This window comes from Shewanella xiamenensis (assembly GCF_024971755.1).
Classification (GTDB): domain Bacteria; phylum Pseudomonadota; class Gammaproteobacteria; order Enterobacterales; family Shewanellaceae; genus Shewanella; species Shewanella xiamenensis.
This window is the reverse complement of the sequence record NZ_CP079718.1, coordinates 461,373-692,058: the sequence shown is the minus strand read 5'-3', so window position 1 is coordinate 692,058 and position 230,686 is coordinate 461,373. Positions and strand designations below refer to the sequence as shown.

The window sequence follows — 230,686 nt, the reverse complement described above, 5'->3', positions numbered from 1 at the left end:
GTGAGCATTAGCCCTGAGGTGGTGATCAATAACAGTCCAGTACGGGATCGTATTCAGTTGTTACCTTCGCCAGTCAGTATTGCTCCCTTCGAACTAGGCTGTTGCTGTAAGGTCAAACGCTTGGACGATCCGATTGTCAATGCGTTTTTAGAGGCGATTTAAGCTTACAGGAGATAAAACGGGACTGAGTCCCGTTTTCCCTACTTTATTACGCTAGATTAGGTATCTGGCGACTGTAATTTATCATTAGCCTCAATACGCGTCACCAGCAATTGGTCGACCTTGTAGGCGTCAATATCCACCACTTCAAACTTATAACCGGCGTAATTAACAAAGTCAGTGCGCTTAGGAATTTTGCGCAGCATGTACATCATAAACCCGGCAATGGTTTCGTAGTTTTGGCTGTGAGGAAACTCTTCAATACCGAAGGCGCGCATGACGTCGGTAATCGGCGTCACCCCATCTACTAACCAAGAATTACCATCGCGGGCAATAATTTGCTCTTCGCTTTCGTGTAGCGACCAAGCGCCCATCACCGCACGTTGTAAATCGTTGGTGGTCACAATCCCAACCACAAGGGCGTATTCATTCATCACCACGGCGAAATCGGCGCGGCTATTTTTGAAGTATTCCATCGCCTCAGAAAGACTTAAAGTGTCAGGAATAATCAACGAAGTATGGACAAGGCTGCTGTCTTTTAAGGTAATTTTTTCGCCGTTAATCACACGGATCAACAGTTCCTTCGCATCGACAAAACCTTTGACCATATCCAATTGGCCATCGCAGACCAAAAACTTAGTATGGGGATCTTCGGCAATTTTACGCTTAATATCCTCCTCGCTATCTTGCAGCAAGAAATACACTAAGCTCTCTCGGGCTGTCATGGCAGAAGTGACTGAAACGGTCTGCATTTCAAACACATTTTCCATCATTTGTTGCTCGCCCTTGTCGAGCACCCCCGCTTCAGCACCAGCGTTCATTACCGCATAAATATCATCGGAGGTGATTTCGTCATTTCGAGCCGTTGGAATTTGTAGCAGCTTAAAAATCGCGCTGGCCATACCATTAAAAAACCAAACTAATGGTCTTAACACAGTAATACAAAAACTCATCGGGCCAACAACGGCCAAAGCAACCTGCTCTGGCATCGCCATCGCGATACGCTTAGGCATTAAATCCGCGACCAAAATAAATGCACTGGTAACAAGTACAAATGACATCACAAAGCTCACCTGACTCAGCCAAGGATCTGCCAACCAAGGTGAAAGGAATTGATAAAAATAGGGGCGAAATGCTGACTCACCCACAATACCACCCATGATGGCAACAGCATTCAAGCCTATTTGAACCACAGTAAAAAAGCTGCCGGGATACGACTGTAAATGCAGCACTTTTTCAGCTCTGGCATCGCCCTCATCGGCTAACTGACGTAAACGGATTTTCCGTGATGCGGCCAAAGCAATTTCCGACATGGAAAAGAAACAACTTGCACCAATTAAACACAATATAATCATCACGTTATCTAAGAGACTCATGTAACACCTTTTATTTCACACTTGACTTACTTGCACCAACCCGCGCAGTGATTTTCGCGTGCCAGTTAAATATTACCCAGATACAGGGTTGGAATGTCGCGATAAAGAGCCAGTACAGCAAATAACCCTTTGCTACACTTTAATAATCGCCATTGAGCTTAAAGAGTATGATGCGTTCATTATATCCGCTAATCGCTTTACTATGCGTGATTCTGCTCTCGCCTGTTACCTATGGCGCCGATGAGCTTTCCCCATTTAGGTTACGCTTTTGTGTCGAAGAGACTGAATATCCACCATTTAATTACTTTGTTCGACAAGATGGTATTAAGACTTCCACGCTTAGCGGCTACGACATTGACCTGCTAGAGCGCACCTTTAAGCCCATTGGAATTGATTATGAAGTACTGGCTTTGCCTTGGCTCCGCTGTTTAAAAGACGTCCAAAATGGCCGCATAGATGCTGCGATGAGCGCATCGCTCAACCGACAAAGAGCGACTGATTATATCCCATCTATCGCTTATTATTACCTCACTCCAAGTTATTTTTATTTAAAAGCTGAATTGGACCCGCTGTTTCATATCGATGATATCAATCAATTAGCTCACTTTGGCAAGGTTTGCGGCATTAAAGGATTCAACTACGATAATTTTGGCTGGCGTAAAGAGACTCCCCTTAGCGAAATACATTCCCTAGGACATTTACCGGAAATGCTACTAAAACAAAGATGTAAGTTCTTTCTCGCCCGCAAAGAAATACTGGCGGGCACGCTAGCTTTGGCGCATGCAGCACAACTCCCTCAAGCACTAGCATCAAAGATCTCTCCTAATGCTCAGCAAGAAGCGTTTTACATGCTGATTTCTAAACATTCAGCCCATAAGGAGCTCATTGCTCATGAGTTTAATCGGCAGGTGAAAGCGATGCAGGAGAGTCATCAACTCGAAACCCTCTATCAATTTCATATTCAAAAACTTACTCACGGGGACGATAAGGGCAGTAATTCGCTTTAGGGCCAATTTGTGGGTGGTTACGACAGGTTTCAGGGCGTTGGTGATAAATAGTACAGCGGCGAGTTTTACCATCTAGATATAGGCAATCATCATTCGCCATACGGGCAAGGGTAAAAATCGCCGTTTTATGGTTATAGTTGTCAATAATACGCGCTTTTTGCAGGCGTTTGGCAATCGCCTTAAGATCGCCTTCAGCTTCAAAGTCATCCACCAAACCCATGCGCACTAAGTCACTTACGGTCACTTCAACGGGCAAAGTACAACAGGTTGCATGGCAGGTATCACACAGGCCTTTGCGATATTTTTGCCAAGTTGATAAATCATCAATATTAAAAATCGATACCGAATTTACCGTATTTTTGCTCCGTTTTGACACACCAAAACCTTCAGATAAACAATAAAGGGCGGCAATTATAACAGGCCCCAAATAGAAATAAATCTGTGGTCACAAACGGAACCAAGGCTTGACTAATACAAGCTCAAGAATGAGCTAGCGCTGCTTGAGGCGACTCCATCACCACTGTATTGCGACCACGCTCTTTAGCGCGATAAAGGCAGATATCAGCACGGCGTAATACATTCGAAATGGTGAGTTCATTTAATGCATCCGGCGGTAAATACACTCCACCAATACTAAGAGTAATCTTACCGGTAGGTGCACCCAAGTGCGGAATATTCAATGCAGCGACTTGATTGCACAGTTGGGTAGCAATGGCTTCCAATTGGATTGGTGTGATTTTCGCTAAAACAACTGCAAACTCTTCGCCACCAATGCGCGCTAGCAGCGCATTGGGTGGTAAAATTTCACAGCCTTTTAAATCCTGAGCCACTCGCCTAAGTACAGCATCGCCTTCAATATGCCCGTAGTTGTCGTTGTAACTCTTAAAATAATCAATATCCAACATCAACACACCTACTGCTGTGTTGCCATGGAGTAATGTGTCGAGTGTTTGTGTAAAGGGGCGTCGATTGCTCAGCCCAGTTAATTCATCGGTTTCAGCCATAACTCTGAGTTGCGTATTCACCGTTACCAGTGCTTGCTGTAAGTTAAGCATCTGTCGCTCTTTTTCTTCACGCAGCAATAACTCGTTCAGCGCTGCGGAAAACTGAGTCAACATCACTTTTTTTTGTTTAGTCCAATTTAGTGGTCGAGAAACCATTGAGAGCGATAATAGCCCGACAATTTCATCGGCATTTTTCATGGCAAATGCGGCAATAGAGCAAATACCAATACCTCGAAGTAACCCGTATTCTTCAGGCGATGTTTGCTTCAATGAGTCGACATTCTCGATAACTAATGTCGATTCCTGCTCAAATTTTTGTGCCAGCAAAGTAACAACATCCGCAGAAATACTAATAATTTCAGATATATTAGATTCACTAGACCAAACACAACGGTAATTTACCTGTCGTTGGCTAAACTCTATTAAGCTTACCCTTTCGACATCAAATAATCGCCCGATTTTACGGCAAACCTCAGTGAGGTTGTTGTCTAAGTTAAGGGTCTCCACTGTTAAAAATTGCAATGATATTTCAGCTAACAGTTGGCTAGCTTGGGACTGCCAATTGAGCGCTTGAGTCCGCTCATCAACTAAACGTGCTAACTGACTTTGCTGTTGCTGCAATGCACGCTTTTGGCGTTTATTAACCGCGAGATCGTTGCGAATTCTTTGATACATAGCCTGAAGCGATTGAGCAACATGACCAATTTCATCAGGATTTCTCACCACACTATCGGGTACGGTTAACTTAGGTAATGCATTCAAATTTATCTGGTTAGCAAACCGCTCCAATTCCGATAAACGATTGGTCACCAATAAACGCACCAGCGTAAGGATAAGATAAATCATCAGTAAGGTTTTAAGCCCATTGCCTAAGACAATAATGATCAATTGTTGCCATAATTCGTAATAGAGTTTGTCCGTATCCAGCCCGACGGTCAGCATACCAATCTGTTGTTCCTGATATATAATCGGGTAACGAAACAGGGTTTGTCGGTAATCCTTAGCGTGAATCGCCTTGCCCAACTGCATGGCTACGCCATCGATACTCTCTAAATTGACACTCGACACCATCGGCATCATGCCCAAGCCTGAAAGCAAATCAGATAACAGACCATGGTCCACATCCCAAAGTGACTTAGCAATAGTGGGTAAGATCGATTCGGAATATTCACGAATATCGGCAGTTGTATTATCAATGCTTTCTTGATAATTCCACACTAACTGCACCAGCATGGTCAGGACGGCAAAAAACGAGCTCACCCCAATAATAGTGAGCGTCATTCTATGACTGATGGAATGATTACGATGCTTCATGAATACCTATTAATTACTGTTGTGATAACTTATCCACTATTTGTGTCTTAAAAATCCCAGCCCAATCCCTTGCAACTAACTTCTGATAAAAAGCTGAATCGGGATTAAGTACCCTAAAGAGTTCTATATCCTCATAGGAGGAATAACGTTGGGTCTCTTGGTATTGTTTGAGCTGAATTAACCCTAAAGCACCCGCTAAAAAATGCCCACCTCCCAGAGCACTCACTTTACGTTCTTGGCAGAGCGACAAAATCTCAGGGGAAGTATTAATCGAACTGACCAGTACATCACGTCCAGGTTCAAGGCCCTTTTCGCGGAGTGCTTTTACCACTCCGATAGCCATTTTATCGTTCGCCGTCCAGATTAAGGTTAAATCCGGATAACGGCTGAGCAAGGTTAATGTTTGATCATAAGCAATATCTTCACGCCATTGACCATATACCGTTTGAGTAACAATAACATTAGGTTGCATAAAGAAATAATCATTAGCGCCTTGAGTTCTTAACACTGATGCGGGCGTAGATTTATCGCCCGAGATTAATAAAACCTTAGCCTTTTTATTTTCTAAACGACTTAGCAAATTTTTAGCGGTATCAGCACCAATAGCATAGTTATCTGGGATAAGCGCTGGTAATAAATAAGTTTGCCAATGTGGATCTGCCAATAAGTGTTCTCGCTCGGCGACAGAAATATCATTTAAAATCAATTGAACATATATGGGATATTGATAAAGCATCTGCAACATTTTTATCGCAGACTGCTTCTCATTCACTAAAATAATATGAGTAGGAAGTGATGGCTGAGATTTTAGTAACGTTTCTAATTGAGCAATCATTTTAAAGTGATTGCGATCTGAATGTATGATTTGCAAATTAATATCAAGCTTTGATGAAGCCACCTGCATTAATTTATCGACATCACCCCAAAAGCTATCCGTAACCGCGCCTGGATTAAAAAAAACCACATCCAATTTAGCCCACGCAGGCAAAGCAAAACACAGTATGCCTATCCATAAACAACGTAAACATAATAGATGCAAAGGCGAGTACTCCTCGACCGTGTTTCCCCGCATGTGATCCATCACAGAGGTCACTTTATTATTATCGATTCACAACCTTGTTACCGCATAATTACCAAAACAACTCAATGGCAACCAACACTTCGATTAAACCACAAAATAACAAAAAGTGTACTTTATAATAAAGAATATTAATTTTTGCTCCTGTTTTAGGCTCGAAATTATAGAATATTCATTTAATATTAATAAGATAACTCGACGTATAAGATAAGAGGCTATTTTTAATTCCAATATTGCTCATTCAGCCTCTTTACATAGCGCACTTAACCACAGTCTATCCCCCAAGATTGCCTTACGTTTATTCTCTGTTAGTATATGTATAAATTAACAGTGATTGAGTGCTAACGACTTGCAGCAATTGGATCTTGTTCCGATCACCGAACTCAAGGGCGTCGCCAAAAGAGTCGCGGAAAAACTCGCCAAACTCGGCATCACAACAGTACAAGATCTGCTGTTTCACTTGCCCCTGCGCTACGAAGACCGCACTCAAATCTATCCCATCGCCGCACTCATGCCCGGAAATTACGGCACCATTGAGGCCGAAATCCAGTCGACTCAAATCCTTCAAGGCCGTAAACGCATGCTCGTCTGCAATGTGCGTGACGATACTGGCAGCATGAGCCTACGCTTTTTTAACTTTTCAATGGCGCAGCGCAATGCGATGCAAAATGGATTAATGATCCGTGCCTATGGCGAAATTCGTCGCGGAAGTCATCAAGCGGAAATCGTGCACCCCGAATATAAAATCGTCTATCCGGGTGAGGATATTCACCTAAGCGATACACTTACGCCGATTTATCCCACCACCGAGGGCTTAAAACAGGCGAGTTGGATTAAGCTCACCGAACAGGCACTTGAATTATTAGAAGATGACGGCTTGACCGAGTTATTACCCGCCCATTTGCAGCCAAACAACATGAGCCTAAAACAGGCGCTGCAAACCCTGCATCGCCCCCATGCGGGGATTTCACAATTTGATTTAGAGCTTGGTCAACACCCCGCGCAGCAGCGACTGGTGCAGGAAGAATTACTCGCCCACAACCTGAGTATGCTACGCCTAAGACAACGCAGTAACCTCGACGCCGCCGTGACCATGCATGCCACGGGGCAATTACTAAAGCCTTTTCTCGCCTCACTGCCCTTTAAACCCACAGGCGCGCAGCAACGTGTCGTTGCCGAGATAGGTAAAGATTTAGCACAACCGCACCCCATGATGCGCTTAGTGCAAGGGGATGTCGGCTCAGGCAAAACCTTAGTCGCCGCCCTCGCCGCCCTTCAAGCGATTGAAAACGGCTATCAAGTGGCCATGATGGCGCCCACCGAATTACTCGCCGAGCAGCATGCAGCTAACTTTGCCGCGTGGTTTGAACCACTAGGATTAAAAGTCGGTTGGCTTGCGGGTAAGCTTAAAGGCAAGGCGCGGGCGCAATCTTTAGCCGATATTGAATCTGGCGCAGCGCAAATGGTGATCGGTACCCACGCCATTTTTCAGCAGCAGGTTATCTTCCATAGGCTCGCCTTAATTATCATCGACGAGCAGCACCGATTTGGTGTCCACCAGCGAATGGGACTCAGGGAAAAAGGTATCAATCAAGGGTTTCATCCCCATCAGTTGATTATGACGGCAACCCCGATCCCACGGACGTTAGCCATGACAGCCTACGCCGATCTCGACACCTCGATTATCGATGAGTTACCCCCAGGGCGCACACCCGTCACCACAGTCGCCATACCCGATTCGCGCCGTAATGAAGTACTCGAGCGCGTCCGCAACAGCGTGATCACGGACAAGCGCCAAGCCTATTGGGTCTGTACCTTGATTGAAGAATCCGAAGTCCTCGAGTGCCAGGCCGCCGAAGATACTGCCGAAGAATTACGACTATCGCTGCCGGAGCTGACCATAGGTTTAGTACACGGCAGGATGAAAAGTGCTGAAAAGCAACAAATTATGGCGGACTTTAAAGCGGGAACCATCAACTTATTGGTAGCAACCACAGTAATTGAAGTCGGCGTCGATGTCCCTAACTCTAGCCTGATGATAATCGAAAACCCCGAACGATTGGGACTTGCACAGTTGCATCAACTGCGAGGACGAGTAGGACGCGGTGCCGTAGCCAGTCATTGTGTGTTACTCTACAAGGCGCCACTGAGTCAAACCGCAAGTCAGCGGTTGAATGTCCTACGGCAGAGTAATGATGGTTTTGTTATCGCACAGAAAGACCTAGAGATACGTGGTCCCGGTGAAGTGTTAGGCACTAAACAGACAGGGCTAGCCGAACTTAAGATAGCTGATTTAGTTAGAGATCAAGCGCTTATACCACATATCCAAAAGCTTGCGAATCATGTGATGTCGCAAGCACCCGATGCGGTTGATGCCATTATTCATCGTTGGCTTGGGCATAGGCAACAATATGTTCAAGCGTAAACCTTAAGCTAACCCCTTCAAGGTAAAATAAATTCAACCTGTTCAGCTAACCGCTATGGACAAGCGCGTGTAAACTTGCAAAATGAACTTGCAACCTAAAAGGCGGCACTTGCACTTTAATGTTAGCTGCATGATATTCACCACATTACCTTGACACTGAAGCGAAGGATGTAAAATGCAAGTTAATCAAGATGATAGAATTACACCTCAAGAGACCTCGTCTAGCAGTAATCGCTTTGCGTTGATTGCGATTGTGCTCGTCATCCTGCTCTCTGCGGCAGGTTATTACTACTATAGTAAAGATGACTCACCCAAACTCATTCCTAATGCACCGATAGTACTACCAGAGCCGCCATCGTCAGAACCGCTTACTCTGGAAACAAACCCTGAGCCTGAAACCACTCCAGTTGAAAACGTAACACCACAAACGACCACGACGGAAACAGACTCAACCACCACCGTTGAGCCTCAAGCGCCCGTAGAAACGGTGCCAAACTTGCCTGAGAGTGATGCTTTTGTGCATCAAAAAGCACTGGCACTTATCAGTAATAATGTCGTAGGTTCATCCTTAGTCACACAAGATTTGATCCGTCAGTTTGTAGTCTTCGTGGATAACTTGGCGCAGGGCGAATTGACCCGCAAAGTCAGCCCAATTAAGGGCCCTGAAAAACTCTTTACCGTGGCGGAAATCACTAACAAAGTGTATTTAAATCCAGAGAGTTACCACAGATACGATGCCTACGCGACCGTCATTGCCAATATGGATGAGCAAAGCTTAATGCACACCTACAAGCAACTCACGCCGCTATTTGATGAAGCCTTCGCTGAACTGGGTTATAGCAATGCCAAATTCAATGACAGAATGCTACAAGCAATTAAGGTAATGCTCGCAGCGCCAATTATTGAAGAGCCCATTGAGCTGAGTTCAATTAGCGTCAACTATCGCTTTGTCGATCCCAATTTGGAAGCCTTACCTAGTGCCCAAAAACTGCTTGTTCGTATGGGACCAGAGAACACTCGTAAAGTGAAAACTGCACTGCGTAAAATGGAAAGCCAACTCTTACAATAGATTGATATTCAATCAATAGTGGCATTATTAATAATAAACAGGCGCCTCGAGCGTCTGTTTACTATTGATATCAAAGTCTGTTCAACTGAGGTTAAGCCACTTAGTCTACACTCCCTGTCTTTATCCCGTTCTGAAAACTATGTTAGCCAACAGTGACAAAGCAAAATCTCATTGCATTTTATTAACCTTGCATATGCAAATGACTTCATTAAAACTAAGGACTTAGTGTAGAATGTGCCGTTCAATAAATGGGGGAATTGTGTTCGTTCATCCAACGAGCAAATAGCGATAAGCCAGTCAATTCATTAATGTTTTCGCTTAGTTAGGGATAACTAAGACAGCTTTAAATAGTGTCGAGGCAAAGTAGTGCAACTCAGATTCAGCATCCTCTCTTGGGGGGCGTGGGCTCCAAACTATCAGCAGCATGATGACTGGCAAACTTGGTGCAAGCACTCGGCTGAAACGACCAAAGAGGCTTCACCCACTGACAGCATATCTCCGGTACTTCCCCAAGTGCCAGCCATGCAGCGTAGACGCTTTAGCCGTTTAACAAAAATGATGCTAGATGTCAGTTTTCAATGTGATACGCCACCAAACTGCCGTTCGATATTTGCTTCCCGCCACGGCGAACTGCATCGCACTATTGGCTTACTCGAAGATATTATCGCTAAGCAACCGCTTTCTCCCTTGGGTTTTAGTCAATCCGTGCATAACACTGGCAGTGGTATTTTTGGCATTTTACACAATAACACCGCCCCTTCTACCTCAATTGCCGCAGGCACTGAAACCCTTTCCCAAGCCATGGTGGAAGCTTTCGCCCAGCTACATCAATCAGCAGAGCCGTTATTACTGATCTTTGGCGATGATCCTGTGCCGCCGGTATACGATGAGTTTACCCAAGAGTATGAACTCCCCTTAGCCTTAGGTTTTACCCTCGCGCACGCTTGTCATCGCTCGTCCGTAAAGCTCACGCTAAGCCAACTGACTCAAGCACAGCAACAAGTTACTCCTGCGCTGTCCTACGGCATGTTGATCCATGCTCTAGCGACCTCACAAAACATTGCTGGCTGTTTATCCCATTGGCACTGGAGCATAGAACATGGCTAATCCCGCCCCCCAGGGCGCGAAGTTTAATGTCGCTTATACGCAGCCCGAAAAACGCCGCACGGGAATCAACTATATTCCCCGTTGGCTCGGCGGCGTCAGCTGCTATATTGCCTTTGGCTTGGGCGGACTGTTAAGTTCGCTCACAGTATTACCATTACTGCGTTTTTGGCCCGGCACACCTGAGGCTAGGATTATCCGCGTACAAAAAGCCGTGCATTTTATGTTTAAAGGCTTTGTCGCTATGTTGACGTGGGCTGGGGTGGTCAAAGTTAGCACCCATAATGCCGAGCAGTTACATAGCGCCAAAGGGGTGATCGTCATCTCCAATCACCCGAGTCTCGTCGATGTGGTGGTGTTGATCAGTCTCATGCCCAATGCGGGTTGTATCGTTAAACAAGGCCTTTGGCGTAATCCGTTTTTACGTGGTGTGGTTTCCTGCGCAGGTTATATCCCGAATCGCGGCGCAGAGTTGATGCTCGAAGATTGCCGCGAAGTGCTCGCCAGAGGCACTAATTTAATTATCTTCCCTGAAGGTACGCGCACAGTATTTGGCTCAATAATCAATGAGTTTGCCCGGGGCGCCGCCAATATTGCTATTCGTACCCAAGCCGATATTTTACCTGTGGTTTTGCGCACTAATGTGCGAGGTTTGACAAAGGAACAGCCTTGGTATGAGATCCCAAGGCAGACCATGGGGATGGCCGTCGAAATCGGCAATCCAATTCCTCACCAAGCCTATCAAGCCCCTTTGGGTGAGCATGCGAAAATGGCCCGACAATTAACTCGGGACCTTGAACAATATTATCAACAACAACTCGAAAATAATTATGACTTTACACAACGAAATTAAACAGTTAATTATCGACTGCCTCGACCTAGAAGATGTCAGTATTGATGATATTGAAACCGATGCCCCCCTATTTGGTGACGGACTCGGACTCGATTCTATCGACGCCCTCGAGTTAGGTTTAGCCATCAAGAAAAAGTTTGATGTCAAAATCGAAGCCAACTCGGATAGCACTAAGGCGCATTTTTACAGTGTGGCCAGCCTTGCTAAATTTATCGAATCACAGCGCCCATAGGAGAGGAAAATGCAAAACCGTGAACAAATCCTCGCTATGCTGACCACGATTTTAGTGGATGAGTTTGAAATCGATGCCGATGCGATTACCCCCGACGCCAATCTTTACGAAGAGTTAGATCTGGACAGTATTGATGCCGTCGATCTGGTGATTAAGCTGCAACAACTGACAGGCAAAAAAATTCAACCCGATGAATTTAAATCAGTTCGTACCGTCAATGATGTGGTCAACGCCATTGAAGGCCTAGTAAAAGACTAATGCGCGTCCTGCTACAGGTGCTCACCGCACTCGCGCTGATCGCCTACCCAGTTGCCGTGTATTTGGGGCTAAACTATCTACCCGCCGGCACAATCGCCCTAGTGCTTTGCCTGTTGTTAGTAGTGCGTTTAATGCTGCAAAAGCAAAAGGTTAAAACCTTAGTCTTGCCTTTGCTTGTGGGGATCGCACTCACTGCTGGCAGTTTTGTGGCAAAACGCAGCGACTGGCTGTTGTATTACCCCGTGGTGATTAATCTCACCATGTTAGCCCTGTTTAGCTACTCGCTATACCAAGGCCCAAGCATGATAGAGCGGCTCGCGCGGTTAAAAGAACCCGACTTGCCGGATGAAGCCATAGGCTACCTTAAAAAAGTCACCCTACTTTGGTGCGGCTTATTTATCCTAAATGGCTCAATGGCGGCCTATACCGCCGCATTTACCAGCTTAGCAACTTGGACCTTGTACAACGGTTTGATTGCATATGTACTCATGGGACTGCTCCTCGGTGGGGAATGGTTATATCGCAGCTTTTGGTTGAAGAAGACATGACACAACTACTCAAAAACTGGTTAACCCAAGGGCCATTCGCCCAACAACTGATCAGCTTTAATCACCATGACATAGTCACAGGTGCCCTGTTTACCAATCAGGTGGCCCATTTTTACGAGCAGCTGCGCCAAGCGCCTGAGCAAAAATGGCTACTGGCGAATGATACCAGCGATCTGTTTGCCGTTGGCCTATGTGCCGCACTCTTGGCAGGCAAAGAAATTATTTTGCCGCCCAACACCCAAACCGGCACCTTGAGCGAATTAACACACCAATTTGAAGGCATATTGTCCGACAAGCCATTGTGCGAGAGTCACGCCTTTATCCTATTGAATAAAGAGCTGAGTCTGCCCACAAAATCTTGGCCCAAGAGCGACAGCTTTGGTGAACTGGTGCTGTTTACCTCGGGCAGCAGTGGCGAGCCTAAGGCCATTCGCAAGAGCTTAAGGCAGCTCGATGCCGAAGTGACTGTGCTCGAGCATACCTTCGCCGAACATTTGCCCCATTGCAGTGTGGTCTCAACCGTTTCCCATCAGCATATCTATGGCTTGCTGTTTAAAATCCTCTGGCCCTTAGCCGCCAGTAGACCCTTTTTAAGCGAGCAGATTGAATACCCAGAGACCTTAAGCTACTACACTGCGCTGTTGCCGAATTTATGTTTGATCAGTAGCCCGGCGCAATTATCCCGTTTGCCGAAGGCGCTGGAGCATGAACGCCAATTACGTTCACCCAGCTTTGTCTTTAGCTCTGGCGGCCCCTTAAGTTTCACCGCCGCCCAGGGTGTCGCCCAATGTTACGGCCATTTACCCATAGAGATTTTTGGTAGCACCGAAACCGGCGGTATCGCCTATCGCCGTCAACATGAGGCCGATGAACCTTGGCAAGTGTTTGAACAAATTACCATAGACCAAGACGCTGACGATGGCGCCCTGCTGCTGAAGTCACCCTACTTGGCCGACGATCAATGGTTACGTTGCGAAGATAAAATCGAACCGACAGCCAATGGCCAATTTAGACTCAAGGGCAGGCTCGATCGCATCGTTAAGATTGAAGAAAAACGCCTGTCGCTGGCGCAAATGGAGACCTTGCTCTGTAGCCACGCCTATGTCGAGCAGGCTGCCTTGGTCGTATTGCCTCAGTTTAAATCCCAATTAGGAGCCGTCATTACCCTGTCACCATTGGGCCGTAGCGTGCATCAAGAGCAGGGAAAACTCAGTATCAACAATGCCTTAAAAGCGCATCTACTGACCCAGTTTGAACGAGTAACCTTACCGCGCCGCTGGCGTTACCCCGACACCCTACCGTTAAACACTCAGGGTAAGCGTGTCGCCGCCCAGCTAGTTGGGTTATTTGACCATGATTAAGTCGAGTTTACCGCCGATACTCACATCAGAGATCGGCCCTGATAGCATTGAATTACGCCTGCTGGTCGCCGCCGATCTCGAATATTTTAACGGCCATTTCCCCGAGCAAGCCGTACTCCCCGGCGTGACCCAACTCGATTGGGCCGTGCGCTTAGGTTGCGAGCATTTTGGTTACAACGCTGCGGTCGCTAATTTAGAAGTACTAAAGTTTCAACAGCTTATTCTGCCAGGGCAGGAAGTGACCTTAGTCATCAGTCACAATGCCGCCAAGGAAAAACTCACTTTTGCCTACAGCGATGGCGACCACCGCTATGCCTCAGGCCGTATCAGCTTTGCCAGCAAGCAAGGTGATGGAGCGGCGCAGTGAGCGACGGTATGAACGACATAATGTTAGCCCCGCCAAGTGATTTAATGGGCCCAGTCCCGATCAAGCTGGCACTGGTGATCCCCAATTACAATCACAGCGCCGCGATCACCCAGACCTTAGCCGAGCTCGCCGCCCTCAATCTGCCCTGCTATTTGATTGACGATGGCAGCAACGATGAGACCCGCTATCTACTGCAATCCTTGGCGGAGCAACACGATTGGGTGACCTTGCTGCAACACCCCTACAATCGGGGCAAAGGTGCAGCGGTGATGACAGGGCTTCGCCGCGCCTATCGCGATGGCTTTACCCATGCGCTACAGGTCGATGCCGACGGCCAGCATAATTTAAGTGATATCCCCGCCATGCTCGCCAAGGCGCAGGCCAAGCCGGATGCACTGATCTCGGGTAAGCCCGAGTACGATGAGTCCGTGCCCAAGGGGCGACTCTACGGCCGTTATCTCACCCACTTTTGGGTATGGGTCGAAACCTTAAGCTTTGATATTCAAGATTCTATGTGCGGATTTAGGGTGTATCCATTAGCCGCCACCGAGCGTCTCTTCAGCCAACAAGCACTCACAGAGCGGATGGATTTCGATATCGAAATCCTAGTAAAACTCTACTGGCAAGGGGTAGAAATTCTGTTTCACCCCACCAAAGTGATTTACCCCGAAAACGGCGTCAGCCACTTTCAAGGTGTGGCCGACAATGTGCGTATCACTAAACTGCACACGCGGCTATTTTTCGGTATGCTAAAACGTCTGCCGCAGTTGCTGCGCCGTAAACAAGCGGCGAAATCGACGTCATCTGCTCATACTGCGACCCATTGGTCTGCCATGAAGGAGCGCGGCAGTTATTGGGGCATCAAACTATTAGTCGAAAGCTACCGTTTTGGTGGCCATTGGCTATGCCGCGCCATTATGTATCCCGTAATTTGCTACTTCTTCCTGACTGGCAAAGTCAGCCGCGAAGCCTCATTGGATTTTCTGCGCCGCGTGCAGCGCCTCGAGCCACGGCATCTTCAGTTAAATCAGCCCGTTGGCTGGCGCGACAGCTTAAGCCACTTTATCGCCTTTGGTAATGCGGCGCTCGATAGAATCGATGCTTGGTGCGATCGCATTCAATTAAGCCAAGTGGATTTTCCCGACCGCCAAGTGCTGGCCGATCAGCTAGAAAGCGGCCAAGGTGCCGTGCTGCTGGTGTCCCACTTAGGCAATCTCGAGCTGTGCCGCGCGATTTCAATCCACCAGCGCAAGGTCAAAGTCAATGTCATGGTGTTAACCAGCCATGCCGAAAACTTTAATAACGTACTCAAGCAATTAAACCCTGATAGCACGCTGAATTTGATCCAAGTGACCGAGCTAAATCCCGCCACATCGATGCTATTACAACAAAAAATTGAAGACGGCGAGTTAGTGGTGATTGCAGGAGATAGAACCTCATCCCAAGCCCAAGGGCGAGTCGTGTACGCGCCATTTATGGGCCAAGAAGCCGCCTTCCCGCAGGGGCCATTTATTCTGGCCGGACTCTTAGATTGCCCGGTTTATCTGATGTTTTGCCTGCGCGAGCAAGGGCGTTATCGAGTGCATTTAGAACGCTTCGCCGAGACACTTAAAGGCCCACGAGCGGGCAGAATGGAACGACTCCAACAGGCCGTTTCTCGCTACAGCGAACGCCTCGAACACTACGCAAGGCGTGAGCCCTTGCAGTGGTTTAACTTTTTTGATTTTTGGCGGGACGATAGCAAGGTTAACCGCGCGACATCCGCCCACAAAACGACAACAGCACTCCCGGAGCAGGAGCGCACTACAGACAGGACAGAGCATTTATGATCCACGCAGTTACTCACACGACAACCGTTGAGTCGCCAATCGAATTTGGCCGTCAGTTACTCACATTAGAGCAAGTCGTTGCCGTGGCTAAGGGTGCCAAGGTCAAACTCTGTGATGATGCCGATTATCAAGAATATATCCAAAAGGGCGCCCGCTTTATCGATAGCCTGCTGCACGAAGAAGGCGTGGTCTATGGCGTCACCACTGGCTATGGCGACTCTTGCACAGTGAATGTGAGTCTTGACTTAGTGCACGAACTGCCGCTGCACTTATCCCGTTTTCATGGTTGTGGCCTTGGTGAAGTCTTAAGCGTAATGCAAGCGCGCGCCGTGATGGCTTGCCGTTTAAACTCTCTCGCGATTGGCAAATCGGGTGTCACCTATGAGTTATTAAAGCGCATCGAAACTTTGCTTAATCTCAATATCGTGCCAGTGATCCCAGAGGAAGGCTCAGTCGGTGCCAGTGGCGATTTAACGCCACTGTCTTACCTTGCCGCCGTGCTGGTTGGCGAGCGAGAAGTGATTTATAACGGCGAGCGCCGAGCCACCCAAGAGGTTTACCGAGAGCTGAATATCACGCCCCATGTGCTGCGCCCCAAAGAAGGCTTAGCCCTGATGAATGGCACGGCAGTGATGACAGCATTAGCCTGTTTGGCCTTTGATCGCGCACAATATTTAGCACGTTTAGCCAGCCGCATTACCGCCATGGCGTCGTTAACCCTCAAAGGCAACTCGAACCATTTCGACGATATTTTGTTTGCTGCCAAACCCCATCCAGGGCAAAACCAAATCGCCACTTGGATACGGGAAGATTTGAACCACCATGTTCACCCGCGCAATTCCGACAGATTGCAGGACAGATATTCCATCCGCTGCGCGCCGCACATTATTGGCGTGTTGCAAGACGCGCTGCCCTTTATGCGCCAATTTATCGAGACCGAAGTTAACAGCGCCAACGACAACCCGATTGTCGATGCTGAAGGCGAGCATATTCTCCATGGCGGCCATTTTTACGGCGGGCATATCGCCTTTGCGATGGACTCCTTAAAAAATACTGTGGCCAATATCGCCGATCTGATCGATCGCCAAATGGCATTAGTGATGGACCCTAAGTTTAACAACGGTTTACCCGCTAACCTTTCGGGTTCGACTGGTGCACGTCGCGCCATCAACCATGGCTTTAAGGCGGTGCAAATCGGCGTTTCAGCTTGGACGGCGGAAGCACTGAAACACACTATGCCCGCGAGCGTTTTCTCACGCTCAACCGAATGCCATAACCAAGATAAAGTCAGCATGGGCACTATCGCCGCCCGTGACTGTATGCGTGTATTACAGCTGACAGAACAAGTCGCCGCCGCAGCCCTGCTCGCAATGACCCAAGGCATTGGCCTGCGTGTTAAACAAAACGAGTTAGACGAAGCTTCACTGACCCCTTCGCTGGCGACCACGCTCGCCCAAGTGCGTGCTGACTTTGAGCCATTAGTCGAAGACCGACCACTCGAAGCCGTGCTGCGCCATACCGTTGCGAAAATCCAAGCGGGCGAATGGGAAGTGTGCCGATGAAAGCCTTGCTTAGCATAGAAATGGACATGCAGATCCCCTTCCACGATGTGGATTCGATGGGGATCACTTGGCATGGTAATTACCTGCGTTATTTCGAGATTGCCCGCTGCAAATTGCTCGACGAGTTAGGCTACAACTATCGCCAAATGCAGGCCTCGAACTACGCTTGGCCGATTATTGATGTGCAGATCAAATACGTTAAGGCCAGCACCTTCGAGCAACACATTACCGTGCACGCCGAGTTGGTCGAGTGGGAAAATCGCCTAAAAATCAATTATCAAATCCGTGATACAGCAACGGGTGAGCGCATTACCAAGGGTTATACCATTCAGGCTGCGGTGGATATGACGAGCCAAGAAATGTGCTTTGTGACACCAGAGATATTTCGCAGCAAAATCGCCCCGCTGCTTGTAAAGGCGGATAGCGAATGAATGTCCTCCTCAAAACCTGGTCGCGAGCTAAGTGGGTGCAATGGTTCTGCCAAGGCGCACTGTTAAGCTGGATGCTGCTTGGCTCTGTGCAGGCGCAAGACCTTGCTACTCCTAACCTTACAGAAGCGAGCCAATATCAGCCCCTATTTAACCAAGGAGCCGATAACGCCGCATTACTCGCCCTCAGCCAAAAGCTTAACCTTGGCGAGACAGTACGCGGCCACTTTGTGCAATCCCGCCAACTTAAAGTGTTAAAAAAGCCCCTCATTAGCCAAGGTCAGTTTGTATTCGACAAAGACCAAGGGCTGATTTGGCAGCAGCTTACGCCCTTTGAGTCCTTGCTCATTTTAAAAGATAAGCAACTTATTCAGCGAGATAGCCAAGGACGAGTGCAAGTCAGCAGCGCCGATGCTTCGGCAAATGCAGCAGCCATGGGGGATTTATTACCAAGTCTGGTGAGTGCCATGCTGGGCGGTGATATTTCAGGATTAAGCAATCATTTTGAACTGCACGTCTTAGCTCAAAAAACCTTAACGAACGAATTAGCTAAGGAAAACTGGCAGCTCGGATTAACCCCTAAAGATCCACTGATGAAAAAAGCCATCGCTAACATGGTGCTCGAAGGCAGCGATACTCTTCATGCCTTAGTGTTGCTCAGCGCCGCACCCAGCGTGAGTCCGCAGGATATCACCCGTATCGATTTTCGCGAGCTGCGCCAAGGTAAACTGAGCGACGCCGAATTAGCCCAGTTCTCTATCGCGCTAACTCAAAAAGTTTCTCCACGGGAGACTGACCCTCAAGAGAGCAAGGCAAAATAATGGCGACCAAGATTGCCACGCGCATAGGTCACAGGCTGATGCACACCTCAAGCAAATTACGCCTTGCGATTTGGCTGTGTCTGATGCTGGCGGCGAGCCTATGGACGCTGCAACTGTGGCAAAATGGGGCAAAGGTTCAAAGCGATATTCTCGCCATGTTGCCACATCTGCAGCAGGATGCGCTCACAGCCCGCGCCCTCGAGCAAGTGGAGTCAACACTCGCCGATCAAGTGTATCTTGCCCTGATTGCCAAGGATGAAACGCAAGCAATTGCGGCGGCGACGCTCCTGATGGAGCAGCTTAAGACTCAAAATACCGCCTTTACCGATATTCGCAGTGCCGACATGCAAATGGGTGAAGCCCTAGGCCAATATTATTTTCCCCATCGATTTAAGCTATTAACCTCAGAGCAAGCCGATGCGTTAACCCATAATGGCCTCGATAGCTTAGTTGCCTCGGCCACACAACAGCTCTACAACGCCTTTAGTTACGCCAATAGCCAACTGCTCACTCAAGATCCTTTGCTGTTATTTCCCGCCAATTTGCTCGCCCTCGCACCCAGCTCGAAACTGAGCGCCAAGCAAGGGATTTTACTTGCTCACCCCAACCAAGGTGTTGATAACAGTGAAGGCGTGGCCGCTATTGTGATGGCAAAGGGTAAAGACAGCGCCTTTAATCCTAATGCCCAACTCATTCAGCAAGCAGCGTTAACACAAGCACTTACCACAGTGACTGGGCAATATGCCAGCATACAAGTATTACAGGCGGGCGCACTGTTTCATGCTTTAGAGGCAACTAATACCGCTAAGAGCGAAATCTCTATCCTTGGCCTCGCCTCTCTGCTTGGGGTGGTGTTATTAGTCTGGCTGGCGTTTCGCTCCGTGATGCCGCTATTGCTGGCGATAATGACAATATCCAGTGGCTTACTGCTGGCGGTGACCTTTACCCTAAGCGTGTTCGGGGAGCTGCATTTGCTCACCCTCGTCTTTGGCACCAGCCTAATTGGGATAGCCATCGACTACAGTTTCCACTTTTACTGCGAGCGGTTAAGCAATCATCAGCGTAGCGCGCAGGCGACCGTGGCCTATATCTTCCCCACTGTGTCTCTCGCCTTTATCACCAGCGCCTTGGCCTATGTCGGCATTGGCCTCGCGCCGTTTCCCGGCATGCAGCAGGTGGCGATTTTCTGCGCCTCTGGCTTACTCGGCGCCTACCTGACGTTAGTGCTGGCTTACCCACTCTTAGCGGGCAGCAAGTTACCTTCGGGAGAGCGTCCGCTGAATCTTGCACAAGCTTATCTTGCGAAACTCACCGGATTCTCAAACAAACTGGTGTCGCCATGGGGATTGAGTCTGTTTGCCTTAGTGCTCGCGGGAGTTTGTCTGCTGGGGATCAGCAAGCTTAACGTCGATGATGATATTCGCCATTTACAGCAAAGCCCTGCGAGCGTGACTGAACCTGAAGACAAGCTCAGAAAATTACTCAGTGGCGGCACGGATAACCAGTTTTTATTGGTGCGCGCCTCCAGCGAAGAAGCCTTACTGCAACGACTCGAAGCCCTAAGTCCGCAGCTCGATGCCGCCATTAAACAGCAAGAGCTGGGCAACTATGTCAGCCTTAGCCGTTATCTGCCAAGCAAGCAAAAGCAGGATGCAGCGTATCAATTACAGGGCAAGATTTACCAATCGCAATTAACCACAGTGCTAAACAACATTGGCCTCGATGACAACCTAGCACCTGAGCTTTCTGCCGCCTATCTTGCCGCTAAGGATAGCTATATCACCCCGGCGGATTTTTTCGAGCTGGGCCTAGGCAAACAGTTAGCCCCACTCTGGCTTGCACCACAGGGATTAACGCAGCTTGAGCACTCAACAGAGTCAGCGACCAGTCTAGATAATGCCAATCTAGGGAATGATAGCCATGGCGCTATAGTGCTGCTTGGTGGTATTGAAGATATTGCGGCCCTCAAGGCGCGCTTTGCCGAGGATCCGCAGGTACAGCTTATAGATAAGGTCGCGGATATTTCCACCGTGATGGGCCACTATCGCCTGCTTACCCTCAAGTTATTAGGGCTGGCGCTCGTTATCGCCCTCTTGCTATTTAGCCTAAGCTTTGGCGTTAAAAGAGCCGCCCTTGTGGTCGCCGTACCCGCGCTGGCCGCCTTACTCACCTTGGCCATTTTAGGCTTAGTCGGCTCGCCCTTAAGCTTGTTTCATGCGCTGGCGCTGATTTTAGTCTTCGGGATTGGGATAGATTACAGTTTGTTCTTTGCCTCCGCAGAACAACATGGCAAGGCAGTGATGATGGCGGTGTTTATGTCCGCCTGCTCGACCCTATTGGCCTTTGGCTTACTCGCCTTTAGCCAAACCCAAGCTATTCATTATTTTGGATTAACCCTGTCCCTCGGCATAGGGTTTACCTTTGTACTTTCGCCATTGATTTTGACCACCAGTCAGGTTTTAACCACCAACAAGGTCTCGATACCTACAAGGAATGTTATTTAAATGTCCACATCTACCGCAGCAAGCTCCGCACAGTCTCACTCCCTTTCCGTCGATGTGGCCATTATTGGCGCTGGCCCCTCGGGCTCGATTGCCGCTAGCCTATTGCATAAGCAAGGCAAACGGGTATTAGTGCTAGAAAAACAACACTTTCCACGCTTTTCTATCGGCGAGAGCCTGCTGCCCTGCTGCATGCAATTTATTGAAGAAGCGGGCATGTTAGAGGCGCTGAATGCGGCGGGATTCCAATATAAAAATGGCGCCGCCTTCCGACGCGATGGGGTGTATACCACCTTCGACTTTACCGACAAATTTACCCCAGGACCGGGCACAACCTTCCAAGTGCAAAGGGCAAACTTCGACAAATTGCTCGCCGATACCGCAGCAAGCTTTGGGGTGGAAATCCGTTACGGTGAAACCGTTGAGGCAATCGATTTAAGCGCCAACCCACGCTTAAGCGTGCGTAACGAGCAAGGTGAGCAGTACCAAGTTGAGGCGCAATATGTGCTCGATGCAAGTGGTTTTGGCCGAGTATTGCCACGACTACTCGACCTCGAAACGCCGTCATCACTGCCGACCCGCAGCGCTATCTTCACCCATGTGGAAGATAACATCAGCGATCCCGACTTTGACCGTAATAAGATTTTAATTAGTGTTCATCCGCAGCATCAGGATATTTGGTACTGGTTAATTCCCTTCAGCAACGGCCGTTGTTCGCTCGGCGTAGTGGCTGAGCCGCAGTTACTCGCGCGCCTAGAAGGCGATTTAGAGCAGCAGCTACTGACCATAGTCAAAGAAGAACCCGGCCTGAAAGCATTGCTGGCCAATGCCAAGGTCGCCCAGCCCTGTGCGACACTCAAGGGTTACTCTGCCAACGTATCTCGCCTCGCCACCGACAAGTTTGCCCTGCTGGGCAACGCGGGTGAGTTTCTCGATCCGGTATTCTCATCGGGCGTGACTATCGCCATGCAATCGGCATCGATGGCGGCAAAATGCGTGCTTAAACAGCTAAATGGCGACACGGTAGATTGGCCCGCCGAGTACTCGGCGCCGTTAATGCAAGGGGTGAACACCTTCCGCACTTATGTACAGGCTTGGTACGATGGCCGTTTCCAAGATGTGATTTTTTACGAAAACCCGAATCCTAAAATCAAACAGATGATCTGCTCGATTTTGGCGGGCTATGCTTGGGATGTGCAAAATCCCTTTGTAAAAGATTCCGAGCGACGCCTGAATATGGTGGTCGAGCTATGTCGGCAAGAAGCCGAACTCAGCGCCGAGCCCGCTATTAGCGAATTAGCCGAGGTGTAATTCGATGCGCTTAAGCCTTAACGCCAAAGGTCGCCCCAAAGCCATTGCGACGTTTTGCTTGCTCCTAATCAGCCTAGGCTTGATGGGATGTAGCGAGCTGCTCTATCGGCAAACCTGTGTCGGTTTGGCGAAAGATATGCGTTACTGCTTAGCGCCACTCCCCCACGATTTTGGCCCGGCGATCGAGAAACCGCTCTCTAAGCCGCAGGCAAATACGCCCCAGACTCAAAGCCAGAGTCAGCAAAACGACAGCAAAGCAGGGGTATCCTCACCCCAGTCCTTTAGTCAGAAGGTGAGCATTAAGGTGGGCGATAACACCCACGAGCTACTCACCCAGCTCGAACTCGAAGGGGAACGGATGACGCTGGTCGGGCTCGCGCCCCTTGGACAGGCATTGTTTACCTTGGTTTACGATGGGAATACACTCAGCAGTGAACAAAGTCTCTTGCTAGGGGATGAGTTTAAGGCCGAATACTTGATGGCGATGATGCAACTCATCTATTGGCCGGAGCAGAGTATTAAAAACCATTTAGAGGGCGGCGAGTTAGTGACAGGGTTGTGTGACGCGATTCCCTGTCGCCAGTTTTATAGCCAAGACACGCTGATCAGTCGCAGTGATAATCAGACTCAAGTGATACAAATTCGTTATCAGCAACAGAGCGACGATGCTCTCTGGCAGGCACATATTAATTTAACCATGCCACAGGCAAAATTTGAGTTAGAGATACAACCCATTTAATCGTCTTTTGACCATGCCATAGGCACCCGTTAACAGCCAATCGATATGAGCTTTTAGCATTGCTCGCATCAAAGGCCATAGGTATAGCAAGCAGCAATGAACAACAGAGTCGCCATTACACAGATTGGATTGTGTACCCCGTTAGGGCAAACGCCCGAGCAGGTGTTAGCCCGCTTGATTGCAGGCGATACCAGTGCCATGCAAACCAGTGACACCCTGCTATTTGGGGAGTCGACACTGGTCGCGCCCGTCACTGAGCCGTTACCGACAATACCTGCCGCACTGGCGCAATTCGATTGTCGCAATAATCAATTACTCCTAACTGCCGCACTGCAAATTCGTGACGCCGTAGAGCAAGCCAAAAGTGACTTTGGCGCCGACCGCATCGGCGTAGTCTTAGGCACCAGCACCTCGGGGATTTCGAAGGGCGAAGCCGCCTTGGCCTATCGCAATCAACACGGCCACTTCCCCGCCGATTACCATTACTTCCAACAGGAACTGGGCAGCACCAGCGATTTTTTACGTCAGTTATTTGAACTCCAAGGCCCCTGCTACACCATTTCGACCGCCTGCTCATCCAGCGCTAAGGTGTTTGCCAGCGCCAAGCGCCTACTCGAGGCCAAGCTGTGCGATATGGTGATCGTTGGCGGTATCGACAGCCTGTGCCAACTGACAGTCAACGGGTTTCACGCCTTAGAGTCGGTTTCCAAGGGACATTGCAATCCCTTCAGCGCCAATCGAGATGGCATCAATATCGGTGAAGGCGCCGCGCTGTTTACCCTGACCCTAGCGGAAAACGAAACACTCGGCTCAACGCAAGCGAACGTATTGCTTGCAGGCATTGGCGAGTCGAGCGATGCGCACCATATGTCGGCGCCGCATCCCGAAGGTGCGGGGGCAATTGCCGCCATGCAGGCCGCGCTTGATGATGCACAGATTTCGGCGCAACAGATTGATTATATAAACTTACATGGCACAGCAACGCCTAAAAATGATGCGATGGAAAGCCGCGCCGTACTCTCGGTATTTGGCGACACGCCACCACCCGCAAGCTCAACTAAACCGCTGGTTGGCCATACCTTAGGTGCCGCGGGCGCGATTGAAGCCGCATTTTGTTATTTATTGCTCTCACCCCATAATCACCATCTTGCCCTGCCTCCCCATAGGTATGATGGGCAGCCAGATCCACAGGATCCCAGCATAGCCTTAGTCGCGCCCAAGCAATGCGCCGAACATGGCAAGCTTAACTATGTGATGAGCAACTCCTTCGCCTTTGGTGGCAGCAATGCCAGCCTGATTTTTTGCCGTAAAGGGGCTTAAGTTTTATGTCCAGTTCTACTGACACTGCAATGGCACCCGCCGAGCCGATGTGGCTGCAACAATTAGCCGAGCAGAATATTGCTGATTTTATTCCGCACCGCGCGCCGATGATCTTGATTGATAAGATAATTAACCATCAGCAGGATGCGCTCGAAACCGAAGTGCAGATCAGCCCCCAGAGTGCTTATTTTGATGAGCAAAGTCAGGCCGTCCCCAATTATGTAGGTATCGAATATATGGCGCAGAGCATCGCTGCCCTCGCCGGTGTTGAGGCCAAACTGCGCCACGATAAAATCCGAGTGGGTTTTTTATTGGGATCGCGTAAATTAGCCTTACACACAGTGCAGTACGAACTCAACCGTCGCTACCGCACTCAGGTTAAACGCCTCTATCAAGAAGAGTCGGGACTGGCGGTATTCGATTGCCAGATTTATCTGTTGCCAGAGGCGGGAACGGAGCAAACACCACAACTCGTGGCCGAGGCCAATGTGAACGTGTTCCAACCCCAGGACACCCAAGCGTATATCGCCTCCAGTCAGGCTTAATGTCTGCCCTAGCGCTCACAAGCGCCAAGCTTTAAACCGACGCAACGTCAGTCGCACTACAAAAGGATTTAGCCCTTTGATGCATAAACAACTCATCATCAAGCATCGCGGGTGGAGAAATAAAGATGAATAACAGAGTATTAGTCACAGGTTCGAGCCGCGGTATTGGCAAAGCCATCGCCCTTAAACTGGCCGCAGCGGGCTACGATATCGCCCTGCATTATCACAGCAATCAGGCCGCAGCCGATGCCAGCGCCGCAGAACTTAGCGCCCTTGGGGTGAACGTCAGCCTATTAAAGTTTGATGTTGCCGACCGCGCCGCCGTAAAAGCCGCCATAGAAGCCGATATTGAAGCCAATGGCGCCTATTATGGCGTGATACTCAATGCGGGCATCAACCGTGACAATGCCTTCCCAGCGATGAGCGAAACCGAGTGGGACAGCGTGATCCACACTAATCTCGATGGTTTTTATAATGTGATTCATCCCTGCGTCATGCCCATGGTACAAGGCCGCAAGGGTGGCCGTATCATCACCTTGGCTTCCGTTTCAGGTATCGCGGGCAACCGTGGACAGGTCAATTACAGCGCCTCTAAGGCAGGGTTGATTGGTGCGACTAAGGCGCTGTCCCTAGAGCTGGCCAAACGTAAGATCACTGTAAACTGTATCGCCCCAGGTTTGATCGAAACTGATATGGTGGCGGATATTCCTAATGATATGGTCGAGCAGTTAGTGCCGATGCGCCGCATGGGTAAACCCAATGAAATCGCAGCGTTAGCCGCCTTTTTAATGTCGGACGATGCCGCCTATATTACGCGCCAAGTGATTTCGGTGAATGGAGGCATGATCTAAATGACGCAGCGCAATCCCCTAGGCAGACGTGTCGTCGTTACCGGTATCGGCGGTATCAGCGCCCTAGGCCATGACTGGCCAAGTATCGCAAGCAGCCTTAAGGCACAAAAAAACTGTGTCGTGACGATGGCGGAATGGGACAAATACGACGGACTAAACACCCGCCTTGCTGCACCCATTACTGACTTTGAGGTGCCTAGCCACTATTCCCGCAAAAAGATCCGCTCCATGGGACGCGTCTCGATTATGGCGACTCGCGCCAGCGAACTTGCGCTGATAGATGCTGGACTCTTGGACGATCCTATCGTCACCTCGGGGGAAATGGGCATTGCCTATGGTTCCTCCACTGGCAGTACTGATCCGCTGGTCGCCTTTGGCGATATGCTCAAAAATGGTGATATGTCGGGCGTCACCGCCACCAGTTATATCCGCATGATGGCACACACTACTGCGGTAAACGTGGGTGTTTTCTTTGGTCTAAAGGGACGCATTCATACCACCAGCAGCGCCTGTACTTCGGGCAGCCAAGGCATAGGTTACGCCTATGAGGCCATCAAATACGGGCAACAGACCTTAATGCTCGCGGGCGGCGGTGAAGAACTCTGCCCAACCGAGGCGGTGGTATTCGACACCCTGTTTGCCACCAGCACTAAAAATGCCACCCCTGAGTTAACGCCTCGCCCCTTCGATGCCAATCGCGACGGTTTAGTGATTGGTGAAGGCGCCTGTACTCTGGTACTCGAAGAGTTAGAACACGCCATGGCGCGCGGCGCGAAAATTTACGCCGAGATCGTCGGTTTTGGCACTAACTCCGATGGTCAGCATGTCACTCAGCCCAATAGCGAAACCATGGAAATCGCCATTCGTTTAGCCCTTAAGGATGCGGCGCTCACGCCAGATGCCATTGGTTATGTGAATGCCCACGGCACTGCGACCGATCGTGGTGATGTTGCCGAAACCCATGCAACCCATGCCGTCTTCGGTGCGGATATGCCGATTTCATCCCTTAAAAGCTACACAGGCCATACCTTAGGCGCCTGCGGCGCGCTAGAGGCATGGGTCAGTATCGAAATGATGAATGCGGGCTGGTTTGCCCCTACGCTTAATCTCGACAATATCGACCCAGAATGTGCCGCACTCGATTACATTCGCGGCGAGCCACGTACGCTCGACACCGACTATGTGATGAGCAATAACTTCGCCTTTGGTGGCATCAACACTTCACTGATTTTTAAACGCTGGAAAACGACATAAGGACATATCAATGAAACCATTAGTAGCAAGCATTTTACTCGGTATCAGTTTACTGGCCTCACCCACATGGGCGCAGGATTATACGGTTGAAACCTATCAAGAAATTTTTAAAGGCGACAATCAATTTAAGCAAAAACAAGCCATCGAAGCCCTGACGCTTGCCGGATTATCCGATCCCGCCATTTACGATGTGTTAGAGGCCAAACTTATCGCATCGCTGCCACAAGCCACCGAGAAAAATGCTATCGACTATAGCGCCTGGTTAGTCAAAGGCTTAGCTTACTCAGGGAACGATAAATACAGCGGCACCATCAACAATATTATCAATGGCAACTACCATAAGAAGCTGAAAAAGTACGCCACCCAAGCGCTTGAAAATCTTGACCAGTATAAAAAATGGAATGCTATTTTAGGCGATAAAAGCCAATATGTAGCCGAGCAAAGTACTAAAAATAACGCCTATGCCAACGCTTTTAAAAGCAATGATTTAGAGTTAATGCGCCTCGCAGCTAAACGCATGATGGACGATCAAAACTACGATGACTTTTTGCTAGAACGCCTGAGCGTTGAGCTGAAAAATCCACGTTTAATGAGTAACGACAAGTTAGCCATCGATACTTACGCCAATATGGCCAAGGCCCTCGCCGCATCGGGCAATACGCAATACCGCGAAGTCATTGAAAATATTGCCAACAACAACCCAAACAAAAAGCTGAAAAGCTACGCCGAGAGCTATTTGAAGAAGTACTACTAATCACTTGGGATGAGCAAAAGCGTTAACAACAAGCCGAGAATCATCTCGGCTTGTTGATCTCATTGTGTAAGCAGATCATGGTACTGACTCGACGACACGGTGAATATAAAACTAGGATTTCAAAGCTTATAAACGAGAGCCATGGATGGTGAACTGACCGTTAAACACGGATGTTGTTCCCGAGGATGCAGGGGCGGTCGCCTCGCCAATCACCATCCAATTCTGCCCGTCCTATTTTGCCAATGGTGCAACTATTTCGGTGCAGTTATTGATTTAACTAAAGGGTCTGAATTAAATGATATCCTATACTCATTTCCCCCTTTAGCATTGTTTGTAACCATTAAATAGTTTACATAACCAGACTTATTCATAGGACTATTATTACTAAGACTAAACTCCTTGTAGAAATTAGCAAAAGCATCTGGTTCTGAAAATACAAAATATCCAAAACAAATTTTATTATCACATGAAACACGGTACTCATTTAAAATAGAACTATATTTTGACTTATTTAAAAACTCGCTAATACTGTTTTCAAAAACTATTGTTTCAAATGACTTGTCTGGCATTTTCGAGAAAACATCTATAATTTCGTAAAAGTTAGCTGAAGCCAAAATTGAATTTAGCTTAGTACTATCAACAACATTGTCATCACTAACTATCCCTGTATCATAACCTCCATTAAGCTCCATTTTATGCTCAGTCAAAGAGTGCAAAGAACTATCACTTGCTCGAGGCTCTTTTATATTTGTTGACACATCAAAATTAACATTAGCAGAGTTAGAATCATCGACCAAAACGATATGACTATCTTTCATAAAGGATGTATCGTTAACACTAACTTCATTGTTATTTTCAAAAAAATACAATGTAATAAAAATTAAAACGAGTAGAAAAAACAAAAAGAAAACGCTCTTCCTTAACATAACAATCCCTGTAGTTTTAGTAAAAATTAAAACGCTTAATATAAGACAATAACATAATATGTTTTTGCCTTGCCTTCAAACAAAAGTAAGCACAAGCTTTCTTGCTCGCCTCTCGATACAAACCAAGGGATGAAGCATCATCCCTTTTAGCAAAAACTCTTGGCCTACCCTTTGCTTATCCACCGCAGCGTTTTAACCCTAAAAACAACCAAACGCGATAACGCTATGATGGATAAGTGACAACACAGGGAATTTTAATCTTGAGAGCAATGATGATGAAAATAATACTAGATGATCTAAAAGGGCCTGAAATTGCAGCACTTTTAACTGAGCACCTTGAAGATATGCGGGCAACCTCGCCACCAGAAAGTGTGCACGCATTAGACTTGGATGGCCTGCGCCAACCCAATATTCGCTTTTGGACACTGTGGGATGGCCATAATCTGGCGGGCTGCGGTGCACTAAAATGGTTAGATTCCGAGCATGCGGAGATCAAATCGATGCGCACCGCAGCGACTTACAAGCAACAAGGCGTGGCATCCCAGATTCTGCAGCACTTGATCAATGACGCCAAAGCCGCAGGCGTTCAGCGCCTCAGTTTAGAAACCGGCTCGATGGCCTTTTTCCAGCCCGCACGTTCTCTCTACGCTAAGTTTGGCTTCGAGCTGTGTGGCCCCTTTGCCGATTACACGCTCGACCCCAATAGCCTGTTTATGACCAAAAAGCTCTAGGCCTCTGCACACATCAATCCACTAAGGTAGCAAACCTCAGTCTAGACCTAACCACAGCTAAGCTTTTGCCTGTTTAGTTGTGGTTAAGGCGCGATGCTTGTGCCAGTAATGCATTAAAAATCCGAGTAATAATCCCCAGAATGCACTGCCGATCCCCAATATACTCACACCCGAGGCGGTGACGAGAAACGTAATCACCGCCACTTCTCGCTCGTCGTTATCCGCGAGCGCTGCGGTTAGACTGTTACCTATGGTGCCAAGCAGCGCTAATCCTGCAATCGCGAGCACCAATTCCTTCGGAAATGCAGCGAAGAGCCCCACCACAGTGGCGCCGAGTAGGCCTGTGATAAAGTAAAACACACCGCCCCACACCGCCGCCCAATAACGAGTTGCGGGGTTAGGGTCCGCCTCTTTACCCATGCAAATCGCCGCCGTAATGGCCGAGAGATTAAAAGCAAAGCCGCCAAAGGGGGCAAACAATACGCCCATCAGCCCCGTCACAGTAATTAATGGCGAGATAGGCGGGCGATAACCATGGCCGTGCAGCGCTGCTACCCCAGGCATATTTTGTGAGGCCATAGTCACCACAAATAAGGGCAGCGCCACGCCCACTACGCTGGTGACAGAAAACGCAGGCGCTATCCATACAGGGGCGGCGAATTGCAGCTCAAGCTTATCGAGTTGCAGTAGATCCAATTGATAACTCATCCCTATTCCCGCAACGAGGGTGAGCAACATAATGTAGCGCGGCGCCCATGGCTTAAGCACAACAAACACTAATAACATCAATAGGATTAAGCTCAGCTGAGTCTGCATTGCTTGAAACAGTCCTAAACCAAACTGCAGTAAAATCCCAGCTAACATGGCCGAAGCGACTGACTGCGGCATGATACGAATAAGCTTATCCATCCAGCCCGCCAAGCCGCAGAGGGCGATCAACAAAGAGCTAATCAGGAAGGCACCAACGGCTTCGTGGATACTCAATCCCGCCAGGCTGGTGACCATCAGCGCCGCCCCGGGGGTCGACCATGCCGTAAGCACCGGATTTTTATAGTAGAGAGACAGGCCAATACTGGTGAGCCCCATGCCGACACCCAAAGCCCACAGCCATGAACTCATTTGTGCCGATGTCGCACCCACGGCATCCGCCGCCTGCAGGATAATCACCGCAGAACTACTGTAGCCCACCAGCACGGCAATAAAGCCCGCCGATATTTTTGATAGTCCCAAAGCCTCGCGCCACATCATCCCTACTCCTACCTTTGCCTCGAGCATCGCACCATTGGCTGTGCGCTATAACGCACAAGATGGACAAGATAGCACCTGTGCGTTATAACGTACAAATAATTTTTTAAGCATCAGACTACAATGCAGACCATCAACAGCTATCTTGCCGCGACCCTAAAACAACTGCGCAGCCAAAAGGGTTGGAGTTTAGATAAAGCGGCACTCGAGACAGGCGTAAGCAAGGCCATGATAGGCCAGATTGAGCGCGGCGAATCTAGCCCCACTATTGCTACCTTGTGGAAAATCGCTAGCGGTTTTAATACCTCACTCTCAATTTTTCTGGAGCCGACACCCGAGAGCCAAGGCGCGGTCTTTCGTAACGCCGATGCATTACGCCAAAAGCCTGCAACCGACGGCATGTTAGTGGCATCGCTATTTCCCTTTGAGCCACGCTTTGGTTTTGAGATGTTTGAACTCACCCTATTACCGCACTATGAGCGCCTTTCCGAGCCCCATGAGGCGGGCGTGACCGAGCATGTGATCGTGCTCAGCGGCACCATGCAAGTATTAGTCGATGGCCAGTGGCAGCCATTACAGCAGGGCGAAGCCGTGCGCTTTGCCGCCGATAAACCCCACGGTTACCGCAACTTGAGCGATCAACCCGTGGTGTTTCATGATCTTATCCATTACCACAGGGAAACGCCTGCCACCGAGTAATGCCGACAAGCCAAGCACCCAACAGATTGCCGCTTGCGCTCACCAATTCATTAGAATAAACTTATTGAAAATTTTCTAATCATAGAGGCAAAGCTATGTTTCAATCTTTACTGGCTAAATTATCTGGTAGCAGCAACGGTGAAAAATGTTGGCAATTGATTGATCAAGGTGCGCGCGTTATTGATGTGCGCTCACCGGAGGAGTTTGCCTCGGGTCATTTGCCTCAGGCCATCAACGTGCCGCTGCCAACACTCGACCAATGGTTGCATCAGGTTGACAATAAACAGCATCCGTTTGTGCTTTACTGCGGCGCGGGTATCCGTGCCCAAAAGGGCTGCGATATTTTAAGGGCCAACGGTTTTGAATGTGTGATCAACGGTGGTTCGCTAAAAGATTTAGTCTGCTGCCAGCCAAGCTAAAACCTAAGCAAAGCAACCATGCGTGAGGAGGTGCAGATGACAACAAAGTGCCCGCGCCCAACTAGCGGCGAACAACCGCCGCAGCCCAAAGTGGTTCGCGAAACCCGCTACAGCGTGAGCCGTAACCGTGGCCAAGCAAGCACTAAGGTGCGCTATATCGAAACCAGCGCTATATCCCTTGGCTGCAAGCTTTGCGAATAATTGCGTTCTGTGTAAACAAAAATGCCAGCATTTACGCTGGCATTTTTTATTATCTTTACTACTAAACGGCTAACTTATCGATACTGGCTTTAGCTTCGCTGATACCTTTTTGGTTGGCTTCTGGGCCCATGTTCAGCGCTTCAGCATATACCACTTCCACATCAGTGATACCGATAAAGCCGAGGAAGGTTTTTAAGAAAGGCACAATGTGATCGGTTGGGCCATCTTTATGGGCGCCACCACGGGTGGTGATCAACACAGCACGTTTGCCTTCTACTAAGCCTTTAGGACCGTTTTCGGTATAAGTAAAAGTCACACCGGCACGGGCCACAAAATCAATCCAGTTTTTCAGTTGGGTTGGAATGTTGAAGTTGTACATCGGCGCGGTGATCACGATTGTGTCGTTCGCTTTTAACTCTTCAACTAAGGCGTTCGACAGGTCGAGCATCTCTTGCTGACGCGCAGTTAACTCAGCGCCGCCACGTAGGCCAGAGGCGATTTCGCCATCAACCATTGGCAACACATCTTTACCCGCTAAATCGCGAACTGTGATGGTCGCGCCTTGGTCTTCCCATTTACCGATCAGGTGGTCAACTAACAAGGCAGATTGTGAATAACCGCCAAGAATACTGGATTTTAACACTAGGACTTTAGACATAATCTGCTCCGAAAATTGAAATTCTTGAGAGTCTTTCAGCTTGCTCTCGACTCTATGGGCTTAGTTTATTAGCCCATAAAAAAGAAAAAAAGCGGATAAAATTTGAGATTACTTTCTAAAAAATAGAATGGTTGAATTAAGGGCTAGCAAAGCTAGCCCTTAATTTATGGAGATGCATCACTCGAACTATTGAGCAAAATAATAGTTGTATTCACTGATTAGCTGGGAAAGCTCAGGCGAGTTTTGAATATCAACCATAAACTTATCAGTCGTGGTCATCGCCCATGCCAAACTCTCTTTATCTAGGCTATACATTCCCTCATTGGAGTACATGTTGTGAGCCTTGGTGAAATTTTCACGGTAACTGACGCTGGCAATCACCTCATTGTGAACCCTAAACTCATAGGTCAGCACCAAATCATTATTGGTCACCATAGGTAACAGCCCTAGGGAGCCACCCGCTAAAATCGCCGAGGTTAACCCAGCGGCTTCTCCCCCTGCTGTAGGTTCCATTTTATAGGTCACAATCAGTTTTAATGGATTGCCGATATTCTCTTTATCCATTTTTTCAAATAATGGGATGCCCTTGAGTTTGTTATAAAAGTCAGTTGAATCAATGGTACTAATAAAAAATACTGGTGGAAGTACCGTGGTTTGTGCTTTAACAAACGGGCTAATGAGCAACAAAGCCAGTATCAAAATACGAAGCATAAATAGCATTGGAAACATCCTTATTGATAGCAATTTAGTTGAACAACAGCACCAAGTGCAGCCGCATTTGCCGTTCGAATATCGCCCTTCATATTGGGTTCAACCGACTGATAACTAATGCGGTGTTTATCTAAAAAGCGGGCGGCATATTTTGCATCGAGGGCAAAGTTAACATTCTGCGGCAATGCACCCGATTCACGCAGACTCGTCACATTTAAGGTACTAACGGTAATACCTAATAACTCCCCACCATCAGAGACCACTGGGCCACCACTTGAGCCGGGCTGGATCGGTGCCGAAAACTGGAATTGCCCCACCGCCCCCTTTAATGCCTCGCGTGAGCTGATATTTCCGCGCGTTAAATTGGGGGAGGCCGCCAATAATCCCTGCAAGGGATAGCCAACATTGGTAATCGCCTCGCCCAGGAAAATCTCTGTACCTTTACGCAATGGTAAGTATTGCTCCACTGGCGTACCCGTACTCACGACCGCTAAATCCAATAAGGTCGAGCTAGCCTCTACGGCCGCATCAAAGGATTTACCGCCAACATTCACCTGTGTCACCATGCAATTTTTGAGTACATGGGCCGCAGTGACAATTTGCCCCTGAGGATTAATATAAAAACCTGTTCCTGTACTGACTGGCTTTTGCATATTTGCCAGCAAATTCGCCGAGACATCCTTCATTGCATACTGTGCAGGATAGGAGCTAGCCGACGGCGTCAACGTGTTTAGCACATCGACAATCACTAATTGAGTCGCACGCAATGCGGCGTTATAAAGGCCTAAACCATCCCCTAAATAACCAATATCTGCCTTAAAGGATTTTTGCCCTTCGCGAATGGGCTTATCGGAGCCATTAAATACCCGATAGCTCATGATCATTTCTGCTTTACCCGACTCAAATTTCCACTCAGGATCGATATCGATCAGCAGTCCATACTGACTCGCTTGCGTGCGGTCTAATAACTTAGCATTTGAAAAATAAGCACCAAAACCATCCTTCACGCCATCACTGAGTGATTTTCCTGGATCGACCCAAATATTCCATTTCTCTAAATAAAAACGGTTATTTAACTGCGAATGGGGCAAATAATAAGCAACACTCACATCCACAGGGAGCGTAATAGCTTTATTTAGCACCACACCCTTTGGTAATTTATTGGCATTTAACTTGGTATTGGCGCAACCACTGAGATGAAAACAAAATAGAGCAATAAGCACACAGGAGAGAAATCGCATCGGTTATCCTTAATATCAATGCAAATAGCGCCATACAGCATAAACGTGATAACCGTACGGACCATGGCGTATGCAACTTAAGTTGCATTAAGCCAAAGATTCTATTGCAAGTTAAAGGCAACATCAACGATGAAAATTTACAAAAATCAAACAGTAGCAACTATTTCTTAATGCCTGGAAGGCTAATATATAGGCCTGAAAACTCAGCGCAGAGCAGATCTTCACAGTAAAGCTTAACCACAAGTCGAACTTTGGCTTTTCGCCCCATAGATAAGCCCGCTAAACTGGCATCCTGCCATACCACGCGTGCAATAGGTTGATTGCGAATGGGCGCCAAGTAACGGATATGGGCATCGGCTAACACTATGTCGCCATCCACATTGAGGAGTTGCTGTTGCAGCCATACCATGCCCCAACCTGTGAGGGTCATAAGAGTATAAATACTGCCCGCAAACATGGTGTTATGCAGATTGATATTCGGCGCGAGTGGCGCACTCACGCTCAATTCACCATCAGAAAATGACAGCGGCGCTATCTGCATAAACTTACTCACAGGTATCGTGCGGTGCCAGGTCTGGCGTAATTGGTTTAATAATTCGTCCATGTGCATGTCCTTACTGCCGTTGGCACACTGTCCTGTAGGTTAAACCTGTAAATGGAAGGTCACTGGGCCATCGTTGACGAGTTCAACCTTCATATCAGCAGCAAATTGCCCTGTTTCGGTGGTCACGCCCTTGGCGCGGCAAAAGGCGACAAACTCTTCATACAGGCCAAGCGCTTGTTCTGGTGTGCCCGCACCCGAAAAGCTCGGCCTTAGCCCACGCTCAGTATCAGCGGCCAAGGTAAATTGGGATACCACTAAAAGCGAGCCTCCCGCTTGAGTCAAATTGAGGTTCATTTTGCCGTTTTCGTCAGAAAACACTCGATAACTCATCACTTTAGTAGCTAGCTTTTCCATCTTCTCGCGGTTATCTTCCCGCTCAACCCCAAGTAAAACTAACAAGCCCTTATCAATTGCACCTATGGTTTGATTATCTACAACCACACTGGCGCGGCTGACTCTTTGAATTAAAGCGATCACAACTTTTCCTTTAAATTAAGACTTTACAACGGGCATCAAAGGAATTGGGCGCAGATACTGCTCAATTCCCTCCGGCAAGGACTTAGCGATTTCTGCCAAGCCGCCATCGGTCCACAGCATAAAACGGCGAAGCTCCTCGATTTCGACCTTATCAGCAAAGGTCACAGTACCTTGGATTTGGATCACCGCACCTTGCTCGCGCAATACAAATTTAGCGAAGTTTAGCTTGGCGTTTAGTTCGCCAATCACCGCGGGCAGTTCAGGGCTGGCCTGCAACTGTGGATGCACCGCATAAAAACGGTTCATCAAAATACGGTCAATCCCCGCAGCATTCATACTGGGTTCGAGCATAAAATCATTATTGCCAAATTGCACCGCAACCTTATCCGCCCCGACTTTGGTGGCTAAATAGTTGGCATTAATTAAGGCCTGATACAAAGCATCAGCGGCGGCCTCATTGGTCATTCCAGCCAACTGCACCACTTTAGGCGCCACGGGAGCACGCACCTCGGATTCTACCGCAGAAGATGAGGATTGAGATTCTGGGGTTGAGGATGAGGTGGCCGCGCAGGCCGTTAATCCTAAAATGGCGGCAATAATCATAGCTAATTTCATGCAAACTCCTGTCGCTTTATCCAAGACCACATGGCTTGAATTTCGAGTGTGACGGCAAGTGAGAGTATTTCACTATTCAGCGAATGCCCGCCATCAACAATAGTGTGGATTTGTATCCTGGGGTTATCGATTTTTGCCCCAAATGCGGCTAATAAGCGTGCCGGACAGACGGCATCCTGCGTGCCTTGTAATAGCAGGGTACGCGCAGAGACTTGAGATGTCACCCGTTGTAATACACTGAACATATTGAAGTAATCATTTTGCGCATAGTGCAGCTCGATTTGAGCTAAGGCGAATAGCGGCGGCGCAAGCCGCTTAGGTAGGCCAGTTGGTACGCCCGCTAGGGTTATTTCCCATTGGATCCAACGGCGGGCAGATTCGTGGCGAGTTGCTTCATCTTGGGCGTTAAATCCTAGCTGATAATGCGTAAATAAATCCGCCAATCCAATAGAAGGCGCGGCAAATTCACGGTAAGCCTGTGGATATAACTGCGCAGCGCCCGATGAGCCATAGAGCCATTCAATGCCGGCCTTGGAGGGAATAAACATTGCCCACAGTACTTGAGCAATCACTCGATGAGGAAATAAACCACTGTAAATTAAGGCTAAGGTGGCGCCAAATGAGCCACCTGCTAGGCACCAACGCTCTATGCCTAAGTGAATCCGAATCGCCTCAATATCGCTGATTAGTCCATTTAAATGATTATGTTCCAACTCGCCAACAGGCAGCGATTGCCCCGCACCTCGTTGATCTAGCAGTAAAATCCAGTAATGCTCGGGGTTAAATAAACTGAGCTCACTCACACTAGCGCCTGCGCCTGGACCACCATGCAAATAAAGCAGCGGGATACCCTGCGGATTACCATATTGAGCGAGGTGTAACTGCTGCCCATTGCCCATCATCAGCCAATCACGGCGGATAAAAGCGGCAAGCGGATGGGCATCAGTGATCATAGGCTGGATAAGACTCGTTGAATGTCTTGGTGAATAACAACTTTGCTACGGCTTATCCAGTGTAGTCGATGAAGGCGCGTTTGCGACAAGTTCACCTGTCGTCTCAAGCACTTGGCTTGACTGGGCAGATGTGGTTTCTGGCTGCGCGGCGGGTGTATCCTGCGCCGCTAAAGGCTGATCATCGAGGTTAATTTCGTTGATATCGCTACTGGACTCATAGTCCAAATACTCGGGCATAGCCGCGGTAATTTCGGCGCCCAGCAACACGATCATCCAAGATAAATAGACCCAAACGAACAGGATAGGAATGGTCGCCAGCGCACCATAAATGGCTTCATAACTTGGAAATTTCGTCACATACAAGGCAAAACCTTTTTTCCCCAACTCGAATAGCAAGGCCGCCACCACAGCACCGAGTAGTGCGTGCCAAAACTTCACCTTTTGATTCGGCACCACCATATAGAGCAGTAAAAACGCGGCCACCGAAAATAACAGCGGCAAACGTTCGATAAACAGCGGCATTACGCCAGATAGGGTGTCGCCCTCAAACAGCTTTAACGACACCACATAGGAGGTCGCGACTAGGCTCGCCCCCACCAGCACAGGGCCTAAGGTAATCACCATCCAATACATGGAAAAGGCCACGACCACAGAACGTTTTTCCTTAGTGCGCCAAATATTATTCAGTGACTTATCAATGGCGGAGATCAGCATAATCGCCACCACCACTAAGGCCGCAATCCCCACCGCTGTGCCTTTAGAGGCATTACCCACAAATTCATTGATATAGACTTGTACCGTATCGCCCGCTGCGGGTAAAAAATTCTCGTAAACGAAGGCTTCAATTTGGCCGCGGATCCCCTTAAACACAGGAAACGCCGACAACATAGACATAGTCACCGCCACCATAGGGACGAGCGATAATAGGGTGACATAGGCCAAGTGGCCCGCACGAATATTGATTTGATCTTCTACTAGGCGCTGGCGTAAATGCAGCAGGAAGTGCCAAATCCCAAGGAGTAAGACTCGAATTTGTGCCAGATCTATCTTCTTAGTCACGGGTTTCTCTTGATTCTGTTGGTATAGACTCGTTATCTTCGTACAATAAACACTTAATTTACAAGTCTAAGGAGTGAATTGATGTCACAACAAGGATCCACTGGCAATGTTATCGCCGCAATCGCTAGTCTGTTTTTCCCCGGCCTAGGCCAACTGCTACAAGGGCGAATTTTGGCTGCATTGCTATTCTTCGTAGTCACTGTAGTCGGCTACGCCCTTTGGTGGTTAATTGTGCCCGCGGTAATTGGTGCTATCTTTCACCTCTGGAGCATTATCGATGCGGCGCGTTTTAAAGCCGACTAACTTCATCTGACTCAGTGACGGAATACCCAATGAAAAGATTGATCACCTCTAGTCTGATAGCGGCAACGCTATTGCTGACGGGCTGCCAGAGTGCCTATTACGGTGCCATGGAAAAAGTGGGCTACCACAAGCGCGACATTATGGTCGACAGAGTGAAAGCCGCGAAAGAATCCCAAGAGGATGCGCAAAAAGAGTTCAGCTCAGCACTCGAGGAGATGCAAGCCCTACTCAACCACAATGGTGGCAACCTCGAAAAAGCCTATAACAAGGCCAAAGATGAATACGAGTCAGCCCAAAGTGCCGCCGATGACGTAAGTAATCGCATCAACAAGGTCGAAGATGTTGCCGAGGCGCTATTCGATGAGTGGCAAACGGAAATTGGTGAGATCAGCAAAGCGAGCCTACGCCGCAACAGCGAAACTAAGCTCAAGGAAACCCGTCGTTCCTACGAGCAGTTGATTAAAACCATGCGCCGCGCCGAATCTAAAATGCCGCCCATTCTCACCGCCATGAAAGACAATATGCTGTATTTAAAGCATAACTTAAATGCCCAAGCGATAGGCGCGATTAAAGGTGAATTTGCCAACTTACAAACGGATATCTCAGGCTTAATCAAAGAGATGAATAAATCTATCAACGAGTCTACTCGATTTATCGAGGCCCTTGAGAACTCAAAAGGGTAAGGCCATTTAGCTTGCTCAAACCGGCTGTTAATTCCGTCAAACCAATCTGAATTAACAGCTTAGCACTGATGCTCTAACCCTCTAAACACTTCGGCAAACTGCGATGGCGGTTTGCTGTTGATTTTATCCTCCCTGCATTCCCAGTTTCGTTTGTGCAAGGCTAAGATTTTTAGCTTTGTGAGCGATGGCGCGCTTTAGTGTGATGATTCAATCAATATTGGATCTAACGCACAAATTCACTTTAGGCTCATAAACTTATCTACAAAAGATTGCTCAGATTGAATACGTGTATTCTATTTGCAGTATTAACATGACCTTTATTGAATCCCTTACCCTAATGTTGGCCCTAATGTATATCGCCTCCCTAAGCTATTGGAGCGGTAAAAAATGGGGAGCAGTAACCACCTTACTCCTGAGTGTTGGCGCAGTGGCGATTAGCCTCTACTGGCCCATGGCGCTCGCCCTAATCATTGCCTTGCCCCTTGCACTTATTGCCCATAAGTTTGCTCCGGTGGAGTATAAGGCCGAGATAAAAATCAACGCCCTGCGTGAAGGTTGCCAGCACCTGCTCGCACTCTCGTTGTTTTTAGTCGCCATCCAATACTGCATTAATGCTATCCAACTCAAACAAGGGGTCACGCCTTGGTTAATGCGCCCTGATGTTGTCGATGCCTTTTTGCCCATCGCCGGCGGGATTGAATTAAAAGCCATATTGACGCTCAACCTGTGGGACCAAACCCATCCCGCCGCCGCAGTGATGCTCGCCGCCGTGCTACTCACTGGCCTACTCTGTAAACGCGCCTTTTGTGGCTGGGCCTGCCCCTTAGGACTCGCCGGCGAATACCTCTACGCCTTGCGCAAACGCTTTATCAAAGCAGAACTTGCGCCACCCGCATGGCTAGACTGGCCACTACGGATGCTGAAATACTTATTACTGCTGGGACTGTTTTATGTAGTGATCGGTATGCCAAGCGAGTCAATTCCCTATTATCTGCAGGGTAACTACCACAAAATTGCCGACCTTAAGATGGCACTGTTTTTTATCACACCAGGGCTTATTACCTTAGCCTGCTTTGCTCTTATCCTCGTCCTCGCCGCATGGCGTCGCCAAGGTTTTTGCCGCTACTTGTGTCCCTATGGTGCCATGCTCGGACTGTTAAGTTTTGCCAGCCCACTCAAAATCCGCCGCGATACTCAGCATTGCCTGATCGAAGCCAAGGGCATGAAGTGCGACAAATGTACCCGCGCCTGCCCAGCAAACATCATAGTGCATACCAAAACCACGGTTCGCAGCGACGAATGCCAAGCCTGTATGCGCTGTGTGGCGGCCTGCCCTAAATCGGCGGCACTCGGTTTTGGCCTTAAATCGGGTCACAGAGTTAGCCATAAAGGATTGTTAGTCTTGTTATTATTGGCGCTCTTCCTCCTGCCACTCGGCGCTTATTTAGCGGGATTCTGGCATAGCCAAACACCGGACGCTATCCGCATGGAACTTATCCAAGTGATTGACCGAGTAGGCCATTAACTCTCTGATTTGTTGATAAGAGATATAAAAAAGGTGCAGTCCAAGCTGCACCTTTTATGGTCACAACGAGCTTAAGTACTAGTGATTAGGCAAGGTCAAACCTATCGGCATTCATCACCTTAGTCCAAGCGGCCACAAAGTCATGCACAAACTTCTCTTTGGCATCATCCTGCGCATAAACCTCAGCATAGGAGCGCAAAATCGAGTTAGAGCCAAACACCAGATCGACACGGGTAGCGGTCCACTTCACTGCGCCAGTTTTACGCTCGACTATCTCATACAAATTAGTACCCGCAGGCTTCCAGTGGTAGGCCATATCGGTAAGATTCACAAAGAAATCATTAGTTAACACACCCACTTTGTCGGTAAACACGCCGTGGCGTGTACCGCCATAGTTAGTGCCCAACACCCGCATTCCCCCAACCAACACTGTCATCTCATGGGCGGTTAACCCCATAAGTTGAGTGCGATCGAGCATCATCTCCTCGGGCTGAACTATATAATCCTTTTTCTGCCAGTTACGATACGCATCGTGCAAAGGCTCAAGTACGGCAAAGGATTCCACATCGGTCATTTCCTGCGTGGCATCACCACGGCCAGGCATGAAAGGTACTGTGATATTGACTCCCGCAGCGTGGGCGGCCTTTTCAATCGCTGCAGCGCCACCGAGGACAATCAAGTCGGCAATACTGACCTTTTTGCTTAAGCTTGCCTGCAACGCGCTCAACACCTGCAATACTTTTTGCAAACGCTCGGGTTCGTTGGCCTGCCAATCTTTTTGTGGCGCTAAACGGATCCGTGCGCCATTGGCGCCACCGCGGAAATCCGAGCCTCGGAAGGTGCGCGCGCTGTCCCACGCGGTTGCGACCAATTCGGAAACACTGAGTCCCGAGGCTAATAATTTCGCCTTCAGTTCGACAATCTCACTGGCATCCAAACGATAATCAACGGTTGGGATGGGGTCTTGCCAAAGCAAATCCTCATTCGGCACTTCTGGCCCTAAATAACGGCTCTTAGGCCCCAGATCGCGGTGAGTTAACTTAAACCAAGCACGGGCAAATACCTCGGAGAAATAGGCGGGATCTTGATAAAACTTCTCGGAGATCTTGCGATACTCAGGGTCCATTTTCATCGCCATATCCGCATCGGTCATGATGGGGTTAAACTTGCGATTAGGGTCGCCCACTGAGACGACTTTATCTTCCTCTTTAATATTAATGGGTTCCCACTGTGAGGCGCCCGCGGGGCTTTTTTTCAATTCCCAATCGTAATTTAACAATAGGTGAAAAAAACCGTTATCCCATTGAGTGGGATGAGTCGTCCAAGCGCCTTCGAGACCACTAGTCACGGCATTTGCACCCGTGCCTGGGCCTTTTTTGTTGAGCCAGCCCAAACCTTGGGCCTCAAGGTCTTCGCCCTCGGGTTCAGGGCCAAGATCCTGTGCCTTACCATTGCCATGGCACTTACCGACAGTGTGGCCGCCGGCGGTTAAGGCCACGGTTTCCTCATCATTCATCGCCATTCGCGCAAAGGTGACACGCACATCTTGAGCGGTGCGCAGTGGATCGGGTTTACCATCAACCCCTTCAGGATTCACATAAATCAGCCCCATCATTACGGCGGCTAAGGGATTTTCAAGGTCACGCGCGCCCGAATAACGGCTGTTAGGATTATCACTTGGCGCGAGCCATTGTTTTTCAGAGCCCCAATAAATGTCCTTCTCTGGGTGCCAAATATCCTCACGGCCACCGGCAAAACCAAAGGTTTTTAAGCCCATAGACTCGTAGGCCACATTGCCCGCGAGGATCATTAAATCCGCCCACGAGAGCTTGTTGCCGTATTTTTTCTTAATCGGCCAGAGTAAACGGCGCGCCTTGTCTAAGTTGGCGTTATCGGGCCAGCTATTGAGTGGGGCAAAGCGTTGATTACCCGTCCCCGCACCGCCACGGCCATCGGCAATGCGATAGGTTCCCGCAGAGTGCCATGCCATACGGATCATCAAGCCACCATAATGCCCCCAATCGGCTGGCCACCAATCTTGGCTATCGGTCATAAGGGAATGTAAGTCCTGCTTCACGGCAGCGAGATCAAGGGTCTTAAAGGCTTCACGGTAATTAAAGTTGGGATCCATCGGATCCGTCTTCTTATCATGCTGATGCAAAATATCGAGATTAAGTGCCTTAGGCCACCAATCCATATTGTTGCTGGCAACGGCTGAATTTGCCCCATGCATCACGGGGCATTTACCTTGAGAGTGTTGAGTCTTGTCCATGGAATATTCCTTTACTTATGGCTAACGAAGGGAATGACCCTATAAGGCATCATTAGGCTTATCTGGTTTGGACGTCTTCTAAAACGTTTATCGTTTGCATTAATCCCTTCTGCACTGTTCCAAAATGACGATTAATGCACCATTCGGTCTGTATACTAAACAAGCAAAATGACAACATTTCAAACTTCTGCCACTAAAGCTAGGTAACTGTAACAAGAACAGCAAACCCTAGCTCAAAAAACGGGCACAGATCACACTATTGGTGGTTTTTACATCACTATCTTGATTTTAATCAGACCGCGGGACGAGTTTATCGTCAATACTCATCTCTAATAAGAACAATAAAACGCTTATATTCTTACTTGAGGTGAATCTATGCGACAGAGACGCTTGCAACTTATGCAGTCACTTTTTGATGAATATATTGAGATGTACGCTGCACGGGATGACAAGCTCACAGCCCGCTTTAGCGATACTTTTAGTGGTTATGCAGGTAGCAGCGATATTCTTGTCACCAGTAAAGATGAATGGGTAAAAATAACCCGTCAGGACTTCGCCCAAGTCCCCGAACGGATCCATATTGAAGTGTTAGATCTTTCACTACAGGATCTTGCCGAAGATATTATTGTTATTACAGCGTTTTTCCATATACACCTCCCTATCCCAGACTCGATACTCAGCCAAGAAACCGCAAGGTTAGTGCTGATTTTTCGCCAAGAAAGCAACGATTGGAAAATCGTCCATAGTGGAATATCCATTCCCTATGGTTTAGCAAAACAAGGCGAAATTTACCCGATGACGAGTTTAGAAGAACGCAATCGAGAGCTAGAGTCCATTATACAAGCGCGAACCTATGAACTTGCCGAAGCGAACAACAGACTCGAAAAACTCAGCAATACCGATGGGTTAACCAATATTGGCAACCGTAGATTGTTTGATCAAATGCTGCAAAAGGAATGGAGTCGTGGGCAACGCAACAACACGCCACTCTCGCTTATCATGCTCGATATTGACCACTTTAAATTATTTAATGATTTTTATGGCCATCTCGCAGGAGATGACTGTCTCAAGATGCTGGCGAACAGCTTATCTCAATCAGGTCGTCGGGCAGGTGAATTGGTCGCACGCTATGGCGGCGAAGAATTTGTTATTTTACTCCCCAATACGGATCACCAAAGCGCACTCGACACCGCCAAGCATGTACATCAACTTATCCAATCGCTTGCTATACCCCATATTAAAACAGACATAGGAATTGTCACGGTCAGCGTGGGTGTTGCGTGTTTACTCCCCTCAGATAAACATAATGCCTTAGAATTAGTCCACCAAGCAGATACCGCCCTTTACTTGGCGAAGTCCGCAGGTCGTAACTGCATACGCCCAGTACATGAACCTGAAATATAGCCATTAAAAAGCCCCGCTAAGTTGCCTTAGCAGGGCTTTATTCACTCTATGGCGGTCACTTTACGTGCCCACCACAACCACCATTAGCCGCGGCTAGCGCGCTTACGGTCGTTTTCAGTTAAGTGTTTCTTACGAACACGGATGCTCTTAGGTGTTACTTCAACTAATTCGTCATCATCGATAAACTCAAGCGCTTGCTCGAGTGTTAAGGTGATTGGCGTAGTCAGTACTTGAGCTTCGTCAGTACCAGAAGCACGCATGTTAGTTAGCTGCTTACCTTTCAAGCAGTTTACGGTCAGATCGTTAGAGCGAGCGTGAATACCCACTACTTGACCTTCATAAACTTCAGCCGCATGGCCGATAAAGAGACGACCACGGTCCTGTAAACCAAACAGTGCGAAGGTCAATGCTTTACCAGTCGCGTTAGAGATCAATACGCCATTAGCGCGTTGACCAATGTCGCCACCTTTATGTGGACCGTAGTGATCGAATGAGTGGTAAATCAAACCAGTACCTGACGTTGCTGTTAAGAACTCAGTTTGGAAACCGATTAAGCCACGGCTTGGGATAACAAAGTCAACGCGCACGCGACCTTTACCGTCAAGCTGCATGTCTTTCATTTCAGCTTTACGGATACCCAGCTTCTCAATCACTGTCCCTTGATGTTCTTCTTCAACGTCAACGGTCAGGGTTTCAAAGGGTTCACACAGTTCACCATCGATGGTTTTTAAGATAACTTCTGGGCGAGAAACCGCTAATTCATAACCTTCACGACGCATGTTTTCAATCAGGATAGATAAGTGTAATTCACCACGGCCAGATACCGCGAAACGGTCTGGGCTGTCGGTTTCTTCAACACGCAGTGCCACGTTGTGCACTAATTCCTGTTGCAGACGCTCAAGAATGTTACGTGAAGTCACGTACTTACCTTCTTTACCCGCAAAAGGTGAAGTGTTAACTTGGAACGTCATGGTCAGCGTTGGCTCGTCAACAGATAAAGGCGGCATCGCCTCTACATTGCCAGCAGCGCACACTGTGTCCGAAATTTTAAGCTCACCCAAACCGGTGATCGCCACGATATCGCCAGCGTTTGCTACATCAACTTCGGTACGCTCTAAGCCCATGTAACCTAATACTTGGCCCATTTTACCGTTGCGTACTTTACCGTCGGCACCGATCACGCTCACCTGTTGGTTAGTCTTGATGCTACCACGGTTAATGCGACCCACACCGATAACACCCACGTAAGAGTTGTAATCGAGCTGAGAAATTTGCATCTGGAATGGACCATCCGCATCAGCATCAGGTGATGACACTTTTTCAACGATAGTCTGGAACAGTGGCGTCATATCTTCGCTGACAACATCTGGATCTAAGGTTGCAAAACCGTTTAATGCAGAAGCATAAACGATTGGAAAATCTAATTGTTCGTCAGTTGCACCTAAGTTATCGAACAGGTCGAATACTTGGTCGATAACCCAATCAGGGCGAGCACCTGGACGGTCAATCTTGTTGATAACAACGATTGGCTTTAAGCCTTGGGCAAACGCTTTTTTGGTTACGAAGCGAGTTTGTGGCATTGGACCATCAACGGCATCAACCAGCAACAATACTGAGTCAACCATAGACAGAACACGCTCAACCTCACCACCGAAGTCGGCGTGGCCAGGGGTATCAACGATGTTGATACGATAATCGTTCCACTTGATGGCAGTATTCTTTGCCAGAATCGTGATTCCACGCTCCTTCTCAAGATCGTTGGAGTCCATCACCCGCTCAGTAGCTTCTCCCCGGGTTGCAAGGGTTCCTGATTGCGACAGCAACTTGTCTACCAGGGTCGTTTTGCCATGGTCAACGTGTGCAATAATGGCGATGTTACGTAAATTCTCTAGCACGGATAAACCTCTTACCATCAAACAAAATTAGGGATATTACAATATTCGTTACAGCAATCTACGTTGAGTCGCCATAAAAAAGCGTGACATTCTACTCCAGAGCGGCCATATCGCACAGGATTATTTTTGAACACTTATAAAACTATTTTTTAGGGCCTATGCTAACGAATCAGTTATGGCGATAAGACAAATAACCCAAATGCACCGTTTCAGCGCAGGCAATTTGCCATATTATTTCGACGTCAGTACGACTAACCAGCTGAAATAACTATTCTTCACGGGAATGGCGTAGCAGACTATGCGCTTAAGGCCGCCATAAGTATAGCGAATAACCCCAATTCGGCAGACCCGTTTTTTCGTCCAAACACATCAGTATGCCAAACCGCTACCTAAGTATTTTCTCGATAGCCTCAATAAATAGCTTTAGACGCAGTTTCAATAAACTCTATTCCCACCTAAGAACAACAAGACTAATCAATTGATTTTTAATGATAAGCAATGAAAACAAGCCAAAATCATTATCAGAAAAACAGCTTAGCATCTCACTGTTTTGTGACATTATGGCGAGCACTGAAAACAGTGACCTTACGCGGTTATCTAGACTTATTTATATGCTAAATTCATTCTGTTTTGCTGAGCCTAATGGATAGTAACAGGCTAACAGCGAGTATGCTGCTCAGCTTGAATATGGATATGAATTAACCAAGCAAGCCGATGCTCATCGTCACTGCACTAAAATGGGGGGCGAATGGCACGCACCAAAATGGATGAATGCACCAAAATGCCACGTCAAAACGCACCAATAAAGTGCAATACAGAGTTAAAGATAGTGCAATAAAACACATATCCATTAATTATCAACAAGTTAAATTGTTGGCATAGATATCGCTTTATAGCTAGTAAGTTTTGCTCAAGCACAACTTGAGTTAAAAGATTATAGAAGGGACATCCCTTTACCCTACCGGAGACTTGAGAATGTCAGTTGAATCAGTTTTAAAGCAACTTGAAGAATTAGAAGTTAAGTTTGTTGATTTACGTTTTACCGACACCAAAGGTAAAGAGCAGCACGTATCTATCCCAGCTCATCAGGTAGACGCTGACTTCTTCGAAGACGGTAAAATGTTTGACGGCTCGTCAATCGCTGGCTGGAAAGGCATTAACGAATCAGACATGGTACTGATGCCAGACCCAACTACGTTCGTACTGGATCCATTCACCGAAGAAACCACAGCGCTGATCCGTTGTGACATTCTCGAGCCAGGCACAATGACTGGTTATGACCGCGACCCACGTTCTATCGCGAAAAAAGCGGAAGAATACTTACGCTCTACCGGTATCGCTGACACTGTATTAGTTGGACCAGAACCAGAATTCTTCCTGTTCGACGACGTCCGTTTCGGTACTGACATGTCTGGTTGTTTCGTGAAAATCGACGCTAAAGAAGCGGCATGGAACTCTGGCACTAGCTACGAAGGTGGTAACACTGGTCACCGTCCATTCGTGAAAGGCGGTTACTTCCCAGTAGCTCCAGTTGACTCATCACAAGACTTACGTAGCGCTATGTGTTTAGTGCTCGAAGAAATGGGTCAAGTCGTTGAAGCTCACCACCATGAAGTGGCGACTGCGGGTCAAAACGAAATCGCAACTCGCTTCAACACTCTGACTAAGAAAGCGGACGAAATCCAAATTCTGAAGTACGTAGTACACAACATGGCTCACGCCTACGGTAAGACTGCGACTTTCATGCCTAAGCCAATCGTTGGCGACAACGGTAGCGGTATGCACGTTCACCAATCTCTGGCGAAAGATGGCGTAAACCTGTTCGCAGGCGACAAATATGCTGGTTTAAGTGAAACTGCACTGTACTACATCGGTGGTATCATCAAGCACGCTCGCGCACTGAACGCTTTCACTAACCCAAGCACTAACTCTTACAAGCGTTTAGTACCACACTTCGAAGCGCCAGTGATGTTAGCTTACTCAGCACGTAACCGCAGCGCTTCAATCCGTATTCCAGTGGTACCAAGCCCTAAAGGTCGTCGTATCGAAACTCGCTTCCCAGATCCACATGCAAACCCATACTTAGGTTTCGCAGCACTGCTGATGGCGGGTATCGACGGTATCCAAAACAAGATCCATCCAGGCGAAGCTATGGATAAAGACTTGTACGATCTGCCAGCGGAAGAAGCGGCTGAAATCCCACAAGTAGCGACTTCATTAGAAAACGCCCTTGAAAACCTGCAAGCTGACCACGAGTTCTTAACTCGCGGCGGTGTATTTAGCGAAGATTTCATCCAGTCTTACATTGCACTGAAATCTGCAGAAGCTGAGCGTGTAAGCCGTACAACTCACCCATTAGAGTTTGAAATGTACTACAGCCTGTAATGGCTAGATGCATGCAATTACTCACTGTATAAATGCATGCATAAAGTATCAAAGCCCCAACAGTTTTGCTGATGGGGCTTTTTGTTTCTTGAAGGTATACGCTACTTTCATGCTGGTGCAATGACCAACACTTTTCTCTAAATGGCGACATAGCCAACCACTTATTTATCATCAAAAGAAAGCATACCAGCAGACACCACTGCAATAACAACAATAGGGACAGATGTCGTTTAAGACTGAGCTAAACGCGGTATAAAACTAACTTATAGGCAGAGGCGTTAACTACAGCGACACTAAAGTTGGGAGTCTCCTTACTGTTGTCTCATTACTGCTGCTGAATAATTGACACATATATTCATGTGGTTAGAATGCCGACTTGCTAAAACTGAATATATCGGTGTCGAACAAAACCAGTTCGGGTTCCATAAGACTAACGCCCAAAGTTAATCAAGCGAGTCGCTCATACCGAAACAATGCGGTTTTTCACATATAAACAATGGAGTGGTTATGCGTTGGTTGACTTGGTTGGTCGTGTGCTGGTCTCTCACGGGATGTGCAACAATAACATCGAGGATGGGAGAAAATTCAACTTGGGGGCATTCTTTCTCCAGTGTTCAAACGGCTGTTGATAATGGCGAGGAGTGTGCGATAGTTTCTGCGTTATCCGCCCCGCCACTGCTGCTGTTTACTATCCCTCTGACACTGGTCGATATGGGTAGCTCGCTGATCGTCGATACCGTGATGCTGCCAGTCGATTTGGCTATCACGCCCAGTAATCCCAAGCTCCGAACCCCGCGTTCTATGTTCTGCCACTACAGCTACAGCATTTAAGCATATTCGCCCCCATAAATGACCTCAGCCTCAGGGCATGGGTTAACGACATCGGCATTAGGGGGCGCCTTGGTGCCCCAGAGCCATGCTCCCTGTTCGAGGCTATTACGCCATGTCGACTGAGTAAGCCAAATTCAATCCGTTAACGATGGGCTTTTATTACCTCCAGTAACCTTAGGATATCGGCCTCATCGTTATAAATATGTGGCGATACGCGTATCCCTAAACTGCGGGCATCGACACTGATATTCGCCTCAGCCAATGCAGCCATGATCGGCACTTGCCGCTCGCCAAATTGCAAAATCAGCGTACCGCTACGCTTATCGATTGCCCTCGGCGAGACTAGCTCATTGTCCAATGCCTGTACCACTGGAGCCATCAGTTGCAAGTTATGCTCACGCATCGCCTGTGAGCCAATATTGGCAAAATATTGAATACTATGGGCGGCAATAGCGTAGGGGGCGATAGAAGGCGTACCGCCCCAAAACCGCAACGCTGTTGGATGGTAGCGAAAATCATGAATATCAAACTCAAAGGGATTTTCATGGCTAAACCAACCCACATCCTGTGGCTGACATTCGGGCAAGATGGCAGGATTAACCCACAGATACGCCGCGCCGGGGCCGGAGCATAACCATTTCACACTCGAACCAATCATAAAATCTGGCTGTAGCTTGGCTAAATCCAGCGGCAAAATCCCAGCCGATTGCGCCACATCCACTAGGCTCAAGCAGCCACGCTCATGGGCAAGGGGTATGATCTGCGCCAATGGCGCCTGCTGACCAGTATTAGAATAGGCATGGCTGACAAAGACTAAATCGACATCGTCGCTGATATGCGCGTCCCACACATTGGGGTCGGTAACATCTAAGCCCTTGGGAATAAAGCGCAGTTCACAACTTGCGGGCAATGCCTTTTTAAGGGCGAATCCCATGCTGGGAAAATCAATCTCGCTCATCAGCACCACGGCGCCATCGCGATTTAATCTATCCAGTGACATCACCAACTTGGTCAATGCGCTCGATAGATTCACCTGCGGGCAAAATTCCTGCGGCTGACCATTAAAAAGGCTTGCCAGCGCCGCGGTAAAGTTATCGATGACACCTAACCATTGACCCCAAGGCTCGCGGCCAGACTCCTGCCAAGGTGCAAAAAACGCCTGCTTAAACGCCTGCTCGGTCGATTTGAGTGGCCGCCCCACGGAATGGTTAAGCAGATATCCAGGGCCTGCGAGGCAAAAGTCCTGTTTTACATTTAGCAGCATGGCCTTACCTCAAACTGTCTTTGAGTTTTTTCAAATCATAATAACGGGTGCGAATATCGTCACGTAATACGGCCGCGCGTCTATCCCTTAAACGCTCAAGGGAGGCGAGTAACACAGACAATGGTGGACCACTGGCGGTCACTTTGGCTAAATGTTGTTGCTCCATACTGACCGAAGGTTCTGCAATGTATTTAGTCACTAATTCATTGTGATGCTGGATGGCGGTTTGCCCATGCAATTCACAGACTTCGATAAAAAGCTTGAGGTTTTCTTGATACCAATATTGATGGCGATACCCCATTGAATGGATAAAATCATCCATTAAATTCGGGCGGCGCATGCATTCCCGCAAGATTTGCTGATCCTCCGGCATCATGTATAAAAACTTATCCACCAGCATTTGCGAATAAGATGCTTCGTTGGCAAAACATAAACCTAGGGTTAAATCGATAACGTTAATCCCGGCAAAGTCGCCCGCATTGGCGCCACGATACACCACAGAACCAACCCGATAGGGTTTGTAATATGGGCGGACACAGTAGAAGAAACGGTCCGTATCTAAACGATTGAATAACTGCGTATTTGAATCAATCACATCCTGCAATGCCTGCTTAGCGACGCGCAGTAAATCGTGACTAATAGGATGAGAGATCCCCAAAGGCTGGATTTTTAATAGCGCATCAGCGGCACGTTTATAGGCCAAAATGCCTTTAGTATTGTAATCCACAAACAGTTTTTCATCGGGCAGATCGGTAAAGCGTTTGTAGATACCGTTATGGGCACGATTATGGGTGGTTAAATGGGCAGTAGCAAAGCGCGGCGTGACCCCAATCGAGGCGCCGATATGCATCGCCAATGCTGAAGCTTCAAGAAGTGGCGAGGTAGTTTCCCGCGTGGGTTCGGTAATTTCATGGCGACGGCAGGCGGCCATATACAGGCCAACATTGCCTAGCAAATCAAAAGCACTATCAAAGCCTTCGTCGGTATTGCCCTCATCGAGCAAAGCCTTAATCAGCCCTCGCCCTTCGCTTTCCAAAGTGTGCTTAAGCTCAGTGCCAATCCCCTGCACATTGGCACGGTCGGTCTGCTGGTCATAAAGCTGTTCGAGCTGCGAGTTGAGTTCTACAAAGCGGCTGCGGATCCACTCATCGAAGGCTTCGGTATTATAGGTGGCAGGTTTCACTTGGACATCCTTGGCGATTGTTATGGTTATTTTTACCGGAGCAAGTACTAGGGCATGTTTCACTTGGCTACAGGCGTCATTAGCGCTTCCGAGTTAACAAGGATGCAACTTCTGGCGACACGTTTCTAGCGCTAGCTCAAATTTATGAAAAATCTAATGCCACTTTTTATTTACACCTTGCGCCAGCGCAAGTTATCAAAGTCAATCGCCTCGCAAAATAACGCCAAATACAGCTAGTCCTAATACAAATAGCGCGGCAGGTTCCGCAGGGGTAAATCAAAATGATTTTAATGGAATTTATTGTCGTACTCGGCTGCTTGCTACTGGGCACCCGCTATGGTGGTATGGGGCTCGGGTTGATAAGTGGTATAGGTTTATTTTTACTGACGTTTGTCTTTGGTCTCGCCCCCGGACAGCCACCAGTGCAAGTGATGTTAACCATTCTTGCGGTTATCGGTTGTGCCGCAGTATTGCAAACCGCAGGCGGCTTAGATGTGATGATGCAGTTTGCCGAACGTTTACTGCGCCGCCATCCACAGTACATCACCATTCTGGCACCGTTAACTACATGGACGCTCACCTTTTTGTGCGGTACAGGCCATGTGGTTTACACCATGTTCCCGATTATCTCTGACATTGCTCTGAAGAAAAACATTCGCCCAGAACGCCCCATGGCGGTCGCCTCCGTCGCCTCACAAATGGCGATTTGCGCCTCCCCTGTATCAGTCGCCGTCGTTTCTATGGTATCGATTTTGGCGGCGCAGCACGGTGTTGGCCATGCCTACAGCATGCTGGACATTTTAATGGTGTCGGTGCCAGCCTCCCTTTGCGGTGTGTTAGTGGCAGCACTGTGGAGCCTACGTCGCGGCAAAGATTTAGATAAGGACGAAGAGTTTCAAGAACGAATTCAAGATCCTGTGCAAAGAGCCTTTATCTACGACAAGGGCGAAACGCTGCTGAATCAAACCTTCCCCAAAGAAGCGTATTGGGCAACAGGGATCTTCTTTGCCGCTATCGCCGCAGTGGTATTACTTGGTTCCTTTAGCGAGCTGCGTCCAGTGTTTGAAGAGAAAGGCAAGCTTGCGCCACTGTCGATGAACCTAGTGATCCAAATGATGATGTTGATTGCAGGCGCCTTTATTTTGATGAGCTGCAAAGTCAAGCCAGCTGAAATTGCCAATGGTCCGGTTTTTAAAGCGGGTATGGTGGCGATATTCTCGGTATTTGGCGTGGCGTGGATGAGCGATACTTACTTTATCAGCCATATGGATGTACTGAAGGAAAACCTCTCCCACGTGGTGCAAAACCAGCCTTGGACCTATGCCCTAGTGCTGTTTTTAATCTCCAAACTGGTCAATAGCCAAGCGGCTGCGCTCACGGCGATTGCGCCGATGGGATTAGCTTTAGGTGTCGATCCTAAGCTGTTAATTGCTTTTTTACCCGCCAGTTATGGCTACTTTGTGCTGCCCACTTATCCAAGCGATTTGGCCTGTATCGGTTTCGATCGCTCAGGTACCACTAAAATTGGTAAGTTCATCATTAACCACAGCTTTATTATCCCAGGACTGATTGGTGTTAGTACCGCATCAACCGTGGGTTATCTGTTGGCAACTGCGCTACTGTAAAGTTAGTTTGCGTTAATAAGCACATATAATCAGGCCGATAGCACATTAACGCTATCGGGCCTGACAAATTAAAGATGTGCAAGCGCTCAGTACGAAAGTATTAAGCTCCCGCCACATTCCCTTATCAGCTAGACGTCTTTAGCAACTGCAGCATACAATCCCGCCTTATATCATGCTGAATCAATTTATCTTTTGAGAATGTCGTACTAAAGATGATTAAAGGTTTTCGCTTATGGATGCTGATTGTGGGTCTGGGGCTTAGCGTCAGTTTTCTCGGCTATCAGTTGCTTACACGCTATCACTTCAACACTGATCACCAAGTGGGTGACATTATCGACTCCCTCAATGGAATCGAGATTTACTATAACGGTGGCGTCAATACGAATGAGGGACGCAACCTCTCCCTCGACGGCTATAACCTCGGCATAAAATATCAATGCGTAGAATTTGTTAAGCGCTACTTTTACCAACGATATCAACACAAAATGCCTGACAGTTTTGGGCATGCCAGGGACTTCTTCGATAATCTGCTCACTGATGGCAGTTGGAATGAAAAACGCGCCCTACGCCAATTTACCAATGGCAGCCAAAGCAAACCTATGGCTGATGATTTGCTGGTCTTTGCCCCATGGATGTTTAATCCCTATGGCCATGTCGCCATTATCGCGGCCGTCACGGACAACAGTATCGAAATCGCCCAGCAAAACCCCGGCCCATTTGCCCCATCAAGGGAATATTTCGTTTTAGAACAACGGGCTGGACTCTGGTATATAAACGCACCACGCGCCAAAGGATGGTTACGCTGGGAGGTAATAAGCCCTAAGGTGATAACAGAAACGGGCGGCTTTATCGACCCTACGATGGCCATCAAGGAATAAGCTATGGGGATTTTTAACTGGGTAAAACAGCTATTTGCCACAAAAGCGACAACTCGCTCGCAGGCAACGGATCTTCAAGCACTCTTTGGTGGCGAAGCAACTGCGAGTCTCACTTTGCCTCACCGCCAAGCTTATCCCTTAGTCACGCCAATAACTCAGACTGAATTATCCGCCTATCAACTCCATTGCTTGTTGAATTATCAAGATAAACAACGACTCGACACTTTACTTTGCCAGACAGGATTCGAGCATGTAGGTTCTGACATGCCATTTAATGGCGTACTGCATCACACCAGCCTACAGACAACAGTATTTTTACAACAATATGCTGATTTTGCCGGGATCTGTGTATTGCTGATCACCAATGATATCAATCTATTGCAACAGCTTATTGCCTTTAAAGCCGCGCCGCCTGCTCCTTGGGAAAGTTTTCCCGATGTTGATCCTGATACACTTGGGAGTTTGCAAGGGAACCTTGAGTTTTGGTGCGATGCGTTTTGGCGCCCCTATTGGTTATCACTTGGTGAAACCGAGCGCCTGCAATATCCGACAAACTGGTTTGAATTCAGTGAGTTTCACTAAAAGATTTATGTAAGAGATAACAATGAAACTGAAATATATCGCATTCATTCTCGCACTCTTTTTCCTTGCCGGATGCCTAGTGCCTGAGCAGCCTATCATCCCCGTAAAAGGTGCCACGAATAAGGATTGGAATAGCCAAACCTTTTGGTATGAGCCTTGGGGAAGTTCGGGCACACACAAGGGTATTGATATATTTGCGGCCACGAGTACCCCGGTTATCGCACCAACGCCCATGCTACTGCTGTACAAAGGTGACTTTTTTAAAGGCGGAAAAGTCGTTGTTGGACTCGGCCCTAAATGGCAAATTCATTATTTTGCGCACCTAGGCAGCATTGAAGCATCGACAGGCTTATTCGCGACAAGTGGAGAAACGCTAGGCACAGTCGGTACGACTGGCAATGCTCAAGGCAAACCGCCCCATTTGCACTATTCCATTTTGAGCATGTTACCAAGACCTTGGCGAATAGACACTTCAACCCAAGGATATAAAAAGGCTTTTTATCTCAATCCCATTGAGTATTTAGAGGCTAAGTAAGCTTTATTGAGGATTTAACTGTTAGAGATTAACGGCTCACTCAACGGGCACTTCTAGCTCATTTTCTGCCGCGAGAGCCTGTGCAACTCGTTCTGCTTTCGCGATATATTTAGGTTTATTACTGGTGTGAAGCTTGGCATTAGCTTTTTTCGCCTTTTGCTTAAGCGTTTGATTAATTTTCTTTTTGCGGTTCATAAGGGTTGTATTTAGACACAATTAAAGCCGCTATTATAGTCATCCTTAGCCACAGCAACAAATCAGTAGGATGAAGATAAACCCTCAATCTTAATACACCTATAATTGCTATCCGAGTCACAAGTTGCAAAAAACGCCACATTTTAGCTCGTTTGATTTACAGATCGACTAGACAACCTTGAATGACTTCCTTATCATCCGCAGTTAATAAAAATCACTATCATTTGCAATGTTGTTTAACGGAAGAGTCTGATGCCAAGGAATTCGGTGTAGCAAATTCACACGCCCTTAGCAGGAAGTTATATGACGTTCAAAACCTCGTTTGTTGCTCTCGCTGTCTTTGCAGCACTCACCCAATCCGCTATTGCACAAGAAAAATCCGACACGGAAATAAATAAAAACAAAGAAATAGAAAGAATTACCGTGACCGCGAGCCGTATGGATAAATCCCCAAGCTCGATTCCTAATACAGTGACCATTATCGACCGCGTGCAACTCGAAGAACAGTTCCGCACCACCAAAGATCTGTCGACCATTATTGGCAACTTAGCGCCAAGCTTTTCACCAAGCCGCCAAAAGATGAGTAATACGGGTGAAACCCTGCGTGGTCGTGCACCATTAATTATGATCGATGGCGTGCCGCAATCGAACCCGCTGCGCAGCGGTGGCCGCTCAGGACAAACTATCGATCCTGCAATGATTGAACGCATTGAAATTATTCACGGCGCCAATGCGATGCACGGCCTAGGCGCACAGGGCGGTATTATCAACTACATCACCAAAAAGCCCACGGGCGATAACCAGCACGTCGCTAGCTTTGATGTCACAGTCCCTGACTCACTCAAGTCTAACGGTGTCAGTTTTGGTGCCAGCTATGCGTTTTCAGGCGAGTCAGAATTGATCGATATGCTAGGCTCGGTCAGCTATCGCAATAACGGGGTTTACTACGATGCCAATCACGATGTGATTGGGGTGGACACGACGCAAGGCGAGTCCATGGATAGCCAGAGTAAGGACTTCTTCATCAAATTAGGCCACAACTTTACCGAGTCGCGCCTAGAGCTGATGGTTAACCATTACAACATGGATAACAATGGCGACTGGATGGCCGTAGCAGGAAATAAACCCAATGGTATTCCAACCGGTGCCGTGGAACAAAAACAGCCCTGGGAAGCGGCTAATAACCAAGTCACCACCACTAGTTTGACCTATAGCCACGAAAACATTGCAGGCCAACAGCTCAACATGCAGTTGTTTAATCAAGACTTTAAAGCGGTGTACGGCGGTGGTTGTTTCGATAGCTTCTACGATCCTTCCTTTGAAGGCAGCGATCAAGTGGTTCAATGCGGTGTAAATAGCAAAGGCGAGCACTTATACTACGAGCAATCACGCAACTCTTCGGTTAAATGGGGCCTAAAAACTTCGTTAATCGCGAAAAACATTGCAGATACTGGCATCGATGCGGCCTATGGTATCGACTTGTTCCGCGATACGACTGAACAGGACTTAGTGAAAACTGGGTTCTCTTGGGTACCTGAAAGCACCTATGATAACTTCGCGCCGTATCTACAGTTAGACTATGATTTAATTAAAGATTTAACCGTATCAACGGGTGTGCGTTACGAGCACGCTGCCCTCAATGTTGATGACTACAAAACCCTCTATGGCGCTGGCAATAAGCAAATCGCGGGGGGCGAAGCCACCTTTGATGAAACCTTATTCAATGTCGGTTTATCCTATAAAATCACGCCGGATATCCGCGTCTACACTAGCTACAACCAAGGTTTTGGCATGCCGGACATTGGCCGTATTCTGCGTGACGGAAACAGTTTCCCCGGCGCCAATCCAAGCATTAGTGACTCTTTAGCCTTAACTCCAATCGTGACGGATAACGTTGAATTGGGTGCCGATTATCAAGGTAGTTTCTTAAGTGCTAAGATTGCTTACTACCGTTCTGCTACCGATTTTGGTGCCCGTTTAGCCTTAAACAGCGACGGTTTCTATGATGTAAAACGTGAAAAAAGCGTCATTGATGGGATCGAAGCGAATGTTACCGCTTATCTAACAAGCAATGATGATTTGGGCATGAACATCGCACTGCAACGGGGCGAATACGATGTAAACGGTGATAATAAGGTCGATACCGATCTCGATGGCGCCAATATTTCCCCGAATCGTATCAACTTATTCTGGACCCACAACTTCGATAATGAAATGTCGACACGTGTTCAAGCAAATTACTTTATGGACCGTGATTTTGAAAATGCCAAAGGTGCTAAATATGCCGAGTTTGATGGTTACACCACTGTCGACGCATCATTTTCAATGCCGCTCTACACGGGTACCTTAAGCATTGGTGTACAAAACCTGTTTAATAAGGATTATTTCAACTACTACTCACAGACCATGGGTACAAATGATCGTTATTTCAAAGGTATGGGTCGCACTGCCACTATAGGTTATACCGTGGCGTTTTAATTAACGAACAGGTGAAATCGATAAAAAGCGCAACTTAGGTTGCGCTTTTTATTGGCTCATTGAAACACGCTATGCCTTAGTGACGACGGTAAGGCTGGAACCCGAAAAATAAACACAGCACTATGATAATTAACAGATCTTTGCCTACGCCCGCGTTTAAAAATACCACAACGGGAGGCAATAGAATCGCAATAATGACTCATAGTCATTTGTTTATATCGACGGCATGCCATCCTTAAACCGTAATAAATGACGAGTAAGCAGTTTTTAACTTCGTCGTTAGCCCACCGGTTTGCAACCATTGCATTATCAACTTGTGGCTTGGACGTTGTGGCACAGGTCTTCACTTAACATTCAGCCCATTTCAACAAAAATGCCAAAAGCCATCTATAGTTAAAGGAAAATTGAACGCCGCCATGGAATTTGATCCCCAAGCACTTTTACTGATTAAATTTATTTGTCTACTGACAGGTACAGCCGCTATTGCATGGGGATTAATCGCCAAACCATTGAACATTGCCAAATTAGCCAGCATGCGCTTTTCCCTTGCGAATATCTGTGTATTTATCGGCATCATTCTCAACACTCTAAGAACCGAATCAAATAGTTACCTCTACTGGTTTTGCGCAGATATTGTTATCTTACTCGGATTTATCATGCTGCGTTGGGGCACACAATATCTGTTCCGCTTACAGCACAGCACTAAGCTCGATCTCACTATGCTCGCAATCACCGCTGCACTCATGTTGATGGTTCCCCCAAATGTCCAATCTCAACCGATACTCGCCATGCTTTTTTCAGCAAATGCAGCACTATCTTTTGTGATGCTCAGTCGAGATAACTATTACGCTATCCGCAGAGAGACTGGCAATAAGATTGCGATTGCCATGATCCCCCCCTTAATCGCGATGGCTATCATCTTCATGATTCGGTTTTTCATCGCCCTGTTATCGCCGAGTGAAACGCCAATATTTATTGCCATGCACACGATTGAAGCCATTCCTGTGCTGTGGTTTTATGTGTTCTTAGCCTTACTTATCAATATCCTGATGATAGGTAATGCGATGACTCGTCTGGTGAGTAAAATCAGAATGTTGGCTGAAAAAGACCAGCTCACAGGGCTGTGGAATCGACGCGCAATGCAAAAAAGACTCACCACAACCCACCAACGCTGGCAGAAAAATGCAGAGCCTTATAGCGTGATCTTGCTCGATCTCGACCATTTCAAACACATAAATGATCACTATGGTCATGATGTTGGTGACCTCGCCCTGCTGACGGCGGCAAGATTATTTAACTCGGTATTACGGGAACACGATGTCCTGTGTCGTCATGGTGGGGAAGAGTTTTTGGTTTTACTGCCAGCCACAAGCGCACCATCCGCAAGAGCCGTTGCGGATAAATTACGTCGGGTACTGAGGGAAAATCCGATTAACTGGCAGGATAAACAAGTCCAACTTTGTGCAAGCGTGGGTTACGCCACGATTTATCAAGGATGTCAACCAGACAAACTATTGATTGAAGCCGATCATGCCATGTATCAAGCAAAGTCTGAGGGGCGCGACCGGATCTGCCAAGCATTCCCCTCCCAATAAACACCTATCGATCAGGCCAATCTAAAGTCTCTGGTGCTTGCCAAAATGTCAGCGCCTCACTGACAGTCTCAGTTAAAAAGAGCTCACCCTGCTCAGGCATATCAAGATACGCATAATTCTGCCAACTGCCATCTCCATGTTGATAACGAAAATGCAGGCAATAGGCGTGCAAATAACAGCGGTCGGCGACATCGGAGCCATAGAGGGCATCGCCTAAAATCGGTACCCTAAGGCTAGCAAGCGCGACCCGTAACTGATGGGTTTTCCCCGAGTGGGGTTTGAGTAAATACAACCGTAGCCCATCGCCAACACTGACGGAAAAGAATTGGGTAATTGCTGGATTTTCTTTGGTACGCAGTAACTTAAACATACTGCGGCGGGATTTAGCCATATCGCCAATCACCCAGCCTTGCTTCTTTTTCGGCTTACCTTTGGCGAGGGCGAGATAGTATTTCTGTACTCGATGAGCGCTAAACAGCTCAGTCAACTGCCGCGCTGCCGCCGAATGTTTAGCTAACAGTAACAGCCCTGAGGTCGGGGTATCGAGCCGATGCACGGCAAAGAGCTTAATCCCCAAATAATGCTCCAGCTGCGCAACGACACCAGCGGTGCCATCTTGGCTATGAAAGTGCACATTCGGCGATTTAGAAATAACAAGAAAATCAGCCTCATTGGCTATGATTCGGTACATGGGGTTCCTAACACTGTCACGCGGATATTGGCCTAAAACTGGATAGTAACCACTAGGCCAGGATGATTATCCGAAAGAGTAATCTGTGCATTGTGCCGCGATAGAATCGCTTTGACCATAGATAATCCTAAACCTGTGCCTTGCAAATGGCGGCTTGGGTCGAGACGCACTAAGCGCTCGAATACTCTTTCCTTGCTGTCATCGGGGATCCCTGGACCATTATCGCAGATCTTAATTTGAGCACCGGACTGAATAATATCGATACGTGCGCCTTGGCCTGAATATTTCATCGCATTGTCGACCAAATTATATAAGGCTTGGAATAACAAATATTTATCGCCATGGACTTTATGATCAGCAAGTAGCGACAGACTCAAGGTTTGCTCATTCGACTCAGCTACCGCATCGGCCATTTCCAGCAGATCGGTGCATAGCTGCGCCAAACTCAGCTCTTGCAAATCTAAGGTTTGCTGCCCCTCCTCAATGCGTGTCAGCGAGAGCATGGCATCAAAGGTAGCAAGGCAGTGATCGAGTTCTTCGGTCAAAATCGCACAACCTTCACTAATTTCATCGGGGGATTTTGCCGCTAACTCCTCAAGACCAATGCGAATATGGGATAAAGGCGTGCGCAAATCGTGGGCGATATTATCCGTCACCCCACGTACTGCCAACAGGTTGTTCTCGAGAATATCCAGCACATTATTAAATTGCAGCGCCAACATATCAAACTCGTCCTGACGCCAACTGAGTGGCAAACGCGTATCATAATGCCCGCGCTCAATTTGCTCACTTAAACGGTTGTATTGTACTAAACGGCGTAAAATTGCTTTAGAAAACAGATAACCTAGCGCTAAGGTCAGCACGATAGTCAACATCACAGCCGTGGCTGCCGCGCTGATAAATTTATCGATAAGAGTGGCTAAGTTATCGGTACGAGTGGCAATGAGCACGGGGCCATAGCGAGTCATCACTAGACCGCCGGTAAGGATATGCAACTTATCAGGGCCGCCCGTTAAAATCGGAAAATCCCGGGTTTGCGGCAGCATGGGCATACCTTCGGGCATAAAGCTTAAGGCGCCAACCATATCATAGCTATTGCGCCAGGCGATAAGCGCCGTCTGCGGATCGGCGGCACGAATTTGCGCCGCAAAACTGCGACGGTCGACAGTAAGAGCAAGCTGCTGATAACGTTGGGTTTCTGACTCGAGATACTGAGTCACTTGGTACTGCTGTTCGATAATAAGCTGCCGATAAAGGGCAAACAGCAAAGCGCCTATGATCACAGTCACTAAGGTCGAGAAGATAATAGTGATGCGCCAGGCGCTGCTTTGGTAAGGCTTAATGCCTTTGGCGTAAGCGATAACCCGCTCCCCTTACGGTTTCAATCAATTCACCGTGGCCTAACTCTTCAAACTTGCGACGTAACTTGGCGATATGCACGTCGATCACATTAGTACGGGGATCAAAGTGATAATCCCACACGGCTTCAAATAATAGCGTCCGACTAATAACCTGATTAGCGTGTTCCATCAGATACTTAAGCAGTTGGAATTCTTTGGGTTGCAGCATTAAATCGTGGCCATCTAAGGTCACGTTACGTGTTAGCAGCTCCATTTTTAAGCCGCCGACCACCAGATCTGTGGTAATAGGTACGGATTGGCCCCGTTGCATCAACTTTTCGGCACGTACAAGCAGCTCCGAAAAGGCAAAGGGCTTAGTCATATAATCATCGCCACCCGCACGCAGACCTTTTACCCTTTCATCCACATGGGCCAGCGCCGACAGGATAAGCACTGGAGTTTGGTTGCCAGTTGCTCTAAGGGCGGCCAGCAATTTCAACCCATCGAGTTGGGGCAACATGCGGTCGAGAATCAAGAGGTCGTACTGACCACTCGTGGCTTGCAGCAGACCTTGATGACCATCGCTGGCGGTCTCAATATTATGTCCCTGCTCAAGAAATCCTTTAACGATGTAGTCGATCGTTGTCGCATCATCTTCAACTAAAAGTATTTTCATCTGTATGCTGCGCTCCCCTGTCTTCACTTAGCGGTAATACTCAGCGTGCTAATCCCACTTAAGTAAAGGTAACTGTCGTAAATTTTCAATATCGAATGCCAATTTATACTTGCCTGTATCGTCCAGCAACTTTAACTCTAAGTAACTGATACCTAAGTCATGGTCTAATTTTGCATCGGTCAGAAAGGCCTTATGATCCTGAGTCGCCATTGCAATAATGCCGGAGAAGGTTTGATGTTTAGTGCTGATAAGGCGTGCGGCTTCCACTTCGCCGACATCATCGGCTGTGACTTTACCCGCTTTTTGTTTCAATAACTTACCATCTCGCGCCCGATATTCGAAGCGGGTTATTGCATTCGCCAGCGGATTAATCAACTCAAACTGGTAGACCAACTCGCCTTCCTGCATTTCCATTTCAAACTCGGCAATCACGCCAGGAAACTCCTTCTCAATTTGCTGCATCACGCTTAACGGCGGCTGATACTCACCGCTCGAAAGCATCGAATACATGCTCTGGGCTGCGGTGGCAATCCCAGATACCAACATGAATCCTAGCAACCATAGTCTCATGGTTCCTCCATAAAAATCGGCTAAGTTTGTATCTTATGAGACAATCAGTTAGATGTCGATGGCGTACCAAAATCCCATCGTTTTTATCCCTGTTTGCCCATGATGGCGCCTAGTTCATCACTCATGTGAATTGCTCAATCCACTTGATTCAAACTCAGCAAACACTGACGAATGCATTCAGTTTACCTAATAGCGACTGAAACACCGATGGAAACAAGATTAAGCTTTGATCATCTGGGGATTTTGAAGCATGACATTTACTGTAAAAAACCATCATTTAGCCATTTAAAATCACACTAATTGAATTTCAGCTGGTATTTTAGCGCATCTGTGTCGTCAAAAAGTACGATTGGCAATGCAATCCCATTGTTCTAGAGTCAACTAAACGGCTATTTAAATCGGAGTGCATATGCAACCAATTACACGCTGGATTAGCTTAAGTTTGCTACTGCTTGGAGCATTAAGCGCCTACGCCTATGGCAGCGCCACAAGCGCTGTGACGTTTATAATCTTAGGTATGCTGTTGGAAGGAACATTTTGGATGGGATTACTAGGTAAAAAACGTCATTAACCTACTCTAAAATATGAATTTGCTCAGATTTGAGCGCAACCGTGGTTTGCATCCCCTTGGTTAAGCCAAGCTTCTGTGCGAGATGAAGCGACACTTCCGTATTAAGCTGCAGTTTAGTCCCAGTAGCATAACAGACGACCCGCACTGACTCGCCCATCACAAGTAAAGAGTCGATAGTCACATCTAACTTATTAAAACTACGGCATAAACGTCCATTTGAAATGGCGTTAAATCGAATACCCTGATTGGGGATGACCCAGCGAACTTTACTGCCAACACTGCGGTCTTTGCCAAAATCGCTGGCAATCAGCTGCTCACCAAATTTGAGCCAGGTGATGTCTTTAGTGCGATCTTGGAACATCACTTCGCCATCGAAAATATTCCTTAAGCCCATCTGCCGCGCAACAGCCTCGTTACGTGGCCGCGATAACACCTCAAACGGCGCACCCTGCTGTAACATCTGGCCTTGGCTAATCAAGATCATCGAATCGGCCAGCAGCAGTGCTTCGTTTAAATCGTGGGTCACCATAATCACTGGGCAAAGCAGTTGCTCTTTGAGTCGAGCAAGTTCGAGATACAAACGCTCACGAGTTTCTCTGTCCACCGCTGAAAATGGCTCATCGAGCAGTAGCACTGAAGGTTCACGGGCAAGGGCGCGAGCAAGCGCAACCCGCTGGCGTTGACCACCGGAGAGGTGCATAGGCAGTCTATCGGGCAAACCATGTAAATTAACCCGTTCTAACCAATCCTTCGCCCTAGCAACTCGCTCCGACTTGGGAATATGGTCAAGCCCTGCAACCACGTTCTCGAGCGCGGTAAGATTGGGAAATAGCCCAAAATGCTGTGGCATATAGCCAATATGGCGCTGCTGCGGCGTTAGCGCGGTGCGACTTTGATGGTCAAACCATGGCGTTTCACCAAACACAATACTGCCCGTGTCGGGATAATTCAGCCCAGCGATCATCCGCAGTAACGTCGTCTTACCGCCACCTGAAGGCCCAACGACCGCTAACACCTCACCCGCCTTGCAGCTAAATTCGGCACTCAGTTTTATATGCTTATGGTTTTGGATCTGGCAATGCAGATCAGCGATGATTTGCGCCACCCTGACCTCCTAAACGCCGTGACAAACTGGTAGTTAGAGCCAATGCGGTAATCGCAAATAACAACAGTACCAATGACATAGTGCCAGCTGCACCAAAATCGAAGGCCTGCACGCTGTCATAAATGGAGATCGATATCGTCTTGGTTTCGCCAGCGATATTGCCGCCCATCATCAGCACCACCCCAAACTCACCGAGTACATGGGAGAAGCACAGCACTAAGGCGGTCAACACCCCAGGCCAGACCATAGGCAATTCAATTTTCAGCAGAATTTTAAGTTTGCTCATGCCGCAACAGGCTGCAGCATCGCGCACGTCGTGTGGAACCGCCTCAAAGGCACGTTGTATCGGTTGTAACGCAAAGGGAATATTCACCAGCACGGATGCCAGCACTAACCCCGAGAAATGAAACACTAACTGCTGCCCAGTCAGATGCTCTAACCACTGCCCTAACCAGCTTTGGCTGCCAAGCCCCACCAGCAAGTAATAACCAATCACAGTCGGCGGCAAGACTAAGGGCACCATGATTAAAGCTTCAACCCAGGACTTACCCACAAACTGACGATAGGCTAAGGCTCGCCCCGCCAGAATCGCCAGCGGGATCAACACCAAGACTGTGATGCTACTGAGTTTGACCGATAACCAAAGCGCCTGCCAATCCATGTCTGGCCTTACCGAGCGGGTAGACCAAATCCGTATTGCAGGAATACGGCTCTGGCGGCATCAGATTGAAGATATTGATAAAAACGCTCTGCGGTTGCTCCCGCTTTTGGCATCAACGCCATGCGTTGATTGAGTGGCCCATGCAATTCTTCGGGCAAGGCAATCGCCTGACCTAAGGCCTTAAACTGGGGCGCTAAGGCAAGGGATAACGGAATAATACCGCCTTGGGTGGAGCCACTCACGGCAAATTGCGCCGCTTGGGAGGCATTTTCGCCCAAGATTAGCTTGGTTTGTAGACCATCCCACAAGCCTAATTTTTGCAACAGTTCACGGGCGCGTTCGCCATAGGGCGCATGCTCAGGATTAGCAATCGCAAAGCGCTCCAACTTACCCGCGGCGAGTAGGGCTTTTACGCCGTTAAGTTCAGTATCCAAGGTTAAAGGGGACTTGTTTGGGGCGACTAAGGCTAGGCGACCCACCGCGTATTGCACGCCTTCATCGCGGGTAAAGCCCGCTTTTTGCAGCTCATGGATATAACGCTCATCGGCACTAAGCAACATTTCAAATGGCGCACCATGTTGAATTTGCGCGACAAAATTACCCGATGAGCCGTAGGAGACTCGCACCTTGAGCCCAGTTTCGGCGCTAAAGTTTTTAACAATATCATCGAGGGCAAACTTGATATTGGCGGCGGCCGCAATCGCAGGCACTGTCTCGGCGCGGCTAACGGTAGGCATCAAAGCAACACAGAACGACAATACTAGAGAAAATACTAGACCCCAGATTTTGCCTAACCCTGTCACACCGTGCATAAACTCACCTCTCAGTCTCGCCTGCTGCTAGCTCAGTCTTACGTTAGTCTTTGTGTTGCCACACTTGCGCCGCTTGCTCGTCGGCATCCTTGGCCTCGACCCAATTCTTGCCCTTGTCCCCTGCTTCTAATTTCCAGAAAGGGGCTTTGGTTTTCAAAAAGTCGATTAAGAATTCGCAGGCCGCAAAGGCCGCTTTGCGATGAGCGCTGGTGACACCAATAAACACAATTTGCTCACCCAGCGCCATCGTGCCGACACGGTGGATAACCGTAACGTTATTGAGCGGCCAACGCTCACGCGCCTCGGCAACGATTTGCTCAAGAACACGCTCCGTCATACCGGGATAGTGCTCTAAAGTCAGGTCAGTCACCACTGAACCATCGTTAAAGTCGCGCACCTTGCCCACAAAGGTGACAACGGCGCCATCGCTATTGTCTTGGGCTAATTGGTGGTACTCATCGGCCACATTAAAATCGACGGTCTGCACCCGCACATTTGGCAGTAAACGCATATCAACCTCCGGTCACAGGCGGGAAGAAGGCGACCTCATCACCATCGCTCACGCGGGTATCCCACTGGCTGATAGTTTGATTCACCGCCACCAGCAATTTGTCCGAGGCTAACACTTTGGCCCATTTATCGTCGGTGGCCGCCAGTATTGCGCGTAGTCCTTCCGCAGTTTGTGTCTGCTCGCTCGCTTCAATACTCAGTTGGGCAGTCCCTAAAAGCTCACGAACTTGGGCAAAAAACAACACGTTAATCATATTCTTATCTCGCTTTATGTTATTCAGCTTTAAAGTGTCCCGACTTGCCGCCGCGTTTTTCGAGCAGGCGTACCTGAGAAATAACCATGTCTTTCTGCACGGCTTTGCACATATCGTAAATCGTCAGGGCCGCGACAGAGGCCGCCGTGAGCGCCTCCATTTCGACGCCAGTCTTGCCGGATAATTTACACAGGCTAGTGATGCGCACACGATTGTGCTCAGGCTGAGCCTCGAGCTCGACTTCGACCTTAGTTAGCATTAGTGGATGACATAACGGAATTAAATCTGAAGTCTTTTTCGCCGCTTGGATCCCCGCGATACGCGCGGTGGCGAACACATCGCCCTTATGGTGGCTGCCGCTCATGATCATCTCGAGGGTCGTGCTCGCCATCTCGATAAAGGCTTCGGCACGGGCCTCGCGCTCGGTCACGGCTTTCTCGGTCACATCGACCATATGGGCATTGCCGTCGGCGTTAATATGGGTAAATACATTGCTCATTGAAGCGATCCTTTAAACTGATGCCAAATTCAAGCATAGGGAAGTTAAGCGCCATCGCGAAATCTAACCTAATGAAAGATAACGCGATAAGCAGACTAAGACCTAAGTTAGATTAACCGCCAATCGAGGCCAGATGTTGCGTCACGCCAGTAATGCCCTGATGCAGATAATGGGTTTCCTTCTTCTGCGCCAGTTGACCGTGTAACCGCTCGATTAATTCCGCTTGTTGACTCGGGTGTTGCAGTAGATCACGCAAATCGATGCCAGACTCGGTAAAGAGGCATAAGTGCAACTTACCCTTGGCCGAGACCCGCAAGCGATTACAGCTCGCGCAGAAGTTAGTGGCATAGGGCATGATCAAGCCGATACGGCCCTTAAAGTCACTGTGGCTGAAGTTTTGCGCAGGGCCATCGTCGGCGCGAGGCGTATCTAATTGCCAGCCCTCGGCTTGCAGCTGCGTTTTGATATCGGCACCCGCCAAATGGTGAGCTTGGAAATACTCGCGGCCAAGGCCTGTTTCCATCAGCTCAATAAAACGCAGATCGATGGGCGTATGCTTAATCCAATTCAAAAAGCGCGGTAAATCTTTATCGTTCATGCCTTTGAGTAATACCGCATTGACTTTTACGCGCTCAAAGCCTGCTGATAATGCAGCATCGATACCACGCATCACCTCGTCGAACTTATTCTCGCCGGTGATCTGGTAAAACATCTTAGGATCTAAGCTGTCTACCGACACATTGATGCGGCGCAGACCAGCATCGAACCACTCTTGGGCATGCTTCTCGAGCCTATATCCATTAGTGGTAGTGGCTACGGTATGAATATGCGGATTATCGGCAACGACTCGAATAATATCGGTAAAATCTTTACGCAGCGTGGGTTCACCGCCAGTAATACGGATTTTTTGAGTGCCAACGAGGCTAAATGCGGACACCAAGTTTTCTATCTCACTGAGAGATAAAAACTGTTGCTTGCCATTGGGATGATAACCATCGGGGAGGCAATAGCTGCATTTGAAGTTACAAACGTCAGTGACTGACATCCGTAAGTAATGAAATTTACGACCAAAATTGTCTTGTAATTGAGACATGATCACCTTTCCAAGTGTGGGAGGCGAGTGCATTTCTTTACTCACCCCAGTGGCCTTATTGCCACGGCTACACCACCATATCTGTTGACTTAGGTAGGCAAGCTCGGAGAACCGTCAGCCGTGATTATAAGCCGAAAGTATTGGCTAGCTATACCCCTAAACAGGTATTTCTTGATCCGCTTCAACTGAGCGTGAACAATCTGTGACAGTGCTCACCCAAAGATTTGTCACTCTTTAGGCTAAACAGCCTGCTTAGCCCCTGTGCCCTGCGGTGATTTTGAGGTAAGGTGGACATTAGTAATAAAACGCCCGTTTACAAACAAACTACAACACCCAATATAAATTGGGGATAAGCGAAGGAAAAGGTGAACTGATGGAACGCGAATCAATGGAATTCGATGTTGTTATCGTCGGCGCTGGCCCAGCTGGCTTGGCGACTGCGTGTCGATTAATGCAGATATCAAAGGATTCAGGTAAAGAAATTACCGTTTGCGTGGTAGAAAAAGGCTCCGAAGTGGGCGCGCATATTCTATCAGGCGCCGTATTCGAACCAAGGGTATTAGACGAGCTATTCAGCGACTGGCGTGATAAAGGCGCCCCCGTCACCACAGCCGTGACCCACGATGAAATCTATCTGCTCAACTCCGCTACCGACAGCAAACTCATGCCTAATGCATTTGTGCCGAAAACCATGCACAACGAAGGCAACTATATTGTCAGCGTAGGTAATCTCTGCCGTTGGCTCGCGACCCGTGCCGAAGAACTCGGCGTAGAAATTTTCCCCGGCTTTGCCGCCAGCGAATTACTCTTCAATGAAGATAACAGCGTGAAGGGTATCCTAATTGGCGATATGGGCGTCGGCGCCGATGGCCAACCCAAAGACAGCTTTATGCCCGGCATGGAGCTTCACGCCAAATATACCGTGTTCTCAGAAGGCTGCCGTGGTCACTTAGGCAAACAGCTGATCGCAAAATACCACTTAGATAATGGTAAAACACCACAACATTACGGCCTAGGCTTTAAAGAAATCTGGAAAGTGCCCGCCGAGCAACACGAACAAGGTAAAGTGGTGCACACAGGTGGTTGGCCATTAACCGATGGCGCCTCGGGTGGTGGCTTCCTCTATCATATGGAAGACAACCAAATTGCCGTGGGTCTGATTATCGACCTCAATTACAAAAACCCCCATTTAAGTCCATTCGATGAGTTTCAGCGTTATAAGACTCACCCAGTCATCGCCAAATACTTAACTGGCGGCGAACGCTTGAGCTATGGCGCACGTGCTATCACTAAAGGTGGCCTGAACTCACTGCCGAAGATGAGTTTCCCCGGCGGTTTGCTGATTGGTTGCGATGCGGGCACTTTAAACTTTGCCAAGATCAAAGGCACGCATACCGCCATGAAGAGCGGCATTGTCGCGGCTGAAACCTTAGCCAAGGCAATGATGGCCGAGGTCGAAGGCGGTAAAGATCTGGATTGTTTCCAAACCCATCTGGAAGAAAGCTGGTTACACGAAGAGCTATATAAGTCGCGCAACTTTGGCCCGGCAATGCATAAGTTTGGCACTTTCCTTGGCGGTGCATTTAACTACATAGATCAAAACTGGTTCGGTGGTAAGTTCCCGATCACCCTGCGTGATGAACACCCAGACTATGCACAAATGGCCCCAGTAAGTGCCTACAACAAGATTGATTATCCCAAACCCGATGGCAAACTCAGCTTCGATAAGCTCTCTTCAGTTTACCTGTCGAGCACCTATCATGAGGAAGACCAGCCTTGCCATCTACGCTTAAAAGACAACAGCATTCCGCTCGGGATAAACCTGACGCAATTTAACGAGCCCGCCCAGCGTTACTGCCCTGCTGGCGTGTACGAAATTGTTGAGGAAGCGGGTCAACCGAAGTTTGTTATCAATGCGCAAAACTGCATCCATTGCAAAACCTGTGACATTAAAGATCCTAGCCAAAATATTACTTGGGTGACGCCCGAGGGCGGCGGCGGTCCAAACTACCCGAATATGTAATCTCTACCGAAGAAGGCGCTCATTGAGCGCCTTCTTTTTACTTGCCTTACCCCTACATTTTGGCCACAATTGCACCATAAAAATCACATGCTTCAAATCAGCAACTCATTTCCATCTATACTCTACATAACAAGATCTACCGCAAGAGCAACAGGTTAGGCCAAATAAATGTCTTGTACGCTGTTTTATTCGGCATTAGACCAAAACTAAGGTTAACTTTTAACATTTCTGTCCGATACTAAGTCATTGGTAGAAAACGTCGACCCATATTTCTAAACGTATAACACAGGCATATTGATATTTATGATATTTAATAACCTTACTATTAAGCAGAAAATTCTGCTGACAGTGGCATTTGCAGTGCTGCTATCAACCATTCTGGTGGGCGTGCTCAGCCAACGCAGTGCTAAAAATGTGGTTCAGCAACGTATGCTCGGGTCGGAAATGCCCAGCCTAATGATGCAGATCCGCAACAAGATTGAGCTGGATATTTCGAGCTTAATGAATGCCGCCGAACAACTCGCCAGCAGCCGTATGTTACTGCAATGGCTTGAAAATGGCCGCCCAACGGAGCAAGAGCCCCAAGTCGTTGCCCAATTAAAGGACATCACCCGCCAATATCATTTGGCCCAAGCCTCCTATGCCGATAGACAAACCGCCGCCTATTATACTCAGGACGGTTTTTTACGCGTACTCACGCCCGCCCAAGATGGGTGGTTTTTTGGTTATCGTGATAGCGGTCAAGAGCGGATGTTAAACGTATTTACCGAAGCCAATGGTGAGGTAAAACTCTTTATAAACTATCAACAACCTAACGGTCGCGGACTTGTTGGTCTCGCCAAATCCCTCGATGATATGGTGCGACTCCTCGACTCTTTTAAAATTGAAAAAACCGGGTTTGTCTACTTAGTCGATGCCAAAGGTGAGGTAAAACTACATCCAGACGCCAACCAAATTGGCAAGAGCAGCCTCAAGAGTTTGTACTCGGGCGCCAACATGAGTTCATTACTCAATCGTAGTGATTTCAATCTTATTAATACCGACATCCAAGGTGAAAACACCTTTGTTGCCAGCAGTTATATTCCGTCGATGGATTGGTATTTGGTTGCCCAAGTACCTGAAGCCGAAGTCTTCGCCCTGCTGACAGATGCCGCCTATCAGATCCTAATTTGGACCGTAATCATTGCCGCGGGCTTTATCATGCTAGCCATTGTGGTAGCTGGCTCCGTGAGTCGCCCTATCGCCCAAGTCGCAGCAATGTTCCATGATATCGGCGAAGGTGAAGGTGATTTACGCCAACGCTTACCTGTAAATGGTGAAGATGAAATTGCCCAACTTGCCCAAGGATTTAATAGCTTTATCAGCAAAATCCAAGATTCTGTTATTGAAGTCGCGCAGACCAGTGAACAACTCGGCCTCTCGGCGAAAGATGTATCTAATCAAGCGCAGCAAACCCTTGAAGACAGCCATGAACAAAAAGACCGCACTATGATGGTGGTAACGGCCATCAATGAGATGGGTGCAACCGTAAATGAAATCGCCAGCAATGCCGCCCAAGCCGCTGTCGCCGCGAAAGATGCCGATACAGAATCCAATAGTGGCCAAGTGGTGGTAACGCGTGCCCGTGACACTATCAATCAGCTCTCCCATGATGTGGAACAAGTAGGTGAAGTGATTGAATCCCTCGCGACTCATACCAAATCTATCGGTGGCATCCTCGATGTGATCCGTGCTATTTCGGAGCAAACCAATCTATTAGCCCTCAACGCCGCGATTGAAGCTGCACGCGCAGGTGAAGCGGGACGTGGCTTTGCCGTAGTAGCAGATGAAGTCCGTAATCTGGCATCACGTACCGCAGCCTCTACTAACGAAGTCCAAGGTATGATCGACAAGTTGCAATCTGAAGCAAGCCGCGCAGTTAATGCCATGGCACAGAGCCGTGCTCGCTCACACGAAGGTGTAACAGCGGTTGATGAGGCTAGCCAGTCTTTGGTTGGCATTAGCGATCGTATTGGTCTTATCAGTGATATGAACATTCAAGTCGCGGCGGCAACAGAAGAGCAATCAACAGTGGTCGAAGATATTAACCGTAACGTGACCGAAATTAACGACATTACCCAACGCACCGCGAGCACAGCCCAAGCTGCGGCGCAGGCCAGTTTAGCGTTAAATCAACTCGCCCACCGCTTGGATACCTTGGTAGCTAAGTTTAAAGTGTAATTGTCAAACACAAAGATATTGATATAGAAATAAAAACGCCTTAGTGGATCTCCCTAAGGCGTTTTTATTACATAACTTAAAAGGCGATTAGTTATCGGAGAGAAACTTGATCGTCAGTGGATAGCGATAAACCTGCCCTTCACTGGCCTTAACTATGCCTAGGATAGTACAGACTAAGTCCAAAATGCCGAGGATGATAAGCAAGATAAATCCAATGCCTACAAACGCTAATATCCCACTGATGATCACGTAGATTAGTAGGCTTAGCTTAAAGTTCAGACAGCTGCGCCCACATTGGTCGACAAAAGCCGACTCTTCACGCTTCATCAGCCACAAAATGAGCGGACCAAGGATGGAGCCTAATGGCACTAAATACCCGATTAAACTAGAGGCATACACCAGTAAACCAAAATCTTTCTCGCTCTTCGTCACTGACTCTATCATGACACTTTCCCTGTATTATTGTTTGAAATATAAAAGTTATTAGCTCTTTGGCCCATACAAACGCATTTGCCAATCTTCGACTTGCTGCGTTGCTAAGCGGCGCTGTAGGCTATTCACCCAGCTTTGTGCCAGCCCTTCACAGGAGGCGAGTCTATCATAGGCTTTAGCGTTATATTGAGGAGAAAAATACAGCGCCATCGCCTCGGCAACGCTGATATCAGTTTTACGCTCAACTAATTCTATCTTGTCGCTTAACTGAATCACACCTGGGGTTAATACTCTGTAAAACCAACCGCATAACTGACTCTGCTGCATGGCAAGGGCAAATTCGCTATGGCCAAATTGCAGGTTCAATTTAAAGCAAGGTGAGCGCGGCTGAGTCACTTGCACTGTGACGGCACCGATTTGCAGCACATCCCCAATATTGACCTCGGTTTCATTTAAGCCAACCGTGCTGATATTTTCACCCATGCTCGGTGCATCTTCGAGTTGGGTGATTAAATCCCAACGACGGTATTGACCATAATGCTCACGGGGAAAATGATGCAATACTCGGTCAAGTCCGCCATGATGTTTAGGATCAGCCTGTGCATCGCCTTCCACATGGTCGACATTCACCACTAACTGCTGCGCCGATTTTTTACCGTCAATGCCAGTTGAAATGCCGCTAATTTCTTGCAGGCTCGCCCCTAAATACAAACCCGATAATCTGTTTACCAATAAGGTCGACATTGGTTACTCCCATCATTGTCGCCACACGGGGCCAAATAAAAACGCTAAGTATTACATACTCTAAACAAATCGAGCGTGCTCTAAAATCTGAGTATCACTGATTTAACACGACTTGATTACGGCCAGCTTCTTTCGCTTGATATAAAGCTAAATCGGCTCGTTTTATTAAATCCTCTGCCGGTTCAAGCTTTTGATATTCTGCAACACCAATACTGACTGTGATAGCAATATGTACTCCATTGACCTTCAACTCGCGCTGAGAAATCGAATCACGGAAACGTTCCGCCAACTCTGCCGCGTGGCTTAAATCCATCTCTGGCAATAACACCAAAAACTCTTCCCCACCCCAACGGCAAAGTATATCTTGCTGTTTTAGCTGGCTACGTAGCAGGTTAGTGACCGTTTTGAGTACTAAATCACCAATACTATGACCATAGCTATCATTCACTTTTTTAAAGTGGTCGATATCGACAAGGAGAACTGAAATAGGAGTTTGCGACAAATTAGCTTTGTCTAATGCCTGATGGAAATACTCTTCAAAGACTTGTCGATTAGCTGCACCAGTGAGTTTGTCAGTTGATGCCATAACCTCAAGTTTGCGCTGATAGCGCCCTAAGGTCATGTTTGAAATAAACAAAATACCTATGGTCACGACCAAACTTAGGGCTAAGTTCCCCCAAAAGGTATTAAGCAGTTCTTGTTCTTGCGGAGCATCTTCTTGCTCAACAATTAAATACCACTTGAACTCAGGCACTAATCGACTGTTTAAGTAGACCGTTTTACCGTTGCGCTGATAGCTAAATGCGGCGCTTGGACTAGTTAAAATGCGCGTTGATAGTTGCTCCAAGCCAGTGCTGGCTTGCAGTGAATTAGCGCCATCATATTCATCACCATGGAGAGTGACATTCCCCTGTCTATCGGTGAAAAAAACCCGACGGTTATAACGCTTTTGATAGAGTTCAATCAGCGCCTTGACCTTTTCAACTGCAAGGCCAACGCCAGTAACCCCCATAAACTTACCTTCAAAATCAAAAACTTTATAGTTAACAAATACGGTTGTTTTAGTGCGATCAGCGGTATCAGCATCGATATTAATTTCATAATGTTCTGATTCTGGTAACGAACGGACACGAAAATACCAAGCATCATTAGGCTCAATATCTTGGATTTTCTTTAACACCCCCGATGAGTGGTAGTAGTTGCGACTCTGTTCTGAAACAAAAAAGCTGGTGACAGTATCGTACTTATCCTGGATTTCTTTCAGATAACGGATCAGCTTTTCAGGCTCTTGCTCATGGTTTAATGTCCAATCACGCACAAAGGTATCCTGTGCCATAAGGGAGGAAATAAAGATCGGACGTAGTAGATCTTGTTGAATTTCTGAATAAATATTATCGCTTGTTAAAGGTAAAGTATTACTTTCAATTTGCTGACTCAAAGAGTCATGGGCCACTTTATAGCTAATACCACTGGTCACTAAAAAGGCAACTAGCAACAACACAGAAAGTAGCCAAATAAACTTCTTTTTATCATTCCAAACGTGATTGCCCATTTCCAACTCCAACAGCAGTAGGCTTATTATTTTGTAGTAGCGTGGTGAGTTACCTAAATGTTAACGCAATCCCTCAATGACCGCACAATATTTCCGCTATATGAATGTTCTTCGACGAAATAACATTATTCGAGGTAAAAAAATGCCCCGTTGGGGAAACGAGGCAAACAAGCGAACCAACAAAATGGGAGAAAAGCGCAAGCAAACGTTAAAGGACAAGAGCTCTCCGTCACTGTGCATACTTTATCAATCCAAGATGACAGAAAAATGACGTCCAAATTGTTTAACGGTTGCAGCCCATTTCCACATTATGCTTCTAAATACTGCTTTAAAGCTTCACCAGGAATAGAACTGTCTGTTGCGACTGCAAAAGCCGCCCAAACAGCACCTTCAGACATTGCTTGAGTGATAGATTTGCCAGCACAGAGTCCATGAATAAGCCCAGCAGCATAGGCATCCCCTGCACCCGTGGTGTCGACAACCTCAGCAGGCACCGCAGGCACATGCTGCACATCATCTTGGGTATAAACCTTCGCGCCACGGACACCATCAGTCACCACAAAATAACGTAATGATTCACCACCAATGCTTACACCGTAATCCCAAGAGGCGACATCACATCGTCCATGCATATCACTCATAGAAGCAAGTAGTACATGGCAAGGGCGTGGTCTATCATCCTTGGCCAGTTGCGCGATCACAAGGCAATGATCCAGTGCCGTTTTAGCCCAACTTACAGTCCCTTCCGCTGATGTATTAAAATACAACGCATCCCAATGCTGCCATTTTGGTGGAACTGATAACTCAAAAACTGGCCGCTGCGGGCGGATAATGGTGCGCTCACCGTCAGGAGTCATCACCAGTAGCATCTCGCAGGTATTCCCTGCGCGGCGCTGCACTAAACGACAATCAAGCCCTTGGGTACTCGCCTCGGCGATAGCCCAATCCCCCATTTCATCCCTACCCACTTGGCTGACTAATGCAACTCGATGACCTGCCCAAACAAGTCCAAGCCCCGTATTCGCCCCACCGCCGCCTAGCCGTTGACCGCCATCTTGATAATGAAAGCGACCACCGGTTTTTAAAGGTTTATCAAGGATTAACACACGGTCACAGTTAAGGTTGGCCACCAGCAAAATATTTGCCATGACAAGGCTCCATTGAAAGAGAATACCACGCCCAACCGGGACACGTTTGGGGCTAAAAGAGCCCCCAATCTAGACCAAAATGCGAGGTGGCACAATCTGAGTATCTAATACCTATTATTCAAATGTCAGCTTAAACGGGCTTTTGTTGTAAGACCTTGACCATAATCAAATTCAGCAACACCACACATTCAGGCTAAACAGTTAAAGACGATGTTCGATTAAGAACATGATAAATAATATGAATAATCTTGAAAAACGTAAGCTTTACTCATGAAAACATAAAAATGTCACCAAGATTCAAGCGAGCCTTAAATTAGAAAAAGGTTAAACTTGGTGCCAAGGATAAAAACGAAAGGAATTCGTATGTTAATGGGCTGGCTGCATGAAGATATGGATAGCGAAGAACAATTACGCCGTTATCGGCAATGCGTAGAGGAATTTCATCAGCTGAATTTTCATGATGTTTATGTAGCAAAAATCCAACATGAATATCGATTACTACAAACCTTGTTTGAAGAGCAGTCGATTCAACAAAGTGAGCCTGACTGCTCTGAAAAATAACACGAGAATTAATCAACCGCCTTAAATGGCGAAAGTGATGCAAACTTGACCTCAAGTTGCCAATCCTGAATAACCATCTCCGACGGTTGCCAACTGTCATCAACCCATTCGTAAAGTAGGCCAGGATCTTCCTCAGCATTCACCAATAAACGACGGCCATCTTTTAAAACAATCGTATAATCAAGCCCCTGCGCATCCACACTTTCAATATCCCCCAAGACTTTGTGGTGAATGCTTGCAATTGCCCCTGTAGCCTTAACTGCTTCAGTTTTATTCGCTCCGCTGTAAAGTCTTAATACCTCATTGGTAGCGGGTTTATGAAATAAAAACTCTTCAGTCACGCCCACAACGATCGACGGATCAAGCTCATACCAAGCGGGTATCCATAATGCGTTCATTGCCATCCCGTTATATCCTGCATAATAATTTTACGGACGTGAACATTCTGCCCTAACCTTAGCCGATAAAATACTGCCCAAAGATAAAATAATTTTATCCTTGCGCAATCCAGTAAACGGCAATTCCTTTATCAAATACAGATAAAGCTAGCCGAACAAGCCCGCTCTTAACCAAAACGGCTTATCTCTAAACCACTGGGTACAAACCCATTTTTGCCCCGCGGTTACCTCACAGCCACGGTGCAATGAGGAAGGAATGGGTTTGCCTGTTTGATCCGTATTGTCAAAAACCAAAATAGCGGCAGTCTCAGGTTTGACTTGTATATAAGGTGCCTTGAACTCCGTTTCGCCTCCGTCAAAATCATCATTAAGATACAAAATAGCCGTTTTTGACCTTTGGCCAAAACGTGCCAATTCGGCTTCAATTTCAGCCGTATATGCATGTATTGCATCATAATGCCATTGATAGAACTGGCCAGGCTCGTACCTAAGTACAACTATGGGTTCCGCAAACGCCAACTTAACCCCTACAAACTTGGCAATGACTCTTTCAACACAAGCCATTGCAAGATTGTCATTAGGGATCGGAGTGGGGTAATGCATGTTGTTGCGGATACCACTTTCGACACTCCCCTTTCCCTGATGTCCATACACAGTAATAGGCCGCAAATGGGGCAATGAACATCTCTTAATATCGTCTAATAAATTCACTGGGAGTTGTGAGTGGGACAGCGTTGCCGATTGCAGTTGCTTCCCGACTGAAGTCGGCTTGCGCTCAAAAGCCAATAGCGCAGCAAACACACTGATCGCATCAGCGTGGCGGGGCGTAATCGTTTTTAGCCAAGGTACGAAATAACAAAATTTCGCTTTAACCTCTTGCTCTTGCAGAGGATCTTCCATCAAAACATAGGAACCCCAAAACGATTTTAAACTCGCTAGTTCCTCTAACGCCCACTCAGCACTGAAAAACAAAGCGATGGCCAGCTCTCTTTCAGAAACCATGCTACGCATGCAGTGAACTAACCAAAAACGCACAAAATCAGCCGACTCAGTTGCCAACTTAAGTACTAACGCCTCAGGCAAACGATTGAAATAACGCTCTTCTAATAATTGAACAAATAACTGCTGCATATAAAGACCTATTCACAACTCAACCCTACTATGCTCATTAAAACTGAATCGAACCTGCTAAGAAACATTTTATTTACAATCGATCGTTTTATCGTCTTTTGTCTCTATCAATCTTGAGTACAAAAATACAATCCTAGTTTCATCTCAGGCTTGGTTTCTGTTAGCTTGAAAACTCAGATAAATAACTGCCACATTTTGTTGGTAAAGTGATCCGATAACCAACCGTGACGTATTGAGCCTGACAACCCATGGCAACAACAATGGCACCCGCTTGCCCTATGGAGAAATCGAACATGCCTGTTTTGCAAACACTCAAACTTACGGGTGATAATGAAACGCTAAAACGTCAAGCGCTTAAGCACTACTTCAACCAAACTTGGGCGCGCTATGAGTCACTCTTCGAGTTGATAAAACACGACCATGCCTATTATTTAAAAGCCGAGCCTTTACGCCATCCGCTGATTTTTTACTTTGGCCACACCGCGACCTTCTACATCAATAAGCTCAAACTGGGCAAATATCTTGAGGAGAGGGTCAACGATCATTTTGAGTCGATGTTTGCCATTGGTGTTGACGAGATGTCTTGGGACGATCTCAATGAAACCCACTACCAATGGCCAACGGTCACCGAGGTAAAAGACTATCGAGACAAGGTAAATCGCGTTGTTAACCAATTAATTGATACTATGCCAATCACCTTGCCTATCACTCAGGACAGTCCTGCTTGGGTCATTTTGATGGGGATTGAGCATGAACGTATCCATTTAGAAACCTCATCAGTCATTATCCGTCAGTTGCCTTTAGAGGATGTATCCCCAAGCGCTCACTGGCCTGAGTGCCAAGACTATGGAACGATAGACGCTAACCAGCTGATTGCTGTGGCGGGCAAAAAAATCACTTTAGGTAAAAAAGAGCAAGATGAAACCTACGGCTGGGACAACGAATACGGCAATAAGAGTTTTAAAGTGGCAGACTTTAAAGCTTCAAAGTATTTAGTGAGTAATCAAGAATATTTAAGCTTTGTTGAAGCAGGAGGCTATCAATCGCCCGAGTTTTGGAATGAAGAAGGTCGTGCATGGCTGGCTTACACTCAAGCCCAGATGCCACGTTTTTGGCGCCGTTATGAGGGCCAATGGTGGCAACGAAATCTTACCAGCGAAATTCCACTTCCCCTTAATTGGCCAGTTGAAGTCAATCAACTCGAAGCTAAAGCGTTTTGTTATTGGAAAGCGCGCCAGACTCAAAGCAACATCCGCCTACTGACAGAGGCGGAATGGTATATTTTACGAGAAAATATTCCAACCGATGCCCCCGACTGGCAAGAAGTACCAGGGAATATCTCGCTGGCCTACTACGCTTCCTCTTGTCCGGTAAATCGCTTTAAACATAATGAATTTTACGACATTGTCGGTAATGTCTGGCAATGGACCGAAACTGCTATCGATGGTTTTAATGGCTTTGCAGTGCATCCACTCTACGATGATTTTTCAACGCCAACTTTCGATGGTAAACATAACCTGATTAAAGGGGGCTCTTGGATCTCGACGGGCAATGAAGCCATTGCAGCCTCTCGCTACGCGTTTCGCCGTCACTTCTACCAACATGCCGGATTTCGTTATGTGGAGTCCCTGCAAAACCCAGAGCAAATGGCCGAGGTTAATGTGTACGAAACCGATGAACTGATTTCTCAATATTTAGAATTCCATTATGGCGCTCAATATTTTGGCGTCCCGAATTTCTGCGTTAATGGCGTTCAACAGGCGTTAAACGAAATCCAACTTGAGCATACCGCGAAGGCATTAGACATCGGCTGTTCGGTGGGCCGAGCCAGCTTTGAGTTAGCTAAAGTGTTCGACCATGTTGACGGTATCGATTTTTCGGCCCGTTTTATTCAACAAGCCTACGCGCTGACTGAACAAGGCGAAAAACGCTATACCATCCGCACCGAGGGCGATTTACAAGAGTTTAAGAGTGTCAGCCTTGCTAAACTGGGCTACCAGGAAGAAGCCCAAAAAGTCAACTTCATGCAAGGTGATGCCTGTAATCTTAAGCCCATCTACACAGGTTACGACTTAGTTTATGCCTCAAACCTTATCGACAGGTTGAACGATCCCAAACATTTCCTCACCAGTATTGGCCAACGCATTAACCAAGGTGGCTACCTAGTGATTGCATCACCTTATACTTGGCTTGAAGATTACACACCAAAAGAGAAATGGCTCGGAGGTATTAAAGTGAAAGGAGAAAATTTCACCACTTTAGATGGGTTGACCGAAACCTTGATCGGCCAATTTGAGCTAGTCGCGGTTAAGGAAATCCCCTTTGTTATCCGTGAAACTAAACGCAAGTTCCAACATTCCCTCTCAGAAATGACGATCTGGCGTAAACGATAACCGAGAACATTAAAGAAAAAATCCGCCAGAGAATCACTTCTGGCGGATGCATAACAGACAGCTCTGTGACATTCGCGGCCCCAATGGCAAGGATCTGCTTTTGATATTGCTTACCGATAACCAAGTTGATTTACTAAGCCAATAAACTCTCTGTTCTGGAAGCGGCTAGGCTTATCACAGCACTGTACTCCTCTACTAGGGCGTGTTGACGTTTCAGTAGAATAACGACACATCATTCCTCGTTTCGCGAGCACGTGCTTGCCAGAACGAACAAAATCTAATCTCGAAACGTGAACACGCCCTAATACCAATGGCATAAAACATCTGTTCATTCAGCGCAAGTTCAAAGTGCTTTAGGCAAGTCGAAGCATAATAGAGCTGTATCAGAAGTCTTTAACCTAATATAAAGTACTTCATCCAGCCATCACCTGCACTATGGTTGCTAAGCCAGATTATTTTATTGGGTATGCCAGCACCAACGAGTAATAACATAGAATAACTTATAAAGTTTATGCACTTACACCCAAAACAAATCCTGTGTGCACAACATCCTATTTATTAAACAGCTACAGAGTAAAAATCATATTGACGACAGAATTAAAATAACTTTGAATTGCATACATATTCACAAAACATAAAGTAATTGGAGCACGGGATGGAACGAATTGAGCAAGTAGCAGTAGCCAAAAAAGCCAATATCTATTTTGAGGGTAAGGTCGCTAGCCGCAGTGTATTTTTCAGTGACGGTAGTAAACAAACCCTAGGCGTAGTGCTTCCAGGAGAATACGAGTTTTCCACCTCGCAGGGTGAAATCATGCAAGTTACCAGCGGCAGTTTTGAGGTATTACTGCCAAATAGCTCAACTTGGCAAACCTTTAGCGAAGGCAGTCAATTTGAACTCGCGGCCAATGTCAGCTTTAAAATTCGCAATAGCGACATAGCAGAATATTGCTGCAGCTATCTATAGCGTTCAAGTCGATGGAATGCTTAGTCAACTGAGCATTCCTCTATTTACATAATACGTCTGTATAAAAACCAATCACTAGACGACTGGTCTAATTTGCTATAGACTCCTGCGCCATGAAAACAGAAACCCAATCAACCCGTCAGCATATTCTCGACGTCGGTTACTCGCTGATCGTTAAGCAAGGCTTTTCGTGTCTAGGGTTAGCCCAATTACTCAAGACCGCCCAAGTACCAAAAGGCTCGTTTTACCATTACTTTGAATCCAAAGAGCAATTCGGTGAGGCACTGTTAACCAGTTATTTTGAGCAATACCAAACAGAGCTTGATAGCTTATTTGCCAACCCACAGCTCTCTGGCTTTGATCGCCAAATGCAATACTGGCAAAGATGGTTGCACGTGCAGCAGGACGGTTGTGTCGATCAAAAATGCCTAGTCGTTAAGTTAAGTGCTGAGGTTGCCGATCTCTCTGAGGCTATGCGCCTTGTGCTTTTAAAGGGGTCAACTGGCATCATTGAGCGCTTAACCCAGTGCATTCAAGTGGGGATTGCCGATAAATCCATCTGTGAACAGGATGCTCAGGCAACAGCAGAGTTGTTGTATCACATGTGGCTCGGCGCCAGTTTGATGAATAAACTCGGCCACAGCCGCGTAGCTTTAGAGCGCGCCCTTGCAATGACCGAATCTATTTTAAAGACCAAAACTATGGGTTAATGCCAGCAACACTGGCACACCAATTAATCTGCAACCCGTTAATGAACAATCAAATATCACCTCGTCGGCTTGATTTATCATTTAGTAGCCAAACAAATCTAGACGACTGGTCTACTAAATTTATTTTCCAACCATAGGACACATAGCAGTATGTTTAATTTCACCTACTACAATCCAACTCGCATTCATTTTGGTAAAAATACCATAGCTGAAATCGACACCTTAGTGCCTAGCAATGCCAGAGTGATGGTGCTATTTGGCGGCAGCAGCGCCAAACGAACAGGTACCTTAGCCGAAGTAAAACAAGCGCTTGGAAATCGTTTTGTGGTCGAATTTGAGGGGATCGAACCCAATCCAACCTACGAAACTCTGATGCAAGCGGTCGCGCAAGTACGTGAATTACATATCGACTTCTTACTCGCCGTTGGTGGCGGTTCGGTCATCGATGGCACTAAGTTTGTTGCCGCGGCTGCGGTATTTGAAGGCGAGCCTTGGGATATTCTCACGAGCTGGGGCACCAAGGTGACCAAAGCCATGCCATTTGGCTCGGTATTAACCCTACCGGCCACAGGTTCAGAGATGAACAATGCCAGTGTGGTGACCCGTAAATCTTTGAAAGCAAAGCTGCCATTCCGTAACGATTTAGTGTATCCACAATTCTCCATCCTCGATCCCACCAAAACCTTTACCCTACCGGAAAGACAAGTGGCGAACGGTGTTGTCGATGCGTTTGTGCATATCACCGAGCAATATCTCACTTACCCAGTCAATGCCGCGGTGCAGGACAGATTTGCCGAAGGTTTACTGCAAATTTTGATTGAATTAGGCCCACAAGCACTCACAAAACCTGAAGATTACGATATCCGCGCCAACCTGATGTGGGTCGCAACCATGGCACTCAATGGCACGATTGCCACAGGCGTTCCGCACGATTGGGCAACTCACATGATTGGCCATGAGCTCACCGCACTCTATGATATTGACCATGCGCGTACCTTAGCCATTGTATTGCCAGCACTATTACGCTGCACAAAAACGGCTAAGCGTGAAAAATTACTGCAATTTGCAGACAGAGTATGGCATATCACCACAGGCTCCGAAGACGAACGAATCGAGGCCGCGATTGCGAAAACCCAAGCATTTTTCGAAGCCATGGGCATTGCAACGCACTTATCTGGCTATGATTTAGGTAAAGAAGCTGTCGATGCGGTTGTTGCTCAACTCGAGAAACATGGCATGGTTGCTTTAGGTGAACATGGCAATATCGATCCCGCCATGAGCCGCGATATTTTAACCCTCGCCTTATAGTTCAATCTCACACCTCTGCAATCCCATGCTGCCGTGAGACTTTACACTATCAACGCACCATAATGGTGCGTTGATATTCCCTCAAACGGGGCAAAGGGTACTCACACTTAGGGGCATCAAGTTTTAAAGAAATATTTGTAATGGCGTTGGCGACATCATTCAGTCACACCTTGTCATCTTGTAAACCCGTTTATCGCCGATAAATCCTCATTACTGATGCACAAACACCATGATTTTTGATGAAAAAACGACTACTCTTGGATAATCTTATCTTACTGATAAAAGGATTTTTGCATGCGTTTATTTACTCTCATCAGCTTAGTGCTGCTTAGCTTATTCGCGCAGGCAACAGTATATAAGTGGGTCGATAAGGACGGTAAAGTTCATTATTCCGATGAGCCACATCCAAATGCTGAGATTGTTGAATTAAAAGAAAAAACGCTAAACCAAATTACACTTCCCCCCGTAAACCCTGATACAAATGACTCGCAAGCCATTGAACAAACCAAATACCAAGTCGTCATAACTTCCCCTGAAGAAGAGGAAACCGTCAGGGATAATAATGGCGATTTCCAAGTCACAGCCACAGTAACCCCTGAAATCAAGAGCCAATATTTGATGGCCCTTAAACTCGATGGTAAAGCCATCGGCCAACCCCAAATTGGCGGCACATTTCAGTTGAACAACATCGACAGAGGTGAACATACCATTGTTGTCGATGCGATGACTCAAAACGGCAAAGTCTTTGCATCTAGCTCACCAAGAAAGATATTTCTTCATCAAGCGGCGATGACTCCAGCACCTAAAAAGCAACCAAAATCAAATTAAATTGTTTAATAATAATTAGTTAGGTTGCAAGCAATACATTAAGCCGTTTGACGAAGTCGAGTTGCAGCATGCACCAAATCGGTGCAACATAAGGGTGCAACCCTATTTTCAGGAACGGTAGATGGATAAAGAGACTCTGCTCAATCATTTAGTGACCGCGGTACTGGTCATCGATAAGGATCTTAAGCCTTGTTATGCCAACGCCGCTGCAGAGCAACTGTTAGGTGTCGGTAGCCACAGGCTAGTCGAACAAGCATTACCCGAGCATTATCAAGCGCTCGGTGTCGACGCTCAGCTCCTTAGCGATGCGGTAAAGGCTGGGCAAAGTCTCACCGTTAACACCGCGACGTTAGTCACCTTAGATGCCCAGCATCACACCGTCGATCTGACACTGATCCCGCTCGAGGATGAAGCACAGCTGAGCCTGCTTGAACTTAGGCAAGTCGACCAACAACGACGTATCCACCAGCAACTTAGCCAAGATGCACAGCAGCAGGCGGCACAATTCTTAGTGCGTAACTTAGCTCATGAGATTAAAAACCCCTTAGGCGGCTTGCGTGGCGCAGCGCAATTGCTCTCGCGGGAACTCGACGATCCCGCGCAAAAGGAATTTACTAATCTCATCATCGAACAAGCTGATCGGCTGCGTAGCTTAGTCGACCGACTGCTCGGCCCGCAGCGCCCCACTCAACATAGCCTGCATAACATTCATCAAGTGGTGCAAAAAGTGTACAAGTTGGTGGAAATCGCACTGCCAGCCAATATCCAGTTGAAACGGGATTATGATCCCTCGATCCCCGATATCGAGATGGACCCAGATCAAATGCAGCAAGCGGTGTTGAATATTTTGCAGAATGCGGTGCAAGCCCTCGAGTATACCGGCGGCGAAATCCTGATCCGCACCCGCACGCAACACCAAGTCACTATCGGTTCGCAGCGCCACAAGCTCGTACTGACCCTGTCCATTATCGACAATGGCCCAGGCATTCCACCTGAGCTCATGGACACACTGTTTTATCCCATGGTCACCAGCCGTGAGCAAGGTTCTGGGCTGGGTCTATCGATTGCCCACAACATTGCCAGATTACATTCGGGCAGAATTGATTGCGTCTCCAGCCCAGGACACACAGAATTTATTATCTCTCTACCGATTTTAAGTGCCAAATAATTAAGCAAAACCAACACATACCGTATGAGGAAGCAAAATGCGAATCAGTGAACAAGTGTGGATCCTCGACGATGATAGCTCAATACGTTGGGTGCTCGAAAAAGCGCTCCAAGGCGCTAAACTCAGCACCGCCAGCTTTGCTGCGGCCGAATCACTTTGGCAAGCATTAGAGATTGCCCAACCACGGGTCATCGTCTCGGATATTCGTATGCCGGGCACCGATGGCTTAACTCTGCTTGAAAGACTGCAAATCCACTATCCGCATATTCCCGTTATCATCATGACGGCGCATTCGGACTTAGACAGTGCCGTGAGTGCCTATCAAGCTGGGGCGTTTGAGTATTTGCCAAAACCCTTTGATATTGATGAAGCAATTTCCCTCGTTGAGCGTGCGCTGACCCATGCAACAGAGCAAAGTCCAACGCCAGCGGCGCAGGAAACTCAAGTCAAAACCCCCGAAATTATCGGTGAAGCCCCCGCGATGCAGGAAGTGTTTCGTGCCATTGGTAGGTTGTCGCGCTCTTCAATCAGCGTACTGATCAATGGCCAATCAGGCACAGGTAAAGAGCTAGTCGCAGGCGCACTGCATAAGCACAGTCCGCGTAAAGATAAACCTTTTATCGCCTTGAATATGGCGGCGATTCCCAAGGATTTAATCGAATCAGAACTGTTTGGCCACGAAAAAGGCGCCTTTACTGGTGCGGCTAACGTGCGTCAAGGGCGCTTTGAGCAAGCTAACGGCGGCACCCTGTTTTTAGATGAAATCGGCGATATGCCGCTAGACGTGCAAACCCGTTTGCTACGGGTTCTCGCCGATGGACAGTTTTATCGAGTCGGCGGCCACAGTGCTGTACAAGTGGATGTGCGCATCATTGCTGCCACCCACCAAGATCTTGAGCAATTAGTCCTAAAAGGCGGATTTAGGGAAGACTTATTCCACCGCCTCAATGTGATTCGTATCCATTTGCCACCGCTGTCACAACGCCGTGAGGATATTCCTCAACTCGCAAGCCACTTTTTAGCCTCCGCCGCCAAGGAGATTGGTGTCGAAGCCAAAATCCTCACCAAGGAGACCGCCGCTAAGCTATCGCAATTGCCATGGCCGGGCAACGTTAGACAACTCGAGAACACTTGTCGCTGGCTCACCGTCATGGCCTCAGGACAAGAAATCCTGCCCCAAGACTTGCCGCCCGAGTTACTTAAGGAACCTACCAGTATTAATCCAATGGCGAAAGGCAGCCAAGATTGGCAATCGGCACTCACCGAGTGGATCGACCAAAAACTGTCTGAGGGAAATAGCGATTTATTAACCGAAGTACAGCCTGCCTTTGAGCGCATATTACTCGAAACCGCATTGCGACATACACAAGGGCATAAACAAGAAGCGGCAAAACGTTTAGGCTGGGGCAGAAATACTTTAACGCGAAAACTGAAAGAATTGTCTATGGATTAACCATCCATTTAAAAGCAAAAAAGGGATGGTGATATCCCTTTTTTATTATTTAGATTAAATCTAAATAATTAGAACTGGTAATGCACACCAATCGCCAGTTGTTTAATATCGGTATCGATATCTTTCACATTTAAATAATTGTGGTCAGCGTCTAAATCACCGCTAGTAACATCGTAACTCAAGCGAACATTTAAATGCTCTGTCACAGCAGCGTTAATACCAACACCGTAGGTCCAGCCATAGCCTGTGAAATCTTCATCAAAACCAAAACCGTCAATATTCATAGCCATAGATGCAACACCGACCTTTGCATAAGCTGAGAACATATCATTGATTTGCATAGTAAACTTAGGTGTAAAAGTAAGTACACCCGCAGAAATATCGACATCCTTATCGCCTAAATCGCCAGTTGCAAATAAATTCGCCTCTAAACCAAACCATTCGTTAAAGTTGTAACCACCGTATACACCGAAACCTGTCCCTGTTTCTCCATCATCAAGCACATCAACAGTCACGCGATTTAGTGCACCACCCACATAAAAACCTGTGGTGTCAGCTGCCGCTACAGCTTGGCCTGTCACTAATACTGCTAGTAAAGAACCCGCAACTAAAGATAGTTTTTTCATTACATTTCCCTAATGAGTTAACCTAAGTAGTAAACGCCGCGAATAATATAACAAACACAAAATAAGAGTAATAGTTTGTAAAGGCTAAATACACTTTATACAGAAAGCATTCAGCTTTAAATAAAACGAGCATGTATGAAAAGAGACTTAAGCATTAACTAACGACTCGCAATACATTCATAATCGCGAAATAACACCAACGAATAAGGGAAAGACGTTTTCGCTCATCGAGGCATTCACTAATCATGACTTTTCCCGATAGTGCACAAATTACCCGACTGCGCCACATTAATAATGGCCAAACATGTAGTCGATACTCCCGCTGCGCAATATTGAACTGAGTAATTCTCGGCCAATAATATAAGGATTGACGCAGGATAAGCTCGCTCCAAACGCCCATAGGAAGATTCACTAGATTATGATCAGAGAGGTTTGAGTCAAGTCCCCCGCTCGCGCTGGGGACATGCTCGGCAATCAACTCAAAGCGAGTCGACAATCGATGATAACGGCAGATGAGCCGCGTATTAGCATCAAACAGGTGATACTGCCGCTGCATCCATGGCATAACCACTCCTTTGGTATGTCAATAATCGCTTTAGTGTTTTACCGCGGTTATTGAGTCGTTGGCTCCACTTGTACGGGATCTTGGTGAATAATCACCTCGGCATCTTCAAAGGCGGCCTTTACCCTAAGCCCTGTGGTATCGGCAATACTGTGCGCCTCGTTTAGGCTTAAATGGCCGTCTAACTCCAAATGGAATTGAATAAAAATGGTTTTACCTGCTTGGCGCGTCCGTAAATCATGAAGCCCTAATACTCTTGGATCTTCCTTAGCAATTTGTTTTATCCGCTGACGGGTTTCTTCATCTAACTCACGATCTAACAATGCTTGAATCGAGCGGTAACCTAAATCAAAAGCCTGCCGGCCTATGTAACAGGCAATCAGTACTGCAAATAGACCATCCGCCCACCACCAGCCATATTGAGACAATATAAGTGCTAAAAGCACCGCGGCATTGAGAAATAAATCTGACTTATAGTGCAACGAATCGGCTTCAACCACAGTGCTATTCGTTGCCGCTAGCGCCCGTTTTTGCAGCAAAACTAAGGCGAGTGTTAGCACAATTGCGACTACAGAAACCACTACGCCTAAGGTGGCATTTTCAACGGGTGAAGGATTTAGCAAACGTTCGCCGCCATAAAATAGCAACAGAAATGCCGATCCCATAATAAAAGCCGATTGCGCTAGCGAGGCTAATGGCTCAGCTTTGCCGTGACCATATCTGTGGTCATGATCTGCGGGAACGAGAGCATAGCGAATGGCAATAAAATTGATAATCGAGGCGAGTGCATCGGCGAATGAATCCGTCAAGGATGCCAACATACTGGCAGAACCGGAATACAACCAAGCTAACAGTTTGATTGTGATAAGGGTCAAAGCAGTAGCCACGGAAGCGCGACTAGCTAATTTGACCCAAAAATCGTATTGGGAAGTTTCAGTCATAGGGGTCTATATCGGGAAGCTATGACTCTATTGTATATCAGCTTACAAGCTTAACTGCGAGGTTCTTTAGCAGCTTGTGCTTCAAATCGCGCTTTAAACTTAGCTTGTTGCTCGGGCGTCAGCAGATTGTAAATTTGATTCTGCATCTTCATCCTTTCAATCGCTTGCGTTAGACGTTTTTCCTGCTGAGCACTCAGCAGTGCCTTAGCTTGCGCCTCATCGAAGGTGGCCGAGGTGATCAACCCATGCATTTCAGTTCGGTGCGCTAAACGCTCTTCCTTCGAAGGTCTATCATCACTACGTGCTGCACGTTGCTCGGCAAACAGTTTTTTAATGTCTGCTTTTTGTGCATCAGTTAAGTCTAATCCTTCGAACATTCTATGCATGCCATCATGCTCCATGCGATCGCCACGTTTATGAAACTCACCACGAGAATGATCACAGCCTTGGCTAGGCTCAGCACTCACTGCTGTCGCCAATACTGCGGAACTTGCTAAGATGGCAAATAGACCTGCTTTTAAAGGAGATAATGTTTTCATCATATTAACCTCAATAATTCAACTTCATGTTGTAAAGATAAGAAATAGTGACGACCCTTTTAAAAGCCGAATCACTTTCGACGATAACAGTCTAAAGCCTCATATGTAAGTGAGGGCGTGACCTGAGTAAATCAGTGTAAAGTTGCGATAAGAACTATCCCAAAACAATCTTAAGATGTTGAAACTCGCGTATTAAGAACAGCTTGAGCATACAAATTCCCTATTCTTTACTTTGGCTTACATTGCTACACAGCAATTGACATCAAAAGAGGTATACTCAGGCAAAATACTAAAAGAGCCTGCGGTTTAGCGCACGACTCTTACACTAGTTCACCCAGATTAAGGAACACTATGAGTCGGATATTATTAATCGATGATGACCTTGGTTTATCAGAACTCCTCGGACAATTACTCGAACTCGAAGGGTTTAAGCTCACGCTGGCCTACGATGGCAAGCAAGGCCTAGAACTGGCCCTCGCGGGGGATTACGATCTGATCTTACTCGATGTGATGTTACCTAAATTAAACGGTTTTGAAGTGCTACGCGCCCTGCGGCAACACAAGCAAACACCGGTGCTGATGCTCACCGCCAGAGGTGATGAAATTGACCGTGTGGTGGGGCTTGAAATCGGTGCCGATGACTATTTACCTAAGCCCTTCAATGACAGGGAGCTTATCGCTCGAATTCGTGCCATCATTCGTCGCTCACACTTAACCGCCCAAGAAATTCATGCAACACCCGCGCAAGAGTTTGGTGATTTACGCTTAGATCCCTCACGCCAAGAAGCCTACTGCAATGAGCAACTGATTATTCTGACGGGAACCGAGTTTACCCTCCTACACACGCTAGCGCTGCATGCGGGTGAATTGATGAATAAAGAAGAGCTTAACGAGATAGTGCTCGGCAAAAAACTCATGCCCTTCGACCGCAGCCTGGATATGCATCTCTCGAATCTCCGCAAAAAGCTTCCCGAGCGCAGCGATGGCAGACCCAGGGTGAAAACTATTCGTGGCAAAGGTTATATCTGGTTACCATAACGGCGGGAACAACTGTGCCTAATCGCTTATTTATCAAATTACTGCTCGGATTTTGGCTCTGTAGTTCGTTGATTATTGCCTTAGTCGGGCTGTTGCCTTTGTTGCAACAAAATCACGACCGCGCCCCAATACCGCCCCACCTGCAAAAAGTACTGGCGACCGTAGCGCAGCGCATTCAAGAAAATCCAACTCTGCTTAAGTCCGATTTTCTGCGCCGCTGGGAGAGGCATCGAGATATGGAAGGCAAACCGCTGCGGCTGTATCTCACCAATAGCCAAGGCCAAGTGATTAACACCAATAGAATCAGCCGTGGTGTACGCAGTTTTATGCTGATGGCCGATGAAGAAAAACAGCCAATTAGCCACCAATTTAAAGATGAATTAGTATTTGGCCCACACCAATTTACTCTGGAGGGAGAAACCTATTTTCTCTATGGTCGACTGCCAGATATTCATCCTCGGCCCTGGTTCTTCTTCTTTATCGAAAACAAACTACTCACCCTCAGTTTGGCAATACTGCTGTCGGGATTACTCTGCGCCCTACTCGCTTGGCATTTGGGTAAGCCACTCAGTTCACTCAAGAAAAGTGCAGATGCCCTCGCAGAAGGTGATCTCAGCAATCGGGTGGATAAGGCAACCACCCAACGTAACGATGAAATCGGCCAACTCGCCACTGCGTTTAACAGCATGGCGGACTCGATTGAGGCCATGGTCAAAAATCAACAACGTTTGATGGGTGATATTTCCCACGAACTGCGCACCCCACTGACCCGCCTGCAATTGTCACTGGCACTGGCCCGCAAGAAAGGCCAGCAGACCACTGAAACCGACCGCATTGCCTACGAGGCCGAGCAATTAGAACAACTGATTGCCGAGCTGCTGGAGCTATCGCGGGTCAAACTTAGCACCAATGAGACTAAGGTGCGCCTTGGCTTAGCCGAGTCGCTAAGCCAAGTATTGGACGATGCCGAATTTGAAGCCGATCAACAGGGTAAAAAGATCACTATCGATATCGATGAAGCCATCGAACTCAGCCATTATCCGAAATCCCTGTCCCGAGCGATAGAAAACCTGCTGCGCAACGCGATTCGTTATGCCCAGAGCGATATTCACCTGCGCGCGAACCAAGCCAGCGGCCAAGTACAGATCACCATTACAGACGATGGTCCGGGGATAGATCCTGCTGAACTTGAAGCGATTTTTAAACCCTTCTATCGCCCCGATTCGGCAAGGCAGCGGGAAAGCGGTGGTTGGGGCCTAGGACTCGCCATTACCGAAGCAGCCATTAGCGCCCATAAAGGCAAAATCAGAGCCGAGAATTGTCAGCCCCACGGCCTTGAAGTCAATATCAGTTTACCGACCTAAAAACATAAGCCCCGCTAACACAGTTAGCGGGGCTTATATCATCAACGGCCAACTGCCGTTAATTCTTAATCCCTAGCTGTTTTAATTTGCGATACAAGGCATTACGACTAATCCCCAAACGCTTTGCGCACTGGCTCACATTGCCCTCGCAGGCACGGTAAGCCTGTAACACGTTCAGATTTATGGTTCCGTGGAGCGAGTCTATGGTGACGGAGCTAGGCTCGGACAGTTCGTGCGGATGCGCCGTGGTTTCCGCGTCGACAAATTCAGTTAAAGTTTGCGGCTCAAACGCCAGATCCATTAGCTTTTGAGCAAGGTAATCGGGGAGATGATTGATCTCGAGTACAACCTCACCTTCGGCCATCAAACACGCCACCTGCATCAAATTATCTAACTCTCGCAAATTGCCGGGCCAATCGTAACGCATCAGTTGCGCCAATAACTCAGCACACAAGGTTTGTGGGCCGCTGCGGTGACGGCGGTGCAATTTATGGATGATGCGCTCAATATCCTGCCGCTCACGCAGCGCAGGCAAGCGCACCTGCAATCCATTAAGGCGATAAAACAAATCCTGACGGAACAGCCCCTGCGACACCAGCGACTCTAAATCCATATGGGTCGCGGCGATGATCTGAATATCGACCTTAACACTTTGATTACTGCCGACAGGAACGACCTCACGCTCCTGCAGCACCCGGAGTAACCGGCTTTGCGCCGCCAGCGGCATCTCGCCAATTTCATCGAGGAACAAAAAACCACCGTGGGCTTGGCGGATCTTACCGATAAAACCAGTTCGATTCGCGCCAGTAAAAGCCCCTGCCTGATAGCCAAATAACTCAGACTCAACTAACTCCGCAGGCAAGGCGGCGCAGTTCACCGCCACCAAGGGCTGCGCGCGGCGCGAACTCTGGGCATGGAGTTTTTTGACAAACTGCTCTTTACCCACCCCAGTTTCACCGAGCACCAGCAAAGGGATTTGTTTAGTGATGACCTTATTCGCTTGCTGCCAAGCCCGCTCAAGCAAAGGATCGCGAAACCTTACCCCCAATTGACTCTGCGGCTTATCTTGAATCGTCTTGGCACTTTTGGTCTGCGTAACACCTAACGCCTGAGTCTGTAAGTGCAGGGCCAAATCCCGATTAAAGCCCCCCGCACGCGTCCAGCTATCCCCCAAATGCAGCTCGAGGCTATCACCTAGCTTGGCTTGACTCAGCAATTGTTTTGCCATGGGATTACAGCCCACAATCCGTCCATCACTGTCGGCGATCACTATGCCTTGCCAGCCAGAACTTAATAAACTCGGCTCGGCGGCTAAATCAATCCGATAATGGCTATCGGGCAGATGACACAACAACGCAGTCTCAACCTGCTGCGCCAGACTCGACACTAACATTAAGGTCTGCTGTGAATGCCGCTGTTGCTCACTGGTGATATCGAGCACTCCGAGCATCTCGCCTTGGGGTGAAAAAATAGGGCAAGCAGTGCAACTCATAAAACGATTTTGGCGGATAAAATGCTGCTCACCGACCACTGACACCGCCTGTTTGGCCATGAGCGCCGTACCTATGGCATTGGTGCCTTTATACTGTTCAAGCCAGTTAACCCCAATATCAAGCGCTACATCCGCTAACTTACTGGAATAACGACTCACGCCCCAATGTTTCAGCACATAACCGTCAGCATCGGAGAGCAATAACCGGCTATTGGATTGCGCCATGAGTTGGTTAAATAAGGGTAAAGCATGGGATTGCACCAGCTCGATGAGCTGCTGATATTGCTCATGTTTATGTTTGAGCTCCGAGCGCGTGAGCCTGAGATCCTCACCAGCACGAAACTCTGATAAGCCAGCACCTAAGCTACGCTGCCATGAATCGGTTAACCATGCCTGCGTAGTTGGAAAATGCGGTTTAACTGTCATAGCCATGCTCCCCGAGCGCTGCTCCACTTCGGCACACCCATGGTGTGTCGTTGGATGACAAAATGACCACAGGGCAACTTTCCATCCTTGAATGCCCTATTGTTTTGGATCTGCAAAATTAGCTTTTCATCATACTGTTAGCTCAACAAGTGTACAACTCCTGCCAGTTTGGCACTGTCCTTGCGATATCCGTTTATACGCAGCGCTCAGGTGTTGCGTAAGAGAACACCAACTTAATCAACAACTTTGTCAGTCAATCCGATTGGCAAAGGATAAAAATAACAACAGTGCTCAAACCTATTTCAACAAGACCCATGCTGAGACGCTACACATTTAGCGTTTTCGGCAGCCACAGAAGGAATAACACTATGATTTATGCTCAACCCGGAACTCCTGGTGCCATCGTTAACTTTAAAGAAAAATACGCCAACTTTATCGGTGGCAAATGGGTCGCCCCAGTTAACGGCGAATACTTCGATAATCGCTCCCCCGTCAATGGTCAAAACTTCTGTAAAATTCCCCGCTCCGACTATCGCGATATCGAACTGGCGCTCGATGCGGCCCACGCCGCTAAGGATGCTTGGGGAAAAACCTCGGTCACCGAGCGTGCGAATTTACTGCTGCGTATCGCCGATCGCGTTGAGCAAAATCTCGAATACTTAGCCGTTGCCGAAACCTGGGAAAACGGCAAAGCGGTGCGTGAAACTCTCAACGCCGACTTGCCTCTGTTTGTAGACCATTTCCGTTACTTCGCTGGCAGCATTCGAGCACAGGAAGGCAGCGCCGCCGATATTGATGGCAACACCGTCAGCTATCACTTCCCTGAACCTTTAGGTGTCGTCGGGCAAATCATCCCGTGGAACTTCCCGCTATTAATGGCAGCATGGAAAATCGCCCCCGCGCTCGCCGCAGGTAACTGTGTGGTACTCAAACCCGCCGAGCAAACGCCGGTCTCTATCCTTGTGCTACTCGAACTGATTGAAGATCTGCTGCCGCCCGGCATCCTTAACGTCGTCAACGGTTTTGGCGCTGAAGCGGGCCAAGCCCTCGCCACCAGCAAACGTATCGCTAAACTGGCCTTTACTGGTTCCACCGAAGTCGGTTACCACATCTTAAAATGTGCAGCCGAATCACTGATCCCATCGACCGTAGAACTCGGCGGTAAATCGCCTAACCTCTATTTCGCCGATGTGATGGACCACGAAGACGAGTATTTAGATAAGGCCGTCGAAGGCATGTTGTTAGCCTTCTTCAACCAAGGCGAAGTCTGTACTTGCCCATCAAGAGTGTTAATCCAAGAGTCGATTTACGATCGCTTTATCGAAAAAGTGCTCGCCCGTGCGCAAACCATCAAGCAGGGCAACCCACTGGATACCGCCACCCAAGTGGGCGCACAGGCCTCCCAAGAACAGTTTGATAAAATCTTAAGTTACCTTGCCATTGGTAAAGATGAAGGCGCGCAGGTGCTCTTAGGTGGCTCGCTCTGCCAGCTCGAAGGCGATCAAAGCAAAGGCTATTACATCAGCCCAACGATCATGAAAGGCCATAATAAGATGCGGATTTTCCAAGAGGAAATCTTCGGTCCGGTTATTTCGGTCACCACCTTTAAGGATGAAGCCGAAGCCTTAGCAATTGCCAACGATACCGAATACGGCCTTGGTGCGGGTGTATGGACGCGGGATATGAACCGTGCCCAACGTATGGGCAGAGGCATTCAGGCTGGCCGCGTATGGATTAACTGCTACCACGCCTATCCTGCCCACGCGGCCTTTGGCGGTTATAAAAAGTCTGGCATCGGCCGTGAAACCCACAAAATGATGCTCAATCACTATCAAAACACCAAAAACCTGTTAGTCAGCTACGATATCAATCCGCTCGGTTTCTTCTAACCGAGCTGAAACCTTGCCTTAATAACAAGAAAGGGCGATTAGCCCTTTCTTGTTATTATCGGGTAGAACTATAAAAACATACCACCCGATGCCTCGATACGTTGTGCGTTTATCCACGCCGCGGCGGGTGACAACAAGACACTGATTGCACCGCCAATATCCTCGGGTAATCCCACACGCCCCAACGCCGTTTGCTGCGCTAAAAACTCATTCATCTGAGGGTTATCCCGCACCGCACCACCGCCAAAGTCCGTTTCGATTGCACCGGGAGCCAGCACATTAACGCGAATGCCCCGTGGACCAAGCTCCTTCGCCCAGTATTTGGTCATGGTTTCGACAGCGCCTTTCATGGTGGCGTAGGCGCCAAACCCTGGGATAGCAAAGCGCGTTAACCCTGTAGAGACATTGATAATACTTCCGTTATCAGCAAGCAGAGGCAGCAGTGCCTGAGTTAAAAAGAAAGGCCCTTTGACATGAATATTCATCAAAGTATCGAACTGCTCCACACTGGTTTCAGCCATGGGAACATGGATACCAATCCCAGCATTATTAACTAGATAGTTAAAACTATCCCGCTGCCAAGTCTGTTCGAGTGCGGTTTTAACGCGTTGAGAAAAATCACTAAAGGACTGGCTATTACCCACATCTAACGGTAACGCGACAGCCTTGCGTCCGTGCCATTCAATTTCCGCTACCACCTCGGCGGCCGCAGCGGCATTACTTTGGTAAGTTAGAATAATATCAACACCTTGTGCGGCTATGGTCAGGGCCGCATTTTTACCTAAGCCACGGCTTGCACCAGTGATCAGCGCGATGGGAGTTGTGTTCATTGTGTATCCTCTTCATTCATCTATGTTAATGCCGCCGCACACAGCTTATTACTTGCACAAAGAGGGATAAACACACTATAAATGGCAAGACTGTTAGCTATTAGAGAACAATTGCGATGCAAGATAGACTACAAGCCATGCAAATTTTTATGCGGGTGGCTGAATTAGAGAGTTTTACTCAAGCCAGTATCAGCCTAGGTCTGTCGAAAACCCATGTGTCGAATGTGGTAGCTCAGTTCGAAACCGCGTTAGGTACACGTTTACTACAACGTACCACTCGTACTGTGCGCCTCACTCAAGATGGCATAAGTTGTTATGAGCGCTGTAAAAACTTGCTCACCGACTATCAAGAACTAGAAAGCCTTTTCCAGTTGCAGGCGACGCAAGTTTCGGGTCGCTTAAGAGTCGATATGTCCACGGGGATTGCACGTAACTTAGTGCTTCCTCATCTTCCTGACTTTATTGAGCAATATCCCCAAATTGAGTTGGAGCTAAGCAGTACCGACCGCAAGGTCGATATCGTCGCCGAAGGTTTTGACTGCGTGATCCGCGTAGGCAGCGTGCAGCAAGAAGGTGTTATCGCTAAAAAGATTGGCCACTTTAAGATGCTTAACTGCGCAAGCCCAAGCTATATCGCAAAATACGGCAAACCATCGAATATAGAAGAGCTTAGCCAAGGGCATAAGCTCATCCATTACGTTGGTCAGTTAGGCGGTAGCGATTCAGGATTTGAGTATCTAAGCCCAGATAATCACGAACTATGCGCCCTGGCCTTACCTAAGCTAATCACAGTCAATAATGCCGATGCCTACAGCGCGGCCTGTCTGGCGGGTTTAGGGATTATTCAAGCGCCGAATATTGGGGTGGCAAAATATCTCCAAACTGGCGAACTGATAGAGATCTTGCCAGATTACCCTGCACCCTCAATGCCAGTGAGCTTGCTCTATCCCCATAGACGCCATCTTTCTAAACGCCTTCAGGTATTTATGGCTTGGTTAACCGAGTTGCTGACGCCTTTTTTAGTATCGCGTTAACGGTCAGTCTCGATATTCGCTAACCGCTGCGACAGTTCTGCCATCGAGCTTGCCGTGCGGGGATCACTCTCGGGCTCGGTTACTGGATTAAATTCGAGACGCGGACCGCCGAACCGACCGAAACGGCTCGGCAGAATATGCAAATCCCAAACTAACTGATCGTAGTAATGCAGCCGCAGGCCATTATCCGCAACTGGCCAATGGGCATAGAGTAAAAACGAATGATAGCTCTGCGAGAGGGAGCGACTCGCCACTAATTTAAAGGACGCATCGAGCAGGCTGCACTCGGTCGATTCTTCAAAGGGGCAATCGTAGGAGGTCAGCAGTAGATAGCCTTGGGTGCCATTGGGTAAAGTGCAGCGGTACTGGGCCTCAAGCTGCCTTCCCGCAATATTGACCCCAGTAGCTTGCTGATTGAAATACAAAGGCTGAGTGATCGCCTCGGTATCGGACACTCGCAGTGTGAAGGCTGTTATCGGCTGCATGCTGTATTATTCCTGTGCCTTGAAATAGCTAATTTCGCTTCCAATACAAGCCTATCAATATCAGGTATCCCACAAAATACGCCAGCAAATCAAGTGGATCGAAATGGCTACCAATCACAATTCGCGCCAAGCGGTTACCGCCCAGCCCCAGCTTGTCCACTAAGCCCCAATACTGACCAAATTCGATAGCGAAGGCAAACAACAGCACAGCCAATGCCAACCATGGCGTGTGCCAAAAGCGATTGATTGATTCCCCTTTTGCATTCACCACGGGCACTAGCGTGCGCGCCATGCAAAACAATAGGATCACGACTAACACGTCACCAACAAAACCGCGAATAAATCCCGAAGGCGCAAAACGGGCGATCAACACTTCGATAATAAACAACAGCACCGCATAAATTAAAAAAGATTTTCGTTCGGGCTGACGGCTAAAAAGATGGACTGGCATAAACAGGTTGCTCCCTTACCTCTCGAAGATGAAGCGGCAAAATCTAGCTTAATACCAATACCTTAACAAGCTTAGTTCGATGGATTTCTCACTTATTTCCCCAGTTCACTCAACAGAACAGCGGGCAAGTTCACTCCGCAAAATTTAAGCGTCGTTTAAGTTTGGCTTTAGTAGCCTGCAAGCACACCACCTTAGGAGCAACAGATCATGTCCTCAAATATGCAGCAAAAAATCAACGTCTGGGATCCCTTGATCCGTATCTTTCACTGGTCATTGGTGGGCTTTTTTACCTTAGCCTACCTCACCGAAGGCGAAGACGAATGGATGAACATCCACAGTTACGCCGGCTACAGCATCTTAACCCTGCTGGTATTTCGCCTGTTGTGGGGCGTGATTGGCACTCACCATGCGCGTTTTATCAACTTTGTCACCCGTCCGAACATCGCTTGGACTTACCTGAAGGAACTCTTCACGGGCAAGGCTAAGGATTACATCGGCCACAATCCCGCAGGCGCACTGATGATAGTCGCCCTAATCCTCAGCATAGGGTTCACTAGCTTCTCCGGCATGGCACTTTATGCCACCGATGGCCAAGGTCCACTGGCCACAAGCTTTTTCGCTACTTGGCCCGAGGGCACACTGAAGGAAGTACATGAGTTTTTCGCCAACTTCAGCCTGTTTCTAATAGCTACCCATATCGGCGGCGTGATTGTCAGCAGCCTGCTGCATAAGGAAAACCTCGTCAGAGCCATGCTGACAGGTAAAAAGCAGCGCCCGCTGATCCAACAAGATGAACATCAATAACCGCCGCAACTCGACCGTTCAAAGGAGTCAGAAATGAACTACGTGAATAAACACAGCATCGGACTAGCAATCACTGCGCTACTACTCAGCAGTGTTAATGCCAGTGCCGCCAATACTAAGGTCGCCAGCTTGCCACTCAGTGCCGAGCGAATTGGCTTACAACTGCAACAATATCAAGCACAAGGTGCAGGCCCCTTTAGCGCCGATGCAGGACAAGCGCTGTGGCTACAGCAGAGTGAGGATCGCAGCTGTGCCAGCTGTCACACCGCCAAAGTGACAGACCCAGGTATGCATCAAAATACCCGAAAACCTATTGAGGCCATGGCGCCGTCGCTCACCAGTAACCGTTTAACCGATGCGGCCAAGATTGAGAAATGGTTTAACCGCAACTGTAACTGGACCTTTAAACGCGAGTGCACGCCTCAAGAAAAAGGCGACGTACTGCTGTGGCTAAGTTTGCAATAAAGGCGTTATCCACATCCATTTTAGTAAGCAAAACGTAAGGAAATACCATGACTAAACAAGCCCATCCCCTAAGCTGGATTGCTGGCTCCACACTTACTGCCCTCGCCCTGGCGATAGGCGTCGTAGGGCTCAGCTTAACCTTTACCAGCACGGGTTATGCCGACGATGGTCGCGAGCTGAATCAAGCCATCCCACAAAATGCAGAATACTCGGCAGAATGTGGCAGCTGCCATATGGCGTACCCCGCAAATTTACTGCCCGCAGACAAGTGGCAGGCAATTACCAACAACCTAAGCAATCACTTTGGTGATGATGCCAGCCTGACGCCTGAAGCAACGGCGAGAATTGAGCAATATCTCGTTCAACATGCCGCGCAAAATGGTAAGGTGATCAAAAATAGCAAACCTTTAATTGCTGATATGGGACCACAAAAAATTACCGAGCAGGCATTTTTTATCCGTAAGCACGATGAGATCCCAAGGCGCATGGTGCAAGATAACCCCAAAGTCGGCTCATTCAGCCAATGTAGCAATTGCCACAACCTCGCAGAGAAGGGCATATTCGATGAAGATACCGTTAATATTCCTGGCTTTGGCCGCTGGGATGATTAACAGCCCAAGCTGTCTAGCCCATGATGACGACCTCTCTAACAAAGTGGTCGAATGGGTGAAGGAGGGTAAAGTATTACCCTTCGACACCATCATGCAACGCTATGAATCACGGTTAAAGGGACGTTTGCTCGACCTTGAGGTCGAGCAAAAACACGGCCGCATCATCTATGAACTCGAAATCCTGCGCGACGATGGCATTGTCTATGAGATTAAGATCGATGCCAAAACGGGTGAATGGCTTAAGGAAAAGGTCGACTAATGCGCTTACTCTTGATTGAAGATGATGCCGACTTAGTAGCTCGCCTCATTCCCGCCCTTAACAAGGCGGGCTATACCGTTGAACATGCCAATAACGGCATCGATGGCGCCTTTCTCGGTGAGGAAGAAGCCTTCGAAGCGGTGATCCTCGATTTAGGCTTGCCCGGTAAGCCGGGTTTAAGTGTGCTGAGCCAATGGCGCCAAAAGGGCCTGCTGATGCCAGTGTTAATTCTTACGGCACGCGATGCTTGGCACGAACGCGTCGATGGCCTTAAGGCCGGCGCCGACGATTATCTCGGTAAACCTTTCCATGTTGAGGAGCTGCTCGCCAGATTAGAAGCGCTGATCCGCCGACACTTTGGCCGCGCCGATAATCTGCTGCAACATGCTGGCGTCTCCCTCGATGTGGATAAACAAGCAGTGACCAATGCCGAAGGGGAAGTTATCGAGCTCACTAAGATTGAGTATCGTCTGTTGCATTATTTAATGGCCAACCCGACTAAGATTGTGTCCAAATCTGAGTTGAGTGAGCGCATTTACGAAGAAGAACAAATCAAAGACAGCAATGTGATTGAAGTGTACGTCAACCGACTTCGCCAACGCCTAGGCAAAGATTATATCGAGACGCGGCGCGGCCAAGGTTATCGACTCAAGGATGCCTAAGCGTGTATTCACTCAAAGCCTATCTCACTAGAAACCTGCTTATCACCCTCACCTGCGCCATGGTGCTATTGCTGTATTTGCTATTTCAAGGCATTCAAATCTTAACCCAAGACTTTGTAGCCTCGCGTCTGCAACACGATGCCGATAGCCTGATCTCCGCCCTCGAACCGCAAGCCGATGGCACTTGGTCACTGAGTACTGACCGACTCCCTAATGTGTATCACAGGGTCAATTCAGGCCATTACTTTGCAATTAACATCGGTGAGCAGTTATTACGTTCCCGCTCGCTGTTTGACCATGCCGTTTCACTCCCCAATCTTAAAATTGGCGAGCAACAACAAGCCACTCAATACGTGGGCTCGGAACACTGGCTGATGTTCAGCCAAACCATAGTCAAGAATGGGCAAACCATCACCCTGTGGGTGACCGAAGACATTAGCTCGCTCGAGCAAACCCAATTACGCTTTCTAGGCTTTGCGGCGGTAGTGGTACTGCTGACCATAATGATCCTACTATTTGCCCAACATCTGTTGCTCAAACGGGGCTTTAAACCGCTAGAGCAAATGCCAGATGCCATCAGGCAACTGCGGCTCCAGGGACAAGAAATCGATACCCAGCACACGCCAACAGAAATTAGCCCTTTGATTGAGGAAATCGAACGCCTCATGAATCAACTGGGGCAAAGGGTACAACGCTCACGCAATGCCTTGGGTAATCTTGCCCACGAAATGAAACGCCCTCTGCAAGGGCTACAATCCTACCTCGATAGCCTAGCGCCAGAGCAAAGACGCGAAGGCAGCAAGGTGCTCGCGGATCTGCACCATATTATTGAGCGAGAGCTTAAGCGCACTAAAATCGTCGGGCTCTCCACTCCGGGGCGTTTCACCGTGCTCAATGACGATCTGCCGCCACTCATCCAAGTGATGCAGCGCATTTATCCAGAGCGCAAAATTGATTATCGGTTTGATAAAGCACTGGTGATTCCCTTTGACCGGGACGACTTACTGGAACTGCTTGGCAATCTGCTCGATAACGCCTGCAAGCATGCGCGTCGACAGATACAGCTTTGTATTGAACAGACAAATACCAGCAATCGAGCGTATCTGATTGAGGTCAGCGACGATGGCGAAGGTGTATCGGATAGCGATTTAACGGTGATTACTGAGCGAGGGATTCGGCTCGATGAGAGCGTTCAAGGCCACGGTTTAGGCCTGTCGATTTGCAAAGATATTGTCGAGAGTTATCAGGGAGAACTTAGCTTTACGCATTCAACACTTGGCGGGTTAAAAGTTAGCGTGATATTACCTCAGCCGCATTAAACGCACAGCAAAGCAAATGCTCGCTGTGCGATGGGAATTACGACTTATAAGGCATAGGGCCGAGATAATCTTTCTTACCCACATCCACACCGTTATGGCGCAAAATCGCATAAGCCGTCGTCACATGGAAATATAAGTTCGGGATAGCATGTTCAATCGCAAACTCATATCCTGTTAAATACTTACCTTCCCAACGCGGTTGAGAAACGTGAATTGTCGCCGCATCGGCAAAATCTGCCTCGGTAAATTGGGCTAAGTACTCGATAACAGAAGCAATACGCGCTTGCAGCTCTGGCAGAGTCGTTTCAGTATCATCATGCTTAGGTACGGTATCTAAATTCCCCGTTAGACGCGCGACCCCAATCTTGGCGGTATCACAGGCAATCTGGATCTGACGGATCAGGTTAAATTGATCGGGTGCTAAGCGGGAATTCAATAATACCGCCATATCCACCTTCTTCAAGTTGGCAAAAATCTCACCCTTTTCCAGAATAAGACTCAAGTTTTTCAGCATCTTGCTAAATTGAACAGCCGTTAAATCATAAAGCATGACATAAACTCCTGTGATAAACGCCACCAGATTGCAGCACTAGAGACTATATTGGGGCAAAAAGGATGATTTCAACAGAGTTAAAATTTCCGCCTTGCTAGGGCGTGTTGACGTTTCGAGACTAAATTTTGTTCGTTCTGGCAAGTACGTGCTCGCGAAACGAGGAATGATGTGTAGTTTACTCAAATGACGAGCGGCTCTTATGACAGAAAGTAAGAGCAAGGGCTTGCCAGACGAACCCTTCGGGCAGCATTTGGCTGACGTTTCTGCTGCGTTATCGTCCGTTTATGTAGAATAGCTACACTGCACGGACTTTGCCTTGCATAAAAGCCAGCCAAATTGCTGCAAAAATACCCCTGAAACGTCAACACGCCCTAGATACAGACGGCTTTTATTGATCCCCAGAAAAATCGAGTATCTCGGGCCATAATCCATCCGTTTTTCCTCTCTCGATTGCTAGACTAAAATGCATAACACCAGTTAAGGTGTTATTTGTGATTCATTTCAAATGAAAATTCACGTTTATTCAGTCTTATCAACAAAGAAATGCCGTAAGGTATAACTATTTACAGCCAACGCAGAAAATAACATAAAAACAATTTCTTAGCATTTATCCAGAAGCTTAACTATCAATCTTCTTTATGCATCAATTAATCGTATTGCCTGAAAAATAAAAGGCCTCGCATCGCTGCGAGGCCTTCTATTTCGAAAGGTTTGAGTTGGCCGATAAGCCGGGTCCTGTCGTGGACAGTCATTCATCTAGGCCTGCAATCGCTCACAGGCTCAAGCGACCTACCCGGTTCCAACGCGAGCCACGCCATACGGAACCCTATTTGGTCTTGCTTCGGGTGGAGTTTACCTTGCTACGGACTATTGCTAGCCGCACGGTGCGCTCTTACCGCACCCTTTCACCCTTACCACCTTAGCCGAGGCTATGATGGCGGTCTCCTCTCTGTTGCACTTGTCGTCGGTTCACACCGCCCAGGCGTTACCTGGCACCCCGCTCTTTGAAGCCCGGACTTTCCTCCCCGTTCTTGCGAACGCGGCGACTGTCTGGCCAACTCGGCGCGGATTATAGCCTAAGCAATCTGCGCGTACCACTGTTAATCCTGCCAGTGTGTGTCTATCTGTTAGATCTGCTTATAAATCAGACTCTAAACCGAACTTATACAGGGCATTCTTTTTAAGACCGTGAATTTGCGCGGCAATGGCGGCGGCCTTTTTAAGCGGCAATTCTTCACAGAGTAACTTGAGTGTGTTGATGGCAACGGTTGGGATAGCTTCATCATCCTCGGCCGCACGGTGACCGTGCACCATCAGCACTATCTCGCCTTTTTGCTGGTTAAGATCGCTGCTGACGGTAGCCAATACCTCAGCCACTGGGCCGCTGAGGAAGGTCTCGAAGGTTTTAGTCACTTCACGCGCCATCACCACCTGCCGCTCACCGCCTAACACTTCAACCATAGTCGTTAGGCTATGTTCGATACGGTGGGGAGATTCATAAAAAATCAGCGTGCGCGGATCTTCCTTAAGTTCAAGCAACTTATCGGCGCGAGCTTTTTCTTTCGAAGGTAAAAAGCCTTCAAAGGAAAAACGATCCGACGGCAAACCTGAGGCACTTAACGCCGTAATCGCCGCACAGGGGCCAGGCAGGGGGATCACCTTAAACCCAGATTGGCGCACATGGGAGACCAAGTGATAGCCGGGGTCTGATATCAGCGGCGTGCCCGCATCGGAAATCAGCGCGATCGACTGCCCTGCGGCTAGCTGATCCACAATCCACTGGGCGCGAGCACGCTCATTATGGTCGTGCAGTGCGATGGTTTTAGTTGAAATGCCAAAATGACTCAATAACTTGCCGCTATGGCGGGTGTCTTCACAGGCAATTAATGCAACCTGGCTGAGCACGTCAATAGCACGTGGGCTCATGTCCCCCAAATTACCAATAGGAGTGGGAACGATGTAGAGTGCGACGCTTTGGTCCATATATACCTCTGTAATGACAGTGCCAAGACTTTCGTCAAGCGCAAGAGAAGGTTAAACTAGAGGCAGCATCTTACCAGAGTGAAGCCCAGTGTTAAAAAGCCTGAATACAACTAAGTTAGTTTCCGTGGCCATTTTATCCGCAGTATTGGCGGGTTGCGGCAGTCAAGCGCCCAGCAGCTCTACCAGTACAGCGCCCACCGTGGCCACCTCTTTAGCCTCTGCTCCATTGGCGCCAAATGTGTATTTAGCACAGGCTGCTAACAGCAAAGATCCTCAGCAACGAGATACTTACCTGCTGCTGGCGGCGCATGCGCATATCAATGCGAACGACTATGCGGCGGCGCAAAAGCTGCTCAAGTCGATGCTGCCAAGCCTGACTCAGGTCCCGACGCTAGTGGCTGAACATAAATACCTGACTGCGCGGGTGCTAGAGCATATATCGACGCCGCTTGATGCTCTGAAAACGCTAACTTACCCAAGCACTTGGGTATTACCCGGCTGGCAAATGGCAGCGTATCATCAATTAAGAGCGCATTTATTCCAACAGAATAAACAGCCTATCGAACAGGTGCGCGAATTAAGTTTATTGACCACCTATTTACCTCCCGCCGAGGCGAATGAAGTCAATAATCAGATCTGGCAAGTGTTGCAACCGATGCACGAGCAAACCTTGCTCGCATTCACCAAAGATGCCAAAAGCCCTGTTTTTGCAGGTTGGTTACAACTGGCGTATATCGCTAAGCATTATGCGGTCGATCCCAACCAACTGGTCCGTTATTTAGGCGACTGGCAAAAACAAAACCCTTATCATCCTGCGGCGGCGAAGTTGCCCGCGGATTTAGATCAAGCGTTAAACGCCAAACCTTATACCCCAAAAAATATCGCTGTACTCTTGCCGCTAACAGGCCAGCGCGCCAGTGCCGCCAATGCGATTCGCCAAGGTATTTTGGCCAGTTATTTAGCTAAACCGAATGAGCAAGTCTCGGTGAATTTTTACGATACTGCTAACGATGCCGTTTCCGCTTATCAGCAAGCGGTAAATGCAGGCGCTGAGTTTATTATTGGCCCGCTACTGCCAAATGAAATCGATCAATTATTGGCGTTAAACACTGGTACCACTTCGTCGACCAACACCCCTACAACCGGCACGCCAGCAGCGCCTGTTGCGGCAAGCGCGCCGATCCCGCAACTATTTTTAAATCAAACAGACAAGTTTGTCGCTGATGTTAATAAGTTTTACTTTGCATTATCGCCAGCACAAGAAGCAGCCGATGCTGCAATACGCATGTATCAAGATGGCGTAACTATGCCGCTGCTACTCGCCAGCAACGATGCTATCGGCAAACGTATGGCCGAGAGCTTTATTCAAGCCTGGAAAAAGAAAAGCGATACGCCCATCGAAGTCTATTACTACGACAGTGGCGATAAGATGAAAACCACGGTGCAAGATGCGCTCGGCGTTCGCGATAGCCAAGCCCGTATTGCGCGCATCAAGGAACTACTGGGCAATTCAGTACAAGCCGATTTTCGCTCGCGCCAAGATATAGATGCGATTTATATGATCTCGACGCCGCAGGAGTTAACCCTGCTCAAGGCCTTTATCGATGTCACCTTTAGCGTCTTTACTCAGCCCGTGCCGTTGTACACCTCGAGCCGTAGCCGTATCGATAATGAATCGAGCCAAACTGCGCAGGATTTAAATAACCTCACTCTCAGTGACGCACCTTGGTTGATGCAAAATGGCGAAGAAAACCTGATGGTTAATACCTTATGGCCCGGCTGGAACAACGGCCAAAAACGCTTATTTGTGATGGGTTATGATGCGATGGATTTAATCAGCAAACTCGCACAAATGCGCTCATTTACTGGTTACCAGTTCAATGGTCGTAGCGGCGTGTTATCGGTCAATCCCGATGGCGTGATTAACCGCCAATTAAGCTGGGGACGCTATCAAAGAGGCAGTTTCCGTCAACTATGACACTCGGACAGCAGGCAGAGTCGCTCGCCCAAGGTTACCTTGAACAGCAAGGTTTAACCTTTGTTGAGCGCAATGTCCGCTATCCCTTTGGTGAAATAGACTTAATCATGCGCCACAAAAAATACTGGGTATTTGTTGAAGTAAAATACCGCTCAGCAAATCAATTTGGTGGCGCAATACAAGCACTTAGCAAAGCACAAATCGGTAGGATTCGCATGGCGGCTAGTCATTATTTACAGAGCCATAAATTGGATGTACCCTGCCGATTCGACGTTGTCGCCATCGAAGATACGCAGATCCAATGGCTGGTCGATGCCTTTTAAACGAGGCTATCGACTCAGCTAATCGAATAATTTTTAACGCTTATGCCTCAACTCCACCGTGGAAATATGGCATCATAGCCACACTTTATCCTGAAAGGATGTATCCATGTTAGAACGCATTAAAGACAGCTTTACTGAATCTATCCAGACTAAAATCGATGCAGCCGAAGCACTGCCAGAATCCATCGCCAAAGCGGCGGAGATGATGGTGCAATGTCTTTTGGGTGGCAATAAAATTCTTGCCTGCGGTAACGGTGGTAGTGCTGGTGATGCTCAGCACTTCTCGGCCGAGCTATTAAACCGCTATGAGATTGAACGTCCACCACTACCAGCCATTGCTCTGTCGACGGACACATCGACTATCACGGCAATTGCTAACGATTACAGCTACGATGAGATTTTCTCAAAGCAAATCTTAGCCTTAGGCCAGCCTGGCGACATCCTGTTAGCCATTTCCACCAGCGGTAACTCTGGTAACGTGATTAAAGCGATGGAAGCGGCACTGAGTCGCGATATGACTATCGTAGCCTTAACTGGTAAAGACGGCGGCGCGATGGCAGGATTACTCAGCGTGGGTGACGTCGAAATTCGCGTTCCTTCGAACGTGACGGCACGTATTCAAGAAGTGCACTTACTGGTGATCCATTGCCTGTGTGACAATATCGACCGCACACTCTTCCCACAGGACGAACAGCAATGAGATATGCTGCCCCACTGTTAATGGTTTGCATGCTACTGCAAGGTTGCGCCGGTGCCGTTATGGTGGGCGCAGTCAGCGGTGCCATGATGGCCAACGATGAGCGTTCAGTGAAGACTCAGCTCGATGATACTAATACTGATTTTAAGATCACCAGTGCGCTACTTGAGCATGAAGATCTTAAGAAACAAACCAATATCACGGGTGTATCGGTAAACGGTAATGTGCTGATGATAGGCCAAGCCCCCAACTCGATGCTGCGAGATAAAGCGGTTAAGGTCGTACAAGACCTTAAGCTGGGCGGTAAAATCCACAATCAGATCCGCATCGGTAATCCAACGTCTTTCACGACTCGCAGTAACGACACTTGGGTAACAACCAAAGTGAAGGGACGTATGCTCAACGAGAAAGAATTGGATGTGACCCGAATTAAAGTGATCACTGAAAACGGTGAAGTCTTCCTGCTAGGGCTGATCCACCGCTCACAGGCAGAGCTTGCTGTTGACATTGCCCGTCATACTGCTGGTGTACGCAAAGTCGTTAAGGTTTTCGAATATATCGAATAACCGATTGAGCCTAAACACTTAAAGTTTAGGCTCGCCTTTTACCGCGGTATCAATTCCTAAAGACTTCACCTGTATGTTATCCATCATCTTGGGTGACTTCTCCACCAACGCTCCTATCCAAGGTAAAAACAGCGAAGGCAGCACAATCAAAGCGGCACCCAGCCAACTTAAGCCATCCAGCCATTCATCAAACAGCAGCCAGCCTAAGAAGACGATAAATAACAAACCAGTATATTCGGCAATCGCAATATCACTCGCCTGCGCTTTACGGTAAGCCAGTACACAGAACCAATGATAAATCAGTAAAAAGGCATTACTAAGTAGTGCAACCGCGAGCATTTCCCAGCTCAGTCCCTCCAATCCCTGAAAGGCTGCAATAACTAAAGTCGCAGGAATCCCCAGCAAGTTATAGAGCATTAAGGTTAATACCGGATGCTCAGTATTAGGCACTTTTTTAAGCATCAACTGATTGATAGCAAAAGTAAATGCTGAAAATAACACCGCTAATCCAAACCAGTTCATCTCGCTCGGCCTGAGGATAATTAAGATCCCCACAAAGCCTAACAGTGTGCATATTACTTGCCCTGTGGTAATCCGCTCCTTTAAAAACCAATATCCCATCAAAATAATCATCAGGGGGGCCGAGTAAAACAGGGAACTGACTGTGGCTAAAGGCAATGCCATCAATCCAATAATTAAAAAAAGCGCGCCAACCGAGCCTATGTTGGCACGCCAAAGGTGAACCGAAATATATTCCGTCTGCGGTCGCTGCGAGTACAACCAAATCGGGGTTAACATGAGTACTGAAGTGATTTGTCTCACGAGTAGAAAAGTGGCTGCATTAGCATCTTCTGGCAACCATTTGATCGATACATCGTAAAAAGCACTAAATAGATTACCCACTATCAATAAAATCAAACCGATAACAACAGGGCGCTGCATTTTAACTATCCGTAAATCTCAATGCTGGCATGATAATCCCCGCAAAACTTAAGCTGAAATGATGCTTTCTCATGCTAGATGAATTAAATTCATACTAAATCGTTTAGACGTTGAAAATCATGAGAAAGCTTCCACCCTTACGTGCGCTGCAAGTATTTGAAACTGCCGCGAGGCAACAACATTTTTCCAAGGCTGCCGTCGAGCTTTGCATTACCCAAAGCGCGGTTTCACACCAAGTGCGTGTATTGGAGGAGTACTTTGGTGAACAACTTTTTGATCGTCAGGGGCGTAAACTACAGCTCACGCCCAAAGGCCAGAGCTTATTTATTGAGTTAGAAAGAATTTTTAATGAGTTAAGCGATCTTAATCTCAAAATCCGCGACACCCCAAATCAACAACTCTGTTTGGCGGTATACAGCTCATTTGCGGTGAAATGGTTGATCCCAAGGTTAGCGGATTTTCGGCGCCAATATCCCAGCGTTAAAATTCGCCTCGAGATGATCACTCAAGACCCCGATCTCAGCACCAGCACGGCCGATATCTTTATCGCAGGCAAACTCAATCAACGGGGTTATTGGCAACAATTACTGCACAAGGAACGCCTGATCCCCGTATGTAGCCCTAGCCTTTATCCTAAATGGCGCGAGATTAACTTGGGCAATTTTCAGCAACAAGCATTACTGATTGTGGATGAAGGCCCACTTGGACTCGATTGGCATAAGTGGTCATCGGCGCATAAAATCCCCCTGAACAACGAGCAACAACATATTTTTAGCCACATAGTGATGGCAATTGAGGCGGCGATTGCCGGACAAGGTATCGCCCTCGCCCCTGATTTTATGGTGGCCGGCGATATCAGCACCGGACGACTGGTAGCGGTAAATCTACCCGATGTTAATACGGGTTTTGAATTTTGTTTTTTGTGCAAACAGCGACGCCTAAATGAACCCGCCATTGCTGCATTTTCTTCTTGGTTAAAATCGCAGGCCTAAACGCTTAGCTTTGTATCAAACAGCCCAATAAATAACAGACATAAAAAAGCCGACCTAAGAATAGGTCGGCTTAATAACGTGTTGTGTAATGCGCTTTTTAGGGCAAATTACACTAACAAACCAATCTTCTCGTACACCTTTTTAAGCGTCACTTCAGCACGAGCTTGGGCATTTTCAGCACCCGCTCTCATCACTTGATCAAGGTAAGCACGGTCAGCACGCAGCGCACGATAACGCTCTTGCAGTGGCTCTAACATGCCCACTACCGCTTCACCCGCGGCGCCTTTTAAATGACCATACATCTTGCCTTCAAACTCGGCTTCGAGGCTGGCAATGCTTTGACCTGTAATACCTGACATTAAGCTCAGCAGGTTGGATACACCTGGCTTGTTTTCCATATCGAAACGCACCACTGGCGGCTCGTCACTGTCGGTCATGGCTTTTTTCAGCTTTTTCATGACCGCTTTAGGATCTTCAAGCAGACCAATTACGTTGTTACGGTTGTCATCCGACTTAGACATCTTCTTCAGAGGGTCCTGTAGCGACATCACCTTAGCGCCATGCTCAGGGATAAAAGGCTCAGGGATGGTAAACGTGTCGCCGTAAGCATTGTTAAAGCGAGTCGCGATATCACGTGTTAACTCAAGATGTTGCTTCTGATCTTGACCAACCGGGATTTCATTCGCTTGATACAGCAGAATATCCGCCGCCATCAACACCGGATAACCAAACAGACCCACGTTAATATTGTTGGCGTGCTTTTGTGACTTATCCTTAAACTGCGTCATACGGCTCAGCTCACCCATTTGGGTATAGCAATTTAACGCCCAACCCAGCTGAGTGTGCTGCGGCACTTGAGATTGGATAAATACCGTGCTCTTCTTTGGATCGACACCACAGGCTAAATACAGTGCAAGCGTATCTAAGCAAGCCTCACGCAATGCTTGAGGGTCTTGGCGCACGGTAATGGCATGCAAGTCCACCACGCAATAAAGGCAGTCGTGGCTATCTTGCATGGCAACCCATTGACGCAATGCACCCATGTAGTTACCTATGGTTAATTCGCCGGACGGCTGTGCACCGCTGAGTACTATGGGTTTGGTCATTACGTCATTGCTCCAAATAAAGATAAAAAGAATCGATTAAACTGCCTGGCCGACATTTAGCCAGCTAAGGATCTCGGCAAACTGCTCGCACACCGCGTCAGGGCCAGTGAGCCCAATATCTTCACCGTAGTTGTAGCCATAGGTCAAGCCGATTGATGCAACACCTGCTGCTTTCGCCGCTAAAATGTCGTTTTTAGAATCGCCCACCATCAACAACTCACTTTTATCGAGTTGCCATTGCGCTAATAAATGCTCTAGCGGTAATGGATCCGGCTTCATCTTCGCCAGCGAATCGCCGCCAAGCACTAAGCTAAAAAAGTCATTAATCTTAAAGGCTTCAAGCAGCGGCAAAGTAAAGCGGTAGGGTTTGTTTGTCACCACTGCCAGCTTAAATCCAGCGTCAAACAGGGTTTGTAGCACTTGATGCACATCGGCATAAAGTGCGCTGTGCTTCTCAAGATTTTCTTGATAGTGATGCATAAAAATCGGCATAGCCGCATCTAATGCCGTTTGCTCAACGTCTGCGCCTAAAGCGTGGCTCATGGCACGGCGCATAAGCATTTCAGCGCCATTACCCACCCAAGTTCTCACCTGAGCTTCAGTGCAAGTCGCCAAATCTAACTCGGCGAGTGCCGCCTGTGTCGCAACTGCCAGATCAGGCACACTGTCAATCAGTGTGCCGTCGAGATCAAAGGCAATCGCCTTAATCTGTTTCCGCATTATTTGGCCTCGACTTTCGCTAACTCGGCACGCATTTCATCGACAACGGCTTTATAGTCTGGTTGACTAAAAATAGCCGACCCAGCGACAAACATATCGGCACCTGCGGCAGCAATTTCGGCAATGTTATCCACTTTTACGCCACCATCGACCTCTAAGCGAATATCAAAACCGCTCGCATCGATACGCTCACGCACTTGGTGTAATTTATCTAAGGTCGAAGGAATAAAGGATTGGCCACCAAAGCCTGGGTTGACCGACATCAGCAGGATCACATCTAACTTATCCATCACATGGTCAAGATAATGCAGCGGTGTTGCAGGGTTAAACACTAAACCTGCCTTACAACCGGACTCTTTAATCAGTTGCAAAGTACGGTCGATATGCTCAGAGGCTTCGGGATGGAAAGTAATAATAGAAGCGCCAGCCTTAGCAAAATCAGGCACGATGCGATCAACAGGCTTAACCATTAAATGCACGTCGATCTCCGCCGTAATGCCATAGTCGCGTAACGCTTTACACACCATAGGACCAATGGTTAAGTTCGGCACATAGTGGTTATCCATCACATCAAAATGCACTACGTCAGCCCCTGCATCTAACACGGCTTTAACGTCATCCCCTAAACGGGCGAAATCGGCGGATAAAATCGATGGAGCAATTAAAAATGGGCGCATAGGACACTCGCTGCTATTGAACAAAAAGTGCCTTATTTTACCCTTAGCTAGGTAATGCCTCTATAGCAAATGCCACATTTATCGCGATTGAAACCCAATAGAGGCGCAATTCGCACACTCATAACGTACGGTAAACTCAAGGAGATGCTGAATCGTTAGAAAGATTTTAGTGAAGATTGATAAATTATTGTTCATAAACTAAGCGAGTTTGTTATACTCGGGTCGCTAACGTGGATCATTTAGTGGTTTCAAAGGAAGTATCATGAAGGGGCGGTTAACACAGTTTTCACACATTTTAGGCTCGGTGACCTTTAAGTCATCGATGATGTTGGCATTTACCGCAGTGGTAGTCGCCTCCTTAGCCTTTGGCGTGGAAAAACTCACCGCAAGTAACGATACCTCCGCCTGCGCTTGCAGTAGTGATACTCGTTACAACAATAGCTTACCTAGCAGCCATCCGAATAACCGTTGTGCTGAACAGGCGCAAACTTTAAGTTGGAAGACTTGGCTTACTGGCAAAAATCGCTCTAGCCAGTTCCATTTTGTCGACTTGCTTGAACTGCTCCATGGTCATCAAGATAAACCTATCGATGACATGAAACCTGCCAATTCACAACAGTCCTATTGATGCTAAGCCGGATCTGGCAAGTCTTTCACAGTACGATAGCCGCCTTCTTTGGGGTGCAGTCAGATAAAAATCGCCAAAAAGACTTCCAGACCAATTCACCATTACCGTACATTTTGATGGGAATCGTGTTAACGATAGCCTTAATTGCCAGCCTTATTTTGCTGGTTAGCCAAGTCGTTAGCTAAATAAGTAAATAACTGAAACCTTCAATCATCAGTAATTAGTCTTTAGTCATCCTGCGGATCGTAAGTCTCATCGTATAAAGCAATCAACTCGTCAACTTTATTGCGGCCACTACCATTTTGGCTAATGTTGCGTTGCACTTGGATCTTAGCGAGATGCGCGCCGCGATACAGTTCTCGCGTCAGCGGAATATCATGGTTGCTAATCACAACAGGAATGCGCTGTTCAAGAGCCATATGCCGCGAATAACGCGCGAGCAACGCCTGATCATCTAAGCTAAAGCCTGCACCGACATAGGTAGTAAAACTCGCCGTGGAGGATAATGGCGCATAGGGTGGATCACAATAAATCACATCACCAATTCGGATTTGTTCAAAGGCTTTTTCATAGCCAATGCACTTAAATTCGGCGCGTTGCGCTTTCTTTGAAAAGGCCAAAATTTCCTTTTCGGGGAAATAAGGCTTCTTGTAGGAGCCAAAGGGTACATTAAAGCCGCCTTTGCGGTTATAACGGCACAAGCCATTAAAACCATGACGATTCAAGTACAGAAAATAAACCGAACGCAGGAAAGGATCGCGAGATTTATTAAAGTCTGTACGCACGCGATAGTAGGCTTCCTTCTGATTCATCTCATCGACAAATAGCTTCTTAGCAGCCGCAATGTACTCCAAGGGCCTTTCTTTGACTATGTTGTAGAGATTTATCAGGTCTTGATTGATATCGCAGAGTAAATAGCTGGGATAGTCAGTATTTAAAAATACCGAACCTGCGCCAACAAAGGGCTCAACTAAACGCTCACCCGTGGGCAAATAGTTCGAGAGCTCATCCACCAATTTAAATTTTCCGCCAGCCCATTTCAGGAAGGCTCTATGTTTTTTGATCATTTAACTTGATGAATGCCGACAAAAATAAAGGCCATGATTGTACTCTGTTTATTCTGAAATTTCACCGCTTGGAAGCGCATCTTGTAATTGATAACCACCTAGCTCAGCCCATTTTTTTATCATGGGTTGACTCAAACGATATTGTTTGACCAATTCTGCGGCAGCCCGTTGCGCCGATTGGCTGTCGCTAAACTGCCCCACCAGCACCACCCAAAATTGTTTGTATTTAGCGACTCGAATATCCGGCACAGAATGCAGTTTTTTCAACAGCGACTCGACTGTGTCACGCTGGGAGACTGTAGCTATTTGGATGGTATAACCGGACGTTGGCCGAGTTTTTACATTAGTTATTGATGCAGCCGTGATGCTCTTCGCTGGATGAACGTTATCGTTCTTAGCGATATCTTCATGTGATGTATTGTTACTAGCAGTCACAACATTGTTTTCGGCCTTACTTGTAGCTTCATCAATCGGTTGTGTTATGGCGGACTCATTCTCGGCTGGAGTCTCACCATGAAATCCCGCCAAAGGATCGGCTTGCAGCGCCGCTTGCGATAATAAAGACTGCGCTAACGACTCCTCACGTTGTTTAAAATAGGGCGTTAATATCCGTTGACCATGGGCTAAAAACTCGTCGGAATCCAATGCGGGATAAGTGACCACGTCAAGCACGGGCTCATCGGAAAAGGGTTGAGCTAATCCAAACCAAATCAAAAAGGTAATCAACAAGCTGCAAAGTCCAATCAACGCTAGCTTATATTGTACCCAGGCTGACTTCTTCTCACTCTGGCCATGTAGCGCCAGTTCCAGCAAGGTAACGACTTCCTGAGGAGTACCCGTTTGTTTTTCAAGTTGTGCGCGAACAATGTCTCTTGGAGTAAATGGATTTTGGTCACTGTATCGCAGCAAGGTTTGATACAGTGCTTCCCGCTCAGGCAAACTTAGCGGTTCAATACTAATAGGCAGGATTTGCCGCCGGAGAGAATCGGGTAATTGTGGCAATAAATCGGCTAAAAATGCAGGAGGAACCGTCAAGGTCACAGCTATCCGCTGTCCCGCACACTGAATTTGATTGAGTATGATGCATTCTGCCCATAGCTCTTTTGAGAGCAAATGAGCATCATCGATGATGATATGTAACGGTTTACTTTGATTTTGAGCTACACGTAGAATGGTTTCGGCTAGGGGTATCTCATCATCAAAAATGGGGGATGACATCAACTGCACTAAAATCTTGCGACGAATCTCAGCGTTATCGGCATGCATGGGACAAATAACCAGCGCCGCATTTGAATCATCAAAATCGGTAGCTAATGCAGTGAGCAGCGTTGTCTTGCCCGAACCTTGGCCGCCAACAAGCACCAGCAATTGGTCGCTATAACTGGCAACATGATGCAATCTTTGTATGAGGGCTTCCTGTGAGGGAAGCAAGACTTGCCCCTGAAATGTCACTCATCCACCACACAAGGTTTATGCGCAGCAGATAACCTGTTCTAGGGTAGATTCAGAGACTTGACTAAATACTTCCGCTCGACCAATGGCCGTTGGAAGTACCAGCCGGATCTGACCGCCTAACACTTTCTTATCGCGACGCATATGTTGAATAAAACTGTCGAAATCCATTGATTCCGGCGCTTTTACAGGAAGATCGAAGGCTTGAAACAATTGCACAATACGACGGACAATTGACTCATCAACCAATCCTAAAGACTTAGCGGTTTGAGCAGCAAGGACTGTGCCAGCCGCAACGGCCTCACCGTGCAACCAGTTACCATAGCCCATCTCAGCTTCAATAGCATGACCAAAGGTATGCCCAAGATTCAAAAGCGCGCGCACGCCCTGCTCTGTTTCATCTTGGCTGACCACATCAGCTTTAATTTCGCAGCAGCGGGAAATCACATAGACTAAGGCTTGAGTGTCTAAGCTTTTTAGTGCTTGAACATTATCCTCAAGCCATTGAAAAAACTCAGCATCCCACATAATGCCATATTTAATAACTTCCGCCATCCCCGCAGCAAACTCACGCGCTGGCAAGGTCTTTAAACAGTCAGTATCAATAATGACAATTTGTGGCTGATAAAAAGCCCCTATCATATTTTTACCCAAAGGATGATTGACCGCCGTTTTGCCGCCAACCGAAGAATCCACTTGGGATAAAAGCGTTGTAGGGATTTGAATAAAATCGATACCACGTTGATAACATGCCGCGGCAAACCCCGTCATATCACCAATCACCCCTCCACCGAGGGCCACCAACACAGAATCTCGGCCATAATTACGTTGCAGTAAAGCCGAAAAAATAACATCTAAATGCGTTAAATCTTTAAATTGTTCGCCATCGGGAAGGATGACACTAGATACCTCACCAAACGAAGCCATCGTGTCTTGAACCTGGTTTAGATACAAGGGCGCGACGGTTTCATTGGTGACGATAAGGATACGTTTTTTCAGCAGATAGCGAGACAAAGTCTCGCTATCACTCATCAAACTCTGGCCAATGTAAATGGGGTAACTACGTTCACCTAAATTAACCTGAATTTGTTGTGTCATTCTGCCTAGAAACCTAATTTCTCAACGATTTGATTCGCAACAACCTTTGCACTTTGATCATCAGTTTTAACGATCACATCAGCAATTTCTTCGTACAGAGGGTTACGGATTTCTGCGAGGCTCTCTAATACTTCTCGCGGATCATCTACTTGCAGTAATGGGCGACGCTTGTCTCTTTGAGTTCGCGCAACCTGTTTGTCGATAGTGGTTTCGAGATAAACCACAATACCGCGAGCAGATAAATGATTACGGATATCTTTGCTCTGAACTGAACCACCACCAGTGGCAAGGACAATACCCTGTTTTTCAGACAGATCAGCAATAACCTGAGCCTCACGACGGCGGAAACCTTCTTCGCCTTCTACATCAAACACCCAAGCAATATCAGCGCCAGTGCGTTGCTCAATCTCTTGATCTGAATCGTGGAATTCTAAATGCAGCATTTGCGCCAGATGGCGACCAATTGTGCTTTTACCTGCGCCCATTGGGCCTACCAGAAAAATATTACGTTTTTCAGCCATTTCTTGTACGTCTGAATCTTAATGAAAAGTATGCCTATATCGACTCATGATCAAGCCGACCTACTGTATGTTACCTTGCTCTTATGAGACTTGACCGAGGATTATCTCAGTTTAATGTCTAGTCTGGCAAGTGATGCTCGCTATTTATGGTAAGAATTGTATTTTATAAATAATAAAGCCAGCAAGTGGTGCTGGCTTTATCCGAACGACTACATAGAGTTAGAGTTTCTCATTCACAATTTTAGGTGTTACAAAAATCAATAGCTCTTGGCGCTCATTCTTGTCGGTACTGTTACGGAATAAGAAACCGACCAAAGGAATGTCTCCCAAAATAGGTACCTTGCTAACCCGGCTAATCAAATTCTGCTGGTAGATACCACCTAATACAATGGTTTCGCCATTGTCGACAAGTACTTGAGTACCAATACGCTGTGTATCAATCGCTACTGCTGGACCTGTCGGCGTATCCACCGTTTTGCCCTGTGAGTCCTGCGTAATCTCAAGATCCAGAATCACACGATTGTCCGGTGTAATTTGTGGTGTCACCCTTAGTGACAACACCGCCTTTTTAAAGGTCACCGAGGTCGCACCGCTTGACGTGGATTGTACGTAGGGAATTTCAACACCCTGCTCAATATACGCCGATTTTTGGTTAGAGGTCGTGATACGAGGACTAGCAATAATTTCACCTTTGTTTTCTTGCTCTAGTGCACTGAGCTCTAGATCCAAGATAGTACCGTCAGCGAGCTTAGCCACATGGAAGGCGATGCTAGTTGGGTTAGTGACGGCCGCAGGCAAGTTCACATTCAAACGATTATCTAAACTTGGTATTGTACCATTGGCAATATCGCCGGCCCCTTCTAGAGAACCAGAGGTCCCTTTATCACCCTGCTGATCAGTCACTCCCCAGCGGATACCCAAATCTTCGGACACGTCATCCTTTACGGTAACCATACGTGATTCAATCAACACTTGGCGGATCGGAATATCAAGCACCTCAACCAAACGATGAATATTTTCGATGATTTCAGCGGTATCTTTGACGAGTACCGTATTGGTACGCTCATCAACGGCCACAGAACCGCGAGGAGACAATAAACTTGAGTCAGTGCCTTTTAATAGCTCAGCAATGTCGGTCGCTTTGGCATAGTTAATCTGCAGGTACTCAGAATAAAGCGGCGCAAGCTCTTTAACTTCCTGTTTACTTTTGAGATTTTGACTTTCGCGAATCGCAAGTTCTTCACTCGGCGCCACCATCAAAATATTACCTTCGATGCGTTTATCGAGTCCTTTGGTTTGCAAAATCAAATCCAGTGCTTGGTCCCAAGGTACATCGTCAAGCCTAAGAGTAATATCTCCCTCAACAGTATCACTGGTCACTAAGTTAAAGTTGTTATAGTCAGCAATAATCTGTAATACGGTACGAACAGAAATATTCTGGAAGTTTAATGAAAGGGTCTTACCGTTATATTTCTTAATATCTTTAGTCGCTACAGTACGTTCAACCTTATTAATCGACAACCTAAAGAGGTTATTTTCCTGCTTATAATTGAACTCATAATTACCCGATACATCAACTATGATGCGAGTCGTTAAGTCATCTTTAAAGGTTTCAAAGTTTTTAACTGGCGTAGAAAAATCCTGTACATCCATCACATACAACAAGTCATTGTTGATGTCAGTGTTGTAAAGCTGAACCTCAAGTTTGGCACCAATTTGCTCAACGTTGGCCGCAACAGAGCGGCTATTTAGGTAGACTAATAAATCGCCACCGCCATTTTCATTACGTCGAAAATCAATATTTTTAATACTATTTACAAATGGGCTATTTGCTGTTGCCTGAGAATTCACAACCTCATCATTAATGGTTAAGCGATAAGAATTACCAACTACGCTACCTTGATAAGGTTTGACTTTGGATAAACCTAAAGTCACTGTTAAACGCGCATCTTGCTGCGAGGTCACGAGATCTTTAACACCGACCTGATTAATCGGTAAGCGATCTTTAGAAAGACCAGAAATACTATCATCAAAGGTCAATACCAGCTCAGCAGGCGATGCATTTGAATCAATTTGTGGAGCCGAAATCGCATCCTCAAATATTAACTCGACCTCTAACTGATGATCGACTAAAGCATGGTATTTCACATCCATTAGCCGATTTGCCGCAAAGCTCGATGGCAAAAATCCAAATAGTAATGCGATCCCAATAACAGACTTAACTAAGCCTGAAGATAAAAACGATAACGGGATTTTTATCGCGGCAGAAGATTTCATTGTTCCCTCATCCTTCGCTTGTTATTTTCCAGAAAGTTCGATGTTGTTTGTGCGCTCTGACCAACAACCCGTACCATCTGGAATTAATTCTACAACTTCCACATTCTGTGGAGTCACTTTCGCTATACGTCCGTTAAACAACCCTAGATACTCACCCACGCCCATCCGATATACACTGCCATCATTAGTTTCAATCAGCGCCCAAGTTACATTAGCTTCACTTAACGTACCGCGCATTTTTAGGTTGTCTAAAGCATAAGTTTCTAAACGGCCCTTACGACGTTTTAAATCCGGTTGTAAGCAGTTTTTACTGGTATCAACGACTTCTTCGGTTAATTCGCGAGAAGGCGGAACAAAGGGACTACGCATTAACTCAGCCTGGTAGGCAAAATGCTCAAACTTTGGCGGTTCTTTTAAGGGTGGAATATGCGCCACATGCTGTGCTTTAGTTGTAGTAACAAATAGCTCTAAATCACTACGATCGCCAACACACCCGATTAAAAAAAGACTTATCCCTAACAGAGGTAAGAGTTTCATTATTTCTTCCCCTTGTTAGCAGGCTTTTCGGGGGGTAACTCTGCCCCTTCTTTAAAGCGATAGGTTTTAGCAAGAATGTCCATGGTTAAAGTACCGCTATCATCACGTTTGATCGTAAAATCATGCAAACTAACAATACGAGGTAACTTAGCAACACCACTCACCATATTGCCAATCTGGTGATAATCACCAGTGACTGACATCTTAATTGGAAATTCGATATAAAAATCTCGCTGAATTTCAGCTTCCCAATTTAAACTTTTAATCCGTAAACCAGCATCCGTTGCTGCAAAGGTTAAGTCATCAAGCAAACCGGGCATCTCGTTTTCTGAAGGTAACATTTTCAGCAATTCGGCAAATTGCCCTTCCATTACGGCAAGTTGTTCACGATAGAGCTTTAAATTAGCGGCCAGTTGATATTTGTTTTGAAAATCTTCTCTTAGCTGTAACTCTTTGTTTTGTTCATTATTAATCACATCGATTGCATCAGACAACACCACAAAATATCCCGCTGCAAATACGCAAAGAGCCAGCAAAATAGCGAAAAATACTTTTACTTGTTTTGGCCAACTTCCGATATTTTCAAAATCGATATCATTAAACTGACTGAGATCGAGCTTCATTTACTCGCTCCTTTTGCCGCTTTTACGGGCTCTTCAGCAATGGCTCCTTTGATGCTCACCCTTAAACTAAAGCTCTGCAATTGTCTTAACTCATCATCTTGGGTAACGATCGATTGCATATTGGGATCGGTTAACCACTCAGACGCTTTTACCTTACGCATCATATTTGCTACGTTATTATTCGACTCACTGCGACCTTCAATGAGCAACAAACTGCCTTTTTTCTCAAGACTTGATAGATAAATTCCTGGCGGAACAATACGCACTAGCTCGTCTAATACGTGTGTCGGCAAATTACGGGATTGCTGAAGGTTTAAAATAATTTCTGTTCGACGCTCAATATCTTTTTTACGTTCAGTGATCTTTTTAATCTCGGCAATTTGAGCATCGAGTTGCTGAATTTCTGACTGTAAATAAGCATTTCTTGCTCGCTGCTCATCAGTCATCATTTCGAGTAAAGCCAGCGCAGCATAGACTAAGATTGCTGACCCCAAAAATACCGCAGCCAATATGCCGATATAATCGCGTTTCTGCTTTTCTCTCGCTTCTTCACGCCAAGGAAGCAGGTTTATGTTCGCCATTGACCGTAGCTCCTCAGGGCTAAGCCACAAGCAACCATATATTTGCTAATGCTAGGTTGCAGTATATTTTTAACGGATTCATCCGCGTGCAGGCATCCTTGGAAAGGGTCGGCAATTATGGTGTGAACACCTAACTCATTGGTCAATAAGTTAGCCATGCCTTCTAGTTTAGATGTGCCACCACATAAGACGAGATAGTCGACTTTATCTTTGCCGCTTGAAGTACAATAAATTTGCAGCGTTCGCTTAATTTGCTGCAGTAATTGCGTTTGGAAGGGAGATAACACTTCAAACATATAATTACGCGGTAAATCACCCTCGATTTTTGCTTTTTCTGCCTGCTCATAAGACATGCCATAAAAAGAGAGAATCGACTGAGTAAATAACTCACCACCAAAGGCTTGTTCACGGATAAATGTAGTTTCGCCAGACTCGACAACGCAGAAAGTAGTCATATTCGCGCCGATATCGACCATGGCAACCGCTTTCTGGCGAGCCCCTTCAGGTAATTGGCCTAGGACTAACTCAACCGCTCGACCTAAGGCATAACCTTCAACATCAACGACTTTAGTCTCTAGCTCGACTTCATCAAGCGCATCAACTCTGGCATCGATATTGTCAGTACGGCAAGCACTGAGTAACACATCGACCTTAGAAGGATCGGTACTGTTGACGTTTAAGGTTTCAAAATCAATGCTGACTTCATCAAGGGAATAGGGGATTAAGTTATCAGCCTCAATCTCAATTTGCGCTTCCATTTCCTCTTCGCTAAGCGAGGCATCCATGTAGATGACCTTAGTCATTACAGCAGAACCAGAAACCGCAACCGCAGCATATTTAACCGATTTAGGCAAAGCACGCTTTACCTGTTTGAGGCATTCAACAACGGCATCGGTATCACGAATATCATGATCGTTAATAGCACCCTTTTTTACGGGAACCGCTACGTGACTTAATATTTTGTATCCATCAGCAGTCTTACTCAGCAAAATGGCCTTTACTTCATGGGAACCAATATCAATTCCGACCATTTGCGGAGCCTGACGCTTCCATAAATTTGAAAGCATAATCCGTTGTCACTTTATTATTTATATTTCAGTATGAGAGATTAGCACAAAATCAACCCGTTATACGTATTTGTATAGAATGTTTCAAGATTTTACAAACGCTATTTTAGGGCCGTCACGTTTTTGCTTCACCCAAACGTTCGCGCCTTATATACTGTCGCACTTAACTGAACATTAGGATCAATTTAGGTGAAGTGGTTAAAACGTATTGTTATAGCTCTATTCAGTCTAGCCCTTTTGGGCGTAGGCGCCATTGTTGCAGCATACTTTTATGTTTTGCCGGATCTGCCGGATGTTTCGACACTAAAAAATGTGCAATTACAAACACCTTTGCGCATTTACAGTAGTGATGGCAAACTCATATCTCAGTTTGGTGAAAAACGACGTATTCCCTTAAAACTGGAAGAAGTCCCCAAACCGCTGTTACAAGCCTTCCTTGCCACCGAAGATGCGCGCTTTTATGAGCATGGTGGTATCGATCCTGTCGGGGTAATCCGCGCAGCAATCGTCATGTTAACAACCGGCGAAAAAAAGCAAGGAGCAAGTACTATCACCATGCAGGTGGCACGTAACTTCTTCCTAACCCGCGACAAAACCATTATTCGTAAGGTGAAGGAAATTTTTATTTCCTACCATATCGAGCAGTTGTTAACGAAAGATGAGATTTTAGAGCTGTACGTTAACCGTATCTATTTAGGCCAAAGAGCTTATGGCGTTGGCGCAGCCGCTCAAGTGTATTTTGGCAAAAACGTCCAAGATCTGACTCTGTCTGAAATGAGTATGATTGCTGGCTTGCCAAAGGCCCCCTCAACGCTTAACCCCATTACTTCACCTTCCCGTGCTCTCGCTCGTCGCAACGTGGTGTTGATGCGGATGAATGAAGTGGGGTATATCAGCAAAACGGAGTACCAAACCGCACTCCAGGAGCCACTCGTAGCCAAATATCATGGTGCCGAAATCGATCTCTATGCCCCTTATATTTCTGAAATGGCCCGGGATTACATGGTGCAAAAATATGGTGAAGAAGAAGCCTATACCAATGGCTATAACGTCTACACCACGATTTCATCCGATCTCCAGCTGTTAGCGCAGCAAGCATTACGCAATAATGTTTATGCCTATGATGAACGTCATGGCTACCGCGGTCCTGCTGCTATTTTGTGGACAGGCGCTAAGCCTGATAATGCACAAATCAAAGCTGAACTGGCTAAAGTCACACCCGTCCAAGAGTTACAACCTGCCGCCGTATTAAGCATTGATGGACAGCAAGCCAGTGTATTAACCGCTAAAGGTGAAACCAAAGTCATCAAATGGGATGGCTTGAAATGGGCGCGTAAATTTATTAACGATAAACGCCAAGGTGCGGTACCTAAATCGGCTTCAGACATGCTGACAGTAGGCGAACGTATTTGGATCCGCGACAATGGCCAGTACTTACAATTATCGCAAGTCCCCGAAGTAGCGAGTGCCACAGTGTCACTCGATCCGGAAAATGGCGCTATCCGTACTTTAGTAGGTGGTTACAGCTTTAGCCAAAGCCAATACAACCGCGTGACTCAGGCTAAACGCCAATTAGGTTCGAATATTAAACCTTTCATCTATGCTGCGGCATTAGAAAGAGGCTTTACGCTCGCGACTCTGATTAACAACGCACCGATTAATAAACCCGATATTAGCCAAGGTACTGCCTGGCGGCCGAAAAACTCGCCCGATATCTATGGTGGCCCAACGCGTTTACGTGTGGGCTTAGCGCAATCGATCAACGTCATGTCTGTTCGTGCCATGCGCCATATTGGTTTAGATGCAGCTATTGCCGAGTTAACTAAGTTCGGTTTTGACCCTAACGACTTACCACGCAACGAGTCCTTAGCACTGGGTTCACCTTCGGTAACGCCCTTACAAGTCGCAGCTGCTTTCAACGTGTTTGCAAATGGTGGCTTCTTGGTTGAACCTTTCTATATCGAACGAGTAGAAGACTCCTTCGGTAATGTAATTGAAAAAGCCAATCCAACCTTAGCTTGTAAGCCAAGTGGTAATCTAACCCAACCGAGTAGCGACCCAATGGGCTTTAGTGAGCCAACGGCGCAAACCGATGAGCCTGTTGCCCATTGCTTTGAACAAACTGGCCGTTACGCACCGCAAATTATCTCCGAACAAACGGCATTCCTGATCACCGAAGCGCTGAAGAGCGTGATCTGGGGTGGCGGCGATTGGAGTAAAGGCACAGGTTGGCAAGGTACTGCTTGGCGTGCGGCGCAATTAATTAAACGCCATGATATTGCAGGTAAAACGGGGACAACCAACGAATCTCGTGATACGTGGTTCAGTGGTTTTGGCCCAACGCTGACGAGCACCTTCTGGGTGGGATTTGACGATCATGGTCGCCAGTTAGGTAGAACCGCTTGGAACGCTAATGGTGAAAAAGATCAAATCACCGGGACCGAAGCCGGTGCTAAGACCGCAGGACCTGGCTGGAACGAATTTATGAATAACGTGCTTAAAGGCGTTCCAGAAACCACGGCGATTCCACCAGAGGGAATCGTCTCGGTGCGGATCGACCTTGCAACAGGCAAGCTCACTCGTAAAACTGATTACACCAGTGATTTTGAATACTTTATCTCGGGCACTGAACCGAAGGAATATATCAGTGAAAGCCAAGATGAAAATAATCTCTTCATCGATGCGCCAGCGGATGACCTGTTCCAATAGCCGTAAATAGCAATAAAAAAACGCGACCTTGAGTCGCGTTTTTTATTGCTCACCTAAGATTAACCTACTTTGCCATTAACCCGCTTTTTTAGCCGCAATCGCTTGCTTAACTTGAGTCAACGCTGTGCCGCCGAGGACATCACGTTTTGCCAAACAGGCTTCGATGGTAAGGTTGGGATACACATCATCTTCGATGATATCGGCAAAGGTTTTAAACTCGGCCAGCGTAAAACCTTCTAACGGGATCTTCTTAGCAATCGCTGCAACCACTGCCACACCGACGACATGGTGCGCTTCGCGGAATGGCATGCCCTTAGACACCAGATAATCCGCCAATTCGGTCGCGTTGGCATAACCTTGCTGCGCGGCTAACAGCGCATTCGGGCGGTTAACGACTAAGCCAGATAAGACTAATGCCGCCATATCCAAGCAAATAGCCCAGCTGTCGACCACGTCGAACAGGCCTTCTTTGTCTTCCTGCATGTCTTTGTTGTAGGCCAGTGGCAATGCCTTCATCGTGGTGAGAATACCCACTAAACTGCCATACACACGACCCGTTTTACCGCGGATCAGCTCCAGCGCATCGGGGTTTTTCTTTTGTGGCATCAAGGACGAGCCTGAGGTCACTTCGTCACTCAAGGAGATAAAGCCCGCTTCACCCGTATTGAAGAAAATCAAATCTTCGGCCATGCGGCTTAAGTGCATCATGCTTATTGAGGCGGCTCCGCACAGCTCAACCACATGGTCGCGATCCGACACGCTGTCCAAACTGTTTAAGGTTGGCGAAGCAAAGTTCAGTGCTGCTGCAAGCGCATATCTATCCATTTGATAGGCTGTGCCCGCCAATGCACCCGAACCGAGCGGACAGGTATTGGCGCGCTTTAAGGCATCGGTTAAGCGGCTAAGATCACGCTCAATCATTTCCACATAGGCTAAACACCAATGGCCGAAGGTCACAGGTTGAGCACGTTGCAAGTGAGTATAGCCTGGCATTACAGCATCAAATTCACGCTCAGCAAGCGCGATAAGTTCGCTGCGTAAGGTTTGTAGGCGAGCCACTAATGCCGCACCTTCGGATTGGCACCAGAGTTTTAAGTCGGTCGCGACTTGGTCGTTACGGCTACGGCCCGTATGGAGTTTTTTTCCCAGATCGCCGACTTTGGCGATCAACGCAGATTCCACGAAACTGTGAATATCTTCCGCGCCCGAGGCGAGAATAATCGCAGGATCGCCCTTCACTTCCACCAGCAGCTCGTTCAACGCTTTCTTCAAGTCGCGGCATTCAGTGGCAGTGATAATGCCGACGCTAGCAATTGCATCGGCCCAAGCGATAGAACCGACCACATCTTGCTCAAACAAACGGTAATCCACCGGCAGTGAATCGTTGAATAATTTAAATAGCGCGCTGGTTTCGCCCTGAAATCTTCCACCCCATAAAGCCATGCTCAATCCCCTCGGTCACTGCTTTGAATACGTTAAAACTTAAGATATAAAAAAGGGCGCTAGGCGCCCTTTAAGTCTGCCTATTACTTAGCGTTGAGCGCGCGGATACGGCTCGCTAACGAGTACAGACGGATAAAGCCTTCTGCGTGTTTTTGGTCGTACACTTGGTCTTCACCGAAGGTCGCAAACGCTTCAGAGTACAAGCTGTTTGGCGAACGTTTCTTAACGGCAATCGCGTGACCTTTGTAGAGTTTCACCACAACTTCACCGTTGACAGACTCGGCTAAAGACTCAGATGCCGCCAGCAGCGACTTACACAGAGGTGTAAACCAACGACCGTCGTACACTAAGTGTGCCATTTGGGCACCCACTTGCTCGCGCCAAGTACGGCTAGTTTTATCCAGCACTAACTCTTCAATCGCGCGCAGCGCGGCAAACATCACAGTGCCGCCTGGGGTTTCGTAGCAACCACGGGACTTCATGCCCACTAAACGGTTTTCGGTGATATCGATACGACCCACGCCATGTGGTGCAGCGATGGTGTTCAGCTTCATCAGTGCAGCGTAAGGCGTTAATGCTTCACCGTTTACTTTAGTCACACGACCATTTTCGACTTCAAGTGACACATATTCTGCTTGGTTTGGCGCATCTTCCGGATCGGCAGTCAGCGTCCACACACCTTTACTTGGCTCGTTCCATGGATCTTCCAACTCGCCACCTTCGTGGGAAATGTGGAATGCGTTGGCATCACGGCTGTAGATCTTAGTGGCAGAAGCTGAAGTCTTAATATTACGCTCAGCTAAGTAAGCCAATAGATCTTCACGGCTCTGCATGGTCCATTCACGCCACGGTGCAATCACTTTTAAATCAGGCGCTAATGCCGCAAAGCAACCTTCGAAACGCACTTGGTCGTTACCCTTACCGGTACAACCGTGGCACAGGGCATCGGCACCCACTTTACGCGCCACTTCAACCTGCGCCTTCGCGATGATTGGGCGCGCCATTGAAGTACCTAACAAGTAAGTCCCTTCGTAAATCGCCCCCGTTGCCATGGTTGGGTAGATGTAATCTTTAACGAATTCTTCTTTCAGATCGACGATATGGCATTCAGACGCGCCTGAGGCTAATGCCTTTTCAGTCAGACCCACTAACTCTTCTTCACCCTGACCAACGTCAGCGCAAAAGGCGATGATTTCACAGTTGTCGTAGGTTTCTTTTAACCAAGGAATAATGGCCGAAGTATCTAGACCACCCGAATAGGCTAAAACGACTTTTTTCACGCCAGTATTTTTGTTCTCGATAGACATCTTAAATTCCTATAACTCGTTTCTCACCTTGGAGAAAGTAGGCTGCTAAACAGGGTTAAATTAACTAAATAGGGTTACCAGTACTGCATTTTGGGCGTGCATCCGATTCTCAGCTTGTTGCAGGATCAAGGAGCCTTCGCCATCCATCACTTCATCGGTCACTTCAACACCGCGGTGAGCGGGTAAGCAGTGCATAAAGAAGTGAGCACCCGCTTTCGCCATCAAGGCCTTATTGACCTGATAAGGTGCAAACTTATCCTTAATTTCCGCTAACGGTGTTGGATCTCCCATGGAAATCCAAGTATCAGTATAGATAGCATCGTGACCTTCAATCGCATCAATATCTGAAGTCAGTACAACCTTGCCGCCATATCGGCTCGCGAGCTCTTGCACTTCGGCCACAACGTAGCCATCAGGAAAGTGACCCGCAGGGCAGATCACTGTCATGGTGGCACCGAGAATGGCCGCGCAATACATCAATGAGTTAGTAACGTTATTACCATCACCCACATACGCTAACTTAGCATCACTGATATTTTCAAAATGCTCGGCCAAGGTTAAAAAATCGGCTAAAGCTTGGCAAGGATGGTATAAATCCGAAAGTGCATTAATCACGGGCACACTACCAAACTCAGCTAATTGTTCGATAGTCGTGTGGGAGAACGTTCTCGCCACAATAGCATCAGCCCAACAGGACAGGTTAGAAGCAAAGTCAGCGACCGATTCCCGCTTACCTAAGGCACCATTTTGCTGGTCTAGGTATAAACAGTGGCCGCCAAGCTTGTTAATACCGATATCGAAGCTAACACGAGTACGCAGAGATGGCTTTTCAAATAACATCACCACACTCTTACCGTCCAGTGCATGACGATACTCAGCGGGATTCGCTTTAATCGTCTTTGCCAAGGTAATCAGATCCAGCAACTGCTGCTGGGTTAACTCTTTTATCGATAGTAAATGCTTCATAACCTACTCCGCTTATGGTTGGATTTGTGTGCCCACGGCCTCACCTTTTGCTAATGCGACTAATTGGCTTGCATCACGCCATGAGGCCACTTGAACCGCCTGCCCCATCCACTGCGCCACTTCGAGTGCAGCTTCAACTTTTACTTTCATTCCCTTTTCGATCACGCCTTGCTTAACCAACTCGGCAATCTGCTTACCATTCAATGAAGGGATTAATTGACCTTTACCATCGAGTACGCCAGACACATCCGATAACAGCACCAACTTGCCACCGACCAACTTAGCTAATACCGTCGCCGCTTGGTCGGCGTTCACGTTCAGCATTTGGCCATCGTCCATCATGGCAATTGAGCTACAAATCGGCATCCAGCCTTGGGACAGAATAAACTTGAGGTAAGTCGCGTCCTTAGGAGAAACCTCGCCCACTAAGCCTAAACGCTCATCTTTAATCTTGGCCGATACCGTGTTGCCATCGGCTAAGCTCATGCCCACACTCACAATCCCAGCTTTTGTCGCTGCGCCTTGGAGGATCTTGTTTGATGTGCCAGCCAGTGCACCAGCAATAATCGGCATTTGCTCCGGCGGAGTGACCCGCAAGCCTTCTAACTTAACAGTTTCCATGCCGTTGGCGGCTAATTGCTCATCGACCAAACAGCCGCCGCCATGCACCATCAGCACTTGCTGACCATTGGCGATCATTGCTGCTGCGGTATCCATTAAACGCGCCATCCCCATTTCACACTGCAGCAGGGCGCCGCCGACTTTAAGAACTAATACTGAGTTGTTGGTAGACATCTTGACGACTCTCTTAAATAAGGATGAACGGTTAAAGGTTAAAGTGAATCTTTATGCATTGCAGGGCTTGGCTCGCCGCGCCTTTCATCAAATTATCGATGGCACTGGCAACCACTAAGTAGCCACTGTTCTCATCAAACTTCCAACCTAAGTGGCAATTCGGAGTCAGCACCACATCATCCACTTTCGGGAACTGGTTCTGTTTCACCGTCACCAGCGGGGCTTGGTCATAAACACTGTATGCCGCAGCCACATCGGCAGTGGTGGTGCCTGGTTTTAGCTGTACCGTGATGGTTGCTAAAATGCCGCGCTTGAAGTTGCCAAGGTGCGGCGTGAAGATCACCTCTTGCCCCAATTGAGTGGCAATTTCGGGTTGATGTCTGTGGCCTAATACGCCGTAGGGTGTGAGGCTCACTTCGCAAAAACTGGTATGCAACTGCGCCTTACGACCCGCGCCCGTCACACCGCTGACCGCATTGATCACCGGATAGGCGGAGGTCAGTAAATTCTTTAATGGTTTCAAAGCGGTTAATGATGCTGTTGGGTAACAACCTGGCACAGCAATCATCTTAGTTGCGCCGACTTCTTTGGCATTCCACTCGGCAAGACCATAAACAGCCTTGGCTAGCACCTCGGGATATTCGTGCTCAAAACCGTACCACTTAGGGTACTGCGTCACATCACTGAAACGATAGGCACCGCTTAAGTCAAACACGGCTAAACCTTGGTTGTAGAACCAAGCCGCTAAATGCAAACTCACCGAATGCTCGGTCGCTAACACCACGGCATCCGCCTCGGCGACGATCTTCGCCTTCGCTTCTTCAGTCAGTGGTGACAGAGCTAAATCAATGTGGCTGTAGACAGGGTACAAATCTGCTAAAGCTCTACCTTTATCTAAACTATTTTCAGAGACATACAGGCCTTGAATTGATAATTCAGACTCCGCATGGACTAAAGCTGTTAGTTGTGCGCCTGTGTAACCACTGGCACCGATAATGGCGATGTTTTTCATATGTATTTTTATAAACCGAATCAAAGAGACTTAAAGAATAGATGAATAGCGTACACGCACCAGCGTATATCTATGATGACAAGACTATCGTCGTAGGAAATCGTAATGGGTCGTTATTTTATTCACTGACGGCTTAACGCTATACATCATGATATTTACTCTACAGGTCACAAGGGGTGACTCATCTCAACTGCTGGCTAGACTACCACAAAGATCTATTTATGCAATATATGTGAATATATATTTTTATTAAATTTTGTCTTTTATCTGCGTTCGAGCACGCTTAGCAAATAACACAATACTTCACTAACTGCTTAATAACTCAGTTATCTATGGATGAAAGACTGAAAAATCAGTCCTTTTTATTAACACCGAATACACATACCCGCAAAGCCGAAAATGATGCAGTTCATATTCACTTCCACTAAACATAATAAAATATTGCGTTAGCTCGCATTTATATTGAATATTCTTCAACAATTGTCGTGATTAGTTGCATATAAGATAAGCCAGTCGTATAAGTTATAAGTTCTGCTGTTGACCATTGCCCTCAGTGGTGGGTATTGTGCTAGCGGGCTATATACCCAAGCGACCTGAAGACTCTCATCACCTACAGGTTGTTTGGGTATATTGCGGATTTTTATATTTTTCAATTCGGAGTAACTATGGCAGGTAATGTGGCAGACAATGTGACCGACATGTATGCGTCGTTAAGATCGAACGTGAGTATGTTAGGGCAGATCTTGGGCGATACGATGCGCACCCACCTCGGCGATTCTTTCCTCGAGAAGGTTGAGCAAATTCGTAAACTCGCAAAAGATTCCCGCCGTGGCGACGAAGCGGCACGGGAGCAAATGCTAGAACTGCTGACTGCACTCCCCGATGAAGAGTTAGTGCCTTTTGCTAAAGCCTTTAACCAATTCCTCAACTTAGCAAACTTATCCGAACAATTTCATACTATTAGCCGTAACTGCGATGAGCTGGTTTGCGTACCGGATCCGGTCGAACAGTTGCTTGGTCGCATGCTTAATGGCCGTATCGATCAAACCAAGATGTTGGATTGCTTAAAAACGCTGGACATCGACTTAGTCCTCACCGCGCATCCAACGGAAATCTCTCGCCGCACACTGATCCAAAAATATGCTGCGATTGTGGATTGCCTCGCCGAGCAAGAAAACAATCAACTGTCGGACAGAGAGCGCCGCCAAATTAATCTGCGTCTGCGCCAGTTAATCGCCCAAATCTGGCACACCAATGAAATTCGCCGTGAACGCCCAACGCCAGTAGATGAAGCCCGCTGGGGATTATCCACCATTGAAGAATCCCTCTGGCATGCTGTCCCCGACTTTTTAAGGCAGCTCAACGATCAAGTACAAGATCGCACAGGCCAGCAATTGCCTATCGATATCGCACCGGTGCGCTTCTCAAGCTGGATGGGGGGCGATCGCGACGGCAACCCTTTTGTGACCGCTAAAGTCACTCAAGAAGTGTTAGATCGTAATCGCCATGCCGCCGCACGTTTATTCCTCAAGGATATAGTGTTGCTGGTTGGCGAGTTATCGATGGAAGAAGCCAACAGCGAGCTGATGGCGTTTACCAACAATAGCTGCGAACCCTATCGTTTTGTGCTGCGTTCATTAAGACAAAAACTGCGCGACACCATCGACTACTTAAACGCCCGCATCGAAGGCCATAACCCAGAAGTCGATAAATCGACGCTGATTTGGCAAGAAAGCGATCTGAAAGCGCCGCTAGAGATGCTGTATAAGAGTTTATGTGACTGCGGCATGCGTTTGATTGCTAATGGTTTACTCCTCGACATTCTGCGTCGTCTCGCTTGTTTTGGCATCCATATGTTAAGGCTCGACATCCGCCAAGACGCAGGCCGTCACTGCGATGTACTTGCAGAGTTAACCCGTTATCTAGGTATGGGTGACTTTAATCATTGGGATGAAACCGAAAAACAAGCCTTCTTGCTGCGTGAACTCAGTAACCGTCGCCCGCTGATCCCAAGCAACTGGCAACCTTCTGCCGATGTGGCCGAAGTACTTAACACTTGCCGTTTAATTGCTAAACATCCTGCTAAGGCGTTGGGCTCCTACGTGATCTCGATGGCGAGCAAGCCTTCAGATGTATTAACCGTATTATTACTGCTCAAAGAAACTGGCTGTACTCATCCAATGCGCGTTGTGCCGCTTTTTGAAACCTTAAGCGACTTAAATAACGCCGCCGAGTGTATTACCGCACTGCTCGATATCGACTGGTACCGTGGTTACACCAAAGGTATGCAAGAGGTGATGATCGGTTATTCAGACTCGGCCAAAGACGCGGGTGTAATGGCGGCCGCTTGGGCGCAATATCGCGCACAGGAGCAGTTAGTCGCCGTCTGTAAACAGGCTGGCGTTAAGCTGACGCTGTTCCATGGTCGTGGTGGCAGTATTGGTCGTGGCGGCGGCCCAGCTCACAAAGCGATTCTGTCGCAACCGCCCGGCTCAGTTGATGGTCGTATTCGCGTCACCGAACAAGGTGAGATGATCCGCTTTAAGTTCGGCCTGCCTAAATTGGCGGTGCAAAGCCTAGCCCTGTACACCTCAGCGGTGTTAGAAGCGACCTTGCTTCCGCCGCCAGAGCCTAAGCAGGAATGGCGTAATTGTATGGAGCGCATTGCTCAGGAGTCAGTGAGTGCTTACCGCGGTATTGTCCGTGAAGAGCCGGATTTTGTGCCTTATTTCCGTGCAGCCACTCCGGAGGTTGAACTAGGCAAATTACCATTAGGCAGTCGCCCAGCAAAACGTCGTGTCGATGGCGGTATCGAAAGCTTACGTGCCATTCCTTGGATTTTTGCTTGGTCTCAAAACCGCTTAATGTTGCCAGCATGGCTCGGCGCCGGTGAAGCATTACAGGCTGCCTGCGAACGTGGAGAAATGGGTTTGCTACAGGATATGGATCGTGAATGGCCCTTCTTTAGCACGCGGATTTCCATGCTGGAGATGGTGTACGCCAAGGCGGAACCTAACTTAGCGCGTTACTATGAAACCTGCTTAGTACCGCCCAATCTCCACCACTTAGGCGAAACTTTACGCCAGCGTTTAGATCTCGGCATTAAAGTGGTGCTGGAGCTGACTAAATCGGATACCTTAATGGCGCATACACCGTGGAATCGCGAATCAGTCAAACTGCGCAATCCCTATATCGATCCATTAAACTTCCTGCAGACCGAGTTATTGGCTCGTACTCGCAAGGAAACAACCGAAGCTCCCGCTTCCGAACACGTGCAACTCGCCTTAATGCTGACGATTGCCGGTGTCGCGGCGGGCATGAGAAACACAGGTTAATGAAAAAACTCACGCTTAGCCTTTGCTTGGGATTATCTGTACTGCTTGGCGGCTGCGTCACGCAGTACAGTATTAGCGAGCATGAAATGGAGCAGTATCTCAGCAAAGAGATCCATTTTGAGGTGAAACAAGGTAATCAACTCGTGGGCGCGCAAGTGCGCATTAACGACATCAGTGTCAGACTCGGTGAAAAGCCTGACACTATGAGCGTAAGTGCAACCACTCAGGTGTCCATCACTAACCCTATTTATCCGTTGAAGGCGCAACTTTCAACCACCTTTGAGGCTAAGCCTTGGTATGACAGTGCCACCCACAGCGTCTACCTACGCCAGCTTGAATTGGTGAAAGTCGAGTCAACACCCAAGGATATCGAGAAAGCCATCAGTAGCGCGACACCACAAGTGATGGGCTACTTAAGGCATTTCCTCGAGAATCAGCCCGTTTATGTACTCGATACGAAGGACAGTAATCAAGCGCTGATGGCGAAGATGACCGAGAGCATTCAAGTCGTCCCTGGCGAATTAGTCCTTAAGTTCATTAAATAACGGCTTGCGTTGCAAACCATTCACCATAAAAAATGCTCCCTCGGGAGCATTTTTGTTAATCCAGCTAGACTGACTAAAACCCGTAAGTCAGCAAAAAGTTACTTGCTGAAACGCCCTATCGACTGATAATCCACAATCACAGCTTCGGTGAGTAACTCACGTCTTAGCATATCGTAGGCTACCGCCGCACTTAAGCTACGCACTAAATCCCGCGAACGTCGCGGCAGTTTTATCATTTGGCTGTAGACGCCACTGCGGGTTGCCAAGGCAATTGCCACCGTACCAACGGGCTTTTCTTCGGTCCCGCCATCAGGTCCCGCTATCCCACTGGTCGCTAAGGCAAAATCACTGTCTAAAATAGCACGCGCGCCCTTGGCCATTTCTTCAACCGTTGGAATAGAGACTGCGCCGTGATCGTCTAAGGTCGCAGGGTTAACTCCTAACACTCGCACCTTAGACTCATTACTGTAAGTCACCAGACCGTGTTGCAAATAGGAAGAGCTGCCCGGGAAATCCACTAACTGACTGGTAATCATCCCACCCGTACAAGACTCAGCAACACTCAAGGTCAATCCAGAATTCAGCAACTTAGCATGGATCTCTTCGGCAAGCGTCGCTTTATCTTCGGCGACGACCGCAGTTCCCAGCACCATTTTGATGTGCCCAGTCACCCGTGGCAGCAAAGCAATCGCCTTCTCGCCGCGGGCAAAGATCTTAATCTCAATATGTGGCATTGAGGAGCGATAACCAATGGTAATCCCCTCAGGCAACTCCAATGGCTCAATTTTGTCGGCAAGGGAAGACTCGCCATGACCTATGGTCAGCAACTTCTTCAGCGCCACCTTAGCGTCGAGGTCAAACTCTTCACGGATAAAAGGAATAAACTGTTCCTTCACCATATGCTTGAGTTCAAATGGCACGCCAGGGGTGAAGAACAACCAAGCTCGATTCAACTTCACTCTAAATCCACAAGCCGTGCCAACGGGGTTATCCACCATCACCGCAGACTCAGGCAGCATTGCCTGCTTTAAATTACTCACTGGCATCTCGCGATTATTGCGCGTAAACCAATCTTCTAAACGTTGACGCCACTCACGATTCTCAACCAGAGGCTCGCCTTTAGCCTTAGCCATTGCCTCGGCAGACATATCATCACTGGTCGGCCCCAAGCCGCCATTCACTAAAATCACATCGGCATGCAAACTACGCTCTTGGAAAACCGCAATTAAGTCCTCGAGACGATCCCCGACTGTAACGCGCCTTTGGATCTCAATGCCATGCTCCATCATAGTGCTGGCAAACCAAGCAGCGTTAGTATCAACAATCTGACCCGACAGCACCTCTTCCCCAGTACAAATCATCTCTAACTTCATCATAGATCCTTAGCTACCCCAATAAGTTACTGCATAAGGTAAGTAACCTCTGAAGTAATAGCAAGAGTTGACCTTTGGGAGATATGGTTCAGTAGTGTGAAGAAAATAAGGTAGTCAGTCGCGATTTAGCGCACATCAGGGGTGTGTGAGCGAAAGAGGCTGAAAATTGGAATGAGTGATTTCAAAATCACAATCTAAAGATGACAAACGCGAAAAACAAAAAAGCCAGCTTATTCAGCTGGCTTCATTGTTTAATTAGGCGCTTGGCGATGACCTACTCTCACATGGGGAGACCCCACACTACCATCGGCGCGATTGCGTTTCACTTCTGAGTTCGGGATGGGATCAGGTGGGACCACAATGCTATTGTCACCAAGCAAATTTGGTATCTACTCCCCATCTTATGTGGGCAGTAAATGAATTCGGAAAGCTGGTTTGAGTTCACAAGTACATGGAGGTACTTGATGTCATAAATGCAGGAGCATTTTATGACCACTTCTTAAGTGTTTCTATTCAAGCTAAGTGCTACTTAGTAAAACCCATCTGGGTTGTATGGTTAAGCCTCTCGAGTCATTAGTATCAGTTAGCTCAACGCCTCACAACGCTTACACACCTGACCTATCAACGTCCTAGTCTCGAACGGCTCTTTAGTGGACTTATAGTCCAAGGGATGACTCATCTTGGGGCTCGCTTCCCGCTTAGATGCTTTCAGCGGTTATCGATTCCGAACATAGCTACCGGGCAATGCCATTGGCATGACAACCCGAACACCAGCGGTTCGTTCACTCCGGTCCTCTCGTACTAGGAGCAACTCCCCTCAATCATCCAACGCCCACGGCAGATAGGGACCGAACTGTCTCACGACGTTCTGAACCCAGCTCGCGTACCACTTTAAATGGCGAACAGCCATACCCTTGGGACCGACTTCAGCCCCAGGATGTGATGAGCCGACATCGAGGTGCCAAACACCGCCGTCGATATGAACTCTTGGGCGGTATCAGCCTGTTATCCCCGGAGTACCTTTTATCCGTTGAGCGATGGCCCTTCCATTCAGAACCACCGGATCACTATGACCTACTTTCGTACCTGCTCGACGTGTCTGTCTCGCAGTTAAGCTGGCTTATGCCATTGCACTAACCGTACGATGTCCGACCGTACTTAGCCAACCTTCGTGCTCCTCCGTTACTCTTTGGGAGGAGACCGCCCCAGTCAAACTACCCACCAGGCACTGTCCTTACCCCAGATAATGGGGCCAAGTTAGAACATCAACACTACAAGGGTGGTATTTCAAGGACGACTCCATCAGAACTAGCGTTCCAACTTCATAGTCTCCCACCTATCCTACACATGTAGGGTCAATGTTCAGTGCCAAGCTATAGTAAAGGTTCACGGGGTCTTTCCGTCTAGCCGCGGGTATACGGCATCTTCACCGCAATTTCAACTTCACTGAGTCTCGGCTGGAGACAGCGTGGCCATCATTACGCCATTCGTGCAGGTCGGAACTTACCCGACAAGGAATTTCGCTACCTTAGGACCGTTATAGTTACGGCCGCCGTTTACCGGGGCTTCGATCATGAGCTTCTCTTGCGATAACCCAATCAATTAACCTTCCGGCACCGGGCAGGCGTCACACCGTATACGTCATCTTGCGATTTTGCACAGTGCTGTGTTTTTGATAAACAGTTGCAGCCACCTGGTATCTGCGACTCCCGTCAGCTTAGAGAGCAAGTCTCATCACCAACAAGAGCGTACCTTCTCCCGAAGTTACGGTACCATTTTGCCTAGTTCCTTCAGCCGAGTTCTCTCAAGCGCCTTGGTATTCTCTACCCGACCACCTGTGTCGGTTTGGGGTACGATTCCCGCTAACCTGAAGCTTAGAAGATTTTCCTGGAAGCATGGCATCAACTACTTCATCCCCTTGGGGACTCGTCATCAGCTCTCAGTGTATAGTGACCCGGATTTGCCTAAGTCACCCACCTACCACCTTAAACGCGGACTACCAACGCCGCGCTAGCCTAGCCTTCTCCGTCTCTCCATCGCAGTTAGCGGAAGTACAGAAATATTAATCTGTTTCCCATCGATTACGCCTTTCGGCCTCACCTTAGGGGTCGACTCACCCTGCCCCGATTAACGTTGGACAGGAACCCTTGGTCTTTCGGCGAGGGGGTTTTTCACCCCCTTTATCGTTACTCATGTCAGCATTCGCACTTCTGATACCTCCAGTGTGGGTTACCCCTTCACCTTCAACGGCTTACAGAACGCTCCTCTACCGCGCAACTCTAATGAATTGCACCCGTAGCTTCGGTGGTATGTTTAGCCCCGTTACATCTTCCGCGCAGGCCGACTCGACTAGTGAGCTATTACGCTTTCTTTAAATGATGGCTGCTTCTAAGCCAACATCCTAGCTGTCTAAGCCTTCCCACATCGTTTCCCACTTAACATACACTTTGGGACCTTAGCTGACGGTCTGGGTTGTTTCCCTTTTGACGACGGACGTTAGCACCCGCCGTCTGTCTCCCGAGTAGTACTCATTGGTATTCGGAGTTTGCAAAGGGTTGGTAAGTCGGGATGACCCCCTAGCCTTAACAGTGCTCTACCCCCAATGGTATTCGCTCGAGGCGCTACCTAAATAGCTTTCGAGGAGAACCAGATATCTCCCGGTTTGATTGGCCTTTCACCCCCAGCCACAAGTCATCCGCTAATTTTTCAACATTAGTCGGTTCGGTCCTCCAGTTGATGTTACTCAACCTTCAACCTGCCCATGGCTAGATCACCGGGTTTCGGGTCTACGCCTTGCAACTAAACGCGCAGTTAACACTCGGTTTCCCTACGGCTCCGCTATTCGCTTAACCTCGCTACAAAACGTAAGTCGCTGACCCATTATACAAAAGGTACGCAGTCACGGTCTCAAGAACCGCTCCCACTGCTTGTACGTATACGGTTTCAGGTTCTATTTCACTCCCCTCACAGGGGTTCTTTTCGCCTTTCCCTCACGGTACTGGTTCACTATCGGTCAGTCAGGAGTATTTAGCCTTGGAGGATGGTCCCCCCATATTCAAACAGGATATCACGTGTCCCGCCTTACTCGTTTTCATCAAAGGTTAGTTTTCGTGTACGGGGCTATCACCCTGTGCCGCTGGACTTTCCAGACCATTCCACTAACACCCCTCTGACTTAAGGGCTAATCCCCGTTCGCTCGCCGCTACTAGGGGAATCTCGGTTGATTTCTTTTCCTAAGGGTACTTAGATGTTTCAGTTCCCCTCGTTTGCCTCATTAAGCTATGTATTCACTTAATGATGACACCTTATGGTGCCGGGTTCCCCCATTCGGACATCGTTAGCTCAAATGCTTGTTACTAGCTCGCCAACGCTTTTCGCAAGTTACTACGTCCTTCATCGCCTCTGACTGCCAAGGCATCCACCGTATACGCTTAGTCGCTTAACCATACAACCCAAATAGGTTTCACTTGCGTGAGCCACTTGCGCTGTTGCGACCAGCTGGTTTTACTTGTCTCATCTTCGACCAAGAAGATGGACTCGCCTTAGACTTGAATATTCAAGACACTTAACAAGTGTTTTAAGAACTCAATTTTTTTTCGTATTAACACAACGACAGACATCATTGCGTTAATTACTATCAGCTTTCCAAATTGTTAAAGAACAATGCTTACCGGCTCGCGGTGCATGTCGCTCTCCCTTCCCTTACAGGAAGTTCAACAAGCCATCTGTGTGAACACTCAGGCACATGGATGTGCCGTGTGTAAGAAACGCATGGAGCAGTTTCTTACCAACCAAACATCGAGTTAGTCGTATAGGTAAGGAGGTGATCCAGCCCCAGGTTCCCCTAGGGCTACCTTGTTACGACTTCACCCCAGTCATGAACCACAAAGTGGTGAGCGCCCCCCCGAAGGTTAAGCTACCCACTTCTTTTGCAGCCCACTCCCATGGTGTGACGGGCGGTGTGTACAAGGCCCGGGAACGTATTCACCGTGGCATTCTGATCCACGATTACTAGCGATTCCGACTTCATGGAGTCGAGTTGCAGACTCCAATCCGGACTACGACGAGCTTTGTGAGATTAGCTCCACCTCGCGGCTTTGCAACCCTCTGTACTCGCCATTGTAGCACGTGTGTAGCCCTACTCGTAAGGGCCATGATGACTTGACGTCGTCCCCACCTTCCTCCGGTTTATCACCGGCAGTCTCCCTAGAGTTCCCACCATTACGTGCTGGCAAATAAGGATAGGGGTTGCGCTCGTTGCGGGACTTAACCCAACATTTCACAACACGAGCTGACGACAGCCATGCAGCACCTGTCTCACGGTTCCCGAAGGCACAAGTCCATCTCTGGTCTCTTCCGTGGATGTCAAGAGTAGGTAAGGTTCTTCGCGTTGCATCGAATTAAACCACATGCTCCACCGCTTGTGCGGGCCCCCGTCAATTCATTTGAGTTTTAACCTTGCGGCCGTACTCCCCAGGCGGTCTACTTAATGCGTTAGCTTGAGAGCCCAGTGTTCAAGACACCAAACTCCGAGTAGACATCGTTTACGGCGTGGACTACCAGGGTATCTAATCCTGTTTGCTCCCCACGCTTTCGTGCATGAGCGTCAGTCTTTGTCCAGGGGGCCGCCTTCGCCACCGGTATTCCTCCAGATCTCTACGCATTTCACCGCTACACCTGGAATTCTACCCCCCTCTACAAGACTCTAGTTCGCCAGTTCGAAATGCTATTCCTAGGTTGAGCCCAGGGCTTTCACATCTCGCTTAACAAACCGCCTGCGCACGCTTTACGCCCAGTAATTCCGATTAACGCTCGGACCCTCCGTATTACCGCGGCTGCTGGCACGGAGTTAGCCGGTCCTTCTTCTGTAGGTAACGTCACAGATGAGCCGTATTAAGACTCACCCTTTCCTCCCTACTGAAAGTGCTTTACAACCCGAAGGCCTTCTTCACACACGCGGCATGGCTGCATCAGGGTTTCCCCCATTGTGCAATATTCCCCACTGCTGCCTCCCGTAGGAGTCTGGGCCGTGTCTCAGTCCCAGTGTGGCTGATCATCCTCTCAGAACAGCTAGGGATCGTCGCCTTGGTGAGCCATTACCTCACCAACTAGCTAATCCCACCTAGGTTCATCCAATCGCGAGAGGCCCGAAGGTCCCCCTCTTTCCCCCGTAGGGCGTATGCGGTATTAGCAGTCGTTTCCAACTGTTATCCCCCTCGACTGGGCAGATCCCTAGGCATTACTCACCCGTCCGCCGCTCGCCACCTCAGGAGTAAACTCCCTTGTGCTGCCGCTCGACTTGCATGTGTTAGGCCTGCCGCCAGCGTTCAATCTGAGCCATGATCAAACTCTTCAATTAAAGTTTTTTTGCTTCCGTCTTGCGACTTCAGCGGCTCAATGAATTCTGATTGTTGTTTCAACATTTCTTAGTTAAAAGAAGTGCCAAAACAAACTGTACATATTGCTATGAACACTCATTCATTGATTGATTTAATTCTTTGATTACTCGCCAAACGGCAGAGTAATTTCGATTAACTCAACACCTGTGAGTGTCCACACAGATTTCTTGTTTAGATTGTTAAAGAGCGTTTGACCTCATCGCTTGCGTTACCGCTCACTGGGTCAGGGCTGCGTATTCTACGCATTTCCCTCATCGCGTCAAGGTGTTTTTACAAACTTCTTGAGGCTTTCGAATCAACTGCACAATTTGCATTCGATTCGCACTGTAACCGCGCTCGCTTTCGCTGTCTGCCGTGTCAGTGGATGCGCATTATAGGCAGCGAAACTTTTTGTGCAAGCGCTTTTTTCGGGTTTTTATGATTAATTTTCAAATAGATTGTTACACCCAAGCTAGGCACAACCTACACACTCGTTATACCCAGAGTTATCCATAAACGCTGGATTTATGCGCAAAACAAACCTAACAGCGAGCCTTTATTGAGTAAACGAGTGTGTGCTAAAGATAGAAGAAAGAATAAATGAGGCGGTAAATTTGGAGCTCTACATTATTAAGCAAGATGAAGGCTATTGGTGTCAGCCGCTACTTTACACATATATAAGCTATAAAGTAGCGTGTAGTGATGCACTTATACGTACATATAAGGTACTTAACTTGCACTCCAAAGAAGCTGTCCGCAATCGGTAAGATCATACCCCCCTAAAAGAGCCGCCATTTGCCGAGTATGCCCACTGCTTAACATAGTAAAGAGTTGTTGTAGCTGCCTGCGAAAGTAAATACTTTGTGGCATCACAAAGTCGAAGGACTCCCTGATCAGTGGCACAAAGCTTAAACCGCTCTCTAAAGCAACAGACTGACAACCAAAACCAATATCTGCATCTCCACGTGCAATATAGCCTGCAAGTTCACGCTCACTATAAGCTGTGAGTATGATATTAAGCTGATCTAAACGTGCACCTTGCTTTAATAGCCACTGCTCTAGATGCTGCTGACTGCCAGCGCCGCCTTGGCGACTGACCCAGCGCCAAGGCAAACTGAGAACTTTATCCTCTTCTTGACATCTGTGGTGCATATCGGTACGCATGATCAAGCCTTGCTGACGGGAATAGCCGTGCACCATGATCCATTGTTGGTGGTTTTGATAACCTTTAAGCAATGCTGGATGACGGATATTTCTATCTTCCATACTCCCCCAGTGCAAGGTACACACATCAGCATAGCCCTTAGCTAATAACTCCAACCCCAAACGAGAGCCTGTTGCACTGTAACTAATAAGCTCACGACTACCAACCTGCGCCATCAAACGCGCCACTAACATTGACAACAGAGGATCATCACTACCAGTAATCAATAGTCTGTCAGTTAACATACCGCTATGGCAGGAGTCCATCACCCAGCGGTCAATCAGCACCTTAGGGAATAACCATTTGCCGGTGATTTTTGTTGCGGGGAGAATTCGGTCATTCGCCATCGCGTAAACCTTTTTCTCGTTAAGATCTAAATACTCAGCAACTTGCTTCGCGCTCATGTAAATCAATTCACTAGCGGATGTCATCTTATATCCTTGTCGTCTATCTCTTTTGAGTCTGGTCGCTATCTGATAAGGTCGCTATTTATCGGAGTTGGTATTCACATCAAATTCGAGATTTTCACTGCCGTGGTAGACCAAAAAATGACGCCCTTTGGCCCGAGCAATAATCGTGATACCAAGTTTTTGGGCAAGCTCCAGACCCATTTGCGTTACACCACTTCGCGACAGCAGTACAGGTATCCCCATTTTGGCGACCTTAATCACCATCTCCGAGGTTAACCGTCCTGTGGTATAGAAGATTTTGTTATCGCCCAGATCCTGCGCTAACCACATATCTCCCGCCAAGGTATCCACCGCGTTATGACGGCCAACATCTTCTACAAAAGCAAGGATCTGGTCAGCTTCACAAACACCACAACCGTGCACGGCACCTGCATTTTTGTAGGTCTCATTATATTCATTGATGTTTTTGAGCAAGCTGTAGAGCGTACTCTGCTTAAGGCTTGGGGTAGGTAGCTGAATACCATCTAAATCCTGCATAAAACTGCCATATACAGTCCCTTGACCACAGCCGGACGTAACGGTTTTTTCAGATAACTTTTGTTCGAGATCGGCGGTTTGCTCATGCGTTAATACCGCGGCAGAATTCACATCCCAATCAACAATTACAGACTCTAATTGAGCAACATCCGAGATAAAACCCTGATTTTTAAGATAACCAAGAGCTAATGACTCAGGCTTTGCCCCCAATGTCATCAGGGTCACTATCGGGCGCCAGTTCAGATAAACCGTTAAAGGTCGCTCACAGGCAACATGCTTATCAATTACCACTCCTGACTCATCCACTGCTTTGACGGCAATAGTTAACGGCACTTCAGCTTGAGTTTTTACAAAGGAAAAGCTTCGCTTGGGTAGAGAAGGATGGTCATTGGCGAGCATCTGCTGAGCAATATTAGAACTGTTATCAGAAATCATAATGTTACCGCTTTACGAGTGATGGCATCAGCATAGCAATATTTATACCTAGGTATAAAACTCAGGGCTAAATGCGTGATCCGTCGCAATACGAAACATTCTGTCGCATCAAAATGTCTCAGACAAAATGTCTATTCAGACAAAATGTCTCGCTTTTAACCCTATTTTGATGATCCACTTCAAACTAATTCCCCCTGTTTAATGGCATTAATATTGCAGTGACCTTTTATCACGATAAGCAGGGGAAATAGCGCCGGATGTTAAGGCTTATCTCCCTTACGGTTGAAACGGAGAGACAATGCAACATACTACTAGTGTTTGGCCCATGTACGTTTCACTCAAAAAAGTAGAGAAACAGGTGGGTCGTTGGACCTCAGTACAATGGGAAATCGATCATTTACTTCCCGCAACCCACGAAGCCCCCGAAGGAGCGACCTTAGTACTGCTAGAGCTGCACAAAGATGAGCGCGCCAGTTACCGCATCAACCTCGATATGGACAATGCGATGTTGTACTTAGTCTGTGATGAAATGGCAGACGGTACTTGGGTACCCGCGTTACTTTCGGCAGATCAAAATGTTGCTGCGGGCTGTCTTGAAGGCAATACGCCCGTAATCAACACGCTTATGCCTGAAGCGATTGCCTGTTGGATCGAAGCCTTTATCACTCAATATGGTGAAGTTGAAATCGCTGCTTATCGTCGTAAGCATGTGGATCACCGTAAAAATCAAGGTCCAAGCCACGATCCATTGCGGAGGGACTAATGACTGATTCAACCCCAAAGGCAAACGGTTTTTTTAGCCGTTGGAGTCAACGTCGTGAGCAAGTGGCAGCTGAAGAAGCCGCTGTTAAAACGCAAACGACTGCGGAAGAACTTGTTGATAATAAGGCAGAAGAGATCACTCAAGAGCCTACCGCTGCGCAAGAATCACAAGATGCGCGTAGCCAGGCAAATGAAGACCCTCATCGCATCCTCACGGCTGAAGATCTCCCTAATCCTGACGAGATTGAGATTGGTGGCAGTTTCGCTCAGTTTATGGGGGCGAATGTTGACCCAGCAGCAAAAACGGCAGCGCTACGCGCCCTTTGGAAACAACCGCATTTCAATGAGATAGATGGTCTCTTGGAATATGCGCTCGACTACAGTAATCAGCCGAAGCTGACGCCAGAGGTGTCCGCCGAGTTAGCCCAAAAAGTATTCCGTTTTATCACCAAAGAGAATGAAGAGTCAGACGAAGATCTGGCCTCAATCCCCAGCGATGCGGTGATGAATACAGAAAATGCAATGGAATCAAAAAACAGTGATGTCGAAACCGAATTAGCAAACACACAGATTGCGGACAATTTGGATGGGGAGACTGATGACCTACCCCAAAATGCACCAGAGCACTTAGCTCAAGAGCTAAAGCCAGTTGTTTAATGTCAGTTTAGCTAATTCTTATGTCCATAACTTTGGTATGTGAATTGCTGTACTAAGAAATAAAGACTTAGATAAAAGCAGAAAAGGCAATGACTTAGTCTCAAACCACAGCCTGAATCTGCCGAAAAACAGCTATAAAGAGCAGCCAGAGTACTGTTCAGGAACGCAATGTGAGCACTCATTTGATGACCAATCAAACCCAGCTTGCGCTAAAACAAGCGCGGCAAAATGTGTTAGCCCAAACGCAAATTTTACAGAATCTGATCCCGCCAACAGTGAGCTATACCACTGAAGGTACAGTACTAATTATTGGCCCCGAAGATCTGGCACGCCTCGCAGCGGACAAATTGTCCACTATGGCGAGCCGAGTGATTTTGGCTAATGAAGCGATAACCAGCCAAGATGAAACTCACCTTGAGCGAGTCATGGCTGCGGCAACGAATGTCGAAAGCTACTACAACAAACTCATTGGCATTAAAGGATTTTTAGGTCAATTCCAGGTCAGCGTTGAGCACCAAGATGGCGCGGCTGAATTGAGTGTTGTTGCTATTCGCAAACCCCATTTCGACTTGATCCTCGATTTAAGCAGCACACCTTGCCTGAATTTAGAGATGCTGCCGCCGGGCTATTTCTATGTCGGTCAAGACGAAGCCAAACTGGCCGATGCGCTGGAGCAACTCCCTGAACTGGTGGGCCAGTTTGATAAACCCCGTTACGTTAAAATCAATGCCGACCTATGCGCCCATGATCGTAATGGCATCAACGGCTGTAACCGTTGCCTCAACTTCTGCCCTGCCGATGCGATTAGCAGTGTCGCCAAGAAAATTGAGGTCGACCCTTACCTCTGCCACGGCGCTGGTAGCTGTGCAAGTGCCTGCCCGACGGGTGCCATTGGTTACGACTTACCGACGCCACAGGCACTGCATTCTTACCTGAATAAGATTATTAACCGTTACCGTGAGCAAGCCCAAACCGCGCCCGTGATCCTGTTCCACGACAATGCGGTTGGCGCCAGTTTGATAGGTGACGACTTAGCTGGGGATGTATTACCCGTCGCCCTAGAAGAAATCACCGTTGCCAGCATTGACCATTGGTTAGCGGCTTTAGCTTGGGGCGCACGCCAAGTGTTAATCCTCAATACCGAGGCGACAGCTCCCACACTCACGCAAATGTTGAAAGGTGAACTGGCTTTAGCCAACAGCATGTTAGATGAAATCGGCCAACCGCAGCGCCTGAGCCTTATCGACCCAAGCATGCTGGCGAATTTGGAGCCGCTGCTCGATATCAGCCTCGATTGGCCGGTGATTGTGCCGGGCGCTTTTGCATCGACCACCAAACGTAACACCTTGTTTGACGCGATTGACCATCTGAACAGCCAGGCAGGTGAAATCAACTGTAGTTTAAGTATCAACAACGTTCCCTACGGCAAAGTCAGCGTCAATGTCGAAAAATGCACTCTGTGCATGTCCTGTGTGGCGATTTGCCCGACCATGGCATTGCAAGATGGTGGCGACAAACCTGCACTACACTTTATTGAGCAAAACTGTGTGCAATGTGGCTTATGTGAGGCGGCGTGCCCTGAGAAGGTCATCAGTCTGACGCCACAAATTAACTTTGATAAAGCTGCTCGTCAGCAATTACACACCCTGAAAGAAGAAGCCCCATTCGAATGTATTCGCTGTGGCTCTCCTTTTGCGACCCAATCTATGGTGCATCGGATGCTGGATATGGTCGGCGCGCACAGCGCATTCTCAGCCAATATTGAACGACTGAAAATGTGTGGCGATTGCCGGGTAAAAGACATGTTTGAAGACATTCTTCAAGATCCTGAAAAGCAACTGCGATAAGAGATCCGCTATGACCGAATCAGTAAGACAAGTATCAGAAAACGATCAGTTGAGAGCCGATATCTATCAACTGTTAGCCGCCCTGTTGCGTCGCCATCCAAGCCCTGAACTGCTGCAATTTTTGGCCAATCTTGAAATCGACGCCAATGAAGACAATGAGATGACCAAAGCTTGGTTATCCCTGCAATTGGCAGCCCAGCAGTTCAGCAGTGAACAATTAGAAGATGAGTATTTTGCCCTGTTCCTCGGTGTAGGTTGCGGCGAAATCCTGCCCTATGGCAGCTGGTTTATGACAGGCTCACTGATGGATAAGCCCTTGGCTCTGCTACGCCAAGACTTAATGCAACTCGGTTTTGAACGTGAAGAAAACGTGAAAGAGCCGGAAGATCATGTGGCGGCTCTGTGTGAAGTGATGGGCACATTAATTCTTGAGGCTCCAGGTTATCGTCAACTAGCGTTTTACCAACGCCATATTGGCAGCTGGATTCAGCGCTTCTGCGACAACCTAGGTAAAGCACCTAGTGCCGCCTTTTACGCTACGGTCGCTCAGCTTGCTAAAGCGTTTTTCGAGATGGAAGCTGCGGAGTTTGAACAACTCAGTTTAAATATCCCAGTTAATTGCCCCGGCAGTTCAGAACTACAGCCTGCGGCTAGCGATATCGAAAAACAAGCGGAATTAATGAACTAAACTTTAGGTAATTTGCGAGCAGTATCTTGCTGTCTATCGCATATAAGTTTGATAGGCAAAGGTGGACTTAACGTTCACCTTTGCCACAAAAAGGAAGCTTAGGCTTCCACAGTAACCGAGGTGGTCGTGGTTTGTATCACCTCATTTAGTAACACAAGGAGACACTATGAAGAAGCAAGCTTCCGACATGGGCCGCCGTCAACTGCTCAAAGCATTAGCACTCGGCAGTGCGGCTGGCGCGGTAGCGACTGTGAGTAGCCAAGCATTGGCTGCGACCCCCACTGTTGCCCCAAGCGAACCTAAGAGTGACAACTATCGCGAAACCGACCATATCCGTAATTACTATGCGTCGTTGAACAACTAACCAGAGGAGTGTGTGTGATGCGATTAACCCGCAAAACAGACCAAGTTGTCGAGCCTAAAGCGCCCGCCCTCGGTCTCAATCGTCGCCAATTTTTAAAATCGGCAGGTCTTGCCACTGGTGGTATTGCTGCAGCGTCAATGCTAGGTACTGGCATGATGCGTAAAGCAGAAGCCAAAGATATCCCCCACAATGCACCGACTGAAGTTAAGCGTACCATTTGCTCTCACTGCGCAGTGGGTTGTGGTATCTATGCTGAAGTACAAAACGGTGTGTGGACAGGCCAAGAACCCGCATTTGACCATCCATTCAACCAAGGCGGTCACTGTGCTAAAGGTGCAGCTCTGCGTGAGCACGGCCATGGCGAAAAACGCCTGAAATACCCAATGAAGTTAGAAGGCGGTAAGTGGAAGAAGATCTCTTGGGATCAAGCCATCAATGAAGTGGGCGATAAGATGATGGCGATTCGCCAAGAATCAGGTCCAGATTCTATCTACTTTATGGGTAGTGCTAAGTTCTCAAATGAACAGGCTTATTTATATCGCAAATTTGCCGCATTGTGGGGCACGAACAACGTCGACCACTCAGCCCGTATTTGTCACTCTACCACAGTAGCCGGTGTTGCAAACACTTGGGGCTACGGTGCGCAAACTAACTCGATTAACGATATTCGCAACTCTAAGTGCATCATGTTTATTGGGGCAAACCCAAGTGAAGCTCATCCAGTTGCAATGCAACATATTTTGATTGGTAAAGAGCGCGGCGCCAAAATTATTGTCGTTGATCCTCGTTTCACCCGTACTGCAGCTAAATCTGATGAGTACGTGCATATCCGCCCAGGTACCGATATTCCGTTCATTTATGGCCTGTTATGGCACATTTTTGAAAATGGCTGGGAAGATAAAGAATTTATCAAGCATCGTGTTTACGGCATGGAACGTATCCGCGAAGAAGTGAAAAAGTACACCCCAGAAGAAGTTGAAAACGTAGTGGGCGTACCTAAGGCACAAATGTATCGTGTTGCCAAGATGATGGCTGAAACCAAACCCGGCACCATTATTTGGTGTATGGGTGGTACTCAGCACCACGTCGGTAATGCCAATACCCGCTCATACTGCTTATTGCAATTAGCTTTAGGTAACATGGGGGTTCCTGGTGGTGGTACTAACATTTTCCGTGGCCACGATAACGTACAAGGTGCAACTGACTTTGGTTTGTTATTCGATAACTTACCCGGTTATTACGGTTTAACCACTGCAGCATGGAACCACTGGGCCAATGTGTGGGATCTCGATCCTAAATGGGTGGCAAGCCGTTTCGACCAAGGCGAATACTTAGGTCAAACACCACAAACTTCAACCGGTATCCCCTGCTCTCGCTGGCACGATGGCGTACTTGAAGATAAAACCAAAATCGCGCAAAAGGACAATATTCGTTTAGCGTTCTTCTGGGGGCAATCGGTCAACACTGAAACCCGTGGCCGCGAAGTGCGTGAAGCACTGAATAAAATGGATACTGTGGTGGTTGTGGACCCATTCCCAACCATGGCAGGCGTGATGCATCAACGTAAGGATGGGGTGTATCTGCTACCCGCTGCGACTCAGTTTGAAACCTACGGCTCAGTGTCAGCCACAAACCGCTCAGTTCAATGGCGTTCGAAGGTGATAGAGCCGCTGTTCGAATCTCTGCCAGACCACGTGATCATGTGCAAACTCGCTAAGAAAGTAGGCATAGATAAAGAACTGTTCAAACAAATCAAAGTCAACGGTGATGAGCCATTGATTGAAGATATTACCCGCGAATTTAACAAAGGTATGTGGACAATCGGCTACACAGGACATAGCCCAGAACGCTTAAAAATGCACCAAGAAAACTGGGGTACTTTTAATGCTGACAGCCTAGAAGCACCGGGAGGTCCAGCCAAGGGTGAGACCTATGGCTTACCATGGCCATGTTGGGGCACGCCAGAAATGAAACACCCTGGCACCCAAATTCTGTATAACGAAGCCAAACATGTTAAAGATGGTGGTGGTAACTTCCGCGCCCGCTATGGTGTTGAGCACAATGGCGTCAATATTCTTGCTGAAGGAACTTACTCTAAGGGTAGTGAAATCCAAGATGGTTACCCCGAATTTACTGCCGATATGCTCAAGCAATTGGGTTGGTGGGACGATTTAACCGAAGAAGAGAAAAAACACGCTGAAGGCAAAAACTGGAAGACAGATATTTCTGGCGGCATTCAACGTGTTGCCATTAAACATGGCTGTATTCCCTACGGTAACGCGAAAGCACGTTGTATCGTTTGGACTTTCCCAGATGATATCCCACTGCATCGCGAACCACTCTACACTCCTCGTCGTGACTTAGTCGCTAAGTACCCAACCTACGAAGACCGTATGGTTGCGCGTCTACCGACACTTTATAAGTCGATTCAGGATAAGGACTTTACCCAAGGTTTCCCACTGACACTGACCTCTGGTCGTTTAGTGGAATACGAAGGTGGTGGTGAAGAATCTCGTTCTAACCCTTGGTTAGCCGAGCTACAACAAGAAATGTTTATCGAAATGAACCCGGCAGACGCTGCTGACCGTGGTATTCGTGACGGTGACAATGTCTTCGTTCATAGCCCTGAAGGCGCCAAGATCACAGTGAAGGCAATGGTGACGCCACGGGTTGTACCGGGTGAATGTTTTATGCCGTACCACTTCGCAGGGGTATTTGAAGGCGAGAGCCTAGCGAAAAACTATCCAGAAGGCACAGTGCCTTATGTGATAGGTGAGTCGGCAAACACCATTTTAACTTACGGCTATGACGTTGTGACTCAGATGCAAGAAACGAAGTCCAGCTTGTGCCAGATAAGCAAAGCCTAACCAACTTGATGAGGAGATAAGCCATTATGGCAGTCATGAAATTTTTGTGTGACACCAAACGCTGCATCGAGTGTAACGGCTGCGTCACAGCATGTAAAAACGAAAACGACTCCGCGCTGGAGTGGGGTATTCAACGTCGCCGCGTGGTGACAATTAACGATGGTCAACCAGGTGAAGCATCGATTTCAGTCGCATGTATGCACTGTACCGACGCTCCTTGCATGGCCGTATGTCCGGCAGATTGTTTCTACCGTACTGACGATGGCATTGTGCTGCACAACAAAGATACCTGTATCGGTTGTGGTTACTGCTTCTATGCCTGTCCATTCGGTGCACCGCAATTTCCGAAGAAAACCGCCTTTGGTAGCCGCGGTAAAATGGATAAGTGTACCTTCTGCGCCGGTGGCCCAGAAGAAACCTTCTCCGAAGCCGAGCACAAGAAATACGGTGCCAACCGTATTGCTGAAGGCAAGCTACCTATGTGTGCAGAGCTTTGTTCAACTAAAGCACTGCTCGCGGGTGATGCGGAAGTGGTATCAAACATTTACCGTCAACGTATGGCATCTCGAGGCAATCCTAACGTGATTTGGGGCTACAACCCAAAAACCGGTGAGATTAACTAAGCAGAGTGAAGGTTAGGGAGTGATCCCTAACCTCTGGCAAGGAGTGAAAATGTTAAACAAACAGTTAAACAAATCACTGCGCAGTCTGTTTGCTCTGATGGTACTCGTGATGGGATTGGGACTTGGCTCAGTCATGAGCGCAGGCTCAGTACTGGCAAGTGATCAGCAATCGAGCCAACAGCAGGCGAAAGCGCAAACCAGCGAAGCCGATCTGTGGCGTGCGGTAAAGTCAGGTGAAACTGGCTATACCACGGCCAAAGGGGTCGAAACTGGGGTATTGATTAACGTTGCCGGTAACCAAGGTAAAGAAATAAGGAATCAATATATCACCCCGATTATGGCCTTGGCCGTGACAGGTGTGTTTGGTGCTTTCTTACTGTTTTATCTGGTGAATGGTCCTTCAAAACTCAGCCACGGTTTCTCGGGCAAGATGGTTGTACGTTGGTCAAAGGCAGATTTGTGGATCCATTGGATCATGGCAATTAGCTGTCTTGCACTGATGTTTACTGGCTTAACTATTATGCTCGGTAAGCATGTCGTGCAGGAACTGCTTGGGCCAGATATCTGGGCACCACTGATCTACGGTAGTAAAACTGTACATGACTGGGCTGGCCCCGTCTTTATCATGGCGTGGATTGTCTGCGTAGTGAAATGGATGCCACTTCAAACCTTTAAGATGTACGATCTTAAATGGTTCTTAGTGGTCGGTGGCTATATCAACTTTGGCCCATTCAAAGGTAAACACCCTGACAGTGGTTTTGCCAACGCCGGTGAGAAAATGTGGTTCTGGACACTGACCCTATTCGGGCTGTTTATCAGTGTGTCTGGCATCATGTTGGTATTACCCGGCTTAGACCTACCCCGTGAAGCCTCGATGGGCGCGCTGCTGATCCACTCGATCAGTGCCGTTATCCTGATTGCCTTTACTATTGTGCATATTTGGATGGCAACGGTGCTCAGTGAAGGTGGTATGGAGTGCATGAAGTCAGGCTATTGTGATGAAAACTGGGCTATCCAGCATCACAACCTTTGGTATGACGAAATCAAAGCCAACGGCAGTTTGCGTTATAAAGACTAACGCAAGGGGTTATACTTAACCCGATAAAAACACCTCGCACTGCGGGGTGTTTTTTTATCCAAACCAAACCAACAACTTATTAACAAACATTTTGTTTTGAAGTAGAAATCGGGCATTTTTGTCATCTCAAATAAACCGCCAAAGCATGAGCAAGTTAACGCTTTTGGATTGGCGTATCATCTTCTGTTACCGCAAACTGTTCTAGATCAAATCCTACTCAATCTTTTCCTACTATATTGCCGTCACGCGCGATGATTAACGGCAAGCAAGATGATTTTATTATCTTTTCCACCTCTAATCTTCACTTTTTGATAACAAGCACCACTCCTCGAAAAGTCGCGCCATCCCAAGAACCATAACCCCTATTTCAGGAGTCAGCATGAAGCAACAACCTAGCGATTTAACTCGCCGTTCTTTGCTTAAAGCACTCACCGTTGGCAGCGTAGCCGGCGCCGCAATTGCCGCTACCGGCATCAGTGCAGCCCAAGCCAGCGAGAGCAGCAAGGTAACAACTAAAGAACCTAAGGGTTACCACGAAACTGCGCACATTATCAGCTATTACGATAGCCTGCGTAGCTAATCTAGGAGAAGTCAGCGATGAAGTTAACTCGCAAGTCCGATGTCGCCAAAGTGGCCGACAAACCGACGTTAGGCATTAGCCGTCGTCAATTTATGAAGCAAGCTGGTATTGCTACTGGTGGTATCGCAGCCGCTTCTCTGATGGGTACTGGCATGATGCGCCGCGCAGAAGCCAAAGATGTACCGCACGATGCGCCTATCGAAGTTAAACGTACGATTTGTAGTGCCTGTGCCGTCGGTTGCGGTCTATATGCCGAAGTACAAAACGGTGTATGGACAGGTCAGGAACCCGCATTTGATCACCCATTCAACGCCGGCGGTCACTGCGCTAAAGGTGCTGCACTGCGTGAGCATGGCCACGGTGAAAAACGCCTGAAATACCCAATGAAATTGGTTGATGGCAAGTGGAAAAAAATCTCTTGGGAAGATGCGATTAACGAAGTGGGCGACCAAATGCTCAACATTCGTAAAGAATCTGGCCCAGACTCAGTGTACTTCATGGGTAGTGCTAAGTTTTCTAACGAAGGCTGCTATATGTACCGCAAACTGGCGGCCATGTGGGGCACAAACAACGTCGACCACTCTGCTCGTATTTGTCACTCTACCACGGTAGCCGGTGTTGCTAACACTTGGGGTTACGGTGCGCAAACAAACTCTTTCAACGATATTCAGAATGCCAATGCTATCTTCCTGATCGGGGCAAACCCAGCGGAAGCGCATCCGGTTTCAATGCAACACATTCTGATCGCTAAAGAGAAAAACAACGCGAAAATCATCGTCGTTGATCCACGTTTCTCTCGCACAGCAGCGCACTCAGATCTGCACTGTGCAATTCGTCCTGGTACTGATATTCCGTTTATCTACGGTATGTTATGGCACATTTTCGAAAACGGTTGGGAAGATAAAACCTTTATCAAACAACGCGTATTCGAGATGGAAAGTATCCGCAGAGAAGTGAAAAAATTCCCTCCAAAAGAAGTGGCGGATATCACTGGCGTAAGCGAAGAAGTGGTTTATCAAGCCGCTAAACTGATGGCCGATAATCGTCCTGGTACTGTGATTTGGTGTATGGGAGGTACTCAGCATCACGTCGGTAACGCTAACACTCGTGCTTACTGTATTCTGCAATTAGCCTTAGGCAACATGGGCGTATCTGGCGGCGGTACTAACATTTTCCGTGGTCACGATAACGTACAAGGTGCGACTGACTTAGGTCTGTTATTCGATAACTTACCAGGTTACTACGGTTTAACCTCTGCGGCTTGGACTCACTGGACCCACGTGTGGGATCTAGATATGGAATGGGTGAAGAGCCGTTTCGATCAAAACGCCTACTTAGGCAAAGATCCAATGACCACTCCAGGTATTCCTTGTTCTCGCTGGCACGATGGCGTGTTAGAAGACAAGAGCAAACTGGCTCAGAAAGACAATATCCGTATGGCCTTCTTCTGGGGTCAATCGGTCAACACTGAAACCCGTCAACGTGAAGTGCGTGATGCCTTAGACAAGATGGATACAGTCGTCGTTGTCGACCCATTCCCAACAATGGCAGGTGTTATGCACCGTCGTAAGAATGGCGTGTACCTGTTACCTGCTGCGACTCAGTTTGAAACACAAGGTTCAGTGTCTAACTCAGGCCGTTCTATCCAATGGCGTGAGCAGGTTATCCAACCTTTATTCGAGTCAAAAACCGACATCGAAATCATGTACCGTTTAGCGCAAAAACTCGGTATTGACGAGCAGTACACTAAACGCATCGCCAAAGAAAACGGCTTACCAGTAATCGAAGACATTACTCGCGAAATTAACCGCGGTATGTGGACTATCGGTATGACAGGTCAAAGCCCAGAGCGTATCAAGTTGCACACCCAAAACTGGGGCACCTTCAGCAATAAAACGCTTGAAGCCGCAGGTGGTCCTGCGAAGGGCGAAACCTACGGTTTACCTTGGCCATGTTGGGGTACACCAGAGGCGAAACACCCTGGTACCCAAATTCTGTATAACCAAGCCAAACACGTAAAAGACGGCGGCGGTAACTTCCGTGCTCGTTATGGTGTTGAATACAACGGTCAAAGCATTTTGGCGGATGGCACTTACTCTAAGGGTGCGGAAATCCAAGATGGTTATCCTGAGTTTACTGCCGATATGCTCAAGCAATTGGGCTGGTGGGATGATCTGACTGCGGAAGAAAAAGCCGAAGCCGAAGGCCGCAACTGGAAGACCGACTTATCAGGCGGTATCGTGCGCGTGGCAATTAAGCACGGTTGTATCCCATTTGGTAACGCCAAAGCCCGTTGTATTGTTTGGACCTTCCCAGACCAAGTACCAGTGCACCGCGAGCCGTTATACACCGCACGCCGTGACTTAGTCGCTAAGTACCCAACCTACGACGATATGCAAGTTCATCGTCTACCAACACTGTACAAGTCAATCCAAGAGAAAGACTTCAGCGGTAAATATCCATTAGTACTGACCTCTGGTCGTTTAGTGGAATATGAAGGTGGTGGTGAAGAGTCTCGTTCTAACCCATGGCTGGCTGAGCTTCAACAGGAAATGTTTGTTGAAATCAACCCAGGTGACGCTGCCGACCGCGGTATCCGCAACGGTGAGTTTGTATGGTTAGAGGGCGCCGAAGGTGGCCGCATTAAAGTACAAGCCATGGTAACGCCACGCGTTAAACCAGGTGTGACCTTTATGCCTTACCACTTTGCGGGTGTGATGCACGGCGAAAGCTTAGCGCCTAACTACCCTGAGGGCACAGTGCCTTACGTTATCGGTGAATCCTGTAACACAGCACTGACCTATGGTTATGACCCTGTGACCCAAATGCAGGAAACCAAAGCGTCGCTCTGTCAGATCGTTAAAGCGTAAGTGCAGCTTAAGCTAGGAGAATTGCCACTATGGCTACAATGAAATTTTTGTGTGATACCAAGCGCTGCATCGAATGTAACGGCTGTGTCACCGCATGTAAAAACGAAAACGACTCCGCTCTCGAGTGGGGTATCCAACGCCGCCGCGTGGTAACCATCAACGATGGTCAACCAGGTGAGGCATCAATCTCTGTCGCCTGTATGCATTGCTCAGATGCACCATGTATGGCGGTTTGCCCAGCAAACTGCTTCTACAGAACAGATGACGGCATTGTGCTACATAACAAAGATGCCTGTATTGGTTGCGGTTACTGCTTGTACGCCTGCCCATTTGGCGCACCACAGTTCCCGAAAAAAGGTGCCTTTGGTAGCCGCGGTAAGATGGATAAATGTACCTTCTGTGCCGGTGGCCCAGAAGAAAACCACTCAGAGGCAGAGCGCCAGAAGTACGGTTCAAACCGTATTGCCGAAGGCAAACTGCCAATGTGCGCAGAACTCTGCGCCACTAAAGCCTTATTAGCGGGTGATGCAGAAGTTGTTTCGAACATCTTCCGTGAGCGCGTGGCTTACCGTGGTGCTAAAAACGCGGCTTGGAATTAATTCAGGTCACAGGATCTGTCCACAGACTTAGCTTGGCGCCTGCTTGCAGGCGCCACTAAGCGAGAGAGGATGTATGATGAACAAATGGTTCAAACACATAGGTTTAGCCATAGCACTGCTATTTAGTGCCGTGTGTCTAGCCAATGGTGGTGATGGACAGGCGATCCAACCTCAAGCCTCTGATGCCCAAATTTGGGCACAGCTGAAGGATGGCGCGACGGGATACACTACCTCACAAAGCGAGTTCCACGCACAGCCGATCAATACTTATGATCTACGGGTGTTGGAGCTGCGTAGCGACTGGTTAGCGCCGGCTTTAATGGCAGCGCTATTCGGCATGATCATTATCTTTGTCTTATTTATCAAGGTGAACGGCATTTCTAAGCTACACCATGGTTTTTCAGGCAAGTTAGTGCATCGTTGGTCTAAATTCGACGTTTCTATTCACTGGTTAGGTGCGATTCCGTGCTTACTATTGATATTAACGGGCTTAACCTTATTAGCAGGTCGCTTCTTCTTCCAACCTTGGTTGGGCGAAGGCATCTGGGAAGCTATCGTCTATGGCGCTAAGCAAATCCATGATGTGATGGCGATTCCGTTTATGATCGGCTGGGCATTGATGACAGTGTTATGGGCGAAGAACCAGCTGCCAAAAATGTACGACGTGAAGTGGTTCCTGGTTGTTGGTGGTTACATCAACTTTGGTCCATTCAAAGGTAAACACCCTGATGCAGGCTTTGCTAACGCCGGTGAAAAAATGTGGTTCTGGGCCTTTGCCCTGTTTGGATTAGTGATTTCAGCCTCAGGCATGTTGTTACTGTTCCCAAATCTTTTCGAACCAAGCCGCACCTTAAGCTTGATCGCGCTGGTATTGCACTCAGTGAGCGCTATTGTGATCTGTGCTTTCTCTATCGTGCATATCTTCATGGCAACGGTAATGTCCGAAGGCGGTATGGAGTGTATGGTGTCTGGTTATTGTGATGAAAACTGGGCAACCCAACACCACAACCTGTGGTACGACGAAATCAAAGCTAACGGCACGTTGAAATATAAAGAGTAAAAGTCGCTGAAAATAAAAAACCTCCACAGCATATTGTGGAGGTTTTTTTATGGGTAAAATAAGTGCGTTAAATCGAGCGATTAGAAGCGATACATCACAGAGACACCGATATTTCTGGGGTCGATAATCGCGGCATAACCATCGGGGTAACTGCGGCTGGCGGGTTCATTTACCGTCAACGCTTGCTCATCAAACAGGTTGTTGACAAAGCCGCTAACTCTCCAGCTATCGGTTTGATAATCAAGGCTCACACGCGCAACAACATAATCACCCGCTATTCTAGATTCGGTATTATTAATATCCGCAAAATACTCGCCAACATAGTTGCCTGAAAAACCGAAAGAGAACGCATCATTCATCCAATACTTGAATCCGGCATTAGCAGTAATATGCGGGGCTGAGTTCAACTGATTACCGATAATATCCCCATAGCTAGGGTCGGCTTGCTTGATTTCGCTATCGAGTAAACCTACGCCCGAAATAAACTGCCAGTTTTCAGTTAACATGGCGCTGAATTCGGCTTCAATACCGTAACTGACGGCTTTATCGATATTGGTAATTTTGCGGGCGCTATTAGACGCTTGATAACCATCAAAATCGTTGTAGAAGATATTAGCACTTAAGTTGACATCGCCATTGGCAAATGCGCTACGGCTACTCAGTTCATAGGTATTTACAAACTCCTCATCGTAGTAGTAATACTCGCTTTCCACCAAAGACAGCGCGCCACCACCCGAGTTATAACCACGACGAACACTGGCCGCTAAGATGGTATTATCATTCAGCGCGTATTGCAGCACTAACTTCGGCAGGGTAACGGTATTGGCGTCATCGAGTTTTTCCTCAAGTAGACTACCTTGATAGCGCATGTTGAAGTTACGTAATTGCTCCTCACGCATCACGCGGCCACCAACAGTAATCCAGATCGAGTCGGCGAGCCCATAGGTGACTTCACCATAAACGGAGGCTGACTTAGTGCTGTCATCACCACTATAGATTGAGCTGCCAGTACTACCAAAATCTTGGCTACGTTTAAAATAGGCTAAACCAACAAAACCGTTGAAATCTTTGTCTTTAAGGCCAAAGCTATATTTGCCATCTACGGTATAACTCTTGTCCTCCATATCCACATATTGCTGGGCGGTCACGAGAGGCTCATAGGTTTCAAAGCCCCAATCGTAATCCATATAGGCGACAATCAGATCGAGGGCTTGCCCTTCCCCGAGGTCATAATCCACTATCACTGAGTGAGTTGTCGATTTAGTCTCGATATAACGTTGGGAAATCGGCTTATATGCCCATGGATCGTCACCGGTAAAATAGTTACGCCCTGAGTCACCTTTCTCATCATTGTATGAAAAGCTGTAGAGCATTTTGAGATCCTCAATCGCACTCGGCTGCCACAAAAATTTGCCGCGCCAGCGATTGGTGATCAACTCATTTTGATCAAATGTGGCGGGATTCGTCTCGTATTCCAAGCCTTTATTGTAAGTTTCGCCCGTCACATTTTGCCCGCTCACCCTAAATGCTAACTCATCATCAAGGATCGGGCCTGAGAGCATCACCGCACTGTCGATAAAGTTATCTTGATTGCGATAACCCACGCGAGCCGCGCCCTGCCAATCGAAGGTCGGATCTTCGGTTTTAATAAATACCGTACCGCCAATGCTGTTACGACCATTAATCGTCGATTGCGGACCGCGGAAAACCTCAATTTGTTGAATATCCCACAGCCCAGTATCACCGGTAAGATCCGCAACAAAAGGCTCCGCCACACCATCGACTAAGGTTGATACCCGCGCACGAGCCCCACCGGTGAAAGAGTTAAATCCGGAGGCCGAACCATTACCAGAAACCCCACGAATATCGGGCACAGAGCCGGATAACACCACCACGTTCGGCACCTCAGATAAGGCACTTGAGGTTGATTGGTATTGGCCGCTATCGAGGGTTTCCTTATCAATCACTGAAATAGATGACGTCGTATCCTTCAGGCTACGCTCAATTTTTTCGCCATAAACAGTAATTTTTTCAATCGGTTCTGAAGATTCTGCATCCACGCCAGCATAAACGGAAGAGACCAGTAAACTCGAAACTATTGCGGCAATTGCACTTTTCTTAAACGCCCTGCATTCCATAAAAACCTCGACGGCACTCATTGATAAACGGTGTTAGCTTGAAATGCCGACAATCTACATTAAAACAACCTTAAATCCAAATGATAACCAATATCATTTACATTCAATGTATAGTTTTGTGACCGAACGCAAATTCGTAGGAATGAGAGATAAACAATTGAGCAAGGAACAATTGTCACTCGCTTTGACAGACGAGGACGCATTGACGCCTCAGTTTTTTTGCAGAGATTTGGCGGGCTTTGATTCGAGCGAAAGCACGTGGTGTTTGGTTGATCAGCCCCAACGTGCGATAGCGCCATGGATACACTTATAAACATTTGTAAGTTTTGCGATCTGCCTCACAATCGCTTTTTGCACTGTTAATAGGCTGTAGAGTGACTGCTACATCACTTTATTTTCACCATGAAAATCAATCAACTGAGAATATTTTGATTTTTACTTACATAACATCTGGCAACCACTGCACCATTCCCAATTAACACGGTAAAAACAATCCCTTTTAAAACATACCACTATAGCTAAAACGCTCAAAATATCGCCTTGCAGCAGCCTAAATCCAAGCGTTAAAATAGTCTCAATGTGTAATTTAATTACACCCCATCTTGATTAATACCCCAGTAGGCCACCATGTTTAACAATGCAAAAACCAGCACATTGACGGCGCTGCCTTCAGTGTTTGCGAGTATTTTATTGATCATTATCGGCATTTCCTCCTATAGGGGCTTTGCTGAACTCAATAACACCAGCAGCAGGCTAGTTAACAACACCCAACTCGCCGAAACCTTCACCAATGTGCGTGAAGCTTTCTTCGAGTTACGCTTAGCCACATTAGTCCATAACAGCGACGCCATCAGCTTGCAGCAACGCAATGTGGAGCAGCTTGTCGAGCAACTCGCAGGATTTAACACCGATTTTATGGGGCAAGATGCTAGAACGATCCGCACACTACTGCCGCAAATCGAGCAATATGTGCGTCTCTATCAGCAGGAGTTAGCCTACGCTAAACAAACGGGTACCGAACCTGAACTCACGCCAGAACGCGGCGCACTTGGGCCCAAGGTTAGCAATGAGATCAATCAGTTAGTTAAATTGATCACCCAACGCAACCATGAACTTGGCAAACAGGCCGAAGACAAAGTCAATGCCACCGAGGCACTGCTCCTTGGTTTAATCCTAATCGCCATAGTCGCGTCCTTACTAAGCGCCCTGTTTATGAGCAGACGTTTGGTCAATATCGTTAATCAAATCAAGCGTGTTGTAGAACACCTTGCCGATGGCGATCTCACCCAGAAGACTCAAATCAGCGGTCAAAACGAACTCTGTTCGCTTGGCGCCGATCTCGACCGAGTGATTGACCACTTGCGCCATATGATTTCCGACATTGCCCAGGCCTCTGAACATATGTCGGATCAAATTAGGCAGTTGAATGTGCAGTCCAATGCCAATAGCCATGCATTGCAAACCCACGCGATAGAAACCGACCAAGTGGTTACGGCCATGACCGAAATGAGTGCAACAGCCCATAATGTTGCCGGTGATGCAGCCTCCGCCGCACGCTTTACCCAACAGGCAAATGAACAGGCTGATAAGTCGAAAAAGGCTGTCGAGCAAGCGGCAAAGACGGTTATCGCGCTGGTCGGCAAAGTTGATGTAGCAGCACACAACATAGCGGAAATGAATGAAAACACCCGCCATATCGCCACCATCTTAGATGTAATTGGAGATATCGCCGATCAAACCAACTTACTCGCACTTAATGCCGCCATCGAAGCCGCCCGCGCCGGTGAACAGGGCCGTGGTTTCGCCGTCGTCGCCGACGAAGTACGCGCCCTCGCCGCCCGCACCCAAGCGAGCACAGCTGAGATCAATCAGATGTTAGAGCGACTAAGCAATGGGGCCAACTCAGCCGTTAGCGCAATGGATGAGACCAAACAGAGTTGCCAAGACGCAGCGGACACCACCACGCTGGTCACTGAAAGCCTTGAAACCTTAACGACCTATGTATTTGATATCAATGGATTGAGTAATCAAATCGCCACCGCCGCCGAAGAACAAAGCGCAGTAAGTGAAGAGATTAATCGTAACTTGAATACCATTCGCGAAATGGTTGAAGAGTTAAATCAAAGCGGTAAAGCAACCCTCAATAGCGCGACCTCTTTGGCCGCCACTAAAGAACAGCTAACTGGCGTAGTCTCGCATTTTAGACTCTAATTCGAGTCAGCTAAGTCGTTACAATGGCCTAATACCGCAAGATGTTAGGCCATTTTTGATTAAGGGCGAACAACTATTGGCGACAACATCACAATCTCAGCACTCATACACTTCATTCATAATGAGCCATTAGATACATCAAAAAAATAAAGGCACCCTAAGGTGCCTTCATAATCGATTAGTGGTTAATTCCCACCGAAGAGTGATAACGAATCACACCATTTAAAGGCGGCATGGTATTTTCACAACGCTGATTAAAGTTAACTGCTAGAGATTTAACCGATTTATCAGCATTATAGCTCAACTCAAGCACCTCAAAATCCCCGATACTTTGATTGCAGCCACGGCCATCACCCGTAAATGACAAACCTGCCGTCAAGGGGCCTTGAAACGGATAACGAGTAGCATTGATATATTTCTTCACTTGCAGGTTTTCGCCAGCGGGTGCAGCAATATCAAAGCTCCACCAAGTATTTCCGTCAATAGATAAGGTGATTGCATTTAAGCTGTTGTCGTAATTCGTTGGCGTGAACACTGCACTGCTCGAATCCATAATCACTGTTTTCCCACCACCAATGTAGTCACCTTGCGGACTCACATAGTGCATGAATGTATCACTGCCAGCATAATAGTGAATCGTTAAAGTTCGGAATATTTGGTATCCCTGTCCATTGGACACTTCTAACTTTATCGCGACATCAGATGTCACTTCATTTGGAACGGTAAAACCTGTCTTAGCACTAGTCGGATTTGAAAAAACAATGCCGACATTATTCACATCTACCCACTTAAATGTCAGTGCACTACCTTTATTCATAACGGTTTGTGAGGCATCGAGCTTTGGCGTGTCGTTGGCTTTATATAAATAGCTACTTGCAGCTACATCGATAATGATTGCATCGCTGGTTTTAAAACGTTCAGACCACATGGTATTCGCCACTGCACCAAATTTGCTTTCAAGCAAAACACCATTAAAGCGATATACCGTATTTGCCTTTAAATCTGTCTCTGGCGTGATGTTTAATATCGCACCATTCACGCTAATTTTGGCTGCAACTTTTCGGTATGGCCATGAATCCTCATCAAAAGAACTTTCGTAAACTTGGTCTTTGATAGGGCGTGACATGAGTAATCGAATCGTCCCGCCGGACACAGGAAATGCTTGTAAATCCTGGTCTTCAATCATGCCTACATAGTTAAAGTTGTCAGAGCGAAACTCAAATGATGAGTTAGATTTTCCACCTTCAAGATGCCACAAACTTCCCTCAACAATTTGACTCCAATAAACCATGTAAGCTTCTTTAGTAGTATTCACACTGAGCATTTTAGAGTCAGTAACGAAGTTACTCGTCATTTGAACTGAGTCCTGAGCTGATGTACTGGCGACAATCGAGCCTTCATGGGGAAATTCGTTAAAATGTCCTTTCAATGGTTTAGTAAACTCAAAACCAAAGCCATTATTAAATTGTGCGACCGAAATCTGGCCTTTACCACTAATCGCATAAGTTGCATCGGAAAAGTTTTCCACTCTCGTTAAAGAGAGATTAGTAAAACTTAACTCCGAATTACTATTTACAACTAATTTAACAGTGCTTTTGCTTTGAATGTTCAACTGTCTTTGCAGCGGTGAAATGTTATTTTCGAACAACATTTGACCAACCAAATTGAAGTTATCATCTCCATTAACCTGCAGATTAGAAATATCAATCGACCCCTTTACCTTAGTGCCCTGTTGATATTCAGATAGCGTTAATGAACCTTCGCCATTCACTGTGCTGTCGAGTGCTTGAATGTAACAATCACGATAGGACATATTAAGACTATCGCCGACAGAAATGCCTTTTGAGTCATCCTTATCAATCAACTCAATCGTCGCTAAACCGCCATTAGAGCACGACTTTTCAGCTCCATTAGCCTCGATATCAAAATTGCGTAAGATGTCATTAGCAAAAAAACCAACTTGCAAAACACTCTCCGCTAACGATAGCGAAGTGACAGCAACTTCCGTCGGGTAATCAGTAACTTTAAAAGTTGTTGTCTGAGGAGGATTGGTCGGTGATGTTGGCGTTGTAGAGTCGCCACTTCCCCCGCCACAAGCAGATAAGACTAGTGAACTGCCAAGTAATACACAGATTCCTTTTGCGGTCATATTCGTTCCCTAAACTAGCAAAAACAGATCATATTTTTAATTTGCCAGCTACTTTACCGAATTAATTAAAGTTAACAACAAGTATCTATAATTTAACAACAAGTTAATCGGCTGGGCATAAGTTGATGCTAATTAAGTGATGCACATTTATGAGCGAGTGACCACATACTCACTTATCCATAAAACACTCATATATTTCATTTACGATATTAAGATATACGTTACTTCAGCTTATTAAAAAGCTGCTATCGTTTCTTACTATTTGGTGGTGGTTTTCACACCATCCGGATCTTGCTCTAAACTCGCCCAATATCCTGCCAGCATGGCGCCTGAGAGATTATGCCAAATTGAGAAAATCGCGCTGGGGACGGCGGAGACTGGGCTAAAAAACTTGATACACAGAGCGGTCGCGAGACCAGAGTTTTGCAGCCCCACCTCAATCGAAATGGTTTTACACACTGTATGGTTAAAACCGAGCAAGCGGCAACAGGTATAACCCAAGGCGAGTCCTAAGCCATTATGTAGAAACACCGCGAGTAAAATCACAGGCCCCACCTGCGCAAATTGCCCCGCATTTAAGGCCACAATAATGCTGATGGCCAGCACTATCGCCACAATAGAAATAATGGGCAATGCGGGGGCAAGTTTAGCCACCCGCGGTTTAAAGAAATGATTCAATACCACACCCACAGTCACAGGGATAAGCACGATTTTAACGAGGCTGACTAGCATATCCATTAAAGGAATGGCGACCATCTCGCCGATTAATAGCTCAATAATCAATGGTGTGAGCACCACACCCGCTAAGGTCGATAGCGCCGTCATAGTGATAGATAAGGCGACATCGCCCTTGGCCAAATAGCAGATCACGTTCGATGCCGTGCCGCCCGCCACGCTCCCCACCAGCACCATGCCTATGGTCAATTCCCGATTGAGCCCTAACAGCAAACTAATAGCTAAGGCACTTAAGGGCATTAGGGTAAATTGCAAGATTAAACCTGTGATAACGGCGCGTTTCTGCTTAAATGCATTGGCAAAATCCTGCAAATCTAAGGTCAATCCCATGGATAACATAATCACCACCAGCAACGGCACTATGCTGGTTTTCAATCCGCTAAACCAAGCTGGCATCAAATACGCCGTACCCGCCCCGAGTAAGGCAAATAGCGGAAAAAAGCGGTTGATATTAACCAATGGGAATCCTCCAAGATTTCAGGCGATTTGAGGAAATTAAGCAATGTCCGCTGGGATAATGACAGCCTGACTCCCTCAGCACAAGCCAAAGCGTCCACAAGTAAGAACCTCAACTTTTAATCATTTCAGCCTTTCGATTGAGCTCTTAAGTTAATCGCTCAAATTCAATAACAAAGAGCCAAAAACCTCAGTAAATATGCATCTATGTTTACTAAAACATGATCTGCTTAACAAAAAGCCCGTGATTTCCTTGTTAGGAAACCGTAACTTATAACCAGTTCACGTTTTATTTACTCCATACGAGGTAGTCTAATTGCGCTAGGTGGTCGTGAATTACCTAAAGCAATTTTGGTGTTTACGGTTAGCACTCTCAGATAGGAATCGTTATGTCTTCAGTTATTCAAACGCTCAGCGGCGCGATCGCAACGCCTTATCAAGCGAATATTACCGTCCCTAACTGGATGCTCAGCTCGATGGAACGAGTCATGCAGTATTATGTCGATAAGAATCTTCGCCTTGATACGCTCTCCGCCGACATCATGCCCGCTCCAGTCGAAGGCAAAAAGTACATGCTTTATGCCCATGTGCCCTTCTGCCATACCTTGTGTTCTTACTGCACCTTCCATCGTTTTATGTTTAAGGAAGACAAGGCGCGCGCTTACTTTATCTCCCTACGTAAAGAGATGGAGATGGTCAAAGCCTTAGGCTATGACTTTGAATCTATGTACATTGGCGGCGGTACCACCACAGTATTAGAAGACGAACTCGCCCGTACGATTGAGCATGCCAAGACCTTATTCCCAAGCATTAAAGAAGTGTCTTGCGAGTCGGATCCACAGCATTTAGACAGCCCAGGCTTTAAGCAACTCAAGGGCTTAGTGGATCGTATGTCCATCGGCGTACAAAGCTTTAACGATGACATTTTAAAAATGACCGACCGCCTCGAAAAATTCGGCACAGGTCAACAAACCTTCGACAAGATTATGGCGGCTAAAGAGCTGTTCCCCATTATCAACGTCGACCTGATTTTTGGCTTCCGCGGCCAAACCGATGAAGTGATCCAGCACGACTTAGATATGGCCTCGCGCCTCGACCCGAGACAGATCACCACCTATCCGCTGATGATCACGCACCAAACGCGTAAGAGTGTTAAAGGTAAACTGGCCGCGCCACAGGCAGATATGGCCAACCAATATCGCCAGATCTTAAACAGTTTAAATGGTCAATATAATCAGTTGTCTGCATGGGCATTTGGTAAGGCGAATGACGAAGGCTTCGACGAATATGTTATCGACTACGATGAGTATTTAGGGGTTGGTTCAGGCTCCTTTAGCTTTTTGAATGACACTTTATACGTCAACACCTTCTCGCTACGTAAATACCAAGAGCGGATCGCCGCTGGTAAGATGGGTGTCGAGCAACAGAAGAACTACAACAAAAAAGATGTGATGCAATATCGATTCCTGCTGGGGATGTTCTCCGGTCGCCTGTCGCGCAAATATTTCCGCGAAACCTTTGGCGTTAACTTAGACACAGCCCTGTTTAAGGAAATGACCTCGATGAAGCTGATTGGCGCCATCAAGAACGACCCCACCGATCCCGATAATCTGATCATCACAGATAACGGAAAGATGATGGGCCTGTTAATGATGAAAGAGTTCTACGCTGGCATGGATAACGTGCGCGCGCAATTGCGTAAACCGCTCAAACCCTGCGATATGTAAGCAAGAGTAAAACCACTAAAGGCCCTTTATGGGCCTTTTTGTTAAGGTGATTTCGCGCTACTCTTGCCTCGGTTTATTCGCATTCGTGACCAACCCAGTAATAAAGGAGTATTCGTTATGGGTTTTACTGATCAAGAAAAACAAGCACTACTCGCCGTTAAGGGCGTTGGCCCGACTGTCATTAAACGCTTTGAAGAAATCGGTATTAGCTCACTTGCGCAGTTGGCCGAGCATGAGGTCGAGGATATCGCCAACCTCGTCGCTAGCATGTTACGCACCACTTGCTGGAAAAACAGCCCGCAAGCACGCAATGCTATTGCCGCAGCCATCGAACTTGCACGCCATCAATAATCTTTTGATTTCCAATTCGTTGAGATATTTATGCCATCTTATTTACGCATCTTAGCTTGCACTCTAACCGCGTTGTTATTTAGCACATCGGTTTTTGCCAACGACAGCAGTTTTGGTGATGCCAATGGTTCAATCACCCTTAAATATCAGCCGCATATCAGTATGGACAAAGAGTCACTCTTTATCAGCGAGGCCGAAATCAGGGTCGATTATGTGTTTACCAACACCAGTTCGCAGGATCTTATCGTCCCCATCGCCTTCCCTATGCCGCCGATGTTTTTTGGCTCCGCCGATCACAGCAGCATCGATAACTTCACCCTAAAAGTGAATGGCAAAACCCAGCCAACCGAGCACAGGCTCGTCGCCCAACTTGCCGATAAGACGGATATTTCTGCCGAGCTTAAAAAACTCGGCTGGGGTGTAGAGGAAGTCGCCTATTTTGCCGAATATGGCGAAGTCCCCAAGGGCAAACCTGCGCTCCCCAAGGAATGGTTGGATGAGGAGCAACAAATCGCCTTTACCCTAAGCGATTACTTTGTGTGGGAACAAACCTTTCCCGCGGGCCAATCTGTCTCCATCAGCCACAGTTATACGCCGAGCCTCTCAACGGGCATCCCCGATACTGCCAATAGTATTATCGATACTTACACTGAACTTGCCTGTTTAGATGAAAGCGCTAAGCAAGGTATTCGGAAGCGTAATCTCGTCGTTAAACAAGACGGTGAAGATGTTGAATATGGCGTGGAATGGAGCCACCTTAGCTATATTTTGGTCACGGCCAATAACTGGCAAGGAGCGATTAAGGACTTTAAACTGACGCTGAAAAAATCCGAACCGACTGATCTCGTCAGTTTGTGTTTTGATGGTGAACTTAAAAAAACCGATCCACTCACCTTTGAGTTTCAGCAAAAACAATTCACGCCAACGCAGGATCTCAGCATCCTATTTATCCGTACACCGGATTTTGAATAATCGAAAAAGCCAGCTAAAAGCTGGCTTTTTGTATTAAGCGACTAATTTTAAGCGCGGTTAAAAACTATAGGTCATACCTAACCAGTAACGGCGACCATCTTCAATATAGCCGTACTCATCTTGAGTAATCTCTTTATCGAAGGCGTTATAGATGCCCGCGCTGAACTTAATGCTGTCGTTAACGCGATAGTTCGCACCCAAATCTAACAGCGTATAGGACGGCGCAATCAAACTGCTTGAGGAAGGCCCTGTGGTTGGCTGGCTCTCTTCACCACGATAGTTAACCCGCAGCCAAGTGCTTAACTTATCGATCGGCTCATAGTTAACCGATAATTGCACCAGATGTTTAGGTAGCTGGTTCAATGGACTCCCTTTGTAAGTGCCCGTTTTTTGCTCCGAATCGGTATAAGTGTAGTTACCCGTTAGGGCTAAGTTACTCAGGACTTTATAGTCGATACTCAGCTCAACCCCTTGGGTGACCGCCTCATCGATATTCACATAGGTCGTCGGATCGGAACCAAACTGGTTTGGCCCGTCAGTACATTGAGTTGCAGGGCAAGCGACACGGGTGATCTTGTCCTCAAACTCGTTATAAAACACGCCAGCACTGGTGGTGATGGAGTCGGTCAAATCCGTGTAAATGCCTAACTCATAGTTCACAGAGGTTTCGGGTTGCAAATCCGGATTACCATACATATTGCCGCCTCGGCTCACCTGCCCCCAATCTGGCACGGTTTGCCTTAGGCTCGGCGCCCGAAAGCCCGTCGACACACCGCCTTTTAAGGTAGTGTGCTCGGTCAGCCCCCAAACACCATAAATCCGTGGACTAAGGTGGTCACCAAAGTTTTCATCATCGTCTAAACGCAGGCCCAAGGTTAAGGCAAAATTATCGACAATACGCCATTCATCTTCTGAGAATACCGACCATTGACGGCGACTAATATCGGTTAAGTCACTGACCTGATTGCCAGTTTCATCGGTGAGATCTTGATAATTGAAAGCAGCACCAAAGGTTGCCGTATGGCTTTCACCTAAGGTGGCGATCACACTGGTTTGAGCATCGGTATTCTTGATTTTCATCTTGCGGGACTTGTTATCGTACACTTCGTGCTTGATATAAGTATCCGATGTGCCAAAGTCCCAACGTCCGGTGTGAGATAGCGAAATCGTGCTGTTTTGATACTCGGTTGTCGACGATGCAGGGCAACCACTGCGGCCACAACTGGCCCCCGGCGCTAATGGCGCAACGGTTTTCCCTAAGGTGCTATCCAACTCTTGGTTGGCTACGCCCACTTCTAACATAATGTCATGGTCTTGATTCGGCGTGAGGGCAAATCTGGCGGTGAGATTATCCGCATCACGGCCTCGGTAACCACCGTAGATATTATCTTCTTCACGCTGGGTATATTGGCCGTATAACTGCACGCCAAGCAAATCTTTAATCAAGCCACCGTTCACAAAAAAGTTGCCCTGATACACATTGCCCGAGGCTGACTTCTCCTGCAAGGTGCTATCGAGGCGCAATTCCCCCTGCCACTCATTGGGCACTTTACGGGTGATAATGTTGATCACCCCACCAATGGCGTCAGAGCCATAAAGCGATGACATGGGGCCACGGACAATTTCAATCCTATCAATTGCGGCGAGCGGCGGCGTCCAAGCGCCTTCAACACCAGGACCATCACTGTTGGTGCGGGTCTCGCGGGAAGACTGGCGTTTACCATCGACGAGGATCAACGTGTACTGGCTGCCCATGCCCCGTAGACTAATGTCCCGACGGTCGGCACCGCCAGTCACCACCACGCCGGGGACTTCTAACATGGCGTCGGTTAAGTCACGGTAAAAACGTGTATCAAGATCCTCTCGGGTGATGACGCTGATAGAAGCGGGCGCGTCACGTACTTGCTGCTCAAACCCCGATGCGGTGACGACAATTCTTTCCATCATCTTGTCTTGATCGGGTGCGGTATCCGCCAAAGCCTGAGTGGCTGGTAGCAATAATGCGGTTGATACTAGCTGTGCGAGGATCTTTTTACGACGTAACAACATAACCAACGAATCTCCCTTAACGGCTTCCTAAATGATAATAATTTTCAATACGGCAATGTATCCCTATGTTACAATCGGCTCAAGTTAGACTTTGAGTAATCACTTGTAAGAGTTGCTTAAGAATGAATAGAAATATGGTCAAGGGCATGATCGTGTTTGCCGCCATCGCGGAAAAAGGCTCGATGAGCGCTGCGGCAACACAGCTTAATCTGAGTTCATCGGCGGTGAGCCAACAAGTCGCCAAGCTTGAAATGGATATGGGAATTAGTCTGTTTCACCGTAATACCCGCCACCTCACACTCACAGAGGCGGGCACGTTATTCTATGAAAACTGCATTAAAATCATAAAAATAGTAGAAAGCGCCGAACAACAGCTGCATGCATTAAAGGGCACGCCTTCGGGGGAGCTTAAAATCGCTGCCCCAGTCGGTTTTGGTGGTGGTTTACTCAGCCAGCCATTAGCACATTTATTGGCGGCTCACCCGCAGATCAGTCTCAATCTGCAATTGCAGGACGGCCCAATTGATATAGTTAATGAAGGAATCGATCTGGCAATTTGCATCGGCCCTCTGTCGGATTCGAACCTTATTGCTCGCCCCTTGGCAGATTGGCGTATGTTACTGTGTGTCGCCCCCAGCTATATTCCCCAGCATCAGAGCCTACAACATCCTCACGACTTACAAGGGTTCAACCGTATTAGTCATAGCTATGCTAAACCCGAGTTCTTAACCCATTCACAGACTCAAGAGCGAGTCGAACTCCCAGCCCAGCGCATCAACGTCAATAATATGCAGACGCTTATCCAACTCACCCTCGATGGATTAGGCTATGCCGTATTACCAGAACCCGAAGTCCATCAATACCTTGCATCTGGCCAATTGGTGACACTTTTGCCCGACTGGTCGCTACGCACCTACAGCGTTTACAGCGTGACCTCGGCGCGGGATAAACAGCCCGCCAAAGTGAAAGAAGCCATCACTGCGCTCAGCCATTATTTTAGCCAGATGGATTTTAGCCCAAGCCCAGCGTCACTGACTCAGTCCAGCGCCTGCGTGCGCACGCCGAGATTAGCCATCCCCACCTAAGCACTCGTAGGCATGCGTTTCATTTATCAGGTGAGTTAGAGTATGCTGTTTTATCCATTCGATTAAGTAGTAATAACGCAATGCAAGATGTGGCCTTAGTGTTAGAGGGCGGCGGCCTGAGGGCAATTTATACCGCCGGCGTGTTAGATGCCTTTTTGCAGCAACAATTGCACTTCCCCTATGTGATAGGTGTATCGGCGGGGGCGATTTATCCCGCTTCTTATGTTTCACGCCAATTTGGCCGCAATTTACAAATTCAGCAGCAATATCTGCGGGATAAGCGCTACATGGGGCTACACCACTGGTTGACCACGGGCAATTATGTCAACACCGACTTTACCTATAAGCGCATGGCCTATGAGTTACTGCCTTTTGATTTTAAAACCTTTTTAGGCAGCGGAACCGAGTTTAAAGTCGGGGCGTTTAACTGCCAGACAGGACAAACCGATTACTTTGGCATGGCCGATTTTCAGGAGCACGATAAATTGCTCGACGTGCTGATCGCCTCCTCTAGCCTGCCTTTTATGGCCAATCCCTATCGGATAAACCACCAAACCTACCTCGATGGCGGTATCGCCGCGCCCATTCCGGTAGCGAAGGCGCAGGAAGAGGGCTATAAGCGGCAGGTGGTGATCCTGACTCAGGACGCAAACTATCGAAAATCGCCGATGAAGTTCAATTGGTTAGCTCGCAAGCGTTATCAAACATATCCAGCAGTGGCCGCTGCGCTCAAAGTACGCCACCAACGTTATAACCACTCCCTCGAGGAACTTACCCAGAGTGTTGCCAGCGGCCATACCTTTGTGATCCGCCCTGCTGCACCACTTAATCTCTCACGACTTGACCGCAATATCGATAAAGTGACCGCCGTATATCATCAAGGACTTGCGGATGGTCAGGCGATTTTGCCCAAACTGCAAGCTTGGCTAAACACAGGGGCAGATATCAGTTAGTGAGCGAGGCGCTGACTTTGTTAATAATCAGCTCCCGCAACCATTTATGGCTGAGATCGTGTTCGAAATGCTTATGCCACATCAGCAAATACGCACCGGGGATCAGTTTAATCGGCGAGGGTAAATACTTAAGATCAAACGACTTCATCACCGCTAAGGCATAACGGGAAGGAGCGCAGAGAATCAAATCGCTTTGCTCACACAGGGCAAGCGCACTCTGGAAGTCGGTCATATTGACCGCAATATCTCGTTTACGCCCTTGGATTTGCAGCACATCGTCTAACAACCAATATTCCAAGCCACCAAAGGCGACCTGTAATTGGCGATAGCTTAAAAAGGTATCGAGATTCCATTCCTGCGATAGTGCAGGATGGTCACTGCGCATCAGACACACTATGTAATCCTGAACCAATTCAACATAATGGATATCGTCCGGAATATGGTTTACATGCATGGGCGAACGTTCATCCCATTCGCGGCAGCCAATAGCCAAGTCGATATCGCAACGCAGCAATCTGTCCATGGTATCCAGCCGCCAGGTTTGACAATTAATGCTCACACCGGGCGCCTGCGCTAAAAGCGAAGGCATAAAGTGTGGGAAAGTCAGCGAATAGGTCGTCTCGACCAGATGCATCCGAAACTGACGTTGGCTTAGGGCGGGCTCAAAACTGTCTGGCCGAGTAAATTGCGCTAATTGCTGTAAACATTGGCGCAAGTCGGGCGCCAGCGACAGCGCCTTGGGCGTCGGCTTGAGGCCGTAGGCGGTGCGCTCGAATAAGGGGTCATCAAACACTTCACGCAGGCGAGTCAATTGCTTGCTCACCGCCGACTGACTCAAATGCAGCCGCGCCGCTGCGGCCGTGACACTCTGCTCCTCGAGGAGAATTTCCAGTACGGGCAGTAAGTTTAAGTCTAAGTGTTTTAGCATCTAACCCCTCGCTTTTAAGGGATTCCACCTCAAGTTTTGCGGCAACTTCATCAGCAGTAGCGACAGTAAAATCACTAAAATCCCTGCCCACTGGCGCATATCTAAGGCTTCACCCACAATCAATACGCCTAATGATACGGCAACCACTGGATTGACTAAAGCCACCATCCCCATGATTTCTGGCCCTAAATTTCGCATTGACCAGAGCCAAGCCCAATAAGCCACTGCGGTATTGGCGGTAACCAACCAGATTAACGAGGGAACCACATCCATACTCGGGATCTGTGGCGGTCCCGCCATAAACCACGCTAGTGGGATCAACATCAATCCCCCCAAGAGTAATTACCAAGCGGTCAGCACTAAAAAATCGCCCACATCCCAGCGCTGCATCCAACGGGAAGAAAAGGCAATTAGAGTCGTCGCACTCAACATACACAGGACACCAATCGGGTCGAGATCCGCCGAGGGATTAAGCAATAAAATTACTCCTGCGAGGCCCATCAAACCGAGCAGTAACCACTTCATCCCCGGACGTTTTTTATCGATCAGCCAAGCGAGGATCAAAAAGATTAATGGCAAAGTCGCACCCAGCGTGCCCGCAACGGCACCCGGTAGCCGATAGGCGCCAATAAACAGCAGTGCAAAGAAGGCGCCAATATTACAAAACGCCAGCAAGCTTAATTTAGACCACGCCAGCGTCGGCAAACGTGGTCGCAGCATCAGCAGCAATATGCCCGCAGGCAGCGCGCGCCAAACCGCCACCCAGTAGGGCGACATATCCTGTAAGTAAAGACTCACCAGTGCATAGGTAGTCCCCCAAAACACTGGGGCGAGTAACGCAATCACAAACGGCATAATGACTTCTTGAAAAGTATCTTGATATTGAGATATATTACTTTGAGAGAATAAAACAGGCAAGTACTGATATAAGGTTAATAGGGAGAAAAGAAAAAGGAACTCGCGTTTATACCGCTGTAGATATGCGCACGCAGAGCTGCGCTTAAGGCTTGTTTGCCGTATAATCGGGCGTCATTTTTTATAGGCGGGCAAGCATGTTCCATATCGCACTCTATGAGCCAGAAATCGCACCCAACACGGGTAATATCATTCGCCTTTGCGCAAACAACGGCAGCCAACTTCATCTAATTGAGCCACTTGGATTTGATTTTGAAGAGAAAAAACTGCGCCGCGCGGGCCTAGACTATGCCGATTTAACCAATGTGACTCGCCATAAAAACTTCGATGCCTTCCTCGAATCCATGGCAGGCAAACGCATTATGGCCTGTACCACTAAGGGCAGCCGCCCTCACACTGAACTCAGTTTTGCCAAGGATGACGTGTTGTTATTTGGCCCTGAGACCCGTGGTCTACCTATGTCGATTATCGAGTCGATCCCGACCGAGCAGCGATTACGCATTCCGATGGCAGCTACCAGTCGCAGCCTCAACCTCTCCAATGCAGTAGCGATTATTAGCTACGAAGCCTGGCGTCAGCTCGGGTTTGAAGGCGCAATTTAATACCTAGGAATACTGATTTGGATTAGGCTGGACTTAACCAGCCAATTTTCCAATCATTCAGCCATTCACACCGAAAAATTGTTTTAACTCAATTCGGCCTGAAACCAGTAATTTTGCCGTCAGGTATGTTGGATGAATTGTCATTGTTTCCCCTGTGACACGCCGCTGTTTTATTTAACAGAGTTGTCCCTATTGGCTCGACGGCGGCATCTACAACACATGGAAGTGTAAATGCCGCGTTCACATGGATGTGAAAGAGCGGCCATGCCGCCAACGGTCACTGGTGCAACAATGCCAATCTTCACTAACCCTTTCGCTGTTCTTTCTGCTAAAAAGGTATTGCCCCTTTGTGTGTTTAGGCTCATTAGCTCAAACGAAAATTCCCACATCTGCTGCCATACAAATTCTTATCTATTTGGCTATGTTTGGCCTTACCAGAAATCGACTAACAATGTATGGGTATACAGTCGTATTTAAATTTAGATGCTTTTGAGTGTTTTTACACTCATTAGTTTGCGCGTTTATCCAGCCTAAAATTTATAAAACCCTTAAAAATCATTCGCATAAACTTTCCCAAAATTAGTTAATAGGTTTGGAAAACGCGCATGCGCACTAATAAAATGTTATATGCCACAGGGAGACTTGGCTTGTCGATTAAACTGTTAACTGAACGTTACCAACTTACTATCATTGCACCTTTTCATTTAAGCGTTAATGGCGAGAAATACGTCATTGATGCCCTAATTGAAGGTTATGGTGCACGTAAAGGCATGCTAATCGTCAAAAATGCAAATACTATTAAAGAAGTAAGAGGCGAGATTGTAGCTTTGGGGTATGGATTTTCTTGTTTTGATATTAATGCCAATGATGTAGCAGAAGGTTTTCAAGAAGTGCTAGATGACTGGGGTAAATGTGTCATATAGCAAGTTGCCTAAATTCGCCGCAAAAAGCGCGGCTGGGACAAATACTCACTGGGCTCCGCCCAACAACGTTCGCATTTGCCCTTTGGCAAAGCGTTAGCAACTATGCCTATAAAAATCACTCGCCCTACAAATATCCTAGTTTTATTCACGCTCGCACTGGCAGCATTAGGCGGTATTTTCTTTGGTCTATATTCATGCGGCGGTTACTACTGGCACATCCAGGCTTACTGGATTTCTGCGTTGATATTTGTTGTTGGCTCCATCACGCTCAAGAACCAAGTGCTAAACACCTTAAGCTCCAAGCTTTTATTTCCAATAATTTACTTGGTCCTCTTCTTGGCTTCACAGTCAGTCGCTGCTACGTTCTATCCATCAGCCCCTGAAAGCTTCTCAGAGTTCATGCGCAATTTTCTTATAACTGTTGAGTACGGCCCATGCGCTTAGCAATCGCGCTCGCATCGCAGCTAACAATGCGCTCAAATCGCTCACTTCGTTCGCTGGGACGGGCTAAAGCCCGCCCCTTAGCTTAATCGTTAATCCATAGAAATTTTTATCCGAAATTCACCTGATACAACCGATGACCTGACACGCTTTTGTCCAAAAGTGAGTTGCGTATTGTCGAGTATGAATAAGTCGGCTTAATTCAATGGTGCTACAGGCGTCATTTCTATCCCACGAAAGAGCTGATAGCGGTCGATATCATCGTCTAAATATTGGATATTTTGCGTCCACTGCCATGCGCCTTGGGGCGATTTAGCTTCGAATAACAGTTGGATTAAGGCGGCGCGCGCATTCACGACTCCCTCGCCCAGCAGGGAATAATCACCATTTTGTTGATATAAACTAAAGAGTTGCTGCTTCTCCTGCGAGACACCGTCGTAGTAGGTTAACAGCACTTGCTCGCCTTGCTCCCGAAACCACCAAGTCTCACTGTAGGGAGCGTGCGTCCCAACACTCACGGAGAGGATCAACTGCCGCTGATCATGGGAGCAGAAGCCATTGACCGTCACTTGTCTAGGGGTGTCACTTGCCTTAGCAGCATTGCCCTGCCACTGCCCCACCATTTGCGGGCAAAAGGCTTTAAAACTGATCTTAGCGGCTTGTGCAGGAAAGATAGCCAAGCAGCCCAAGGCGAGCATCAATACATTTTTGATCAATAGCTTGCCCAGTTTTTGCGGGATGATTAACGCCATATTCGAGTCCTATTTCAATCTTCCAATACATTAGCGTTAAAACACCTTAGCCACAAATACGCCATAACACTTTGCGCCATACCCAACATACCTTGCCATCAAAATGTCCTCAGTGGTTACAGTTACTTACATAAAAGTCACTCTTGCCACCGATAGACTCAGTTTGATTTCATGCTCAGTTTCTATACTGTGATGTTTTACGGGAAAAATAACGATAACACTCTGAATGATAAGGAGACATCTAGTGAAGAAGGCAGGCATTTTACTGCTTAGCTTACTCATGCCTTTCAGCACGGCATTTGCAGAAGCAAGCAAACCACTCTCAGTCGAATTACTTTGGCAACTCAAACGCATAGGTAGCCCAGTGGTGTCATCCACGGGCGAGCATATTATTGCGCCTGTGACTGAGTACGACCTTAAGGAAGACAAGGGTTCAACCCAACTGTGGCGCTTCGACGGTGAAGGTAAAAATAACCGTGCGATTACCGCCAAAGGCTTAAAAGTCAGCGAGCCGGTGTTTTCGCCAGATGGTAAAACCTTGGCTTTTATCAGCGAACGTAACGATGATGACGCGGGCCAAATTTACCTGTTACCTATGGATGGCCCAGGTGAAGCCAGCAAACTCACGGATATCCCCACCGGCGTCAATGGCATCAAGTGGGTTGGCAAGCATTTGTATTTTATTAGCAATATCTTTCCTGAACAGAATTGGGAGCAAATGAAAGCCCAGCTCAAGACAGATAAAGATAATAAAGTCTCCGCCCGCCAGTGGAATGCACTGCCCTATTCGCAGTTCGATCATTGGTTAGATGAGCGCCGTCAGGCCCATGTATTTAGGATCCCTGCCACAGGCGGCGCGGTTGAAGCCGTGACTCAGCCTTTAGGCCATGAACTGCCACGCTCAAGCCAAAGCAGTTCAAGTTATGATATTTCCCCCGATGAACGCTTAATCGCCTTTAGCGCCTATGGTTCTGATAATCGGGTTGATCCTAAGTTAGATTTGTTCCTCGCCACCATCGGCGGCAACAAGGCTGAAAACATCACTCCAGAAAACCCCGCGCCGGATCTCAATCCATCCTTTAGTCCTAACGGCAAAACCCTGGCCTTTACGCGCCAAAAAATCCCAGGATTTTATGCCGATACCGCAAGGCTAATGCTGCTGGATGTAAGCAGTCGCAAACTCACCACGCTCACCGCGGATTGGGATCGCTCAGTGTCTGACTTCAACTGGACACCCGACAGCAAGGGCTTTTATGCCAGCATTGATGATGCCGCCACTAACCGTATTTACCATATCGATGCCAAGAGCGGTAAGGCCAAGGCCATCACCCAAGCTACCGACTTTAGCCAGCCTGCTATCGCTAAAGATGGCCAGTTGATTGCGACCAATCAAAGCTTCTTGTATCCCGCGCGTTTAGTCAGCATCAATCCTCGCAATAGTAAAACCGAGCGTTTAGAACAGTTTAACGACGATATTTTAAAGGATGTCGATTTAGGCAGCTATGAGTCGGTCACCTACAAAGGTTACCAAGGCCAAGACATTCAAATGTGGGTGCACTATCCTCCCGGGTTCGACCGCAGCAAAAAGTATCCGCTGTTTATGTTAATCCACGGCGGTCCGCACAACGCCATTAGCGATGGTTTCCACTACCGCTGGAATGCGCAAACCTTTGCCTCTTGGGGTTATGTTACCGCGTGGCCAAACTTCCATGGCTCTAGCGGTTTCGGACAAGAGTTTGCCGATGCCATTAACCCAGATTGGAAAAACAAATCCCTCGAAGACGTGCTCAAAGCCGCAGACTGGTTTAAGCAACAAAGTTGGATCGATAGCGATCGTATGGTTGCCGGTGGTGCCAGCTATGGTGGCTACTTAACCTCGATTATTTTAGGCCAGCCGCATCCCTTCAAGGCGCTGCTAATCCACGCCGCGGTATACGACATGTATTCACAAATGTCGGCGGACTTTGCCGTCCACAGCACCCGCTTTGGTAACTACTGGGATAATCCTGAGCTGTATAAAGCCATTTCGCCCCATTACTTTGCCGCCAACTTTAACACTCCAACCTTAGTCAGCCATGGGCAACTCGATTACCGCGTGCCTGTCGGCCAAGGTTTTGAGCTGTTCCGTACCCTGCAAACCCGTAATGTTGAATCGCGGATGATTTATTTCCCCGATGAAAACCATTGGATTATGAAGCCCAACAACTCCATCTATTGGTATAACCAAGTGAAAGATTGGATGGCTCACTACGCCAAGCCCGGTGCGCAATAACATCTAGAATCTAGAACCTAGAACCTAGAACCTAGAACCTAGAACAGAAAAACAAAAGGTCTGCACTATGCAGACCTTTTTATTGGGCGAAATAGACTAACGCCAGTGGTTATTGACCAAAACCCACCGCATTAATATCAACGGTTTGCACTTGGCCATACTTGGCCGCGATAGGCGCAATCTTGCTGGCGTTGCCGATCAGCACAAACTGTAAGTCCTTTTGCGGGAAGTAAGTTTTCACTAACCTTTGGGTCTCTTCTAAGGTTAAACCGTCCACTTTAGCTTGGAACTCGTTGATAAACTTATCATCGAAGCCGTACAGATACATGCCAGATAAGAGTCCTGCCAATTGGCCCGAGGTTTCAAACTTAGGCGGGAACTGACCTTTAACATAAGCCTTAGCCGAATCAAGAGTCGCTTGGTCGACGCCTTTCTCCCATAAGCGAGCATAGGTTTTCAGGGCTAAATCAATTGCTTCTTGAGTGGTTTCCGTCTTAGTGAAGGTGCTAATGGTAAACACACCTGCATCGGTATAAGGACTAAAACCAGAGCGAGCACCATAGGTTAGCCCCGCATTCACTCGCAGCTCATCGTTCAGCCAAGAGGTAAAGCGACCACCTAAAATAGTGTTCACGACCGTTAGCCCCACATAGTCTGGGTTATCACGGCTAATGCCTAAACCACCAATAACAAAGGTGGTTTCCATCGCATCTGGCTTATCCACCAGCAGCACTTTGGCCTGAGTTAACTTAGGTAAACCTTGGTTTAAGTCGGGCTGAACGAGTTTTTCGCTGCCTTTCCACTGGCCAAAAGTCTGAGTTAGCTTGGCCTTCATCGCCGCCACATCAAAATCCCCCACCACTGTTAATGCGGTATTGGCGGGTTGATAGTAGCTTTTATGGAAGGCGCGCAGCTGCGACACTGTGACTTGCTCAAGTGACTCACGATTACCCGATGAGGCATTACCGTAAGGATGAGCACCGAACACCAGTTTGTCGAAGTAACGACCAATCACGGCGCGCGGGCTTTCTTTATCCTGCTGTAAACCCGCAATGGCGCGCTGCTTAAGCTTGTCGAATTCTGCTGAATCAAAGTCTGGGCTTAATAGCGCGGCGCTGAATAGGCCAAGCATCACATCGGTATCTTTCGCCATAAAATCGGCGGCCAGATAGCTACCTTCTTTATCGGCTTCGGCCCCTAAGCTAGCGCCGAGAAAATCCACTTGTTGCTCAATCTCGGCCTTGGATTTACCCGCCGCGCCAAGGAGTAAACCTTGGGCGGTCATTTGGGCGATACCTGCTGTGGTGTCGTTTACCGCCCCTGCACGCACGACCGCGTTTAGGGTGATCAACGGCACTTCGCGCTGTGGCATTAAATACACGGTAAGGCCGTTATCTAGCACTAACTTGTCGTAACTTGGCATGGCAAAGCTGCCGGTATCGACGCGTTTGGATGCAGTGGTGGAGGCGCAGCCGGATAAGGCTAAGCTAGTGCCTAGGGCCAATGCGACCACTAACTTCGTCGGTTGCCAAGATGATTTGACAAAGGATGATTTTACAAAGGAGAGTTTCATTGCCATCGATTTCATTGAGAGTTCTCCTCGTTTGCCGCCAATACCGCGACCGTGCGATTCGATTTGCGTAAATAGGTTTGGGCAACACGTTGGATATCCGCAGGCGTTACCTTGTTATAGGCCTCTGGCGCATTAAATAACTTGTCGTAACTGCCAAAATACATTTCATAGGTGCCGATAGTGTTGGCCTTACCATTAATGGTTTCCATCGCGCGGTAAAAATCCATCAACTTGATATTTTTAACTTTATCTAGCTCTTGCTGGCTAACGCCATTGGTCGCAATGGCATCGATTTGTTCAATCAGCGCCCGCTCTAGCGTCGATGCTTTCATCTCTGGCGTAGCTACACCCATGACGTAAAAGAGATTGGGATCGACCGACATCGGCATATAGGTTTGCGCTTCTAAGGCCACTTGTTTATCCACCAACGCTTGATATAAACGCGAGCTATTGCCTTGGCTTAAAATCGAACTTAATAAATCCAGCGCATAAAAATCTGCGTGAGTCGCTGCCGGAATATGGTAAGCCAGCATCACATTAGGCGTACTGACCGAAGCTTTTTGAACGAAAGTACGGCGCTCACCCTTTTGCTCAGGCTCCACGGTACGCACGGCCTTTGGCGGTGTTTGCGCAGGAATAGGCGCAAAGTACTTGTCGGCCAAGGCTTTAACTTGGGCAAGCTTCACATCACCCGCAATCACCACGACCGCATTGTTTGGCGCGTAATAGGTCTTATGGTATTGCACTAAATCTTCCAAGGTCCAAGCGGCGATATCCGATTCATGACCAATCACTGACCAAGAATAGGGATGCGCTAAAAAGGCCACGCCTTTAACTTCGCCTTCGAGGGTATTCCAGTTAGAGTTTTCAAGCCCAGTCGAACGCTCCGACTGCACCACGCCGCGCTCGCTTTCCACCATAGCGGGATTGATATCTAAGTTGGCGATACGGTCAGCCTCAAGGTCGAACATGGTTTCCAGCGCATTGGCTGGGAACCAGTCGGTGTAAACCGTCATATCCTCTGTGGTATAGGCATTGTTAGCCCCGCCCGCAGCTTCCATGGTACGGTCGAACATCTTAGGGCCGTATTTTTTCGAGCCGTTAAACATCATATGTTCGAAAAAGTGTGAAATACCGGTAATCCCCGGGACTTCGTTACGGGAACCGACTTTCCAAAATAGATACATGTTGGCATTGGGAATAGAAGAGTCCTCTAGCACCATGATTTTCATGCCGTTATCTAGCGTGAAACTCTTAATATCTTCTGCCGTGGTGGCCTGTGCTTGGCTTAGGGGATTAAAAAGTCCCATCGCCAATACCAGCGCCGATAGCGTGCGCTTCATCTTGTTCGCTCCTTGCTGTAAAAATTCACATAAGAGGGCATATTGATTAACAAATCAAGGGCGAAAAGATCTTCCCGCCCAATTTTTTGTAAGCTCAAGTTATACCGAAAAGCTGACGGAATAAGGCTTAAGCGGTTTATTGTGCCTTCAGTGCCGTAAGGGCAACCTTAGTCATGGCCTCAACACCAACTTTTAACGCGCTTTCATCCACATAAAATGCGGGCGAATGGTTACTGGCCGCCTTTTCAGGATCTGTGCCCTTTGGTGTCACCCCGAGGAAGAAAAACATCCCAGGAGACTCTAAGGCATAGAAGGAAAAGTCCTCGGCACCTGTGATTAATCCTGGCTCAATCAGCATCTTATCGCCGACCACGCTGGCAAGCGCGGGGCGCATACTGGCGACCAATTCGGGATTGTTCACCACTACGGGATAACCTTGATGGATTTCGGTTGTCGCGGTGGCGCCTAAGGTTTTTGCCGATAACTCGGCGATTTCGGCCAAGCGCACCTTAATATCGGCACGCATAGGCTGGTCAAAGGTGCGGATGGTGCCAATCAACTCGACTTCATCAGGAATAATATTCGAGCGAATGCCACCATTTACCGCGCCAAAACTCACCACGGCAGGCGCTTTGGTAATATCCACCTGACGACTGACAATAGTTTGCACATTGGTAATAATTTGCGCCGCGGCCACAATAGGGTCGACACCATTCCACGGACGCGAGCCATGGGTTTGGCGACCTTTCACTTTGATCGTAAAGGAATCTTCACTCGCCATAGCAGGGCCACTACGCACCCCAATCATGCCGCTTGGCATACTCGAGGTCACATGCATGCCAAACACTTGGTCGGGTTTACGCTTGGCAAATAGCCCTTGTTTGAGCATTAATTCCGCGCCGCCCTCTTCGCCATCTGGCGCACCTTCTTCAGCAGGCTGGAAGATAAACATCACATCGCCGGCAAGGCTATCCTTCACTTTCACTAAATTCTCGGCCACGCCCATCAACATAGCCACATGGGTATCGTGACCGCAGGCATGCATCACCCCAACGGTTTGACCGCGATAGGTATCCGTCGCTTTAGAGGCAAAGGGCACATCGACGACTTCGGTCACGGGCAAAGCATCCATATCAGCGCGAATCGCAATCAAGGGACCGGGTTTACCGCCCTTTAACTTTCCGCCTTTCAAGATAGCAACAACGCCTGTATGGGCGATGCCCGTTTGTACTTCTAATCCGAGGGATTTCAGATGCTTTTCGATAATCTTGCTGGTGCGAAACTCGCGGTTAGATAACTCAGGATGCTGGTGCAAATCACGGCGCCAGTCGAGCACCTTTTGCTCCACACTCGCCGCCAACTTAGCCGCATCGGGCTGCGCCGCATAGGCAGAACTTAAGCCTACACCCATTAAACTCAAAGTGACGATGGAAGCCAGTAAGCTCTTGGTCAGTTTAGATGGACTCACACCGAATGAACTCACATAAGGTGTAAATGATGTAGCTACAGAAGATGTTGATAAAGCGCGCGATACCGAGGATACAGTCATAGCGATAACCTATTGTTGTTTTTATAAGCTATCTAAACTACACGGACATCACAGAATTGTTAATAGTTTTAATAGCAAGGCTTGTAACGAAGAATTAATGTGGGATAAACACATCATTTATGGCCGATGACAATCCATACTTGGACGCATAAAAAAGGGCCTCCGTTAGAAGGCCCAAAGACAAGGTACTACTTAAAGGTGAAGTTTACTTATTAACATTCCATTTTTGACGTGATGCGGCCATCAAGCCAAGCATCAGGATGGCAAGCCAACCCAAGCTACCGCCATCGCTCTCTTTAGTCTCTTCAACAGGTGGTGTTGGAGGCGTAGTTGGTGGCGTTGGCTCCACACCATCAGAGTTCACGACTAAGTTAAAGCTCGTTTGCACCATGTCATTTTGATAAACCTTATCAAAGGCTTTCACTGTGACAGTGGTTGTACCGTGCCAATCTTTTTCGGGAGTGATGGTGACTTGGTTACCATTAACAACTGAGGAGATATGCGCGCCTGTGACTTGGATACCATTAGCGGTATTTTCTTTATCTTGCACTAGCACCTCAAAACTGATGCTGGTGTTTTCGGCAACAGACATATCGCCTAAAGCACCGATTGCAAGGTTTGAAGGCACTTTGAGGCTTCCGCTAGAGGTCATACTATTGCTGCCAGTGTAATCACTTTTAGCAATAATCTGCAGATCTTGACCTACCGCTTTGGCGCCCACACGGGCGGAGAATGATACTTCAATTGCCGTTGCTTCCGGTCCAGTGTAGTTAGCACAGACCACTAAGCCCTCTGCAATTTTCTTATCCAGATCGTTAAAGGCAAAGCCATCACCGATATAACCATACGCAGGGCCAAAGGTGCCACGCGGTCCATGGTAACCATGTAAACCAATTGAACCTAAGTGCGCTTTGTTACCGGTTAATTTGTCATAGGCAAAAATAAACTCATGTTCACCAGGGGCAAAATTAAGCTGAGTTGAGGCTAATAGCTCAAAACTGTAACGGGCATCGTAGTCAGGATCATGGTTAATACCAAAGGCAAAATCCTGACGCATATTGTCCCATTCAACAATCAGATAACGTCGGTCATTGGTAACAGCAAGCGATACGCCGTCCATGCTTTCGGTATCCAAATTATATTCTGGGATGGTAACACCATCTCCACGCCATAACGGAGCAATCACAGTATCGGGGAAATATTGTCCTTCCATTGGGTAATGATCAGCCCAGAACAGTGGTAGTTGATCGAGCTGAATAAAGCCACCAGGAGAAATGCTTAAGGTATCTTTGTGTGAATACTCTTCTGGATTGTTATACAACGGGATACGATCAATACCAAAGGTACTTAATGGCACGGTTACCGTTTCATTCACTCGACCAGCAATCGCCGCTTCAGGCGTGATTCCAGCCTCGGTAAATAAATCCAAATAATAAGGATTCGAACCGATAGGAATTCGACAACTCTCATCGGTCTCGCTCGTGGTGAAGAGATATTGACGTTTTTGCGCATTACTCGCCTGCTGCATCGCTTTCAGGGTGATTTGCTGTGCAGCAACAGTCAGACCAGCTTTTAGATCTTGGTTATTGCTGGTCGCTTTTAACGTGTCAGGCAATAATTGCAAACCTTCGGGCAGTGTTAAGGCAATATTCACATCGCGCTCTAATCCGAGTAGGTTTGGTGCCATCACCATCTTGACCTCAACAACATCGCCTTCTTTGGCTTGTTGTTGGCTGGTCTTGATACTGACATCATTGCCCTCATGCACTAAATGCACGGCCATTTTGCCAATGTTGCCAACGTTTTGCGCACCATTACCGACTTCAACCAAGCCGTATAAGCGATCACCCGCTTTACTGCCTGTGACAGACCAGTTCATTTGCAATTGGTAAGGATCGATACCATTGGTACTTGCTGGCCCTGTTACATTCAGTTGCTTAGTATCAGTGTCGGAAATAATCGCCAGACTCGCTTTAATGCTGTCTTTGGTATCAATCTCGTCTCCCCATGGGCGCTTAAAGTTACCTAACATCACCCAGTAGCGGCCTGGCGTTGGATCATTGATCGCGCAATAGTCGGTAACATCGGTATAGGAGTAACAAATCGCCTCGTCATACCATTCCACTTTGCCGTTGCTATTCAAGTCCATACCAATATCTAAAGACGTTGATGCGGCATTATCTGCAGAGACTTCTTCCCATACGATGCGGCGAGTGCCTTCTGGTACGTCAAAGAAATGCACCGAAACACCCGGATTATTTTCCAATGTTTCAGGCTTTGTAAAGTCAACATAGGCGGCATTAAGTTTGTGCTCTGTGACTGCACCTGCGGTTAAGCCGCTCACTTTGACATTTAGCTCGCTGATTTCTTTGGTCATCAACTCAGGTGTTAGCATAGTACCAGTATCGCGGTGGATTTTTCCTGCGACAATTTCAGGCAAGCTAGAGCCAGTAAAACGTGCCATTACGGGCAAGTATTGATCTGGCAAACTGGCGTCCGTCGGTTTCAGGTCAATTTTACCAAACACTTCGTTTGAGGAAGAGTTAGCGTTGACAGAGGTTACATCGAGGATTTTCGCGGTCACCATAATGCTTTGTTGCTCACCCGCTTTTAACTTAATCTTTTGCGGATAAACACTTAACTCAAGGAAAGGCGCGCCTTCTGTGGTGATTTCCGTCGCACTCACGTTCCACTCGCCATCAGTCGTAGCAGTAAAGGTACGCATCCAAGTGCAGCTACTTTTACATTCCGCATTGACTAAGTAAGGCACGTTTAACGCGGTTACATCACCGCCTTCCATCGGGTTAGCTGCGCGATAATTGTCACCGTTTTCATCCATCACCAGACCTGCTTTTACGGCTCTAGCAACGTTAATCACTCCGCTACCCATATCGTAGAAAGTTGCATCCACTAATTTTGGCGGATTATCGTAGGTTGGAGCTTTACCTAACACGGCGGTGGTCATCAGTGCCGACTGAATCATCGCAGGCGTCCATTGTGGGTGCGCTTGGGTTAATAACGCCAAAGCGCCCGCCACATGTGGACCAGACATGGAAGTACCACTAATGGCTACATAATCACTCGGAGAGGGATACAAGCTAAAAGGCATTTCGTCAGAATAAGCAGCAAATACGTCAACCCCAGGTGCCGATACGTTGGGCACCATTACATTGGGGTTAGTGCTACTTGGACCACGGGAGGAGAAGTCAGCTAACACATCGGCTTCACGCTCAGTGGTGATAATCTTACCCGCGGTGATAGTGACTTTAGGCTCTGTAGCGCTAGCAACCCATTCCACTAGCTGATTGCCTGATGCCGCATCGATATGCATTCCAGGGATAGGGAAAGGGTTCAAATTTAGGCTATTAGCGCCAGTACCATCATCAAATGAAATGGCGTTATACAGGATCACGCCACCCGCGCCACCCGCTGCAACGTTAATCCCTTTTTGTACTCGGCCATTCTCTCCACGCTTACAAATGACAACATCATCACTTTTAAAGGTGCCTGCGGGGAAGGGTTGTAAGCAGAGAGGATCATTGTGAGCCGCTGCATCAACTAAGTTACCTGTGATATCACCTGTTACGGCATAACCAGTCATATCTTCAGGAGCATTTTCCCCCACAAAAGACAGTTTGCCTTCAACAGGTTCAATTTGGCGTCCATGGGTACTGGCGGCAACAGATGTTAACCAAGGTGATACATGGTCGATATAACCTGGCCCGTAACGTCCCCAGTTACCCGCCGAGGCGGCAACAGAGATCCCTGATTCACGGGCCGCTAAAAACGCCATTTCAACCGCATCGTACCAAGGTAGATGTTCAAGTCCACCGATGGAGAAGTTGATCACATCAACACCGTCGATAATGGCATCTTCAATCGCAGCGACTAAGGCATCGCCAGGACAACCACCGTAGTTTTCGCCGTAAGAGCCGCCACCGGGATAGCACACTTGATAGGCAATAATGTTGGCCCTTGGGGCAACGCCTGAAATTTCGGGGAAGACTAAAGAGGTATCAAAACCATCTGATTTTTCATCAGTTCCATTGAGTTTAAAGGGCACATTGTAGAGCACGTTACCCGCAACTGTACTGGCTGTGTGTGAACCATGACCGTTGTAATCTTCACCATTGGGTGGGCGTTTATAATCCACTTCCCACGGTGGCAGATCGGGTTGGAAAATCGGATCTTTATAGGTATCGGTAATCATATCGTAGGAACGAACACCGATAAGCTTGCTGTTACACATCAAAGGATATTCTTGGCAATCGCCCAGATAATTGCCTTCGCCTAATGGGTTGACGTGCTTATAACCGTCTGCCGAAACTGCGGCAAAAGAGGGGTGATCTGAGTTAATCCCAGTGTCGATAATACCAGCAATAATGCCCTCACCACGCATCGCAACGCCGTCGGGAGTGCTCGTGCCCTGCCAAATCATATCAGCGCCAATATGCTTAGGGCCGACATCGGTGAATAATTGATATTCCTTCGCCCGAGTCACCGCTTTAACATTGGGCAGCTTAGCTACTTCAGCGGCTTGCTCCTGGGTTAACACCATGGTCATACCGTTTAGTGCCACATTAAAGCGACGCTTTATTTCAGCATCTGGTGCAACACGCTTGATTTGGCTAGCGGTTTCATTCTGAGAGCGCGTTAAAAAAGCTTGGTAGTTTTTAACGGTTTTGCTCTTTAAATCGATTGTCCCAAAACGCTCATTAGAACGTATTGCGGGCTGATTGCTACGAGGCGACGTGGCGGCAAACTCAGGTCTCTCACCCTGATAAAGTGAAACAGGAGCATCCATTAATTGAATAATATAGGTATGCGTTCCATCAATGTCCTTTTCCCATGCAAATGGCGCCTTATTGCTACTCCCATTTACAGCGCGATGGACGTTCATACCAATTTGACCCGGTCTATTAGCGCGATTCAAAGCCGGATGGGTTGGTTTATTTTTATTGGCTAATATTTGTTCGGGTGCCAGCTTGATACCAATAAGTTTTTGCTCGGCTTGGTTCCTATCTAAAGGATTGGCAACTAACGTCCCTATTCCGGTCGCATATAGCGCCGCAAAGGTCATTATGCTGATCTTCTTCAATTTCATTACTCATTCCTTGTTAGATTTATGTTGCAAATTTGTTATTTGCAGAATGAATAGTTACCGTCAGCAATACTTTAAAGCCAATGCATTTTACGTATCAGTTGATGACAAAAAACTATACGAGAACAGAGCCAAATAATTAAAAAATCAAAACAAACACTTACTCATAATTGTTAATTATTCATATGAAGATAAAGATACAAATTGTCACCAACGTCTACTTGTCGATACTGAGCCACAAGGGTATGTTGCACATATGTTGTAATTACTTGACAAATAACTTGTGATTGAGTTTAAGCATCTTAAAAATTTCCAGATTTTAGCCAAAGAACGTAATTTTCAAAAAGCTGCCCAAAAATTAAATCTTGCTCAACCTTCATTAAGCCGAAGCATTCAACGACTCGAACATATACTGGGTACAGAGCTGTTGCTGAGGGGAAATCAATCAACTTCTTTAACCCCTGCTGGGGAGCTCGTTCTCAGCCATAGTCAGCATATTTTGCAAAACGTCGAAGCCCTTCGAAAAGAATTACACTATATGCAGGGTAAGAGCAGTGGCTATTTATCAATAGGTGCAAGCCCTGTACCGGCAAATACCATTCTAGGGCCGATTCTCGGACGTTTTTTTGAGCAATACCCAGACATTCATATCGATCTCGAAGTTGGTACCTGGCAACAACAACTGGAAAAATTGCTACGCGGAGAACTCACTCTATTAATTACTGATGTTGAAGGTGAGATTATTGGCCACGAAAGCTCGATACAATCCTTTAATTTACCTTCTTTTGAAGCGGTTTTTTGTACCAGAGCTGGACATCCGTTGACGTATTTAGATCGTTTAACCCTAGAAGATATTCGCAAATATCCACTCGCGATACCCAAAAACTTGCCTTATGGCGTCAGTGAACAATTTGGCGATCTGTTTAATAAATATCGCAATGACTTTTCTGGATTATTACATTACGATTCTTTCCCGCCGATAAAAGGCGCACTATTACACTCTCAAATTGTCGCATTAACACCACAAATCACCTTATTTGATGATGATATTAGGCATGCGGTACGAGTGATAACCCCCATCGACATGCCTAAACTAAACGTATTTTTTAGTGTGGTAATGCTTAAAAACCAAATCAGTGCTCCCGCAAAACGCCTTTTAAGTTTGCTACTTTAAGTGATATTTGGATTTACTACGGAAGATACAGCGCCACTGACATTAAAATGAGTATAAAAATGAGTATAAAAATGAGCATTCAAAACAAGATAACTCTCGATTAAGCTATAGATAATTTTTAGCCATTCATTCTGTCAAATATAGATTATTCACCTTGGCCTTTCTCATGCTGCCTGATTGCAATCGTATTTAAACTTTTAAGCAAGATTAAATACGCTAAGCTGATCTCAATCACCATCACACTAAAAAACCAATATGATGAGATTACTCGGCATTTTATTTATACTGTTAAGCTCAAGTTTCAATGTATATGCGCAATTACCGCAAGTAAGCGCTGGCAGCATTGAGCGACTCACCAGTTACCCTTCGGCATTTGTCCCTCCTCGAAATATCGATATTTGGTTACCCGCGGATTACGATAAACAGCAACGTTATGCAGTGCTATATATGCATGATGGTCAAATGCTATTTGATGCGACAACAAGTTGGAACAAACAGGAGTGGCAAATTGACGAGGTGGCATCGAGACTCATCAAAGCAGGAAAAACTCAACCTTTTATCGTGGTTGGAATCGATAACGCCGGCGCAAATCGCCACAGCGAGTACTTTCCACAGCAGCCCTTTGAAAATCTGTCCCAAGCACAACAAACTGCACTCTATCAATTACAACGCACTAAAAACCAAGCGCTATTTAGCCAGCAAGTATATTCAAATCGCTATCTTAAATTTCTAGTGACAGAACTTAAGCCCTATATCGATAGCCATTACTCTGTTTATACAGATGCCGCCCATACGTTTGTCATGGGATCGAGTATGGGCGGATTAATTTCACTATATGCGATCAGCGAATACCCTCATATTTTCGGTGGTGCGGCTTGCCTATCAACTCACTGGCTAGGTACGTTTGAACAGCAAAACAACCCTATTCCGACTGCATTTTTTAACTATATGCAGCAAAAACTCCCCGATCCTTCGACACATAAACTCTACTTTGACCATGGAACGGCCACTTTAGATGCTTGGTATCCACCATTACAAGCTCAAGCAGATAAGATCATTAAGGCGAAAGGTTACACAAGTCAGAATTGGCAAAGCTTAACATTCGAAGGTGCCAAGCATAGTGAACACGCTTGGGCGGCAAGGCTAGATATCCCACTTATCTTTTTGCTCGCTTTAAAATAGCAATGCCCTCTTCAATTATTAAGGGCTAATCGCCAACCTTCAGGCTGGGTATCTTTGGGACAAAACTGCGTTAGCTCACTGCGAATGCCAAATAGCAACGTTTAGCCAGTAAACAAGATTAGGCTTTTCAGCTTCACGGCTTTTAACTCTCCATCACTTTTAAGCATCATTTATAGGCCAAAGCTCAAAAGCTACGACAGCTTTTGTCGCTGCTATTGATTAATATACGGATATTCGAGCCTAAGCCTATAACTTATCAATTTACATGCAGCCTAATTTTCAGCGTCAAGTGACCTTACTCAGCTTAATCCCGCGTGCTCCGCGCAAAATTTCGGTGAATGAATTAGTCGAGAGACTAGCAAACCGCACGCAAGATATCAGTAAGCGTTCAGTGCAGCGAGACCTCAAGGCGATGTATGAAATGGGCACCTTTGGCTTGCGCCTCGATGACAGAAACAAGCCCTATGGTTGGTCAATTGAATCTTGCTGGCGTGGCCTTAATCTGGAGTTAATGGATCAACATATGGCGCTGGCATTAACCACCTTAAAGCGAAGTGCCAGCCAGTTGATGCCGCCACAAAGCTTGCAACAACTGCAACCCTATTTCGAGCGGGCCGATCAAGTGCTAGCTAGCGATCCTGAGAATCCTTGGCTTTATTGGGCTTGCCGAGTTGCACAGCTCCCAGAGCCTTATCCCTTTATCCTGCCGCAGCACGAACCTAAATCCCTAGAAGTGATACAACAGGCGATTTTGGACAAAAAGCAAATTAGCTGCGATATAAAAAAACGGATCAATGGCAAAATGCATTGGCTGCATTACAACCCAATCAATCCACAGGGAATTTTAATCCGTGACGGTGTAGCACTGCTCGCCTTTACGATTGGCCGTTTTGATAAACGCCGCCATCATAAACCAATAGGTTTACTGCGTGATGCACAGTTACTCTCAACTCCTGCGGTGGCGAGTACAGATTTCGATATTAATAAAACCGCCCAAGGTCTAAGTGGTGAAAAAATTCACCTCGAATTACTGTTCGCCGATCGGGCAAGTTTTATCATGCGTGAAGCTAAATTTAGTGAAAACCAAACCATGCAATTACGTGAGGATGGGCGCTTTTATGTAACGGCTGAGGTCAATGACACCCCAAAACTTCGCGCGGTGCTATGGGAAATGGCCGACACCGTTGAGGTATTAGCCCCAGCAAAACTGCGGGAGCATTTTGCAGCCCTAAGCCAGAAAATGTATGCCAAATATCTTTCTGCGGTTTAAGTGTTTGATGCGACAAGTCTAGTCGCTACTCAAGGTTAGCTTTAAGAGATAACAGCTAATCGTGAGAATCACCATGTTTGAACTTATCAGTGAAGGATCCGCTAGCACTATGCCCAAATTAACCGTGTTGGGTGTGGGAGGCTGCGGCTGCAATACCATTAATCAACTCAGCCACGCCAATCTGCCGCCAAGCGTCGAACTGGTCTCGGTCAATACCGACGCGCAAGCCATGGCGGCCACCAGCAGCCACGCCCGCATTCAAATTGGCCCGCAAACCACCAGAGGCTTAGGCGCTGGCGCTAAACCTGATGTCGGTTGTGCGGCTGCGATTGAATCGGCCCAAGAATTAAGTCAGCAAATGCAGCACGCGGATATTGTATTTCTGACTGCGGGTTTAGGTGGCGGAACGGGCACTGGTGCACTTCCACAGGTCGCAAGACTCGCCCGAGAACTATTGAAACCCGTTATCGCAGTCGTCACTACGCCCTTTACTTTTGAGGGTCAACATAGAGCGGCCAATGCCGAGGTGGGATTGCAAGAATTACTGGAGAGTGCCAATGCCGTTATCGTACTCCCCAATGACAAGCTGGCCGAGGTGCTCGGGGCCAAAGTCACCTTGCTCAATGCCTTTAAGGAGAGCAATAAAATTTTGCAAGATGTACTGCTTGGGCTTGCCAATACCATCAGCCAAGCAGGGCTCATCAATATTGATTTAAATGATTTTATTTCCGTCATTAGTCGCCAAGGCCGCGCCGCTATGGGGGTGAGCGGCCTTGAGGCGGATGACGATCTGGTCTCGGCCGTTAAACGCGCTATGCAACATCCCCTGCTCGATAATATCCAGCTAAATCAAGCGCAAGCTGCGATTGTCAGTGTGGTAGCCAAAGACACCATCGAACTCAGTCAATACAACCAAATCGGTGCGACAGTGCATGAGCAATTACCCAAGGATGCGCTTGTTATTATTGGGCTAACCATAGATCCTGAACTCGAGTCAGAGCTTGAAATCATGGTGATTGCCACGGGAATTGGATTAGAGCAGACAGCAAAGCCTGATCCTGTGCAGATTGTTGATGATAGCTATATCAATGTGCATGATTTTATTAAGCGTCCAGCCTTACCTTTACCCGAACCAGCACAATCGAAGTTTGATTTAGACAAGTTGCAAATCCCAACTTATCTGCGACAGCAAAAGCCTCCAACGCATTAGTGGGCTTGGTGCAAAAACACCACGTCTTTATCTATCACTTCGAGCCGCCAGCCGTAATGCTCGGCGAGCCATTGAAAGGTGGCTTCGGAGTAAAAGTTAATATGAGTGGGATCATTTTTATAATGCCAAGCGCTAAATGCCGTGGGATTAAGCACTCGCTTGGTCATCACGGCCAAAATGCCTTGAGGTTTGATCATCCCCTTCAACAGAGTCAGCAAAGCATCGGCATCACTCACATGCTCAATAACTTCGGTCAGGGTAATAAAATCGTATTGCCGAGTCAGTAACTCGGGGTGGTTAGCGTAATAAAGATCGTAGTTCTCGACCCGATAACCCCGCGCTTTGGCCATCAGACTTAAGACTTTGCCTTCACCACAACCAAAATCGAGCCCTAACGCCGATGGAGTAAAGCGAGTCAACAAAGGAGCGAGAGTTCTATCTAAAAACTGCTGATAACCGAGGTCCTGAGGGTGATTTTCGTGCTTGTCATATTCGGCTTTTTCAGCTTCATAGCTTAGATAAAACTCGGTGGGGACACTCACCAAAGCACAGCGCTGGCATTGTTGGTAACAACGACGTTTATCTTGATGATAAGCCACTAAATCGGTGCTATGGCACAGCGGACAGGTATTCAACAGCAGTTCCTAAAAAGTCGTAAGGCAAACGGCAGAGATTGCCTTTAAATAGATCGCGATTAACAGCTAAGGTTTAGGGATTTTACGCTCTTTGGCCGCAGCTTCCTTGGCTTCTTGCAGATATTTTTGCTCACGGCTTTCCCTTTCATCAAATTGCTTTTGCGCCTTGAGCTTTTGTTGCACTTCCCAATCCTGCGGATTGGTTTGCTGTTTTATTGTTTCTTCCCGTGCTGAGGTTGTTTTGGCTGCTTGGCGCGCCTTTTCAAGTTGCAGTTGTTCAATCCGCTCAGAGTCGATACGCGCCTTATCAGCCCTTTGCTCCAAGGTTAACCGAGGTTTGGGTTGTTCAGCAGCATGCGCCGCGGGCAACACTGCGGCGAGACACATACCTAAAACGATAGTTTTGACTAGTCTTTGCATCCTACACCTTCTCTAGAGTCCTTAATTCACAAATGGCCAGGCCAAACTGAGCCTGCATGGCAAAACATAGCATAAAACATTATTTTGCCGTGATGAGTTAGCATGATTTTCGCTGAAGTAAATCAAATGAACCTATCTTAAACTGTTATTTTTTAATTTATATTTGAGCAAAACATCGATTCGGTTTATTTTTAACCCCATATGAATGATGTACGATTTGATATAAACAAAAACTAAGGGAAAGGATGTGACCTTAATCTGTGTCACCAAGGGAGTATCCTAATGATTCGATGGCAGCACTTGCTAAATAAACTCACAACAGATGATCCGCTGTTGCAAGAGAAAATCTCTATTTGGCGAGCCCATCCCCATAAAACACCCCTCGCGCTGATCCAAGGCTTTAGTTTTATTAGCGCAAACAGTGCCACCTTAGACTACTTTGGTACTGAATATGACACCTTTGTCAATGCCACACCTTATGATTTTTCCCCTAGAATTCAATCATCTGGGCGTAACAGCGTTGAATTTGCGCGGGAGATGATCCTTGAAGCCGTCTCGGGGGTTAATGTCGAATTCAGTTGGCTCCACCTTAATCATCAAGGGAATGAACTGCCCACCCGAGTAAACCTCTATCGTTGTTATTTACAGCAACAACCTGTTGTACTGGTCGAGTTACAAGCATTAAACCGTAGAACTCAAGTCAGGCCAGCCATTGCCGATGGTTTTGCCCATATCCCGAAAGAAATCCTCTCGACGACCTTGGAAGAAAGTGCCGAGGCCGTTTATATCACCGACACCGACAATAAGGTATTGGCGGTCAATAAGGCGATGTGTCGTATTTGTGGCTATAGCGCGGAACAATTAATCAATAAAACGCCCGATTTTTTAGAAGCCAACCCGCTTAATTTCAGTGAACAAAGCGAGTGTTTGCAGGCCTTAAAACAGCGCGGGTTTTGGCAGGGTGAAGCCTTAAAACAACGCTCAGATGGCAGCACGTTTCCCGCATGGCAAAGTAGTCGGCGCATCGCTGCGGATGGCATTCAATATCATGTGAATATCTTTAGTGATATCAGCACCAAAAAGCTGCTCGAGACACAACTTACCACCCGCGCCATGTATGATACGTTAACGGGGTTACCAAATCGTTTTCATCTTAAACAGATACTTAATGGCGCACTTGAGAAATTAAAAGACGATCCTCTCGCCCTCGGCGCACTGATGTTTTTAGACCTCAACGGCTTTAAAAATATCAATGACAGCTTTGGCCATTCAATGGGCGATAGAGTATTACAACTCGTTGCTGCCCGTTTAGAAGCGGGTTGTATCGAAAAAGCGGATATTGCCCGTATGGGTGGGGATGAATTTACCTTAGTGCTACAAGATTGTAGTTGTAAGGAAGAAATCCAAGAGTTCGCAGAGCAAATTTTAAGTTTATTCGACAGTCCGTTCGAAATCGAAGGGCAAAAGTTTTTCCTCGGTACCAGTATTGGTATCGCGCTGTTTCCTACACACGGTGATCAGGCTGGCCAACTGATTAGTTTGGCCGACACCGCCATGTATTGCGCAAAGAAGAACCAGCCTCATTTAGTGTTTTATGATAAAGCGATGAGCCAAGCCGCTGAGCTTAAATTAAAACTCATCAATAATCTCAGGCATGCCCACAGTTTAAAGCAGTTTAAACTCGCCTATCAGGCCATTGTGGATTTGCACACCAACACCCCCATTGGTGCTGAGGCACTACTGCGCTGGCAAAAATCTCCCAGCGAGCACTATGAGGCAGCTGAGTTTGTGCCTTTATTGGAGGAAACGGGACTCATTGTCAGCATAGGACAATGGGTACTCGAACAAGCCTGCAAGCAAGCATCACTATGGCGCGCACAATATCAGCCCGATTTTAAGATTTCGGTTAACGTCTCTCCGCTGCAATTAGAGCATGTAGACTTTGTCGGCCAAGTCGTCAGTGCGCTGGAAATGGTCGCCCTACCCGCTGAAGCCTTAATTTTAGAAATCACCGAATCTGCACTGCTACGCCAACCAGAACAGGCTCGCTATACGCTAGAACGTATTAAAGCCTTAGGTGTAGGCATTGCCATTGATGACTTTGGTACTGGCCTTTCTTCTTTAAGCCGCTTAGGTACCTTGCCCATTGATAGTGTCAAGATTGATGCTGAGTTTGTTCTACGTTTGAACGATGTATCAGGCCAAAAACTCTGCCATGCCATTGTGCAATTAGCACAGGCGCTCAACATTCACTTTGTGGCAGAAGGCATTGAGACACAACAGCAAAAAGACATTATTACCCATATGGGACAAGGCTTTGCCCAAGGCTTTTTATTTGGTTATCCAAGTTATGTTGAGCAGTTTACTCAGTCCTATTTAGCCGAGAAATACATTGCTTAAATAGAGACGATTAAAGGCGCTTAAACACAGTGACTGATTGTTTATTAAGATAATATAGATTGGCTATCGATAGGCTCGATAGCCCTGCCAGCACACCATAAAATATGGAATCACTCCCCTGCAAAGCAATTGGCTGGCAAAGCTATCTCATCATTTGCTGTGCAAATGAATCGTCACTATTAAACCTTGTTTTACGTTACGTTAGCGTGATCTGAATAAGATTTTAACTATTTTAATTCGTACAGAGTCTCAAAAATGCAAAAAATGAAAATCACTTGCCGCAATTCTAAAAAGTGAAATTAATCATAGCGCAACCTAACCTCTGCGGGCATCGCCTGCAATCGCATCGCAACCATAGCATCAAAGGCGACCAATAACGGGTTCACATCTAAACCCTCATCAAGCGCTTTTAACATGTAAGCACACGCCTCCAAGGTTGAGAGACTATCGCTGCGGCTTGATTTGCGGATCTTGTATCTTGACGTATAGCCTTCGGCCAAATGCACTGCCGGAAATTGTGTTAACCATGGGTTTAATTGCAAGATTTTAAAGGCTTTGCGCCAGGTTCCATCGATTAATAGCAACACACAATCAGCGCATATAGACTGACTTTCAACACTCGCGCTCTGCTCAGAGGGATATACAAGATAAACAGGGCGCTGACATCGGCTTAATTGCTCCCGCAGCGAGGCAAAATCCGCTTCAGACTCACCCACATACACTTGAGTATTGGGTATCACTAGGCTTAACACCCTAACACTATTCTTTTTATGTTCGACTTCAGAGGGATGCTGTAATACCAACAGCTGCGTCTGCGGTTTTATCTGCTGTACATGGGAGCATAAGCACGCATTGATTGGATAACAGCAAGTAGGGCAATAATGGCGGCTCAAAGCGCGTTCTCGATAAACAATTTCTAGCAGTATAGCAGCTTGAATTATCCCTAAAAAATGCCCGTAGCTATGGTCAAATAAGCTACGGGCAAAGGGTGTTTCTTTAATTAGCCGTTTAGGGCGTATTAATGTTCTGCGGCTAATTGCTCTTGGTGCCAGTGGTCGAATCGGCTTAACGCCATCATTGACAGTAAGCCGATAGAGAAAAATCCCATCACTAACGCCACCGCATAGGGTGCAGTCAGGCTTGTTTGCTGCACTAGGCCTGCGATCACTGATGCGCCACTCATTTGGATAAAACCTAACATTGCCGTTGCCGTTCCCGCTCGCTCGCCAAAGGCAGAAAGCGCCATACTGGTTGCTGGGCCTAACAAGAATGCAAAACCAATACACAACAACATCATAGGCAACATAAAGGCAAAAGCAGCAGCCATTCCTACACTCGGGCCAAAGGCTTGCGCTGTGACAATTAATATCGCCGAGAGCACCAGCAGTGCTAATGCGAAGATCGCGGTGGGACGATTACCTAATTTACGGATCACTACTGGCGCAACAAAACACGCGGCAATATTGACCAATGCATTCAATCCAAATAACCCACTAAAGGCCAGCTCGGATACCCCTAAATGGCCAATAAGCCACACGGGTGAGTAGGACACATAACTTAAAATCGCCGCCATAGCTGACATACAAGCAAAAGCATAAAACAAGAAATGGGTATTGCTCAGCACCGGCTTATAACGGCTCCAACGATAAAGAGGGCCAGTACTAACGGTATTGGCTGGACGAGTTTCGGGTAGACGATAGCCGACCAAGAGCATCATTAAAATCGCGTACAAGGTCATAAATACAAAGGTTGATCGCCAGCCAAACTGCATGGCCAATAGACCCCCTAAGGTTGGCGCCAGTGCAGGGATCACGCAGATAGCCCCATTTAAGTAACTGTAAATCTTGGCGCCTTCTTTTGGTGAGTAACAATCGCGCACTGCACTAAAGACCACAATAGAGGTCGAACAGGCAGCCAAACCTTGTAATACCCGGGCAATTTGTAACCAATGGAATTCAATCGCGGCGGCCGCAAGCAAACTGCTGGCGCCATATAACAACACGCCAAAGAGTGCCACAGGGCGACGACCATAACGGTCTGCTAATGGGCCAATCAATATCTGCCCAACGCCCATAGCAAATAAAAATAATACCAGTGTCGACTGCACTTCGCTGGCAGATACGGCGAACTCTGTCGCCATGGTGGGCATAGAAGGTAAGTAAATATCAATTGCCAATGGGCTGAGTAGCACCAAAGACATCAAAATAGGTAACAGATTGCGCCGCATAACATGTATCTCGGTTTAACAGTAAAAGGTATTTCAGTGGGCGGTAGTTTAAATAACTCAAGGTATGAACAGAAATGGTATAATTTCCAAAGTGAATTTCCTTTGAGGAATATCTATGAATCTCGACAACTTAGCCAGAATCGACCTCAACCTACTGGTGATATTGAAGGTTTTGCTCGAAGAGCAAAGTGTCACCCGCGCAGCGAGCCGATTACATATTAGCCAGTCGGCATTGAGCAAGAGCTTGAATCGCCTGCGAGAAACGTTAGATGATCCCCTATTCCAACGTACTGCCCATGGCCTAAAACCCACAGCGCATGCGCTCAATATTGGACAAAAGCTGCCGAATATTCTGCAGGACTTATATCAACTGACTCAGCCACCGACGTTTACTCCAGCCAGCAGTAATAGGCAGTTTTCCTTTGCCATGGTCGAAAGTGCCTACGAAACCTTGATCCCCTATTTTATAGGTCCACTATTAAATAGTGCGCCCAATATCAAGCTCGATTCCTATGTCTGGACCGAAAAATCTATGCATGACTTGCAGCAAGGGCAAATTGACTTTGGGATTTCAGGACGGGATCTACACCCACTCTCAGATTCACACACTGACCGACTGCCGGAAGGCATTGCCTGCCAAACCCTGTTTACCGATAGACAGGTATGTTTGGTGCGCCAAGCTCATCCCTTGATGGCCGCTCTCACCTCGCCCCAATGGGATTTATCCTTGTACTTAGAGATGGCGCATGTGCAAGTGCGCTGTGAAGGGAGTGATTGGTGGACGCTGGATTATTTTCTGGCAGACTTAGGGCACAGGCGCAAAATTAGCACCACAGTACCAGATTTTTATGGCGCGGCGAGTGTTTGCGCCCACAGTGATTTGATTTTTACCTTACCTTCTAGCTTTGCCCTACATGCCTGTAAACTCTATCCATTAAAGCTGTTGCCTTTACCCTTTGAGTTTATGCCAATGGCCTATGTGTTACTGTGGCATCAACGCAACGATGAAGATCAAGGCCATAAATGGATGCGCGACACTATCTGCCAAAGTGTCGAAAAGCTGATGCTGCCGCAGGGTTAATTGAGTGACCAATAAACAGCCCAGAACACTGACGTATTCTGGGCTGTTTTATTAAAGCAAACTTACAGAATAAACGTCGCGACCTGCGCATTAAGATCATTAGCACGCGCCTTTAATGCCTGAGCTTGGGTCAGATCCGACTTCGCTGCTTCGGTAATTTCGTCGGTCACATCCTTAATGGCCACCGTATTTTGAGTGATTTCACCCGTTACTTGGGTTTGCTCTTCAGCTGCGGTCGCAATTTGGCCTGCCATATCCGAAATCACATGTACGGCTTGAGTAATCTCCTCCAGCGCCTTCGCTGCGGCATTAGCATCTTCAACACTATGACCCGCTAACACTTGGCTGCTTTCCATCAAACTCACCGCCTTCGCCGTTGTACGTTGCAGAGTTTCAATGGTCGCATGTACTTCTTGGGTCGAATCTTGTGTTCGGCGTGATAACACCCGCACTTCATCGGCCACCACCGCAAAGCCACGGCCCTGCTCACCCGCACGGGCAGCCTCAATCGCCGCATTAAGGGCTAACAGGTTAGTCTGCTCAGCAATCCCTTGAATTGTCGCTAAAATGCTAGAAATCGACTGAGCGTGACGACTTAAATCTTCAATGACCTCAGTTGCTTGAGTGACTTCATCCGCTAAAGAATTAATCGAACTACGGGTCTTATTAACTAACTCTTTCCCTTGGAAGCTGCTCGCTGCTGATTGCTGCGCAGCTGTAGCGGTATTTTCCGCATTCGCGGCAATTTCATTAGTAGCACTTGCCATTTCGGTTACTGCGGTCGCGACCATGGCAACTTCTTGTTGCTGGCGCTGTAATTCGGCCACGGCAATATGGTTAGTTTTGAGGCTACGCTCTGCGTCCGCATCCAGTTCACTGGCCAACTGACGAATATGGCTGATGAGCTGATGCTGACTGCCGACAAATCGATTAAAGCTGTCGGCCAGTACGCCCACTTCATCTTGCGTATCAACCTCAATACGTTGGGTTAAATCGCCATTACCATCGGCAATACGCGCTAGCGCCTGCGATACACGTCCAAGCGGACCTAGCAATAGATTCACCAACCAAGAAATGGCCAATACGCTCAGTAATAGCATTACGGCCGACAGCCCCAATTGGGTCAGCAGTAAATTGGTTAATGGCGCCTCAAGCGTCTCTTTGTCCAGTACTATCACTAATTCCCAATCGGTATTGGGAATATCGACACCCCAAACTAACTTATCGCGGCCTTCGTTTTCGAAATACATTGGCAGCCATGTGCTGGACTGACGGCTCTGCTGGGGTAAATTATGATTAAGGTCGTTGTCGATATCGCTAACGGGTTTCATCGCTTTAGAGGCATCTTTGTAAGCGATGACAGTACCATCTTTGTGCAGCATGATTGCATGACCATTGGCTGGTAAGGTCATGCGATTGACACTTTCAACCAAACTTGCAATCGACAGGTCGCCCCCAACCACACCTTGTGAAACTGCCTGCGCCATAGTGACCACTAACACATTGTAAGCTACGTCAACATAAGGTTTGGTGAGAATAAGACCGCGCTCATTTATCGCTTGTTTATACCAAGGGCGCGCTCTCGGATCGTAACCCGTACGGTCTATGCTTGGATCGGAGTCCAGCATCTGCCCCGCTTGTGTACCGTAGTAAGTGAGTTGGAATCGCCCCGAAGCTTGCGCCTGCTGTAATGCGTTTAAACTGTCACCTTCAACTTTAACGGCTAACGCCCCTACGATATCCTGACGCCCAGCTAACCACTCTTGAATGCGCTCAGCCTGTTGATCACCCAGTCGCTGCACCTGCTCCAAACTATTTTGCAACAACAATGACTTTTGACTGGAATAACTTTGCCACGACAGCAAGCCAATCACGAGGGAAAGCGCAATCACGACCGAAATCAGGATCTTTTGTTTAAGCGAGTATGAGTTCATGTTGGTATCTACGGTTTTACAGCTTTGAAGGAAGAAGTGGTAAGATTGGCTGGCACTTACTGTAATAAATTTACAGTGTTAGCCAAAACCAATCAAAAATTCGGCTAAATTTTCGCACATGTTACAGCGCAAACAAAGAATCACTCGTCACCAAATTAATAAATAAGTAAGCAAAAACATAAAGATAACCAATTAAAACCTGAGCAACACCAAATAACAACCCAAAGTTCACATCAACCACAAACCACCAACAAACTAAAGTCATGGACGTAAAAGAACGTAAATTAACCCAAATTAACGTGACCCAATCCGTTTATTTATTGCACACTGAACGTCCATAACATTGGGGAAAGAGGCTTCTCTAACATAGCAATTTGGCCAAGCCCGTTATCAAATACTGGGCGACTCACCTTCAGCCTCACCCATTTTGATTAGGAGTCCTTATGATTTATCAACAATTTCAACAGAGCCCATTTCAGCCACGCATTTCAGGAGCACGGGCTTGGTTAGCGATGGCAATCAGTGTCAGTCTAATCTGTTTATCTCTGTTTTTATTACCTTTTGTGCTTTTATTTGGCGCAATTGCTCTAGGCTGCTTAGTGCTATTTAGTCGTATTTATGTAGCACGCCAATTGAGTAAGTTTAATCGTGAGCAAGCGCGCCGAGCGCAGGCACAAGCGAGCGAGGCGACTAGCCAAACGTCAACATTTAATCAAACCGCGAATGTTGTGCGTGAACCCCATGCAACTCAGTACCGAGGTCGTATCTTCGAACATCAAAAAGAGGAAGAGTAGCCCTAAGCGCTTAGCAGATCCTTGGCGCGATTAAGGGTATGAATTTCACCGGGATCTTGAGTGATCTTCAGTACAGTATCGATTTGTAAAACAAGCGATTGCCAAAGAGGCTCGATGATCTCAGCCTCTTTGCTATTGGCATGACGGCGCGCTAGATTTAGCAGCGCCGCAGAACCCACCACATCAATGCGCCCCAAAATACCGTCGGCCAATGCCATACTCAGCTCAATCATGGCAGGCACACTGTGAGCATATTTAATGACCTCACGCAGATAGCGCTCAGCCTGACTCACATCGCCACCCAAGCCACTTTCATCATTTAGCATATGTTGCGCACGGGTAAGCATGGCATCGAGCTGACCTTGCTCTGCCGCTTCGGCCATCCAATACTCACTCGCGATAGGATCTCGCTGACAACCATCACCATTGGCGAGCATTAAGGCCAAATGATATTGGGCATGGGGATAACCCGCCTGCGCCGCTTTACTTATAAAATGATAGGCTTGCGGTAAATCCTTGGTTTGATAGTAAAGCACACCTAAATTCGCCATGGCTTCGGTTTGCTCACCTTCGGCCGCCAGCTGTAAAAAGTGTTTCGCTTGGGCTAAATCCGGCTTAAATGACTCACTGCCCACTAGGTAGAAATAGCCAAGCAGCGCCATCGCATTGACCACGCCAGCCTCAGCCGCAGTAGCTATCGCAGCCTCGCCTTTAATGGCATCGGCCTCTCCCTGATAGCCATGGATTAAACTCACTCCATGCTCATAGAGGGCTTGCATATGGGTTGGGGCTGCAAGGGCAAACCAGTAGGCAGCCTTAGCAAAAGTATCACTGGCTTTTTGTGCGACAGCTTTTACTACTGGGCTATCGTCTTCAGTACCATAGTACTGATCGACGAGGGCAAGCTCCTGCTCCTTAAGCATTAATGCTTTGGTTTTAAAAGAGATCCCCACAAGATACTGCGCATTGGGATCATCCTCCATCACCGCGCGGTAACAGAGATCTTTAACCGTAATGGTATCGCTGGCTTGAAAGCGGTACGCAGGCGCCTCGCAGCCAACCACCTTGGGATACAGATGCTCGACTAAAGCGAGTACATCTTTAATGGCTTTTTGGGCCAAGGCGAGTAACTGCTCTTGGGTAAGATGATATTTCTCAGGGTGAGCACCACGGTTACCATCAGCGCGCAGGCGATGCAACGCTCTGGTGGTCTTCACATCGATCAGCCGTTTTTGATTTAACAGCTCAATACGATCATAGAGATTGGGGCTAGCAAAGGACACCGCTTTACTCTGCCCTAGCAAGTCAGTCAGCCTATGGGTAAAACTGCGAATATGCAGTAATGACTGAGTAGGCACATCCTGCACATAGTTTTTAGCATTGAGGTAATCATCAAGAAGCGAGGCCGAAAACCCTTGGATAAATTCACTATCCAGTAACTCAGCCTCAGTCCCCATAAATCCTTACCTCAAATTGAATTTGCTCAGTTGATATTATTCCGCAGTTGGCTTTTTAGACACCATATACAAACGGAACAATGCCAAGTTTACGAATAACCCAATAAACGCCATAAAGGTATCCGCGAGCAATTGCACAGGCAAGCCACCAAAAGATGCCGCTGCTGAAAGCTGGCTACCAACCACAGAAAGCGGTAAGTAAAGCATCAATAACGCAATGGTTTTTAACACAATCGGGCCACTAAAGCTAAAGCTTGCCTTAATCGCTTCCAGCGGAGTTAAACGCTCAACCACCACCATAAAGTTCACATAGGCTAGGCGAGCAAACAGATAAAAGCTAATAACGAGTCCCACTAACCACATAGGGCCAAACGCTGCAAATAGCATCACTGGCGCTAAAATGGCCAGTCCAGAGAATACGCCAGCTAAGAGTAAAGGTGGCACAAAGGGTAAACTGGCTTTCAGTACCATACCAGCTGATGGATTATGCCCTTGGGATCTCAGTTCTAAAAACAGCGTTAACGCCGCAATCAATACCGAGAAGAGCAGCAGAAGGAGCATCATAGCAATCATGTGTGATGCGCCAAACTGCGGGTTTTCCAGATCAACTTTGCTCATCTCTGTGCCAAGCCATAGCTGAATACCAACCTGCACTAATAACAGTGGCACCGTCAGCATGGCAAGCTGAGTGAGATGATTACGGAAAAAGTTATAAGCTTCGGTCAAAATTGCGGATAGTGACATGCGCCTTTCCAAAATAATTGAAGTAAATTAACACCGTGAATTGTCGCTAAGGATACCCAAAATCCCGCCCCAATGCACAACACAAATCACCTGAGTGAACCGTAAATCACAGAAAAGGGCTGCAACAAAAGTCTCAAAGCCGTTACACTGTCCACTTTATTGCGCGCAAACCGTCAAAGGATGCCACTCTATGAAACACACTTTCACACTCTCTATTCTGATTAGCGCCACACTTTTAGCCACTCCCACCAGTGCAAGCTGGTTAGATAACCTTGCAGGAACACCAGCAAAAACAGAGAAAGTGGCAACAGGTAGCGTCACCCAATCCAACGCATTAGTTGGCAGCGTGATGTCGCAACTCGGACTGAACCAAACCCAAGCCGAAGGCGGTTTAGGTAGTCTGTTAGGCCTAGCACAATCGAGTCTAGGTTCGAATGATTACACCAAACTAGCTGCCAGTATCCCTAATGCCGACAGCCTATTAGCCGCAGCACCTAAACTTGATGCGAACTCAGGCGTTTCTGGCCTGTTGTCTAAGGCTGGCAATATTGGCTCTTCTCTGCAAGGTAGCGCAATGGTGTTAGATGCCTTTGAAAAACTAGGTATTTCTAAAGAATTAGCCATGCCAATGATCAATATTGCCAAGTCTTATCTTGAGACAAATGGCGCCGAAGGCAGCTCTGATCTGCTGATGAAGGGTTTAAATACTCTGCTATAAATGTCGTCCCACCCTAAGCCTATGCTTAGGGTGAACTTTAACGTGAAAAATCACTCTATCTAGTTATTCCTTCTTGCCAGAGCAGTGCCACTTTATGATTGCGAAGCTGAAACGATTCCTTCAATCCCACACCCACGCCATCTCTCCAGAGGAGAAAGCCCACCAGCTAAAATTAGCGGCGGCGAGCATGTTGCTCGAAGTGGTATATGCCGATGAAACCCTCGCCGCAGAAGAAAGAGCACTATTGCCTAAGCTGCTGACAGAGACCCTATCGATGTCGGCGCAGGATGCTAATGATTTAATTGAAGAAGCCAAAAAAGCCCAAGGTAATGCCACCTCATTATTTGAGTTTACCAATACCATTAATGCCGAATTTAGCTTGGAGCAAAAACAGCAATTATTACTAGCCATGTGGCAATTAGCCTATGCCGATGGACAACTCTCCCAGTACGAAGATCAAATCATTCGCCGTACTGCTGATTTGCTGTATCTCAAACACAGCGAGCTTATTCAGATGCGTAATCAGGCCATCGAAGCCCAAGTGGCACGCTAAAAGCAAGCCATAAAAAAGCATGAATCGCAGTACTGCCATTCATGCTTTTGAATCAAGGTTGTAGATTGCCGTTTCCTGTTCCAGCTGGCTTAGGCAAGCGCCTTACCAATCTCAAAACCGACGCCTCTTAGCTCCGTTAACTTAGAACGAAGCCCACCCATTTCCATTTTTAAGCCTTTCTTAGTCGCAAGCTGCGATAGCCAACTGGTTTTATCGTCATCCTCAATAGTGTCCCAGTCTGCTAATACTTTGTGGGATAAACACAACAAAGCTGCCAATTTAGAAAATGGATTCGAATCCTTAGGATGATCTTGGTAGAGAATGCCTTGCACCAATGCTGGGGTAAATTTCCAATTTTGAGCCAACAAAGCACCAATATCGGGGGAATCATAACCGAGGAGTTCTCGCTCAAAAGCATGCTTATCTTTACCCTGTGCGACAGCTTCGTTAATTTTTTCAGCATCTTCAGGGGAAATTGCCGCAATCAATAAATCACCAATACGGTGAAGAATGCCGCAGGTAAAAGCCTCGTCGGGCTGAACGCCGCACCGTTTGGCCATCTCTTGATTGTAGAGTGCAATTTCGAAGGTTTGCCCCCAAAACTGCGCTAAATCAACACCATTGCATTTAGGCACCGCCCCCATCACGGCAGATGCTAATACTAAGGTACGCAAGGTTTGCATTCCAAGGCGTACTACGGCTTCATCAATACTGCCCACCTCGCGACTGTGGCCGTAATAGGCGCAGTTAGCTAATCTGAGTACCTTGGCACTGATCAGGGGATCATGGGACACCTTAGTCGCAATATTTTTTACTGTAGCGTTGTCGTCGTTAACGACATCAAGCAGTTCACTGATTGCTTTAGGTAAACGGGGCAACTCATCAACTCGACTCAGTAGCGCAGCAGAATCCATATTTATTCTCCTTCTAGATGAATGATCAAAATATAGAACACAAAATCTCGCCTCGCTCTTAAGCTTATGAACACTTATGAGTCGAATGTGCAGCTTTTCAGTCAGTATTCAGCAATCGCAATCTTAGTGAAAATTCAGCCCGCCAATCATAAGAATGCCTCTGCAACACAGCAAAAATCACAGCAATTCTCGCTTTGCGTTATAGGTAAATATATTAGACCTGCTCAATAATTAACCTTATTTGTAAATAAATATTTCAAATAATAAGCAATGGATGTTATAGATTAAATATTGTTCATCAATTGTAAGGAAGCACTATGGGCCAAAATGCACTTGTTAATCGCACCGGGATTATTATCGTTAGCGCACTGATCACCTTAGGTTTGTTCGTGTTTATGGCACAACTTATCCATAATCCACAGCCATTGAGCGGACAAACGTCAGATGCGCCGCAAATCAATATTTTGATGAGCGAGCGAACACCCATTCCTCCGAAGGAAAGTCGCCAACCCGAACCGCCAAAACCCATCCCAACCAGGGAGCGGGTCACAACGCCGGGCGAGAGTGCTGAAGTGGTCGAATTTAGCCCCCAGACTTTTACCCCAGAAATACCAACCCAAACGACATTCTTTAACCAATCGACTATCACCGCAGAGGCCTTACCCGTGGTGCAAGTGTCTCCTCGTTATCCGATTGAAGCAGCACAAAATGGTAAGGAAGGTTATGTGGTCGTAGGCTTTGATATTACTGCGGATGGTACGGTCAGCAATGTGCGCGTGCTCGATGCTAACCCGAAGCGAGTGTTTGATAAGGCGGCGCTTTCAGCAGTGCAAAACTGGAAATACAAACCTAAGTTTGATGCGGGCAAGGCCGTACCCCAATTAAATCAACAAGTACAACTCGATTTTAAACTGGATCAACAGATTTAAGACTCGCAGATCAGCACCCTTAAAACCTTGCGTGCTGATCTGTCATTATTTGAATGACATCGGGATTAAGCAACCTTGTTAACCGCCAAGGCCCGCTTACGACTAATATGGCTCTTTTGCCACCACAAGAATGGGGCGACAAATAGGATTAACGCAAATACATAGGCCATGCTAGCCCCAAGCGCGATACCTAACGCTAAGCAGAAGCCACAACCTAATACCACTAAAGGTAAGTTGCGACGGGGCAATAATTTAGCCGCAGCTAACATCGCCATTAAGTAGATCACGACGAACACCCCGTTACTCCAGGCAATAAGATGTTCGAGTTCCTGACCCGTGATGTGAGTCAGCACTATCACACTCGCCATCACGCCGAGTAAGGCCGCCAAGGCACGGATCGGCACACCATGACGATTCTTAACCGCAAAGCAGCGCGGTAAAATACCTTCGCAACTAAAACTCCATACAAGACGCGCGGCGCTGGCGGCATAGACGTTTACTGTGGCAAGGCCACTGGCAATTCCCAGCACCCCAATCACTTGTGCACCGTATCCCCCTAAAACCGCATCGAATACACCAATCATCGCCACGCTTTTGTCAGTTGGCACTAACAGTAAAATCAGTGTGCAGGCCACATAAATAATGCCTACCAACACAGTGCCCATCATCATGGCTGGGATCATATCCTGCTGTGGGCGACGAAAATCATCGGCAAGATGAGTCATGGCTTCTATCCCTAAAAAGCTCCAAAAAGCGATACCTGCGGCAATCATCATGGTAGAGATTTCTGGTGAGCCATAGCTGGCAAGTGAGGTTAAATGCCCAGGCTGAAGACTGCTTGCGCCAAAGAGCACCACCACAATGGCGACAACACAAAGGGTTAAGCCGAATTGTAGTTTGGCCGACACTTGAATGCCACGAAGATTGAGCAGGAACAAGCCAAAAATAACGAACACCTCAGCGCCCACCTTGGACCAGCCATCGAGGGGAATGAGTGCATTAACAAACTGGAAAGTCATCAAAATCGCAGCGGGCGCGCCCATCGGCACGACCAACAAAAAAATGAGTCCGATAGTACGGCCTGCGGTACGCCCAAAAGCCTTTTCCACAAAATAAGCGGGACCCGCAGCATGGGGAAAGACACTCGCCAGCCGCCCAAAAATCAGCGCCACCGGAATAATGGCTAAAGTGAGGAGTGACCAAGCGATAAGCGCACCAGCATGGGCCTTGTCGATTGTCATTTGCGGGAGAATAAACACCCCAGTGCCCAGCAAAGTGGTGGCCATCAAGCCTGCACCTTGCCAACGTCCTATAGTTCCGCTATGTGAGTTCATCTGTTAACATTCAATGGTTTTGAAGCCGTCAGTATAGTGAGATTTTACGCCGCAATCTGCCGTCAATTTCGGTGTTCTTAGTGGTAAACGCCAGCACAATGACGGTAAAAAGCACTATTTCAGGCAAAATGACGGTGTAACTCAAGGCCTTATACTGAGTTGTACTTTTAGGCAGCCTCACTTGTTATACCTATTTTTTTCGGAGTCCACGTTGGATAAGTTTGATACCGCCATCATCAATTGTTTGCGCCAAGATGCTCGCCAAAGCGTTTCCAGTATTGCAGAGCAGGTCAATCTTTCCCGTAGCGCGGTTGCCGAGCGGATAAAAAAACTAGAGCTAACTGGCGTGATCCGTGGCTATCAAGTATTGCTGAGCGAATCGCAAAAAGAGGGAGTGTCGGCCTACTTCGAAATCCAACATAAATGTCCCCGCTGCGCCGATGTGGTACACGTGTTCCATGCAATCCCCGAAGTAATTACCTGCCGTGGTATTTCCGGTGATATGGATTTGCTGGTGTATGTCCATGCCCCATCAATGCGCCGTCTTCATGAAATCCGCGAATATATCGATACTCACACAGATATCATCAAGATTAAAACCCATGTGGTGATGAGCGAGTGGATTAATAATACTGGCGAGTAATCTTGCGTGCCCCAAACAAGAAACGCCACCCCTAAGGAATAAAGGTGGCGAGGCCCTTGTGGAGGCAGGGCAAACAATACCTAAATATCAAATATGGCTTCCCTTCCCAATAACCTCCCTGTGACAGCAAATCGCGACAAGACAACGCACCTTTAATCACTTCAGCCAGCGTTATTAAAGGGAGTTAGCTCACGGTGCTTCCTTAGACACCGCTTCGCCATTCACCGTAATTCCTTCTTATCTATAACATTGAGCCAACCATGCTCAATCAAACGACCGTCATTTGCCCCGTGTAGAGAATAAAGTTACGCAGCAGTAGCACACCAATCAGACTTAAGCATGCGGTGCCTGCTACATAGGCCCACTTACGCTTTGACGTGGCTGTCATAAACAGGTTCATTGCCAAGGGGCCCGATAATCCGATCCCAACAATGCCAATCCAGAAAACCCATCCCCAGAAGCCATAACCTATCGCATTGAAAGCCGCAAATTTGCTTTGACCGCCTGACAACACTAAGCCCATAAAGAAGGTAAAAATCAGCACTATCTCCACCAAAATCAATGGGATTTCAACCTTATGGATAAAGTGAACTTCCTTGGCGTTAGGATTAGCATTAAGCAACACCCCACCCAGCAGAGAAAATGCCGCACCGGATGAGAGTCCCGAAGCCAAAAACAGCAGTGGCAATACGGGATTTTTCAACATCGGATAGCCGGGTAAAGCCGAGAGTAAAAAGCCAGTATAAGCCCCCAGCGCGAGGGAAAAGATCACCAATAAACCGGTAATCGTCGCCTCGAAGCGGCTAAGCCAAGCTGTCAACTTCAGCACTATGGGAAAGCGATTCTCACACCATGCATCAATGGGTTTACGGAATAACAAACCAATCCACATAAACATAAAGACTTGGTAGATGAGCAGGATCAACACACCCATCGACATCACAGACTTAGGATTGTAGAAGACTAATATCTTCCAAAAATCGAAGGGCTTAGTTAAGTCCAATACCAAGATGCCCAAACCCGCCATCACCGCCACGGGCGCCACAATACAGGCCGCCTGCACAAAGCCAGACTGGTAGGCATTATGTTTCAACACAAAATGCTTGAGTAACACCGCAAAGAACATGGCACCAGCAGATGCCCCCGCTAAAAACAGGTAAATTGCAATTGGCCAATGCCACACTAGCGTATCAAAATGTAGGGCGCTCATATTGCCACCTCCCCTGATTTAGCCACAATGCGGAACAGTTTTGGCCGAGTGCCGAGGTCGACCTTAGCCCTTTGGGTTGGGTTAGCCTTTAGCACTTGTACCACCTGAGAAGTGGGATCTTTTAAGTTGCCAAAGACCAATGCCTTAGTCGGGCAGGCCGCGACGCAGGCAGGTTGTTTACCTTGGGCGAGGTTTGTCTCACGGCAAAAATCGCATTTGTCCGCAGCGTGGGTAACAGGATTAATAAAACGAATTTTGTATGGGCAGGCTGCAATGCAATATTGGCAACCCACACACTTCCAAGCATCTACCGCCACAATGCCAGTCTCTTTATCGATAAAGGCGGCACCCGTTGGGCAAACATTGACGCAGGGCGCGTCTTCACAATGCTGGCAAGACTTACGACTGAAGTGATAAAACTGGTTCGGATATTCCCCATAGGGTCCAGTTTGCTCTATTTTTAATCGGGCAACACCCTCGGGCACTTGGTTGGTTTCACGGCAGGCAACTTCGCAAGCTCGACAGCCAATACACTTAGTTTCATCGTGGATCAGTGCGTATTTCACACTAGGTTCGGCTTTAGCCTCATTAGAGGCATTCACAGTAGCCAGTAATGTGCTACCCGATGCCCCTGCCAATAAGGCGCATGCTCCTTTGAGAAATCTTCTTTTTGAATTTTCCATAACCTTACTCCTGCTGGCCTGTATGGCAAGTACGGCACAGCTCACTACGAACCTTAGGCGCCATCTCTGCCATAGGATCGGTTGGGCTATGTAATTTATGGCAAGCGGCACAGGCCACTTTTTGGGCATGCACATTATGCGTCCACTCTTGGGAGCTGAGTTTGGCTGGCATATGGCATTTTTGGCACACCTTTAATTGCACAGCAGCTTCGGATGCCTCATTTAATCCAAAAACCACTAAATCATTTGGTTTTTTGGGATGATCACCTTTTTCACCATGACAGCTTGAACAGGTCATTTTCATGGCATCCTGGCCGTGATGCCCTAACATTTGACCATTACGCTTATGACACTTCATGCAAGCATCACTATTAATTTGCTTAGCGGGTTCAGCACTTGTTGCGGAAAAACTGAGCAGCAATGCCATTGCACCCAAGCGTAATGACCACAGCCATTGTCGTGTAGACATAGCGAGTCCTCATATCAATTCATTGGGAAATAAAGAGGAAGTCAGGGTTCGGAGAACTCCGAACCCGACGAGCGTGGTCAAACGGCTAGCGCTTGCTTGAGACTTGTTGCATCCCACTGTTTATGCTGATTCATTTCAATAAAACCAATATTGAATTTGCTGAATAGCTTTTTCATGGGTGAATTGATTTGCTTACCGGCGTCGCTGATCACCATTTTGACTTCTGAAGAATCATGGTCAATCAACACATAGTCGAGACGGCATTCATGGTTTAAATCAGCATCGTGCTGGTCCATGTCAAATACAGTGTCGAGTGGAACATTGCAGCAGACATCGTATTTGCCTTCAACGACAGTTTTTAATGATTTAAAAAAGTTGAAACTATCTTCATCAAATAACACTGGTTTGAGTTTCATTTCATGATGTGCAGCCTCCTCGGGATCCGCCCTAAAAAACTTAATGCAAGTCATGACAAACATTACAAACACAAATGGCACCGCTACGAATAGTACGAAGTACATAAACGCATAGCTGAGAATGACTGAAGTATTCATATACGCCTCCAATAACACAATTATATTTTTGTTTTCTCCTTTAAAGCACCTTCAGTATTATTGCAGACGGGATTTATTTTTTTGATCTGGATCACATGTTTAAATTCAAAATTAAACATAAACAACAAGTTAGGATACAGCACACATTGCTGTATAGCGTAAATCTAAAATGCACATATTGATAATAGTTAATTAAAAAAATGAAATTGGCGTAACTGAATATCAAAAATTAAAATTTCAAATTAGTTTAATAATATTTTTTGAAATATAAAAAATCAAATTCTAAACCTATTGTTACATATAGATAAATTTAAGGTGCAAAACTTGGGATGGATTTCACATTAAATTAAATTAATAACACCATAATTAGGTGTTCTTTAAAGTATTTACTCAATATTAAGGAATATAAAAAATGCATATTAGTAACATGGATGGCCTCGATATTCTGAGTTTAAAAATACTTGTTTCATTATATGAGAACAAGTCTGCAACCTATGTATCAAAGGCATTAGATATCCCAGCCCCCAAAATAAGTCGTAGCCTTAAAAACCTGCGAGAAGTATTTGGTGATGAACTTTTTATCCGTAAGAAATATGGCTTATTCCCCAATGAATTTGTCACGCACTTATACCCGATAGCGAAACAAACCATTGAATGTACGGAGAAGTTTCAAAAGGTACGAGCAGCCAATGTCAATCATGTTAAAACACATGTTGAGATTGCCGCCCCAGGCCTTATTGCCTATGCCTTCCCTAAAGCCTTAATGCAAGCTATCAAAGAAGAGCAAAAATCTATCCATATCAATATTACCCCTTGGTCACTGCATACCACGCAGGACATCATCAATGGTGATACCACCCTCGGTATTTGTTGCAATAAGAGTACCGCAGATGTCGCAGCCTATGGAGACAAGTTACAAACCACAACACTGCAACGTATGGGTAAGGTGTATCTTATTGCTAGTCGAAATCATCCCATTTTTAAGCGAGAAATTACCTTAGAGACGATTGCAGAGTATCCCTATGTCAATACTGATCTCGGTAATCCCAGTACTCGCCTTAGCCCATATCAAGAATTCTGTATAAAAAATGGTATAAAACTCAATACTGAAATTACCATTACCAGTATTTCTAGTTTGTTTGAATATTTAGGAGAGAGCCAAACTATTTCTTTATTACCCTACCGAGTGGTTTATGAAATGGTGGCAGAAATACCCGAACTGCATACCTGTCAATTATCACAACTTGAGGCAGAACGTTTATACGCCGACACCGAAGCTCCGACGATCTTCTTGGTGCAAAAGAATCAGCCCAATCGCGCTAGCGAAGAGCTGGCGTGGCTCAGTGAACAAATAAAGAAAATTGTTGATAGCATTATTTAGCGATAAAGACTTAACACGTTTTCATCTTATTATTCGAGGTGATAGGCATATTGTGCCTTAGCTTAGGCTCCACCTCACCGCTCCTCCGTGTCGTCCCAAGTTTTGTTAAGACGGGCATACATCTTAATCGTCAAACACGTTACACTAGGCCCATCTTTATCCTGATCGATCTTGCTATGCGAACCGAAAACACAGCCACACTTAATCTCATGTGGGGCGCACTGATTCTGGAAGAATTAGCACGTCTTGGTGTGCAGCATGTCTGCATGGCGCCAGGCTCACGCTCAACCCCGTTAACTCTTGCAGCAGCCCAGCAAACCAAGCTGAAACGTCATTTGCATTTCGATGAGCGCGGCTTAGGGTTTATGGCCCTCGGATTAGCCAAAGCCAGCTGCGCCCCCGTGGCAATTATCACCACCTCAGGCACGGCCGTCGCCAACCTGTATCCTGCGATAGTCGAAGCTTGGCTCACCCATGTGCCTTTGATTGTCTTAAGCGGTGACAGACCGCCAGAATTACTCGGTTGTGGCGCTAACCAAGCCATAGTGCAACCAGCCATTTTTGCCCATTATGCCCAACAGGTGAATCTCCCCACGCCGGATGTGCACATTGCACCGCAGATGTTGCTCACCACGCTTGATGAGGCCGTGGCCAATCAAACACGCCCTGTGCATATCAACTGTATGTACCGTGAGCCGCTATATCCGAGTGAATTAACTGCCACAATTCTCGATAGCGAATCGCCATACCTCAAGCCGCTGCAAACATGGCTGCAACAAGCACGTCCTTACACTCTTTATGGTAAGCGTGAACAATTAAGCAGCCCGAGCGAAGATGCCATTATGCGTTTCGTCCATGGTAAGGGCGTCATCATCGCCGGTACGCTCACGCCAGAGCAAGATCCACAGCAACTCATTGCGCTATCTCAAAAAATTGGCTGGCCGTTACTAACCGATGCTCAGTCCCAACTGCGACAACATCCGGCGGCGATTGGTAATATTGACCAACTACTGCAACATCCCAAGGCGCGCAATCTGTTACAAGAGGCTGACCGCGTGCTGGTGTTTGGTGGACGCTTATTGTCTAAGCGTTTGATTGCTTACCTTGCCGAACAAAACTGGCACAGTTACTGGCAAGTGCTGCCGCAGCAAGATAGGCTCGACCCAAGCCATAACGCTAAACACATTTGGCACGCCAACGCCGCCCAATTTGCATCGCTTAACTGGTATCGCTCTTCATCGGCGAATTGGGCTAATACCTTAGTTAGCTACAACGATGAATTGCATAGTTTATTCGTGCGCAATATTGATCAAGGTGAGTTTGGTGAAGCTCAGGTTATCCGCGCGATTGCCAATACACGACCACTGGAGCAGCAATTGTTTATCGGCAATAGCCTGCCGGTACGTTTGTACGATATGTACGCGCCAGTGAGCTGCTGCACTGCCACCACTTACACTAATCGCGGCGCCTCGGGGATCGATGGCTTACTGGCCACCGCCTGCGGTATTGCAGCGCACCAAGGTAAACCGACCAGCTTGATTATTGGGGATTTATCCCAGTTGCATGATCTCAACTCCTTTGCCATCGCCCGCAATTTAACCAGTCCGCTGGTGATCATTATCCTCAACAACGATGGCGGTAATATCTTTAATCTCTTGCCCGTCCCCAATGAGGAACTGCGCAGTGATTACTATCGGTTAAGCCATGGTCTGGAATTTGGTTATGCCGCCGCTATGTTTAATCTTCCTTATAACCAAGTGGATAACTTAGTCGACTTCCAAAATAGCTATAATGAAGCGCTGGATTATCAGGGTGCTTCTGTCATCGAAGTCACCGTTAGCCAACACCAAGCCAGCGAGCAGATCGCCGCGCTGAATTTATGGGTGAAACAAAGCTAATGCCGACCGTGGCCCGTTATGGAGAGACAGCACAGCCAAACTTGGTCCTGATCCATGGTTTTTTAGGATCGAAGGCCGATTGGCTACCGCTGATCCCTAAACTCAGCCAACATTTTCACTGCATCTGCCTCGATTTACCCGGCCACGGCGACAATCAACCAGAAATCGCATCGACGCTCACTGATGGCTTCGACTTTTGTGTCCAAGACATTATCAGCCGCCTCGATCGCCTCGGCATTGAAGCGTTTTACCTCTATGGGTATTCCCTCGGTGGCCGGATTGCCTTACATCTTGCCCAAGCTTATCCGCAGCGAGTGTTGAGTTTGTGGCTAGAATCCTGTCATCCCGGGCTGACAAATACCGAAGAACAAGCCGCGCGCAGCAAGAGCGACAACCTGTGGGCCAAACGGCTGCAAAGCTTGAGTAGCGTGGATTTTTTACAGCTTTGGTATCAACAGGCCGTGTTTGCCGATATGTCGGACAAGGCGCGCAATGCCTTGATAGCAAAGCGCGTGGCGCAGCTCGACCAACATCCCAATCACATACTCAAGCAAATCTTTTTGGCTACCTCACTTGCCCGCCAAGCTTCACTTTGGGATCTACCTGCAAGCCTTGCTTGCGAATGCCATTTTTTTTCCGGCAGCCAGGATGCTAAATTCACGGCGATCGCAAAGGACTGGCAAGCACAACAACCCATCATCTTGCATCAGATTGAACAGGCGGGGCATAACATACATCAAGCCAATCCTGCGGGATTACTCGCCTGTATAAGAAGTTTGTTCGTCGAACGCTTGACGTAGAGATACACGCAAACAGACCGCTTTTAAATCGATAAAGTGTTAAGGAAAATATGATCTTAACTTCACTTAGCTTGTATTTATATCGCCTGCCCTTAGACCGCTTTTTGCCTGTCGGTAAACAACGCATTGACTACAGAGCTGGCTTAGTACTACAGGCAAAAGCGCAAGCCGAAGGTGAAGTGCGTGAGCAGTATGTTGAAATCGCGCCACTCTCAGGGTTCGATATCGACCAACAGCCATTATTAGGCTTTAGCCGTGAAAGCCTCGATGAGGTTCAACAGGCCTTAGTGGCGCTATTACCCAAGCTGCAAAACCAATCAATTGATTGCTTGCTCGAGCAGGCCGAAGCGAGTTCCTATCCGTCCATTGCCTTTGGCTTAAGCCTGCTACATGCCAAACTCAGCGGAAAACTCGATACGGTGCGCCCAGTTACCACCACAGTGCCGTTGATTTACCAGCCAACAGATGCGCCCAAAGCCGAGTTGATAGCTAAAATCGCCAAGCTCGATACTAGCGTTAAAGTGAAGGTTGCACAAACCTCCATGGAAGATGAGTTGAGTTTGATTTATGGCATCTTAAGCCAAAGGCCGGAACTTAAGCTGCGCTTAGATGCCAACCGTGGATTTAGCTTAGAACAGGCTCTCGACTTTGCCGCTTGCTTGCCACTGGATAGCATTGAATATATTGAAGAACCTTGCCAACAGCCGCAGGATAATCACACTCTGCATCGCGCCATTCCTCTGCCCTATGCCCTAGATGAATCCCTCAATGACCCGGATTATCAATTTGTGATGCAGGAGGGATTAACGGCATTAGTCATCAAACCCATGCTACTGGGCAGTATTGAAAAACTTCAGTGCCTTATCGACGAGGCGAGCAGCCATGGTGTGCGCTGTATCTTAAGTTCAAGCCTTGAGGCCAGCTTAGGTATCAATGATTTGGCCCATTTAGCCGCCATACTGACGCCCGATGAAATTCCTGGGCTCGATACGTTAGCCGCCTTTAGCCAAGACTTAATCGTACCAAGCGGCAAGCCCCAAACTCTTACGTTTAAATGCCTTAAACTTGTCGCCAGTACGCAGCAGGATTAATTGCTAATGTCCGAATCTAAAACATTGGCTTCATCCCAATCTATTTCACAGCAACGTATTTCGCCATTACATAGCGCCACACTCATATCACCCACACAAACGGCGGTTAAGTGCAATGGACAAGACATCAGCTACGCGAGCTTAAGCCAAATGGTGCTGGGCTTGGGTGAGCAGCTCACGCGCATCGGCGTTGGCCAAGGGCAATCACTGGCGTGTATCAGTCGTAATAATCTAGAGATGATTTGCCTGTATTGGGCCTGTGTGGATATTGGTGCCATCTTCTTTCCTATCTCGCCGCGTTTTCCGCTGGCGCAAGTTCAAGGGCTTATCGATAGCCACCAAATCCCTTTCTATTGGAGCGAAGATGAGCTGGCTTTATCAGGCTGTCATCAACTCACGCTAGATTTTAGTCTAGGCGTGGCTCCAAACGCTGGCCTAACCGCGACAGCTTTTGATATTTATCGTCCTAGTAATGTGATTTTAACCTCTGGCTCTAGCGGCTTTCCCAAGGCGGCCGTACACAATCTTGCGAATCACATTGCCAATGCCGAGGGCGCCCGCAGCCTGATCCCGCTGGTAGCTGGTGATGCTTGGTTATTATCATTACCGCTGTTTCATATTGGCGGCCTTGCAATACTCAACCGCTGCGCCCTAGTCGCGGCGACTGTGGTGCTGCCAGATCTCGCGCTCCCGCTACAGGTACAAATCGAGCGCGATGCGTTAACCCATATGTCCCTCGTACCGACCCAGTTAGTCAATTTGCTCACTGACAAACAGGCCTCGCTCCACAGTATTAAAGCCCTGCTACTCGGTGGCGGTGCAGTTTCTATCGATTTACTTAAGCAACTCGAACAGCGCCATATTGCCAGCTTTACTAGCTACGGTATGACGGAAATGGGCTCGCAAATCACCACTGGCCCCGCGCTGAGCGATGGTAGCAGCGGTAAATTACTCCCAAGGCGTGAGCTTAACATTGTCGATGGGGTGATTTGGGTTAGGGGCGAATGCTTATTTATGGGCTATCTCACTGATAAGGGAATAGAAAAGCCACTTGATGCCGACGGTTGGTTTTATACCAAGGACAGAGGCGAATGGGATGCTAACGGCAATCTTAAGATCCTTGGCCGCGTCGATAATATGTTTATTAGCGGCGGCGAAAACATTCAACCAGAAGAGATTGAAGCGGCACTCAAACTTCATCCGCTAATAGATGAGGCAATCGTCTTCCCTCAGCCCGATCCCCTCTTCGGCCAGCTCCCCGCGGCTATTATTCGCGGTGACATTTTCCACGCTAAGACTATCAGCAGCGATGCAAGCCGCAGCCACACCAGCCAAGAGATGAGTGCGATAGAGGCCGAGCTCGAAGTCTTTCTCGCCGACAAAATCGCCCGCTTTAAACGACCGCGCCGCTATTACCCTTGGCCAGAAAATGCCGAGCAAACAGGCCTAAAAGTGAATCGGCAACCGTTGATTGCCATCATCCAATCCAAGTCTTGATGATTTCGGCCACAAAAAAACCTGCCGAAGCAGGTTTTTTGTTTCTAACATCGAAATAAATTGCAGCCTAATTAGGCTTCCATACAAGCCTTAAGCTTGTTCATGGCGTTTTTCTCTAACTGGCGAATACGCTCAGCTGACACTTGATAGGTTTCTGCCAATTCCTGCAGTGTGGTTTTATCATCGTCTAACCAACGGGCACGCAGAATATGCTGGCTACGCTCGTCTAAGGTTTTGATGGCCGACAATAAACGACCTTGGGCATTAGATTCCCAGTTATCGTTTTCGATGTTTTCGGCTAAATCCGATGAATGATCTTCAAGATATTGCACTGGGGCAAAATCCTGCTCATCATCGTTGTCACTGCTCAGATCAAACGCAGGATCCTGCGCCGCCATACGTGATTCCATCTCAGTCACATCGGCCTTAGAGACACCTAAGTTTTCTGCGACCATTGCGACTTCATCATCGCTAAACCAACCGAGGCGAGTTTTCGCTTTACGGATATTAAAGAACAGCTTACGTTGCGCTTTGGTGGTAGCGACTTTAACAATGCGCCAGTTTTTCAGCACATATTCGTGAATTTCAGCTTTAATCCAGTGCACAGCAAAAGACACTAGACGGACGCCTACATCGGGATCGAAACGCTTAACCGCTTTCATCAGACCGATGTTGCCTTCTTGGATCAAATCCGCCTGCGGCAGACCGTAACCTGAGTAGCCCTTAGCAACATGCACCACAAAACGTAAGTGCGACATAATCAGTTGCTTCGCTGCTTGCAGATCACCCGTTTCCTGCAAACGCTTGGCTAACTCATACTCAGTCTCAGCGTCTAACATTGTCATGCTAGTCACTGAATGGATATAAGCTTCTAAACTACTGCTGCCCTGAGGGACTGTTAGTGCCATTGATTGCGTTTGAAAGGTCATTCGCGCTCCTACTTTCTTGCTACTTATCAAATATAAGTCGATTTCATCCTATGGTTTCACTCAAAACACCCTAAGGATGAGCTAACGAACTATCGGCTAATTGACAGAGTATGTCAACCTTCGCTCGTCTGGGGTGTTACTTTTAACCCCGTTGAATAGACATTGCAAGTGAACAAAAGTTCATCGCCAGCCATATTTATCAAGGTATTTAAACTATAAACGATTGATCATTAAGAAGGTTCAATCGATCTTAAATGTTGCCTTACCGAAAGATAAGAACCTAGCCAACCTAAAAAAGAAGCCAAGCCCACTAATTGTAGCAGTTCGGTAAAGGTCAGAGACTTCATCTCTAGCTGACTACCATACAAACCAAGCAATTCGGCTAGGGCAGAATCCAGATACCAAACCAACAAGTTAATGATAAGCCAAGCTAATACACCGCCAATCACTCCGTACCAAATACCGGTATAAAGGAAGGGACGTTGAATAAATGCCTCAGTTGCCCCGACTAACTTCATCACTTCTATTTCACTACGGCGATTCATAATGGCTAAGCGAATCGTGTTACCTATCACTAATACCACCGCCAAGACGAGTAACGCCGCAATCGCCATTACCGTGCGTTCGAGTAAACGCACCACAGCCTGTAGCCGCTCTAACCATTCAATATCTAAGCGACCAAAACTGATTTCAGGCTCGCGCTCAAGCTTAGTCAATAATTCGCGAGCTCCCACTGGCGTGGAATAGCGCTGGGTTGGTGTCACGGTAATTACCGCGGGAAGCGGATTTTTATCAAGATAGGCTAACGCTTCACCAAATCCAGATAGACGCTGAAACTCCTCAAGCGCTTGATTGCGGTCGATATACTGTACCTTTTCTACCTCGGGATAAGCGCGGATACGCGTTAACAAACTTTGAATAGTCTGCTCGCTGCGATTTTCATCGATAAAAAGTGAAATCTCCGCCGCGCTATTCCAAGAAGTGGTAATAGTCTCGGCATTTTTAACTAGCACTTGCAATGCTGCGGGCAAGCTTAAGCTCACCCCAAGCACAGCCATCGTCATCAAAGAAGAAACGGGACTGCGCCATAACTCGCCCATACTCGCCATGGCTTGCTGCACATGACGAATAAAAAACATCACGATGCGCCCTGAAATGGGCAACTTACTGCGCGTTAATTTGGCGTTATCACTCATAGCGCATTACCTCGAGCAGTCGCGTGTCCATGATGTAATTCCTGGGCACCGAGCATACGCCCTTGCTTCAATGTAAAAGTGCGGTATTTCATCCGCGCGATCAGTCCCAGATCGTGGGTGGCAATGAGCACGCTAGTGCCTGCATCGTTAAAGGTTTCGAATAGGCGCAAAATATCCATCGACAATTTAGGGTCCAAGTTGCCCGTCGGTTCGTCGGCCAGCAATAGTGGCGGTTTATTAACGATCGCGCGGGCGATACCGACACGTTGCTGCTCACCACCGGATAACATGATGGGGTTATGGCGCTCTTTGCCATATAAACCCACCATATCCAACGCGCCAGCGACCCGTTTGCGGATCTCGCCATGGGAGAAACCTTCAATCACTAATGGTAAGGCAACATTGTCGAATACGCTTCTGTCCATCAATAGATGATGGTTTTGGAAAATCATCCCAATATTGCGACGCAAATAGGGCACGTGTTTGGGGCTGATTTTGGCAATATCGTGGCCATTAATCGCCACACGGCCAGTGGTGGCGCGCTCGATCACTGTGATTAATTTCAACAGGGTACTCTTACCCGCGCCCGAATGGCCGGTTAAGAATGCCATTTCACCTTTTTGTAGATGAAAATTCACTTCCTCCAGCGCCATTTGGCCACCAGGATAAATCTTACTGACCTGCTGAAAATCAATCATAAATTAGCTATCCGCTTTCTCTTGAGTGAACAAGGCATCAATAAATTCTTTAGAATTAAAGGTACGCAAATCATCAATTTGCTCACCCACGCCAATATAACGTAGCGGGATTTTAAACTTGTCGGCAATCGCAAACACCACGCCGCCCTTGGCGGTACCGTCGAGCTTGCTGATGGTCATGCCGGTAACGCCAACGGCTTCTTGGAATAACTGCGCCTGGCTAATCGCATTTTGGCCAGTGCTCGCATCTAAGGTCAGCATCACTTCGTGCGGCGCTTCTGGGTCGAGTTTCTTCATCACTCGCACCACTTTCTTTAACTCTTCCATCAGATGTGACTTGTTTTGTAAGCGACCCGCTGTATCAGCAATTAATACATCAATTTTTCGGGCTTTAGCCGCTTGCAGCGCATCAAAAAGTACCGAGGCACTGTCGGCGCCGGTATGTTGGGCTATCACAGGGATATTATTGCGTTGGCCCCAAACTTGTAATTGCTCCACCGCCGCTGCGCGGAAGGTATCACCCGCGGCTAACATCACAGACTTACCTTGGCGCTGGTATTGCTTTGCCAGTTTGCCAATCGTGGTGGTTTTACCCACACCGTTAACACCGACCATAAGAATCACAAAAGGACCATTGGTATTTTCAGGCACTAATGGGATTGCCACAGGATCGAGTGTCTTTTGCATTTCATCACGCAGCAGATCGTAGAGTGCTTCGGCATCCTTTAATTGCTTGCGCGACGCGTGTTCGGTCAGGCTCTGAATAAGGCGTGAAGTAGTTTCGACACCCACGTCGGCGATTAAAAGCTGTTCTTCCAACTCTTCAAACAGTTCATCGTCGATTTTTTTACCACGGAATAACCCGATGAAACCGCTACCAATATTTTCGCTAGTACGCATTAAGCCGCGTTTTAGACGCGCGAAGAAGCTTTCTTTGGCGGGTTTTGCCTGAGGTTCGGGTTGTTGCTCAAGGGGTTGTTCAGCTTGGACCTGTGCAGCGGCAAGTCGCTCTGCTTCTGCTTGGGCTTCAGCGGCCTGTTCTTCGGCAACTCTTTCGGCTTGTGCTTGTTCAGCGGCTAACTGCTCTGCCTGCGCTTGCTCCGCTGCTAAGCGCGCGGTTTCGGCCGCCTGTTGTTCGGCTAAATGTGCAGCTTGTTCTTCGGCAACACGCTGTGCCTCTGCTTGGGCTTTTGCGGCTTGTTCTGCGGCGACTCTTTCCGCTTGGGCATTTTCAGCGGCTAACTGCTCTGCCTGCGCTTGCTCCGCTGCTAAGCGCGCGGCTTCAGCCGCCTGTTGTTCGGCTAAATGTGAAGCTTGTTCTTCGGCAACACGCTGTGCCTCTGCTTGGGCTTTTGCGGCTTGTTCTGCAGCAACTCTTTCCGCTTCTGCTTTTTCGGCCGCTAATTTGTCGGCTAGAGCCTGTTCGGCGGCCGCCTTTTCAGCCGCGAGACGGGCTTCTTCAGCTTGCTGCTTTGCTAATGCTTCGGCTTGCTCGGTTTGCGATGGAGTAGAGACTGGGGTTTGCTCGACAACCTCATCTTGTGATTTATCTTTACGAAACCAGGAGAAAAAACCTTTCTTTGCCATGTGTAATTCCAGCGCTCTACTTCAGTGTTGAATTTAAAATAAGACCCTGCCGTTATACCAGATTACCGCGGCAATTACGCCCAAAAAGTCGGCAATTAGTTCTGCTCTATCAGCCTTCTCACCTTTTACTAGGAGTTTGATATAAAATAGTGGCCTTTATAAAGGTGGCATAGTCTACCACTTTCTTTCTTCAGGCAAAATCACGGGGGCACTTTGGCTAATAATCGTGCAAACAACAAGCAAGTGACCAAGGGTCAAACGGCCAACAAGAAAGCCGGTAGCGGCCAAGTGCGGATCATTGCTGGGCAATGGCGTTCGCGCAAACTGCCCATCCATGATTTAGACGGCCTGCGGCCGACAACAGATAGAGTCCGCGAAACCCTGTTTAACTGGCTTGCCAATGATATTGCCCACGCAAGGGTGCTCGACTGCTTTGGTGGCAGCGGCGCCTTGGCGCTTGAGTCTCTCTCACGCTATGCCAGTTATGCCAAGATTATCGAGTTGCAACGTCCTGCCGCCATGCAACTTAAAGCGAATCTCAATACCCTCAAGTGCGACAATGCCGAGGTACTCAACGCCGATACCTTAGTCGTGCTGCAAAATGGCTGCGAGCAAGGGTTTGATGTGGTGTTTATCGATCCACCTTTCCGTAAAGGCTTAGCAGAAAAAACCATTCAGCTGTTGGACAGCCAAGGTTGGCTTAATGATGGTGCGCTAATTTATGTGGAGGTTGAGTCGGAATTAACCCAAATGGCAGTCCCTGCGACTTGGCAACCGCTCAAAGACAAAACCGCAGGGCAAGTTAGCTATCACTTATATCAATACCAAGCCGAAGACTCTCCCGCTAACACCAAGGAATAGCATGTCGTTACTGATTAATATGGGCAAAGCCATCACCCTAATCGCGTGGCTGATGATGGCTTATAACCTTGTTATGCCTTTTGCTGGCAATATCGGCATTATTCTCAATATCTTGCTTGGCATTACTTGCTTGATGCATTGCTTCCAAGTTGCCATCTTCCATATGCTGTTTAAAAACTTGCTGACACTACGCAAGCAAGATTATCTGCAAGTGTTTATCTTCGGCGTATTTAGTTTATTGAGCTATCGTCGACAGGTGTTGGCGCAGGCGAAAGCGCACTAAACCTTTGTCGAAAGGCACTCGGTGTTAAACCGGTAATACGAGTAAACGCTTTGCGACAGGCGCTCACATCCTCATAGCCAACTTGGTGCGCTATGGTCTCGAAACTCAGTAGACTATTTTCGAGTAAGTCACAGGCCTTTTGGATCCTGAGTTTTTGTAGGTATTCATTAGGCTTATGCCCTGTCGCTTTCACAAAACGTCGCAAAAAAGTTCGCTCGCCCATACAGCACTGCTGCGCCAAAACCGCAACACTCATCGGCTCACCATAGTCGGTTTGTAGGCGATTTTGCAGACCCAAGATCACAGCATCCCCATGATCTCGTTTAGGTAAAAACTGTTGGTAATAACGCTGTTCACGCCCACCGGTATCGATAACAAGGTACTTACCCAGTTGGCGCATGACTTTCACATGGCAAAACTGCGCGACTAACTCTAGCCCCAAGTCGAGCCAGGACATCATGCCAGCAGCCGTGATGATATCGCCCTCGTTGACCATGATTTTTTCGATCTCGAGTTTCACCTGTGGATATTGGGTCTCAAACGTTTCCACTAATCCCCAATGGGTTGTCGCCTTGCGGCCATTGAGTAAACCCGCTGCGGCCAGCACAAATGCTCCCGCACAGGCAGAACAGAGAATAGCTCCTCGGGCATGTTGCTGCTGTAACCATAATCGCAATGAAGGCGCTGCATTGAAGTAAAGCTCAGTCTCGATGCTCGGCGGGATAATCACTAACTGATAGCGATCTTCGAGATTCATCTCCTCTAGGGATAACCGAGTCACAGCAAAGCAACTTGAGCCTAGGGATTTATTTTCGTCAGCTAACATCAGCTTATTAGCCACCAGCAACATCTCTTCTAAGCCAAATACGGCTGAAGTTAAACAACCGGGTATGGCTAATATCGCCACTTTTAATGGGGATGGCTCGGCAAAATTTGTCAATTTAAGCACCATAGATGTCATTTCTGCCACTCTTAATGGCAATGAATCTACCGCAAACTCTCCTTCGAAGACATCTTTTGCAAGAGAAAACGAACAGGAGAAAAATATGTCGAGCTTAAACCAGATCCCAGAGAACAGCGCCTTAGTGATTATTGATGTGCAGAATGACTACTTTCCCCATGGGGCTTACCCACAATGGCAAGTCGATGAGACATTAGCGCGCACCTTGCACTCGGTGCAATGTGCCCAGCAACAGGCGATACCGATTATTCTCGTGCAGCATATAGCCGATACTGCTCAGGGTGACGCCCCCTTTTTTAACCCACACACTCAAGGAGTTGAAATCCATCCTGCGCTTTTAGCTGAGCTACCCAATGCCCCAATTGTGGTAAAACAATTTGCCGACAGTTTCGATGGCACAGAGCTAGCCAACTTACTCCAAGATATGCAAATCAAGCATTTACTCTTATGCGGTATCATGACTCAAAACTGCGTGACCCATACAGCGCTATCACCCGCGGCACAAGCCTATTCAGTGCAAGTGATTGCCGATGCCTGCACAGCTCCCACACAAATGGTGCATCAAATTTCGCTAAGCGCCTTGTCCCGCAGAGTGGCATTAATCAATAGCCAAGACTTATAAGACGAGAAAGCAAAAAGCCCTCGGAAGAGGGCTTTTTATTTGAATATCAAGCTATTGAAGCGCTAAACCTTATCCTTTTGGATAGGGGTGAGCAACACCTTTGTGGCAGTCCACGCAGGTCTTTCTTGCTTCAGGATCTTTCTTGAAGTTGTTGGTGTGCATTCTCACAGCCATTGGCTTCATTGTTTCAGGTTGATTTTCATAAATACGAGTATGGCAATGTTGACAGTTAGCAGAGTCATTACCACGGAAGTAAGCTAAAGCTTTGTCAGCTTGCTCTTTGCGGTTTTCGTCTAACCAAGCTTGAGTGTTAAAACCATCGATAGTTAAGAAACCATATAAGTCTTTAGATACGATGATTTTCTTGATCAAGTAATCCACTGGAGCATGTGGTAAGTGGCAGTCTTGACATTGTACGGTCACACCAGCACGGCCACCGCCATGGGCAGAAGCTAACACTTCATTTTTCAATGAGTGGTTGCTATGGCAGCTCATACAGAATGCGTCTTCACTCGTCGCATGTAAGGTTTGTTGGGTTGCAAAGTAGCCCACAACACCAATAACGATACCAACAACCAGTAGCGCTAGGATGGAATATTTCGCGCTGGGTTTAAATAGTGCACGCCAGTTCATCACTCTATCTCCGAAAATATGGTCAAAATTAGTTTTTATAAGACTATTTTATATTTTTTCATTTATTAGAAATTTGATTTCAAGCCTAAAATGCCGATTAATGTAAACTTAAAAGCGCAAAATGAGACTTAGCTCTAACTCTGAATAATACGACTCGCTAAAACCAGCTTAGCAGAGCATTAGGGTACTTCAACTCTCACTAATACATTCATCATTATGCTAAGCGACAAATGATTAAGTACTACCTTAAGAAGCTAAGGCAATGAAATCATTTTTAGAATACAAAAATGTGATCAAGACGACATTTAACCTTTGCTATAAAAGCCTGACGCCTAAAACTAAACTCAAAATGAAACTTTTTATGCAATTTGTTGGTCTTTAAGAGTAGGTACATTGGCAACGGTTTTTTTATGGCTAAGTTTTGGATTACCATAGCACTGTTATTTTCACTTATCGCTCAGTCGGCGATGGTGAATGCTATGCCAACTTCAGCGATGAATGACTTTCACGATATATCCAGCATGCAAATGGTTGATGGCAAAATAAATTGCACTATGCCCGATTGCCCCCCAGACGAATGCATGTTGCATTGCCAAGACTCTCTTACCAATCATTGCAAAACTCATTGCCTTGCACAGCTTTATCTCTCAACATCACAACCACAACTCGCGTTGATGAGTCATGCTAGTAATCGTATTACGAACAAAAGCTGGGCGATTCAAACCGCCGACCTTGGGTTGACCACACCACCACCCAACTCCGATTTGCTGTAACCGATCTTAATCATTAAATCGATTCAA

At 47.4% G+C, this 230,686-nt stretch carries 208 protein-coding genes, 3 rRNA genes, 1 other RNA gene, 1 pseudogene and 1 riboswitch (1 of these 214 running past the window's edge); of the genes and pseudogenes, 111 read left to right on the top strand and 102 right to left on the bottom strand.

What is annotated here, in order from left to right; translation table 11 throughout:
• Window positions 1-162, top strand: partial view of an HTH-type transcriptional activator IlvY gene (gene ilvY / locus KXJ80_RS04190; protein WP_069454085.1) — the 3' portion only. 711 nt of this gene lie to the left of the window's left edge; the window shows 162 of its 873 coding nt (coding positions 712-873); its start codon lies off the left edge, out of view; the stop codon is at window positions 160-162.
• A gap of 56 nt (window positions 163-218) precedes the next feature.
• Here ilvY and paeA read toward each other — a convergent pair whose 3' ends face one another.
• The gene (gene paeA / locus KXJ80_RS04185) at window positions 219-1,535 is read right to left on the bottom strand and encodes a polyamine export protein PaeA (RefSeq protein WP_218737899.1); all 1,317 of its coding nucleotides are present in this window, start codon (window positions 1,533-1,535) and stop codon (window positions 219-221) included.
• A 167-nt stretch (window positions 1,536-1,702) separates the two neighbouring features.
• On the opposite strand from paeA, the gene KXJ80_RS04180 reads away from it, so the two are divergent.
• The gene (locus tag KXJ80_RS04180) at window positions 1,703-2,542 is read left to right on the top strand and encodes a substrate-binding periplasmic protein (RefSeq protein WP_259474529.1); all 840 of its coding nucleotides are present in this window, start codon (window positions 1,703-1,705) and stop codon (window positions 2,540-2,542) included.
• Here KXJ80_RS04180 and KXJ80_RS04175 read toward each other — a convergent pair.
• From KXJ80_RS04175 to KXJ80_RS04165, 3 genes are all read right to left on the bottom strand, one after another.
• Window positions 2,505-2,918: a YkgJ family cysteine cluster protein gene (locus KXJ80_RS04175; protein WP_037423422.1), complete on the bottom strand. Its 414-nt coding sequence runs from the start codon at window positions 2,916-2,918 to the stop codon at window positions 2,505-2,507. The genes KXJ80_RS04180 and KXJ80_RS04175 overlap by 38 nt on opposite strands.
• 103 nt (window positions 2,919-3,021) lie before the next feature.
• Window positions 3,022-4,860: a sensor domain-containing diguanylate cyclase gene (locus KXJ80_RS04170; protein ID WP_256930998.1), complete on the bottom strand. Its 1,839-nt coding sequence runs from the start codon at window positions 4,858-4,860 to the stop codon at window positions 3,022-3,024.
• A gap of 13 nt (window positions 4,861-4,873) precedes the next feature.
• A complete protein-coding gene (locus KXJ80_RS04165) occupies window positions 4,874-5,899 on the bottom strand; it encodes an ABC transporter substrate-binding protein (protein ID WP_254071109.1) in 1,026 nt (341 codons plus the stop codon).
• 388 nt (window positions 5,900-6,287) lie between these two features.
• Here KXJ80_RS04165 and recG point away from each other — a divergent pair, with 388 nt between their 5' ends.
• From recG to KXJ80_RS04060, 21 genes are all read left to right on the top strand, one after another.
• A complete protein-coding gene (gene recG / locus KXJ80_RS04160) occupies window positions 6,288-8,363 on the top strand; it encodes an ATP-dependent DNA helicase RecG (protein ID WP_218737964.1) in 2,076 nt (691 codons plus the stop codon).
• Between the two features lie 175 nt (window positions 8,364-8,538).
• Window positions 8,539-9,432, top strand: coding sequence for a DUF3014 domain-containing protein (locus tag KXJ80_RS04155; RefSeq protein ID WP_218737897.1), 894 nt, complete (start codon window positions 8,539-8,541; stop codon window positions 9,430-9,432).
• A gap of 366 nt (window positions 9,433-9,798) precedes the next feature.
• Window positions 9,799-10,539 (top strand): beta-ketoacyl synthase chain length factor, encoded by a 741-nt coding sequence (locus tag KXJ80_RS04150; protein ID WP_218737896.1) that lies wholly within the window; start codon window positions 9,799-9,801, stop codon window positions 10,537-10,539.
• On the top strand, window positions 10,532-11,389 hold the full coding sequence (locus KXJ80_RS04145; RefSeq protein ID WP_218737895.1) for a lysophospholipid acyltransferase family protein: 858 nt from the start codon (window positions 10,532-10,534) through the stop codon (window positions 11,387-11,389). The genes KXJ80_RS04150 and KXJ80_RS04145 overlap by 8 nt, the downstream gene beginning before the upstream one ends.
• Window positions 11,367-11,621 carry a phosphopantetheine-binding protein gene (locus tag KXJ80_RS04140; RefSeq protein ID WP_011074022.1) on the top strand — a complete coding sequence of 85 codons (255 nt, stop codon included), beginning with the start codon at window positions 11,367-11,369 and terminating at the stop codon, window positions 11,619-11,621. Before KXJ80_RS04145 ends, KXJ80_RS04140 begins: the two co-directional genes overlap by 23 nt.
• 9 nt (window positions 11,622-11,630) lie before the next feature.
• Entirely contained in the window at window positions 11,631-11,879 is a 249-nt protein-coding gene (locus tag KXJ80_RS04135) for an acyl carrier protein (RefSeq protein WP_011074023.1), read from the top strand.
• On the top strand, window positions 11,879-12,427 hold the full coding sequence (locus KXJ80_RS04130; RefSeq protein WP_144345204.1) for a COG4648 family protein: 549 nt from the start codon (window positions 11,879-11,881) through the stop codon (window positions 12,425-12,427). The genes KXJ80_RS04135 and KXJ80_RS04130 overlap by 1 nt, the downstream gene beginning before the upstream one ends.
• Window positions 12,424-13,788, top strand: a complete 1,365-nt coding sequence (locus tag KXJ80_RS04125) for an AMP-binding protein (protein WP_218737894.1) — start codon at window positions 12,424-12,426, stop codon at window positions 13,786-13,788. Before KXJ80_RS04130 ends, KXJ80_RS04125 begins: the two co-directional genes overlap by 4 nt.
• On the top strand, window positions 13,781-14,155 hold the full coding sequence (locus KXJ80_RS04120) for an ApeI family dehydratase (protein WP_188870700.1): 375 nt from the start codon (window positions 13,781-13,783) through the stop codon (window positions 14,153-14,155). Before KXJ80_RS04125 ends, KXJ80_RS04120 begins: the two co-directional genes overlap by 8 nt.
• 20 nt (window positions 14,156-14,175) lie before the next feature.
• On the top strand, window positions 14,176-15,984 hold the full coding sequence (locus KXJ80_RS04115) for a glycosyltransferase family 2 protein (protein ID WP_218737963.1): 1,809 nt from the start codon (window positions 14,176-14,178) through the stop codon (window positions 15,982-15,984).
• Window positions 15,981-17,546 carry an HAL/PAL/TAL family ammonia-lyase gene (locus KXJ80_RS04110; protein ID WP_218737893.1) on the top strand — a complete coding sequence of 522 codons (1,566 nt, stop codon included), beginning with the start codon at window positions 15,981-15,983 and terminating at the stop codon, window positions 17,544-17,546. The genes KXJ80_RS04115 and KXJ80_RS04110 overlap by 4 nt, the downstream gene beginning before the upstream one ends.
• Window positions 17,543-17,977, top strand: a complete 435-nt coding sequence (locus tag KXJ80_RS04105) for an acyl-CoA thioesterase (protein ID WP_218737892.1) — start codon at window positions 17,543-17,545, stop codon at window positions 17,975-17,977. Before KXJ80_RS04110 ends, KXJ80_RS04105 begins: the two co-directional genes overlap by 4 nt.
• Window positions 17,974-18,795 carry an outer membrane lipoprotein carrier protein LolA gene (locus KXJ80_RS04100; protein ID WP_088586545.1) on the top strand — a complete coding sequence of 274 codons (822 nt, stop codon included), beginning with the start codon at window positions 17,974-17,976 and terminating at the stop codon, window positions 18,793-18,795. Before KXJ80_RS04105 ends, KXJ80_RS04100 begins: the two co-directional genes overlap by 4 nt.
• Complete coding sequence (locus KXJ80_RS04095; protein ID WP_218737891.1) at window positions 18,795-21,299, top strand: MMPL family transporter; 2,505 nt, start codon at window positions 18,795-18,797, stop codon at window positions 21,297-21,299. The genes KXJ80_RS04100 and KXJ80_RS04095 overlap by 1 nt, the downstream gene beginning before the upstream one ends.
• Window positions 21,300-22,607, top strand: coding sequence for an NAD(P)/FAD-dependent oxidoreductase (locus KXJ80_RS04090; RefSeq protein ID WP_089068674.1), 1,308 nt, complete (start codon window positions 21,300-21,302; stop codon window positions 22,605-22,607).
• A 4-nt stretch (window positions 22,608-22,611) separates the two neighbouring features.
• Entirely contained in the window at window positions 22,612-23,346 is a 735-nt protein-coding gene (locus KXJ80_RS04085; RefSeq protein WP_218737890.1) for a DUF3261 domain-containing protein, read from the top strand.
• Window positions 23,347-23,442: 96 nt separating this feature from the next.
• A complete protein-coding gene (locus KXJ80_RS04080) occupies window positions 23,443-24,666 on the top strand; it encodes a beta-ketoacyl-[acyl-carrier-protein] synthase family protein (protein WP_218737889.1) in 1,224 nt (407 codons plus the stop codon).
• A gap of 5 nt (window positions 24,667-24,671) precedes the next feature.
• Window positions 24,672-25,211, top strand: coding sequence for a hotdog family protein (locus KXJ80_RS04075; protein WP_218737888.1), 540 nt, complete (start codon window positions 24,672-24,674; stop codon window positions 25,209-25,211).
• A gap of 125 nt (window positions 25,212-25,336) precedes the next feature.
• Window positions 25,337-26,062, top strand: coding sequence for a 3-ketoacyl-ACP reductase FabG2 (locus KXJ80_RS04070; protein WP_218737887.1), 726 nt, complete (start codon window positions 25,337-25,339; stop codon window positions 26,060-26,062).
• Window positions 26,063-27,316 (top strand): beta-ketoacyl-ACP synthase, encoded by a 1,254-nt coding sequence (locus KXJ80_RS04065; protein ID WP_218737886.1) that lies wholly within the window; start codon window positions 26,063-26,065, stop codon window positions 27,314-27,316.
• 10 nt (window positions 27,317-27,326) lie between these two features.
• Window positions 27,327-28,070, top strand: a complete 744-nt coding sequence (locus tag KXJ80_RS04060) for a hypothetical protein (protein ID WP_218737885.1) — start codon at window positions 27,327-27,329, stop codon at window positions 28,068-28,070.
• Window positions 28,071-28,321: 251 nt separating this feature from the next.
• Here the strand turns inward: KXJ80_RS04060 and KXJ80_RS04055 are convergent, their stop codons facing one another.
• Window positions 28,322-28,888: a hypothetical protein gene (locus KXJ80_RS04055; RefSeq protein ID WP_218737884.1), complete on the bottom strand. Its 567-nt coding sequence runs from the start codon at window positions 28,886-28,888 to the stop codon at window positions 28,322-28,324.
• A 383-nt stretch (window positions 28,889-29,271) separates the two neighbouring features.
• Here KXJ80_RS04055 and KXJ80_RS04050 point away from each other — a divergent pair, with 383 nt between their 5' ends.
• On the top strand, window positions 29,272-29,727 hold the full coding sequence (locus KXJ80_RS04050) for a GNAT family N-acetyltransferase (protein ID WP_218737883.1): 456 nt from the start codon (window positions 29,272-29,274) through the stop codon (window positions 29,725-29,727).
• A gap of 57 nt (window positions 29,728-29,784) precedes the next feature.
• Here KXJ80_RS04050 and KXJ80_RS04045 read toward each other — a convergent pair whose 3' ends face one another.
• Complete coding sequence (locus tag KXJ80_RS04045; RefSeq protein ID WP_037425174.1) at window positions 29,785-30,972, bottom strand: benzoate/H(+) symporter BenE family transporter; 1,188 nt, start codon at window positions 30,970-30,972, stop codon at window positions 29,785-29,787.
• 123 nt (window positions 30,973-31,095) lie between these two features.
• On the opposite strand from KXJ80_RS04045, the gene KXJ80_RS04040 reads away from it, so the two are divergent.
• The 3 genes from KXJ80_RS04040 (at window position 31,096) to KXJ80_RS04030 (ending at window position 32,291) form a co-directional block, all read left to right on the top strand.
• Window positions 31,096-31,671: a helix-turn-helix domain-containing protein gene (locus KXJ80_RS04040; RefSeq protein ID WP_218737882.1), complete on the top strand. Its 576-nt coding sequence runs from the start codon at window positions 31,096-31,098 to the stop codon at window positions 31,669-31,671.
• A gap of 95 nt (window positions 31,672-31,766) precedes the next feature.
• On the top strand, window positions 31,767-32,090 hold the full coding sequence (locus KXJ80_RS04035; RefSeq protein WP_144376060.1) for a rhodanese-like domain-containing protein: 324 nt from the start codon (window positions 31,767-31,769) through the stop codon (window positions 32,088-32,090).
• Between the two features lie 36 nt (window positions 32,091-32,126).
• Complete coding sequence (locus KXJ80_RS04030) at window positions 32,127-32,291, top strand: hypothetical protein (RefSeq protein ID WP_218678225.1); 165 nt, start codon at window positions 32,127-32,129, stop codon at window positions 32,289-32,291.
• Between the two features lie 61 nt (window positions 32,292-32,352).
• Here the strand turns inward: KXJ80_RS04030 and azoR are convergent, their stop codons facing one another.
• The 8 genes from azoR to KXJ80_RS03990 form a co-directional block, all read right to left on the bottom strand.
• Window positions 32,353-32,949 carry an FMN-dependent NADH-azoreductase gene (azoR, locus tag KXJ80_RS04025; protein ID WP_037423238.1) on the bottom strand — a complete coding sequence of 199 codons (597 nt, stop codon included), beginning with the start codon at window positions 32,947-32,949 and terminating at the stop codon, window positions 32,353-32,355.
• 186 nt (window positions 32,950-33,135) lie between these two features.
• Window positions 33,136-33,669, bottom strand: coding sequence for a hypothetical protein (locus KXJ80_RS04020; protein ID WP_037423235.1), 534 nt, complete (start codon window positions 33,667-33,669; stop codon window positions 33,136-33,138).
• Window positions 33,670-33,680: 11 nt separating this feature from the next.
• On the bottom strand, window positions 33,681-34,901 hold the full coding sequence (locus KXJ80_RS04015) for a S1 family peptidase (protein WP_037423230.1): 1,221 nt from the start codon (window positions 34,899-34,901) through the stop codon (window positions 33,681-33,683).
• Between the two features lie 160 nt (window positions 34,902-35,061).
• Window positions 35,062-35,505 carry a thioesterase domain-containing protein gene (locus KXJ80_RS04010; RefSeq protein ID WP_218737881.1) on the bottom strand — a complete coding sequence of 148 codons (444 nt, stop codon included), beginning with the start codon at window positions 35,503-35,505 and terminating at the stop codon, window positions 35,062-35,064.
• Between the two features lie 39 nt (window positions 35,506-35,544).
• Complete coding sequence (dtd, locus tag KXJ80_RS04005; RefSeq protein ID WP_037423224.1) at window positions 35,545-35,982, bottom strand: D-aminoacyl-tRNA deacylase; 438 nt, start codon at window positions 35,980-35,982, stop codon at window positions 35,545-35,547.
• A 15-nt stretch (window positions 35,983-35,997) separates the two neighbouring features.
• Window positions 35,998-36,597: a hypothetical protein gene (locus tag KXJ80_RS04000; RefSeq protein ID WP_218737880.1), complete on the bottom strand. Its 600-nt coding sequence runs from the start codon at window positions 36,595-36,597 to the stop codon at window positions 35,998-36,000.
• Window positions 36,594-37,550 (bottom strand): alpha/beta fold hydrolase, encoded by a 957-nt coding sequence (locus tag KXJ80_RS03995; protein ID WP_256930997.1) that lies wholly within the window; start codon window positions 37,548-37,550, stop codon window positions 36,594-36,596. Before KXJ80_RS03995 ends, KXJ80_RS04000 begins: the two co-directional genes overlap by 4 nt.
• Window positions 37,551-37,595: 45 nt before the next feature.
• Window positions 37,596-38,609 (bottom strand): virulence factor BrkB family protein, encoded by a 1,014-nt coding sequence (locus KXJ80_RS03990; RefSeq protein WP_218737879.1) that lies wholly within the window; start codon window positions 38,607-38,609, stop codon window positions 37,596-37,598.
• A gap of 81 nt (window positions 38,610-38,690) precedes the next feature.
• Here KXJ80_RS03990 and KXJ80_RS03985 point away from each other — a divergent pair, with 81 nt between their 5' ends.
• From KXJ80_RS03985 to KXJ80_RS03975, 3 genes are all read left to right on the top strand, one after another.
• Window positions 38,691-38,912, top strand: coding sequence for a hypothetical protein (locus KXJ80_RS03985; RefSeq protein WP_037423215.1), 222 nt, complete (start codon window positions 38,691-38,693; stop codon window positions 38,910-38,912).
• Window positions 38,913-38,941: 29 nt separating this feature from the next.
• The gene (locus KXJ80_RS03980) at window positions 38,942-39,595 is read left to right on the top strand and encodes a DUF2959 domain-containing protein (protein WP_037425018.1); all 654 of its coding nucleotides are present in this window, start codon (window positions 38,942-38,944) and stop codon (window positions 39,593-39,595) included.
• 310 nt (window positions 39,596-39,905) lie between these two features.
• Window positions 39,906-41,120, top strand: a complete 1,215-nt coding sequence (locus KXJ80_RS03975; protein WP_218737877.1) for a 4Fe-4S binding protein — start codon at window positions 39,906-39,908, stop codon at window positions 41,118-41,120.
• An 85-nt stretch (window positions 41,121-41,205) separates the two neighbouring features.
• On the opposite strand, the gene katG is transcribed toward KXJ80_RS03975, so the two are convergent.
• Window positions 41,206-43,392 (bottom strand): catalase/peroxidase HPI, encoded by a 2,187-nt coding sequence (gene katG / locus KXJ80_RS03970; RefSeq protein WP_218737876.1) that lies wholly within the window; start codon window positions 43,390-43,392, stop codon window positions 41,206-41,208.
• Window positions 43,393-43,767: 375 nt separating this feature from the next.
• Here katG and KXJ80_RS03965 point away from each other — a divergent pair, with 375 nt between their 5' ends.
• Window positions 43,768-44,796 carry a diguanylate cyclase domain-containing protein gene (locus tag KXJ80_RS03965; RefSeq protein WP_218737875.1) on the top strand — a complete coding sequence of 343 codons (1,029 nt, stop codon included), beginning with the start codon at window positions 43,768-43,770 and terminating at the stop codon, window positions 44,794-44,796.
• Between the two features lie 83 nt (window positions 44,797-44,879).
• Here KXJ80_RS03965 and typA read toward each other — a convergent pair whose 3' ends face one another.
• Window positions 44,880-46,691, bottom strand: a complete 1,812-nt coding sequence (gene typA, locus KXJ80_RS03960; protein WP_011074056.1) for a translational GTPase TypA — start codon at window positions 46,689-46,691, stop codon at window positions 44,880-44,882.
• Window positions 46,692-47,666: 975 nt separating this feature from the next.
• Here typA and glnA point away from each other — a divergent pair.
• Together glnA and KXJ80_RS03950 are read left to right on the top strand one after the other, a co-directional pair.
• Window positions 47,667-49,076, top strand: coding sequence for a glutamate--ammonia ligase (gene glnA, locus KXJ80_RS03955; RefSeq protein WP_037425030.1), 1,410 nt, complete (start codon window positions 47,667-47,669; stop codon window positions 49,074-49,076).
• A gap of 507 nt (window positions 49,077-49,583) precedes the next feature.
• The gene (locus tag KXJ80_RS03950; protein WP_099457306.1) at window positions 49,584-49,907 is read left to right on the top strand and encodes a YceK/YidQ family lipoprotein; all 324 of its coding nucleotides are present in this window, start codon (window positions 49,584-49,586) and stop codon (window positions 49,905-49,907) included.
• A 142-nt stretch (window positions 49,908-50,049) separates the two neighbouring features.
• Here the strand turns inward: KXJ80_RS03950 and KXJ80_RS03945 are convergent, their stop codons facing one another.
• Window positions 50,050-51,171, bottom strand: coding sequence for an aminotransferase class V-fold PLP-dependent enzyme (locus tag KXJ80_RS03945; RefSeq protein ID WP_218737874.1), 1,122 nt, complete (start codon window positions 51,169-51,171; stop codon window positions 50,050-50,052).
• 4 nt (window positions 51,172-51,175) lie between these two features.
• Window positions 51,176-52,354: a PrnB family protein gene (locus KXJ80_RS03940; RefSeq protein WP_218737873.1), complete on the bottom strand. Its 1,179-nt coding sequence runs from the start codon at window positions 52,352-52,354 to the stop codon at window positions 51,176-51,178.
• A gap of 281 nt (window positions 52,355-52,635) precedes the next feature.
• On the opposite strand from KXJ80_RS03940, the gene KXJ80_RS03935 reads away from it, so the two are divergent.
• From KXJ80_RS03935 to KXJ80_RS03920, 4 genes are all read left to right on the top strand, one after another.
• Entirely contained in the window at window positions 52,636-53,979 is a 1,344-nt protein-coding gene (locus tag KXJ80_RS03935; protein WP_037423187.1) for an anaerobic C4-dicarboxylate transporter, read from the top strand.
• A gap of 212 nt (window positions 53,980-54,191) precedes the next feature.
• A complete protein-coding gene (locus tag KXJ80_RS03930) occupies window positions 54,192-54,857 on the top strand; it encodes a CHAP domain-containing protein (RefSeq protein WP_218737872.1) in 666 nt (221 codons plus the stop codon).
• A 3-nt stretch (window positions 54,858-54,860) separates the two neighbouring features.
• Window positions 54,861-55,439, top strand: a complete 579-nt coding sequence (locus tag KXJ80_RS03925; protein WP_218737871.1) for a hypothetical protein — start codon at window positions 54,861-54,863, stop codon at window positions 55,437-55,439.
• A gap of 22 nt (window positions 55,440-55,461) precedes the next feature.
• Window positions 55,462-55,974, top strand: a complete 513-nt coding sequence (locus KXJ80_RS03920) for a M23 family metallopeptidase (RefSeq protein WP_218737870.1) — start codon at window positions 55,462-55,464, stop codon at window positions 55,972-55,974.
• Window positions 55,975-56,010: 36 nt separating this feature from the next.
• Here KXJ80_RS03920 and KXJ80_RS03915 read toward each other — a convergent pair whose 3' ends face one another.
• Window positions 56,011-56,169 carry a DUF2986 domain-containing protein gene (locus KXJ80_RS03915; protein WP_037425046.1) on the bottom strand — a complete coding sequence of 53 codons (159 nt, stop codon included), beginning with the start codon at window positions 56,167-56,169 and terminating at the stop codon, window positions 56,011-56,013.
• A gap of 303 nt (window positions 56,170-56,472) precedes the next feature.
• Here KXJ80_RS03915 and KXJ80_RS03910 point away from each other — a divergent pair, with 303 nt between their 5' ends.
• Window positions 56,473-58,647 carry a TonB-dependent receptor gene (locus KXJ80_RS03910; RefSeq protein ID WP_218737869.1) on the top strand — a complete coding sequence of 725 codons (2,175 nt, stop codon included), beginning with the start codon at window positions 56,473-56,475 and terminating at the stop codon, window positions 58,645-58,647.
• A 76-nt stretch (window positions 58,648-58,723) separates the two neighbouring features.
• On the opposite strand, the gene KXJ80_RS03905 is transcribed toward KXJ80_RS03910, so the two are convergent.
• Window positions 58,724-58,843: a YqaE/Pmp3 family membrane protein gene (locus tag KXJ80_RS03905; RefSeq protein ID WP_259474809.1), complete on the bottom strand. Its 120-nt coding sequence runs from the start codon at window positions 58,841-58,843 to the stop codon at window positions 58,724-58,726.
• A 220-nt stretch (window positions 58,844-59,063) separates the two neighbouring features.
• On the opposite strand from KXJ80_RS03905, the gene KXJ80_RS03900 reads away from it, so the two are divergent.
• Window positions 59,064-60,242 (top strand): GGDEF domain-containing protein, encoded by a 1,179-nt coding sequence (locus KXJ80_RS03900; RefSeq protein ID WP_218737868.1) that lies wholly within the window; start codon window positions 59,064-59,066, stop codon window positions 60,240-60,242.
• 4 nt (window positions 60,243-60,246) lie between these two features.
• Here KXJ80_RS03900 and KXJ80_RS03895 read toward each other — a convergent pair whose 3' ends face one another.
• Genes KXJ80_RS03895 through KXJ80_RS03880 form a run of 4 tightly spaced genes read right to left on the bottom strand, consistent with a single transcriptional unit; the run spans window position 60,247 to window position 63,519 of the window.
• Window positions 60,247-60,933: a TIGR01621 family pseudouridine synthase gene (locus tag KXJ80_RS03895; RefSeq protein WP_218737867.1), complete on the bottom strand. Its 687-nt coding sequence runs from the start codon at window positions 60,931-60,933 to the stop codon at window positions 60,247-60,249.
• A gap of 32 nt (window positions 60,934-60,965) precedes the next feature.
• Window positions 60,966-62,222, bottom strand: a complete 1,257-nt coding sequence (locus KXJ80_RS03890; protein WP_218737866.1) for a sensor histidine kinase — start codon at window positions 62,220-62,222, stop codon at window positions 60,966-60,968.
• 49 nt (window positions 62,223-62,271) lie between these two features.
• Window positions 62,272-62,949, bottom strand: coding sequence for a response regulator transcription factor (locus KXJ80_RS03885; RefSeq protein WP_011621087.1), 678 nt, complete (start codon window positions 62,947-62,949; stop codon window positions 62,272-62,274).
• Window positions 62,950-62,997: 48 nt separating this feature from the next.
• Entirely contained in the window at window positions 62,998-63,519 is a 522-nt protein-coding gene (locus KXJ80_RS03880) for a hypothetical protein (protein WP_069454050.1), read from the bottom strand.
• Between the two features lie 409 nt (window positions 63,520-63,928).
• Between KXJ80_RS03880 and KXJ80_RS03875 the strand changes: the two genes are divergently transcribed.
• Window positions 63,929-64,090 carry a hypothetical protein gene (locus KXJ80_RS03875; protein ID WP_218737865.1) on the top strand — a complete coding sequence of 54 codons (162 nt, stop codon included), beginning with the start codon at window positions 63,929-63,931 and terminating at the stop codon, window positions 64,088-64,090.
• A gap of 1 nt (window position 64,091) precedes the next feature.
• On the opposite strand, the gene KXJ80_RS03870 is transcribed toward KXJ80_RS03875, so the two are convergent.
• The 7 genes from KXJ80_RS03870 to moaA form a co-directional block, all read right to left on the bottom strand.
• Window positions 64,092-65,195: an ABC transporter ATP-binding protein gene (locus KXJ80_RS03870; protein WP_218737864.1), complete on the bottom strand. Its 1,104-nt coding sequence runs from the start codon at window positions 65,193-65,195 to the stop codon at window positions 64,092-64,094.
• Window positions 65,176-65,856, bottom strand: coding sequence for a molybdate ABC transporter permease subunit (gene modB / locus KXJ80_RS03865; protein WP_203432550.1), 681 nt, complete (start codon window positions 65,854-65,856; stop codon window positions 65,176-65,178). The genes KXJ80_RS03870 and modB overlap by 20 nt, the downstream gene beginning before the upstream one ends.
• Before the next feature lie 8 nt (window positions 65,857-65,864).
• Window positions 65,865-66,668, bottom strand: a complete 804-nt coding sequence (gene modA / locus KXJ80_RS03860) for a molybdate ABC transporter substrate-binding protein (RefSeq protein WP_188870653.1) — start codon at window positions 66,666-66,668, stop codon at window positions 65,865-65,867.
• A 43-nt stretch (window positions 66,669-66,711) separates the two neighbouring features.
• Entirely contained in the window at window positions 66,712-67,179 is a 468-nt protein-coding gene (gene moaE / locus KXJ80_RS03855) for a molybdopterin synthase catalytic subunit MoaE (RefSeq protein WP_088586523.1), read from the bottom strand.
• Window position 67,180: 1 nt separating this feature from the next.
• Complete coding sequence (gene moaD / locus KXJ80_RS03850) at window positions 67,181-67,432, bottom strand: molybdopterin synthase sulfur carrier subunit (RefSeq protein WP_218737863.1); 252 nt, start codon at window positions 67,430-67,432, stop codon at window positions 67,181-67,183.
• Between the two features lie 19 nt (window positions 67,433-67,451).
• Window positions 67,452-67,931: a cyclic pyranopterin monophosphate synthase MoaC gene (gene moaC / locus KXJ80_RS03845; RefSeq protein WP_011074083.1), complete on the bottom strand. Its 480-nt coding sequence runs from the start codon at window positions 67,929-67,931 to the stop codon at window positions 67,452-67,454.
• A gap of 112 nt (window positions 67,932-68,043) precedes the next feature.
• Window positions 68,044-69,024, bottom strand: a complete 981-nt coding sequence (gene moaA, locus KXJ80_RS03840; RefSeq protein ID WP_218737862.1) for a GTP 3',8-cyclase MoaA — start codon at window positions 69,022-69,024, stop codon at window positions 68,044-68,046.
• Window positions 69,012-69,145: riboswitch (molybdenum cofactor riboswitch) on the bottom strand. It overlaps the preceding gene by 13 nt.
• Before the next feature lie 252 nt (window positions 69,146-69,397).
• Between moaA and KXJ80_RS03835 the strand changes: the two genes are divergently transcribed.
• Window positions 69,398-71,047 carry an electron transfer flavoprotein-ubiquinone oxidoreductase gene (locus KXJ80_RS03835; protein WP_172588051.1) on the top strand — a complete coding sequence of 550 codons (1,650 nt, stop codon included), beginning with the start codon at window positions 69,398-69,400 and terminating at the stop codon, window positions 71,045-71,047.
• 303 nt (window positions 71,048-71,350) lie between these two features.
• Window positions 71,351-73,267 carry a methyl-accepting chemotaxis protein gene (locus tag KXJ80_RS03830; protein WP_218737861.1) on the top strand — a complete coding sequence of 639 codons (1,917 nt, stop codon included), beginning with the start codon at window positions 71,351-71,353 and terminating at the stop codon, window positions 73,265-73,267.
• An 87-nt stretch (window positions 73,268-73,354) separates the two neighbouring features.
• On the opposite strand, the gene KXJ80_RS03825 is transcribed toward KXJ80_RS03830, so the two are convergent.
• The 4 genes from KXJ80_RS03825 to KXJ80_RS03810 form a co-directional block, all read right to left on the bottom strand.
• Complete coding sequence (locus tag KXJ80_RS03825) at window positions 73,355-73,711, bottom strand: DUF4870 domain-containing protein (RefSeq protein WP_037423127.1); 357 nt, start codon at window positions 73,709-73,711, stop codon at window positions 73,355-73,357.
• 39 nt (window positions 73,712-73,750) lie between these two features.
• Window positions 73,751-74,443, bottom strand: coding sequence for an MOSC domain-containing protein (locus KXJ80_RS03820; RefSeq protein WP_218737860.1), 693 nt, complete (start codon window positions 74,441-74,443; stop codon window positions 73,751-73,753).
• A 94-nt stretch (window positions 74,444-74,537) separates the two neighbouring features.
• Complete coding sequence (locus KXJ80_RS03815) at window positions 74,538-75,995, bottom strand: sensor domain-containing diguanylate cyclase (RefSeq protein WP_047538607.1); 1,458 nt, start codon at window positions 75,993-75,995, stop codon at window positions 74,538-74,540.
• A gap of 308 nt (window positions 75,996-76,303) precedes the next feature.
• Complete coding sequence (locus tag KXJ80_RS03810) at window positions 76,304-77,143, bottom strand: PfkB family carbohydrate kinase (protein ID WP_169548282.1); 840 nt, start codon at window positions 77,141-77,143, stop codon at window positions 76,304-76,306.
• Between the two features lie 363 nt (window positions 77,144-77,506).
• Here KXJ80_RS03810 and KXJ80_RS03805 point away from each other — a divergent pair, with 363 nt between their 5' ends.
• Complete coding sequence (locus KXJ80_RS03805; protein WP_099457300.1) at window positions 77,507-77,704, top strand: hypothetical protein; 198 nt, start codon at window positions 77,507-77,509, stop codon at window positions 77,702-77,704.
• Between the two features lie 8 nt (window positions 77,705-77,712).
• On the opposite strand, the gene KXJ80_RS03800 is transcribed toward KXJ80_RS03805, so the two are convergent.
• Together KXJ80_RS03800 and KXJ80_RS03795 are read right to left on the bottom strand one after the other, a co-directional pair.
• On the bottom strand, window positions 77,713-78,108 hold the full coding sequence (locus KXJ80_RS03800) for a hypothetical protein (protein WP_037423116.1): 396 nt from the start codon (window positions 78,106-78,108) through the stop codon (window positions 77,713-77,715).
• A gap of 141 nt (window positions 78,109-78,249) precedes the next feature.
• Window positions 78,250-79,233, bottom strand: a complete 984-nt coding sequence (locus tag KXJ80_RS03795) for a prolyl hydroxylase family protein (RefSeq protein WP_140907484.1) — start codon at window positions 79,231-79,233, stop codon at window positions 78,250-78,252.
• 293 nt (window positions 79,234-79,526) lie between these two features.
• Here KXJ80_RS03795 and ovoA point away from each other — a divergent pair, with 293 nt between their 5' ends.
• The 7 genes from ovoA (at window position 79,527) to glnG (ending at window position 88,060) form a co-directional block, all read left to right on the top strand.
• Window positions 79,527-81,626: a 5-histidylcysteine sulfoxide synthase gene (gene ovoA, locus KXJ80_RS03790; RefSeq protein WP_218737859.1), complete on the top strand. Its 2,100-nt coding sequence runs from the start codon at window positions 79,527-79,529 to the stop codon at window positions 81,624-81,626.
• A gap of 655 nt (window positions 81,627-82,281) precedes the next feature.
• Window positions 82,282-82,593 (top strand): pyrimidine/purine nucleoside phosphorylase, encoded by a 312-nt coding sequence (gene ppnP / locus KXJ80_RS03785; RefSeq protein ID WP_169548286.1) that lies wholly within the window; start codon window positions 82,282-82,284, stop codon window positions 82,591-82,593.
• A 113-nt stretch (window positions 82,594-82,706) separates the two neighbouring features.
• On the top strand, window positions 82,707-83,303 hold the full coding sequence (locus tag KXJ80_RS03780; protein WP_218737858.1) for a TetR/AcrR family transcriptional regulator: 597 nt from the start codon (window positions 82,707-82,709) through the stop codon (window positions 83,301-83,303).
• Between the two features lie 150 nt (window positions 83,304-83,453).
• The gene (locus tag KXJ80_RS03775) at window positions 83,454-84,611 is read left to right on the top strand and encodes an iron-containing alcohol dehydrogenase (protein ID WP_037425092.1); all 1,158 of its coding nucleotides are present in this window, start codon (window positions 83,454-83,456) and stop codon (window positions 84,609-84,611) included.
• A gap of 294 nt (window positions 84,612-84,905) precedes the next feature.
• Entirely contained in the window at window positions 84,906-85,439 is a 534-nt protein-coding gene (locus KXJ80_RS03770; protein WP_099457294.1) for a DUF4124 domain-containing protein, read from the top strand.
• Between the two features lie 121 nt (window positions 85,440-85,560).
• Window positions 85,561-86,607, top strand: a complete 1,047-nt coding sequence (gene glnL, locus KXJ80_RS03765; protein WP_140907480.1) for a nitrogen regulation protein NR(II) — start codon at window positions 85,561-85,563, stop codon at window positions 86,605-86,607.
• A 37-nt stretch (window positions 86,608-86,644) separates the two neighbouring features.
• Window positions 86,645-88,060, top strand: a complete 1,416-nt coding sequence (glnG, locus tag KXJ80_RS03760) for a nitrogen regulation protein NR(I) (protein ID WP_037423096.1) — start codon at window positions 86,645-86,647, stop codon at window positions 88,058-88,060.
• 68 nt (window positions 88,061-88,128) lie between these two features.
• Here the strand turns inward: glnG and KXJ80_RS03755 are convergent, their stop codons facing one another.
• The 4 genes from KXJ80_RS03755 to KXJ80_RS03740 form a co-directional block, all read right to left on the bottom strand.
• Complete coding sequence (locus KXJ80_RS03755) at window positions 88,129-88,686, bottom strand: porin family protein (protein WP_218737857.1); 558 nt, start codon at window positions 88,684-88,686, stop codon at window positions 88,129-88,131.
• 154 nt (window positions 88,687-88,840) lie between these two features.
• The gene (locus tag KXJ80_RS03750; RefSeq protein ID WP_218737856.1) at window positions 88,841-89,251 is read right to left on the bottom strand and encodes a hypothetical protein; all 411 of its coding nucleotides are present in this window, start codon (window positions 89,249-89,251) and stop codon (window positions 88,841-88,843) included.
• Between the two features lie 47 nt (window positions 89,252-89,298).
• Window positions 89,299-90,189, bottom strand: coding sequence for a cation efflux pump FieF (gene fieF / locus KXJ80_RS03745; protein WP_037423092.1), 891 nt, complete (start codon window positions 90,187-90,189; stop codon window positions 89,299-89,301).
• A gap of 50 nt (window positions 90,190-90,239) precedes the next feature.
• Window positions 90,240-90,728 (bottom strand): Spy/CpxP family protein refolding chaperone, encoded by a 489-nt coding sequence (locus KXJ80_RS03740; RefSeq protein ID WP_050991289.1) that lies wholly within the window; start codon window positions 90,726-90,728, stop codon window positions 90,240-90,242.
• Window positions 90,729-91,079: 351 nt separating this feature from the next.
• Between KXJ80_RS03740 and KXJ80_RS03735 the strand changes: the two genes are divergently transcribed.
• Together KXJ80_RS03735 and KXJ80_RS03730 are read left to right on the top strand one after the other, a co-directional pair.
• The gene (locus KXJ80_RS03735; RefSeq protein ID WP_011621060.1) at window positions 91,080-91,766 is read left to right on the top strand and encodes a response regulator; all 687 of its coding nucleotides are present in this window, start codon (window positions 91,080-91,082) and stop codon (window positions 91,764-91,766) included.
• 14 nt (window positions 91,767-91,780) lie between these two features.
• Window positions 91,781-93,130, top strand: a complete 1,350-nt coding sequence (locus KXJ80_RS03730; RefSeq protein ID WP_218737855.1) for an ATP-binding protein — start codon at window positions 91,781-91,783, stop codon at window positions 93,128-93,130.
• A 58-nt stretch (window positions 93,131-93,188) separates the two neighbouring features.
• Here KXJ80_RS03730 and KXJ80_RS03725 read toward each other — a convergent pair whose 3' ends face one another.
• Window positions 93,189-95,048, bottom strand: a complete 1,860-nt coding sequence (locus KXJ80_RS03725) for a sigma-54-dependent Fis family transcriptional regulator (protein ID WP_218737854.1) — start codon at window positions 95,046-95,048, stop codon at window positions 93,189-93,191.
• A 368-nt stretch (window positions 95,049-95,416) separates the two neighbouring features.
• Between KXJ80_RS03725 and exaC the strand changes: the two genes are divergently transcribed.
• Window positions 95,417-96,937 (top strand): acetaldehyde dehydrogenase ExaC, encoded by a 1,521-nt coding sequence (exaC, locus tag KXJ80_RS03720; protein ID WP_259474528.1) that lies wholly within the window; start codon window positions 95,417-95,419, stop codon window positions 96,935-96,937.
• A 68-nt stretch (window positions 96,938-97,005) separates the two neighbouring features.
• Here the strand turns inward: exaC and KXJ80_RS03715 are convergent, their stop codons facing one another.
• Complete coding sequence (locus KXJ80_RS03715) at window positions 97,006-97,767, bottom strand: SDR family NAD(P)-dependent oxidoreductase (RefSeq protein WP_099457291.1); 762 nt, start codon at window positions 97,765-97,767, stop codon at window positions 97,006-97,008.
• Window positions 97,768-97,883: 116 nt separating this feature from the next.
• Between KXJ80_RS03715 and KXJ80_RS03710 the strand changes: the two genes are divergently transcribed.
• The gene (locus KXJ80_RS03710; protein ID WP_218737853.1) at window positions 97,884-98,801 is read left to right on the top strand and encodes a LysR family transcriptional regulator; all 918 of its coding nucleotides are present in this window, start codon (window positions 97,884-97,886) and stop codon (window positions 98,799-98,801) included.
• Here the strand turns inward: KXJ80_RS03710 and KXJ80_RS03705 are convergent.
• On the bottom strand, window positions 98,798-99,286 hold the full coding sequence (locus KXJ80_RS03705) for a hypothetical protein (protein ID WP_218737852.1): 489 nt from the start codon (window positions 99,284-99,286) through the stop codon (window positions 98,798-98,800). The two genes, KXJ80_RS03710 and KXJ80_RS03705, sit on opposite strands and share 4 nt — an antisense overlap.
• 28 nt (window positions 99,287-99,314) lie before the next feature.
• Complete coding sequence (locus KXJ80_RS03700) at window positions 99,315-99,737, bottom strand: ribosomal maturation YjgA family protein (RefSeq protein ID WP_218737851.1); 423 nt, start codon at window positions 99,735-99,737, stop codon at window positions 99,315-99,317.
• Window positions 99,738-99,944: 207 nt separating this feature from the next.
• On the opposite strand from KXJ80_RS03700, the gene KXJ80_RS03695 reads away from it, so the two are divergent.
• From KXJ80_RS03695 to KXJ80_RS03670, 6 genes are read left to right on the top strand one after another with little or no spacing between them, the layout of a single operon-like run.
• Window positions 99,945-100,541, top strand: a complete 597-nt coding sequence (locus KXJ80_RS03695; protein WP_218737850.1) for a cytochrome b/b6 domain-containing protein — start codon at window positions 99,945-99,947, stop codon at window positions 100,539-100,541.
• Between the two features lie 33 nt (window positions 100,542-100,574).
• The gene (locus KXJ80_RS03690) at window positions 100,575-101,006 is read left to right on the top strand and encodes a DUF1924 domain-containing protein (RefSeq protein ID WP_037423065.1); all 432 of its coding nucleotides are present in this window, start codon (window positions 100,575-100,577) and stop codon (window positions 101,004-101,006) included.
• Window positions 101,007-101,053: 47 nt separating this feature from the next.
• Window positions 101,054-101,617 carry a diheme cytochrome c gene (locus tag KXJ80_RS03685; RefSeq protein WP_218737849.1) on the top strand — a complete coding sequence of 188 codons (564 nt, stop codon included), beginning with the start codon at window positions 101,054-101,056 and terminating at the stop codon, window positions 101,615-101,617.
• Complete coding sequence (locus KXJ80_RS03680; protein WP_037423059.1) at window positions 101,610-101,876, top strand: PepSY domain-containing protein; 267 nt, start codon at window positions 101,610-101,612, stop codon at window positions 101,874-101,876. The genes KXJ80_RS03685 and KXJ80_RS03680 overlap by 8 nt, the downstream gene beginning before the upstream one ends.
• Window positions 101,876-102,538 (top strand): winged helix-turn-helix domain-containing protein, encoded by a 663-nt coding sequence (locus KXJ80_RS03675; protein WP_037423056.1) that lies wholly within the window; start codon window positions 101,876-101,878, stop codon window positions 102,536-102,538. Before KXJ80_RS03680 ends, KXJ80_RS03675 begins: the two co-directional genes overlap by 1 nt.
• Before the next feature lie 2 nt (window positions 102,539-102,540).
• On the top strand, window positions 102,541-103,857 hold the full coding sequence (locus tag KXJ80_RS03670) for a sensor histidine kinase (protein ID WP_218737848.1): 1,317 nt from the start codon (window positions 102,541-102,543) through the stop codon (window positions 103,855-103,857).
• A gap of 37 nt (window positions 103,858-103,894) precedes the next feature.
• Here the strand turns inward: KXJ80_RS03670 and KXJ80_RS03665 are convergent, their stop codons facing one another.
• The 3 genes from KXJ80_RS03665 to rsmI all read right to left on the bottom strand — a co-directional run bounded on the left by KXJ80_RS03665 (window position 103,895) and on the right by rsmI (window position 106,393).
• Window positions 103,895-104,407, bottom strand: a complete 513-nt coding sequence (locus tag KXJ80_RS03665; protein WP_037423051.1) for a DUF1993 domain-containing protein — start codon at window positions 104,405-104,407, stop codon at window positions 103,895-103,897.
• Between the two features lie 711 nt (window positions 104,408-105,118).
• Window positions 105,119-105,472, bottom strand: an RNA gene (gene rnpB / locus KXJ80_RS03660) — RNase P RNA component class A.
• A 75-nt stretch (window positions 105,473-105,547) separates the two neighbouring features.
• Window positions 105,548-106,393 carry a 16S rRNA (cytidine(1402)-2'-O)-methyltransferase gene (gene rsmI / locus KXJ80_RS03655; protein ID WP_037425136.1) on the bottom strand — a complete coding sequence of 282 codons (846 nt, stop codon included), beginning with the start codon at window positions 106,391-106,393 and terminating at the stop codon, window positions 105,548-105,550.
• Window positions 106,394-106,481: 88 nt separating this feature from the next.
• Here rsmI and KXJ80_RS03650 point away from each other — a divergent pair, with 88 nt between their 5' ends.
• From KXJ80_RS03650 to dolP, 4 genes are all read left to right on the top strand, one after another.
• On the top strand, window positions 106,482-108,371 hold the full coding sequence (locus tag KXJ80_RS03650; RefSeq protein WP_218737847.1) for a penicillin-binding protein activator: 1,890 nt from the start codon (window positions 106,482-106,484) through the stop codon (window positions 108,369-108,371).
• Window positions 108,368-108,694 (top strand): YraN family protein, encoded by a 327-nt coding sequence (locus KXJ80_RS03645; protein ID WP_037425142.1) that lies wholly within the window; start codon window positions 108,368-108,370, stop codon window positions 108,692-108,694. Before KXJ80_RS03650 ends, KXJ80_RS03645 begins: the two co-directional genes overlap by 4 nt.
• Before the next feature lie 106 nt (window positions 108,695-108,800).
• Window positions 108,801-109,394: a phosphoheptose isomerase gene (locus KXJ80_RS03640; protein WP_011070670.1), complete on the top strand. Its 594-nt coding sequence runs from the start codon at window positions 108,801-108,803 to the stop codon at window positions 109,392-109,394.
• Window positions 109,391-109,957: a division/outer membrane stress-associated lipid-binding lipoprotein gene (dolP, locus tag KXJ80_RS03635; RefSeq protein ID WP_037424203.1), complete on the top strand. Its 567-nt coding sequence runs from the start codon at window positions 109,391-109,393 to the stop codon at window positions 109,955-109,957. The genes KXJ80_RS03640 and dolP overlap by 4 nt, the downstream gene beginning before the upstream one ends.
• An 18-nt stretch (window positions 109,958-109,975) precedes the next feature.
• Here the strand turns inward: dolP and KXJ80_RS03630 are convergent, their stop codons facing one another.
• Window positions 109,976-110,899, bottom strand: coding sequence for a DMT family transporter (locus KXJ80_RS03630; protein WP_218737846.1), 924 nt, complete (start codon window positions 110,897-110,899; stop codon window positions 109,976-109,978).
• Window positions 110,900-111,018: 119 nt separating this feature from the next.
• Here KXJ80_RS03630 and KXJ80_RS03625 point away from each other — a divergent pair, with 119 nt between their 5' ends.
• Window positions 111,019-111,891, top strand: a complete 873-nt coding sequence (locus KXJ80_RS03625; RefSeq protein ID WP_218737845.1) for a LysR substrate-binding domain-containing protein — start codon at window positions 111,019-111,021, stop codon at window positions 111,889-111,891.
• A 107-nt stretch (window positions 111,892-111,998) separates the two neighbouring features.
• Here the strand turns inward: KXJ80_RS03625 and trpS are convergent, their stop codons facing one another.
• From trpS to rpe, 3 genes are read right to left on the bottom strand one after another with little or no spacing between them, the layout of a single operon-like run.
• Window positions 111,999-112,997, bottom strand: coding sequence for a tryptophan--tRNA ligase (gene trpS / locus KXJ80_RS03620; RefSeq protein WP_069454027.1), 999 nt, complete (start codon window positions 112,995-112,997; stop codon window positions 111,999-112,001).
• 36 nt (window positions 112,998-113,033) lie between these two features.
• Complete coding sequence (locus KXJ80_RS03615; RefSeq protein WP_218737844.1) at window positions 113,034-113,717, bottom strand: phosphoglycolate phosphatase; 684 nt, start codon at window positions 113,715-113,717, stop codon at window positions 113,034-113,036.
• Window positions 113,717-114,394: a ribulose-phosphate 3-epimerase gene (rpe, locus tag KXJ80_RS03610; RefSeq protein WP_259474527.1), complete on the bottom strand. Its 678-nt coding sequence runs from the start codon at window positions 114,392-114,394 to the stop codon at window positions 113,717-113,719. The genes KXJ80_RS03615 and rpe overlap by 1 nt, the downstream gene beginning before the upstream one ends.
• Before the next feature lie 262 nt (window positions 114,395-114,656).
• On the opposite strand from rpe, the gene KXJ80_RS03605 reads away from it, so the two are divergent.
• Together KXJ80_RS03605 and KXJ80_RS03600 are read left to right on the top strand one after the other, a co-directional pair.
• Entirely contained in the window at window positions 114,657-115,022 is a 366-nt protein-coding gene (locus KXJ80_RS03605; protein ID WP_037424190.1) for a hypothetical protein, read from the top strand.
• Window positions 115,022-115,207: a DUF2970 domain-containing protein gene (locus KXJ80_RS03600; protein WP_218737842.1), complete on the top strand. Its 186-nt coding sequence runs from the start codon at window positions 115,022-115,024 to the stop codon at window positions 115,205-115,207. Before KXJ80_RS03605 ends, KXJ80_RS03600 begins: the two co-directional genes overlap by 1 nt.
• 42 nt (window positions 115,208-115,249) lie before the next feature.
• Here KXJ80_RS03600 and KXJ80_RS03595 read toward each other — a convergent pair whose 3' ends face one another.
• The 9 genes from KXJ80_RS03595 to KXJ80_RS03555 form a co-directional block, all read right to left on the bottom strand.
• Complete coding sequence (locus tag KXJ80_RS03595) at window positions 115,250-116,089, bottom strand: Dam family site-specific DNA-(adenine-N6)-methyltransferase (RefSeq protein ID WP_037424184.1); 840 nt, start codon at window positions 116,087-116,089, stop codon at window positions 115,250-115,252.
• Between the two features lie 48 nt (window positions 116,090-116,137).
• Window positions 116,138-117,541: an AAA family ATPase gene (locus KXJ80_RS03590; protein ID WP_218737841.1), complete on the bottom strand. Its 1,404-nt coding sequence runs from the start codon at window positions 117,539-117,541 to the stop codon at window positions 116,138-116,140.
• Window positions 117,542-117,559: 18 nt separating this feature from the next.
• Entirely contained in the window at window positions 117,560-118,639 is a 1,080-nt protein-coding gene (gene aroB / locus KXJ80_RS03585; protein WP_099457283.1) for a 3-dehydroquinate synthase, read from the bottom strand.
• Window positions 118,640-118,644: 5 nt separating this feature from the next.
• Window positions 118,645-119,160, bottom strand: coding sequence for a shikimate kinase AroK (gene aroK / locus KXJ80_RS03580; RefSeq protein WP_037424170.1), 516 nt, complete (start codon window positions 119,158-119,160; stop codon window positions 118,645-118,647).
• A 219-nt stretch (window positions 119,161-119,379) separates the two neighbouring features.
• Window positions 119,380-121,437 carry a type IV pilus secretin PilQ gene (locus KXJ80_RS03575; protein WP_218737840.1) on the bottom strand — a complete coding sequence of 686 codons (2,058 nt, stop codon included), beginning with the start codon at window positions 121,435-121,437 and terminating at the stop codon, window positions 119,380-119,382.
• A 21-nt stretch (window positions 121,438-121,458) separates the two neighbouring features.
• Window positions 121,459-121,974, bottom strand: coding sequence for a pilus assembly protein PilP (locus KXJ80_RS03570; RefSeq protein WP_169548316.1), 516 nt, complete (start codon window positions 121,972-121,974; stop codon window positions 121,459-121,461).
• Window positions 121,974-122,597 (bottom strand): type IV pilus inner membrane component PilO, encoded by a 624-nt coding sequence (locus KXJ80_RS03565; protein WP_037424160.1) that lies wholly within the window; start codon window positions 122,595-122,597, stop codon window positions 121,974-121,976. Before KXJ80_RS03565 ends, KXJ80_RS03570 begins: the two co-directional genes overlap by 1 nt.
• Window positions 122,594-123,178 (bottom strand): PilN domain-containing protein, encoded by a 585-nt coding sequence (locus KXJ80_RS03560; RefSeq protein ID WP_037425164.1) that lies wholly within the window; start codon window positions 123,176-123,178, stop codon window positions 122,594-122,596. Before KXJ80_RS03560 ends, KXJ80_RS03565 begins: the two co-directional genes overlap by 4 nt.
• Complete coding sequence (locus KXJ80_RS03555) at window positions 123,166-124,245, bottom strand: pilus assembly protein PilM (protein ID WP_037424154.1); 1,080 nt, start codon at window positions 124,243-124,245, stop codon at window positions 123,166-123,168. Before KXJ80_RS03555 ends, KXJ80_RS03560 begins: the two co-directional genes overlap by 13 nt.
• 189 nt (window positions 124,246-124,434) lie before the next feature.
• On the opposite strand from KXJ80_RS03555, the gene KXJ80_RS03550 reads away from it, so the two are divergent.
• Window positions 124,435-126,954 (top strand): penicillin-binding protein 1A, encoded by a 2,520-nt coding sequence (locus KXJ80_RS03550; RefSeq protein WP_218737839.1) that lies wholly within the window; start codon window positions 124,435-124,437, stop codon window positions 126,952-126,954.
• Between the two features lie 75 nt (window positions 126,955-127,029).
• Here the strand turns inward: KXJ80_RS03550 and argH are convergent, their stop codons facing one another.
• The 5 genes from argH to argC form a co-directional block, all read right to left on the bottom strand.
• Entirely contained in the window at window positions 127,030-128,397 is a 1,368-nt protein-coding gene (gene argH, locus KXJ80_RS03545; protein ID WP_218737838.1) for an argininosuccinate lyase, read from the bottom strand.
• A gap of 83 nt (window positions 128,398-128,480) precedes the next feature.
• On the bottom strand, window positions 128,481-129,704 hold the full coding sequence (locus tag KXJ80_RS03540; RefSeq protein WP_259474526.1) for an argininosuccinate synthase: 1,224 nt from the start codon (window positions 129,702-129,704) through the stop codon (window positions 128,481-128,483).
• Between the two features lie 60 nt (window positions 129,705-129,764).
• Window positions 129,765-130,670: an ornithine carbamoyltransferase gene (locus KXJ80_RS03535; RefSeq protein ID WP_047536215.1), complete on the bottom strand. Its 906-nt coding sequence runs from the start codon at window positions 130,668-130,670 to the stop codon at window positions 129,765-129,767.
• A gap of 12 nt (window positions 130,671-130,682) precedes the next feature.
• Window positions 130,683-131,465 carry an acetylglutamate kinase gene (gene argB, locus KXJ80_RS03530; RefSeq protein WP_037424139.1) on the bottom strand — a complete coding sequence of 261 codons (783 nt, stop codon included), beginning with the start codon at window positions 131,463-131,465 and terminating at the stop codon, window positions 130,683-130,685.
• A 31-nt stretch (window positions 131,466-131,496) separates the two neighbouring features.
• A complete protein-coding gene (gene argC / locus KXJ80_RS03525) occupies window positions 131,497-132,477 on the bottom strand; it encodes an N-acetyl-gamma-glutamyl-phosphate reductase (RefSeq protein ID WP_172589140.1) in 981 nt (326 codons plus the stop codon).
• Window positions 132,478-133,142: 665 nt separating this feature from the next.
• Between argC and ppc the strand changes: the two genes are divergently transcribed.
• Together ppc and KXJ80_RS03515 are read left to right on the top strand one after the other, a co-directional pair.
• Window positions 133,143-135,812 (top strand): phosphoenolpyruvate carboxylase, encoded by a 2,670-nt coding sequence (gene ppc / locus KXJ80_RS03520; RefSeq protein WP_218737836.1) that lies wholly within the window; start codon window positions 133,143-133,145, stop codon window positions 135,810-135,812.
• Window positions 135,812-136,357, top strand: coding sequence for a YceB family lipoprotein (locus tag KXJ80_RS03515; RefSeq protein ID WP_047536207.1), 546 nt, complete (start codon window positions 135,812-135,814; stop codon window positions 136,355-136,357). Before ppc ends, KXJ80_RS03515 begins: the two co-directional genes overlap by 1 nt.
• A 98-nt stretch (window positions 136,358-136,455) precedes the next feature.
• Here KXJ80_RS03515 and KXJ80_RS03510 read toward each other — a convergent pair whose 3' ends face one another.
• The 6 genes from KXJ80_RS03510 to KXJ80_RS03485 all read right to left on the bottom strand — a co-directional run bounded on the left by KXJ80_RS03510 (window position 136,456) and on the right by KXJ80_RS03485 (window position 145,694).
• Complete coding sequence (locus KXJ80_RS03510; RefSeq protein WP_047536205.1) at window positions 136,456-137,730, bottom strand: CinA family nicotinamide mononucleotide deamidase-related protein; 1,275 nt, start codon at window positions 137,728-137,730, stop codon at window positions 136,456-136,458.
• Between the two features lie 261 nt (window positions 137,731-137,991).
• Window positions 137,992-138,107: ribosomal RNA gene (gene rrf / locus KXJ80_RS03505) — 5S ribosomal RNA — on the bottom strand.
• Between the two features lie 175 nt (window positions 138,108-138,282).
• A 23S ribosomal RNA gene (locus KXJ80_RS03500) occupies window positions 138,283-141,175 on the bottom strand.
• 371 nt (window positions 141,176-141,546) lie between these two features.
• A 16S ribosomal RNA gene (locus tag KXJ80_RS03495) occupies window positions 141,547-143,089 on the bottom strand.
• The 16S, 23S and 5S rRNA genes sit together here, the layout of an rRNA operon.
• Before the next feature lie 748 nt (window positions 143,090-143,837).
• On the bottom strand, window positions 143,838-144,743 hold the full coding sequence (locus tag KXJ80_RS03490; protein ID WP_037423474.1) for a substrate-binding domain-containing protein: 906 nt from the start codon (window positions 144,741-144,743) through the stop codon (window positions 143,838-143,840).
• 54 nt (window positions 144,744-144,797) lie between these two features.
• Entirely contained in the window at window positions 144,798-145,694 is an 897-nt protein-coding gene (locus tag KXJ80_RS03485) for a formate dehydrogenase accessory sulfurtransferase FdhD (RefSeq protein ID WP_259474525.1), read from the bottom strand.
• Between the two features lie 298 nt (window positions 145,695-145,992).
• Between KXJ80_RS03485 and KXJ80_RS03480 the strand changes: the two genes are divergently transcribed.
• From KXJ80_RS03480 to KXJ80_RS03425, 12 genes are all read left to right on the top strand, one after another.
• Window positions 145,993-146,457, top strand: a complete 465-nt coding sequence (locus tag KXJ80_RS03480; RefSeq protein ID WP_037423466.1) for a DUF3305 domain-containing protein — start codon at window positions 145,993-145,995, stop codon at window positions 146,455-146,457.
• Window positions 146,457-147,113, top strand: coding sequence for a DUF3306 domain-containing protein (locus tag KXJ80_RS03475; RefSeq protein WP_218737835.1), 657 nt, complete (start codon window positions 146,457-146,459; stop codon window positions 147,111-147,113). The genes KXJ80_RS03480 and KXJ80_RS03475 overlap by 1 nt, the downstream gene beginning before the upstream one ends.
• Before the next feature lie 185 nt (window positions 147,114-147,298).
• On the top strand, window positions 147,299-148,960 hold the full coding sequence (locus tag KXJ80_RS03470; RefSeq protein ID WP_218737961.1) for a 4Fe-4S binding protein: 1,662 nt from the start codon (window positions 147,299-147,301) through the stop codon (window positions 148,958-148,960).
• 10 nt (window positions 148,961-148,970) lie between these two features.
• Window positions 148,971-149,648 carry a TorD/DmsD family molecular chaperone gene (locus tag KXJ80_RS03465; RefSeq protein ID WP_218737834.1) on the top strand — a complete coding sequence of 226 codons (678 nt, stop codon included), beginning with the start codon at window positions 148,971-148,973 and terminating at the stop codon, window positions 149,646-149,648.
• 166 nt (window positions 149,649-149,814) lie between these two features.
• A complete protein-coding gene (locus tag KXJ80_RS03460; protein WP_011074127.1) occupies window positions 149,815-150,012 on the top strand; it encodes a twin-arginine translocation signal domain-containing protein in 198 nt (65 codons plus the stop codon).
• A gap of 17 nt (window positions 150,013-150,029) precedes the next feature.
• A complete protein-coding gene (locus KXJ80_RS03455) occupies window positions 150,030-152,879 on the top strand; it encodes a molybdopterin-dependent oxidoreductase (RefSeq protein WP_037429190.1) in 2,850 nt (949 codons plus the stop codon).
• A 26-nt stretch (window positions 152,880-152,905) separates the two neighbouring features.
• A complete protein-coding gene (gene fdh3B / locus KXJ80_RS03450; protein ID WP_007651894.1) occupies window positions 152,906-153,502 on the top strand; it encodes a formate dehydrogenase FDH3 subunit beta in 597 nt (198 codons plus the stop codon).
• A 49-nt stretch (window positions 153,503-153,551) separates the two neighbouring features.
• Complete coding sequence (locus tag KXJ80_RS03445) at window positions 153,552-154,580, top strand: formate dehydrogenase subunit gamma (RefSeq protein ID WP_037423454.1); 1,029 nt, start codon at window positions 153,552-153,554, stop codon at window positions 154,578-154,580.
• A gap of 379 nt (window positions 154,581-154,959) precedes the next feature.
• A complete protein-coding gene (locus KXJ80_RS03440) occupies window positions 154,960-155,160 on the top strand; it encodes a twin-arginine translocation signal domain-containing protein (protein WP_037423451.1) in 201 nt (66 codons plus the stop codon).
• Between the two features lie 17 nt (window positions 155,161-155,177).
• Window positions 155,178-158,030 carry a molybdopterin-dependent oxidoreductase gene (locus KXJ80_RS03435; RefSeq protein WP_218737833.1) on the top strand — a complete coding sequence of 951 codons (2,853 nt, stop codon included), beginning with the start codon at window positions 155,178-155,180 and terminating at the stop codon, window positions 158,028-158,030.
• A gap of 29 nt (window positions 158,031-158,059) precedes the next feature.
• Entirely contained in the window at window positions 158,060-158,629 is a 570-nt protein-coding gene (fdh3B, locus tag KXJ80_RS03430) for a formate dehydrogenase FDH3 subunit beta (protein ID WP_037423445.1), read from the top strand.
• A 76-nt stretch (window positions 158,630-158,705) separates the two neighbouring features.
• The gene (locus KXJ80_RS03425) at window positions 158,706-159,689 is read left to right on the top strand and encodes a formate dehydrogenase subunit gamma (protein ID WP_172587355.1); all 984 of its coding nucleotides are present in this window, start codon (window positions 158,706-158,708) and stop codon (window positions 159,687-159,689) included.
• An 80-nt stretch (window positions 159,690-159,769) separates the two neighbouring features.
• Here KXJ80_RS03425 and KXJ80_RS03420 read toward each other — a convergent pair whose 3' ends face one another.
• Window positions 159,770-161,827 (bottom strand): TonB-dependent receptor, encoded by a 2,058-nt coding sequence (locus tag KXJ80_RS03420; RefSeq protein ID WP_218737832.1) that lies wholly within the window; start codon window positions 161,825-161,827, stop codon window positions 159,770-159,772.
• 627 nt (window positions 161,828-162,454) lie between these two features.
• On the opposite strand from KXJ80_RS03420, the gene KXJ80_RS03415 reads away from it, so the two are divergent.
• Window positions 162,455-164,038, top strand: a complete 1,584-nt coding sequence (locus KXJ80_RS03415; RefSeq protein WP_218737831.1) for a methyl-accepting chemotaxis protein — start codon at window positions 162,455-162,457, stop codon at window positions 164,036-164,038.
• 178 nt (window positions 164,039-164,216) lie between these two features.
• On the opposite strand, the gene KXJ80_RS03410 is transcribed toward KXJ80_RS03415, so the two are convergent.
• Together KXJ80_RS03410 and KXJ80_RS03405 are read right to left on the bottom strand one after the other, a co-directional pair.
• Window positions 164,217-166,187 (bottom strand): hypothetical protein, encoded by a 1,971-nt coding sequence (locus KXJ80_RS03410; protein ID WP_218737830.1) that lies wholly within the window; start codon window positions 166,185-166,187, stop codon window positions 164,217-164,219.
• A 258-nt stretch (window positions 166,188-166,445) separates the two neighbouring features.
• Window positions 166,446-167,381 (bottom strand): bile acid:sodium symporter family protein, encoded by a 936-nt coding sequence (locus KXJ80_RS03405; protein WP_218737829.1) that lies wholly within the window; start codon window positions 167,379-167,381, stop codon window positions 166,446-166,448.
• A gap of 386 nt (window positions 167,382-167,767) precedes the next feature.
• On the opposite strand from KXJ80_RS03405, the gene KXJ80_RS03400 reads away from it, so the two are divergent.
• From KXJ80_RS03400 to KXJ80_RS03390, 3 genes are all read left to right on the top strand, one after another.
• A complete protein-coding gene (locus KXJ80_RS03400; protein WP_037423493.1) occupies window positions 167,768-169,105 on the top strand; it encodes a coproporphyrinogen III oxidase family protein in 1,338 nt (445 codons plus the stop codon).
• Between the two features lie 117 nt (window positions 169,106-169,222).
• Complete coding sequence (locus KXJ80_RS03395; protein ID WP_037423496.1) at window positions 169,223-169,456, top strand: hypothetical protein; 234 nt, start codon at window positions 169,223-169,225, stop codon at window positions 169,454-169,456.
• 30 nt (window positions 169,457-169,486) lie between these two features.
• Window positions 169,487-170,428, top strand: a complete 942-nt coding sequence (locus tag KXJ80_RS03390) for a DUF4424 domain-containing protein (protein ID WP_218737828.1) — start codon at window positions 169,487-169,489, stop codon at window positions 170,426-170,428.
• Window positions 170,429-170,485: 57 nt separating this feature from the next.
• Here KXJ80_RS03390 and KXJ80_RS03385 read toward each other — a convergent pair whose 3' ends face one another.
• Complete coding sequence (locus KXJ80_RS03385; RefSeq protein ID WP_218737827.1) at window positions 170,486-172,477, bottom strand: ligand-gated channel protein; 1,992 nt, start codon at window positions 172,475-172,477, stop codon at window positions 170,486-170,488.
• 122 nt (window positions 172,478-172,599) lie between these two features.
• Between KXJ80_RS03385 and KXJ80_RS03380 the strand changes: the two genes are divergently transcribed.
• The gene (locus tag KXJ80_RS03380) at window positions 172,600-173,562 is read left to right on the top strand and encodes a LysR family transcriptional regulator (RefSeq protein WP_218737826.1); all 963 of its coding nucleotides are present in this window, start codon (window positions 172,600-172,602) and stop codon (window positions 173,560-173,562) included.
• 80 nt (window positions 173,563-173,642) lie between these two features.
• Window positions 173,643-174,515: a patatin-like phospholipase family protein gene (locus KXJ80_RS03375; protein ID WP_218737825.1), complete on the top strand. Its 873-nt coding sequence runs from the start codon at window positions 173,643-173,645 to the stop codon at window positions 174,513-174,515.
• Here the strand turns inward: KXJ80_RS03375 and KXJ80_RS03370 are convergent.
• Both KXJ80_RS03370 and KXJ80_RS03365 read right to left on the bottom strand, forming a co-directional pair.
• Window positions 174,508-175,443, bottom strand: coding sequence for a LysR family transcriptional regulator (locus tag KXJ80_RS03370; RefSeq protein ID WP_037429208.1), 936 nt, complete (start codon window positions 175,441-175,443; stop codon window positions 174,508-174,510). The two genes, KXJ80_RS03375 and KXJ80_RS03370, sit on opposite strands and share 8 nt — an antisense overlap.
• Window positions 175,444-176,298: pseudogene (locus tag KXJ80_RS03365) on the bottom strand (DMT family transporter).
• Window positions 176,299-176,495: 197 nt separating this feature from the next.
• Between KXJ80_RS03365 and trmL the strand changes: the two are divergent.
• The gene (gene trmL / locus KXJ80_RS03360) at window positions 176,496-176,960 is read left to right on the top strand and encodes a tRNA (uridine(34)/cytosine(34)/5-carboxymethylaminomethyluridine(34)-2'-O)-methyltransferase TrmL (protein ID WP_069454004.1); all 465 of its coding nucleotides are present in this window, start codon (window positions 176,496-176,498) and stop codon (window positions 176,958-176,960) included.
• Window positions 176,961-177,565: 605 nt separating this feature from the next.
• Window positions 177,566-177,883 carry a hypothetical protein gene (locus KXJ80_RS03355; RefSeq protein ID WP_218678592.1) on the top strand — a complete coding sequence of 106 codons (318 nt, stop codon included), beginning with the start codon at window positions 177,566-177,568 and terminating at the stop codon, window positions 177,881-177,883.
• Window positions 177,884-178,521: 638 nt separating this feature from the next.
• Here the strand turns inward: KXJ80_RS03355 and KXJ80_RS03350 are convergent.
• Window positions 178,522-179,076 carry a hypothetical protein gene (locus tag KXJ80_RS03350; RefSeq protein ID WP_218737823.1) on the bottom strand — a complete coding sequence of 185 codons (555 nt, stop codon included), beginning with the start codon at window positions 179,074-179,076 and terminating at the stop codon, window positions 178,522-178,524.
• A gap of 244 nt (window positions 179,077-179,320) precedes the next feature.
• On the opposite strand from KXJ80_RS03350, the gene KXJ80_RS03345 reads away from it, so the two are divergent.
• On the top strand, window positions 179,321-181,348 hold the full coding sequence (locus tag KXJ80_RS03345) for a S9 family peptidase (protein ID WP_218737822.1): 2,028 nt from the start codon (window positions 179,321-179,323) through the stop codon (window positions 181,346-181,348).
• A gap of 109 nt (window positions 181,349-181,457) precedes the next feature.
• Here the strand turns inward: KXJ80_RS03345 and KXJ80_RS03340 are convergent, their stop codons facing one another.
• From KXJ80_RS03340 to KXJ80_RS22405, 4 genes are all read right to left on the bottom strand, one after another.
• Entirely contained in the window at window positions 181,458-182,921 is a 1,464-nt protein-coding gene (locus tag KXJ80_RS03340) for a M16 family metallopeptidase (RefSeq protein WP_375164134.1), read from the bottom strand.
• Between the two features lie 11 nt (window positions 182,922-182,932).
• Window positions 182,933-184,264 carry a M16 family metallopeptidase gene (locus KXJ80_RS03335; RefSeq protein WP_218737820.1) on the bottom strand — a complete coding sequence of 444 codons (1,332 nt, stop codon included), beginning with the start codon at window positions 184,262-184,264 and terminating at the stop codon, window positions 182,933-182,935.
• Window positions 184,265-184,400: 136 nt separating this feature from the next.
• On the bottom strand, window positions 184,401-185,813 hold the full coding sequence (locus KXJ80_RS03330) for an amidohydrolase (RefSeq protein ID WP_218737819.1): 1,413 nt from the start codon (window positions 185,811-185,813) through the stop codon (window positions 184,401-184,403).
• A 205-nt stretch (window positions 185,814-186,018) separates the two neighbouring features.
• Window positions 186,019-190,917, bottom strand: coding sequence for a S8 family serine peptidase (locus tag KXJ80_RS22405; protein ID WP_218737818.1), 4,899 nt, complete (start codon window positions 190,915-190,917; stop codon window positions 186,019-186,021).
• Window positions 190,918-191,197: 280 nt separating this feature from the next.
• Between KXJ80_RS22405 and KXJ80_RS03310 the strand changes: the two genes are divergently transcribed.
• The 4 genes from KXJ80_RS03310 (at window position 191,198) to ftsZ (ending at window position 195,750) form a co-directional block, all read left to right on the top strand.
• Entirely contained in the window at window positions 191,198-192,088 is an 891-nt protein-coding gene (locus KXJ80_RS03310) for a LysR family transcriptional regulator (protein WP_218737817.1), read from the top strand.
• A 255-nt stretch (window positions 192,089-192,343) separates the two neighbouring features.
• Window positions 192,344-193,270 (top strand): alpha/beta hydrolase, encoded by a 927-nt coding sequence (locus KXJ80_RS03305; RefSeq protein WP_370687109.1) that lies wholly within the window; start codon window positions 192,344-192,346, stop codon window positions 193,268-193,270.
• A 265-nt stretch (window positions 193,271-193,535) separates the two neighbouring features.
• Window positions 193,536-194,540 carry a helix-turn-helix transcriptional regulator gene (locus tag KXJ80_RS03300; RefSeq protein WP_218737816.1) on the top strand — a complete coding sequence of 335 codons (1,005 nt, stop codon included), beginning with the start codon at window positions 193,536-193,538 and terminating at the stop codon, window positions 194,538-194,540.
• A 109-nt stretch (window positions 194,541-194,649) separates the two neighbouring features.
• Window positions 194,650-195,750: a cell division protein FtsZ gene (gene ftsZ, locus KXJ80_RS03295; protein WP_256929830.1), complete on the top strand. Its 1,101-nt coding sequence runs from the start codon at window positions 194,650-194,652 to the stop codon at window positions 195,748-195,750.
• On the opposite strand, the gene KXJ80_RS03290 is transcribed toward ftsZ, so the two are convergent.
• Both KXJ80_RS03290 and KXJ80_RS03285 read right to left on the bottom strand, forming a co-directional pair.
• Window positions 195,747-196,385, bottom strand: a complete 639-nt coding sequence (locus tag KXJ80_RS03290) for a class I SAM-dependent methyltransferase (RefSeq protein ID WP_055647307.1) — start codon at window positions 196,383-196,385, stop codon at window positions 195,747-195,749. The two genes, ftsZ and KXJ80_RS03290, sit on opposite strands and share 4 nt — an antisense overlap.
• A 66-nt stretch (window positions 196,386-196,451) precedes the next feature.
• A complete protein-coding gene (locus KXJ80_RS03285; RefSeq protein ID WP_037426688.1) occupies window positions 196,452-196,805 on the bottom strand; it encodes a hypothetical protein in 354 nt (117 codons plus the stop codon).
• 282 nt (window positions 196,806-197,087) lie between these two features.
• Here KXJ80_RS03285 and pdgA point away from each other — a divergent pair, with 282 nt between their 5' ends.
• Entirely contained in the window at window positions 197,088-199,205 is a 2,118-nt protein-coding gene (gene pdgA / locus KXJ80_RS03280; protein ID WP_218737815.1) for a putative bifunctional diguanylate cyclase/phosphodiesterase, read from the top strand.
• Between the two features lie 299 nt (window positions 199,206-199,504).
• Here the strand turns inward: pdgA and KXJ80_RS03275 are convergent, their stop codons facing one another.
• Together KXJ80_RS03275 and KXJ80_RS03270 are read right to left on the bottom strand one after the other, a co-directional pair.
• On the bottom strand, window positions 199,505-200,098 hold the full coding sequence (locus KXJ80_RS03275) for a tRNA-uridine aminocarboxypropyltransferase (protein WP_037423561.1): 594 nt from the start codon (window positions 200,096-200,098) through the stop codon (window positions 199,505-199,507).
• Between the two features lie 125 nt (window positions 200,099-200,223).
• A complete protein-coding gene (locus KXJ80_RS03270; protein ID WP_218737814.1) occupies window positions 200,224-201,432 on the bottom strand; it encodes a multidrug effflux MFS transporter in 1,209 nt (402 codons plus the stop codon).
• Window positions 201,433-201,547: 115 nt separating this feature from the next.
• Here KXJ80_RS03270 and KXJ80_RS03265 point away from each other — a divergent pair, with 115 nt between their 5' ends.
• Complete coding sequence (locus KXJ80_RS03265; RefSeq protein ID WP_218737813.1) at window positions 201,548-202,513, top strand: LysR family transcriptional regulator; 966 nt, start codon at window positions 201,548-201,550, stop codon at window positions 202,511-202,513.
• A gap of 62 nt (window positions 202,514-202,575) precedes the next feature.
• Here the strand turns inward: KXJ80_RS03265 and KXJ80_RS03260 are convergent, their stop codons facing one another.
• Window positions 202,576-204,447, bottom strand: coding sequence for a methyl-accepting chemotaxis protein (locus KXJ80_RS03260; RefSeq protein WP_055647304.1), 1,872 nt, complete (start codon window positions 204,445-204,447; stop codon window positions 202,576-202,578).
• 443 nt (window positions 204,448-204,890) lie between these two features.
• On the opposite strand from KXJ80_RS03260, the gene KXJ80_RS03255 reads away from it, so the two are divergent.
• Window positions 204,891-205,241, top strand: coding sequence for a hypothetical protein (locus KXJ80_RS03255; protein WP_037426678.1), 351 nt, complete (start codon window positions 204,891-204,893; stop codon window positions 205,239-205,241).
• A gap of 2 nt (window positions 205,242-205,243) precedes the next feature.
• Here KXJ80_RS03255 and KXJ80_RS03250 read toward each other — a convergent pair whose 3' ends face one another.
• Together KXJ80_RS03250 and KXJ80_RS03245 are read right to left on the bottom strand one after the other, a co-directional pair.
• The gene (locus KXJ80_RS03250) at window positions 205,244-206,698 is read right to left on the bottom strand and encodes a DUF4145 domain-containing protein (protein WP_218737812.1); all 1,455 of its coding nucleotides are present in this window, start codon (window positions 206,696-206,698) and stop codon (window positions 205,244-205,246) included.
• A 36-nt stretch (window positions 206,699-206,734) separates the two neighbouring features.
• Entirely contained in the window at window positions 206,735-207,442 is a 708-nt protein-coding gene (locus KXJ80_RS03245; protein WP_037423577.1) for a hypothetical protein, read from the bottom strand.
• Between the two features lie 190 nt (window positions 207,443-207,632).
• Between KXJ80_RS03245 and KXJ80_RS03240 the strand changes: the two genes are divergently transcribed.
• Together KXJ80_RS03240 and KXJ80_RS03235 are read left to right on the top strand one after the other, a co-directional pair.
• On the top strand, window positions 207,633-208,160 hold the full coding sequence (locus tag KXJ80_RS03240; protein WP_037423580.1) for a DUF2780 domain-containing protein: 528 nt from the start codon (window positions 207,633-207,635) through the stop codon (window positions 208,158-208,160).
• Between the two features lie 94 nt (window positions 208,161-208,254).
• Window positions 208,255-208,713: a tellurite resistance TerB family protein gene (locus KXJ80_RS03235; RefSeq protein WP_037423583.1), complete on the top strand. Its 459-nt coding sequence runs from the start codon at window positions 208,255-208,257 to the stop codon at window positions 208,711-208,713.
• An 89-nt stretch (window positions 208,714-208,802) separates the two neighbouring features.
• Here KXJ80_RS03235 and KXJ80_RS03230 read toward each other — a convergent pair whose 3' ends face one another.
• A complete protein-coding gene (locus tag KXJ80_RS03230) occupies window positions 208,803-209,627 on the bottom strand; it encodes an HDOD domain-containing protein (RefSeq protein ID WP_037423586.1) in 825 nt (274 codons plus the stop codon).
• Window positions 209,628-209,944: 317 nt separating this feature from the next.
• On the opposite strand from KXJ80_RS03230, the gene KXJ80_RS03225 reads away from it, so the two are divergent.
• Window positions 209,945-210,556 carry an energy transducer TonB gene (locus KXJ80_RS03225; RefSeq protein ID WP_218737811.1) on the top strand — a complete coding sequence of 204 codons (612 nt, stop codon included), beginning with the start codon at window positions 209,945-209,947 and terminating at the stop codon, window positions 210,554-210,556.
• 65 nt (window positions 210,557-210,621) lie between these two features.
• Here KXJ80_RS03225 and yjeH read toward each other — a convergent pair whose 3' ends face one another.
• Complete coding sequence (gene yjeH, locus KXJ80_RS03220; protein ID WP_218737810.1) at window positions 210,622-211,890, bottom strand: L-methionine/branched-chain amino acid transporter; 1,269 nt, start codon at window positions 211,888-211,890, stop codon at window positions 210,622-210,624.
• 211 nt (window positions 211,891-212,101) lie between these two features.
• On the opposite strand from yjeH, the gene KXJ80_RS03215 reads away from it, so the two are divergent.
• Window positions 212,102-212,533, top strand: coding sequence for an Lrp/AsnC family transcriptional regulator (locus KXJ80_RS03215; protein ID WP_037426668.1), 432 nt, complete (start codon window positions 212,102-212,104; stop codon window positions 212,531-212,533).
• 268 nt (window positions 212,534-212,801) lie between these two features.
• Here KXJ80_RS03215 and nrfD read toward each other — a convergent pair whose 3' ends face one another.
• The 4 genes from nrfD to KXJ80_RS03195 form a co-directional block, all read right to left on the bottom strand.
• On the bottom strand, window positions 212,802-213,743 hold the full coding sequence (nrfD, locus tag KXJ80_RS03210) for a cytochrome c nitrite reductase subunit NrfD (RefSeq protein ID WP_037423597.1): 942 nt from the start codon (window positions 213,741-213,743) through the stop codon (window positions 212,802-212,804).
• Complete coding sequence (locus tag KXJ80_RS03205; RefSeq protein ID WP_047537960.1) at window positions 213,740-214,426, bottom strand: 4Fe-4S dicluster domain-containing protein; 687 nt, start codon at window positions 214,424-214,426, stop codon at window positions 213,740-213,742. The genes nrfD and KXJ80_RS03205 overlap by 4 nt, the downstream gene beginning before the upstream one ends.
• 4 nt (window positions 214,427-214,430) lie before the next feature.
• Window positions 214,431-214,895 carry a nitrite reductase gene (locus KXJ80_RS03200; protein ID WP_218737809.1) on the bottom strand — a complete coding sequence of 155 codons (465 nt, stop codon included), beginning with the start codon at window positions 214,893-214,895 and terminating at the stop codon, window positions 214,431-214,433.
• 77 nt (window positions 214,896-214,972) lie between these two features.
• A complete protein-coding gene (locus KXJ80_RS03195) occupies window positions 214,973-215,449 on the bottom strand; it encodes a DUF2726 domain-containing protein (RefSeq protein WP_037423607.1) in 477 nt (158 codons plus the stop codon).
• Between the two features lie 412 nt (window positions 215,450-215,861).
• Between KXJ80_RS03195 and KXJ80_RS03190 the strand changes: the two genes are divergently transcribed.
• The 5 genes from KXJ80_RS03190 (at window position 215,862) to menE (ending at window position 222,116) form a co-directional block, all read left to right on the top strand.
• Entirely contained in the window at window positions 215,862-216,830 is a 969-nt protein-coding gene (locus KXJ80_RS03190) for a LysR substrate-binding domain-containing protein (protein WP_037423608.1), read from the top strand.
• Window positions 216,831-217,006: 176 nt separating this feature from the next.
• A complete protein-coding gene (gene menD / locus KXJ80_RS03185) occupies window positions 217,007-218,728 on the top strand; it encodes a 2-succinyl-5-enolpyruvyl-6-hydroxy-3-cyclohexene-1-carboxylic-acid synthase (protein WP_218737808.1) in 1,722 nt (573 codons plus the stop codon).
• Window positions 218,728-219,528, top strand: coding sequence for a 2-succinyl-6-hydroxy-2,4-cyclohexadiene-1-carboxylate synthase (gene menH / locus KXJ80_RS03180; RefSeq protein ID WP_218737807.1), 801 nt, complete (start codon window positions 218,728-218,730; stop codon window positions 219,526-219,528). The genes menD and menH overlap by 1 nt, the downstream gene beginning before the upstream one ends.
• Before the next feature lie 50 nt (window positions 219,529-219,578).
• Entirely contained in the window at window positions 219,579-220,619 is a 1,041-nt protein-coding gene (menC, locus tag KXJ80_RS03175) for an o-succinylbenzoate synthase (RefSeq protein ID WP_218737806.1), read from the top strand.
• A 6-nt stretch (window positions 220,620-220,625) separates the two neighbouring features.
• On the top strand, window positions 220,626-222,116 hold the full coding sequence (gene menE / locus KXJ80_RS03170) for an o-succinylbenzoate--CoA ligase (protein WP_218737805.1): 1,491 nt from the start codon (window positions 220,626-220,628) through the stop codon (window positions 222,114-222,116).
• A 71-nt stretch (window positions 222,117-222,187) separates the two neighbouring features.
• Here menE and rpoH read toward each other — a convergent pair whose 3' ends face one another.
• From rpoH to ftsY, 4 genes are all read right to left on the bottom strand, one after another.
• Window positions 222,188-223,045 carry an RNA polymerase sigma factor RpoH gene (gene rpoH / locus KXJ80_RS03165; RefSeq protein ID WP_047537943.1) on the bottom strand — a complete coding sequence of 286 codons (858 nt, stop codon included), beginning with the start codon at window positions 223,043-223,045 and terminating at the stop codon, window positions 222,188-222,190.
• A 230-nt stretch (window positions 223,046-223,275) separates the two neighbouring features.
• Window positions 223,276-224,241 carry a permease-like cell division protein FtsX gene (gene ftsX, locus KXJ80_RS03160; protein WP_037423624.1) on the bottom strand — a complete coding sequence of 322 codons (966 nt, stop codon included), beginning with the start codon at window positions 224,239-224,241 and terminating at the stop codon, window positions 223,276-223,278.
• A complete protein-coding gene (gene ftsE, locus KXJ80_RS03155; protein WP_037423627.1) occupies window positions 224,238-224,939 on the bottom strand; it encodes a cell division ATP-binding protein FtsE in 702 nt (233 codons plus the stop codon). Before ftsE ends, ftsX begins: the two co-directional genes overlap by 4 nt.
• A 3-nt stretch (window positions 224,940-224,942) precedes the next feature.
• The gene (ftsY, locus tag KXJ80_RS03150) at window positions 224,943-226,526 is read right to left on the bottom strand and encodes a signal recognition particle-docking protein FtsY (RefSeq protein WP_218737804.1); all 1,584 of its coding nucleotides are present in this window, start codon (window positions 226,524-226,526) and stop codon (window positions 224,943-224,945) included.
• Between the two features lie 213 nt (window positions 226,527-226,739).
• On the opposite strand from ftsY, the gene rsmD reads away from it, so the two are divergent.
• Window positions 226,740-227,387 carry a 16S rRNA (guanine(966)-N(2))-methyltransferase RsmD gene (rsmD, locus tag KXJ80_RS03145; protein WP_218737803.1) on the top strand — a complete coding sequence of 216 codons (648 nt, stop codon included), beginning with the start codon at window positions 226,740-226,742 and terminating at the stop codon, window positions 227,385-227,387.
• Between the two features lies 1 nt (window position 227,388).
• Window positions 227,389-227,670 carry a DUF1145 domain-containing protein gene (locus KXJ80_RS03140; RefSeq protein ID WP_218678168.1) on the top strand — a complete coding sequence of 94 codons (282 nt, stop codon included), beginning with the start codon at window positions 227,389-227,391 and terminating at the stop codon, window positions 227,668-227,670.
• Here KXJ80_RS03140 and KXJ80_RS03135 read toward each other — a convergent pair.
• Window positions 227,618-228,619: a GlxA family transcriptional regulator gene (locus KXJ80_RS03135; RefSeq protein WP_259474807.1), complete on the bottom strand. Its 1,002-nt coding sequence runs from the start codon at window positions 228,617-228,619 to the stop codon at window positions 227,618-227,620. The two genes, KXJ80_RS03140 and KXJ80_RS03135, sit on opposite strands and share 53 nt — an antisense overlap.
• 97 nt (window positions 228,620-228,716) lie before the next feature.
• Between KXJ80_RS03135 and KXJ80_RS03130 the strand changes: the two genes are divergently transcribed.
• On the top strand, window positions 228,717-229,253 hold the full coding sequence (locus tag KXJ80_RS03130; protein WP_144345301.1) for a cysteine hydrolase family protein: 537 nt from the start codon (window positions 228,717-228,719) through the stop codon (window positions 229,251-229,253).
• Window positions 229,254-229,322: 69 nt separating this feature from the next.
• Here the strand turns inward: KXJ80_RS03130 and cymA are convergent, their stop codons facing one another.
• Window positions 229,323-229,886 carry a NapC/NirT family cytochrome c CymA gene (cymA, locus tag KXJ80_RS03125; protein WP_037423641.1) on the bottom strand — a complete coding sequence of 188 codons (564 nt, stop codon included), beginning with the start codon at window positions 229,884-229,886 and terminating at the stop codon, window positions 229,323-229,325.
• Window positions 229,887-230,296: 410 nt separating this feature from the next.
• Between cymA and KXJ80_RS03120 the strand changes: the two genes are divergently transcribed.
• Window positions 230,297-230,659: a hypothetical protein gene (locus KXJ80_RS03120; protein ID WP_037423644.1), complete on the top strand. Its 363-nt coding sequence runs from the start codon at window positions 230,297-230,299 to the stop codon at window positions 230,657-230,659.
• Window positions 230,660-230,686 lie beyond the last annotated feature (27 nt).

Excerpts from the sequence above, each read along its gene's own strand:
- paeA (WP_218737899.1), bottom strand. The coding sequence starts at position 1,535 with ATGAGTCTCTTAGATAACGTGATGATTATATTGTGTTTAATTGGTGCA.
- KXJ80_RS04180 (WP_259474529.1), top strand. The coding sequence starts at position 1,703 with ATGATGCGTTCATTATATCCGCTAATCGCTTTACTATGCGTGATTCTG.
- KXJ80_RS04170 (WP_256930998.1), bottom strand. The coding sequence starts at position 4,860 with ATGAAGCATCGTAATCATTCCATCAGTCATAGAATGACGCTCACTATT.
- KXJ80_RS04155 (WP_218737897.1), top strand. The coding sequence starts at position 8,539 with ATGCAAGTTAATCAAGATGATAGAATTACACCTCAAGAGACCTCGTCT.
- KXJ80_RS04145 (WP_218737895.1), top strand. The coding sequence starts at position 10,532 with ATGGCTAATCCCGCCCCCCAGGGCGCGAAGTTTAATGTCGCTTATACG.
- KXJ80_RS04140 (WP_011074022.1), top strand. The coding sequence starts at position 11,367 with ATGACTTTACACAACGAAATTAAACAGTTAATTATCGACTGCCTCGAC.
- KXJ80_RS04135 (WP_011074023.1), top strand. The coding sequence starts at position 11,631 with ATGCAAAACCGTGAACAAATCCTCGCTATGCTGACCACGATTTTAGTG.
- KXJ80_RS04130 (WP_144345204.1), top strand. The coding sequence starts at position 11,879 with ATGCGCGTCCTGCTACAGGTGCTCACCGCACTCGCGCTGATCGCCTAC.
- KXJ80_RS04125 (WP_218737894.1), top strand. The coding sequence starts at position 12,424 with ATGACACAACTACTCAAAAACTGGTTAACCCAAGGGCCATTCGCCCAA.
- KXJ80_RS04120 (WP_188870700.1), top strand. The coding sequence starts at position 13,781 with ATGATTAAGTCGAGTTTACCGCCGATACTCACATCAGAGATCGGCCCT.
- KXJ80_RS04115 (WP_218737963.1), top strand. The coding sequence starts at position 14,176 with ATGTTAGCCCCGCCAAGTGATTTAATGGGCCCAGTCCCGATCAAGCTG.
- KXJ80_RS04110 (WP_218737893.1), top strand. The coding sequence starts at position 15,981 with ATGATCCACGCAGTTACTCACACGACAACCGTTGAGTCGCCAATCGAA.
- KXJ80_RS04105 (WP_218737892.1), top strand. The coding sequence starts at position 17,543 with ATGAAAGCCTTGCTTAGCATAGAAATGGACATGCAGATCCCCTTCCAC.
- KXJ80_RS04100 (WP_088586545.1), top strand. The coding sequence starts at position 17,974 with ATGAATGTCCTCCTCAAAACCTGGTCGCGAGCTAAGTGGGTGCAATGG.
- KXJ80_RS04095 (WP_218737891.1), top strand. The coding sequence starts at position 18,795 with ATGGCGACCAAGATTGCCACGCGCATAGGTCACAGGCTGATGCACACC.
- KXJ80_RS04090 (WP_089068674.1), top strand. The coding sequence starts at position 21,300 with ATGTCCACATCTACCGCAGCAAGCTCCGCACAGTCTCACTCCCTTTCC.
- KXJ80_RS04085 (WP_218737890.1), top strand. The coding sequence starts at position 22,612 with ATGCGCTTAAGCCTTAACGCCAAAGGTCGCCCCAAAGCCATTGCGACG.
- KXJ80_RS04080 (WP_218737889.1), top strand. The coding sequence starts at position 23,443 with ATGAACAACAGAGTCGCCATTACACAGATTGGATTGTGTACCCCGTTA.
- KXJ80_RS04075 (WP_218737888.1), top strand. The coding sequence starts at position 24,672 with ATGTCCAGTTCTACTGACACTGCAATGGCACCCGCCGAGCCGATGTGG.
- KXJ80_RS04070 (WP_218737887.1), top strand. The coding sequence starts at position 25,337 with ATGAATAACAGAGTATTAGTCACAGGTTCGAGCCGCGGTATTGGCAAA.
- KXJ80_RS04065 (WP_218737886.1), top strand. The coding sequence starts at position 26,063 with ATGACGCAGCGCAATCCCCTAGGCAGACGTGTCGTCGTTACCGGTATC.
- KXJ80_RS04060 (WP_218737885.1), top strand. The coding sequence starts at position 27,327 with ATGAAACCATTAGTAGCAAGCATTTTACTCGGTATCAGTTTACTGGCC.
- KXJ80_RS04055 (WP_218737884.1), bottom strand. The coding sequence starts at position 28,888 with ATGAAAGATAGTCATATCGTTTTGGTCGATGATTCTAACTCTGCTAAT.
- KXJ80_RS04050 (WP_218737883.1), top strand. The coding sequence starts at position 29,272 with ATGAAAATAATACTAGATGATCTAAAAGGGCCTGAAATTGCAGCACTT.
- KXJ80_RS04045 (WP_037425174.1), bottom strand. The coding sequence starts at position 30,972 with ATGTGGCGCGAGGCTTTGGGACTATCAAAAATATCGGCGGGCTTTATT.
- KXJ80_RS04040 (WP_218737882.1), top strand. The coding sequence starts at position 31,096 with ATGCAGACCATCAACAGCTATCTTGCCGCGACCCTAAAACAACTGCGC.
- KXJ80_RS04035 (WP_144376060.1), top strand. The coding sequence starts at position 31,767 with ATGTTTCAATCTTTACTGGCTAAATTATCTGGTAGCAGCAACGGTGAA.
- KXJ80_RS04030 (WP_218678225.1), top strand. The coding sequence starts at position 32,127 with ATGACAACAAAGTGCCCGCGCCCAACTAGCGGCGAACAACCGCCGCAG.
- azoR (WP_037423238.1), bottom strand. The coding sequence starts at position 32,949 with ATGTCTAAAGTCCTAGTGTTAAAATCCAGTATTCTTGGCGGTTATTCA.
- KXJ80_RS04020 (WP_037423235.1), bottom strand. The coding sequence starts at position 33,669 with ATGCTATTTATGCTTCGTATTTTGATACTGGCTTTGTTGCTCATTAGC.
- KXJ80_RS04015 (WP_037423230.1), bottom strand. The coding sequence starts at position 34,901 with ATGCGATTTCTCTCCTGTGTGCTTATTGCTCTATTTTGTTTTCATCTC.
- KXJ80_RS04010 (WP_218737881.1), bottom strand. The coding sequence starts at position 35,505 with ATGGACGAATTATTAAACCAATTACGCCAGACCTGGCACCGCACGATA.
- KXJ80_RS04000 (WP_218737880.1), bottom strand. The coding sequence starts at position 36,597 with ATGAAATTAGCTATGATTATTGCCGCCATTTTAGGATTAACGGCCTGC.
- KXJ80_RS03995 (WP_256930997.1), bottom strand. The coding sequence starts at position 37,550 with ATGATCACTGATGCCCATCCGCTTGCCGCTTTTATCCGCCGTGATTGG.
- KXJ80_RS03985 (WP_037423215.1), top strand. The coding sequence starts at position 38,691 with ATGTCACAACAAGGATCCACTGGCAATGTTATCGCCGCAATCGCTAGT.
- KXJ80_RS03980 (WP_037425018.1), top strand. The coding sequence starts at position 38,942 with ATGAAAAGATTGATCACCTCTAGTCTGATAGCGGCAACGCTATTGCTG.
- KXJ80_RS03975 (WP_218737877.1), top strand. The coding sequence starts at position 39,906 with ATGACCTTTATTGAATCCCTTACCCTAATGTTGGCCCTAATGTATATC.
- katG (WP_218737876.1), bottom strand. The coding sequence starts at position 43,392 with ATGGACAAGACTCAACACTCTCAAGGTAAATGCCCCGTGATGCATGGG.
- KXJ80_RS03965 (WP_218737875.1), top strand. The coding sequence starts at position 43,768 with ATGCGACAGAGACGCTTGCAACTTATGCAGTCACTTTTTGATGAATAT.
- glnA (WP_037425030.1), top strand. The coding sequence starts at position 47,667 with ATGTCAGTTGAATCAGTTTTAAAGCAACTTGAAGAATTAGAAGTTAAG.
- KXJ80_RS03950 (WP_099457306.1), top strand. The coding sequence starts at position 49,584 with ATGCGTTGGTTGACTTGGTTGGTCGTGTGCTGGTCTCTCACGGGATGT.
- KXJ80_RS03945 (WP_218737874.1), bottom strand. The coding sequence starts at position 51,171 with ATGCTGCTAAATGTAAAACAGGACTTTTGCCTCGCAGGCCCTGGATAT.
- KXJ80_RS03935 (WP_037423187.1), top strand. The coding sequence starts at position 52,636 with ATGATTTTAATGGAATTTATTGTCGTACTCGGCTGCTTGCTACTGGGC.
- KXJ80_RS03930 (WP_218737872.1), top strand. The coding sequence starts at position 54,192 with ATGATTAAAGGTTTTCGCTTATGGATGCTGATTGTGGGTCTGGGGCTT.
- KXJ80_RS03925 (WP_218737871.1), top strand. The coding sequence starts at position 54,861 with ATGGGGATTTTTAACTGGGTAAAACAGCTATTTGCCACAAAAGCGACA.
- KXJ80_RS03920 (WP_218737870.1), top strand. The coding sequence starts at position 55,462 with ATGAAACTGAAATATATCGCATTCATTCTCGCACTCTTTTTCCTTGCC.
- KXJ80_RS03915 (WP_037425046.1), bottom strand. The coding sequence starts at position 56,169 with ATGAACCGCAAAAAGAAAATTAATCAAACGCTTAAGCAAAAGGCGAAA.
- KXJ80_RS03910 (WP_218737869.1), top strand. The coding sequence starts at position 56,473 with ATGACGTTCAAAACCTCGTTTGTTGCTCTCGCTGTCTTTGCAGCACTC.
- KXJ80_RS03900 (WP_218737868.1), top strand. The coding sequence starts at position 59,064 with ATGGAATTTGATCCCCAAGCACTTTTACTGATTAAATTTATTTGTCTA.
- KXJ80_RS03895 (WP_218737867.1), bottom strand. The coding sequence starts at position 60,933 with ATGTACCGAATCATAGCCAATGAGGCTGATTTTCTTGTTATTTCTAAA.
- KXJ80_RS03885 (WP_011621087.1), bottom strand. The coding sequence starts at position 62,949 with ATGAAAATACTTTTAGTTGAAGATGATGCGACAACGATCGACTACATC.
- KXJ80_RS03880 (WP_069454050.1), bottom strand. The coding sequence starts at position 63,519 with ATGAGACTATGGTTGCTAGGATTCATGTTGGTATCTGGGATTGCCACC.
- KXJ80_RS03875 (WP_218737865.1), top strand. The coding sequence starts at position 63,929 with ATGCAACCAATTACACGCTGGATTAGCTTAAGTTTGCTACTGCTTGGA.
- modB (WP_203432550.1), bottom strand. The coding sequence starts at position 65,856 with ATGGATTGGCAGGCGCTTTGGTTATCGGTCAAACTCAGTAGCATCACA.
- modA (WP_188870653.1), bottom strand. The coding sequence starts at position 66,668 with ATGCACGGTGTGACAGGGTTAGGCAAAATCTGGGGTCTAGTATTTTCT.
- moaE (WP_088586523.1), bottom strand. The coding sequence starts at position 67,179 with ATGCGTTTACTGCCAAATGTGCGGGTGCAGACCGTCGATTTTAATGTG.
- moaD (WP_218737863.1), bottom strand. The coding sequence starts at position 67,432 with ATGATTAACGTGTTGTTTTTTGCCCAAGTTCGTGAGCTTTTAGGGACT.
- moaC (WP_011074083.1), bottom strand. The coding sequence starts at position 67,931 with ATGAGCAATGTATTTACCCATATTAACGCCGACGGCAATGCCCATATG.
- moaA (WP_218737862.1), bottom strand. The coding sequence starts at position 69,024 with ATGTCTCAATTACAAGACAATTTTGGTCGTAAATTTCATTACTTACGG.
- KXJ80_RS03835 (WP_172588051.1), top strand. The coding sequence starts at position 69,398 with ATGGAACGCGAATCAATGGAATTCGATGTTGTTATCGTCGGCGCTGGC.
- KXJ80_RS03830 (WP_218737861.1), top strand. The coding sequence starts at position 71,351 with ATGATATTTAATAACCTTACTATTAAGCAGAAAATTCTGCTGACAGTG.
- KXJ80_RS03825 (WP_037423127.1), bottom strand. The coding sequence starts at position 73,711 with ATGATAGAGTCAGTGACGAAGAGCGAGAAAGATTTTGGTTTACTGGTG.
- KXJ80_RS03820 (WP_218737860.1), bottom strand. The coding sequence starts at position 74,443 with ATGTCGACCTTATTGGTAAACAGATTATCGGGTTTGTATTTAGGGGCG.
- KXJ80_RS03815 (WP_047538607.1), bottom strand. The coding sequence starts at position 75,995 with ATGGGCAATCACGTTTGGAATGATAAAAAGAAGTTTATTTGGCTACTT.
- KXJ80_RS03810 (WP_169548282.1), bottom strand. The coding sequence starts at position 77,143 with ATGGCAAATATTTTGCTGGTGGCCAACCTTAACTGTGACCGTGTGTTA.
- KXJ80_RS03805 (WP_099457300.1), top strand. The coding sequence starts at position 77,507 with ATGTTAATGGGCTGGCTGCATGAAGATATGGATAGCGAAGAACAATTA.
- KXJ80_RS03800 (WP_037423116.1), bottom strand. The coding sequence starts at position 78,108 with ATGGCAATGAACGCATTATGGATACCCGCTTGGTATGAGCTTGATCCG.
- KXJ80_RS03795 (WP_140907484.1), bottom strand. The coding sequence starts at position 79,233 with ATGCAGCAGTTATTTGTTCAATTATTAGAAGAGCGTTATTTCAATCGT.
- ovoA (WP_218737859.1), top strand. The coding sequence starts at position 79,527 with ATGCCTGTTTTGCAAACACTCAAACTTACGGGTGATAATGAAACGCTA.
- ppnP (WP_169548286.1), top strand. The coding sequence starts at position 82,282 with ATGGAACGAATTGAGCAAGTAGCAGTAGCCAAAAAAGCCAATATCTAT.
- KXJ80_RS03780 (WP_218737858.1), top strand. The coding sequence starts at position 82,707 with ATGAAAACAGAAACCCAATCAACCCGTCAGCATATTCTCGACGTCGGT.
- KXJ80_RS03775 (WP_037425092.1), top strand. The coding sequence starts at position 83,454 with ATGTTTAATTTCACCTACTACAATCCAACTCGCATTCATTTTGGTAAA.
- KXJ80_RS03770 (WP_099457294.1), top strand. The coding sequence starts at position 84,906 with ATGCGTTTATTTACTCTCATCAGCTTAGTGCTGCTTAGCTTATTCGCG.
- glnL (WP_140907480.1), top strand. The coding sequence starts at position 85,561 with ATGGATAAAGAGACTCTGCTCAATCATTTAGTGACCGCGGTACTGGTC.
- glnG (WP_037423096.1), top strand. The coding sequence starts at position 86,645 with ATGCGAATCAGTGAACAAGTGTGGATCCTCGACGATGATAGCTCAATA.
- KXJ80_RS03755 (WP_218737857.1), bottom strand. The coding sequence starts at position 88,686 with ATGAAAAAACTATCTTTAGTTGCGGGTTCTTTACTAGCAGTATTAGTG.
- KXJ80_RS03750 (WP_218737856.1), bottom strand. The coding sequence starts at position 89,251 with ATGCCATGGATGCAGCGGCAGTATCACCTGTTTGATGCTAATACGCGG.
- fieF (WP_037423092.1), bottom strand. The coding sequence starts at position 90,189 with ATGACTGAAACTTCCCAATACGATTTTTGGGTCAAATTAGCTAGTCGC.
- KXJ80_RS03740 (WP_050991289.1), bottom strand. The coding sequence starts at position 90,728 with ATGAAAACATTATCTCCTTTAAAAGCAGGTCTATTTGCCATCTTAGCA.
- KXJ80_RS03735 (WP_011621060.1), top strand. The coding sequence starts at position 91,080 with ATGAGTCGGATATTATTAATCGATGATGACCTTGGTTTATCAGAACTC.
- KXJ80_RS03725 (WP_218737854.1), bottom strand. The coding sequence starts at position 95,048 with ATGACAGTTAAACCGCATTTTCCAACTACGCAGGCATGGTTAACCGAT.
- exaC (WP_259474528.1), top strand. The coding sequence starts at position 95,417 with ATGATTTATGCTCAACCCGGAACTCCTGGTGCCATCGTTAACTTTAAA.
- KXJ80_RS03715 (WP_099457291.1), bottom strand. The coding sequence starts at position 97,767 with ATGAACACAACTCCCATCGCGCTGATCACTGGTGCAAGCCGTGGCTTA.
- KXJ80_RS03710 (WP_218737853.1), top strand. The coding sequence starts at position 97,884 with ATGCAAGATAGACTACAAGCCATGCAAATTTTTATGCGGGTGGCTGAA.
- KXJ80_RS03705 (WP_218737852.1), bottom strand. The coding sequence starts at position 99,286 with ATGCAGCCGATAACAGCCTTCACACTGCGAGTGTCCGATACCGAGGCG.
- KXJ80_RS03700 (WP_218737851.1), bottom strand. The coding sequence starts at position 99,737 with ATGCCAGTCCATCTTTTTAGCCGTCAGCCCGAACGAAAATCTTTTTTA.
- KXJ80_RS03695 (WP_218737850.1), top strand. The coding sequence starts at position 99,945 with ATGTCCTCAAATATGCAGCAAAAAATCAACGTCTGGGATCCCTTGATC.
- KXJ80_RS03690 (WP_037423065.1), top strand. The coding sequence starts at position 100,575 with ATGAACTACGTGAATAAACACAGCATCGGACTAGCAATCACTGCGCTA.
- KXJ80_RS03685 (WP_218737849.1), top strand. The coding sequence starts at position 101,054 with ATGACTAAACAAGCCCATCCCCTAAGCTGGATTGCTGGCTCCACACTT.
- KXJ80_RS03680 (WP_037423059.1), top strand. The coding sequence starts at position 101,610 with ATGATTAACAGCCCAAGCTGTCTAGCCCATGATGACGACCTCTCTAAC.
- KXJ80_RS03675 (WP_037423056.1), top strand. The coding sequence starts at position 101,876 with ATGCGCTTACTCTTGATTGAAGATGATGCCGACTTAGTAGCTCGCCTC.
- KXJ80_RS03665 (WP_037423051.1), bottom strand. The coding sequence starts at position 104,407 with ATGCTTTATGATTTAACGGCTGTTCAATTTAGCAAGATGCTGAAAAAC.
- rsmI (WP_037425136.1), bottom strand. The coding sequence starts at position 106,393 with ATGGACCAAAGCGTCGCACTCTACATCGTTCCCACTCCTATTGGTAAT.
- KXJ80_RS03645 (WP_037425142.1), top strand. The coding sequence starts at position 108,368 with ATGACACTCGGACAGCAGGCAGAGTCGCTCGCCCAAGGTTACCTTGAA.
- KXJ80_RS03640 (WP_011070670.1), top strand. The coding sequence starts at position 108,801 with ATGTTAGAACGCATTAAAGACAGCTTTACTGAATCTATCCAGACTAAA.
- dolP (WP_037424203.1), top strand. The coding sequence starts at position 109,391 with ATGAGATATGCTGCCCCACTGTTAATGGTTTGCATGCTACTGCAAGGT.
- KXJ80_RS03630 (WP_218737846.1), bottom strand. The coding sequence starts at position 110,899 with ATGCAGCGCCCTGTTGTTATCGGTTTGATTTTATTGATAGTGGGTAAT.
- KXJ80_RS03625 (WP_218737845.1), top strand. The coding sequence starts at position 111,019 with ATGAGAAAGCTTCCACCCTTACGTGCGCTGCAAGTATTTGAAACTGCC.
- trpS (WP_069454027.1), bottom strand. The coding sequence starts at position 112,997 with ATGACCAAACCCATAGTACTCAGCGGTGCACAGCCGTCCGGCGAATTA.
- KXJ80_RS03615 (WP_218737844.1), bottom strand. The coding sequence starts at position 113,717 with ATGCGGAAACAGATTAAGGCGATTGCCTTTGATCTCGACGGCACACTG.
- rpe (WP_259474527.1), bottom strand. The coding sequence starts at position 114,394 with ATGCGCCCATTTTTAATTGCTCCATCGATTTTATCCGCCGATTTCGCC.
- KXJ80_RS03605 (WP_037424190.1), top strand. The coding sequence starts at position 114,657 with ATGAAGGGGCGGTTAACACAGTTTTCACACATTTTAGGCTCGGTGACC.
- KXJ80_RS03600 (WP_218737842.1), top strand. The coding sequence starts at position 115,022 with ATGCTAAGCCGGATCTGGCAAGTCTTTCACAGTACGATAGCCGCCTTC.
- KXJ80_RS03595 (WP_037424184.1), bottom strand. The coding sequence starts at position 116,089 with ATGATCAAAAAACATAGAGCCTTCCTGAAATGGGCTGGCGGAAAATTT.
- aroB (WP_099457283.1), bottom strand. The coding sequence starts at position 118,639 with ATGACACAACAAATTCAGGTTAATTTAGGTGAACGTAGTTACCCCATT.
- aroK (WP_037424170.1), bottom strand. The coding sequence starts at position 119,160 with ATGGCTGAAAAACGTAATATTTTTCTGGTAGGCCCAATGGGCGCAGGT.
- KXJ80_RS03575 (WP_218737840.1), bottom strand. The coding sequence starts at position 121,437 with ATGAAATCTTCTGCCGCGATAAAAATCCCGTTATCGTTTTTATCTTCA.
- KXJ80_RS03570 (WP_169548316.1), bottom strand. The coding sequence starts at position 121,974 with ATGAAACTCTTACCTCTGTTAGGGATAAGTCTTTTTTTAATCGGGTGT.
- KXJ80_RS03565 (WP_037424160.1), bottom strand. The coding sequence starts at position 122,597 with ATGAAGCTCGATCTCAGTCAGTTTAATGATATCGATTTTGAAAATATC.
- KXJ80_RS03560 (WP_037425164.1), bottom strand. The coding sequence starts at position 123,178 with ATGGCGAACATAAACCTGCTTCCTTGGCGTGAAGAAGCGAGAGAAAAG.
- KXJ80_RS03555 (WP_037424154.1), bottom strand. The coding sequence starts at position 124,245 with ATGCTTTCAAATTTATGGAAGCGTCAGGCTCCGCAAATGGTCGGAATT.
- argH (WP_218737838.1), bottom strand. The coding sequence starts at position 128,397 with ATGGCTTTATGGGGTGGAAGATTTCAGGGCGAAACCAGCGCGCTATTT.
- KXJ80_RS03540 (WP_259474526.1), bottom strand. The coding sequence starts at position 129,704 with ATGTCTATCGAGAACAAAAATACTGGCGTGAAAAAAGTCGTTTTAGCC.
- KXJ80_RS03535 (WP_047536215.1), bottom strand. The coding sequence starts at position 130,670 with ATGAAGCATTTACTATCGATAAAAGAGTTAACCCAGCAGCAGTTGCTG.
- argB (WP_037424139.1), bottom strand. The coding sequence starts at position 131,465 with ATGTCTACCAACAACTCAGTATTAGTTCTTAAAGTCGGCGGCGCCCTG.
- argC (WP_172589140.1), bottom strand. The coding sequence starts at position 132,477 with ATGAAAAACATCGCCATTATCGGTGCCAGTGGTTACACAGGCGCACAA.
- ppc (WP_218737836.1), top strand. The coding sequence starts at position 133,143 with ATGGCAGGTAATGTGGCAGACAATGTGACCGACATGTATGCGTCGTTA.
- KXJ80_RS03515 (WP_047536207.1), top strand. The coding sequence starts at position 135,812 with ATGAAAAAACTCACGCTTAGCCTTTGCTTGGGATTATCTGTACTGCTT.
- KXJ80_RS03510 (WP_047536205.1), bottom strand. The coding sequence starts at position 137,730 with ATGAAGTTAGAGATGATTTGTACTGGGGAAGAGGTGCTGTCGGGTCAG.
- KXJ80_RS03490 (WP_037423474.1), bottom strand. The coding sequence starts at position 144,743 with ATGACATCCGCTAGTGAATTGATTTACATGAGCGCGAAGCAAGTTGCT.
- KXJ80_RS03485 (WP_259474525.1), bottom strand. The coding sequence starts at position 145,694 with ATGATTTCTGATAACAGTTCTAATATTGCTCAGCAGATGCTCGCCAAT.
- KXJ80_RS03480 (WP_037423466.1), top strand. The coding sequence starts at position 145,993 with ATGCAACATACTACTAGTGTTTGGCCCATGTACGTTTCACTCAAAAAA.
- KXJ80_RS03475 (WP_218737835.1), top strand. The coding sequence starts at position 146,457 with ATGACTGATTCAACCCCAAAGGCAAACGGTTTTTTTAGCCGTTGGAGT.
- KXJ80_RS03470 (WP_218737961.1), top strand. The coding sequence starts at position 147,299 with ATGACCAATCAAACCCAGCTTGCGCTAAAACAAGCGCGGCAAAATGTG.
- KXJ80_RS03465 (WP_218737834.1), top strand. The coding sequence starts at position 148,971 with ATGACCGAATCAGTAAGACAAGTATCAGAAAACGATCAGTTGAGAGCC.
- KXJ80_RS03460 (WP_011074127.1), top strand. The coding sequence starts at position 149,815 with ATGAAGAAGCAAGCTTCCGACATGGGCCGCCGTCAACTGCTCAAAGCA.
- KXJ80_RS03455 (WP_037429190.1), top strand. The coding sequence starts at position 150,030 with ATGCGATTAACCCGCAAAACAGACCAAGTTGTCGAGCCTAAAGCGCCC.
- fdh3B (WP_007651894.1), top strand. The coding sequence starts at position 152,906 with ATGGCAGTCATGAAATTTTTGTGTGACACCAAACGCTGCATCGAGTGT.
- KXJ80_RS03445 (WP_037423454.1), top strand. The coding sequence starts at position 153,552 with ATGTTAAACAAACAGTTAAACAAATCACTGCGCAGTCTGTTTGCTCTG.
- KXJ80_RS03440 (WP_037423451.1), top strand. The coding sequence starts at position 154,960 with ATGAAGCAACAACCTAGCGATTTAACTCGCCGTTCTTTGCTTAAAGCA.
- KXJ80_RS03435 (WP_218737833.1), top strand. The coding sequence starts at position 155,178 with ATGAAGTTAACTCGCAAGTCCGATGTCGCCAAAGTGGCCGACAAACCG.
- fdh3B (WP_037423445.1), top strand. The coding sequence starts at position 158,060 with ATGGCTACAATGAAATTTTTGTGTGATACCAAGCGCTGCATCGAATGT.
- KXJ80_RS03425 (WP_172587355.1), top strand. The coding sequence starts at position 158,706 with ATGAACAAATGGTTCAAACACATAGGTTTAGCCATAGCACTGCTATTT.
- KXJ80_RS03420 (WP_218737832.1), bottom strand. The coding sequence starts at position 161,827 with ATGGAATGCAGGGCGTTTAAGAAAAGTGCAATTGCCGCAATAGTTTCG.
- KXJ80_RS03415 (WP_218737831.1), top strand. The coding sequence starts at position 162,455 with ATGTTTAACAATGCAAAAACCAGCACATTGACGGCGCTGCCTTCAGTG.
- KXJ80_RS03410 (WP_218737830.1), bottom strand. The coding sequence starts at position 166,187 with ATGACCGCAAAAGGAATCTGTGTATTACTTGGCAGTTCACTAGTCTTA.
- KXJ80_RS03400 (WP_037423493.1), top strand. The coding sequence starts at position 167,768 with ATGTCTTCAGTTATTCAAACGCTCAGCGGCGCGATCGCAACGCCTTAT.
- KXJ80_RS03395 (WP_037423496.1), top strand. The coding sequence starts at position 169,223 with ATGGGTTTTACTGATCAAGAAAAACAAGCACTACTCGCCGTTAAGGGC.
- KXJ80_RS03390 (WP_218737828.1), top strand. The coding sequence starts at position 169,487 with ATGCCATCTTATTTACGCATCTTAGCTTGCACTCTAACCGCGTTGTTA.
- KXJ80_RS03385 (WP_218737827.1), bottom strand. The coding sequence starts at position 172,477 with ATGTTGTTACGTCGTAAAAAGATCCTCGCACAGCTAGTATCAACCGCA.
- KXJ80_RS03380 (WP_218737826.1), top strand. The coding sequence starts at position 172,600 with ATGAATAGAAATATGGTCAAGGGCATGATCGTGTTTGCCGCCATCGCG.
- KXJ80_RS03375 (WP_218737825.1), top strand. The coding sequence starts at position 173,643 with ATGCAAGATGTGGCCTTAGTGTTAGAGGGCGGCGGCCTGAGGGCAATT.
- KXJ80_RS03370 (WP_037429208.1), bottom strand. The coding sequence starts at position 175,443 with ATGCTAAAACACTTAGACTTAAACTTACTGCCCGTACTGGAAATTCTC.
- trmL (WP_069454004.1), top strand. The coding sequence starts at position 176,496 with ATGTTCCATATCGCACTCTATGAGCCAGAAATCGCACCCAACACGGGT.
- KXJ80_RS03355 (WP_218678592.1), top strand. The coding sequence starts at position 177,566 with ATGCGCACTAATAAAATGTTATATGCCACAGGGAGACTTGGCTTGTCG.
- KXJ80_RS03350 (WP_218737823.1), bottom strand. The coding sequence starts at position 179,076 with ATGGCGTTAATCATCCCGCAAAAACTGGGCAAGCTATTGATCAAAAAT.
- KXJ80_RS03340 (WP_375164134.1), bottom strand. The coding sequence starts at position 182,921 with ATGAAACTCTCCTTTGTAAAATCATCCTTTGTCAAATCATCTTGGCAA.
- KXJ80_RS03335 (WP_218737820.1), bottom strand. The coding sequence starts at position 184,264 with ATGAAGCGCACGCTATCGGCGCTGGTATTGGCGATGGGACTTTTTAAT.
- KXJ80_RS03330 (WP_218737819.1), bottom strand. The coding sequence starts at position 185,813 with ATGACTGTATCCTCGGTATCGCGCGCTTTATCAACATCTTCTGTAGCT.
- KXJ80_RS22405 (WP_218737818.1), bottom strand. The coding sequence starts at position 190,917 with ATGAAATTGAAGAAGATCAGCATAATGACCTTTGCGGCGCTATATGCG.
- KXJ80_RS03305 (WP_370687109.1), top strand. The coding sequence starts at position 192,344 with ATGATGAGATTACTCGGCATTTTATTTATACTGTTAAGCTCAAGTTTC.
- KXJ80_RS03300 (WP_218737816.1), top strand. The coding sequence starts at position 193,536 with ATGCAGCCTAATTTTCAGCGTCAAGTGACCTTACTCAGCTTAATCCCG.
- ftsZ (WP_256929830.1), top strand. The coding sequence starts at position 194,650 with ATGCCCAAATTAACCGTGTTGGGTGTGGGAGGCTGCGGCTGCAATACC.
- KXJ80_RS03285 (WP_037426688.1), bottom strand. The coding sequence starts at position 196,805 with ATGCAAAGACTAGTCAAAACTATCGTTTTAGGTATGTGTCTCGCCGCA.
- pdgA (WP_218737815.1), top strand. The coding sequence starts at position 197,088 with ATGATTCGATGGCAGCACTTGCTAAATAAACTCACAACAGATGATCCG.
- KXJ80_RS03270 (WP_218737814.1), bottom strand. The coding sequence starts at position 201,432 with ATGCGGCGCAATCTGTTACCTATTTTGATGTCTTTGGTGCTACTCAGC.
- KXJ80_RS03265 (WP_218737813.1), top strand. The coding sequence starts at position 201,548 with ATGAATCTCGACAACTTAGCCAGAATCGACCTCAACCTACTGGTGATA.
- KXJ80_RS03260 (WP_055647304.1), bottom strand. The coding sequence starts at position 204,447 with ATGAACTCATACTCGCTTAAACAAAAGATCCTGATTTCGGTCGTGATT.
- KXJ80_RS03255 (WP_037426678.1), top strand. The coding sequence starts at position 204,891 with ATGATTTATCAACAATTTCAACAGAGCCCATTTCAGCCACGCATTTCA.
- KXJ80_RS03250 (WP_218737812.1), bottom strand. The coding sequence starts at position 206,698 with ATGGGGACTGAGGCTGAGTTACTGGATAGTGAATTTATCCAAGGGTTT.
- KXJ80_RS03245 (WP_037423577.1), bottom strand. The coding sequence starts at position 207,442 with ATGTCACTATCCGCAATTTTGACCGAAGCTTATAACTTTTTCCGTAAT.
- KXJ80_RS03240 (WP_037423580.1), top strand. The coding sequence starts at position 207,633 with ATGAAACACACTTTCACACTCTCTATTCTGATTAGCGCCACACTTTTA.
- KXJ80_RS03235 (WP_037423583.1), top strand. The coding sequence starts at position 208,255 with ATGATTGCGAAGCTGAAACGATTCCTTCAATCCCACACCCACGCCATC.
- KXJ80_RS03230 (WP_037423586.1), bottom strand. The coding sequence starts at position 209,627 with ATGGATTCTGCTGCGCTACTGAGTCGAGTTGATGAGTTGCCCCGTTTA.
- KXJ80_RS03225 (WP_218737811.1), top strand. The coding sequence starts at position 209,945 with ATGGGCCAAAATGCACTTGTTAATCGCACCGGGATTATTATCGTTAGC.
- yjeH (WP_218737810.1), bottom strand. The coding sequence starts at position 211,890 with ATGAACTCACATAGCGGAACTATAGGACGTTGGCAAGGTGCAGGCTTG.
- nrfD (WP_037423597.1), bottom strand. The coding sequence starts at position 213,743 with ATGAGCGCCCTACATTTTGATACGCTAGTGTGGCATTGGCCAATTGCA.
- KXJ80_RS03205 (WP_047537960.1), bottom strand. The coding sequence starts at position 214,426 with ATGGAAAATTCAAAAAGAAGATTTCTCAAAGGAGCATGCGCCTTATTG.
- KXJ80_RS03200 (WP_218737809.1), bottom strand. The coding sequence starts at position 214,895 with ATGTCTACACGACAATGGCTGTGGTCATTACGCTTGGGTGCAATGGCA.
- KXJ80_RS03195 (WP_037423607.1), bottom strand. The coding sequence starts at position 215,449 with ATGAATACTTCAGTCATTCTCAGCTATGCGTTTATGTACTTCGTACTA.
- KXJ80_RS03190 (WP_037423608.1), top strand. The coding sequence starts at position 215,862 with ATGCATATTAGTAACATGGATGGCCTCGATATTCTGAGTTTAAAAATA.
- menD (WP_218737808.1), top strand. The coding sequence starts at position 217,007 with ATGCGAACCGAAAACACAGCCACACTTAATCTCATGTGGGGCGCACTG.
- menH (WP_218737807.1), top strand. The coding sequence starts at position 218,728 with ATGCCGACCGTGGCCCGTTATGGAGAGACAGCACAGCCAAACTTGGTC.
- menC (WP_218737806.1), top strand. The coding sequence starts at position 219,579 with ATGATCTTAACTTCACTTAGCTTGTATTTATATCGCCTGCCCTTAGAC.
- menE (WP_218737805.1), top strand. The coding sequence starts at position 220,626 with ATGTCCGAATCTAAAACATTGGCTTCATCCCAATCTATTTCACAGCAA.
- rpoH (WP_047537943.1), bottom strand. The coding sequence starts at position 223,045 with ATGACCTTTCAAACGCAATCAATGGCACTAACAGTCCCTCAGGGCAGC.
- ftsX (WP_037423624.1), bottom strand. The coding sequence starts at position 224,241 with ATGAGTGATAACGCCAAATTAACGCGCAGTAAGTTGCCCATTTCAGGG.
- ftsE (WP_037423627.1), bottom strand. The coding sequence starts at position 224,939 with ATGATTGATTTTCAGCAGGTCAGTAAGATTTATCCTGGTGGCCAAATG.
- ftsY (WP_218737804.1), bottom strand. The coding sequence starts at position 226,526 with ATGGCAAAGAAAGGTTTTTTCTCCTGGTTTCGTAAAGATAAATCACAA.
- KXJ80_RS03140 (WP_218678168.1), top strand. The coding sequence starts at position 227,389 with ATGTCGTTACTGATTAATATGGGCAAAGCCATCACCCTAATCGCGTGG.
- KXJ80_RS03130 (WP_144345301.1), top strand. The coding sequence starts at position 228,717 with ATGTCGAGCTTAAACCAGATCCCAGAGAACAGCGCCTTAGTGATTATT.
- cymA (WP_037423641.1), bottom strand. The coding sequence starts at position 229,886 with ATGAACTGGCGTGCACTATTTAAACCCAGCGCGAAATATTCCATCCTA.
- KXJ80_RS03120 (WP_037423644.1), top strand. The coding sequence starts at position 230,297 with ATGGCTAAGTTTTGGATTACCATAGCACTGTTATTTTCACTTATCGCT.